Origin of the sequence: Arthrobacter sp. ok362 (assembly GCF_900102785.1) — a bacterium.
Classification (GTDB): domain Bacteria; phylum Actinomycetota; class Actinomycetes; order Actinomycetales; family Micrococcaceae; genus Arthrobacter.
Window position 1 is genome coordinate 292,165 of sequence record NZ_FNGC01000001.1, and the last position, 224,867, is coordinate 517,031.

A 224,867-nucleotide genomic window follows, 5' to 3' on the forward strand; every position below is an offset into this window, starting at 1 on the left:
GCATCATCCTGGGTACCTACGCCCTGAGCGCCGGCTACTACGACGCCTATTACGGCTCGGCCCAGAAGGTGCGCACCCTGATCCAGCGCGACTTCGACGCCGCGTTCGCCCAGGCCGACGTGCTGATCTCCCCGACGGCGCCCACCACGGCCTTCAAGCTCGGCGAGAAGCTCAACGACCCGCTGGCGATGTACCTCAACGACGTCGCCACCATCCCCGCCAACATGGCAGGTGTTCCCGGGCTCTCGCTGCCCGGCGGCCTCGCCGACGAGGACGGGCTGCCGGTCGGCATCCAGCTGCTGGCCCCGGCCCGCCAGGACGCCCGGCTGTACCGCGTCGGCGCGGTCCTGGAATCCCTGCTCGAGGCTCAGTGGGGCGGACCGCTGCTGGAGAAGGCCCCTTCACTGACTGCCGCCACCGCCGATTCTTCTGCCGCTGCCACGGCCCTGAGCCACGGAGGTTCACACTAATGACTGACGCAACCCTCAGCTTCGAAGAGGCGATGGAGAAATACGATCCCGTCCTGGGCTTCGAGGTCCACGTGGAGCTCAACACCAAGACCAAGATGTTCTCCTCCGCGCCCAACGTCTTCGGCGACGAGCCGAACACCAACGTCAACGAGGTGGACCTCGGCATGCCCGGCGTCCTGCCCGTGGTCAACAAAACCGCGATCGAATCCTCGATCAAGATCGGCCTGGCGCTGAACTGCAAGATCGCCGAGAAGTGCCGCTTCGCCCGGAAGAACTACTTCTACCCGGACACCCCAAAGAACTTCCAGACCTCCCAGTACGACGAGCCCATCGCGTACGACGGCTACCTGGACATCGAGCTCTCCGACGGCACCATCTTCCGCGTCGAGATCGAACGCGCGCACATGGAGGAGGACGCCGGCAAGCTGACCCACATGGGCGGCGCCACCGGCCGCATCCAGGGCGCGGAGTACTCCCTGGTGGACTACAACCGCTCCGGTGTGCCGCTGGTCGAGATCGTCACGAAGCCGATCGAGGGCGCCGGCAGCCGCGCTCCCGAACTCGCCAAGGCCTATGTTGCCGCCGTCCGCGAAATCGTCAAGAACCTCGGGGTCTCCGACGCCAAGATGGAACGCGGCAACGTCCGTTGCGACGCCAATGTCTCGCTGCGCCCGCACGGCCGCGAACGCTTCGGCATCCGCTCGGAAACCAAGAACGTCAACTCGCTGCGCGCCGTCGAACACGCCGTCCGCTACGAGATCCAGCGGCACGCCGCCGTGCTGGACTCCGGCGAGCCGGTCACCCAGGAAACCCGCCACTGGCACGAGGACACCCGGACCACGACGTCGGGCCGCGCCAAGTCCGACGCTGATGATTACCGTTACTTCCCGGAACCTGACCTGGTCCCGATCACCGCGTCCCGCGAATGGGTCGAGGAACTCCGCGCCACCCTGCCCGAGCCGCCGGCCGCCCGCCGCAAGCGGCTGCAGGCGGACTGGGGCTACTCGGAGCTGGAGTTCCGCGACGTCGTCAACGCCGGCGTCATGGACGAGATCGAGGAAACCATCGCCGCCGGGGCCACCCCCACGGTGGCCCGCAAGTGGTGGATGGGCGAGATCGTGGGACGCGCCAAGAACGCCGACGTCGATCCCGGCCAGCTCGGCGTCAAACCGGCCACCATCGTGGAACTGAACAAGATGGTGGAGGACGGCAAAATCAACAACAAGATGGCCTCCGAGGTCCTGGACGGCGTGCTCGCCGGCGAGGGCACCCCGGCGGAAATCGTCGAGAAGCGCGGCCTCGCCGTGGTTTCCGACGACGCACCGCTCCTGGAAGCGATCGACGCGGCCCTGGCCGCGCAGCCGGACGTCGCGGACAAGATCCGCGGCGGCAAGGTCCAGGCGATCGGCGCGATCGTCGGCGGCGTCATGAAGGCCACCCGCGGGCAGGCCGACGCCGGCCGGGTCCGTGAGCTGATCCTCCAGCGTCTCGGCGTCGAAGGCTAGCGCCTAGCCGCCCACTAAATCGGTCATGATGGTCTGCAGTGCTTCGCAGACCATCATGACCGATGTGCGTTTAAGGTTCTCCGGCCTGGCCAGGAGGTCGATCCGGCGCCGGGTGCTGATGCCCTCCAGCGGCCGCAGCACAATGTCAGGGTTCAACACAGGCCGCGCGGTGTGGCGCGGCAGCAGGCCGATCACGCCGCCGGCCGCCACGAGCGCCGCCACGGTTGAGTAGTCGTTGATGCGGTGCACAATGTTCAGCTCACGGCTGGAGACCGCTGCGACGGCGGAAAGCACGTCGGCGGGGGAGTAGCCGGCGCGGCTCGTCACCCACGGTTCGCCCACGACGTCGTCGGCCGTCACCGCCCGCTGGCCGGCGAGCCGGTGCCCGGCCGGCAGGGCCACGTCCAGCGGCTCGTGCGCGAGCGGGATCACCGCGACGCGTTCCTCGGGCCAGCGCGGGCTGTGATCCATCCGGTGTGCCAGGACCAGGTCGTAGCGTGCCGTCAAGGCCGGGAAGTCCTGCTGGGCGACGTCCTCGTCGGAGAGCAGGATCCGGGGCTGGCCGGGGCCGTCCAGGAGCCGGGCCAGCGGCGCGAACAACGCCTGCCCGGCACTGTGGAAACCGCTAAGCGTCACCGGCGCCACCGGCGAGCTGTGGTAGGCGCCGATCGCCATCTTCGCATCCGCCATCGCGCTGACCACCGCGGCTCCGGCGTCGGCCAGGACCTGGCCGGCCTCCGTGAGAACGAGGTTCCGGCCCTCCTTGCGGGTCAGCGGCACCTCAACGGTCTTCTGCAGCGCGGCCAGTTGCTGGGACACGGCCGACGGCGTCACGAGGAGGGTTTCGGCGACGGCCTTGACGCTGCCCAAGGCTCCGAGTTCGCGCAGCATCTCCAGCTGGTGGATTTCCATGCCAGCCATTCTATGCAACAGCATTTCCTAATTCGTCGATTGAGAAAAATTCGGTTGTGCTAATGCTTTCTGGTGGGTCTAATGGGGTGAGTTGTCCCACACGCCCGTGCCGCACGGCGGAATGGAACGCGCGGAGCAAAAAACCAAAAAGCACAGTTAGGAAGGCCCATGAAGGCTCTCTACAAGGCCGGCGCCCACGCAGGGTTCGAGCTCGTCGACCGTCCCGAGCCGAAGACCGGCCCCGGCGACGTCAAGATCCGAGTCATGACCACTGGCATCTGCGGCACGGACCTGCACATCCAGTCCTGGGACGCCTGGGCGCAGGGCATCATCAACGCCCCGCTGATCGCCGGCCACGAGTTCTACGGCGAAGTCATCGAGATCGGCGAGGACGTCCTGGACGTCAAGGTCGGGGACCGGGTCTCCGGCGAGGGCCACATCGTCTGCGGCATCTGCCGCAACTGCCGTGCCGGCCGCAGGCAGATGTGCATCAACACCGTCAGCGTCGGCGTCCAGCGCGACGGCGCCTTCGCCGAGTACGTGGTGATTCCCGAGACCAACGTCTGGGTCCACCAGGACCCCTCCGTGACGCCGGAACTCGGCGCCATCTTCGACCCCTTCGGCAACGCCGTGCACACCGCCCTAAGCTTCCCGCTGGTCGGCGAGGACGTCCTGATCACCGGGGCCGGGCCCATCGGGCTCATGGCCATCGCCGTCGCCCGGCACGCCGGCGCCCGGAAGATCGCCATCACCGACGTCTCCGCGCCCCGGCTCGAACTGGCCCGGAGGCTCGGCGTCGACCTCGCGATCGACGTCTCGAAGATGCGGGTCAGGGACGCCCAGCGCGAGCTCGGCATGCGCGAAGGCTTCGACATCGGCATGGAAATGTCGGGACACCCCACCGCACTGCCTGAGATGATCGACAACATGAACCACGGCGGCCGGATCGCAATGCTGGGACTGCCCAGCCAGTCCATCGACATCGACTGGGGCAAGGTGGTCACGCACATGCTGACCATGAAAGGCATCTACGGCCGCGAAATGTTCGAGACCTGGTACGCGATGAGCGCCATGCTCTCCTCCAACCCGGTCCTGCACGCGAACATCTCGGCCGTAGTCACTGACACGTTGCCGGCCACCGACTGGGAAAAGGGATTCGAGGTGGCCCGTGCCGGCGTCGGCGGCAAGGTGGTCCTCGACTGGACCGTTTTCTAGGCCAGCCACTTTCCAGGCCCCGTTTCACACCGCCCTTCCAGACACCGCATTTTGCCCCCGCATCCAACCAGCTGAGGAGCCAACCCATGTATTCAGCCATCAAGGACCAGCTGCAGCACGAACTCGATGAGATCCGCAGCGCCGGACTGTTCAAGACCGAGCGGCACATCGACTCGCCGCAGGCCAACCGCATCAAGGCCGGGCAGATCGGCGAGTCCGGCGCCGACGTGCTGAACTTCTGCGCCAACAACTACCTGGGCCTCGCGGACCACCCGGACATCATCGCTGCCGCGAAGACCGCGATGGACGAGCGCGGCTTCGGCATGGCCAGCGTGCGGTTCATCTGCGGCACCCAGGACCTGCACCTGGCACTGGAGCAGCGCGTGTCGGCGTTCCTCGGCACCGAGGACACCATCCTGTTCTCCAGCTGCTTCGACGCCAACGGCGGCGTGTTCGAGTCCCTCTTCGGCCCGGAAGACGCCGTCATCTCCGACGCCCTGAACCACGCCTCCATCATTGACGGCATCCGGCTCTGCAAGGCCCAGCGCTTCCGCTACGCCAACCAGGACATGGCGGACCTTGAGGCTAAACTGATCGCGGCTACTACACAGGAGAACCCGGCCCGCCGCTTGATCATCGTCACGGACGGTGTCTTCTCGATGGACGGGTTCCTGGCCCCGCTCGAAGCGATCTGCGACCTCGCCGAAAAATACGACGCTCTGGTCATGGTGGACGATTCCCACGCGGTGGGCTTCATGGGCGCCACCGGTGCCGGCACGCCGGAACACGCCGGAGTCTCGGACCGCGTGGACATCTACACGGGCACGTTCGGCAAGGCTCTCGGCGGCGCGTCCGGCGGCTACGTCTCGGGACGCGGCGAGGTCGTGGCGATGCTCCGCCAGAAGGCCCGCCCGTACTTGTTCTCCAACTCGCTGGCCCCGGCGATCGTCGCGGCCACGCTCACGGCCCTGGACCTCGTGGAAAACTCCGGAGAACTGCGCGGCAAGCTCTTCGCGAACGCTGAGCTCTTCCGGAACCGCATGAGCGAGGAAGGCTTCGACCTGCTCCCCGGCGAACACGCGATTGTCCCGGTGATGTTCGGCGACGCCGTCATGGCGGCCAAGGTGGCCGACGCCATGCTCCACAACGGTGTCTTCGTCACCGCGTTCAGCTACCCGGTGGTGCCCAAGGGTGCCGCCCGGATCCGCGTGCAGCTCTCCGCCGCGCACAGCTCCGACGACGTCGAGGCTTGCGTCCAGGCGTTCGTCCGCAGCCGCGCGGCGGTCGCCGCAGCCTGACCGGCCGGGACCGGGTTGCGGCGCCCATGCGGCTCCGCAACCCGGCTGGGCCCCATTTTCAGCACGGGGCCCGGCCTCACCCGGCCTTGCTCGTTCATCCCGGTTTCCTCCACGGCCTTGTCCGCGGGACATGCCCAGCTCCGGCAACGAGGACTGGACATATTGCCGCTATGTCCAACGGTCACGACCAACGAAGGGCATGCCCCGGGCTGGCCCGCCGCAACGAGGGACATGTCCAGTCGGGCGGACCAGGGAAGGGCATGTCCCGGGGGTGTCCCGCGCCCTGGAACCCAACAACGTCGCCAGTAATGCTGGTGCGGGTGCTGCACCCTCATCCAGTAATCGGTTGAGGAGATTGATTGCCCGACCTTTTGTCACGAAAATAACAAGCATGCTTCCCTAGCCAGCGGATAAAAGCCGGCCGTAAAGTGAGCGTCATCATTCACTTACAGGTCTGGGGCTGCGATGCGTATTGCTCTGGCTGCGGCGCCGAAAGGGGCGATGACGGCAGCGGGCCATGTCGCAAGCGCACTCGGTGCCGCCTCGGATCCCCGACAATGAGCGGCGCGAAAAAGTGGGTAGCTGGTCACCGAAAAATGGTGACGCTAGTGGTCCTCGCAGTTGCGTGGGGAGCGGGCATAGCGCTCCTTGTCAGCTGGGGACACCCGCTGGATAAGGCGCTTTCCAGCGCGGTGATGTGGGCGCTCTAAATGGCACTCTTGTGGTTCTTCCAAGCACGCCGGGAAGGCAAGGCTGCGGCCAAACTCGACGCCCAGGGCGGGATCCTGGTCTACGTCCGCTACCCGGATTCGCGTCCCGGATCCCTCAGCGGTATCTGGAACATGGGCGTCGTCACCTTCGACGGGACCGAGGGCATGAAGTTTCAGCCGGCCGTCTATGACACGCTCGAGCCTTCCGGGCGGCCCACCACCTTCAGCGGTTTGGCGGCAGTGATCACCGAGCCCAGGAAGATCGGTCAGAAGGATCACAAATACATCACGCATCAGGGATTCCAGGCCATCCGGCTCACCACCGACAAAGAAGACATTGAGGTGGCCGCCCGGCCGACGTCACTCCGAAGGATCCTTGACGTCATTGCCGGCACCCCGGAGCCTAAATGAACCGGGAGTTGGCCTACACCGATTCGTTCTGACCGGAGTCCGCCAACGTGATCCCACCGACGGACCAGTTCTCGCGTGGAACTTCGTGAAGGACGACGCGGATAGTGTCCGGCCGTATGCCCATGACCTGGGCATACGTGGCTGTCAGGCCCGCGAGCAGCTCACGCTTCTTTTCCTTGGACGACGGGGACGCGTTATGAACCTGGATGATTGGCATCTGCCGAGTCTGGCATGATCCACCCCAACAGCGACGCAGCCCAGTCAGTTGTGAACCTGCGACGCGTTGTCTGGGAACTGGGCCATGAGTTCCTGAATCCGCACCCGGCGCCGCCGCCCCCAGATCGGAAACCAGATAGTCAGGCCCAGGAACGCTACGGTGCAGACCAACCCAAACCAGGGATGCTCAGGGCTGTCGAACATCAGGAAAACCCCAAGCGCGGTGAGCAGGCCGCACACCAGGGGCGTCACCCACACCATGTGCCGCTCCTGGATGAGGATCCAGATCAGCTCGGTCTCCCACTGTTCGGCGGATGCCTGTGCCGGCAGCTGCCCGGTGGAGATGGCCTTCTTGATGTTCGTTGCGGTGGGCGACCCAGGATGGAGCATCCCCTCCTTCGCTTGGGCGCGTCGACCTGCCCACAGCACGAAGAATCCGATGGCCAGACCGAAGGCGCCGGTTAACGCGACATCCTCCACCACAACCTCCTTGCCCCTGAGAAGTCGCATGCCCAGCTGAATGGCAGCCCACCCTATTGCGACCACGACCACGATCAGCCATCGAGGGGCGCGCCGAAGCAATTCCTTCCAGCGGTCCCCGGAGTTTTCGGTCATCTACTTCTCCTCGCAGACGTCATGCCATCCGGGAACCGATGATCGTCGCACCCACCATGAACATGATTCCGACGAAGGCAAACATGGCCCCAAAGATCCGGACGAAGTTCGGGTTGGCGAAGAACGACTTGGAGTAGTCCACGCCCATGGGCTTGTAGTCCTTGAGCAACGACGCATAGGCGCGTGCTGAATCGCGGAGATCGAAAGCCAGGACCAACCCGAGCACCACAGCTGTGAGTCCAATGGCCCCCATGCCCCAGGGCATCACCGGGTTCGAGTGGCCTGGTCCGGAGAAAGCGGTGGCCGGCACGGAGAGGAAGACCACCGCAAAAACAATCATGTAAGCGTCCAGGCAACCCTTCACCGGTTGCGGCAGCTTCATCATCGAACGCCAGAGCTTCATTGGTCCCCAATCCGATAGTCGACTACTGCGGCCACCCTAACCCGTCCACACCCCGGAGGCTAGAAAACGTTCAGGCTGCAGCCGATGCGGCAAATGCCGGATACCGGGACGTGGGTCACCTGATCCGGACAATCTGCAAGGATGGGACCATGTCAGCTCATTACGATGTCGTAATTGTCGGCGGCGGTATCGCCGGCCTGTCCCTTGCCTCCGCCCTGGCCGGGCAATGCAGCGTGGCCCTGGTCGAAGCCGAACAGACCCTGGCGTACCACACCTCTGCCCGCTCGGCCCGGCAACTGATCCCCAGCTACGGCCCGCCCGTGGTCCAGGAACTCACCGTCCGGACGCTGGACCTCATCGCCGCCCGGGACGCCGAACGTCCGGAACCGGTGCTCACGCCGCGCAGCTTCATGCTGATCGGCGACGACGCCACCGTCCGGGCGGAAGCCAGCGGCCGCATGCAGCGCATCACCCACGCCGAGGCTCTTGAACTCTGCCCGGTCCTGCTCCCGGAATCCTTCAGCGCCGCGGGCCTGGACACCGGGTCCTTCGCCTGCAAGGCCCCCGTGCTGCTCGAGGACCACCGACGGCGGGCCGAAGCCGGCGGCGTGGACATCATCACCGGGGCAAGGGTCCACTCGGCCCAGCGCCTCGGCACCGGCTGGGAACTCGGCGCCGGACAGGAAGGCTTCGAAGCCGCCGTCGTGGTCAATGCGGCCGGCGCGTGGGCGGACGAGCTCGCCGTCCTCAGCGGCGTCGAGAAGCTCGGCCTCCAGCCGTACCGGCGCACCGCGGCGATCGTCGACGTCGAGAATCCCCTCCCGGCGACCTGCCCGATGGTGGCCGCGGCCGATGACAGTTTCTACTTCCGGCCCGACGACGGTCAGGTCCTGATCTCGCCCGCGGAACACGTGCCCAGCGGCCCCGAGGACGCCCGGCCCCACCCCGGCGACATCGAACGGCTCGTCGCCCGGATCAACACGGTCACGACGCTCGGAATCCGCGGCGTCAGCCAGGCCTGGACCGGGCTCCGGACGGAAGCCGCCGACGGCGTCCCGGTGGTGGGATTCGACGCCGAGGCCACCGGTTTCTTCTGGCTCGCCGGGCAGGGCGGCTACGGGTTCCAGACGTCGTCCGGCATCGCGGAACTGGCCGCCGGGCTGATCCTGGCCGGTCAGGGTGCCGCCGCAACCCCGCCCACGGAGGCCAGTCCGGCATCCCGGACAGCGGAGGCGCTGGCCGCGACCCGCTGGTCCATCCGGCGCTGAAGAATGGATCCATGAGCACCCTCATCACCAATATCGCCGAACTGATGACCCAGGACGCGGAACACCGCGTCCTCCGCGACGCGGCGGTGGTGATCGAGGGGGAACGGATTTCCTGGCTCGGTCCCGCGGCCGATGCCCCGGCGGCCGACGAGGCCGTGGACGCCGGGGGCCGGGCGCTCCTGCCGGGCTGGGTCGATTCGCACACGCACCTGATCTTCGCGGGGGACCGCACGGCCGAGTTCGAGGCCCGGATGGCGGGGGAGAGCTACAGCGCCGGCGGGATCGCCGTCACCACCGGCGCCACCCGGAGCACGAGCGACTTCGACCTCACCCGGCTGGCAATGGGCCGCGTCGCGGAGGCCGTCTCGCAGGGCACCACCTACCTCGAGACCAAAACCGGCTACGGACTGGACCTCGAGAACGAGGCCCGCAGCGCCCGCATCGCCTCCACCGTCGCGGACGAGGTGACCTACCTGGGGGCGCACCTCGTCCCCGCCGGGATGGACGCGGAGGAATACACGGAGCTGGTCTGCGGGCCGATGCTCGCAGCCGTGCTGCCCTACGTCCGCTGGGCCGACGTCTTTTGCGAGCAGGGCGCCTTCAACGAGGACCAGTCCCGCCGCGTGCTGCAGGCCTGCAAGGACGCCGGGCTGGGGCTGCGCGTCCACGGCAACCAGCTCGGTGAGGGACCCGGCGTCCGGCTGGCCGTGGAATTCGGCGCCGCGAGCGTGGACCACGTGAACTACCTGTCGGTCGCGGATATCGACGCCCTCGCGGCCAGCTGGTCCGGCTGGGACGCCGGCACTGGACAGCGGGGCAGCGGCACGCGGGGCACGGTTGCCACCTGCCTTCCGGCGTGCGATCTTTCCACCCGGCAGCCGCTGGCCCCCGGACGGGAACTGCTCGACACCGGCGTGCAACTGGCGCTGGCGTCCAACTGCAACCCCGGCACGTCCTACACGAGCTCCATGGCGTTCTGCGTCACCACCGCCGTGCTGCAGATGCGGCTCAGCGTCCATGAGGCGGTGCGCGCCGCGACTTACGGCGGCGCCCTGGCCCTGGGGCGGGAGTCCGGGAACGACGTCGACGGCGAACGCGCGGTTGGCTCGATCGCCGTCGGACACCGCGCCGACCTGCACCTGCTCAACGCGCCTTCCGCCACGCACCTGGCCTACCGGCCCGGCATCCCCTTGACGCACGCGGTGTGGCGGGCTGGCGTAGCGCAGGGGGTCGGCGCAGCCCAGGCGGTCCGCTAGCCCGGTTAGAAAATCATGGGCGGAGCGTCGAGGACGGTCTCGTCCACGCGCCTCTTCTCCCACTGCGTGAACGGCTTGTCGAGCTCGTACTTGTCGCGCGCCGTGCGCAGCAGGGTGCGGACTTCGGCGTTTTCGGGGTTGTTCAAGGACTCGAAATATTCCACCGACCAGTGGAACCAGCGCATGCAGAACAGCCGCATGGTCAGTCCGTGCGTCACGAACAGCGCGTTCGGGGCGTAGTTCGGCTTGGACCAGTGCCGGTGCAGGGTCTCCATGAAGGAGGAAATCCTGTCGTACACATCGGAACCGGACTCGCCCTCGCGGAAGCGGTAGAAGAAGTGCCCGTAGGCGTTGCGGAGCTCCTTCTGGTCCTCAATGTCGCCGGCAATCTGAAAGTTGGCCCAGTCCTGTTCACGCAGGCGCGGTTCCTCGATCACCCGTTCCACGAGAGGGCCAAGGTTGAGCGCCTCAAGGGTCTGGTAGGCGCGCAGGTACGGGGAGACGTAGACGCACACCGGACGGCCGTCCAGCTCGCGCCGGACCTCCTCCCCGGCCGCCGCGGCCTGCTCCAGGCCCAGCGGCGTCAACGGGATCCGGTAGTCCGGAACACGGTTGTAGATCGAGGTATCGGCATTGGCGGCAGACTGTCCGTGCCGGATCATGATGATTTTCCGGGGCGCACTCATAATCCCCAAGCATAGGGCTCCCAAAAAGCCGGTGGTGCCGGCGCGGCCGGCACCACGTGGGCACCAGCAAACTATCGGCAACTGCAGGCAAGATAGAAACATGTTGGTTCCCTCCCGCCGTCGGCTGCGGTTCGAAATGTTGATTGTCCTGGGGTTGTCGCTGGGGCAGTCCGCGGTCTACTCCCTGGTGCAGCTGCTGGACAAGATGACCACGGCGCCGCTGGCCCAGGGGACGTCCACGCTAAACCGTTCGCAGAGCCCGCGCGAATACTTCGACCTCACCTACCAGATGCTGGACATCATCTTCGCCCTGGTCCCGGTGGCTCTCGTGATCTACTTCCTCACCGAACACTGGCCAGTCGGACAGCGCGGAACCTCCGCGTTCCGCAGGATCGGCTTCGACTTCGCCCGGCCCGGCAAGGACCTTCTGCAGGGGCTGGGGCTCGCCGCGCTCATTGGCATTCCGTCGCTCGGGCTCTACGCCGCCGGCCGGGCGCTGGGGATCACGACGGCGATCATCCCCAGCGCCCTGGACGCGTACTGGTGGACCGTGCCGGTGCTGGTCCTGTCCGCGATCCGGCACGGGATCGTGGAGGAAGTGATTGTGGTGGGCTATCTGCTGGACCGGCTCGGGAAACTGGGCTGGAGCGTGCCGGCGGCAATCGCCGCCAGTGCCCTGCTCCGCGGCAGCTACCACCTGTACCAGGGGTTCGGGCCGTTCATCGGCAACGCGATAATGGGCGTCATCTTCGCGCTGGTCTACACGCGGACCAAACGCGTGATGCCGCTTGTGATCGCCCACGCCATCCTGGACACCGTGGCGTTCGTGGGGTTCAGCCTGTTTGGCAAGGCCGTGGGCTTGGGCTGAGTACCAGGGCTGAGTATCGGGGCCGGCCTTAAATGATCTCGGCCGCCATCTCCTAGGTGACATCGTTGGCACCTAAGAGATGGCGGCCGAAGCGTGGGGCAGGTGGAGCGTTAGATCGTGACCGCTCCGGAGGCGGTCTCGAAGGTGACAGAGAGGATGCCGGGAGTACCGTGCGGCGCGATCCAGTTCACGGCGACGTCTTCCAGCGGCTTTTCAACCTGCTCGCCCAGCCACTCGGTCACGCGCGCTGCCGAACCGGCAATGGTCAGTGCGGACATCTTGACTTCACTGGCGTAGGCGTTGGACGGGTGCAGCTCCGGGTCGCCCTCCCACTTGAGCATGTAGGGCACCTGGGGGTCGGCGATGAGCCCCAGGATGCCGATCTGCTTCCAGACCAGTTCGCGGCCGTCGGGAAACTTCCGGTTGCCGTTCACGGCCGCGCGGCCGAGCCGCTCCTCGAACGGGGCGAGATCGTCAACCTCGACGCACCAGCCCATCCAGCCGCCGCCCGCTTCGGAGCGCGCCCGGACTGCCTGGCCGAACGGGGCCTTATCCGACGCCGGGTGGTTCAGGACCTCCACGACTTCCAGGTACTTGTGTCCCGCGAGCGGGATAATCATGTTGCGTGTCCCGAAACGGGGGTGCACTCCACCCTTCACGGCTTCGACGCCGAGGGCAGACGCAATACGTTCAGTGGTGGCTGCCAAGCCATCGTGTTCACAGGCGTAAGAGACGTGATCCATGCGCATGCCATCATCTTGGCACTTTGTGATGGACCTCTCAGCTTAGGTTCCCCTAACCGTCATGGGATGTCCCGGGGCTACCGAAGCGGCGTCCCGGAAGGCGCCGCCACGGCAACTGTCTTCATCTTCGTCACAAAGCTATCCAGGGCTCCGTCGCCATTCCTACACTGATGCAAGGTCATGAGTGCCAGCGCACAGCCCCGGCTTGCTGGCCGGCAACCCTCGTATCGCGGTGGGGTGCCCCGGGTGAAGACCTGGCCGTCCGGCGCCCGCCGGAGGGCAAGCGCGGCGCCTGTGCCGGTCCGGGGCGAAAGCCATGGACGGTGCTGTGCCCAGTTCTTTGAGGAGCATCAATGTCCAACGCCTGGTCCTTCGAAACCCGCCAGATCCACGCCGGCCAGGAGCCGGACAGCGCCACCGGCGCGCGTTCCCTTCCGATCTACCAGACGACGTCGTTCGTGTTCCCCAGCGCCGAAAGCGCCGCGGACCGCTTCGCCCTCGCCGAACTCGCCCCCATCTACACCCGGATCGGCAACCCCACCCAGGACGCCGTCGAACAGCGCGTCGCCAGTCTTGAAGGCGGCCTCGCGGCCCTGCTGCTGAGCTCCGGCCAGGCCGCGGAGACGTTCGCGGTCCTGAACATCGCCGAGGCCGGGGACCACGTGGTGGCCAGCCCCAGCCTCTACGGCGGAACCTACAACCTGCTCGCCCACACGTTGAAGAAGTTCGGCATCTCCGTGACCTTCGTGGAGGACCCGGACAACCTGGAGCAGTGGCGCGACGCAGTCCGGCCCAACACCAAGCTGTTCTTCGGCGAAGTGGTCTCCAACCCCCGCCAGGACGTGCTGGACATCGAAGGCATCTCCGGCGTGGCGCACGAGGCCGGGGTCCCGCTGATCGTCGACAACACGCTCTCCACCCCGTACCTGATCCGGCCGATCGAGTGGGGTGCGGACATCGTTGTCCACTCCGCCACCAAGTACCTCGGCGGCCACGGCGCCGCGATCGCCGGCGTGATCGTGGACTCCGGCAACTTCGACTTCGGAAGGGACCCGGAGCGGTTCCCCGGCTTCAACACCCCAGACCCCACGTACAACGGCCTGGTCTATGCCCGCGACCTCGGTGCGGACGGCGCGCTGGGCGCGAACCTTTCCTACATCCTCAAGGCCCGCGTCCAGCTCCTGCGCGACCTCGGCTCCGCCGTGTCCCCGTTCAACGCGTTCCTCATCGCCCAGGGCATCGAAACGCTGAGCCTGCGCGTTGAGCGCCACGTGGCCAACGCCACCAAGGTGGCCCAGTGGTTGGAGGCAAGGGACGACGTCGAATCGGTCGCCTATGCCGGGCTGCCGTCCAGCCCCTGGTACGAGCGCGGCCGCAAGTACGGGCCCAAGGGGACCGGCGCCGTCGTGGCGTTCAACATCGCCGGGGGAGCCGAAGCCGGCAAGCGGTTCGTCGATGCCCTCGAACTGCACTCGCACGTGGCGAACATCGGCGATGTCCGTTCCCTGGTGATCCACCCGGCCTCGACCACCCACAGCCAGCTCTCGCCCGAACAGCAGACGATCGCGGGAGTGAATCCCGGGCTGGTGCGGCTTTCCGTGGGCTTGGAGCACATCGACGACATCCTCGCGGACCTCGACGCCGGATTCCGTGCGGCCAAGGGCGCCTAAGGACGCGCCGAATTCGCCGGAAACCGTCGAGGTCGCCGTAAAGCTCGGGCGAACTCGTCGGTTTCCGGCGGTCTCGGTGTGCTGAACGCCGGGCTGTCACATGGAAGTCACAATCTTCGTGATTTCCGCACCCTGTTTCGTAGACTCGTACCAGGTCATGAGTGCCAGTGACAGCCCCGGCTTGCTGGCCGGCAACCCTCCTTTTGCGGCGGGGTGCCCCGGGTGAAGACCTGGCCTGCCGGTCAGCTGACGGCAGGCAAGCGCGAAGTTAGGTCCTCACATGACGATTGCCGTCACCCGCACGGGTGTTCCCGAAACCAAGCCATCCCGCAACCCGGACGGGACCGTCCAGTACGTCAGGATCGGTGACCTGCAGCTCGAATCAGGGATTCCTCTGCCGGATGTGGTCCTGGCCTACGAGACGTGGGGGACCCTGAACGCTGACGCCTCCAACGCCGTCCTCATAGAACACGCCCTGACCGGCGATACGCACGTGACCCGCGGTGACAGCGAGGAGCCCGGGTGGTGGGAACAGCTCGCCGGCCCCGGGGCTCCCGTGGACACGGACAAGTACTTCGTTGTTTCAATCAACATCCTGGGCGGCTGCCACGGTTCCACGGGACCCTCCACGCCGGCCCCCGATGGGCGCCCCTGGGGATCGCGGTTCCCGCTCGTCACCCTGCGGGACACCGCCGCCGCCGAGGCGCGGCTGGCCGACGCCCTGGGCATCGGCAGCTGGTACGCCGTGCTGGGCGGATCCCTCGGCGGCGCGCGCGCCCTCGAATGGGCCGTCACGTTCCCCGCCCGGGTCCGGCGTTGCGCCGTAATTTCCGTCGGCGCCAGCAGCACAGCCGAACAGATTGCTTTCGCCCAGGCCCAGACCCTGGCCATCCGCCAGGACCCCCACTTCAACGGCGGAAATTACTACGGCGGCCCGGAACCCGAAGCAGGGCTCGCCCTCGCCCGCCGCATCGCGCACATCACCTATCGCTCCGCGGCCGAACTGGACGGCCGGTTTGGCCGCAACGCCCAGGAGTCCGAGGCGCCCATGGAAGCCGGATCGCTGGCCGGACGCGGGCGCTACCAGGTGGAAAGCTACCTGGACCACCAGGGCAGCAAGCTGGTCCGGCGCTTCGACGCGAACAGCTACATCGCCATTACCGAAGCCCTCATGAGCCACGATGTCTGCCGGGGCCGCGGAAGCCTCGGGGAGGCCCTGGCCCCGGCCACCGCCGAGTTCCTGGTGGCGGCCGTGGACTCGGACCGCCTGTATTTCCCGGCCCAGTCCCGTCAACTGGCCGAGGCCCTGCCGGGCGGCCCGGAACTGCACATCATTGAAGCGCCGATCGGCCACGACGGCTTCCTGACCGAAATCGGCCAGCTCAGCGGCCAGCTGCGGGAGACCTTCTTCGGCCACTAAGCACAACCGTTTGTGCATTTTTGCAGATGCGCTCTGCACTAATGGTCGTTGATGCCCGGGGCGGGAGCGTCCATACTCGTGGGGAATGACGCCCTGTGCCCGAAATCACAGGCGTCCTCAGCCCAATGGTCCACAGGGTGTCGATGGAGACGCCGAAGGAGTCACGATGAGTACGGAAAACGCCGCAAGGCGCGCAGAAGAAACTGACGTCAAAACGTCCGGCCTGAAGAAGGTGGTGGCGGCCTCCATGGCCGGCACCGTGGTGGAATGGTACGAATTCTTCCTCTATGCATCAGCGGCCACGCTGGTCTTTGGGAAGGCATTCTTCCCGAATTCGCAGACCGAACTGGACGGCATCCTCGCGGCGTTCCTCACATACGCCGTCGGCTTCGTCGCGCGCCCGATCGGCGGGATCGTCTTCGGCCACTTCGGCGACAAGTTCGGTCGAAAGCAGCTGCTGCAGGTGAGCATTATCCTGGTGGGCGTTGCCACCTTCCTGATGGGTTGCCTTCCCACCTTTGCGCAGATCGGCTATTGGGCCCCTGCGTTGCTGGTCTTCCTGCGCTTCGCCCAGGGCTTCGCCGTCGGCGGTGAATGGGGCGGCGCCGTCCTGCTCGTCGCAGAGCACAGCCCCAGCAAGTCCCGCGGTTTCTGGGCCAGCTGGCCGCAGTCTGCCGTTCCGCTGGGCAACCTCTTCGCAACCGCCGTGCTGTTCATCCTCTCCTCCGTCCTGTCCTCCGCGGACTTCCTCAGCTGGGGCTGGCGGGTCGCCTTCTGGCTCTCGGCCGTAATCGTGCTCATTGGCTACTACATCCGCACCAAGGTCAGTGACGCCCCGATCTTCCTGGAAGCACGCAAAGAGGTTGAGGCCGGCCACAAGGGCTATGGCGTTGCCGAGGTCTTCCGCCGCTACCCCCGCGGCGTGTTCACCGCCATGGGCCTGCGCTTCGCGGAGAACATCCTCTACTACCTCGTCGTCACGTTCTCCATCACCTACCTCAAGACGGTGGTCCATGCCGACACTGCTCGGATCCTGCTGCTCCTGCTCGTGGCGCACGTGGTCCACTTCGCCGTCGTGCCGATGGTCGGCAGGCTCTCGGACAGGCTGGGCCGCAAGCCCGTCTACATGGCAGGAGCCGTCCTTGGTGCAACCTGGGGCTTCTTCGCATTCCCGATGATGGACACCGGAAACGACCTGATCATCCTCGCCGCGGTCATCATCGGCCTGCTCTTCCACGCCCTGATGTACGCCGGTCAGCCGGCCATCATGGCGGAAATGTTCCCGACCCGCATGCGGTACTCGGGCGTTTCCCTCGGTTACCAGGTGACCTCGATCGTGGCCGGTTCGCTCGCGCCGATCATCGCCGTCGCGCTGCTGAGCCAGTACAAGTCCTCCGTCCCGGTAGCCATCTACCTCCTGATCGCCTGTGCGATCACCGCCGTCGCTGTGTTCTTCCTCAAGGAGACCCGCGGCATTTCGCTTCACGACGTCGACGCCGCCGACGCCCAGGGCACCGCGGACCTCCTCGCCGCCGGCCAGCGGTAATCCGTCCGAGGAAACACATTGTGGGGCAGACTGCCCGGGTCCGCGCACTGCGCAGACCCGGGCAGTCTGCGTTAATCCCGCGCAGCCTGCGTTAGTGCGGCGTGCGGCAATAAGTTGGGCTCAGGCGGACAACACGTCCTGGCGCTCCCGAATTTCGCCGCGGATTGCCTCCAGCACGGCACGGACGGGGGCCGAACGCAGCGACTCGGGCCGGGCCACTGCCCAGATGGGCAGCTGGCGCTGGAAGTCGTCCGGCAGGACGGGCAGGAAGCCGGACCGGCCCGCCACAAGGAAGTTGGGGAGCAGGCCTATCCCGGCGCCCCGCCGGACGGCCTCCAGCTGGGCGAAGACGCTGGTGGCCTGGAAGCTGGACCGCGGCACCGGCAGCTGCGTGGAGCGGTGGCCCAGCTCGGCCACCTGGAGCGCCGACTCCACGTAGGAGACGAAGCCGTGCTGCCGGACGTCATCGAGCGTTGCCGGAAGCCCGTGCTCCTGCGCATATCCGGGACTGGCGTACAGCCTGAGGAAATAGTTGCTCAGGAAGATGGCCTGGGGGTTTGCGGTGTCCATGTTGCCCACCACCACTTCCAAGTCCACGCCGGAGCGGTTTTGGCTCACCTTGCGTGTGGCGCTGAGCAGTTCGACGAAGAGCTGCGGATTCGCCCGCTGCAGCCGCACGAGCGCCGGGGCCAGGAATTCGGCGCCGAAGCCGTCCGGGGTGCTGATCCGGACAAGGCCGGAGACCACGTCGCCTGAGCGGGCAATGCTGCTGGACAAGGCACCAAGAGTGCCCTCGATGGCCTCCGCGGCCGCGACGGCCTGGCTGCCGAGTTCGGTCAGCTCCCAGCCGTGCGGACTGCGTTCCAGGGTCCTGCCGCCGAGCTGCTTGTCCAGGGCCAGGACGCGGCGGGAAATGGTGGTGTGGGTCGTGCCGAGCGTCTCCGCCACCGCGTTGAACCGGCCCAGCCGTGCCACGGTCAGCAGGATCAGCAGGTCATCGGGGCTTGGAAGCCGGCGCAAGTCCACTTTTGTCCCTTCTTCAGCGAGTGTGTCGTCAACGGATACGGAGCCAGCGCCACCGGTGTGCATCTGTGCACATGGCATCTGTGATTTTTTCCCTTGATTGCACTCTAGCAGGGGTGTGATGGTGGACACAGGGATGCCGGGGTTTCGGCTAACAGGTCGAAGCGCCCGGCAGCACATCAAGCAAAGGAGCTTAAGCCATGGCAGTCATCGCCTGGATCGGACTCGGAAACATGGGCGGGTCCATGTCCGTCAACCTCTCAAACGCCGGACATGAGGTCCGCGGCTTCGATCTCAACACCGCAGCCGTTGCCGCCGCCGAGGCCGGGGGAGTCAAGGCGGCCGGCAGCATCGCCGAGGCGGTTGCCGGCGCCGACGTCGTCTTCACCATGCTCCCCAAGGGCGAGCACGCCCGCGCCGTGTACCTGGGCGAGGACGGCGTGCTGGCCCACGCGGACACCCGCACCCTGCTGGTGGATTCCTCCACGATCGATATCGCCTCCGCCCAGGCCCTGCACGACGCCGCCGCTGCCGCCGGCTTCCGCTTCGTCGATGCGCCCGTCTCGGGCGGCATGAGCGGCGCAAAGGCCGCCACCCTGACGTTCATGATCGGCGGCGAGGCCGGCGCCGTTGCCGAGGCCACCGAATACATCCGCCCCATGGCAGCGAACATCATCCCCACCGGCGGTGCCACCACCGGCCAGGCCGCGAAGATCTGCAACAACCTTATGCTCTTCATCAACCTCGCCTCCACCGCCGAGGGCGCAGTCCTCGCCGACCGCCTCGGCCTGGACAAGCAGGTGTTCTGGGACATCGCGTCGGTCTCCTCCGGCGACAGCTGGGCGCTGCGCACCTGGTACCCGGTGGCCGGCGTCGTCCCCACCGCGGCCTCCAACCACGACTTCGCCCCGACCTTCACCACGGAGCTGGCGAACAAGGACATTGGCCTGGCCATCAGCGCCGCCCGCGACACCGGCACCCCGCTGGAGATCGGCGAACACGTCCAGCAGCTCTTCCAGCGGCTCATCGACTCCGGCCAGTCCGGCACGGACTGCTCCGCGATCGTCAAGCTCGTAGACGGCTCGCTCGACACCGCCAACTAGGCACCCCAGCTAGGCACCGCCAACCAACTTCGCACCACCTCCAGAAAGAGATCCACCCCATGGAACGCATTCCGCACTTCATCAACGGCGCCCTGATTTCCGACGCCGATCGCTTCGGACCCGTCTTCAACCCCGCCACCGGCGAGCAGGAGAAAGAGGTTGCCCTGGCTTCCGCCGCCCGCGTCGAGGAGGCGATCGAGGCCGCCCGTGCTGCCCTCCCCGGCTGGCGCGCCACCAGCCTGGCCAAGCGCACCACCATCTTCTTCAAGGTCCGTGAACTGCTCATGCAGCGCCGGCCCGAACTGGCAGCCCTCCTGACCAGCGAACACGGCAAGGTTCTCTCCGACGCCGAAGGCGAGATCACCCGCGGCCTGGAGAACATCGAATTCGCCACCGGCCTGTCCCACATGCTCAAAGGCGAGCGGTCCGAGCAGGTCTCCGGCGGCGTCGACGTCCACTCGGTGCGCCAGCCGGTCGGTGTGGTCGCCTGCATCACGCCGTTCAACTTCCCCGCCATGGTGCCGCTGTGGATGATCGGCAGCGCCTTGGCCTGCGGCAATACCGTGCTGCTCAAGCCCAGCGAAAAAGACCCGTCCTCCGCCATCTTCATCGCGCAGGTCTTTGCCGAGGCCGGCCTGCCCGCGGGTGTCCTCAACGTGGTCCACGGCGACAAAGAAGCCGTCGATGTCCTCCTGGAGCACCCTGCGGTGAAGGCCGTGAGCTTTGTCGGCTCGACGCCGATCGCCCAGTCCGTCTACAAGCGCGCCGCGGACCACGGCAAGCGCGTCCAGGCCCTGGGAGGTGCGAAGAACCACATGGTGGTCCTGCCGGACGCGGACCTCAACATGGCGGCCGACGCCGCCGTCTCGGGTGCCTACGGCTCCGCCGGGGAGCGCTGCATGGCAGTCAGCGTCCTGGTCGCCGTCGGCAACATCGCCGACGAACTCGTGGAGGCAATCAGCACCCGGATGGCCACGCTTACGATCGGCCCGGGCACGGACCCGGCCTCCCAGATGGGCCCGCTCATCACGGCCGCGCACCGCGACAACGTGGCCTCCTACGTCGCCGGCGCGGCCGATGAAGGCGCCACTGTGGTGGTGGACGGTCGCGACCAGGAGTTCGACTCCAACGGCTTCTTCCTCGGCGTCAGCCTGATCGACCACGTCAAGCCCGGCATGAAGGTCTACGACGACGAGATCTTCGGCCCCGTCCTCTCAGTGGTCCGCGTCGAGACGTACGCCGACGCCGTGAAGCTGGTCAACGACAACGAGTTCGGCAACGGCGTGGCCATCTTCACCCGCGACGGCGGCGCCGCCCGGCAGTTCGAGTTCGACGTCGAGGCCGGCATGGTGGGCGTCAACGTGCCCATCCCGGTGCCGGTGGGCACCTTCTCGTTCGGCGGCTGGAAGAATTCGCTCTTCGGCGACACCCACATGTACGGCCCGGAAAGCATCCGTTTCTACACCCGCGGCAAGGTTGTCACCACCCGCTGGCCGGACCCGTCCACCTCGGTGATCGACCTCGGCTTCCCCCAGGTGGACTGACCCCTCGTTGCCATCCGGCTCCGGGCTTAGAGTAGGCAGGCAGGGACAGCCACGATCCGGGAGGCACCATGACCACGCTCATCAACCGCCCCAACACGGCATTGCTCGTCGTCGATATGCAGGTCGGCGTCGTCGCGGAGGCCTACCGCCGCGACGACGTCGTCGCGACCATCGCCACCCTCGTGGACAGGGCGCGCGGTGCCGGAGTGGACGTCGTCTGGGTGCAGCACAACGGCGAGGAACTCCCGCGCGGCAGCGAAGCCTGGCAGTATGTGCCGGAGCTCGCGCGGCGCGATTCGGAGCCGCTCGTGGCCAAGGAGTACAGCGACGCCTTCGAGGCGACCGGCCTGGAGTCCGTGCTGGCCGACCGCGGCATCGGCCGCTTCTTCCTGGCCGGCGCGCAGACCGACGAGTGCATTCGCTCCACCCTCCACGGCGCGATCACCCGCGGCTACGATGTCATGCTGGTTGCCGACGCCCACACCACCGAGGACCTGACCGACTTTGGCGCGCCGCCACCGGAGCTGGTGGTGGCCCACACCAATCTGTACTGGCGGTACCACAAGGCCCCGGGACGGACGGCGGGAACGGTCAACGCGGCCGACGTCGACTTCGCTGACCCTGCAGGTTCCTAGCCCTTCATGATTTCAGCGCGCTGGGCCATGTAGTCCTCCATGGACAGCTTGCCGTCGCTGTACTGCTGGTCGAGTTCGGCGAGCTTGCGGGCCCGGTAGCCCTGCGGGGCCGACGGCGCCTGGGGAGTTTGCGGTGCCTGCGGCTGTCCTGCTGGCGGCGCCGGCTCGTTCCGCTGCGGCGGGTTGTTCAGGTACTCCGGGCTGTCCCCGTAGGGAACAGGGGACTGGTAGCCGGCCGGACCCGGGTACTGCTGACCGGGGTACTGCTGGTTGGGGTACGGCGGGTTGGGGTACGGCGGGTTGGGGTACGGCTCGTTGGCCGGTCCTGACTGCTTGGGAGCGCCCAGCTGGCCGAAGCCGCCAAAGTAGTCCTGCTGTGTGTAGCCATCCCGCGGCTGGTTGCTCTGGGTGCCAGGGAACTGGCCCAACTGTCCCGGCGTGCCCTGGTTCCGGCCGCGGACGGACCGGCGGTAGAGGCGCATTGCCACGGGAACCAGGAACGACAACACGATGATCCAGAAGAACATACTGCTCACGGTACGGGGCCTTTCAGCTGCTGGGCCTTCTCGTCTGCGGGCTCATCTGTAGGGCCGGAGAAGTGTTCCTCCAGCTTATGCCCCGCAGGCTCAGGACCGCAGCCTCAGGATCGTACGGCGTCCTCGGCGCCGGGTGGGCCTTCGCCGGAGCCGAGCGGAACGCCGGGACCGAACACCGGGCCGGCCAGGGGCCGCTTGGCCGTCACGCCGTCGCCCGAGGAGCGGTGCCGCAGCCGCCGCACCACCCAGGGGACAAAATACTCCTTGGCCCACACCAGGTCGCCGCTGCGCGCTTCGCGCCAACTGCGCTGTGGCAGCGGCTTGGGGGAGAGGGGCTGGAGGGTGTGCTGGACGTTCAGCGAGTCCAGCACCATGGCCGCGATCGTGTGGTGCCCCAGCGGTGAGAAGTGCAGCCGGTCAGCATTCCACATCTGTGGGTCATTGAGCTGGCGCAGGGACCACATGTCCGCGATCACGGCGTCGTGGCGCGCGGCGATCGTGCGCAGGTTCTCGTTGTAGATGGCCACCTTGCTGCGGATCCGGCCCAGCACCGTGGAACCGGTGTCCGGGCCGTTGAACAGGACCACGGTCGCGCCGCCGAGGCTCAGGATCTGCACCACCGAGTCCAGCTTTTCGGCCAGCACGTCCGGGTCACCGCCCGGGCGGATGAGGTCGTTGCCGCCGGCGGAGAGCGTGATGAGGTCCGGTTTGAGGGACAGGCAATGCGCCATCTGCTGGTCCACGATCTGCTGCAGGAGCCGGCCCCGGACGGCCAGATTAGCGTACGCGAAGTCGTTATGCCCGCGGCTGAGTTCCTCGGCGACCCGGTCTGCCCAGCCCCGGTGGCCGCCCGGGCTGGCCGGTTCCGGGTCGCCGATGCCTTCCGTGAAGGAGTCGCCCATGGCCACATAGCGGGTCCACGGGTGGGTTACGACGGTGTCCGCTGAATTCTCCATGGCTTCGGTATCGCCCACCTTCATATCCTGCACTGTTCCTGCAAAGCTACGCCACCGTAAGTTGTTACCGCCGAGTAACTGTAAGAATGGTTCCATGACGCAAGCCGAAGCCTTTCCCGCCCCCGTTGTCCTGTGGTCCAAGCCCGAGGAGGACCGCGCCGGCAAGCCGCTCCTGGTCCTGTTGCACGGCTACGGCGCAAACGAGCAGGACCTGCTCAGCCTGGCGGACATGCTTCCCGAGGACTTCGCGGTGGCCTCGGTACGGGCACCCCTTGTCACCGGCCCCGGCTTCACATGGTTCCCGCTGACAGCCTCCATCGACTATTCGCTCGACGCCGTCAAGGCGGCTTCGGGGTATGTGCAGGACTGGCTCGACGGCGTCAAGGCCAATCACCCGTCGGTGACGCTGCTGGGGTTCTCGATGGGCATGGCCATGGCCACCACGTTGCTGCGGCAGCGTCCCTCGGACTTTGCCGCCGTCGTCGGCCTGTCGGGGTTTGTCGTCGACGCCGGCGATGACCCCAGCTTCCGCGACGGCGAACTGGACGGCACCGTGCCGCTGTTCTGGGGCCGGGACCAGCAGGACCCGGTGATTACCGCGGACAAGATTGACTACACCATTGGCTGGGTCCGCAAGCACGTCAGGCTCACCAAGGTCCTTTACACGGGCATGTGGCACGGCATCAACCAGCAGGAAGTCGGCCACGTCTCGGAGTTCCTAACCCACGCCGTGCTCAACTCCAAGAAGTAGGCGCCCCAGTAGAAGTAGGCGCGCCCGGGCGGGCAGCTAGGAGGCGGCGGGCGCGCTGATCCGCACGGTCCGGGCGTTCACGGTGACGGTGTCGCCGTCGTGAAGCTGGCGGCCGCGGCGCTCGTCGATTTGGCCGTTGACCTTAACCAGCCCGTTCTTGATCAGTTCTGCGGCCTCCACGCCGTCCTCCACCAGATTCGCGAGCTTCAGCAGCTGGCCCAGCCGGATCATGCTGTCGCGGATGGTGATGTCTTCGATTTCCGGATTGCTCATACAAGCAATAATGCCTGACCAAAGGTGGCACCAATGACCCACAAGCCCCGGCTCCCGCTGATCGTGGGCCTGCCCATGGCCGTCGCGACGGGACTGTTCATCCCGGTCCAGGGCCGCATCAACGGCGCACTCGGGGTGGTGCTGGGCGACGGAATCGGGGCCGCCGTCGTCAGCTTCAGCACCGGACTGGTGGTGATGACGGCCATTTCGCTGGCACTGCCCAAAGGCCGGGCCGGGCTGGCACGGATCCTTCCGGCCGTGCGCGAACGGCAGTTTCCGCCCTTTTACGTGATGGCCGGCTGCATCGGGGCCTTCTTCGTCTTCGCCCAGTCCTTCACCGTGGGACTGCTCGGTGTCGCTCTCTTTACGGTGGCCGCCGTGACGGGGCAGACCCTCAGCGGCCTGCTGGTGGACCGGATGGGGATCGGTCCGGCGGGGAAGAGACCCATTACCGGCATCCGGGTGCTCGGCAGTGTGCTCACCGTCGCCGCCGTCGCCTGGGCGGTGTCGCCCAGGTTCAGCGCCGGGGAATCCGGGCTGCAGCTGCTTGTACCCGTGCTGCTTCCGCTCCTGGCAGGGTTCCTGATGAGTTTCCAACAGGCCATGAACGGCACCGCCACCGTGCACTACGGCACCCCGATCGCCGCGACGCTCGTGAACTTCATCGCCGGAGGCGCCCTGCTGTGGGCGGCCTGGCTGATCAAACTCGCCGTGGCCGGCACCGGCAACCCCCTGCCGGCGCAGTGGTGGTATTACCTTGGCGGCCCGCTCGGCTGCATCTTCATAGGCATCGGCGCCCTCCTGGTCCGCAGCCTGGGCGTGCTGGTCACCGGCCTCGGGATGATCGCCGGACAGCTGCTGGGGTCCCTCGGACTGGACCTGATATTGCCGGTGCCCGGAACGGTGATCGCGCTCCCAACAGTCCTCGGCACCGTGCTGACGCTCTGCGCCATCATCCTGGCCACCCTGCCCTGGCCCCGCGGCGCGCTGAAGCGGTAGCGGCCCGGTAGGCTTGGAGTTTGCATCGCACTGTTCGTTTCCCCCTTCCGGCTACCAGCCGGTGACCCGGGGCTGACACCGCGGACCGCACCCAGCGGCCCTGTAGAAAATTGGAGTTCCCATGGCAGCAAAATCCGTCCTCGACCAGATCATTTCCCTCGCCAAGCGCCGGGGATTCGTTTTCCAGGCCGGTGAAATCTATGGTGGCTCCCGTTCTGCCTGGGACTACGGCCCGCTCGGCGCCGAGCTCAAGGAAAACATCAAGCGCCAGTGGTGGCAGTCCGTGGTCCGCGGCCGCGAAGACGTCGTAGGCCTGGATTCCTCCGTCATCCTTCCCCGCCAGGTCTGGGAGGCCTCCGGCCATGTCGATGTCTTCTCCGACCCGCTGGTGGAGTGCCTGTCCTGCCACAAGCGCTACCGCGCGGACCACCTCGAGGAAGAGTACGAGGAGAAGAAGGGCCGTCCTGCCGAGAACGGCCTCAAGGACATCGCCTGCGCCAACTGCGGCACGCGCGGCCAGTGGACGGAGCCTCACGAATTCTCCGGCCTGCTCAAGACCTACCTCGGCCCCGTCGCCAGCGAGGAAGGCCTGCACTACCTGAGGCCCGAAACGGCCCAGGGCATCTTCGTGAACTTCGGCAACGTCCTGACCACGTCGCGGAAGAAGCCGCCGTTCGGCATCGGCCAGATCGGCAAGTCCTTCCGCAATGAGATCACGCCGGGCAACTTCATCTTCCGCACCCGCGAGTTCGAGCAAATGGAGATGGAATTCTTCGTCGAGCCCGGCACCGACGAGCAGTGGCACGAGTACTGGATGAAGGAACGCATGTCCTGGTACACGGGCCTGGGCATCCGCGAAGAGAACCTGCGCTACTTCGAGCACCCGCTGGACAAACTCAGCCACTACTCCAAGGGCACCACCGACATCGAATACCGGTTCGGCTTCCAGGGCTCGGAGTGGGGCGAGCTCGAGGGCATCGCCAACCGCACCGACTTTGACCTCTCCACCCATGCCAAGGCCTCCGGTGCGGACCTGAGCTACTTCAACCAGGCCACCAACGAGCGCTACACCCCGTACGTGATCGAGCCCGCCGCCGGCCTCACCCGCTCGTTCATGGCCTTCATGATCGATGCCTACACCGAGGACGAGGCCCCCAACGCCAAGGGCGGCGTGGACATCCGCACCGTGCTCAAGCTTGATCCGCGCCTGGCCCCGGTGAAGGCAGCTGTGCTGCCGCTGAGCCGCAACGAGGACCTGTCCCCGAAGGCCAAGGACCTCGCAGCCCAGCTGCGCAAGAGCTGGAACATCGAGTTCGACGACGCCGGCGCCATTGGCCGCCGCTACCGCCGCCAGGACGAGATCGGCACCCCGTTCTGCATCACCGTGGACTTCGAGACCCTGGACGACCAGGCCGTCACCATCCGCGAACGCGACACCATGAGCCAGGAACGCGTTTCCCTGGACAAGGTGGAGGGTTACTTGGCCGCCCGGCTGATCGGCGCCTGATCATGGCCATTGCATACCGGGAATGGCGCGACGGCGACGACCTCGCGCTGCTGGAAATCTGGGGCGGTCCCGAGACGGTCCAGGCCGGACAGTTCCGCGGCACGCTGGCGCCCTCGGGCAATTCCCCGTGGCGCCGCTGCATCGTGGCCGAGGACGTCGTGGACGGCGTCGCCATTCCCGTGGCGGCTGCCGTGGTCCACGCGGCCTCGCTGCACCCGGAACGGCTCTGGGCGTATGTCGAGGTCGCCCGGGACCACCGCCGCGCCGGCCTCGGGTCCACGCTGCTGACCATGCTCCGGCATGAGGCCGCCCAGGCGCCGTCGGGAGTCGCCAAGCTCCGCTGCAAGGTGGAGCCGGGCACCCCCGGGGCGGCGTTTGCCGAGGCCGCGGGCCTGGCCCCGATCCAGCGTTCCCGCCTGGTCGTCGTTGACCCGGCGCCGCTCAAGCTGCCGGTGTTCGGCGACGGTTCCGAGTCGGCGGCCACCGACCAGGTCGAAGACCTGGCCACGGGTTCGGTGGAGCTCAGCGACGTCGTGGGACGCTACTACACGGCGGTGCACGGCTGGGACAGCCCGGGGGAGTTGAGCGTCGCCATGGTGCAGCGCTTGTTCCTGGACGATCTCAGCGGCGCCCACGGAGCGATCGTGTTGCGGGCGCCGAAGGCCAGTGCCTTCGGGCACGGCATCGCGGCGAGCCGGAAGGGCCGGCTGGAGGGGTTCGCCATCAGCTACGCCCAGGGAATTCCGGGGGCCGACGCCGCCGACGGTGTCGGTGCTGCCGGCTCGGCCGGCCCTACTGGGCCTACTGAGGTGTTCCTCGGACACGAACCCACGCTCGACGCGGATCAAGCCCGGGCCGCCGTCCGGGACCTTCTGGCCCTGATCGCCTACCAGCACCCGGTGATGCTGGAACTGGACGACGCGATGACGGCCCTGCGCGCCGTCGTCGAACCGCTGTTCGAGAGCGGCAAAGCCCATGTCCAGGGCTCCGAAACGCTGGTCGTCTCCGACCCGGCGTAAGCCTTAACCCAACTGACCCGCAGTTGCGGCCGTTATGAAGCGTGATAACGGCCGCAGCTGCGGGTCAGTTTGCGTTTTTCCCAGTTAATGTCCAGCCCGGTTATTGTCCGGCACAGTTATTTGGGGATCGCCGGCGGCACGAAGTCGAAGGTCATGCCCAGCAGCCAGACGAGCAGCAGGACCACTGGCAGGTGGAAGATGAACTGCAGGAAAGTGAAGCCCACCAGGTCCCTGGCGCGCAGCCTCAGCACTGCGAGCAGCGGCAGCATGAAGAACGGGTTGACCAGGTTCGGCAGTGCCTCGGCGATGTTGTAGATCTGCACGGTCCAGCCGAGGTTCATGTTGACGTCCGTGGCGGCCTGCATCACGTACGGCGCTTCCACGAGCCATTTGCCGCCCCCGGACGGCACCAGGAGGCCCAGCAGGGCGGTGTACAGCGCAATGACGACGGCGAACGCGCCATTGCCGCCGATGTCCGAGAAGAACTCGGCCAGGTGCGCGGAGAGGGTCATCCCGCCGTTCCCGGTGGCCGTGGTCAGGATCGCGGCCATCGCGGCGTAGAGCGGGAACTGGACAAGGATTTCCGCGGTGGCAGGGACCGCCTTGGTAACCGCCTGCAGGAAGTTCCGCGGCGTCCCGTGCAGGACCAGGCCCAGGATGAGGAACACCAGCAGGTAGCCGTTGAGGCTGCTGACCACGCTGAGGAAAGGCTTGGTGAGGAACTGCGAGATGAGCCAGCCGAGCGTGAGGACGCCGGCCAGAATCGGCAGGACCTTGCTGTATTCGAGCCATTCGCCCGGCCGGGAACGCGGCGCGGGCTCGCTGGGTTCATCATCCAGGTCGACTCCGAGGTCCTCGGCGGTGCGGATCGAGCCGCCCTGGGGCGCAGAGAAGTGGGCAATCACGGTGGTGAGGGCCATCAGGATGGCCAGTGTCAGCAGCGACTGCCAGGTAATGATCGTGGTGCCGAAGTCCAGGATGCCGGTGATTTTCAGCAACGCTGGCGGCAGCGATGCGGCGGTGGCCTGCAGCTGCGCGGCGGAGGAGGACAACCCGAGCGCCCAGACGGCGCCGAGGCCCATGAAAGCGGCGGCGCCGAGTGCGCGGTAATCCACGGTCAGGTCCTTGCGGCGGGCAATGGCCCGTGCCAGCAGCCCGCCGAAGATCAGGCTGAGCCCCCAGTTGAGGAAGGAGACGGACATCGACATCAGCGCCACGAAGCTCACCGCGGTCCGTGCGGTTGACGGGATGAGGGCAAGCCTGTTGATCAGTTTCGCCACCGGCGGGGAGGTGGCCACGACGTAGCCGGTCAGGACCACCATGGCCATCTGCAGGGTGAAGGCTGTCAAGTCCCAGAAGCCGTTGCCGAACGAGTCAGCGATGGCCTGGAAACCAGGCTTATCGGCGTCTGGTACCTGCGCGCCGCGGACCGTCGGCCTCGTCGAGCCGGCGCCGTTCCTCCTCCGTCGGGGCGCCGCCGCCGAGCCCGGCCGGCATCCACCAGGCACCGGGCGCGGGCTCTAGGGGGAAGTCGGCGATGCCGGCGTCGATCCCGGCCTGGAGCGTCTTGGCCAGGCGCGCCGTGGCCGGCCGGGCGTCGTCGGCCGGGCCCGGGATCGAGCCCGGAAGGATCGGCTCGCCCACATGGATGCGGACCGGGGCACGCCAGGCGCGCCGCGGGGAGAAGGGGTGGTGGCGGGTCATCAGCCGGTGGGCGCCCCAGATGGAGACCGGGATGATCGGCACGCCGGCCTCGGCGGCCATCCGCACGGCACCGGTCTTGCATTCGCGCACCGTGAAGCTGCGGCTCACACCGGCCTCGGGCAGGACGGCGATGTACTCGCCCTCCCTCAGCCGGGCGACGGCGGCGTCGTAGGCGTGGGCTCCCGACCCGTACCCGACCACGACGTGCCCGGCAGCGCTGACCGCGGGCCCGGCAAACCAGTGGTCGGCGGCTCCCTGCGTGAGAAGGAAACGCAGCTGGGCCCGGTTGTGGCACCACAGCAGCATCTCGGCAAAGGCGAAGTCGAGGTAGCCGAAGTGCGTGATCGCGACCACGGCACCCTGGCCGGGCACCACCGGGCGGGAGGGGCCGCGGCGGCCAGGACTGCGGGCGGGAGCGCCTCGGGCTGAAGCATTGCGGGAATCGTTGAGCGGCCCGGGCTGGGGCAGGTGCTCCCGGCCTGTGATGAGGACGCGGATCCGGAACAGCCAGCGCAGAACCAGCCCGGTGCGGACGATGAAACGGTAGAAGCGGTCGCTGGGTTCCGGCCGCCACTTCATGGACCGCCAGCTCGGGGCAGGCCGGGCGTGTCCGGGGCCTCGCATGTCAGTGCCCGCCCACCCGCCGCCGGGGCGGCAAGGGCAGGAACCCGGAGGTGGATTCGATGTATTCCTTGTAACCGGGCCGTGCGGACATTGCCTTTTCTGTCAGCGGCTTGCCTGTCTTGCCGGCGAGAGTCCAGATCATCAGGGCGGGGGAGAGGATGGTCAGCACGCCCGGCCAGGAATCGGCGGCCACGAGGAAGAGCCCGGACCAGACGGCGGCGTCGCCAAAGTAGTTCGGGTGGCGGGTGTAGCGCCACAGACCGGTGTTGAGGACGGTGCCGCGCTTGGCGGGATCGGCCTTGAACTGCGTCAGCTGCCAGTCCCCGACCGTTTCGAACACGAAGCCAAGGATCCAGAGCAGGACGCCGAGGAAGGCAAGCCAGCCCAGGCTTCCGGTGGCGAACATGCCGACCTGGATGGTGAGTGAGACGAAGAACATCACCGCCCCCTGGGGCAGGTAGACCCGCCGCAGGGCGTAGACGTTGCGTGTTCGGGGTGCTGCGGAGAGCATGTCCACATAGCGCGGGTCCTCGTGGCCGCCCCGTGCACGGAGCCCGATGTGGACGGCGAGGCGGATGCCCCAGACGGCGACCAGGACAAGGAGCAGCAGCCGCCGGCCGGCGTCGCCGTATCCGGCGGAGAGCACCCAGGAGATGCCGGCCACCACCACGAAGCCGAGGCCCCAGACGGTGTCGATGATGGAGTGCCGGTTCTGCCGCACGGCAACCGCGAAGGTAACTGCCAGCAGGACCACGAGTCCCGCAACGACCCACGGCAGGCTGGAAAGGAAGGCATGAAGCGGGAACGGCGGCATCACAACACCACCGGGAGGGGTGTTCCGGCCGCTGGCAGGGCGCTGCGGAAGGCGTCTGTGGCGCCGGAGACATCGGCTCCCGTGGCCTCGCCGAAGGCATCCAAGACGAAGCCGTTGGCGAGGGAGTTCCACAGCCCCACCCGGGTAAGCATGAAATGCCCGGCACTCTTGAGGGAAACGTAGTCCACGGATTCCGCAACGCCCTCGGCGCGCCGGGCGTACGCGAGCGAGTTGGCGGGACTTGTCCAGTGATCCTCGGCGCCGTGGACAATCAGGACCCGGCGGCCAGCGACCGGTTGGACCGGGGTTTTGTGATTAATCCACGGGGCGAGTGCGACGACGGCCTCGACCTGCGGGTCGTCGGCCACGCACAGTGCCGTGAGACCGCCCATGGAGTGGCCCAGCAGGTACACCGGCACGCCGGGATGGTCCTGGCTGATCCGGGCGAGCGCCCAGCGGGCATCTTGAACGGGGGACATGTCCTCCCCGTTCCAGCCGCGGTACCGGTTGCGCAGGGTCCACACGGCCAGCCCGTGCCGGCCGCCCTGCCTGTGCAGTGCCCGGGCGAAGGGCCGCATCCGGGCCGGGCTCAGGTGCCGGCCGCGGACCGCGTCGTAGCTGTCGGCCCGCCCGCCGTGCAGGATCAAGACGACTGCGCGGGTCTCCCCGGCGGCTTCGGCGATTCTCAGCACGGCCTTGGCGGCAGGCCCGGAACGGGCCGCCCCCGGCTCGCGGTCGTCTAGTTTACGCATGGCCATGCGTGTGTCCTTCCGTCCTTCGTCCGTCAATAACCAACCCTAGGTTGCAACCTCCGCCCGTCAAGGCAGATGGTGCCTAGTGTGGATTCGGAGCCGGCGCCCCCGGTGATGGGTGCGGCCGGCATTGGGCCCCTTGACGGGGGAAGCCCCGGTCGCGGAAAACTACGGGCCGAACTACAAGCCGCTGCTGGAAGTCAAAGCCAAGTACGATCCGCAGAACCTTTTTCACGTGAACCAGAACATCGCGCCCGCATAACCTGGACGTCCGGCCGGCACGCCGGCACGCCGGCACACCGGGGCACCGGGGCACGCCGGACGTGCACGGCGTGCCCCGTCATCCGTCGAGGGCGGCCCCGCCCACGCCGTAAGGTTTTCGGCATGAGGTTGAACTGCTGATGGGCGCCGGACACTCGCATTCCCACACCGAACATCCGGAGCCGACACCACGCATGCTGGCGGCACGGAGGAAGGCCAACTGGATCCTGGCTGGCATCCTGATCCCGCTGACGCTGCTGACCCTGGCGGCCATGGCCTTCATGTGGCCGTCGGGAAGCAAGGACGGCATCACCCTGGCCAGCCCCTATGCGGCGGCCCCGGGCGTGACGTTTGACACCGGCAAGATCCAGCGGGTCGCCGTCGGCAGCTGCTCGGATGCCCAGGCAAGCGGTGACGCCACCGCGCAGCCCCCGAACGAGGGTTCGCAATGCACTTTCGCCTACACCGAGCCGGACAAGGGCGGCAACCCGGTAAAGGTGGTCATCAACCCTGACGTCGCGAAGTCCCACGGCGTGAAGCCCGGGGACGACATCCGCTACCTGAATCTCTCCAAGGTGCAGGGCGCCGCCGGCCAGGGCGCGCCGGCCTATGTCTTCGTCGACTTTGTCCGGACACTGCCCATCATCTTCCTGGCGGTGCTCTACGCCGTCGTCGTGATCGCGGTGGCGCGCTGGCGCGGCCTGCGGGCGCTGATCGGACTTGTCGGCGCGTACGTCGTGCTTGTTTCGTTCATGCTGCCCGGGCTGGTCGAGGGAAAGCCGCCGCTGCTCCTGGCGCTCGTGGGGTCCACGGTGATCATGATCGGCGTGCTGTACTTCGCCCACGGCTTCTCCGCCCGCACGTCGACGGCGCTGCTCGGGACGATGTTTGGCCTCGCGATCACCGCGCTGCTGGCGGCCTGGGCCACCGACGCCGCGAACCTCGCCGGCGTGGGCAGCCACGACGCCGCCACCCTCACCAACATTTCGGACAACATCTCAATCTCCGGCATCATCCTGTGCGGGCTGATCATTTCCGGTCTCGGCGTGCTGAACGACGTCACCATCACGCAGTCGTCGGCAGTCTGGGAACTGTGGGAACTCGCCCCCGAAACCAGTGCCCGGCAACTCTTCACGTCCGCGATGCGGATCGGCCGGGACCACATCGCCTCCACGGTCTACACCATCGCGTTTGCCTACGCCGGCGCGGCCCTGCCGGTCCTGATCCTGGTCATGCTCTACGAGCGGCCCCTCGGGGACGCCCTCACCAGCGCGGAACTCTCCGAGGAAGTCATCCGCACCTTGGTCGGTTCAGTGGGGCTCGTCCTCGCCGTGCCGGTCACCACCCTCATCGCCGTGCTGGTGGTCAAGGCCACCGGAATCAGGGACAGCGCGGTCAAGGCCGGCGCGCCTGCGGTCGGCGCGCCCGACTGGGTCGGGTCCGACGCCGGCGCCGCGCTCGCAGGCGTGGCGGCCGACGGCGGCTCGTCTGCAGTCGGCCAGCCCGACTGGAGCGCGCCAGACGACGCCGGTGCCGGTCCTGCGACACGCCGCGGGCGGCGTGCCGCCCTGCGCGGCTGACGCGGACCCTGCGGCACCCGAAAGGTTCCACATAACCGGGCATTTCCACATAGCCGGAGCCGGACCGGGCCGATTTGCCCGTCTTTGAGACAATGGTCGGGTGACTGTTGTAGCAACGCCTCCCGCCCCCAAGCTGGAACTCCCGCCCCTGAAGCTGGGCCCGATCACGGTGGACACCCCCGTGATCCTGGCTCCCATGGCGGGTATCACCAACTCCGCCTTCCGCAGGCTGTGCCGTGAATACGGCGGCGGCCTGTATGTGGCGGAGATGGTCACCTCGCGCGCCCTCGTGGAGCGCACGCCGGAATCGCTGCGCATCATTTCGCACGACGACGACGAGAAAGTCCGCTCCGTCCAGCTCTACGGTGTGGACCCGGTGACCGTCGGCCAGGCCGTCCGCATGCTGGTCGAGGAGGACCGGGCCGACCACATCGACCTCAACTTCGGCTGCCCCGTGCCCAAGGTGACCCGGCGCGGCGGCGGCTCGGCCCTGCCGTGGAAGATTGACCTCTTCACCTCGATCGTCCAGACCGCGGTGAAGGAAGCCTCCAGGGGCAACGTCCCGCTGACCATCAAGATGCGCAAGGGCATCGACGAGGACCACCTGACCTACCTCGACGCCGGCCGGATTGCCCGCGATTCCGGCGTCGCCGCCGTCGCACTGCACGGCCGCACGGCCGCACAGTTCTATTCCGGCCAGGCCGACTGGTCCGCCATTGCCCGGCTGCGCGAGGCCCTGCCGGACATTCCCGTCCTCGGCAACGGAGATATCTGGTCCGCCGAAGACGCGGTCCGGATGGTCCGCGAAACAGGTGTGGACGGCGTCGTCGTCGGCCGCGGCTGCCAGGGCAGGCCCTGGCTGTTCGGCGATCTCATGGCCGCGTTCGAAGGCAGCGACCAGCGCCACCGGCCGGATCTGCGCCAGGTGGCCGAAAGCGTGTACCGGCACGCCGAGCTCATGGTCGAGACGTTCGGGGACGAGGGCAAGGCCCTGCGCGAAATCCGCAAGCACATTGCCTGGTACTTCAAGGGCTACGTGGTCGGCGGCGAACTGCGGACCAAGCTGGCTCTCGTCACCAGCCTCGAGGTGCTGCGCGGGACCTTGGACCAGCTGGACCTCGACTCGCCGTATCCCGGGGTCGACGCCGAGGGCCCGCGCGGCCGCGCCGGCTCTCCGAAAAAGCCTGCGCTGCCGAAGGACTGGCTGCTGAACCGGACGCTGGATGACGCGCAGACCCGCGACATCTCCTTCGCCGAACTGGATGTCTCCGGTGGCTGAGACCCGGACCACCGCCCCCGTCCTGGACGGCTACACCGCCCGCGACTGCGCCCGATGGGTCGAAGAGCCGCCCAAGAGCACCTACCGTTCGGACTTCGAGCGCGACCGTGCGAGGGTCCTGCACTCCTCGGCGCTGCGCCGGCTCGGGGCGAAGACCCAGGTGGTGGCGCCGGATACTGACGACTTCGTCCGGACCCGGCTCACCCACAGCCTCGAAGTTGCCCAGGTGGGCCGCGAGCTGGGCCGCGCGCTCGGCTGCGACCCCGACGTCGTGGACACCGCGTGCCTCAGCCATGACCTCGGCCACCCGCCCTTCGGCCACAACGGCGAAGCGGCCCTCAACGAGGTGGCCCATGGGATCGGCGGCTTCGAGGGCAACGCCCAGACGCTGCGGCTGCTGACCCGGCTGGAGCCAAAGGTTCTTGCCGCCGACGGCCGGCCGGCCGGCCTGAACCTGACCCGGGCGAGCCTCGATGCCGCCGCCAAGTACCCCTGGTCCGCCGTGAACGCGCCGGTCATCCACGGGGAGCGCACCAGCAAGTTCGGCGCCTACGAGGACGACCTCCCCATTTTCGACTGGATCCGCGACGGCGCCCCGGAACGCCGGTCCTGCCTCGAAGCGCAGGTCATGGACCTGGCGGACGATATCTCCTACTCGGTGCACGACGTCGAGGACGCGATCGTCGCAGGCCACTTCCAACTGCGCTGGATGGACAACCCGGACCACCGCGCCCGCGTCGTCGGCTACGCCAAGCAGTGGTACCTGCCGCACAACGACCCCGCCGCGATCGACGCCGCATTGGCCCGGCTGGAGGCCACGGACGTCTGGGTGCGCGAGGCCGACGGCAGCCGCAAGGCCATGGCGGCGCTCAAGGACATGACCAGCCAGCTCATCGGCCGCTTCTGCCAGAGTGCGCTGGAGGCCACGCGCACTGTTTACGGCCCGGAGAACCTGACCCGCTACAACGCGGAGCTGATCGTCCCGGATGAGACCGTCATGGAAATCGCGGTGATGAAGGGCCTGGCCACCACCTTCGTGATGACCACCGAACACCGGCAGCCCATCTACGAGCGCCAGCGCGAGGTCCTGCATGCCCTCGTCACCGCGCTCAGCGCCACGGGGGACCGCCACCTGGAGCCCATGTTCGCCGCCGACTGGCTCGATGCCGCGGACGACGCCGCGCGGCTGCGTGTGGTCATCGATCAGGTCGCCTCGCTGACGGACGGCTCGGCGCTGGCCATGTACGAGCGCCTCGTGGGCAGCCTGCCGTCGCTGTGGTGACCGCCACCGTGGCCGGCCCGTCGGCGTCGTACCCGGGGACTAGGATGGCACTGTGGCCGGCTTGATCAAACGCGAAGACATCGATGAAGTACGCCAGCGCACTGACATCAAGGAAGTCGTCGATGGCTATGTGACGCTCAAGGGAGCCGGGCTGGGGTCCTACAAGGGCCTGTGCCCCTTCCACGACGAGCGCTCACCCTCCTTCACGGTCCGCCCCCAGGTTGGCCGGTACCACTGCTTTGGCTGCGGGGAGGACGGCGACGTGATCTCCTTCGTCCAAAAGCTGGACCACACCACCTTCCACGAGGCCGTGGAAAAGCTGGCCCACCGGATCGGTTTCGAACTCCATTACGAGGACGGCGGCTCCGGGCCCAACCGGGAGGACATCGGCCGGCGCCAGCGGCTGCTGGACGCGCACAAGGTGGCCGACGAATTCTTCCGTGCCCAACTGATCACCCCTGGCGCGGCGGAGGGCCGCAACTTCCTCTACGGACGGGGCTTTGACCGTGCGGCGGCGGAACAGTTCGGTGTGGGCTACGCGCCGCAGGGCTGGGACTCGCTGCTCAAGCACCTCCGCGGCCGCGGCTACACCGATGCGGAACTCAAGCTCACGGGCATGTTCTCCGAAGGCAACCGGGGCATCTACGACCGGTTCCGCGGCCGCCTGATGTGGCCCATCCGGGACATTGCCGGGGACACCATCGGCTTCGGCGCCCGCAAGCTCTACGAGGACGATCAGGGCCCGAAGTACCTGAACACCCCCGAAACCGCGCTCTACAAGAAGTCCCAGGTTCTCTACGGAATCGACCTCGCCAAGCGCAGCATCGCCAAGGACCGCCAGCTGGTGGTGGTGGAAGGCTATACGGACGTCATGGCCTGCCATCTGGCCGGCATTCCGACGGCGGTGGCCACGTGCGGCACCGCCTTCGGCACCGAGCACATCAAGATCGCCCGCCGGCTGCTCTCCGACGACGGCAGCGGGGGAGAGGTCATCTTCACCTTCGACGGCGACGCCGCCGGCCAGAAGGCGGCACTGCGCGCCTTCGAAGAGGACCAGCGGTTTGTCGCGCAAACTTTCGTGGCGGTGGAACCCAGCGGCGCAGACCCCTGCGAGCTCCGCCAGTCCAAGGGCGACTCCGCGGTCCGGGACTTGATCGGGAGCCGTCGGCCGCTGTTCGAGTTCGCCATCCGCGCCACCCTGAAGCGGCACAACCTGGACACCGTTGAGGGCCGGATCGCGGCCCTGCGTGAATCCGCGCCTGTGGTGGCGCAGATCCGCGACGCCGGCATCCGGCCGGCCTATGCCCGGGAACTCGCCGGCTGGCTGGGGATGCCGGTCGAGGAGGTCAGCAGGGCTGTCGGTGCGGCCACCAAGCGTGCCGCGCAGGCTGCCTCGGCGCCGCCGGGCGGCGGCCAGGGCCATGGGCAGGGCGGCGGGCAGGGACACACCGGGTCCGGCCGCGGTCTTGCCGGGACGGGGCCGGGCGTTGCCCCCTTGCCGCCGTCGGCCGTGCTCCCGTCCTTCAACCGGCCTGATCCCCGGGACCCCGTGGCGGCGATGGAGCGCCAGGCGCTCGAGGTCGCGCTGCAGGAACCCGGCATGCTCGAGGGCGAGACGTGGCAACGCTTCTCGGAAGCGCGGTTCTCCACGCCCGCCTATCTCGCCATCCACGAGGCCATCCGGGCCACCGGACTCGGGTTTGCCGGGGATCCGGTGCGCTGGGTGGAGCAGTTGCTGCAGGAGGTCCCTGAGCCGCTGCGCCCGCTTGTGTCCGAACTCGCGGTGGTGCCGCTGCCGGCCAACACGCCCGAAGGTGTGCTGCGCTACTGCAAGGACATTCTCGCGCGTTTGTTCGAGCTCCAGATCACCCGGGTCAAGGCCGAGAAGATGGGCCAGTTGCAGCGTCTGGACGCCTCGGCCGATCCCGAGGAATTCCAGCGGCTGAATCGCGAACTCATGCAACTTGAGATGCAGCGGCGGTCCCTGCGCTCGGACGCCTGAGCCGCCGATTTCGTTTCCCGGGCTGGTGTTTGCTAGGCTTATACCCGCTTCATTCCTCCTTAGCTCAATTGGCAGAGCATTCGACTGTTAATCGAAGGGTTGCTGGTTCAAGTCCAGCAGGAGGAGCGCGCAGTCCCCGTTCCGGGTTCCGGAACGGGGACTTTTTTATACCCGGAGGGGGTATTGCGCGGCTGGCGGGCACTGGTCCCGCGGCCGATTTCCCTACCGGCAAAACGTTTGCTAATGTCATACCTGCCTCATTCCTCCTTAGCTCAATTGGCAGAGCATTCGACTGTTAATCGAAGGGTTGCTGGTTCAAGTCCAGCAGGAGGAGCGGACAGGTCCCGCGGTCGGTGAAAACCAGCCGCGGGACCTTTTTTATTGCTCCGTTTTTGTTGATCCGGACCCCTGGCGTGGGCGCTTCAATTGCCGGACTCAGACGAAGTACATTTCCACCTGGAGGAAGCGCTGGGCCTCGGCCACGGCGGCCTCGAAGGCCTCCAGCTCCGTGGGGGACTTCCGCGGCTCGCGCGGGTGCCATTCATGCGGCGCCGAGTGCACCTGGGTGAATCCGCCGCCGGGGGGCGCGTAGAAGATGCCGAACCTTTGCACCGGCCATTCGGGGGAAGATTCCGGCGCCACGAGGAGGGCGGAGTCGTACGCCGGGTTGTACCACTGGGCAATCGGGCGGCGGCGGTCTTCGGTGAACAGGCCGGAGGCGTACAGGGCTGCCGACTGCGGACTGGTCTGACTGCACAGACGTTCCCACCACAGGGGCAGAATTCCGGCGTCGCACCGCTGCCAAGTGGCCGGAAGAGGCTGGGGGTCCTGCCTGTGGGGCATGGAATAACTTTATCGCCCGCCGGGGACGTCGAACAGGGTGCGAGTGGACCAGGGCCAGGCGGTGAGGGGTCGCCGTGGTTGCGGTGCCCGGGGGGACATGCTCAGTGCTGGTCCTGGTGCATGGACATAGTGCCAATATGCCCAGTCACGGGCGCCAAGAATGGGCATGTCCCTCCGGGGAGCTGCGACCTGTGGGCATGTCCCGCCGTGGTCCGTTCATTGGGGTAACCGGGGGGACGTGTCCAATGCTGTTGACGTGCCCGGGGGACATGTCCAATGCTGTTGACGTGCCCGGGGGGACATGTCCAATGCTGTTGACGTGCCCGGGGGGACATGTCCAATGCTGGTCTTAGCGCATGGACATAGTGCCAATATGCCCAGCCTCCGGGCGCCAAGAATGGGCATGTCCCGCCGGGGGAGCTGCGACGAGTGGGCATGTCCCGCCGTGGTCCGTTCAGCGAGGCAACCGGGGGGACGTGTCCAATGCTGTTGACGTGCCCGGGCGGACATGCTCAGTGCTGGTCCTGGCGCATGGACATAGTGCCGATATGCCCAGCCCCCGGCGCCAAGAATGGGCATGTCCCGCCGGGGGAGCCGCGAAGAATGGGCATGTCCCGCCGGGGGAGCCGCGAAGGATGGGCATGTCCTGCCGGGGGAGCGGGAGCCCGGCTGGGCCCGGTTACTGGAATGCGGGCACTGTGCTGGGCCGCACCACCAGCCACAGCGCAGCGGCTGCTAGCAGGATGCAAACGGCCTGGACCGCGCCCATGGGGGTTGCGGATTCGATTCCGAGCCAGCCGACCACCGGGGAGACCAGGCCCGCCATCATGAACGTCGCGGCACCAAGCAGGGATGCAGCTGTCCCTGCCTGGGCGCCATGCTTGGCCAGGGCCAGCACCTGCACGGTGGGGAAGGTGAAACCGGCGCCGAGGATGTAGAACCACAGCGGCACCAGGACGCCCCAGAGTCCGAAGCCGAGCTGGTCGAAGATGACAATCAGGACAGCCATGAGGAACATCCAGGCCGTGGAGCAGGCCAGAATCCATTGCGGCGGGACCCGCCTGACGAGTCGTGCGCTGGTCTGGACGCCGGCCACGATGCCGAGGGAGTTGATGCCGAACAGCAGGCCGTACTGCTGGGGCGTGAAGCCGTAGACATTCTGGAACAGGAACGGCGACGCGGAGAGATAGGTGAAGAGGCCCGCGAAGTTCATGCCGCCCACCAGGAGCAGGCCCACGAAGATGCGGTCGGAGAACAGCACTTTGTAGCGCTGGCGTACGGTCAGTCCGGTCTTTCCGCGCAGCTCCGGGGGCAGTGTCTCCCGGATCACGAACACGGCCGCGATGATGACGCAGGTCCCGTAGGCCGCCAGGAACAAGAAGATGCCGGGCCACGGCATCAGCAACAGCAGCTGGGAGCCGATGACCGGGGCCAGGATCGGGGCCAGGCCGTTGACTAGGGCCATCCGCGAGAACATCCGCACCATCGCGTAGCCGCTGAACAGGTCGCGGACCATGGCCATGGCCACAACACCGCCTCCTGCGGCCCCGATGCCCATGAGGACACGGAAGAAACCCAGCGTGGCGATATCCGTGGACTGGGCGGCGCCCAGGGAAGCTGTGATGTGGACCGCCGTTGCGAGGATCAGGGGCATCCGCCGGCCGAACTTGTCGCTCAGCGGCCCCACCACCAACTGTCCCAGTGCGAATCCCACGGTGGTCCCGGTCAGCGTGAGCTGCACGGCGGCCGCGGAAACACCAAGGTTCTCTTCCAGGGCCGGGAACGCCGGCAGGTAGAGATCCACCGTGAACGGTCCGAGGGCGGTCAAAGCGCCGAGCGTCAGGATGTAGAGGAATTTGCGACGGCGGCTCAGGGAATCACCGGGATTGGGGGTGTGCTCACAGAGGTCCATCCTAGGGCCCGCCGGGGCAGCCGGCGGGTGGCTGGGCGGGCGCGCCACGCCTTGCCCGAAAAGGCCTCCCAAGAGCCTAAATGATAGTTTTGACACCGGGGTCTGTGCGAAGCTGTCCAGACCCGGCAAGCCCGCGCGAGCGGATCGACGGATGGCACCAGTTAGGCGGGACCGATGAGCGGACGTCACAGCGGCGGGACAGGCAGGGGGTTGCGCATTTCCGCGCTGCCGCAAACCCTGAAGGTGATCTTCAAACTGGCGCCCCGGCAGCTCACTGACGAGATTGCTCTGGCCAAGGCCGAAATCAAGCGCAAGGGGACGCAGCTCGGTGTTGCCGGTGCCTTCTTCGCCGTCGCCCTGGTCTTCGTTGCGCTTCTGGTGATCGGTCTGATGGTCGCCGCGATCATGGGTCTGGCCACGATCATGCCGGCGTGGCTCGCCGCGTTGCTGGTCTCCGCCGTCTGCCTGATCATCGCCGCGATCGGGGCACTCATCGGGCTGAGGAAGTTCAAGGCGGTCATGCCCCTGGTTCCCGAGGACACACTCCGGGGACTCAGGTACGATCTCGGCATCGCCAAGGAAGGCTCGGCGTTCGACGCACGGGTCCTGGATCCGAACTCCGAACAGTACAAAGCCGCGAAGGCCGCCAAGGAAGCTGCAGCCGCCAAGGCACGGGCGGAAAGGGAAGCCAAGGCTGCCGCGCAGCCCGAGTTGGGGCCCGCCCCCACAGAAGCCGAACTCCGACACCGGCTGGACCAGCGGCGCACGAATCTCACCGGTGCGCGGGACGACCTCGGCCGGGAACTCGACCTCAAGACCCAGGCCCAGACGCTGCTGGCCGCCACCCAGGCCCGGCTGCAGGTCGGCAAAGCGCAGCTCAGTGACAAGATTGCAGGTTTCGGCTCCTCAGCCCGCTCCTCGGCAGGGACGCCCACATCCGCCGACGTGCAGAACCTGGCTGGCCAGCTCAAGGACCGCTGGAAGCCCCTGGCTGTGCTGGCCGCGTCGGCCGCCGCCCTTGCGGTCCTGGTGCGCAGGCTGATGAAGGGCTAGACAGACCCCTGAACCGAAACGCCGAACCGTTGCCGTCCACGGAAGGGGGGAATCGATGAAATTCATCGGCGCTGGCGCCCGCCCCGGGCGACCCCTCGTCCACCGCGACGCGGTCTTCACGGTTCCAAATGTCCTGACCGTGGTGCGCTTCCTTGGTGTTCCGCTCTTCATCTGGCTCGTGCTCTCGGAACACGAGTACGGCTACGGCGCCCTCGTGCTCGCCATCATGGCCGGCACCGACTGGGTGGACGGCTACATCGCCCGCCGCTTCAACCAGATGTCCAACCTCGGGCGAGTCATGGATCCCATTGCCGACAGGCTCTCGCTGATCGCCGTGGCCGTGACCCTCGTGATCGCCGGCGTCGTGGAGTGGTGGTATCTCGTCGCACTGCTGGTCCCGGACGCGGTCCTGCTGGCCCTGTCGCTGTTCTATTTCCACGGCCACCCGGATCTGCCGGTGAGCCGCATCGGAAAGATCCGGACGGGCCTGCTGCTGGTGGGCACGCCGCTGCTGGTGCTGTCCAAACTTCCGGTGCCCGCCGCGAACGTCTACGCCACGGTCGCGTGGATCTTCCTGGGCCTTGGACTCGTGGGGCACTGGATCGCGGCCTACAACTACGTCGGGGCCATTATCGGCAAGGGCAGGCAGCTTCGGGCGCACGACGGCGGCTCCCGCTGATGGTGTGGTTTGCGGTTTCGCTTGCGGTCCTCGGCGCCTTCTGCCTGGCCTTTGGCGCCCAGCGCCAGGGCAGCGCGGTCAAGGCTGATACCGGCGGGCTGGCGCTGAGTACCCACGGCCTGCTGCGGCTCGCGCGCAGTCCGCGCTGGGTTTTCGGGCTCATGCTGCTCTGCGTCGGGATGGCGATGAACGCCGCCGCTCTCGTTATGGCCCCCTTGACAGTGGTGCAGCCGATCGGCGCGATCGCGCTGGTCATCACCACCGTGGTCAACACCAAAGACCAGGGCCTGAGCATGAACCGGGCAACCGTCGTGGCGATCTCGGCCTGCGTGACTGGCTCAGCGCTGTTCGTGCTGCTGGCCGTCAACGCGACCCAAGAGAATCACAACGTCAGTGCCTCGGACGAGCTGACCATCGTGCTGCTCCTGGCCCTGGCCGTGGGGCTCTTCGGCACGCTCGCCGTGCTGTTCAGGCACCGCATGAGCGCCTTCGTCTACATCCTCGGCGCCGGCGTCCTGTTCGGCTTCGTGGCTGTCCTGACCCGGATCATCGGCAGACACCTGCTCGATCCCAACGGACAGTTCCTGCTGAACGTGCCGTGGTACAGCGTCGTGGCGATTATCGCTGCAGGCGCGCTGGGGTCGTGGTTTGTCCAAAACGCCTACTCCGGCGGACCACCGGACCTCGTGATCGCCGGATTGACCGTGATCGACCCCATTGTGGGCATCGCGATCGGCATCGTGATTCTGGGAGAACTGCGCCCAGACGTCCATGCCGTGACGGCTATTGCCATGGGGACCGCCGCATCACTTGCTATCGTGGGAGTCATAGCCCTCTCCAGGCACCACCCGGAAGTCACCAAGCGCAAGAAGGACGCGCGGAAGGCTGCGGGCAGGTCCTAGGGCATCAGTCCAGACTTCGGCTGCAGGCCCGGCGCTCCTGTGCCGACCGCCAGCCGGCCGCCATAGATCCAGCTGTCCGCACAGCGACCACCAGGAGCTCTTCACGTGACCAAGTCCGACAACCAGCCCCCGCTGACCATCCTGATTGCCGCTGACACGTACCCGCCCCACGTCAACGGCGCCGCCCAGTTCGGCTACCGCCTCGCCAAGGGCATGACTGCCCGCGGACACAACGTGCACGTCCTGGCGTGCCGCCCTGGCAAGGGCGCGAGCTACAGCGAGTTCAGCGACGAGGCTACCGTGCACCGCCTGCGCTCCCATTCCGTGCCCACGCACGAGTACTTCCGGGTCACCTTCCCATGGGAGATCAAGAAGGAAATCGGACTCTTGTTCGACCGCATCCAGCCGGACGTCGTGCACATCCAGAGCCACTACATGATCGGCGAGCACGTCCTATACGAGGCCGTGAAGCGTGGCATTCGGGTGGTGGCGACGAACCACTTCATGCCGGAAAACCTGAATCCCTTCCTGCCGTTCCCGCAATGGTTCAAGGACATCATTGGCCGGATCTCCTGGCGGGACATGGGCAAGGTCATGGGCCAGGCCGACGTTGTGACCACACCCACCCCGCTTGCTGCCAAGGCCATGCACCAGCATGCCTTCCTCCGCAAGGTCCTGCCCCTCTCCAACGGCATCGACGCCGCAGCTTACGAGCTGCGTCCCGACGAAACCGTGGAACGGCACGCCAGCCCGACCGTACTATTCGCCGGTCGGCTGGCGGAGGAGAAGCACGTGGACGTGCTGATCGACGCCGTCGCCAAGACGTCGAAGGACCTGGACATCCACCTGGAAATCGTCGGCGGGGGAGAAGTCCGCCCGGCCCTCGATGCCCAGGTCGCCCGGCTCGGACTGACGGACCGGGTCCGGTTCCTTGGCCTGGCCAGCGACGCCGAACTCCGCGAGGCCTACATCAGGGCCGACGTGTTCTGCATGCCCGGCACGGCAGAACTTCAGTCCCTCGTGACCCTGGAAGCGATGTCGGCGTCGACGCCGGTCCTGCTGGCCGACGCTATGGCGCTGCCGCACCTGGTGCGCGACGGGGAGAACGGCTACCTCTTCACACCCAAGGACAGCGATGACCTCGCCGCCAAGCTGACGCGCGTGTTCTCCCTGCCGGACCACGAGCGTGAGGCAATGGGCAAGACCAGCCGCGAAATGGTGGAGAACCACAGCATCGGGCGCACGCTGCAGACATTTGAGGACATCTACCGGGGCGCCAGCTACGACGACCTCGTCGTCTAGGCAGGTTCCGGGTAGGCCGGCTGGGGCCGGCCGCTGGCGTGGGCCGTGCCGACCGGTGGCCGCATGCGCGTGTGATGCGTCTACTATTGCTAGAGTATTTTTGCCCGGAATCAATCCGGCCCCAGTGGGCCGGGTCTGGTTCCGGGCGCAGGGGGCTATAGCTCAGCTGGTTAGAGCGCGGGACTCATAATCCTAAGGTCCTCGGTTCAAGTCCGAGTAGCCCTACAATTCTGCGGAACCCTCCTCATCCAGGGTCCGCACCACGGGAGCCGTGGCTGACGTTCGACGTCGGCCCCGGCTCCTTTCTTGTCGGGCCCGGTGCTTGCGGGCGACACCAGACTGCGATATGTTACTGGTGAGTAACATAGCGCTGGCGCGAAGCCCGCGTCCTTTTGGTCGCCGCTGATCACGAGTGAAGGAACATCATGCCCAAAACTGCAATCGACATCCATAACCTGCCCTACGCCGACGGCGACTTCTTCGCGTTCGAGCAGGTGCTCAGCGCCAAGGAGCAGGACAGGCTGGCCGAGGTCCGCGAGTTCCTCACCCGCGAGGTCAGGCCGATCGCCGTCGATTGCTGGAATCGCGCGGAGTTCCCCATGGAGCTGATCCCGAAGCTTGCCGAAATCGACCTGGTCAGCCCGGTCAGGAGGCAGGGCTACTCGAACCTCTTCGCCGGAATCCTGCACGCCGAAGCCACCCGCGCGGACACGTCCATCGCGACGTTCATGGGCGTCCATGACGGGCTCTTCACCGGATCCATCGAAGCCCTTGCTTCCAAGGAGCAGCAGGACGCGTGGCTTCCCGAGATCTACTCGCTCAAGAAGATCGGTGCCTTCGGCCTCACTGAGCCCCTTGGCGGCTCCGACGTCGCCGGCGGCACGCGCACCACGGCGCGGCGCGATGGCGGGAACTGGATCCTCAACGGAGCCAAGCGCTGGATCGGCAACGCCACCTTCTCCGACTGGGTGGTCATTTACGCCCGCGACGTCGAAGACAACCAGGTCAAGGGTTTCCTCGTCGACACCAAGACCGAGGGGTACAGCGCCGTGAAGATCGAGAACAAGATCTCGCTTCGCACGGTCCAGAACGCCGACATCACGCTCGATAACGTGGTGGTGCCAGACTTCTTCAAGCTCGCCAACGCCAACAGCTTCCGCGACACCAACAAGGTCCTCAAGGTCACCCGCCTCGCCGTGGCCTGGCAGGCGGTGGGCCAGCAGCTCGCGGCCTTCGACGTCGCCCGGCGCTACGCCGTGGAGCGCAGCCAGTTCGGCCGCCCGATTGCCTCCTTCCAGTTGGTCCAGCACCAGCTCGTGCAGATCCTCGGCAACGCGGTCAGCTCCATGGGCATGATGGTGAGGCTGTCCCAGTTGGAGGACGCGGGGGAGGCGAAGGACGAGCAGTCCGCCCTGGCCAAGGCGTTCACCACCGCGCGCATGCGCGAAAGTGTGGCCCTGGGCCGGAGCATCCTCGGCGGCAACGGAATCGTGACGGATTTCGAGATGGCCAAGGTCTTCGCGGACGCCGAAGCCATCTATTCCTACGAGGGCACGCACGAGATCAACACCCTGGTCACCGGCCGGGCGATCACGGGAATTTCCGCGATCGTCTGATGCGCGCCGAATAGCCGCCGCAACTGCCAGGGTCCAAACACGGGGGAGCCGTTCATCAAGGGCCGGCCTAAAGGGGCTGGAGCAGGACAGAAGGTCTCAGGTCCATCACGAACGCCAGCGGGTTGACGTATTCTTCGCCTCGGCGGACGCCCCAATGAAGGCAGGGCGGCGCCGGACCGCAGTGGCCGGCCTGTACCTGCCCCAGGACGTCGCCCTCTGCCACGGCGGACCCCGCCGTCAGTGAACTCGCCACCGGCTCGAAACTGCTGCGCAGCCCGTTGCCGTGATCGATGGTGATGACCGGCCGGTCCACCACCGTCCCGACAAAGCTCACCGTCCCGGCTGCCGGCGAGATGAGCGGGGCACCATCATGTGCCGCTTCAATATCGACACCGCGGTGACCGCTGAGCCACGGCCTGGCCGGGGGATCGAAGGCGCGCAGTACCGCTGGCCTCGGGCTGAGCGGCCAGCTCCAGGCCGGCGCCGGGTCCGGCCCTGCCCTCGGGGATCCCCGGTCGGTGAAAATTGAAACCCGAGTGGAAATTGAAACCTGGGCGGAAGCCGAAACCCGGGCGGCCGTGGCGACGGAATCTGCTGGGAGGGGCGACAGTGATAGGAGCAATGCTGCAAGGCCGGGGGAGAAGTTCATGGCCCCAGCCTGCCCCGGCGGCGCGCCGGGCGGAATCTTCCACGATGGCTATGTGGAAAAGCCTTTGACGCGGACGGAAGGGGCCGGCGCCCCAGCCTCAAGCCTCCCGGCCGGCCGCTGTTCCGGGCGCCGCGAAAGGTGCTCGACGGGGCCACGATGAATTCCGCCCTGACCGGGATACCGCCACGACGGGCGTTGGCGCCCCAGCCTCATGCCCGTCCGGCCGCCACAACGGGCGCCGCGGGAGGTGCTCACCGACGCCCGCCAGAGTCCCGGAACCCGGCCCCGCAGCCCCGCGAAATCCGTCCTTCCTGGCGGGGGCGCTGTAGTACACTTGGTGGAGCAGTTTGCTGTGCCCTCACGCTTGTACGTCGCGATAATTCGTGATTGTCCGGGCCGGCACGCCTCATTCAGGGGTGCGGGGGAGCAGGAGCTGACTACGCGTATCCAGCCCTCCTCAAAAGAAGCCTGAAACTTCCGATGCGGAGGACTGCGCCTCCTGCGGTCCGTTCCTTCGGGTACGGATGGGAAGCGCAGTGGATGCCAGGAGCAACGCCCGCCCCGGGCGAATGCTAAACAACCGTCAACTATTGGCAGGGTAAGAGAGCCATGGGCTCTCTCATGAATGACCTGCCGGAAGGAGCGTCGGCATGCCCGTCGTAACTATGCGCCAGCTGCTTGACAGCGGCGTCCACTTTGGACACCAGACCCGCCGTTGGAACCCGAAGATGAAGCGCTTCATCTTCACGGAGCGCAACGGTATCTACATCATTGACCTGCAGCAGTCGCTGTCCTACATCGACCGTGCCTACGAGTTCGTGAAGGCCACCGTTGCACACGGCGGCACCGTTCTCTTCGTCGGCACCAAGAAGCAGGCGCAGGAATCCATCGCGGAGCAGGCCACCCGCGTTGGCCAGCCGTACGTCAACCAGCGTTGGCTCGGCGGTATGCTGACCAACTTCCAGACGGTCTCCAAGCGCATCCAGCGCATGAAGGAACTCGAAGAGATCGACTTCGACGACGTCGCCGGTTCGGCTTACACCAAGAAGGAACTGCTGCTCCTTCGCCGCGAACTCACCAAGCTGGAAACCAACCTCGGTGGTATCCGCAACCTGACCAAGGCGCCGTCCGCGCTGTGGATCGTTGACACCAAGAAGGAACACCTTGCTGTCGATGAAGCCAAGAAGCTGAACATCCCGGTTGTGGCCATCCTGGACACCAACTGCGATCCCGACGAAGTCGACTTCCCGATCCCGGGTAACGACGACGCCATCCGCTCCGTCAACCTGCTGACCCGCGTTGTCGCCGACGCCGTTGCCGAGGGCCTCATCGCCCGCAACCAGCGCGCCACCGGCACCACGGAAGCTCCGGAAGAGCCGCTGGCCGAGTGGGAGCGCGAGCTCCTCGAAGGCAACAAGGCTGAAGCTGCTGCAGCGCCCGCCGCTGAGGCTGCACCGGCTGCTGAAGAGGCACCCGCCGCTGAAGCTGCCCCGGCTGCTGAAGAGGCACCCGCCGCTGAAGCTGCCCCGGCTGCTGAAGCTGCCCCGGCTGCCGACGAAGCCAAGTAGTCAGACAAGTAAATCTGGATCTCCCCAGATGCGCTCAGCTGCATAGGGGGTACCGACAGGATGGCCGCTCACTCGGTGAGCAGCCGTCCTGTCGGTCCGTACACCACATAAATTTCTAGACAGAGGGGTTCACATGGCGAACTACACTGCCGCTGATATCAAGGCTCTTCGCGAGCGCACCGGCGCCGGCATGATGGATGTCAAGAAGGCTCTTGACGAAGCCAACGGTGACGCCGAGAAGGCCATCGAAATCATCCGCATCAAGGGCCTGAAGGGCGCCACCAAGCGCGAAGGCCGCTCCACCGCTGAAGGCCTGGTTGCTGCCAAGGTCGCCAACGGCGTCGGCGTGATGATCGAAGTCAACTGCGAGACCGACTTTGTGGCCAAGGCCGACAAGTTCATCCAGCTGGCGGACAAGGTCCTGGCCGTGGCCGTCGAGTCCGGCGCTGCCGACCTCGAGACCCTGCTGGCCACCGACGTCGACGGCAAGCCGCTGTCCGAGGTCGTCATTGAAGAGGGCGCCGTTCTGGGCGAGAAGGTTGTTGTCCGCCGCATCTCCCGCATCGAGGGCGCTACGGTCGACGCTTACCTGCACAAGACCTCCAAGGATCTGCCGGCCCAGGTCGGCGTGCTGTTTGCTGTTGACGGCGAAGGCGAAGCAGCTGCCACCGCAGCCCACGACGTCGCCGTTCACATCGCTGCGATGTCCCCGAACTACCTCTCCCGCGAGGATGTTCCGGCCGAGCTCGTCGAGTCCGAGCGCCGCATCGCCGAGGAAACCGCCAAGGCCGAGGGCAAGCCCGAAGCTGCGATGACCAAAATCGTCGAAGGCCGCGTCACCGGCTTCTACAAGGGCGAGGTTCTCCTCGACCAGGCATTCGCTAAGGATGCCAAGAAGTCTGTCGCCCAGGTCCTCGAAGAGGCCGGCGTCAAGGGAACCGCCTTCACGCGCTTCCGCGTCGGTTCCTAGTCAGAGACTAGCCAGACACCAGTCAGGCAATAGCCAGGCACGCTAAGGGGGTGGTCACCACGGTGGCCACCCCTTTTGCATGCACGCGCGAGGCACGGTTCCGGTCACGGCCGGAATGCCGCCTTGGGCGCCCAGCACGATAACCTAACTCAGAGTTCACCAACGGGAAGGCACCATGGAAACCGTCACCACTTCAGCCCAGCCAAAGAAGAACAGGCGCCGCGTCCTCTTGAAGCTCTCCGGCGAGGTCTTCGGCGGCGGGAAACTTGGCGTTGACCCGGATACCGTCCGCGGCGTGGCCAAACAGATCGCCGCCGCAGTCCCCGACGTCGAGGTCGCAATCGTCGTCGGGGGAGGCAACTTCTTCCGCGGCGCCGAACTGTCCCAGAGCGGCATGGACCGCTCCCGCGCCGACTACATGGGCATGCTCGGAACCGTCATGAACTGCCTCGCCCTCCAGGACTTCCTGGAGCAGGCCGGGGTGGAAACGCGGGTGCAGAGCGCCATCACCATGGGCCAGGTCGCCGAGGCCTACATTCCCCGCCGCGCCATCCGCCACATGGAAAAGGGCCGGGTTGTCATCTTCGGCGCCGGCGCCGGCCTACCTTACTTCTCGACGGACACCGTCGCGGCCCAGCGCGCCATGGAGGTCCACGCCGACGTCGTCCTGATGGCCAAGAGCGGCGTCGACGGCGTCTACACCGCCGACCCGAAGAAGGACCCGACGGCGGAGAAGCTGCACCGCCTCAGTTACGACGACGCCCTCCGCCGCGACATCCGCGTAATGGACCAGACCGCGATGACCATGTGCAAGGACAACAACCTCACGATGGTGGTCTTCGGCATGGAAGGCGAGGGCAACGTCACCCGCGCCATCCTGGGCGAAGACCTGGGCACCGTCGTCACGCCGTAGCAACGGCTAGGATGTTTTCAGGACCTTCCGCCGCCAGGCGGGAAGACACAGGCGCCAGGCGGAAGACGCAGGCGCCAGGCGGAAGACACAGGCGCACAAGAAGACGTGCCGCGCCCCGGCCCCCGGGACGCACCAATTTCTGAGGAGAGACCGTGATCGAAGAAACCTTGCTCGAAGCCGGGGACAAGATGGACAAGGCAGTTGAGGTAGCCAAGGAAGACTTCGCCTCGATCCGGACCGGCCGCGCGACGCCTGGCCTGTACAACAAGGTCATCGTGGAGTACTACGGCACGCCGACGCCGCTGCAGCAGCTGGCCTCCTTCGCGGTCCCGGATGCCCGCACCATCCTCGTCACCCCGTACGACAAGACGGCCCTGCGTGACATCGAACGCGCCTTGAGCGACTCCGAGGTGGGTGCCAACCCCTCCAACGACGGCAACGTCATCCGGATCACCATTCCCGAGCTGACCAGCGAACGGCGCAAGGAATACGTCAAGATCGTCAAGTCCAAGGGTGAGGACGCGAAGGTGTCCATCCGCAACATCCGCCGCAAGGCCAAGGAAACGCTGGACAAGCTCGTCAAGGACGGCGACGCCGGCGAAGACGAAGGCGCACGCGGCGAGAAGGAACTCGACGCCATGACCAAGGCGCACGTGGACGGGATTGACGAGCTGCTCAAGCGCAAGGAAGCTGAGCTGCTCGAGGTCTGATGGATCCGGCAAAGGAGGCCTCCGGGCCAAGCGCCCGGAGGCGGGGGAAGCAACGCGAAAACCCGACGCCCAAAGCGGGCCGGAACCTGCCCGCCGCCGTCGGGGTGGGCGTGGGCATGCTCGTGTGCGTCCTCGGCGGTCTGCTGTTCCTCCCGCTCGGCTTCGTCCTGGTGACCGCCACTTTCGCGATCTTCGGTGTCTGGGAAATCTACCGTGCGCTGGAGGCCGCAGGCACCCGACTGCCGATCGTCCCCGTGATGGTCGGCACGGTCGGCATGCCGATCGCCGCCTACTTCGGCGGCCTCGAAAGCCTGCTCTTTGCCATGCTCGTCAGCAGCGTGGCGGTGCTGTTGTGGCGGACCCTGGAAGGCGCTGCCGGTTCAGCCCGGAGCATCTTCGCGGGGGTCTTCACCCTGTCCTGGGTGCCGTTCCTGATCAGCTTTGCGGCGCTGCTGCTGCACACCGCCGACGGCGAGACGCCGGTGGGCCTGTGGCCTGACGGGGTGATCCCGCAGGGGGCGTGGCAGATCGCGACCCTGCTGCTCCTCGTGGTGGCCAACGACACCTTCGGCTACCTCGTGGGCGCATCCCTGGGCAAGCATCCGATGGCTCCCAAGATCAGCCCCAAGAAGACCTGGGAAGGCTTCGCCGGTTCGATCGCCGGGGCCGTCATCGTGGGCGTGCTCGCCATGGTCTTCGTGCTGGGCGAGCCGTGGTGGTTCGGCGTCGTGCTCGCTGTGGGCATGGTGGCAGCCGCCACCGCCGGCGACCTCGCCGAATCGATGGTGAAGCGCGAGCTCGGCATCAAGGATATGAGCAGCATCCTCCCCGGTCACGGGGGCGTCATGGACCGTCTGGACTCGATTGTCTTCGCCTCGCCGGTGGCGTTCATCCTGTTCTCGGCCCTCGTTGGCGCCTAGAAGCACCGGACCAGCACTTCCGGCGCCTAGAATGGTGCCGAACAAACCAGCCGAACGGCATCAAAGGAACAAAGTAACAGTGGACATTCAACGGCAGATTCCTGCGTCTTTCGACCGCGTGCAGCGGAACCAGTATGGCTACAACGCCAGGCAGGTCGACGATTTCCTGCAGCGCGCCCGGGTGTCATTTGAAGCTCCGTCCTCGGCCGCCCGCGCAATCAAGAGCTCTGACGTCCGCGCCGTGTCCTTCGATCCCGTGAAGGGCGGCTACACTGCGGCCGGCGTGGACGCCGCGCTGGACCGGCTCGAAGACGCCTTGGCCCGGCGGGAGCGCGATGAGCTGGTTGCCGAACGCGGCGAGGAAGCCTGGCTCCGTGAAATCGGCCGGCTCGCGGGCGTCCTGCGCGGACGCCTGCATCGCCCGGACGGCCAGCGCTTCCGCCGCCCGTCCAAGCCCAAGGCCCGCAGCTACAACACCACCGACGTTGACGATTTGTGCCAGGAGCTGATCAGCTACCTCGAGGAAGACCAGCCGCTGAGCGTGGACAACGTCCGGCGTGCCGTATTCCGCCCCGCTGTGGGCCGGGAGGGCTACGAGGAAAGCCAGGTCGACGCGTTCCTGGAGCGCGCCGTCGAGCTCATGGCGGCCATCGACTAAGCACGCCCGACGCCGGGTCACCGTTCCGTCGCGAGCGGCCGTTCCGGGGTGTGCAGCCGGGTCATGATGCGCGTCATGGTCCGCGGCACGCGGCCCCGCGTGGCCCGGGAGATCAGGACCGTGACGGCGAACGCCGTCGGAACCGTCCAGGCGGCGGGCTGCGCCAGCCACGACGGCGTTTGGGCAGCGCCCAGCACCGAGCCGGCCACCATCGCGCTGCCGCAGAGCACGCCGCCGGTTGCCATGCCGGCGATTGCCCCGGCGTCCGTCAGTCCCCGCCACCAGATGCCCAGCAGCAGGACCGGGCAGATGGTGGACGCGGTAAAGGCAAACACGAGCCCCACGCTGCCGGCCAGCGCCAGCGATTCGGTCATCGACGCGATTCCCAGCGGGACTATGGCCGAGATCAGCGCCGCCAGCCGGAAGCCCCCGACACTGCCGCCGAACACGTCCTGGCTGATCACGCCCGCCAGGGAGACCACCAGGCCGGATGTCGTCGACAGGAACGCCGCAAACGCCCCGGCCACCACGAGCGCCGTCAGCAGGTCGCCGGCCATCCCGCCGATCATCCGGCCGGGCAGCAGCAGCACCAGCGCATCGGCCTGGCCGCTCTGGGCAAGGGCGGGGGCAAACATGCGGCCGAGCATGCCATACGCCGTCGGGAACAGGTAGAAGACCGAGAGCAGGCCCAGGACAATCAGGGTGGTCCGCCGGGCGGACTGGCCGTCCGGATTGGTATAGAAACGGACCAGCACGTGCGGGAGACCGAGTGTTCCAAAGAGCAGGGCCACGAGCAGCGATATGATCTGATACGGGCCCGCGGGGGCCAGCGCCGTCGGATTGGCTGTACTGGTCGGCGGCGACTCCGACGCAGCATATTCGCCGCCGCCCAGCACAAACAGCAGGAACACGATTGGCATCGCCAGCGCGGTCAGCTTGAGCCAGTACTGGAACGCCTGGACGAACGTAATGGAACGCATCCCGCCCGCCACCACAGTGATGCAGACGACCCCGACCACCGCCACCGGGCCTACCCAGGCCGGCAGGCCCGTGGTGATCCGGATTGCCAGGGCCGCGCCGTGGAGCTGCGGGACGATGTAGAGCCAGCCGACCAGGACTACCACCAGGCTTGTGACGCGGCGGACGGCACGCGAATCGAGGCGCGCCTCGGTGAAATCGGGAATCGTGTAGGCGCCGGAGCGGCGCAGGGGAGCGGCGACGAACAGGAGCAGCATCAGGAAGCCGGCCGTGTAACCCACCGGATACCACAGGGCATCAGTGCCGGAGAGCAGGATCAGTCCGGCGACACCAAGGAAACTCGCGGCGGAGAGGTACTCGCCGCCGATCGCCGAGGCATTCCACCACGGCTTGACCGTCCGGGAAGCCACGTAGAAGTCCCCGGTGGTGCGGGAGACCCGCAACCCGTAGAAACCGATGACGGCCGTGGCGAGCGAGACCGCGGCGAACGCCGCCACCCCGACGACGGGGTTCACGTTCCGCTCACCCGGGACGTCAGCTGTCCGGTCTTGTCCCTCACTTGTCGCCGGCGAGGTCCCGGTAGCGGGCCTCGTTCCTGGCGGCGGTCCGCACGTACAGCCAGGCGCTGAGACCGATCACAGGATAGATTCCGGCACCCAGCAGGACCCAGTCGAAAGGCAAACCGGCAATGGTGGAGTCCGACAGACCCGGGACCAGCCAGAGCATGAGCGGGAAGGCGAGCAGAATCAGCAGGAAACCCAGGCCCACCACGAGGCCCAGCCGGAGCTGGGACCGGATGAGTGAGCGGACGAACAACGCTCCGGCATCGGATTCCTCGGCCACCACGTGCGGGGCCGCCGCGGAGCGGCCGCCGGTCAGGCCGGCGCCGTTTGGCGTGACGTTGCGTGGCGCCGTGACCCGGACCCGCGTCATGCCTGCGGCCGGATACGGCTTGCTTCGAACTTTTCCCGGACCGCCGGCAGGTGCCGGCGGCTGATGGGCAGTTCGGCTCCGGCCACGGTCACGCTGGGCCGCGCCGCGGCAAGCTTCATGTGGCTGATGTGGCTCAGCGCGGTCAGGTAGGAGCGGTGGATGCGGAGGAAACCGGCGTCGGCCCACTGCTGTTCGAGGTCGGCCAGCGGAACCCTGATGAGGTAGCTCGCCTCCGCAGTGTGCAGCCGGGCGTAGTCGCCCTGCGCCTGGACGTGCGTGACGTCTTCGCGCCGGATCATCTTGGTGGTCCCGCCCAGGTCCACGGTGATCATTTCAGGCGCGGGGGCACCGTCCTTGAGCAGTTCGCTGATGCGGCCGATCGATTTCGCCAGACGTTCGGCGCGGACGGGCTTGAGGAGGTAGTCCACGGCCGCGAGCTCGAAGGCCTCCAGCGCGCAGTCCTCGTCCGCGGTCACGAAGACCACGGCGGGAGGGCGGGCGCTGCGGGCAATGACCCGGGCTATGTCCAGCCCTGACAGCGCCGGCATGTGGATGTCGAGGAAGACGGCGTCGACTACTTCGGCCTCGAGCGCCCGGAGGGCCTCGGCGCCGGAGGAGGCACGGTGAATGGCGCCGATCCGGTCATCCTTGCCGAGCAGGAAGGCCAGTTCCTCGACGGCGGGGAGCTCGTCGTCGGCGACGAGGACGTTAATCATGGCTCTAGCCTACTGCCGCAGCCATTTTGTCCGGATCACGCGGCTGGCGCAGCGACCTGTCACTCTCGAAGCTGATTCGAGCAGCACTGCTTGCTGGCCGAACCGGGTTCCGGCCGTCAGTCGACATTTACAGCCCAGATTGCTGATCCGGTACACAATTGCATGAATACACGCTTGGATGTACTTTGAGCTCATGGAAACCCTCACGCACGCCCCGGTGCTGGCCCGGTTCGGCTACGCGGTTTCGGATCCGACCCGGGCCCGGATTCTCTTGGCGCTGGCCACCGAATCTGCCTACCCGTCCGATCTGGCTGATTCCCTCGGGGTCTCACGTCAGAGCATGTCCAATCACCTGACCTGTCTTCGCGGCTGCGGCCTGGTGGTGGCTGTTCCGGATGGCCGGCGGAGCCGGTACGAACTCGCCGACGCCCGGCTGGGCCACGCCATCACGGACCTGCTCGGCGTGGTGCTGGACGTTGACCCGGCCTGCTGCGCACCTGACGGGACGTGCCTGGTATGACCACGGCACTCCAGCCCGCACCCGCCGCCTCCCGGCGCGCCGTGCTGAGTCGGCGGATCCGGTTGTTCGCCGCCGCGACCATCACCTACAACATTATTGAAGCCGTCGTTGCGCTCTGGGCCGGGAATGTCGCGGACTCCTCAGCACTGATCGGTTTCGGTCTCGACTCGGTGATCGAGGTCGCGTCCGCGGTCGCTCTGTCCTGGCAGTTTTCCGCCACGGACCCTGAACGGCGCGAACACCTGACCCTGCGGATCATCGCGCTCTCCTTCTTCGCCCTCGCCGCGTTCGTCACGGTGGACTCGGTCCGGTCCCTGACCGGCGGCGGCGAAGCGCAGCCCTCGACACCGGGCATCGTGATCGCGGCCCTGAGCCTGGCCATCATGCCGGTCCTGTCCCGGCTTCAGCGCCGGGCCGGACGGGAACTCGGATCCAAGACCGCGGTTGCAGATTCCAAGCAGACCCTGCTGTGCACGTACCTCTCCGCGGTCCTGCTGGTGGGACTGGTGGTGAACAGCACGCTGGGCTGGTGGTGGGCCGACGCCGCCGCAGCCCTGGTCATCGCCGGGATCGCCGTCCGGGAAGGCGTCAACGCCTGGCGCGGCGACGTCTGCTGCACCGTCCCGCACAGCCACGATGCCCACGGTGCCGCAACGGACGGTTGCTGCGCCGCACCTGAAATGGGCGCGGGCGGGAACCACGACGGCGGCCGGGCCGGTTCGGACGCCCCCTTATCACCGAAGCGGGACGCCGATGCGGCCGAGGCTACCGGCTGCTGCGAAGGCTGCGCCGCCAGTCCTGAACCGCAGCCCGTCGGCCTGTCCCTGGGCCCCAGGAACCGCTGAGCCATGGACTACGAACTGCGCACCATCCCGGGCTGCCCGAACAGCGGCCCGGCCCTGGAAGTGTTCCGTCAAGCCCTGGCAGCCGAAGGACAAGACACCGGACGCGTAACGGTCCGTGAGGTAACGTCCGAGGACGAGGCCGAGGCGCTGCGGTTCCACGGTTCACCGTCGTTCATCGCGGACGGACGGGACTTGTTTCCTGCCGAGTCCGCACCTGCCCTGAGCTGCCGCGTGTATCCCTCGGAGGACAGGATGGCCGGGCTTCCCTCCGCCGAATTGTTGCGCACCGCCGTGCGTGGCGTCGCCTCAGACGCATGAGCGATCGGGGCAGTCCGTGCTGGACTGCCCCGCCGGTCAGCATGTCTTGGCCCCGACACTCACAGTGGAGGTACCTATGAGCGGACATGGCCACGGCCACGTCCCGGGCCTGTGGATTACCGCCGTCATGCTCTTTTGGCGGCTGATCCCGCTACGAAACGAGCCTCTCCGCAACGCTGTTATGGCCCAATCAAGGACACCGTAGGACCGCAAGCACCCGGCGCCCGTCCAGCAGAACGCCTAAGAGAACGGCTCCCAGCGCCCGCGGCGTTTGGTGCCGGCGACTTCGGTCAAAATGACGGTTGGTGCAGACGACTTCGAACGCTTCGGTGTCCGGAGTCGCCTGATCCGCCCCGTAAGTCCGCAGGACCCAGTGGAGGCGACTGCGACCCTTTGCCCAAACCCGTGCCCTGGCCGGGCGTCGCCCCGATTTACTCCCTTTACGCGGAGTCTTCTGGATCCTCGTTATTAGCGATCTCCTCAACCCAGTCGAGGATCTCATCTGGATAGAACAGGCCCGGTTGAGTGTCATCTTCGCCCGCCTGTTTCACCGCTACCGGGCCTCCTACAGCGGCGACCTCATTCGCCACTCTCTCCGGCACGGCGGCGCCGTTGTTGGCGATCAGCCACTCTCGCGTTGCAGGCTGTAGTTTTGACCACCACTGCTCGTTGCTCATCATCAAAGTGTGCGATTCTCCGCCGTGGAACGGAAGCCAGAGACCCATGACCCAAACTGACTGGGTGGCGGCCGTCCTGCGTCGCAAATGGACCGCTGTAGCAGGACGTCGTTCGCCGGATTTGGGCCAATCACCGCTGCAAGCTGGACGGAGAATCCGTCGAACGCATCAGGAACAGGCAGTTGGCTTAGCCATTCCCTGGCGTCGTCCACGGACGTGAAATATCCGTGGGGACAATCCTGAGCCCGCAGCAAGGCCGCGGCCATCACCCGGTCAACGACGGTGGCCCCGACCAGCGCCACAGCGGACACGAAACGCTGCCCCAACAGCGTCACCCTGGCCCCGGGACTCATGCACACGTCCGTAATCTCGACCACCATCGGCTGCAGACTGGTACTTGTCACGGCCTGCACGGCCGCGACGACGGATTCAGCGTCAGCGGCAGAGACCGTGGTGCCCGGCGTCCATCTCAGGTGGAATGTGCCTTCCGCATCCACGTCCAACGTTGTATTTGCGCAGGTCAGTGCGATTTCGACCATGGATCCCCCTGTATCTTTTGACGAGGGTATCCCAATACGCCATATGAAGGTGACGATCTAATCCTCTCGCGGTCCTGCGCCGCAGGGATCACGTCCACCGCTCCCAGTAGTTGTCTGCGGCTTGAAGAAATCTCCGCCTGCTGGTCCTTTCCCCGAACAGGGGGCAGCTGGCTGGAGATCCTAAGGGGCCGGAAGCCTCGTTGTCTGGAGCGAAGGTGATTGCTAGCAGACGGCCGATAATCCCTCTCACCCGCCATGGCCGGAGCGGCGCGGCCTTCGGAGGCCATAAACAAGACCTCAGCATCAGCAGCCGAGAGTATGCCGATGACGACCCGTGCAAGCTTCACTCTGTCCTGGCCGGGCGGGCCAGGGATGACTTTCTCCCGGGCGGATTCCGCGGGTGCGTGCCCGGCCCCGGCGCTTGGGTGCAGGGGCTGATTAGCCCTCGCACTCGATGCAGTAGGCGTGGCCGTTCTTCTGGCGGGCGAGCTGGGAGCGGTGCCGGACGAGGAAACAGGAATAGCAGGTGAACTCGTCCGCTGCCTGCGGGATCACCTGGATGATCAGTTCCTCACCGGAGAGGTCCGCGCCGGGCAGTTCCACCCCGTCCACGGTGTCGGCTTCGTCGAGCTCGAGCACGACGCTGCGCGCGTCGGGGCTGTTCGCGGACTTCAGGGCTTCGAGGGAGGCGTTGCGGGATTCCGCGACGTCGGGCCGAACTTCGTCATAATCGGTTGCCACGGTGTTGCTGCTCTTTTCTCTGGTTGACGCATCAGGCGCACAGTAGAACGCCCGGGCCGGGCATTTTGTGCCCGCCGGTGACGTGCATCCATTATTTTGGATCCACGCCAGGGATGAATTGGGAAACTCTTGAGGATGACAGTCAGGGGTCGGAGTCGGGCGTCGGCGTCCGGCGCCGGAGTCAGGCGTCGTGCCGGGGCTGGGACTTGGGGACGCGCATCGTGATCAACGTGCCTTCGCCTGGCGCCGTCTCAATCACGAGGCCGTTCTCGTCCCCGTACACCTGCCGCAGGCGGGCGTCGACATTGCCCAGCCCCACGTGCTCGCCGTCGCTGTGCCCGGCAAGTACGGAGCGCAGCTGGTCCGGGTCCATGCCCACTCCGTCGTCCTCGATCGTGACCTCGGCGAATGCGCCGGAGTCGTTCGCCGTGATGGAGATGTGGCCCGGTCCCTCCTTGGCCTCGAGCCCGTGCCGGACCGCGTTTTCCACCAGCGGCTGCAGGCTTAGGAAGGGGATCACCGTGCTGAGGACCTCCGGTGCGATCCGCAGGCTGACCTGAACGCGGTCGCCGAACCGGGCCCGTTCCAGGAGCAGGTAGCGGTCGATGCAGCGCAGCTCCTCGGCCAGGGTGGTGAAGTCGCCGTGGCGGCGGAAGGAGTAGCGGGTGAAGTCGGCGAACTCCACCACGAGCTCGCGGGCGCGTACCGGATCCGTGTTGATGAAGGAGGCGATCGCGTTGAGCGAGTTGTAGATGAAGTGCGGGCTGATCTGGGCGCGGAGGGCCCGGACCTCCGCCTCCATCAAGAGGGTGCGGGAGGCGTCGAGCTCGGCCAGTTCCACTTGGGTGGCCACCCAGTCGGCCACCTCGCCGGTGGCACGGACCAGTCCGGCGCCGGCGGCCGGCGCGAAGGCGGCGACCACGCCGACCACCCGGGCACCGGCTTTGATCGGGGCGATCACGACGGCGCGCTCCACCTCCGGCGTCAGCGTCGGCCCGCCGTCGCCTGCGGCTTGCAACTGTAGTTCGCCCGCCGGAATCACGGCGAGATGGGCGCCGTCGAGCACTTTGGCCGCGAGCCTCATCAGGGCCGGCTTGAGTTCCTCGCCGGCGCCGTCCCAGGCGAGCACGCCGGTTGTGTCGGTGATGGCCAGGGCGTCGCAGCCCAGCAGGCTGCGCAACTGCTTGCTGGCCTTGGCCGCGCCGGCCGGGTTCAGGCCGGTGCGCAGGTACTGGCCGGCGCGGGAGGCGGCGTGCAGCGTCGTGTAGGTGGCCCGCTCCGCGTCGGTGCCGAGGTCCCGGAAGGAGCGGAGGACCTTGAGTCCCGCGGCGACGACGGCCGTGATTGCCAAGGCAATCACCGCGGCTGCGGCGGCGGTGAGCAGGGGAGAGTCCGGCATGGTGCCAGCCTACCGTCGTGTCCGTCTCGGCTTCTTGGGGCACCGTTTGGCGCAGCATGGGGACCGCTGGGCGATGCAGGGGGCGCGGGTTCTGGAACGCACCGCAGGCCACGGTACACAGTGATTGCAGTCACATTGGCTTGAGGGGTTGTATGCGGTGGCCCGCGAGACCACGGCAGCCGGTGTGGGCTCACCAGTCTCAATGAGGAGGAACACCGATGGGTCACGACGCCCAAGAAACGGACGCAGCGGCGGCCGTGGACTTCAAGGAAGTCCAGTCGACGGAGCAGTTCAAGGAACTGCGCAAACGTCACCGCAGCTTTGTCTTCCCGATGTCCATTGCCTTCCTGCTCTGGTACTTCGCCTACGTCCTGCTGGCCGACTATGCGGTGGAATTCATGTCCACGAAGGTCTGGGGCAACATCAACATCGGCCTGATCCTGGGCCTGCTGCAGTTCGTCACCACGTTCGCCATCACCGGCTGGTACGTCAGCTACTCCAACCGCAAGCTGGACCCCATTGCCTCTGAAATCCGCCACGGAATCGAAGGGCACGAATTCGACAAGCACGGCAACCCGGTAGGCGGAGCAGCAAAATGACACTCATGGTCCCCGCGGTCAATGTCGCCGCCCTCAAAGACACCACCCTGCTGAACATGGGCATCTTCGCCCTGTTCGTGGCGGTCACCATGGTGATCGTCTTCCGCGCCAGCCGCAACAACAAGACCGCGGCCGATTACTACGCCGCCGGGCGCTCCTTCACGGGTTCGCAGAACGGCACGGCGATCGCGGGCGATTACCTCTCCGCGGCTTCCTTCCTGGGCATCACCGGTGCGATCGCCATCAACGGCTACGACGGCTTCATGTACTCCATCGGTTTCCTCGTCGCCTGGCTCGTGGCCCTGCTGCTCGTTGCCGAGCTGCTCCGGAACACGGGCAAGTTCACCATGGCGGATGTCCTGTCCTTCCGGCTCAAGCAGCGCCCCGTGCGCATCGCGGCCGCCATCTCCACCCTGGCCGTCTGCTTCTTCTACCTGCTGGCGCAGATGGCCGGTGCCGGCAGCCTCATCTCCCTGCTGCTGGGCATCAGCGACTGGGGCGGACAGGCCCTGGTGATCGTCGTCGTCGGCGTCCTGATGATCATGTACGTGCTGATCGGCGGCATGAAGGGCACCACCTGGGTCCAGATCATCAAGGCCATGCTGCTGATCGCCGGCGCCGCGGTCATGACCTTCTGGGTCCTGGCGATCTACGGCTTCAACCTCTCTGACCTGCTCGGCGGTGCGGCGGAAACCGCGAAGAATCCGGCCGTCCTGAACCCGGGCCTGCAGTACGGCAAGTCCGATACCTCCAAGCTCGACTTCATGTCCCTGGGCCTGGCGCTGGTGCTCGGCACCGCGGCCCTGCCGCACGTGCTGATGCGCTTCTACACCGTGCCTACGGCCAAGGAAGCCCGCAAGTCCGTGGTGTGGTCCATCTGGCTGATCGGCATCTTCTACCTGTTCACGCTGGTGCTCGGCTACGGCGCAGCGGCACTAGTCGGCGCCGACACCATCAAGTCCGCTCCGGGCGGCGTCAACTCGGCCGCGCCGCTGCTCGCGTTCCACCTGGGCGGGCCGTTGTTGCTCGGCTTCATCTCCGCGGTGGCCTTCGCTACGATCCTCGCCGTGGTGGCAGGCCTGACCATCACCGCCGCGGCGTCCTTCGCGCACGACATCTACGCCAACGTGCTGGCCAAGGGGAAGGCCGACGCCGGTACCGAGGTCAAGGTTGCCCGCCGCACCGTGGTGGTGATCGGCCTGCTGGCCATCGCCGGCGGCATCTTCGCCAACGGACAAAATGTCGCGTTCCTCGTGGCGCTCGCCTTCGCCGTGGCGGCTTCCGCAAACCTTCCGACCATCCTCTACTCGCTGTTCTGGCGCCGGTTCACCACTCAAGGCGCCCTCTGGAGCATGTATGGCGGATTGTCCGCGGCCATCATCCTGATTGCGCTCTCCCCGGTGGTGTCGGGGGCCAAGACGTCGATGATCCCCGGCGCCAACTTCGCTGTCTTCCCGCTGAGCAACCCGGGCATCGTCTCGATCCCGCTCGCGTTCTTCCTTGGCTGGCTCGGCACCGTGCTGGACAAGCGGAAGGAAGACGCCACGAAGCAGGCCGAAATGGAGGTCCGTTCCCTGACCGGGGTGGGTGCCGAAAAGGCTACCAACCACTAGGGCCGGCGCACCAACGAACGGCAGGAGCTCCCGTGCAGCAGCACGGGAGCTCCTCTGTCTTTGGCACGCCTGGTGTGGGCGCCGGCCGAGAGAGAGTCTTCGAAGTCAGCGCTGCGGCCGCAAGCGGATATTCACCATCTTCAGCTCGTCGCGACCCTCGAAGCGGTAGACCAACTCCACCCGCGTGGTGTCGCACTCGATGTAGCCCGCGACGTCGGCCGAGTTGCTACCGTTCCTCGAGCTGACGTTGACGCTGGAATAGTTTGGTTTGCAGCTGCCGTCCAGCCCCAGACCTTGCACACCGACGGCGAACTCCTCCCGCGAAAGCTTCTCCTTGAGGGCAGGGTCCAGGTAGTTTTCATAGGCGTTGTTGACGTCGCCGGCGATGATGCGCTGGGTGAAATCGTCCGCGAGGCCCCGGGCCTGATTGGTGGCTGCGCCCACCACGTTGACCAGGAGGACGGCGCCGGCGGCCACCAGCAGCAGGACACCACCGACGATCCCCAGCACGAGCCATAACGCCTTGCGGCTCTTCTTCGGCGGCGGCTGGGCCGGGTCCCCGTAGTAAGGCGGGCCGTAGGGCGGGCCGTACGGTGGGCCATACGGGGGGCCGTACGGCGGGCCGCTGGCGGGCGCGCCGTAGGGCGCCTCATCGTCCGCCGCAGGAGCGTAGGGCGGCGCCGCATAGGCAGGCGGCGCGGGTGGGGCCGCGTAGTAGGGAACCGGCGGCTCTCCGGCTGTTGGTTGCTCCGGTGTCGGCTCTCCGGCGGCAGGCTCATGCCCGGGCTGCGGCGGTACCGGGCGATGCGGTTCCTCGGGACTGCTCACGGTTCAAGCCTTTCCGGCAGTCCAGACAGCCACTGCCCGTTGTGCAGGGCCGCCTGCGCGGACCCAAGGACTCAAAGGGGACCCAACGGACACAGCCTAGCGCCGCGGTCGTCCACGGCACAGGGCAGAAGCGCACATCAGAAGCGAAGATCTGCGGCGCAGATCATAAGCGCAGGGCAGGAGGCAGAGGTGCCAATCAGGCGTCGGCGGATCCGCGTTCCAGCAGGGGCTGAATCCGGAACGGGATCAGCTCACCCATCGCCAGGGCGGTGTCGGTCCGGTCCACGCCGTCGCAGGCCAGGATCTTGCCGTTGATCCGGAACAGGTCCTCCGCGTCGAGCGCCACCACCCGCAGGAGCAGATCGGCCGAGCCCGTCAGGCCGTAGCCCTCCAGGATTTCCGGGATCCCGGCGAGCTCGACAGCCAAGGTGCCGAGTTTCTGCTGCTGGACATGCACGGAGATGAAAGCCATCAGCGGGTACCCGAGGGACGCCGGGTTGATGCGTCGCTCGAAGGAGAGGAAGACGTGCTTTTTCTCCAGCTGGGCCATCCTGGCCTGCACCGTATTGCGCGAGAGTCCCAGCTTCTGGGCGAGGGCAACCACTGTCCGCCGGGGGTCCCGGGCCATGGCCGAAAGCAGGCGGGTGTCAGTGCCATCCAAGGGTTGCATAATGCGCAAGATTAGCACGGTCCGGGTACGCCAGACAGTGCATAATGCTCAACATTTTTACGGGCGGTTGTACCCGATGAGCATTGTGAGTAGGGTCACAATTATCCGGGGCAACGGCGCCCGGGCGGCCGGCGCGCCGCGGGATTACGAGTCCTGCGAGCTCCGGTCAGACGACGTCAGAAGGTGCGGACAACAGTGTTTACCGACGACGCGGGCAAGGGCGGCATTTCCGCCGGGGGCCCCGGAAACAGTGAAGATTCAACGAGGCGGACTGGCGGCGATCTCGTCCAGCTCATCACTCCGGAGGGTGAGCGCGTCAGCCATCCGGAGTTTGATTCCTGGCTCCAGGACGTTAGCGATGAGCAGCTTGGCTCGCTCTACGAGGACATGGTGGTCATCCGCCGGATCGATGCCGAAGCCACTGCCCTCCAGCGGCAGGGCGAACTGGCACTCTGGCCGCCGCTGCTCGGCCAGGAAGCATCCCAGATCGGTTCGGCCCGTGCGCTGCGCGACGACGACTTTGTTTTCCCGAGCTACCGCGACAACGGCGTGGCCTACTGCCGCGGAGTGAAGGTGGAGGACCTGGTCCGTGCCTGGCGGGGCAACGCCTCCGCCGGCTGGGATCCGTTCACCGTCAACGTTGCCACTCAGCAGATCATCATCGGCGCGCAGAGCCTGCACGCCACGGGCTATGCCATGGGCATCCAGAACGACGGCGCCGACTGCGTCGCCGTGGCCTACTTCGGCGACGGCGCCACGAGCGAGGGTGACGTCAACGAAGCCATGGTCTTCGCCGCGAGCTTCCAGGCGCCGGTGGTCTTCATCTGCCAGAACAACCACTGGGCCATCTCGGAGCCCGTTCGGCTGCAGTCCCACATCCAGCTTGCGGACCGCGCCTCAGGCTTCGGCATCCCCAGCATGAGGGTCGACGGAAACGATGTCCTCGCCGTCATGGCGGCCACCCGCATCGCCCTGGACCGCGCCCGGCACGGCGGCGGACCCACCTTTATCGAGGCCGTGACCTACCGGATGGGCCCGCACACGACGGCGGATGACCCCACCCGCTACCGGGACGCCAACGAGCTCGAGGACTGGGCCGCCAAGGACCCGATCTCCCGGATGAAATCGCTGCTGGACCGCAAGGGACTGCTGACCGCGGACCTTGAAAACGCCGTCGCCGCGAAAGCCGACGCCGTGGCCAAGGAACTCCGGGCCGGCACCATCAACATGCCCGAGCCGCAGCCGCTGGATATCTTCAAGCACGTTTACAGCACGCCCAACTCCTGGCTGGACCGTCAGCAGGAGCATTACTCCCGTTACCTGGCTTCCTTCGGCGATCCCGCAGAAGCCGCTTCTGAAGAAGGTGCACGCTGATGACGCAGATGACCTTTGCCCGAGCCATCAATTCGGGCCTGCGCAAGTCCCTCGAAAACGATCCCAAAGTGGTCCTGATGGGGGAGGACATCGGCGCCCTCGGCGGTGTCTTCCGTGTCACCGACGGGCTGCAGAAAGACTTTGGGAAGCACCGCGTCGTGGACACCCCGCTCGCCGAATCGGGCATCATGGGCACCGCCGTCGGCCTGGCGTACCGCGGCTACCGCCCGGTGGTGGAGATCCAGTTCGACGGCTTCATCTACCCGGCGTTCGACCAGATCGTCAGCCAGGTCGCCAAGATGCACTACCGCACCCAGGGCGCGGTCAAGATGCCCATCACCATTCGCGTTCCCTTCGGCGGCGGCATCGGCTCTCCGGAGCATCACTCGGAATCGCCCGAGGCCTACTTCACCCACACCTCGGGGCTGCGCGTGGTCAGCGTGTCCAACCCCCAGGACGCCTACACGATGATCCAGCAGGCCATCGCCTCCGATGATCCCGTCCTGTACTTCGAGCCCAAGCGGCGCTACCACGACAAGGGCGAGGTGGACGAGACCGTCGACCTGCGCACCGCGCTGTCCATGGAAAAGGCCCGCGTGGTCACCGAGGGCAAGGACGTCACCCTTGTGGCCTACGGCCCGCTGGTCAAAACTGCCCGCGACGCCGCACTGGCGGCCACGGACGAAGGCGTCTCGGTCGAGGTCATCGACCTCCGCTCACTGGCACCGCTGGACTTCGTCACCCTTGAGGCCTCCGTCCGCAAGACCGGCCGGCTGGTCATCACCCACGAGGCCGGCCAGTCCGGCGGGCTCGGCGCCGAAGTTGCCGCGAGCATCACCGAACGCTGCTTCTACCACCTCGAAGCCGCCCCGGTCCGCGTGACCGGCTTCGACGTTCCGTACCCGTACTCCAAGCTGGAAATGCACCACCTGCCGGGCCTCGACAGGATTCTCGACGGCGTCGACCGTGCCCTGGGCCGCCCCAACTCCCTCAGCGGGCTGGAAGGATGAACGCCACAATGATCAAGGAATTCAGGCTGCCGGACCTCGGCGAAGGACTGACGGAATCGGAAATCGTCGCCTGGAAGGTCGCGGTAGGGGACACGGTCACCCTCAACCAGATCATCGCCGAGGTCGAGACTGCCAAGGCCGTCGTCGAGCTGCCCTCGCCGTTCGCCGGCGTGGTCGCGGCCCTGCACGAACAGCCCGGCACCGTTGTCGAGGTCGGCAAGCCGATCGTCTCCTTCGAGATTGAGGACGACGGCGCCGGCGGTTCCGCGCCTGACGCGGGCGCCGCCAAGCGTGAGCCGAACCTCGTGGGCTACGGCGCCGTCCTCGAAGCCTCCGGCCGGCCCGCCCGGCGCGCCCGCAGTTTCGCGGCCCCGGCGGCGGCTTCTCCCGTCGCCCCCGCCGAACCGGTGGCACCGGTCCGCGCCGCTGAGCAAGTTGAATCCAAGCCTGTCGAAACCACGCCGGCCGCATCCGCGCCGGGGGAGCGTCCGCGGTCCACGCCGCCGGTGCGCAAGCTGGCCAAGGATCTCGGCGTCGACCTTGAGGCCGTGACCGGCACGGGGGAGCACGGGCTGATCACCCGTGACGATGTCCTGAACTTCGTCGGCGGCGGCGAGCTGCCCGCAGCCGCCCAGGACCTCGCCGGCGCGCCGGCCCCGGCCGCTGGGCGCGCCCCGGCCGGCGGCGAGCGGGAGACCCGCACGCCAATCAAGGGCGTGCGGAAATTCACGGCCGCCGCCATGGTGGCCAGTGCCTTCACCGCACCCCACGTCACCGAGTTCCTGACCGTCGACGTCACGCCCACGATGGAGCTGCTGGCACGGCTCAAGGCCGGCCGCGCGTTCGCCGGCTACAAGCTCACGCCGCTGACGCTCGTCTCCAAGGCGGTGCTGATTGCACTGCGCAACCACCCGACGCTCAACGCCAGGTGGGACGAGGCCAACCAGGAGATCGTCCAGTTCAACTACGTGAACCTGGGCATCGCGGCCGCGACCCCGCGGGGGCTGACGGTTCCGAACATCAAGGACGCGGACCGGATGTCCCTCATGGAACTCTCCTCCGCCCTGACGGAACTGACGGACACGGCACGGGCCGGGAAGACAAGCCCCGAGGCCCTCTCCGGCGGCACGATCTCCATCACGAACATCGGCGTCTTCGGCATTGACGCCGGCACGCCCATCCTGAACCCGGGCGAGGCAGCTATCCTGGCCCTCGGCGCGGTCCGGAAGATGCCCTGGGAGTACCAGGACGAGGTCACCCTGCGCCAGGTCATGACGCTCAGCCTGTCGTTCGACCACCGCCTGGTCGACGGCGAGCAGGGCTCGCGGTTCCTCCAGGACCTCGGGACCATGCTGGCCGATCCGGGCATGGTCCTCGCGATGGTCTAAATGACGGGGTCCAACTAGCGGCTCATGGCGGCGAAGCGGCCGGGTGCCCCACCATTGGTGTGGGGCGCCCGGCCGCTTCCGTCCGGGGGCACTTTGCGGGGGATTCCGACGTCGGTGGCCTGATTCGCCGGCGTGCGGGCGCCAACGTCGCCCCGGACGGCCCCCTCAGTGCCCCGGACGGACCCTGAGTGCTCCGGAGTCAGTGCTCCGGAGTCAGCGCCCCGGCGTCAGTGCCCCGGAGTCAGTGCTCCGGAGTCAGTGGCAGGGTGGGCGGTGCCATGAGCGCGGCCAGTGCCATGCTTTCCAGCAGCGGCCTGGCGCGGCGGACGCCGATCCGGCGTCCGTGGCTGCGCACCGAGTGCGGGGTCGAGTTGATCAGGCCGAAGGTGGCATGCGCCCGCATCCGCAGTTCCGCGGCCTCCGTGCCCTCGTGCAGCCCGGCCAGCACGTCCACCCAGAGCTCAACGTAGTTGCGCTGGAGCGTGCGGACCTCGGCCTGGTCCTCGCCGGCCAGGTTGCTGAAGTCCTGGTCCTGGACCCGGATGACGTCCGGATTACTCAGGGCAAAGTCGACGTGAAAGGCCACGAGGCCGCCCAGCGCCGCCAGGTCGCCGTCGGAATCGGCCACCACCTTGCGGCCGCCCTCGAGCAGGTCCTTGCTGACACTGAGCAGCAGGGCGCCGAGCACGGCTTGCTTACCGGCGAAGTGGCGGTAGACCGCCGGCCCGCTGACACCGGCCGCGGCCCCCAGATCCTCCAGGGAAACGCGGTTGAAGCCCTCGAGGGCGAAGAGCGCAGCGGCGGCGGACAAGAGGGCCTGCCGCCTGTTCGCCTTGGCCTGGCTGCGCTGTGTAGAGGGAGCCGAGGTGGAGGCCGCCTGGGCTGACGGAAGCTGGGCGGTCTGGCTGGGCTCGGTCACCGGCGCATCCCCTCATTGCAGATGGTCCCTGTGTTGGACATCACAGTTAATAGAGACTAACCTAAATCTCAGTTATGCGGTACTAACCGAAATAGCCGGGCGGGCAGGAGTCGCCGGTCCGGCACGCAGGTCAGGGAACGGAAGCAGTCAATGGAGACAATCGCCAGCCGGGTGGATGCGACGAGCACAGCCTATGCCGCGAACCGGGAGGCCCAGCTGGGGCTGGCCGCCGAGCTGAGGGACCGGCTCGCCGCCGCGGCACTGGGCGGACCGGCAAAGTCCCGGGAACGCCACGTGGCCCGCGGCAAGCTCCTGCCGCGCGAGCGCATCGACCGGCTGCTCGATGACGGCAGCCCCTTCCTGGAGATCGCCCCGCTGGCGGCGGACGGCATGTACGACGGCGACTCGCCCGGTGCCGGCGTCATTGCCGGGATCGGCCTGGTGCACGGCCGGCAGGTGCTGGTCATTTCCAACGACGCCACGGTCAAGGGCGGCACCTACTATCCGATGACGGTGAAGAAGCATCTGCGCGCGCAGGAAATTGCCCTGGAAAACCGGCTGCCCTGCATCTACCTCGTGGACTCCGGCGGCGCCTTCCTGCCCAAACAGGACGAGGTCTTTCCGGACAAGGAACACTTCGGCCGGATCTTCTTCAACCAGGCGAAGATGTCCGCGGCGAAGATCCCGCAGATTGCCTCCGTCATGGGCTCCTGCACCGCCGGCGGCGCCTATGTCCCCGCGATGAGCGATGAGACCGTGATTGTCCGCAACCAGGGCACTATCTTCCTGGGCGGGCCGCCGCTGGTGAAGGCCGCGATCGGCGAGATCGTCACGGCAGAGGAGCTCGGCGGCGGCGACGTGCACTCGAAGATCTCCGGGGTCACGGACCACCTGGCCGAGAACGATGAGCATGCCCTCCAGATCGTCCGGGACATCGTGGCCACGCTGCCGCGGGCCGCCGCCCCCGTCTGGGACGTGGACACCGTGGCCGAGCCCGTTGCCGACCCGGATGAGCTCTACGGCGCGGTTCCCACGGACGTCAACGCCCAGTACGACGTGCGTGAGGTCATCGCCCGGCTGGTGGACGGCAGCCGGTTCCACGAGTTCAAGAAGAACTACGGCACCACCCTGGTGACGGGCTTCGCGAAGCTGCACGGCCACCCGGTGGGCATCGTGGCCAACAACGGCGTGCTGTTCAGCGAGTCCTCGCTTAAGGGGGCGCACTTCATCGAACTGTGCGATCAGCGCGGCATCCCGCTGATCTTCCTGCAGAACCTTTCCGGCTTCATGGTCGGCAAGGACTACGAGCAGGGCGGTATCGCCAAGAACGGCGCCAAGATGGTCACGGCCGTCGCGACCGCCCGGGTCCCCAAGCTCACGGTGGTGATCGGCGGATCCTTCGGCGCCGGCAACTACTCGATGTGCGGGCGGGCCTACTCGCCGCGCTTCTTGTGGATGTGGCCGGCGTCGCGGATTTCCGTGATGGGCGGCAACCAGGCCTCCAGCGTGCTGGCCACCGTGAAACGGGACCAGTACGAGGCCCGCGGCGAGGAATGGTCTGCGGCGGACGAGGAAGCGTTCAAAGCCCCGATCAAGGCCCAGTACGAGGACCAGGGCAGCCCCTACTACTCCACCGCCCGCCTATGGGATGACGGCGTGATCGACCCCGCGGACACCCGCACTGTCCTGGGACTGGCGCTCGACGTCGTCTCCCGCACCCCGCTGCCGGAGACCTCCTTCGGCCTGTTCCGGATGTGAGCCAGCTGTGACTATTTCTTTGTCGTCTGCACCTTCGACACACCAGAAGCCTTTGTTCGGCACCGTGCTGGTCGCCAACCGCGGTGAGATCGCCTGCCGCGTCATCCGGACCCTGCGCGACTTGGGGATCCGTTCGGTCGCCGTGTATTCCGACGCCGACGCCGGGGCCCGGCACGTGCGGGAAGCCGACGTCGCGGTCCGGATCGGCCCGGCCGCCGCCACCGAGAGCTACCTGAAGATCGAGGCCATCCTGAAGGCCTGCCGCGACACCGGCGCCGAGGCCGTGCACCCGGGCTACGGCTTCCTGAGCGAGAACGTCGACTTCGCCCGTGCCTTGGCGGACACCGGGATCACGTTCATCGGCCCCGGCGTCGAATCCCTGAACGTCATGGGTGACAAGATCCGCTCCAAAAACCACGTCGCCGGCTACGGCGTGCCGGTGGTCCCGGGCGTCGCCGAACCGGGCATGACGGACGCGCAGCTCATCGAGGCCGCGGCCGGCGTCGGCTTCCCGCTGCTGATCAAGCCCTCCGCCGGCGGCGGCGGAAAGGGCATGCACATCGTGGAACGGCCCGATGACCTCGAGGCCACCCTGGCTACCGCCCGCAGGGTCGCCGCGAGTGCCTTCGGCGACGACACCCTGTTCCTGGAACGGCTCGTGTTCACGCCGCGGCACATCGAGGTCCAGGTCCTCGCCGACAACCACGGCAACGTCATCCATCTGGGGGAGCGCGAGTGCTCGTTGCAGCGCCGCCACCAGAAGGTCATCGAGGAGGCGCCGTCCCCGCTGCTGGAATCCCTGCCCGACGGCGCGCAAATCCGGGCCCGTCTTGGCGAGGCCGCCTGCAACGCCGCGCGCAGCGTCAACTACTCCGGCGCCGGCACCGTGGAATTCCTGGTCTCGGACAACGCCCCGGACGAGTTCTTCTTCATGGAGATGAACACGCGGCTGCAGGTTGAGCACCCCGTCACCGAGATGGTCACCGGAATCGACCTCGTCGAATGGCAGGTGCGAATCGCCGCCGGCGAGGTGCTTACCGTCCAGCAGGACGACGTCGTCCTTAGCGGCCACTCGGTGGAAGCGCGGGTGTACGCGGAAGTTCCGCAGAAGAACTTCCTGCCCTCCACGGGCAGGGTCCTGCTGCTGGACGAACTGCCCGCTGACGCAGATGGCAAAGTCCGGGTCGATTCGGCCCTGCTGGAGGACCTGGAGATCTCCTCCAGCTACGACCCCATGATCTCCAAGGTCATCGCGTGGGGCGGGGACCGCACCCAGGCCCTCGACACCCTGGACCGGGCGCTCGCCGGCTATACGGCACTGGGCATCCACACCAACGTTGAGTACCTGCGGCTGCTGATCAACGACGCCGACGTCCGGGCCGGGCGCCTCGACACCGGCCTCATCGAACGCAAGATGCCGGAGTTCTCCTTCCGCCACCCGGGCGACTTCGAGGTCGCTGCCGCTGCCGTGTACGCCGCTGCCACGCAGGAGCATGATGCGCGGGCCGCAGGGAAAGGCCCGTGGGACCTCGGCGACGGGTGGCGGCTTGGTGCGCGCGCTCCACGGCGGATCAGCCTCGGCACGCCCGACGGCGGTGTCGCCACGGTTGAGGTGTCCGGCGCCGTGGTTGCGGGCACAGCGGCAGTGACCATCGACGGCGGGCCCCAGCGCACTGCATCACTGCGCTTCCCCACACGCAACCACGCGGAGTTGACCCTCGGCGGCGAAGCCCGGGTGTACTCGCTCGTGGCTCTGTCCCAGGGACCCGTCAGCCCAGGCCGGGACAATTCGGTGCCAACGGAAGTATTCCTCGGCAACGAGGGCTGGTCCTGCCGCCTTGAGGTGCTCACCCGGGAGGCCCGGCTCGCCCGGGTGCTGGCGGCGATCGAACGCGAGGAAGGCGCCGCTGACCCGGCGGTGCGCTCGCCGATGCCCGGCACCGTAGTGTCCGTGCCCGTCACCAACGGCGACACCGTGGAGGCCGGCCAGGTCCTGCTCTCTGTGGAGGCGATGAAGATGGAGCACCAACTCGTGGCGCCACTGGCCGGGACCGTCCACATCAGCGTCGGGCCCGGCGACCTCGTCAAGGCAGACCAGGTGCTGGCGACGATCCACCCCGCTGTCCACGCGCCGGGGCCGTCCACGGCCGAGGACACGATCGAGGAAGCCGTCATCGCGATGGGCGCGGCCGAATGACCGCACCCTAGAAACCCAGCTTTCTTGAACCCAGCTTTCTTGAATACAGCTTTTTATGCACAGCGCAGCCAACGCACCTTTCAACAGACCACAGAAGTACCTCAGACACAGGAGTCACCCCCATGGCAGATTTTGAGCTCAGCGAGGAATACCAGGACCTCAGCAACACCGTCCGCGAATTCGCCGACGAAGTGGTGGCCCCGGTCTCGGCCAAACACGACGAGGAACACAGCTTCCCCTACGAGATCGTCTCCCAGATGGCGGACATGGGCCTGTTCGGCCTGCCGTTCCCGGAAGAGTTCGGCGGCATGGGCGGGGACTACTTCGCCCTGGCCCTGGCCCTCGAACAGCTCGGCCGGGTGGACCAGTCCGTCGCCATCACCCTCGAGGCCGGCGTCTCCCTCGGTGCCATGCCGGTCCACCGCTTCGGCAACGCCGCCCAAAAGGAGGAGTGGCTGCCGCTGCTGGCCTCCGGCAAGGCGCTCGCCGGCTTCGGCCTGACCGAGCCGGAAGCCGGCTCGGACGCCGGCGGCACCAAGACCACCGCCAAACTGGGCGGCGGAGAGTGGGTCATCAACGGCAACAAGGAGTTCATCACCAACTCCGGCACGGACATCACCAAGCTCGTCACCGTCACCGCGGTGACCGGCCAGGAGGAACGCGCCGACGGCAGCATCAAGAAGGAAATCTCCACCATCCTGGTGCCTACCAACACCCCGGGTTTCAAAGCGGAGAAGGCCTACAACAAGGTCGGCTGGAACGCCTCGGACACCCACCCGCTGACGCTCAACAACGTCCACGTCCCCGAGGAAAACCTGCTGGGCACCCGGGGCCGCGGCTACGCCAACTTCCTCTCCATCCTGGACGAGGGCCGGATCGCGATCGCAGCCCTGGCCGTGGGTGCGGCCCAGGGCTGCGTGGACCAGTCGGTGAAATACGCCAAGGAACGCAGCGCATTCGGGCAGAGCATCGGCAAGTACCAGGCCATTGCGTTCAAGATCGCCCGGATGGAAGCACGCGCCCACACGGCCCGCCTGGCCTACTACGACGCGGCCGCCCGGATGCTTGCCGGCAAGCCGTTCAAGACGCAGGCGGCCATCGCTAAGATGGTCGCAGGCGAGGCAGCCATGGACAACGCGCGGGACGCCACCCAGGTGTTCGGCGGCTATGGCTTCATCAACGAATTCACCGTGGCGCGCCACTACCGCGACTCCAAGATCCTTGAAGTCGGCGAGGGCACCACGGAGGTCCAGCTGATGTTGATCGCCCGCGAACTGGGACTGTAGCCGGCCGAAGGAATCACCGATGATCAACAAAGTTGTTGCCAGCGCAGCCGATGCTGTCGCGGACATCCACGACGGCGCCTCCCTCGCCGTCGGCGGGTTCGGGCTGTGCGGCATCCCCGTGACCCTGATCGAGGCCCTGCACGAGAGCGGTGCCACGGAACTGGAAACCGTCAGCAACAACTGCGGTGTCGACGACTGGGGCCTCGGGATCCTGCTCAAGGACGGCCGGATCCGGCGCACCATCAGCTCCTACGTGGGGGAGAACAAGGAGTTCGCCCGGCAATACCTCGCCGGCGAGCTGGAGGTGGTCCTCACCCCGCAGGGCACCCTGGCCGAAAAGCTGCGCGCCGGCGGCGCCGGCATACCCGCGTTCTACACGCCGGCCGGCGTCGGAACCCAGGTGTCCGACGGCGGCCTGCCGCAGAAGTACGACGCCGACGGCAACGTCGCGATCGCCTCCGCCCCCAAGGAAGTCCGCAGCTTCCACGGCGCCGACTACGTGCTGGAAGAATCGCTCACGCCCGACTTCGGCCTCGTGCACGCCTGGAAGGGCGACCGCCACGGCAACCTCGTCTTTCACGCCACGGCCATGAATTTCAACCCGCTGTGCGCCATGGCCGGGAAGATCACGATCGCCGAGGTTGAGGAACTCGTGCAGCCGGGGGAGCTGGACCCGGAGCATGTCCACGTCCCGGGGATCTTCGTCCAGCGCGTGGTGCTGGCCCCGCAGGGCGAGAAACGCATTGAGAAGCGGACGGTTGCAGTGACCGCTGGCGTCTCCGGCGCACCAAAACAGTCGCCCGAGCAGGCAGGAGCATAGCCGTGGAAACGAACAAAGCTCAAGACGCCCCGCCCCGTCCCGAGGCCGTGCGCCACGAATACCGGCGCTCCGCCGTCGAGCACCCCGCCGGTGTTGAGAGCAAGGGCTGGACCCGCAACGAACTCGCCGCCCGGGTGGCGCAGGAACTGCACAACGGCCAGTACGTCAACCTCGGCATCGGCATGCCGACGCTGATCCCCAACTACATTCCTGCCGGCGTCGAGGTGGTGCTGCATTCGGAGAACGGCATCCTGGGCGTCGGGCCCTACCCGGCCGAGGATGAGATCGATCCGGACCTGATCAATGCCGGCAAGGAAACCGTCACGGTCAATAAGGGCGCTGCATTCTTCGATTCCGCCGCCTCCTTCGGCATGATCCGGGGCGGCCACGTCGATGTGGCCGTGCTCGGCGCCATGGAGGTCGCCGCCAACGGCGACCTCGCCAACTGGATGATCCCCGGCAAGATGGTCAAAGGCATGGGCGGCGCGATGGACCTCGTGTTCGGGGCCAAGAAGGTGATCGTGATGATGGATCACGTGGACCGCAGTGGCAGGCCGAAAATCGTCGAATCCTGCACACTGCCGCTGACCGGCAAGGGCTGCGTGGACCGGATCATCACCGACCTCGCCGTGATCGACGTCGTGACCGACGCCGGTCCGCCCCGGCTGGTGCTGCGCGAACTGGCGCCGAACGTGTCCGTGGAGGACGTCGTGGCGGCCACCGGAGCCGAACTCTTTGAGGAAGACCAGGAATTGACCGTATGAGTAACGCAGACCGATCCGCCCCAAGCCCCGTTGCTGGCACCCCCCGGGTGATCGAGCAGCGCGGCCTCTATTTCGATGAGCTGGAGGAGGGCGTGGTCTACGCCCACCGGCCGGGCCGGACGGTCACGGAGACCGATAACGTCTTGTTCACCACCATGACCATGAACACCCAGGCCCTGCACCTCGACGCGGCCTGGAGCGCCGGGCAGCCCTTCGGCCAGCGGCTGATGAATTCGATGTTCACCCTGGCCACCGTGGTGGGCCAGTCCGTGCCGCAGCTGACCCAGGGCACCATCGTCGCCCAGCTCGGCCTGACGGATGTGTCCTTTCCGCGCCCGCTGTACCACGGGGACACCCTGTACACGGAGACAGTGGTCACCGGGAAACGGCTGTCCGCGTCCCGCCCCGGCCAGGGCATCGTGACCATGCAGCACACCGGGCGGAACCAGCACGGCGACGTGGTGGCGCTCGCCGCCCGCAGCTGCCTGATGTGGACACGCGAGGCCCACGCCGCGGCCGAGCTGGAAGCCGCGCAAAAGGGGACAATAGAGACATGAGTTTCCTGATGGGTCCTGCCCTGCTGTTCTGCCCCGCCGACCGCCCCGAGCGGTACCAGAAAGCCGCCGAACGCTCCGATACCGTGATCGTGGACCTCGAGGACGCCGTCGCCCCTGCCGACAAGCAGCGGGCCCGCGGCGCCATCCTCGCCCAGCTCGGCGCCACCGGCGACGTCCCGGAACTGGATCCGAGCCGCACCATCATCCGGGTCAACCCGGCCGGCACGGACGAGTTCGAGAAGGACCTGCACTGCCTCAAGCACACGCCCTACCGGCACGTCATGCTGGCCAAGGCGGAGAACGCCGCACAGCTGAAGGAACTCGAGGGCTACAGCGTGATCGCCCTCTGCGAGACGGCTGCGGGCGTCCTCAACGCCGCCGCCATCGCCGCCGAACCCAATGTGGTGGCCCTGATGTGGGGCGCGGAGGACCTGCTGGCGTCGCTCGGCGGAACCTCCAGCAGGACGGAAGCTGGCGGCTACCGGGCCGTCGCACTGCACGCCCGCTCCAGCGTGCTGCTGGCCGCCGGCGCCTTCGGCAAGGATGCGATCGACGCCGTCTACGTCAACATCCCGGACTTGGCCGGGCTGGCTCTCGAGGCCCGTGACGCCGTGGCGTCCGGATTCGCCTCCAAAGCCTGCATCCACCCGGACCAGGTGGCCGTGGTCCGCGAAGCCTACGCACCAACAGAGGCCGACGTCTCAGCCGCGGCCGAGCTGCTCGACGCCGCCTCCGCTGCAGGCACGGGCGTGTTTCAGTTCAAGGGCAAGATGATCGACGGGCCCATCCTCAAGCACGCCGCATCCACGCTGCGCCGCGCTGGCCGGTAAAGCTCCCACCAGCACGCGAAAAGGCACTCCGCGGCAATGTTTTCGTCAACACTGTCGCGAAGTGCCTTCTCGGCGGGTGGTTCCTAGCTGATTCCCCGGTGCCGCTATTTCACCTGCGCCGCTTTTACGGCGAGGATGGGGCAGTCCGCTTCGAGCAGGATCTGTTGGGCCGTGCTTCCCATGATCAGCTTCCCCACGGGAGTGCGTTTCCGCAGGCCGATCACAATCAGATCGGCCCGGTGCTCGTTGGCCGCCTGCAAGACCTCGCTGGCTGCGTCGTTGCCGCGGACCGGCTGCAGGATCAGGTGCTCAACGCCTTCCGCCTTGAGTCGGTCCTCGACTCCGGCGATGTCGTCGCCCTGGGCGTAGCGCCGGTCGACGAGTGCATCGCCGCGGGACGAGTTGACCACCACCAGGAGCTTCCGGCTCTTCCGGGCTTCGGTGATCGCTGTTTCCAACGCGGCCACCCCCTCGGAGCTGGGAACGTATCCGACAATGATGCTCACGGTTCCTCCTGGTGCCTGCGCGCGTGGACGGGCTGGTTGTTGCTTCCTGTTGATTCGGCCACCCGGGCGCCGCTTTCGGCCTCGGCCATCAGGACGTCGCTGCCGGCTTCAACGTCCTGCGGTAGCGGGCCCGCGGCGCCGGCGGCCGGCACCGCCTGTGGCCGTGACGTGCGCCAGGCCTTCAGCAGCAGCGGCCAGATCAGGATGATCGCCACGATGATGTAGATGCCGACGGCGATCGGCTCGCTCAAGAGGCCGGCCGGGTCGCCGGCGCTGAGTTGGAGGGTCTTGCGCAGTTGGCCTTCGACACGCGGCCCCAGGATCACGCCGAGGATGAGCGGCAGGACGGGGAGCCCGAACCGCCGCATCATGAACCCGAGTGCGCCGAGCACCAGCAGGATCACCAGGTCGAACGCCTGCAGGTTCACCGAGTAGGCGCCCAGCGTGGCGAAGAACAGGATCCCCGCGTACAGGTACGGACGCGGCAGTTGCAGGAGTTTCGCCCACAGGGGTGCCAGTGGCAGGTTGATGATCAGGAGCAGGAAGTTGCCGATGAAGAGGCTGGCAATCAGTGCCCACACCAGCGGTCCCTCGCTCGCGAACAGCTGCGGTCCCGGCTGGATACCGTAGGAGGTGAACGCTGCCAGCATCACCGCCGCAGTGGCGTTAGTAGGCAGCCCCAGTGCCAGCATCGGGGTCAGTGTGCCGGCCGCGGCCGCGTTGTTCGCGGCTTCCGGCCCGGCGACACCCTCGATGGCGCCCTTGCCGAACTCCTCTGGGTGCTTGGTGAGGCGCTTTTCCGTGACGTAAGACAGGAAGGTCGGGATCTCGGCGCCACCAGCGGGCAGCGCACCGAACGGGAAGCCGAACAGGGTTCCGCGCAGCCACGGCTTCCAGGACCGCTTCCAGTCCTGCTTGCCCATCCAGGGCTGCCCCACCGGGATGACGTGGAGCGGGGTCCGGCGCAGGTGGGCAGCCACCCACAGGGCTTCACCCACAGCGAAGATGGCCACGGCCACCACCACTATGTCGAGTCCGTCACTGAGCAGCGGCTGGCCAAAAGTGAGCCGCGCCTGTCCTGTGACCGAGTCCATGCCGACCAGCCCAATCGCCAGGCCCAAGCCCAGCGAGGCAAAGCCGCGCAGCCGCGAGGACCCCAGCACGGCAGTGACGGCCAGGAGGGCCAGGACCATGATGGCGAAGTAGCTCGGAGAGCCGAGACTGACGGCGAATTTCACCACAATGGGTGCGCAGACTGCGAGCAGGGCGGTGCCGATTGTGCCGGCCACGAAGGAACCGATGGCAGCGGTCGCCAGGGCCTGGGAGGCCCTTCCGGCCTTGGCCATCTTGTTGCCTTCAATGGCCGTGACCACGGAGGACGACTCACCCGGGGTGTTGAGCAGGATCGAGGTGGTGGACCCGCCGTACATGCCGCCGTAGTAGATGCCGGCGAACATGATGAAGGCGCTCGTGGGCTCCAGGACGTACGTCACGGGAAGCAACAGCGCCACGGTCATCGCCGGGCCCAGTCCCGGCAGGACGCCGACGGCGGTGCCCAGGACCACGCCGATCACGGCGTAGAGGAGGTTCATGGGGGTCAGGGCGGTGGCAAAGCCGTCCATGAGGGAGTTAAAGACGTCCATTTAGAGAATCCCTTCCAGCAGCCCGGCGGGGAGCGAAATTCCGAGCCCGAGGTAGAAGCCATAGAAGGTCAGCAGCGACAGCGCAACGGAGATGAGCCCGTCGCGGACATAGTGCCGGCCGCCCAGGGCCCATACGCTGCCCCAAAAGAGGACGGTTCCGGAAATGACCCAGCCGGCCCAGTCGATGAGCAAGATGTTGGCAACGAAAGCGCCAGCTAGGGGAAGCACGGTCTTCCAGTCGGCAGGATGGGACAGGTCGACGTCTTCGCCGCCTTCAGTCTCGCCGTGTCCGCCACGCATCACGTTGATGGCCAGCATTACCGCGCAGACCATCAGGAGGCCGGCCACGATGTAGGGGACCGTTTTCGGCCCGACGGGGTCCGATTTGGAGTATGGGGTCACCAGGCCGACGGCGTCCCACAGGACAAGCACGCCGGCCGCCCCGAGCAGGAGGGCGACCCCCAGCTCGGAGCGGCCTTTGAGCCTGGAAGTCAGGGGCGTCACGCCAGCCCAAGCTTCGTCAGAACGTCTGCCACCCGCTTGTCCTGCTCGGTCAGGAAGGACTTGAATTCGTCACCGGTGAGGAAAGCGTCAGTCCAGCTGTGCGACTTGAGGGCTTCCTTCCACGAAGCAGTACCGTGCATCTTTTCCAGGGCGGCGATCAGGGAAGCCTTGTCGGCGTCGCTGATGCCGGGAGGGGCAACCACACCGCGCCAGTTGCTGAAGACCAGGTCGATGCCGGACTCCTTCAACGTGGGGGCATCCACGCCTTCGAGACGCTTATCGCCGCTGGTTGCCAGCACGCGGACATCGCCGGATTCGATCTGCTTCAGGTACTCGCCCGCACCCGAGGCGGCGAAGCCGAGCTTGTTCCCGAGGATGGCCGGAAGGAGATCGCCGCCGCCGTCGTACGACACGAAGTTGACCTTCGTTGCGTCTATGCCGACGGCTCCGGCGAGTTGCATGGGCAGGAGGTGGTCGGGTCCGCCAGGGGAGGAACCGCCGCCCACGCTGATCGATGCCGGATTGGCCTTCCACGCCGTCACCAGATCACCGATGGTCTTGTAGGGAGAGTCCTTGCCGACCATGATTGCGCCGGGCTCCTCGATGAGCCGGGCCAGGGGAGTGGTGTCCGTCAGCTTCGACCCGGATTTGTTGGTGTAGCTGGCGCCGACGACGCCGAGGCCCATCAGCATGGCCAGGTCGCCGTTGCCCTTCTCGTTGACGACGCGGGCCAGGCCGACGGTGCCCCCGGCGCCGGCCAGGTTGAAGACCTCGGTGTTACTCGCGATTTTCTCGTCGTCGAGAACCTTCGCGGCGGCGCGGGCGGTGGTGTCGTACCCTCCGCCGGCGGTGTTGGGGACCAGGATCTGCAGTCCGGTAATGGGTCCCGCAGCGGCTCCGGAGCTGGACGTGGCGGTGGAGCTCTTGCCGGTGGCACCGCAGCCGGTGGCCATCAGGGCGATGCCGGCAGCGACGGCGGCAATTCGCAATGCGCGGATCTGGCGCATGTTGTCCTCTTCTCAAGTCAGGATGCTCAATTATTGGCCAATGGGCTGGCCGGTCATTCGATGCTAGGGGCGAACGTGACGGGCCTCACTCTTGTGTACGCAGAGAAACTTAAGTTCATTTCGTTCACGTTTCCGGCGCCTGACATGACGTGACCCACAGCCGAAACGGCACGGCCGGTGGGGTATAGTTCACGGCACCGCGCCGGATTGTGAACCATAAACGCGCCGTGTCCCCGCTCCCGCATAGCGGCAAACCATCCTGAGGAAAGACAGCACGTGACTCGACGAAGAGGAATGTCCCTGGCAGGACAGTATCTGGTTCTGCAGTTGCTCATAGTCTTGGCCGTGCTGGCAGGCGTTGTCGCAATCTCGCTGGCACAGTCGGCGGCTGCATTTGAACGGATTGAGGGTCGGCGGGCGTTGTCCGCCGCCGAGGCGCTGGGCAACAACCCCGCCGTCCGGGCGTTGCTTCCCGCGGCCGAGTCGCGGGCCGGCTCGGCGCTGCCCTCGGTGGCCGAGTCGGTTAGAACGGTTTCCGGGTCATCGCAGGTTGCGCTCGCCAAGCTGGACCGCACGGTCGTGGCGTCGTCCGACCCCTCTTTGCTGGGCCGCCCGCTGGAGCTGGGGGAGAGCCGAGTCATGGAGGGCCGGGCGTGGACCGGCGTTGTGGGCAGCCCCGGCACCGTCCTGCTCTCCGCCCATGTTCCCGTTCTTGATGATTCCGGAAGTATGATCGGGATCGCATCGATCGGCCGGAACTACCCGTCCGCCTGGGAACGGCTGGGTGAGGCCATTCCCAACTTGCTGACGTATCTGGGCGTCGCCAGCGTGCTCGGCGTGGCCGGGTCGCTGCTCCTCGCCCGGCGGGTCAAGCGGCAGACCCTCGGCATGGAGCCCAAGGACATTACCGGGCTTGTGGAAAACCGTGAAGCAATGTTGTACGGGCTGAAGGAGGGCGTGGTTGCGCTGGACCCGCACGAACGAATCACGGTCGTGAACGAAAGTGCCCGCCGGTTGCTGGGTTTGTCGCCGGACTGTGTGGGCAAGAACATCGGCAGCCTCGCCATGGAGCACGCTCTGCGAGAAGTGCTCACCAAGGACCAGCCAGGCCCGGACCGGCTGGTGCTGGTTGGCGAGCGGCTGGTTGTCCTCAACCGGATGCCCATGCTGTCGCATGGTCGGAATATCGGCTCCGTGACCACTCTCCGGGACCGCACCGAACTGGCGTCGCTGGAACGGGAACTGGGCACAACGCGCACCACGACGGACACCCTTCGCGCGCAGGCCCACGAATTCGCCAACCAGCTGCACACCATTTCCGGCCTTATCCAGATCGGGGAGTACGACGCCGTCGTGCAGTTCGTCAATGGCACCACCCTCGACCGGACCAGGCTCAACGACGACGTCACCAGCCGCATCGAGGACCCTGCGCTGGCCGCGCTGCTCATCGCCAAGTCCAGTCTCGCCGCCGAACGCGGGGTCACCTTGCAGCTTTCCCCCGACTCCAGGCTGGGCCGGGTGGGAGATGACATCTCCCGGGACCTGGCCACCGTCGTCGGCAATCTCGTGGACAACGCCCTCGACGCCGTCACTGGCACCCTGGAACCAACGGTCGACGTCCGGATCGAGGGCCGGGGTGGCTCCGCGCTCGTCGTGGTCCGGGACTCCGGGCCGGGCGTGCCTGATGCGGACCTGGAGGCCGTCTTCCGGCAGGGCTTCACCACCAAGCAGCCGACCACCGAAGGTGAGCGGGGCTACGGATTGGCGCTCTCCCGGGTGGTCTGCCAACGCAGCGGCGGCCAGCTCACGGTTCACAACGACGGCGGAGCGGTGTTCACGGCCAAGCTCGCCACGAGGAAGGTCGACGCATGATCAGGGTCTTGATTGTCGACGACGACTTCATGGTCGCGAAAGTCCACGCGGGATTCATCCAGCGCACAACCGGCTTTACCGTCGTGGGCACTGCCCACACAGGCGCCGAGGCGCTCCTGAAGACGCAGGACCTCCAGCCGGACCTCGTCCTCCTCGACATCCACCTGCCCGACGCCAACGGGATCGAACTGATGTCGCAGCTGCGCGGGGCCGCACCCGAACTGGATGTGCTCGTGATCAGCGCCGCACGGGAGGTCGAAACGGTACGGCGGGCCCTTCGCGGAGGCATAGTCCACTACCTCATCAAACCGTTCTCGCAGGCTGACCTGCAGGAACGGCTCGAGCACTACCGGAGCGCCTACCAAGGCTTGGACTCGACCAAGGATGTTGCCGAACAGTCCGACGTCAACCGGCTGTTCGGGGTGGAAAAGGCGGACAACGCCCGGCCGGCGCTGCCCAAGGGCTGCAGTGCGGAAACCCTCAGCCTCGTGGTCCGGGCGCTGCATTCGACGGCGTCGGACCTGTCGGCGGCGGAGGTCGCCGACCTGCTGGGCACCTCGCGCGTCAGCGCCCGACGTTACCTCGAGTTCCTGCACGACGAGACCAAGGTGGACGTCCGGCTCAAGTACGGCGCTGGACGGCCCGAACGCCGCTACGCGTTGAAGTCGGTTTGATGGCTGACGTTTGGACCTTGCCGCCGCAGTGGGAATCCCGCGGGCGGCCCCGGACGTGGATTCAGGCCCCGGACGGCAGGCGCGACGGCGGGATGGCGACATACAACGGGGTCCGGATCCAACGCTGGCCTGTCGCCCGGAACTCGGCCCGGGTGGAGAAGCGGTAGAGGTAGCTGCTGGCACGCACCCAGTGGGGCCGTTCGCCGTCGAACGGGTCATGGCGCAGCAGCCGCAGCGTGGGCCGGTCCGCCGCCAACAGCTTGGCCAGGAACGCGTAGAACCACTCCTCGTGCACGGTGCGCAGCGGCAGGAACCACATCAGCCAGTCAAGGCGCAGGTGGTACGGGGCGTACTGGCGCGGGATGCGCCGGACGTCTCCCGGCTTGCCCTTGAACCCATACTCCCGCCAGTCCGCGTCGTCCCCGGGTTCGGGGTCGAGGGTCCCCTCCACCACGATCTCGATCCGCCGCTTCGTGACAGTGCCGAACGCGCCGTAGGTGTTCACAAGCTGCCAGCGGTTGAACGAAGCGTTCATCAGCTGATGGTGGGAGAAGAGATTCTCGATGGGCCGGTAGCTGAGTACCGCAAGCAGCACGGTGGCGGCCAGGACCACCACGAGCCAGGGAACCGGCGCCTGGCTGCCGGCCCCGGCTCCGGCGCCTGATCCTGTTCCTGCGGACGCAGTTTGCCAGTCGAGCGGGATCGCCGGAAGCACGGCGTGCGCGACGGGATCGCTCACCGCTGCGAAGGCCAGGATGATCGCCATCCAGTTAAGCCAGGCGAAATTTCCGCTCGCCACGAGCCACAGCTGGGTGAAGATGATGATCCCGGCAGCGGCGCTGGCCAGGGGCTGCGGGGCAAAGAGGAAGAACGGCACCACCAGTTGGGCGAAGTGGTTGCCCAGGACCTCCACCCGGTGCCAGGCCCTGGGGAGCAGATGGGCCTGCCGGCTCAGCGGCCCCGGCATCGGCTGGGTCTCGTGGTGGTAGTACAGGGCCGTCAGGTCCCGCCACTCCGGGCCGCCCCGGATCTTGATCAGGCCGGCGCCGAACTCCAGCCGGAACACCAGCCACACCAGCAGGATCAGGATGGGCCTGGGCGGGGGAGTCTGGTCGGAGCCGAGGAAGGCCACCGTGAATCCGGCTTCCAGCAGCAGCATCTCCCAGCCGAAGCCATAAAACGTCTGCCCCACGTTCACGATCGACATGTACAGCAGCCACAGGGCCAAGAACGCGATGAGCGGAACCCAGGGCGGCCCGAGCTGGGGCAAACCGGCGATGAGCGTGGCGGCAATGGCCAGGCCGCTCCAGCAGACCGTCCGCAGCAGCCGGTCCGAGTAGCGCCAGCGGAACAGGCTGGGCCGGCCCAGGCGGTTGAAGCCTTCGAGATACGCCGGCACCGGCAACAGGCCGCGCTCGCCGAGGAGGGCCGGGAACTGGTTGAGCGAGGAGAGGAAGGCCACGAAGTAGAGGGTGGCGGTGCTGCGCTGCAGCACCTGCCGGGCGAACTCGTACTCCGGCGCGTCGAACCACGCGGTCCACTCCACGTTTTCCACGTTACGCCTCCGCTCTGCTGCGTCAACGCGTGGCGGCGACCCACCAGCGCGTGGAAACGGGCCCCGAGCACAGAACCCCGTGCGGGATACTTGAATCATGCAGCCGCGAAAAATCGTCCTCCTCGGGTCCACCGGTTCCATCGGCACACAGGCGATTGACGTCGTCGACGGCGCCCCGCACCTGTTTGAGATCGTGGCGCTCAGCGCCGGTGGCGGCAACCTCGAACTCCTGGCCCGGCAGGCCGTGCATACCCGCGCCTGGGCGGTGGGAGTCGCCTCCGGGGAGGCCTCCGCCCTCCGGGACATGATCGATGACGCCGCCCGTGCGGCTTCAGTGACGGGCTACCGTCCCGAGATCATCACCGGCCCGGATGCGTCGACCCGGATCGCCGAAATCAGCGCCGACGTCGTCCTCAATGGCATCACCGGCTCCATCGGACTTGCCCCCACCCTGGCAGCGCTCCGATCCGGTGCCACGCTGGCCCTGGCCAACAAGGAGTCCCTGATCGTCGGCGGCGCCCTGGTCAAGGCCGCGGCCCGCGAAGGTCAGATTGTGCCCGTGGATTCGGAGCATTCGGCCATCGCCCAATGCCTGCGCTCCGGTTCCGCCGCGGAAGTGGACCGGCTGATCCTGACGGCCTCGGGTGGCCCGTTCCGCGGCAAGACCCGGGACGAGCTGCGTGACGTCTCGCCGCAGGACGCCCTCGCCCACCCCACGTGGGACATGGGCCTCATGGTCACCACCAACTCCGCCAGCCTGGTCAACAAGGGCCTGGAGGTGATCGAGGCGCACCTGCTCTTCGACATCCCCCTGGACCGGATCGACGTCGTGGTCCACCCGCAGTCCGTGGTGCACTCGATGGTCCAGTTCGTCGACGGCTCCACGATCGCCCAGGCCTCGCCGCCGGATATGCGCCTGCCCATCGCCCTCGGTCTCGGCTGGCCGGACCGCGTCCCCGGTTCCGCCAGCGCCTGCGACTGGAGCAAGGCCACCAGCTGGACGTTCGAGCCGCTGGACGCCGCGGCGTTCCCCGCCGTTGCCCTCGCGAAGGCTGCCGCCAGGCAGGGCAGCACGTTCCCGGCTGTGTTCAATGCCGCGAACGAGGAGGCGGTGATGGCCTTCCACGCCGGGCAGATCCGGTTCACGGACATAGTCGACACCATCGACGCCGTCCTCAGCGAACACACAGGATCCTCCGGGCTGACGGTGGAGTCGGTGCTGGATGCTGAAAGATGGGCACGCGCCCGCACGCACGAACGTTTAGCCGTCAGAAGCGTCTAGGAAGCAGCAGATCACGCCCATGAGCCCCGTCCTCCTCTTTGTCCTCGGTGTCGTCTTCGTGGCGATCGGCATCGCCGTGTCCATTGCCTTGCATGAAGTCGGGCACCTGCTGCCGGCCAAGCTGTTCAAAGTCCGCGTGACCAAGTACATGATCGGGTTCGGACCCACCGTCTGGTCGAAGAAGCGGGGCGAAACCGAGTACGGCCTCAAGGCCATCCCGCTGGGCGGCTACGTGTCCATGATCGGGATGTACCCGCCGAACAAGGAAGACGGCACCGTCCGCACCTCCAGCACCGGCATGTTCCAGTCGCTGGCATCCGATGCCCGCTCCCTGGCCCACGAGGAAATCGGCCCCGGCGACGAAAACCGGGTCTTCTACCGGCTGCCCGTCTGGAAAAAGATCATCATCATGCTCGGCGGCCCCGCGATGAACCTGCTGATCGGCGTCGTGTTGACCGCTGTGCTGTTGATGGGATTCGGTACCGCCAGCCAGACCACCACCATCGCCGACGTGTCCAAGTGCCAGGTCAAGGCCGGCGAGATCGTGGACCCGAACTCCGCCGACTGCAAGCTCACGCCCGCCGCGGCCGCGGGCCTGTTGCCGAACGACACCATCACCTCCTTCGACGGCAAGGCCGTCACCAGTTGGGACGAACTCACCGGCTGGATCCGCGCCTCGGCGGACAGGCAGGTCAGCATCACCGTGGAGCGCGGCGGCGCCACGGTCGCCACCACCGTCACGCCCGTGCTCTCCGCACGCCCGGTGATCGGTCCCGACGGCCGTCAGGCCAAGGCCGCTGACGGAAGCCTCCAGTACCAGGACGTCGGCTTCCTGGGCATCGGCGCCCGGACGGAACTCGTGCAGCAGCCGGCGTCGTCCGTGCTGCCGATGGCGGGGGAGAACATCAAGCAGGTTGCCGGGGTTGTGGTGAACCTGCCGGCCCGCGTGGCCGGCGTGGCCAAGGCAGCCTTCAGCGAGGAACCCAGGGACCCCAATGGCCCCATCAGCGTGGTGGGCGTGGGCCGCGTGGCCGGCGAGGTCGCCGCCATGGAGGAGGTCCCGCTGCAGTCCCGCTTCGCCGCCCTGATAGGTTTGCTGGCCGGACTCAACTTCGCCCTGGCCGTCTTCAACCTCATTCCGCTGCTGCCGCTCGACGGCGGCCACGTGGCGGGCGCGCTATACGAGGGGGCCCGCCGCCAGATCGCCAAGCTGTTCGGCCGCCCGGATCCCGGTGCCTTCGATATCGCCAAGCTGCTTCCGGTGACGTATGTGGTGGCGGTGCTGCTGATGGGCATGGGAGCATTGCTGATCTACGCGGACATCGTCAAGCCGGTCAACCTCTTCGGATAAGGGATCCGCGCCGGACGTTCCAGCCAAATTCCTTTGACTTTCGCTATAAGCTTTTTTCGGCTGATTTTAATTAATCAGTTGGAAATGATTGATTATTGTTGATCACCTCCCTAGGCTGGATGTCATGTACGTCATGACAATCGACCAACGCGGCAGCACGGGCGACATCGACCGTGTCCCCGGGCTCCTCAAGGAACTCAGTGCCCTCTCCACCGCCGGGCGCTTTGAACGTTCGGTGGGCGACGAGGTCCAGGGCGTCGTGGAACGGGCCGACGAGGTAGTGGAGATCGCCCTGCATGCCCTGCGCAGCGGCCGCTGGTACGTCGGAATCGGGGTGGGGGAGGTGGACCTGCCGCTGCCCGCCAGCCCGCGGGAAGGCTCCGGTCCTGCCTTCGTGGCAGCCCGGGCCGCCGTCGACCGCGCCAAAGGGGCGGCCGCCCATGTGCCGCTCGCCGTGGTCCCCGGCCGCGGCCGGCGGGTAAGTGCAGCGGCGGCCGCGGACGGCGCAATCGGGTCCCGGGAGGCGAAGGCCTGCGCCAACGCTGAGGCGGTGCTTCGGCTGATTGGCCGCCTGGTCCAGGACCGGACTGCGGCGCAATGGAAGGTGGTGGACGTGCTGCGCTCGGTGCGGCACGGCACCCACGGCACCCATGGCACCCAAAAAATTGCAGCGCGGAAACTCGGAATCACGGAGCAGTCGGTGAGCCGCGCAGTCCTTCGCTCGGGCTGGCAGGAAGAATGGGCGGCGAGGCCGGCGGCAGAGTTGTTGCTCACCCTCGCCCACGACAGCACCGAAGGAGAGAAGTGAACGCCCTCTGGATCACGTTGGCCCTGCTCACAGCCGGCTTCGTCGGCTGGCCGGTCACCGCGTGGGTGTTCCGTCTCGCCCGGACCATTGATGACCGGACCCTTGATGGGAGAGCCGGTGAAAGCGGCAGCACTGCCGGCGGGGACGCGGCTGAGGACCCCTCTGCCGACTCCACCACGGACCCCGAAATCCAGGCGTCCCTTGATGCCGGACCGGACACCGCGCCGGCCGCCGCGGGTGCGGCTCCGCCCGCCGACACCGTCAGCAGCGTCCGCATCCTGCGCGGCGGCGCCATTATTGGCATCCTGGAACGGTTCGCCGTTTGCCTGGCAATCCTCGCCGGCCAGCCCGTCGCCATCGCCTATGTCGTGGCGATCAAGGGCCTCGGCCGGTTTGCCGAGCTGAAGGCCACCCCGGTTGCCGCCGAGCGGTTCATCATCGGAACCCTCACCTCCATGCTCTGGGCAGCCGGCGTCGCCGCCCTGGCCAAGGTCCTCGTCCTCGGCTGACCGCGTGCCCCGCCGTCCCCCTGATGGGAACCGGGCAGACAGGGCGATAGTGTATCCATATGACTGTTTTTGCTGTGGAGTACGTGTACGACGCCGAATCTTCCGAGGTCCGCGATGCCAGCCGCCCGGCGCACCGCGAATGGACGGCGGGACTTGCCCGCGAGGGCGCCCTGCTGGCCAGCGGCCCCTACGGCGACGGTGCGGGCGCGCTGCTCATCTTCAAGACGGCCGACGAGGCGGCCTTGAATGACCTCCTGCGGCAGGACCCGTTCGCGGCCGCCGGTGCCATCTCGGGCACGCGCACCACCGTGTGGGCGCCGCTGACCGGTCTTCTGGCCGAGCACGCCTAGCCTTCCCGCCCACACCTTCGCTTCATCGATACTAAAAGGGAGTCCATGTGACCTCGGTCAGCCTGGGAATGCCGTCAGCACCGCCCCCCGTTCTTGCCCCGCGCCGGAAGACGCGCCAGATTAAGGTGGGATCCGTGGGCGTCGGCTCCGATTCGCCCATCAGCGTCCAGTCCATGACCACGACGCCGACCACCGACATCAACGCCACTTTGCAGCAGATCGCGGAGCTCACGGCTTCCGGCTGCGACATCGTGCGCGTCGCCTGCCCGTCCGCCGATGACGCCGAGGCGCTGCCGATCATCGCCAAGAAGTCCCAGATCCCGGTGATAGCGGACATCCACTTCCAGCCGAAGTACGTCTTCGCCGCGATTGAGGCCGGCTGCGCCGCCGTGCGCGTGAACCCGGGCAACATCCGCAAGTTCGATGACCAGGTCAAGGAAATCGCCCGGGCCGCAAAGGACCACGGCACCTCGATCCGGATTGGCGTCAACGCCGGCTCCCTGGAGCCCGGCATCATGAAGAAATACGGCAAGGCCACCCCGGAAGCCCTCGTTGAATCCGCCGTCTGGGAAGCCTCACTCTTTGAAGAGCACGGTTTCCACGACTTCAAGATCTCCGTCAAACACAATGACCCGGTCATCATGGTTGCCGCCTACGAGATGCTGGCCGAAAAGGGCGACTGGCCCTTGCACCTCGGCGTCACCGAAGCCGGACCGGCATTCCAGGGCACCATCAAGTCCGCGACGGCGTTTGGCGCCCTGCTCTCCCGCGGGATTGGCGACACCATCCGCGTCTCCCTCTCGGCCCCGCCGGTCGAGGAAATCAAGGTGGGCAACCAGATCCTGCAGTCGCTCAACCTGCGCCCCCGCAAGCTGGAAATCGTTTCCTGCCCGTCCTGCGGCCGCGCCCAGGTGGACGTCTACACGCTTGCCGAGCAGGTCACGGCGGGCCTGGAAGGCATGGAGGTCCCGCTGCGCGTGGCGGTAATGGGCTGCGTGGTGAATGGTCCGGGGGAGGCCCGCGAGGCCGATCTCGGCGTTGCCTCGGGTAACGGCAAGGGCCAGATTTTTGTCAGGGGCGAGGTCATCAAAACTGTCCCGGAGGATCAGATTGTTGAGACACTGATCGAAGAAGCAATGCGTATCGCCGAAGAGATGGGGGGCGCCGATGGCGAAGATGCTGTCAAGGGTAGCCCCGTGGTTAACGTCTCGTAGGGACGACGCCGCTTCCGGCGTCGTTGTCCGGGCACTCGGTGGTGCCGACACCGGACAACTGCTGGCATTGGCGCACCGGGACGCCGTCGCCAATGTCTTCATCCTCTCGCACCTGGAGGCGGCCGGCACGGCGTCTCCCACGGCCGGGGGCGCCAGCATTCTTGGCGTGTTCGACGGCGGCACCCTCCTCGGCGCCTGCTGGGCCGGCGCCAACCTGGTGCCGATCGAGCTGGCCCCCGACCTCGCGGGCCTGGTTGCAATGGCCGCGCACCGCTCCGGGCGCCGCTACGCCTCGATCTTTGGCCCCGCCGAAACTGTCCTGGCCATCCACTCGGCCCTGGAGCAGCTCGGCCAGGTGGCCCATGAAGTCCGCGACCACCAGCCCCTGCTGACGATCTCGGGCCCGCCCGCCGTCCGGCCCGAGCCCGCACTCGGCTTTGGCCAGCTGGCTGACTTCGACAAGATCCTGCCCGCGTGCGCCGCCATGTTCGAGGAAGAAGTGGGGTACTCGCCCTACCTTGGCGGCAGGGAGTATTACAGCCGCCGCGTCCGGAGCCTCGTCCGCCAGGGCCATTCGCTCGTGCACCTGAACGGGGACGGCCAAGTGGTCTTCAAGGCCGAACTCGGCGCCGTCACGCAGGAAGTGACCCAGGTCCAGGGCGTCTGGATGAATCCCGAGTTCCGCGGGCTGGGACTGAGTGCGGGCTACATGGCCGCCGTCGTCGTCCTCGCGCAGACCCTCGCGCCGGTCACCAGCCTCTACGTCAACGGCTTCAACGCAAAGGCCCGCGCCACCTACGACCGGGTGGGCTTCCGCCAGGTGGGCACGTTCGCTACGGTGCTCTTCTAGCGGCAGTGCGGGCCGGGACGTCATCCGCTGGGCACCCGCAACGGACTTGTGCGGTCACGTTGTAATTATCCGGTTGAGACTATTGCTTCCCGGCCTCATGTCACATAGGTTCTAGCTAGCCGTGTCGCACAGGCGCGCATTTTTCCCACCGCATTTTCCGGGGAAGACAACGCCTGGAGGGGACACCAAGTAGCTCGCAGCCTGAGATCTGGGGGATGCTGGGGCCACGGGAGCCACGCCATGACGGGATGACCAGCCGGAAACGGCCAGGGGCTTCCATCAGTTATGGCGTGGCTCTTCCATGTGCTGGCCTCTGCCGCAGCAGGAGCGCAGTAGGGCCTCAGCAGGGGCGCCGCGGCAAAGGGGTGCGCTCCGGACGGTAGATTAGTACCTAGATGCTTTTCCCGGTTTTGCCCGCACTTTCCCCAGAAACGGATATCCCACCTGTGGTCCTTCGACTCTCCAAGCTGTTCCTGCGCACCCTGCGCGAAGATCCCGCCGACGCCGAGGTAGCCAGCCACCGGCTCCTGGTCCGGGCCGGCTACATCCGGCGGGCCGCGCCGGGCATCTACACGTGGCTGCCGCTGGGGCTGAGTGTGCTGCGGAAGGTGGAGCAGGTCATCCGCGAGGAAATGACCGCCATCGGAGCCCAGGAAGTCCACTTCCCGGCGCTGCTGCCCAAGGAACCCTACGAGGCCACGAACCGCTGGACCGAATACGGCGAGGGCATCTTCCGGCTCAAGGACCGCAAGGGCAACGACTACCTGCTGGCCCCCACGCATGAGGAAATGTTCACCCTGCTGGTCAAGGACCTGTACTCCTCGTACAAGGACCTGCCGCTGAGCCTCTACCAGATCCAGAACAAGTACCGCGATGAGGCACGTCCCCGGGCAGGCCTGCTGCGCGGCCGCGAATTCATCATGAAGGATTCCTACTCCTTCGACGTCGACGACGCCGGCCTGGACGCCAGCTACGCCGCCCACCGCGGCGCATACCTGAAGATCTTCGAGCGCCTCGGCCTCGACGTGATTCCGGTTGCTGCCACCGCCGGTGCCATGGGCGGCTCCAAGAGCGAGGAATTCCTGCACCCCACCGAGATCGGCGAGGACACCTTCGTGCGCTCGGCCGGCGGCTACGCGGCCAACGTCGAGGCCGTCACCACCGTGGTCCCGGCGGACATCGACTTCAGCAACGCCCCGGCCGCCGAAGTCCGGGACACCCCGGACACGCCCACCATCGAAACGCTCGTCGACGCCGCCAACGTCCTCGTTCCGCGCGCAGAGGCCGACGGCCGCGCCTGGACCGCCGCCGACACGCTCAAGAACGTCGTCCTCGCCGTGACGCTGCCGACCGGAGAGCGCCAACTCGTCGTCATCGGTGTCCCCGGCGACCGCGGCGTTGACCTCAAGCGCGTCGAAGCGAACATCGGGTCCTTCCTGCCGATCGCCGGCGAGATCACGCTCGAAGCCGCCAACGAGGACGACCTCAAGAAGCAGCCCCTGATCGTGAAGGGCTACCTCGGCCCCGGCATGTCCCTGGACGCGCCGCTGCTGGGCACCGAGGGTGCCGCAAAGATGCTCTACCTCGTGGATCCCCGCGTCGTCAGCGGCTCCGCCTGGGTCACCGGCGCCAACGAGGCCGGCAAGCACGTCTTCGGCCTCGTCGCCGGACGCGACTTCGGCTGGGACGGCGTCATCGAGTGCACCGAGGTGCGCGCCGGCGACGAGGCTCCCGACGGTTCCGGTCCGCTCGAAACCGCCCGCGGCATCGAAATGGGCCACATCTTCCAGCTGGGCCGTAAATACGCTGCGGCCCTGGACCTCAAGGTCCTGGACCAGAACGGCAAGCAGGTCGTGGTGACCATGGGTTCCTACGGCGTCGGCGTCACCCGCGCCGTTGCAGCCCTGGCCGAGTCCAACCACGACGACAAGGGCCTGGTCTGGCCGCGCGCCGTCGCCCCGGCCGACGTCCACGTTGTGGCCGTGGGCCGCGGGGAGGAAATCTTCGCCGCCGCCGAAAAACTGTCCCTGGAGCTCGAGGCTGCCGGCCTCGACGTCATCTATGACGACCGCCCCAAGGTTTCCCCCGGCGTGAAGTTCGGCGACGCCGAACTCGTCGGCGTCCCCACCATCCTCGCCGTCGGGCGCGGACTCGTGGACGGCGTCGTGGAGATCAAGGACCGCCGCAGCGGCAATGCCGAGAACGTAGCCGTTGACAAGGCTGTTGACTACGTGGTCAACGCCGCGCGCAACAGCTGATGCTGCGCAGTTCTAGGTAGTGGTCTCCGGACTCGAGTCGATCCAGCTCGGAACTGTCATCCTGATCGTTGTGGCCGGCCTGGCGGCGGGCTGGGTCGACGCCGTCGTCGGAGGCGGCGGGCTCATCCAGCTCCCGGCGATGCTCCTGGTGCCGGGCATCAGCCCGGTCCAGGCGCTGGCGACCAACAAGATGGGCTCCATCTTCGGCACCACCACGAGTGCGGTCACGTATTACGGCCGTGTCCGGCCCGATCTGCGCACCGCCGTGCCCATGGCGGCGATCGCGATGGCGGCCAGTTTCGGCGGTGCGGTGCTGGCCGCCAACCTGCCGGCGAGCGTGTTCAAGCCGATCATCGTGGTGGCGCTGATCGCCGTCGCGCTTTTCACCGCGTTCCAGCCCGGCGTCGGTGAGCTGACCAAGCTGCGCCACGAGGGGCACCGGCACTACGTGGTGGCCTGCGTGATCGGCGGCGTGATCGGCTTCTATGACGGCATGATCGGTCCCGGCACGGGCTCGTTCCTGATCATCGCCCTCGTCTCGGCCATGGGCTACGCCTTCCTGGAAGCCAGCGCCAAGGCCAAGATCGTGAACATGGCCACCAACGCCGGTGCCCTGCTGTTCTTCGTGCCGCACGGTGCCGTGCTGTGGGGGCTCGGGCTGCTGCTGGGCCTGGCGAACATGGCCGGCGGCTACCTCGGTGCCTGCACTGCGGTCCGGCAGGGGAGCAGGTTCGTCCGGATCGTGTTCCTGGTGGTCGTAGGCGCGCTGATCATCAAGCTCGGCTCCGACGTCTGGCAGGATAGCCTGCCCTAAACCCCCTAGGCCCGTGGCTCCCGCAAGGGGCTCCCGGTCCGCTGGCCCCGGGCGTAGCATGCAGCTATGTCAGCAGGTGAGGAACGCTACCGGGATGCCCTCGAGGCCGCGGCCGCTCATGCACGCCGGTGGCTCGAGAGCCAGGGAACACGCCATATCGGGCCACAGGCCACGGCGGCCGAGCTCGCGGCCGACTTCGGCGGCCCGCTGCCCCAAGAGGGGATGCCGGCCGCGGAAGTGGTGGACTATCTCGCGGCCAAGGCCGAACCCGGGCTGATGGCCATGCCGTCCGGGCGGTTCTTCGGCTGGGTCATCGGCGGCACGCTGCCGGCCGCCCTGGCGGCCGACTGGCTGCTCAGCGCCTGGGACCAGAATGCGGGGCTGCGCTTCGCCACGCCCGCCACAGCCGCGATCGAGGAAGCCGCCGGCAAATGGATCCTTGAGCTGCTGGGCCTTCCCGAGGAGTCCGACGTCGGCTTTGCCACCGGCGCCACCATGGCCAACTTCACCGGACTCGCCGCCGCCCGCTGGCGGCTCATGGCCGATGCCGGCTGGGACCTCGACGGTGACGGTCTGGCCGGTGCGCCCCGGATCCGCTGCTTCGTGGGCCAGGAACGTCACGACACCATCGACCTCGGCCTGCGCTATCTGGGCCTCGGGCGTCCCACTGTTGTGCCCTCCGACCATCAGGGGCGCATCATCCCGGCCGAGCTGGACTGTGCCCTGGACCTTGCGCTCAGCGCGGGGGAGGACCGGCCAGCGGTCCCGGCCCTGGTGTGCCTGCAGGCCGGCAACCTGCATTCGGGCGCCTTCGACCCCTTCACCGAGGCCATCGCCGTCGCGAAGGCGCATGGCGCCTGGGTGCACGTGGACGGGGCGTTCGGACTCTGGGCAGCTGCCGTGCCCGAGCTGTCCGCCCTGACCGCGGGGCTCGGGCTGGCCGATTCGTGGGGGACGGATGCGCACAAGACCCTCAACGTCCCCTACGACTGCGGGATCGCGATTGTGCGCGACGCCCAGGCCCTGCGATCGGCGATGGGGCTGCACACCAGCTACCTGATCCAGGCCGCGGACGGTGCCGGGGACCCGTTCGAGAGCGTGCCTGAGCTCTCCCGCCGCGCGCGCGGCGTCCCGGTGTGGGCTGCGCTGAAATCCCTGGGCCGCGACGGCGTGGCCGGCCAGGTGCGCACGCTCGTGCAGCGGGCCGCGCAGTTGGCCCAACAGCTCGCGGCACTGGACGGCGTAGAGGTGCTCAACGACGTCGACTACACCCAGGTGTCCCTGGCGTTCGGGGACGACGCCGTGACGCGCGCCGTGACGGAGAAGATCATCGGTGACGGCCGGGTCTGGATGTCCGGTTCACGCTGGCAGGACCGCGATATCCTGCGGATCTCGGTGAGCAACTGGAGCACGGACGACGCCGACGTCAGGGTCGCCGTCGACGCCGTCCGCGACGCACTGGCGGCCGTGCGGGGCTAGCCTCCGGCCATCCCGGTTGCTTCCCCCGGCGCCGGGAGCTCCTGCGGTGCGGGCAGGCCGGGAAGGGTCCGGCCCGCAAGCGTGCTCGCCACCCACAGCGAACGGGCCAGATCGCCGTCGTGGTGACGCTGCGAGGCATACCAGAGGGCGTTCTCCACCTCGCGGACCAGGCTCCACTGCCGGGCGGTCTCGGCGTCCAGACCGGCGGCCGCACTGAAATCCCCGCAGCGTGCGAGCAGCGCCCGCCCGGGATCTTGCTGTGGCAACTCGCGGAGCCTGTTCCACAGCACCGGGGCCACGGCAAATTCGGCCTCGCCGATCATGGGCTGGGGATCAATCGCGGCGTACGCTTCCAGCGCCGCCGGTGCTTCCTGCCGGGTGCCCGGTCCCGGTACGCCGGGCCGCGCGAGGATGTTCAGGTAGTGCAGGTCCGCGTGGACCAGAACGTCCTTGCCTGACCGCCTGCCGACGGCGCCGCGGGTCTGGCAGACTTCAAGGGCCGCCTCGAGCAGCCACCGGGGAAACGGCCGCGCCAGTTGCTCCCACGTCGCGGGGAGTTCATCGCTCCACTGCTCGGCCCGGGCCGCCACGTGGTCGATATCCCGCCACTGTGGCCGGTCATCGGGGACCACGCTGAGCTGGCGGACCACGCCGCCCCAGACCGTCACTGCCGTTTCCAACGGGACATCCAGAAGGGAGCGGCAGGCGTCCAGGCGCTCCAGGAGCAGGGCGCAGGATCCGGCGTCGGCGGCCAGCAGCCGGACGGCGCCATGACCTCCCCACAAGGCGAGGGCGTGGTGTTCGCGGGTGGCCTCCTCATGCGGGAAAGCCACCTTCAGCACGGCTGCGCCGCCGGTGGCGGGCCCGATGCCGCCGGATCCGTCCCCGTCCCGGCGCTGGACGGGGATGACGACGCCGCCGTGACCGTTCCACGGAAGGGCGCCCGGCTCCAGGTCCGGCAGAAGCTCCCACTGATCGAGGAATCGTCCGATCAGGCCAGGAAGTGACGCCAGCCAGGCACGTCCGTCAGGCGTGCGGGAGTAGCGGCGGGAGAGATCCGGCGGAATGGGGACTTCTGGGATGGTGCTCACGGGACCTATCGTAGGCGCCGGAGTGCATGCTGACGGCTTGGCACGTGCCAGGTCGGGCGCTGCGGCCTTTAGACGATGCCGCTCGCGCCGAGCGCGTTGCCGATCGCGAACGTGGCCACCAGCGCCACGGCGCCGCCAATCACCACACGGATGGCTGCCTTGAGCTTTGAGCCGCCGCCAATCCACGCGCCCACGGCGCCGGTGGCCGCCAACGCCACGAGCACGGCCACGAAGGTCAGGGGGATCCTGACGCTTTCCGGCGGCAGCAGGATGGCCAGCATGGGCAGGACCGCGCCGGTGAGGAACGCGATGGCGGAGGCGAACGCAGCGTGCCACGGACTTACGATGTCCGCCTCGTCAATGTTGAGTTCGGCCGATAGGTGGGCGCCGAGGGCATCGTGCGCCGTGAGCTCCCTGGCTACCGTCCGTGCCGTCTCGGAGCTGAGGCCCTTGCCCTGGTAGATCGCCGCGAGTTCCTCGAGCTCTTCCTCCGGCTGTTCCGCCAGTTCCCGGCGCTCCTTCTCGATCAAGGCGTGCTGGCTGTCCTTCTGGCTGCTGACGGAGACGTATTCACCGAGTGCCATCGAGATGGCACCGCCCACGACACCTGCGGCACCTGCGAGCAGGATCGGCCCGGTGTCCGTCGTGGCGCCGGCGACGCCGACGACGATCGCGGCAACCGAAACGATGCCGTCATTGGCCCCCAGGACGCCCGCGCGGAGCCAATTGAGGCGGTGCGCGATGTCGTTGTGGTGGGGCTCGTTCTCATGAAAGGTTGCGGCGCCGGTCATGTCCATCTCTACAGCAAACCACCCGGGCCGGTGCCTTGCCAGTATTCCAAGGCTCACCAAAATTAGCCGAGGCTGTTTAGCGGGTCCGAACGGGGGCACATTGGCCGCGACACGCCGTCGTACAGGGCGAATGCGCCGGTTTAGGACCGCAAAGTAGCCCCGGATCGCACGGACGGCGCTGACAGGAACCCCTACTCCGCCGGGACGAAGCCTCAGCCTGCCGGCTGCGACGGCTGCGACGGCAGCGTGGCGGGGTCCAGGCCCGGCAGGGCGCCGGGATCCGCGCCCCACAGCACAGCCCGCTCCCCGGCACAGAGCAGGCCCGCGATGGCCCACTGCCGGGTCTCACCTTCGCTCAGCGCCACGAGGTCGCCATACGCGGGCAGCGCGGCGGCCTCCAGGCGGCCGAGGCCGGCCGCGGGGGAGGCCACGAAGGACCGACCCAGCGAGTAGCCCGCCTCCCGCGGCGGAACAGCGGCGCAGTGCAGCCGGCTCAGCGATTCTGCGCCGCTGAGGAGCGCGTCATGGCGGGCCAGTTCCTTGGCCGCGGATTTCGCCGCGTCGCCGCCCAGCCTGGGCAGCGCCACCTGGTAGCCGTAGATGGCCTGGGCTTCGGTCCGGACCACCGCTGCCACGGCACCGCCGAGGCTGGATGCTGCCGCGGACTGCCCGGTTGTGGGCACTCCGGCATCGGACTGCCCGGCTGCGGGCTCCCCGGCATCGGATTGCGACGTCGGGGACGGGGACGGGCACGTACCGGACAGCTGCGGGGAGGCCACGTCGGCAGGCGGCGCCGCCGTACCGGTGCCGGCGGCAAGGGCGGACGCCTGCAGCAGCTGCGCGGTGCCGACGGCAGCCAACAGCCGTGCCATGCCGCCGTCGGCCACGGCAGCGTCCGCGAGGCGCTGGTTACCGCTGTTCGCGAGAGCCGCCACCAGCCCGGCAGCCGTCGAAGGCAGGGGTGCGGTGGACGGTGCGGCGGAGGGTGCGGCAGACGCTCCGGCACTGGGCGCTCCGGAAACGGACGGAGCCGGTGTGGCGGGGGAGGCTGCCGGAGCTTGGGGCGTTGCCCGGCCGGAGTCCGCAGCCGCTGCGCTGACTGCGGGGCTTTCTCCGGGTGCCAACAGCGCCTGGGCCTGGGTTGTCAGCAACGTCACAGTCCGCTCGATGGCGGCATTCCCGGCACCGGCCGAAGGGCCGTCCGCGCCGCCCGCCGAGCCGTCTTTTGAACCGTCTTGCTTCGCGGTGCCAAGCCGGCTGCCGGCGTCTTTCAGCCGCACGGTTTCGGCCAGTGCGGCGGCGCGGGCCTGTTCGGAAAAGGGCGGCTGCGCAGGAACCGGTGGCCGGGCCGGCATCAGGACCACCCCCAGGCTCACCACCACCAGGGCGAGGCACACCAGAAGCACGTAGCGGGGAAGCGACCGGGGAAAGTGATCCTGCCATTGCTTTTCCCTGGAGTCGTCGTTCACAACAGACCATGTTGTCATGCCGGCCCGGAACACGTGCACCACGCCGCCCGGAAAATCGCTAGGCTAGTACACACAACATTATCTAGCGGGAGGCGGCCGGCATCATGACGAACGCAGAAGCCACGACTTCAACAGACCGGACCGGGACGGGGAAGGCTGAAGCCGCACCCGTTCAAAATGTCGAGGCCGAGCGCCTGCACGCACTCCTGGAACCCGCTGTGCTGGCGAACCGGCTGTACCTGGAGGACGTGTCTATCCATGTCGCCGGCGCCAACCGGGTGGTCCACGTAGTGGTGGACCTGCCGCAGGAGGAGACCGGGGGCGTCGGGCTCGATGTCATCGCGGAGATCTCCAAGACCCTCTCGGACACCCTGGACAACGACCCCAGCATGGACGCGCGCCCCTATGAGCTTGAGGTCTCCTCACCCGGCGTCGGACGTCCACTGACGGAAGAACGGCACTGGCACCGCGCCCGCGGACGGATGGTCAACGTGAACGTGATCCAAGGTGACAACGTCACCGGCAGGGTCCAGTCCGTCGATGATGGGGGCGTCACCCTCGTCCCGGAAATTGCCGTCAAGAAGGGCATGAAACCCAAGCAGGGTGAGCCCGTCAAGCTTCCTTTCGACAGGATCCGCAGCGGAAAAGTCGAGATAGAGTTCAGCCACCTCGAAGAGGCCGGTCTGGAAAAAGAACACAATGGACCTTCTGAGGAGGCCTAATGGATATTGACATGAGCGCGCTGAGACTCCTGGAGCGTGAGCGTGAAATCCCGCTGGATCTCCTGATTCCGACGATCGAGCAGGCACTGCTGGTGGCCTACCACAAGACCCCCGGCGCCTTCGAAAAGGCCCGGGCCGAGCTCGACCGCAAGAGCGGCCACGTGACCATCTGGGCCACCGAGATCGACGACGACGGCGCCCCGATCGGCGAATTCGAGGACACCCCCGCGGGCTTCGGACGCATCGCGGCGAGCACCGCACGGCAGATCATCCTGCAGCGCCTCCGGGACGCTGAGGACGACAACGTGCTGGGCCAGTTCAAGGGCCGTGAAGGTGAGCTTGTGGCCGGCACCATCCAGCAGGGCAACAACCCGCACATGATCCAGGTGAACCTGGGCACGGTGGAGGCGCTGCTGCCGCCGCCCGAGCAGGTCCCCGGCGAGAAGTACATCCACGGCAACCGGCTGCGCGCCTTCGTGATCGACGTCCACCGCGGCACCAAGGGCCCGTCCATCACGCTGTCCCGCTCCCACCCCGGGCTCGTCCGGAAGCTCTTCGAACTCGAAGTTCCCGAGATCGCGGACCGTTCGGTCGAAATCGTGGCGCTTGCCCGCGAGGCCGGCCACCGCACTAAGATCGCGGTCAAGGCAAACACCCCCGGCGTGAACGCCAAAGGTGCCTGCATCGGCGAAATGGGTTCGCGTGTCCGGGCGGTCATGACGGAACTGAACGACGAAAAGATCGACATCGTTGACTACAACGACGATCCGGCGACCTTTATCGCGAGCGCCCTCTCGCCGTCGCGCGTGAATTCGGTCACGATCACTGACGAGGCGACCCGTTCCGCGCGGGTGGTCGTTCCCGACTACCAGCTCTCCCTGGCCATCGGCAAGGAGGGCCAGAACGCCCGTCTCGCCGCCAAGCTCACGGGATGGCGAATCGACATCGTCTCCGACGCCGCCGTCAACACCGGTAAATAGCTCGGAGTGCGCGAGCGCACGGACACAGGCACCGGGCCGCCGTCGCGGCTCGGTGCGCGTGCGCTCTCTCCCGGGTCAGCCGTGATTTCCAAGCTGACCGGCACGCCTGGGTTCGGGACCCGGGCGCCGGAGGGGCTAGAATAGACATGACCGCGCCTAACGGCCGGTATCCGTGTGTCTTTGGCGCGTCTGGGTTTTTCTCAGATTCCCGGGACGCGGTGATTCACCAAGCAGTTGTACTGGCAGGAAGATACTCGAACGTGGCACATGTGCAACACCTCGGGGATCAGCCGCAGCGCACTTGTATCGGATGCCGACAAAAAGGGTCGCGGTCGGAGTTACTCCGGCTCGTCGCCGGCGCCGGTGGTTCGTCCGCCGTCGTGGTGGATGAACGACGCCGGATGGCTGGCCGGGGAGCATGGCTGCACCCCAGCGAAAAGTGCCTGGCACTGGCGGTCAAACGTCGAGCGTTCGGCCGCGCCCTCAAGGGCGCAGCCGGTACAGCCGATGTTGAACGCCGGATCACTGCCGGCACGGAAGCCGTGGGCACCCCGGTGGCCGCAGCAACAACCGTCCAACCTGAAAGCGGGTCAGAAAACTGATGGAAACCCGATGAGTTCCCAGCGATGAGTGCGCAACGATGACAACTTTGTTGCGCTCTGCAATGGGCCTTTCAGCTGCATTCGCGGCGGAGGCCCGCAGTAAGAAGTAGACGGTTCGTGCCTGGCTCGGTGCGGACCGAGACAGGAGAAATGTGGCCAAGGTCCGCGTACATGAGCTTGCTAAAGAGCTCGGTATTACTTCCAAAGATGCAGTAACCAAACTGCAGGAATTGGGCGAATTCGTTCGCTCCGCCTCGTCAACTATCGAGGCTCCCGTTGTGCGGAAACTGCGCAACGCCTTCCCCGACGCCCCCGCAGCTTCGAAGTCCGAAGCTCCGGCGTCCGCCCCCCAGGCATCTGCCAGCCCGGCAGCGACCCGTCCGGCGCCTGCGCCTGGCCCCGCTGCGCCCAAGGCTGCGGAACCCAAGGCTGAAGCTCCGGCTCCGGCCGCTGCGGCACCTGCCGCCGCGCCCGCCGCTCCGGCTGCCCCCGCCGCCCAGGCTCCGGCAGCCCCCGCTGCCCAGGCCCCGGCTGCTCCCTCGACGGGCGTCAAGCCCGGCGCGCGTCCGGCACCCAAGGCTGAAACCCCGGCTGCTCCGGCACGCCAGGGCGGTTCCGCACCGCGTCCGGGCGGTCCCCGTCCCGGCAACAACCCCTTCGCCACGTCCCAGGGCATGCCCCGCGGCCGCGGCGGCGACAACGATCGTCCCTCGCGTCCGGGCAACAACCCGTTCGCTCCTTCCCAAGGCATGCCCCGTCCGGGCGGAAGCCGCACCGAGGGTGAACGCCCCGGTGGTCCGCGCCCCGCAGCAGGCGCAGGCGGCCCCCGTCCGGGTGGTCCCCGTCCGGCAGCAGGCGCAGGCGGCCCCCGCCCCGGCGCCCCGCGTCCGGCCGGCGCTCCCGGCGCTGGTCGTCCGGCAGGAGCCGGCGGTAACCGCCCGACTCCGGGCATGATGCCTAACCGCACCGAACGTCCCGCACCCGCTGGTGCCGGCCGTCCCGGCGGCGGAGGCCGTGGTCCGGGCCGTCCGGGTGGCGCTCCAGGTACTGGTGCTCCCGGTGCCGGTGGCGGCGCTCCGGCCGGTGGTGGCTTTGGTAAGGGCGGTCGCGGTCGCGGCGGCACCCAGGGCGCCTTCGGTAAGGGCGGCGCAGGCCGTGGCAAGCAGCGCAAGTCGAAGCGTGCCAAGCGTCAGGAACTGGAGCAGATGAGTGCTCCGTCGCTGGGTGGCGTGAGCGTACCCCGCGGCGACGGCAACACCGTAGTCCGGCTTCGCCGTGGCTCGTCCATCACGGACTTTGCCGACAAGATCGAGGCGAACCCCGCCGCATTGGTGACGGTCCTCTTCCACCTCGGCGAAATGGCCACGGCCACGCAGTCGCTGGATGAAGAGACCTTCGCACTGCTCGGCGAGGAGCTTGGCTACAAGCTTCAGGTTGTGTCCCCGGAGGACGAGGAGCGCGAGCTGCTCTCCACCTTCGACATCGACTTCGACGCCGAGCTGGAGGCCGAAGGCGATGAAGACCTGGAGGCACGTCCTCCGGTTGTCACCGTCATGGGTCACGTTGACCACGGTAAGACCCGACTGCTGGATGCCATCCGCAAGTCCGACGTTATGGCGGGCGAGCACGGCGGCATCACGCAGCACATCGGTGCCTACCAGGTCACCCACACCCACGAAGACATCGATCGCAAGATCACCTTCATCGATACTCCGGGCCACGAGGCGTTCACCGCCATGCGTGCCCGTGGTGCGAAGGTCACCGACATCGCCATCCTGGTGGTCGCAGCGGACGACGGCGTTATGCCGCAGACCGTTGAAGCCCTCAACCACGCCCAGGCGGCCAACGTGCCGATCGTCGTGGCTGTGAACAAGATCGACAAGGAAGGCGCCAACCCGGACAAGGTCCGCGGCCAGCTGACCGAGTACGGCCTGGTTCCGGAAGAATACGGTGGCGACACCATGTTCGTGGAGGTCTCGGCCCGCCAGAACCTCAACATCGACGAGCTCCTCGGCGCCGTCCTGCTCACCGCAGACGCTGCCCTGGACATGCGCGCCAACCCGAACAAGGACGCCCGCGGTATCGCGATTGAAGCCAACCTGGACAAGGGCCGCGGTTCCGTGGCCACCGTCCTGGTTCAGTCCGGTACCCTGCACGTCGGCGACACCATCGTGGCAGGCACGGCCCACGGCCGCGTCCGTGCGATGTTCGACGACGACGGCAGCGCCCTGACCGAGGCCGGCCCGTCCCGCCCCGTGCAGGTGCTGGGTCTGTCCAACGTCCCGCGCGCCGGTGACACCTTCTTCGTGACCGCTGACGAGCGCACCGCCCGCCAGATCGCCGAGAAGCGTGAAGCTGCTGACCGCAACGCCGCCCTGGCCAAGCGCCGCAAGCGCATCAGCCTGGAAGACTTCGACCAGGCCGTCGCCGATGGCAAGATCGACACCCTCAACCTCATCCTCAAGGGTGACGTGTCCGGTGCCGTGGAAGCCCTCGAAGACGCGCTGCTCAAGATCGACGTCGGCGAGGGTGTCCAGCTCCGCGTCATCCACCGCGGTGTCGGTGCGATCACGCAGAACGACGTCAACCTGGCAACGGTCGACAGCGCCGTCATCATCGGCTTCAACGTCAAGCCCGCCGAGCGTGTTGCCGAACTGGCAGACCGCGAAGGCGTGGACATGCGCTTCTACTCCGTCATCTACGCAGCAATCGATGACATTGAGGCAGCCCTCAAGGGCATGCTCAAGCCGGAGTACGAAGAGGTCCAGCTTGGCACCGCCGAGGTCCGCGAAGTGTTCCGTTCCTCCAAGTTCGGCAACATTGCAGGCTCGATCGTCCGCTCGGGTGTTATCCGACGCAACGCCAAGGCCCGCATCAGCCGCGACGGCAAGATCATCGGTGACAACCTCACCGTTGAGACGCTCAAGCGCTTCAAGGATGACGCCACCGAGGTCCGCACGGACTTCGAGTGTGGTATCGGTCTTGGCTCGTTCAACGACATCACCGAAGGCGACATCATCGAGACCTTCGAGATGCGCGAAAAGCCGCGCGTCTAGGGTGTCTTAGCGTTACAGGTGCGGGGCCGCTGGATTCTTTCGGCGGCCCCGCGCTTCGCGATTGAGGGGGCCCCGCCCCTTCGACGGACGGCCAACGATCTTCGATCGTGGCCGTCCGTCTCCGGCATGCCCGATGCCACTCCCGGGCCCCCTCAACCGCTACGCGCTATGGTGATAATGTCACCAGGCGCTCCCAAAGTTTCTAGAATTCAGGAGGATGTCATGGCTGATCCCGCACGGGCTGCCAAGTTGGCGCAGCGGATTAAAGTGGTCGTTGCCGAGGCGCTGGGCCGGAGGGTGAAGGATCCCCGTCTGGAGGGCGTCACCGTGACCGACTCGCGGGTGACCAACGACCTGCAGCACGCAACTGTTTACTACACCGTTTTCGGTGACGAAGTTGCCCAGGCCGATGCCGCCAAGGGGCTCGAGAAGGCCAAGGGTGTGCTGCGGCAGGAAGTCGGCCGGAACATCACCGTGCGGCTGACTCCGACGCTCGAGTTTGTGGCTGACCAGATCCCCGTCAATGCCTCGAACCTTGAGGAACTGCTCCGCGCTGCAAAGAAGCGCGACGCCGAGGTGGCCGCGCTGGCCGAAAGTGCCACGCACGCCGGTGACGCCGATCCTTACAAGAGTGACGCGCCGCAGGACGTGGAGCTGGATGAGGACGACTTCGACGAAGAGGACCTGGACCTCATCGACAACGAAGCGATCGATGAGGACCGCAACAAGTAAGTGTGCCTTCCACAGCAGGGGCCGGAACCGGAAACGGATCCGGCCCCTGCTGTTTCCGTATCCGCGTCTGTAGCTGTATCTGTTTTTGTTTCTGTCGGCGGCGGCGGCGGGGCGGGCGGGGGACCTTCGACTCTTGGCCCGTTCATGGTCAGGGGAGTCCCATGGAACCATGACTGCAGCTATGCGCAAAGGCGTCGGAGTGCCGTGGAATCCCGCCTGACCAAATGCCCGCACTGCGGGAAGACCAACCGGATTCCCGCGGCCGCTGCCGGGCACCCGCGCTGTGGCAATTGCGGCCAGGACCTTCCCTGGATCGTGTCGGCGTCAGATGCCGACTTCCCGGTTGTGGCGGAGCAGTCTTCGGTACCGGTTCTCGTCGATTTCTGGGCGGCCTGGTGCGGGCCCTGCCGAATGGTCAGCCCGGTGCTGGACAAGTTGGCGCAGGAGCGGGCCGGGAAGTTCAAGCTCGTGAAGGTCGACGTCGACACCTCTCCGGGGTTGTCCCGGCGGTTCGATATCCAGGCCATCCCAACATTGCTTGTCATCAAGAAGGGGGCAGTGGCGGCCCGCCAGGCTGGCGCGCCGCCGGCCGCGGCCCTCCGCAGTTGGCTCGATGAGGCCCTGGCGGCGAGTCCGAGGTGACCACCGGGTTCAGAAGTCCCGTGCACCAACAGCGGCGGCTACGGGAGTTGAAACCTTCGCGATGTTCGTTGCCGGGACCCACCGGTAGACGGAGGTACAGGGATGCCGAGGTTTTTGGCGACTTCCTTGGGCGGTGTGCCTTGGCTGAGGAGCTTTCGTGCGGAGCGGATTTTGGAGTCCGTCATGACGCGTTTGCGGCAGCCGACCCTGCCTTGTTCCCGCGCCGCCCGCAGGCCGGGCTGGGTACGTTCGACATGAGCTCCCGCTCCATCTGGGCAGCGACACCATCACGTTGAAGATGAAGCGCCCGGAGGCCGTCGTGGCGTTGATCGCGTCGGTCAGGCTGATAAAACCAATGCCGCTGTTGTTAAACCGGCCGGCGAAGTCCAGCAGGTCTTTCACGCTCCGCCCGAGACGGTCCAGCTTCCATGAGACGAGGGTGTCGCCGTTGCGTAGTTGGTCCAGTGCCTGGGCGAGTCCGGGGCGCGTGGCTTCGGTTCCGCTGATGGTGTCCTCATAGACGCGGTCGCATCCTGCAGCCCGAAGCGCATCGCGCTGGAGGTCAGGGTTCGGGTCCCGTGTGGAGACTCTGGCGTATCCGATGCGGCGAGTAGTCATGTGGGCGGTTCTCTCTTCTCAAAGCTCGATTCAGCCTCGTGGTCCGACCGGTAACAGCAAAAGGAGGTACCCGGACTCGGTCATGGCGGTCACCTTAATAGACCTCGGTATGGATCGCGACGATAGCGGCCGGGCAAATTTTTGAAAGCAGTCCCTCCTGAAGCAGTTGGACTCAGGCTGTGCATGAACGACCGTTCGTGAGACGACCGCCGGTGCTGATAGCAATGTGGATCTGATCGCTCTTTGGCGGTATTTCTTGATCGCTTTATGGCGCTAGTGCGGAGGACGAGGCTGGTGCGCCGCGCTGGAACCCGGTAGACCGTGCAGCGGGCGACGCCGAAGAGTTCCGCGATCTCGGTCGTGGTCTGCGCGCCATCCCGGTGGAGGGCGACCAGGTGGGCTTCCTGTGCTTTGGAGAGTTTCGGCTGTTTCCCCCGGAGCCGGCCCCTGGCCTTCGCCACCGCCATTCCCTCGTGGGTCCTGGCGCGAATCAGGTCAGCTTCGAACTCGGCCAGCATCCCGAGGACGTTGAACAGGGGCTTGCCCACTGGATCGTGAGGATCGTAGATGCTGTCACCAGGATTCAACGCGACACGTTTGCGGGCGAGTTAGTCGGCGACGTCTCTGGCGTCCGGCAGAGAACGGGCTAGCCGATCAAGCTTGCTCACTACGAGAGTGTCCCCGCTCCGGCAAGCGGTCAGGGCCTTGCCCAGTCTAGGGCGTTCACGCTTGGTGCCGGTGAATCCGTGGTCGACGTAGACGGCGTCAGGGTCCACGCCGGCGGCCGTGAGAGCTGTGGGCTGGGCGGTCAGGTCTTGGGTGTTGGTGGAGACACAGGCGTATCCGATGAGCCCCCGAGTGTAGCGTATAGGGCACCTTCACCGGGCAGTTTTGCGGGCGGGTCTTATGGGAATCAGTCAAGGCCGGAATGGCGGGCTTTTGGAAGAGGGCATTAGGTGGCGCTCTGGCGGCCGGTGGAGGACCGGCTTACGGGCGGCTTTCCGGATTCCTCGCTGTTGCTCCGACACAGCCCGAAGGATTGACCCGAGGGCTTGCGCGGCAAGCACCGGACCTTAGGGTGTAGTGATGACGGCGCGTTTAAAGGAAGCCCAAAGTATTTCCACTTTGCTCGCCGGGCTCGATGATGCCGGTGTGCAAATGCTTCTCGATGCTGCTGAGCCGGTAGGCGTTGGTATCGGGGGAACAACCAAGAAAGTCCGCATCGGTGAACGGACTGTCTTCCTGAAACAGGGGACTGCCCCGGATTTCGTTGACTCTCGGGGTTGAGTGTTGTTAGGCGGCTTTGAGGCCGGTATTGATTGTCTCAAACTCGACTGGCGTTAGTCGCCCGAGGCGCCGTTGGCGGCGTTTCCGGTGGTAGGTTTTCTCGATCCAGGTCACGATTGCCAGGCGAAGATCGGCGCGGGTGGACCAGCGCTGGCGGTCCAGTACGTTCTTCTGCAGGAGTGAGAAGAACGATTCCATGGCGGCGTTGTCGGCGCACGCGCCGACCCCGCCCCATCGATCCTTTCAGCCCGTTGCCCTTCAGCGTCCGCACGAACGCGTTGGAGCGGAATTGCGAACCGCGGTCACTATGGATCACGGTTCCTGCCGGCTCCCTGAGTGCTATCGCGTTGTGCAGGGCCGAGACGGCCAGGGACGCTTTCATCCGGGAATCGATGGAGTAACCCACGATCCGGTTGGAATAGACGTCCTTGATCGCGCACAGGTAGAGCTTGCCCTCATCGGTCCGGTGCTCGGTGATGTCCGTGAGCCACAGCTCATCAGGCGCCGTCGCGGTGAAATCCCGCCGGACGTGGTCATCATGCACGGGCGGGCCGGCCTTGCGGGTCAGGCCGCGTTTCTTGGCGAACACAGACCAGATCCGCTGGCTGCTGCACAGCCGCGCCACCCGGTTCTCCCCGGCGCTGAAACCCTGGTCTTCGAGCTCGTCGGCGATGAACCGGTATCCGAACGCAGGATCGTCCCGGTGGACGTCCAAGGCGGCGTTGATCAGATGCGCATCAGACCAGTCACGCTCGGTGACCGGCGCTGTCCTCCATGCGTAAAACGCCTGTTTAGAGAACCCCAGCACCCGGCAGGCCACCGCGACGGGAAACCCGTCCGCGGCAAGGTCAAGGACCAGCGGGAAGCTCATTTTGGGGGCAGCTCCCGGGCGAAAAAGGCCGCTGCCCGGCGAAGAATCTCATTCTCCTGCTCCAGCAGCCGGATCCGCTTCCTGGCATCCCTGAGCTCCGCGGCTTCCTTCTCCGTCACACCCGAACGGGTGCCGTCCTCGATGTCGGCTTTCTTCAGCCAGTTGTGCAGGGTTGCTTCGGAAATCCCGACGTCCTTGGCGATCTGTGAAATCGGCGCTTCGTGCTTCCGGGCCACGGCGACCACGTCACGGCGGAACTCAGCGGGGAAAGGCTTGGGCATGTAAACATCCTTGCTGCAAGGAACGAATCCTCACAAGTCAGGAGTCAAGCAAACCCGGGGCAGTCCCCAGCTCCCACTGACGAGCGTCGAAGAAGCTGACCCGACCGCCACCACAAGCCGGCTTCAGCTTCCCTTCGTCTCCCACTACGGCATAGGAAGCCCTACCCACGCGGTCGGGCGAGAACTGGCAGCACATCAAGCAACCTCCACATGGGTTCAAGCAGGAACCGTGGATTTCTTCCCGCTGCTGCTCAACTGGCGAGTGTTGGACGTGAAGAGTGAGGCAGACCTCAGCGAGTTCGACGGCGATGCTTCTCCCCGCCAGTGGGGGCCACATTGGCCTCAAATGCAGAGCAAACTTGCCGCGATGAGGTCCGCATCTAAAAGCATGGTGTTCTTCCTTGAGTACGTGCCCGAGACGCTGGGCGCCTGGGTGCGCAGGTGTGTAGATGAGGGCACTGGGGCGACCGTCTTCCCTGACGTGGTCGACCAACTTCTTGAAGCCACAGCATGGATGAACAGCCAGGGATTCCAGCACTTTGACGTGCACCCGGGAAACATCCTCGTTCGAGAGGGCAGACTACTCTTCACGGACTTCGGCCTGGCACTTCACCGCGAATTTGACCTCACTGCGGAGGAAAATGCATCGATGCCCGATCATGACGGCTTCGACCGTGATACTGCCCTGATGCACCTGTTCCACTGGACGCTATTCGAACTCGGCTATACCTCCGGTCTACAGCGGCTGGAGTTGTTGCGTGCCGCCGCCGCTGACCCAGCCACACCAGCGCTGGACCCAGTGCGTGCGGCACTCGGCGACGGTGCTGATCTGATTGCGCAGCATGCGAGTGTCGCTGTCTACATAACCGAGATGTTCGGCGTACTCATGGAGGATGCGTTCGCCACGCAATATCGACACCCCTAGACCTTGGAGCCCAAGACGGTCAGTCGTCCCAGTGAGCGATCCTCTACGGGACGGTCTATGGTGCGGGTCCAGAGTGTGCACTTCTAATAGTCAATAATGAACGATAATCCCTTGCCCCGCGGCGAGACCCCCGGCGATATCGATTCAAGAAGGTAGTTTCTGATGGTTGATCGGTTCCAGGTAGTCCCCGCCAGCAAAGTCATCTTTCGACGCGGGGAGCTCGTTTTGCTTCAATTGCGCCAGGGCACCGGGTATATGGATGGATACTGGGCTACTGCTGCGGCAGGCCATGTTGAACCTGACGAGTCTGCTGCCCAAGCGGCAGTACGCGAGGCGCATGAGGAGCTCGGCGTGTCCATTGAGCCCGACCAGTTAGTCCCGTTAACCACGATGCACCGGTCGCAAGGAAACGGCCAGGCCATTGATGAACGGGTCGATTTCTTCTTCACATGCACAACTTGGGAAGGGGAACCTCAGATGATGGAACGTGGCAAGGTAGCCGATCTTGCATGGTTCCACCTTGATGACCTGCCTTCTGCCCTAGTTCCTCACGAGCGATACGTCATCGAACGTCTACGGATTGGTCTGGCGCCCATTATCGCCTTTGGCTTTGCCACGGCGTGAGCCAAGCAGGCCCACCAACTGATGCCCGATGTCATCGTGGGTGCCGGTTCGAGCGATTCGTAAAGCTACGCGTCCCAAGGCATGGGGCTTCGGGCCGCACACCCGGGTTGTCCTTTGCCTGGCCAATCCCGTCCGAACGAGCGGTTGCAAGGACACCGCTCGGGAGTGTTTGGATTTCTCAGTACTCGGAAACGCGCCGGCTTTATCGTTGCGCTGTAGTCCAGCGTTGCCCCCGTTAGCACTGCCCGCGCAGCATCGCTGACAAATAATTCCGCTCCAATGCATCCGTATCTAGCATCCGATTTACTGCCCACTTCTTGAGTGAATACGTACGTACTACGGCAACAGCCCCCAGCCTGGATATCGACCCGAGCGTGACCTCCCATCAACTCAAGCTGACGGATAGCCGCCGCGGTTACGACAAAGGGAGGGAGGAGGGTCTCAGTCATGGCGGTCACTATAATGGACCCCGGTATAGATCGCGACGGTACCCGCCGGACAAATCGTTGAAAACAGTCCTCTTGGAGGACGTGGACTCGGGCCTTCTGTAAACGACCATTCACGGGACTACACGGAGGCTGATCGCAACGTGGACTGTAGCCACGAGTGTTCCCCCCGACCGCCCGTAAGACGGTCCTTCAAAGGAACATTCCAGGGCGCGAGCCGGGTTGCCGCCCACGACGCGGCCGCGGGGATCGCTGCAGAGCTGCACGAAAGTCAATATCTGCGGGCCAGCCGCTGCTGTCGCTACTAGGCTGGGCTGGCACGTCGCTACAGTTGAGCGGACGTGATGGCCCGGACATTGCCTTGGGGGATGCAGAAGATGACTTTCACGCTCGAAGATACCCGCGAGGGCGTAGACCTGGTGGTGACCGGTGATTGGTCGCGGGACGCCCGGGAATGTCTGATGGACGGTCGCGCCGATGGGCTTGTCCTCAATTACGCAAAAGGCTTCCACGAGAGGGACCTCCAGTTTGTGCGCGGGCTTCCCATCCGGCGTCTCCACCTTCTCGCACGAACAATGAAGGACTTGGCGCCGGTATATTCGCTAGCTGATCGCCTCGTGTCGCTTAGCGTCGATTCCGATCCCAGTGCCGTGATCGAGCTTGAACGGCTGCCTCTACTGAAGAGCGTGTCGGCGGACTGGCAGCAGGTCCAGGGATCGATTCGGTTTGCCTCGCATTTGGAACGGGTCGTTCTCGGCTACTACTCGGAGCCGGACTTCCGATCGTTGATGTCAATGTCATCCCTTTCGAGCATTGTGTTGACGGACTACCCACGGCTTCAGTCTCTCGACGGGATCGAAGACCTCCCTTGGCTCGCGGAGCTCGGCGTCAACCTCTCGAAGAACCTGGAGGACATCACGGCGCTGGAGCGGTCCGCATCCCCCGTACTGGAGACCCTGGCACTCTCTTCGTGCCGGAAAGTTGTGGACCTCGTCCCCGTTGCCTCGTGCCCGTCGCTGCGAATCTTCGAGTTCAGCGAATGCGGGGACGTCCCGACCCTAGCCCCGCTTGCCGGTCTCTCCCGCCTGGAGCAGCTGGTCCTGTACGGGTCGACGAGGGTGGTCGACGGCGACCTTCGCCCGATTGCCCAGCTGCCGCGCCTTGAAGAACTCCGGATGAAAAGCCGGCGAAGCTATTCGCCGTCCGTCAAAGAGATCCAGGAAGTGATCGCGCACCGCGGAGTACCGAGCGAGTAGGTCAGCCAACCGCGAAAAGGTTAGTCTCAGGCCAGTTAGATAAGGAGGATGGAGACAAATGACGCTGCTGGATGACAAGTACACTCCTCTCCCGTGGTGAATCGGTTTCCTGCGCGTCCCTCTACATGAGGCTTCCAAGGCGCTGGCGGGCTGGCGGACCGAGATCCACGGCAGCGCCAACGAGACGTCCCTTCCTGGCGGCCTCGCAGAAAACGTCCTTCGCCTTGAACCCCTTACCGCCGCGGTCTACCCTCGGGAATTACTCATAGCCACAGACAACCCGGAATGGACCGCCATCCTTGACTGCTGCATTCGCGGCGGGGACCCAATACCGACGGTGATGCACCTGTCCTCTGCGTTGAAGTGCCAGGGTCTTGTCGTCTGTTCCATTCCCTTCATCGAACCCTACTCTCCTGCTCCCTACGGGGCAGTCCAGTTCTCCATGTTCGGGCCGCTGAGCACTCACTTCCTCAACTACGTGCGCGAAATAAGCTTGGTCCAGGACGGTGCCCGCTGGCACTTCACCACAACCGGGACTGAGCAGGACTTCGAGGAGCCGGGCGCCTACTCCCGGCGACGCGTCACCGATCGATTCAATCTTCCGATGTTGATCCGGTACTGCGAGGCTCTGGGCCTGCAGCCCTTCGAGGAAGACTTTCTATCCCGGCCCCTCGACGCTGGTGACCAGCCCCAACCAGGACCGCCAGAAGCAAGGCTCCTAAGCCTGGCCGAGACACGCAAATGGCTGCATATACACTCCCGTGGATAGCCCCAGTTCCGGAAGCTGCTCGCATTCGCGGAAACGCACGCTGAGGGATGCCAGAATGACACACGAGGGAATACTAATCGGAACAATCCGAGCGTTGTACCGCTATCCCGTCAAGTCGACCGCCGGTCAGGCGCTGCGCATCGCCCACGTGACAGCGGGTGGGCTGCAGCACGATCGCAAGTGGGCCATCTACACCGAAGACGGAGGCATCGCCAGCGGAAAACGCACCCGGCGTTTTCGTCCCGTCCCTGGGCTGATGCAATGGTCCTCCCGCGTAGAAGACGAACATGACGTCCCAATACTTGTGAGCCCAGACGGCGTACAGTATCGCGCCGATGATGCCGCAGCCTCGCAAGCGCTCTCCGAGGGCTTCGGCCAGCAACTGAAATTGCGCCACGAAACAAAAATCCAGCACCACGATGAGACACCACTGCACCTGGTGGCAACGTCCTCCCTGGAAGCGCTTGCCGGCCTGTCAGGACTACCGGTGGACGAACGTCGATTCCGAGCCAACCTCGTCATCGACACCGGAACCGAACCGGTCTTCCAGGAAGATAATTGGATCGGCGCCGAACTGGTCATCGGAGACGAGGTCCGCGTACAACTTGGCCACGGTGATCGTGTCAAGCTTTTCTGGCCCCAGGAGGGCATTTGAAACTGGCCCCACCCTGACTGCGATGCGAAGCCGTGGTGAGCTTGTCCTGTTCCCAAGAATGACCGTGGCTTGTAGCCTCGGCACATGAGCGACGCTGAGGAACTTTCGAAAAGGCTGCAACCCAAGATTACACGCGGCGGCTTTCGCGTTCAGTTTGTCCTGTGGTCGATGTGGACGGCGCTGCAGCTGGTCATCGTCGTTAGGAATCTCTTCTCTGGAAGTGTTTGGGATTTGGGGGATTACCTATTCCTCGCAGGGTTGATCTTAGGGGTGGCGTTCCTAGGGTTCCTTTTGCACGTTCGACATCATGATGGCCATTTTTGGGAAGCCGAAGAGACCAAGAGGGACGATTGGGACCGACGGGGACGGGCGCTTTGACGCTGGCCGAAAAACCAACTGCGGTGGGCCGCATTGGCATCTTGATATGAGGAACTCATGGCTATCCTGCTGTTTGTTGGGCGATGGTGTGGGCCAGGCGGTAGGAGTCGGTGCCAGTTTCGATGATGGCGCCATTGAAGGTCAGCCGGTCCACGATCGCGGCGCACAGGCGCGGGTCCGTGAAGGTTTTGGTCCAACCGGAGAACGATTCGTTTGAGGCGATGGCGATGGAATTTTTCTCCTCTCGCTCCGTGAGGACCTGGAAGAGGAGCTCGGCGCCGCGACGGTCCAGTTCCATGTAGCCAAGCTCGTCGATGCAGAGCAGATCCACCCGACCGTAGCGGGCGATGGTCTTGGCGAGGACTTTCTCATCGGCGGCTTCGACGAGTTCGTTCACGAGCCGGGTCGCAAGCGTGTATTTGACCCGGTAGCCCTTCTCGGCCGCGGCGGTCCCCAGCCCGATGAGCAGGTGGGATTTGCCGGTACCGGAGTCACCGATCAGGCACAAGGGCGCGCCTTTGCGGATCCAGTCCCCGGTTGCCAGGGTGTGGATGGTCGCCGGGTTGATGTTCGGGTTCGCATCGAAATCGAAATCCCCGAGCCATTTGTCCCGGGGGAAGTTGGCGGCTTTGACGCGGCGGATGGAGGAGCGCCGGTCCCGGTCATCGCACTCGGCCAGCAGCAGCTCGGCCAGGAACCCCTGATAGCTGAGTTGTTCTTTGCCGGCGGCGGTCAGGGCTTCGTCCAGGACTGCCCGGACCGTGGGCAGGCGGAGCCGGCGGCAGGCCTGGTCCACGGCAGCGACGGCGGCCTGTTCGGTCAGGCCGCGCCGCCGGCGCAGGGTCGGCGTGATGGTGGTGGCCGGTGCGGTGGGACTCATGAGATGTTCTCCTTCGACGCTTTTCCTGCGGGGTGTTCGGTGCGTTTGGCCAGCAGCTCGTCGTAGGCGCTGACCGATGGCAGGGGCCGTGTGTCCGGCGGGAGCCCTGCGATGACGGCGGCCGGGTCCATGAGCCGGCGCTGGGTGAGACTGACAACCCGTTGCACATTGACTTCATCGTGAGCGCCGGGATGACGGTCCGAACCGGACCCACCCCGGGACGAAATCGTTGCGTGTCTGCGGGCTTCGACTGCGACGACATCGGCACTGACGGCACCGACTCCCAAGGCTGCGGTGATCCCTGCCCGAACGTCGCCGGCCTCCATTGATCGGTGGAGCAGCAGGACGTCAATGAGTTCACGCGTGCCCTCCGCGTCGCCGTTGATCCTGCGGGCGGCGGCCCAGAACGCTTCATGGGCGTTGGTGAACGCCCCGGACTCCCGGGCCCGGGCCAGGGCGGTCGAACCGGGCAGCGCGCCGGGTTTCGTTTTGAGGACCTCCAGATAATGATCCAGCTGGACTGACTGTCCGTGTTTGGCAACCATCCGCGGATGTCTGGCGACCACCGCTCGGCCGTCGAACACCACGACCTCGGACGCCCGCAGGGACACCCGGACTTTCCTGCCGATGAACCCGGCCGGGACGGAGTATTTCACCATCCGCACCGTGATCATCGACGACCGGTCCACCCTCGGGTTCAGGACCAGGCCCGGGTCGAAGACCTCTGCCGGCAGTGGGGCCAGAAACGGTTGTTCGGCGGCGAGGTCCTGGCCGATGGTGCGGATCCTGTCATTGATCCGCCGGGCATCGTCCTGCGCTTCCCATTCCCGGATACGGTCGTTTAGCTCATCCAGGGATTCAGCGACGGGCATTGGGGAGAGTCGGTTGCGGCGGAACCAGCCGACTTCTCCTTCGACGCCGCCTTTTTCGTGAGCCCCGGCGATGCCGGGCTGGCAGTAGAAGGGGTCGAAGCCGTAGTGGGAGCGGAACAGAACCCACCGGTCGTTCTCCTGGCGCTGCCGGCCCTGCCCGAACACCACCGCGGTGACCGCGCTGGTGAGGTTGTCATAGCGTATATGCCGGACCGGCACGCCACCGATCTCGTTGAACGCCTCGATGTGGCCTTCCAGGAATGCTTCCTGGGCTTGCGTCGGGTAGATCCGGTGGATGGCCTTGCCGGAGTGGGAGAGCCGAAAGACGAACATGTGGCACTTGGTCTTCACCCCATTCAGGACGACCCAGAGTTCCCCGAAGTCCACCTCGGCCTCCGCGCCCGGCGCGTGTTCCTGCGGGACAAACACTTCCACCCGGCGGCCGGCTTCAACATCTATCTGCGCCCGCCGGACCCGCACGTAGTCTCGCACCGTCGAATACGATAGATCCTTGGCTCCGTGCTCCTCAATGAGTCGGGCCAGAATCCTGCGGGCGGTATGGCGCTGCTTCCGCGGCGCCGTCGTGTCCTCGGTCAGCATGGCGTCGATCGCCGCTTTGAACGGTTCCAATCGCCAAGCCACACCTTGTCTCGGTTTACGTCCCGGAGGGGAGGCGGATTCCAGAGCCTGCCGCACCGTTCTTCGATGCACCTTATGTCGGGCCGCCAGAGCGCGGACCGAGAGGCCCTCGACCCGGGCATCCCTTCGGATCAGCGCGAACAACTCCACTCTCGACTCCATCCAGACCAGCCTTCCGCCGCATCCATCCACTGATGAATCCAACGTTGAAGGCGGGGCCACATATGACCGTCACAATTGCCCGGCGAGTCACGAAGTGGGGCCAGAAATAGCCGTCCTGCCGGGGCCATCCAAACCTGTCATAGTCACCACGGCATGCCCCGTTGCGTAATGGTCGACCAGCCTCAACATGGAGTCACTGCCGAACCGAAAACCCTCAAACTGCTCGGCACACACCACAATACGAATCTCGGATTGCAGGCCCACCCCATCCGTACTGGGATGGTTCGCATCGGCGACAGAGTCGTCCTCCGTGGTCAGGAAGTGCTGACAACCTCGAAGAAGCTGCATCAAGGCACCGACAATATGCCTATTCGGTAGGACGGGCCCGGTAGGGGATCCACTTATGGCCACGTCCAGCGCCCAGCATCGTCCGGCTCAAGCCGCCGCGCCACTTCTTCGGCAAGAAAGTCAATGTCTGCCGCGTCTTTCGACCGTCGCGGAAGTCCCGGAACCCAGGTTGGCATCATGTGCTTGATCTCAATTTGAGCGGCGGGACTGATAACAGCGCATTGAACCCCTCCAAGTCGGCACTCGAGGGCGTTGGCAAGTATGTCCTTGGGCAATGCCGCATTCCGCCAAGGGCCTCCACCAACCACCACTCGACCGTCAGCCGCGCGGGCTATCGGGGCGATCCCAAATTCCACGGGTCCCTTCGCAAGATCGCGCTGCTGTTCAGCCGGGTGCTGCCCCATGTCGGTCCAGCCCCGGGCGACAAGTGCGTTGGCAATGAGGGGCATCTCGCTATCCCAGACATACCAATCGACATCGAGGTGTTCACGGGTGAGTCGACCAAGGTAAAAGTCCATTGCCCATCCGCCACGTAGCCAAATCTCACTACCCAGGCTTCGGGCAACATCTACCATTTCCGAGATTGCAGCCAACTGTAAACCGCTGATGGAGATTTCTGACATGCCAAAATGCTATCTCCGGCGTCCGTCTCGCGTCTTTGCCAGAACTGAGTCCCTTGCCATCGCAGCGCCCCTGATACGGATTGGTCTTACGGGACCCATGGCGGCCACTATGGGGGAAAATCGTTACGGTTCCAGCCAGTGGGACACCATGCAACCAGGCGGTCATTCTTCGCGAATCCGCACCTTCGTGTCCGCTCAACGATCTCCTACCGGACGCTCTGGACACCCAGCGCCTTACGGGAAGGCGTCAACCAACCGCCGTCATGCCCAATGGATTCTTTTAGCGGGCAACGTCCGACGGGTTTCCACAACTTTGGAGAATTTCTCGACTTCGGGATTTTTTATGAGCGGACCATTCTTATCTCTGGCAGCTCATCCACGTCCCACGCCTGTACCTTGCGCGCTCCGTCCGGACTGAACCCTGACTTTCGGTAGAAGGCTCTAGCACGCCGGTTGCCCTCAAGTACCCAGAGGTAGGCCGGAGTGTCGCCGATGGCGGCCTCCAAAAGTTGGGTACCGAGACCGGAACCGTGGGTATGGCTCAGGGTATAGATCCTATAGAGCTCCGGGATGCCGAGCATTTCCGGGTCCCGTGCCGGGCCAGCATCGGCCAGCCCCACCACTTCGCCGGCCTCATCATGGGCTACGAGCCGGGGATCTTCACTCGCCAGGAACATGCGGCGCTGGTCTATACGTTCGGCAATGCTGTCCCGGTGGCTGGCAAAGAAAGTCGACGGGAGCAGGTGACCGTAGCATTCCTCGTGTGCAGCGGTGTGCATCCGGACTACGGCTTCAGCATCTGCTGGCGTCGTTTGGCGAATTCTGTAGCGCATCTTTGTAGCCTACCCACGACGCCCGGTGAAGGATCGGGTTGTGGGACATAGGCTTGCCGGATGAATCAGCAGACTGAAGTAGTAATCGCTCATGGTCTGTGGCACCAGCCGGCACACTTCGATCAGTTGGTGGCCGAATTGTCACGCCTGGGCGTCAATGTCCATGTTCCTCGTCTGCATCGAGGTTCACTGGCTGCTGACACGGCAGCTGTACAAAAGACGGTCGATGGATGTTTGCGACCGCCGGTCGTCCTCGGCCATTCTTACGGCGGATCAGTCATCACTGGACTGGAGCGAATAAGGCATCTCCTCTATGTTGCTGCTTTCGTTCCAGCGGCGGATGAGAGCAGCGCCTTGTTGGGCGGGCCCGCGGCGCTGGTCAACGACGCCATCCGTCACAACGACGACGGGTCCACCAGCATTCAGACGGATCGGGCTCACGAAGTTTTGTACGCAGATTGCTCTCCCGACGACAGCTCATGGGCCACGTCGCTCCTCGTACCCCAGCAACCCGGTCACGGCCGCGGTGTACCCAGCCACATCGCCTGGAAAACCACCGAGAGCACTTACATCCATTGCGAGCAGGACAGAGCGCTCAGCCCTGCCCTTCAAGAAAGAATGGCCGCCCGATGTACAAAAGTCTTCAGCTTAAATTCAAGCCATTCACCCTTCATCAGCCAACCAGGGCGGCTGACCAGACTAATCATGGAGATTCGGGCCTCACTGCCGAAGCCGGGAGGTGTGGGGTTGAACACCGACCGGTAAAGGATCCCTCTGCGATACAGCGTTGTTCTCCTACTCTTCTCGGATTCCAATTGTGAGCGAGGCGACCGAAGGTTTAGCCAAATGGCGGAGCTCGCCCATCGTGACGTGGTTGGGCTTGACGAACACCGCGTCTGGCAGGAAATGTACGGTCGTTCCGGTCGTGCCGTCGTCGGGAATGTCGGTTAGGTCCGTTACTGGGATGCCATGCTCGTAGCGCTGGGTCCAGGAACCATTTAGCCGGCGGTTCGTATGCGTTAGCCAAGTGCTGAGGGAAGCGACAACCGACATCCCGCGACGCGGCAGCCCGTCCGATAGCACGACAGTCTCTCGGGAATCGAAGAACCGAATGTCTTTGGTGGCCATCACTGGCTTTCGGATCGTCTGGCCTTTGTCGTCGATGCGTGTATCAGTTCCGCGCCCATTGTCCGCGACGGACACCGATCCATCGGAGTGAACTGCGATCGTGATATGAGCTGGCCTGCCATGGTGTTCGGCTTCGTCCTGGGCATAGGCAAGCACTTCAAGCACGAGGTGGAGAGTCCCCTGCGGCGCGTACATTTCTGCTTGTCTCCGAATTTCCGCAAGATGATCGCGATCTACCTGCTGGGACCAGTCGTGCGTGGTGATCTTCCAGTGGTCCCTCGATTTTTCCATGCGGATCAGTATTGCAAGCCGCCCTCGCCGCACTCCGCTGAAACGCCGGTTGATGTGCACCGTAAGCCGGTCGATCACCGTGCCCAGGAAACGCGCCGCTACGTCCCGTGCAGGTGCTGTGTGACTTTCGGCGGTAAATGGCGGTCTTTTTGCGGCGCTATTTGGCGCCGTGCGCTGCCCGCAAGGGGATCCTTGAGCGGGCGGTGTTTCCGCACACCGACGGACTAGCTGCCCGGATTCCGTAGGGCCGAAAGTCGCCGGTGGCTGGAGTAAGCTCCATGCAATGACACTGCGGCGCTGTGTGGTGCCACGTCTATGGGGGTAGAAAAGCGTGAAGCATCAAAGTCTGAGGACTGCCGCAGCGGTGACGGCGGTCCTTTTCCTGGGGGCGGCACCGGCCGTGGCGGCTCCTGCGGAGATTCTCGACGTCGGCGGGACACCCCTCGGGGTAGTGGTTGGTGCTGATGGCACAGCGTACGTGGGCGATTACGGCGCCGGCGGGATTCGGGTGATACCGCCGGGAGCGTCCCGGCCTTCGCGCACTCTCAGTACGGGTATCAATGTCTCCGGGATCGCATTGGCCCCGGACGGCACGTTGTACGTGGCACAGCAGGACAGTGCCCCGGGTGAGGCAGTGGTGGGTGTCATCCCGGCCGGGGCGGCGGGTGTCGTACGGAGCATTCCGGTGTCGGATGGGAACCATCTGATTGCCGCCGGACCCGATGGGACGGTCTTCGTTCCGAACCCTGCCGAGGGCACTGTGTCGGTCATCGCACCCAATGGATCGGCGGTGGACCGCATTGTCACGGTCGGGGCCGGCCCGGTGGAAGTGGCGGTCACGAAGGACGGCACCGCGTTCGTGACGAACCAGTACGGCGGGACGGTCTCGGTGATCCCGGCCGGGGCGAACACCGTCTCGCGGACCATCCAGGTCAGCTCCACGCCCGGGAGGACAGAGAACCCCCACGGGATCGCCGCCGGCCCGGACGGGACCATCTATGTCACCAACATCAGTTCCAATGATGTCGCTGTCATCAAGCCGGGCGCCGACACCGTGGCCTACCGCGTCGATGTCCCGGGCGGACCCACGGAGGCCGCCGTCGGGCCGGACGGGACCCTTTACGTGGCCAGCGCCCTACGTCCCGCCCTGTCCGTAATACCGCCGGGGGCCAGAACAGCGGGTCCCTCGATCCCAACGGAGAGCAACCCCGGTCACCTTGCGGTAGCTCCGGACGGGACCATCATCGTGACGACCCCGGGCAGCGGCAGGGGAAACGGTTCCGTGGCCCGCTACGCCACCGCCGCTGCAGTTGCGGCTTCGGCCCCCGCCCCAGCCTCAGCACCGGTATCCGCCGCGACCCGACCCGGCGACGCGGCGACAACCCCGTGGAGCTCCCCGGCCGGAATCGCTGGAACGGCCGGAGCGGCAGCTCTCGTCATCGCCCTGCTCATCGTGGCCACGCAGCGCCGGCGAATGGCGTCCCTTCGCGACCGCGCCAGCGGGTCAGAGGAACACCCCGCCGATCACCACAGCGCAGGTATCTGGAGCGGGCACGCCGATGCAGGCCAAAGCAAGTGATCTGGCCGAGCGGGCTTAACCGGTTGTCCCAAGCTGATGTGGAAAACCCGGACAGTAAACCGTAGCCACAGCTATCCGCGGGCCCACGCCACCCTTTCACCATCTTCGGATGGGCAGTTCGGTCGCAGGCAAGGGTGCGCAGAGGGCTTCAGAAACTGACAGCTGCATCGGCGGATATTGATAGCACGGTGATCGATCCTCTTGCGGGCCAGACGCTGCACACGTTCGACTGGACGGTGTGGCGCACTGGTTAGCGCCGGATCTCAATAAATTTGTGATCGTATGTGTCCGGCTTCATGTAGTCACCGACAAACTCCAGGTCCAGCCCCGCATCGGTCCACACCGCCCGATATGTCCCAGCGCGGAATGGGTCGTACGCGTTGTTGGTGATCAGCGATGCTACTGCCGTATAAGTGGGCCACTCTCGGGGCTCGTAGATACTAAATCCTCCCGCTATGAGAACTGTTCTATTGACGATCAGCACGCTTCTTCCGTCAGTCGGGGAGTGCAGCGTGTAGGCGGCCACTGGAGTGATTAACAGCAGCATCAAGGCCAAGTATGAAAACACCAGACCGATGCAGATCCCGGCCACCCATCCGGATGCTCTTACGACCCGAGCTGCCCAGGCTTGTCGAGTTCTGAGAACTGCACTTCGTACCAGTAGATGCACGCCGGCGGCGGCGGGCACTATCGCCAGGAAGGCCGTAGCGGTTCCCAGCGTTATGGCGTTGATGTCCGGAGCGAGAAGGATATAGACGTCCGCCGAATCAAGCTGGAGCAGTGTCCAGGACATCAGGCCGAGACAAGCCGCCACCAGAAGCCATGCTATTGCCAGCCAGATAGAGGTCCGCGCACGGTTACGTGCCGCGGTCGACGTGGCGTCTTCTTGGAGAGTCATTCTCGGGAGCTTCACTCCTGGCATTCTTGGGCGTTGACAGTCCGAGCCGCTGCTCGGCGTCCGATCAAGGTTTTCCACGGCCGCGGGGTCAATGGAGGGGCCGATGGTGCAAGGCTCCTTTATCAGGAAACCAAAGCTGAATACTGAAGGTAGATCCGGAGCCCGGCGCGGTCATCAGCGACCCCGCCGCCAGAAGCAAAGATCGAGCGTTGGACTCATAAACCATATGTCCCCCCAGTTCGAAGACCTCAGACTACACGGCCGGCCAACGCGAATCGTCTGGCGGAGGTTAGTTAGTGTCCCGGTAAAGGATCGGCTTACGGGCAAATTTTCCTCTGGAAGACTATGAGGATGACTGAAGTGCTTCAAATGTCGTGGCTGACAACTCCGGCGATGGTCGGGCCCCGCGTGCGGAATCAGCTTCTGGAGTGCTGGCGGGACGTATCCAACGCCGGGGGCGCGGTGGGCTTTCCCTTCCCGCCGGTTTCTGATGAGCACGTCTTACCTTCGATTGACGCCATGGTCCGGTCATTGGACTTGGAAGTGAATCGCATCCTGATCGCCACGATGGATGGCGAGCTGGCCGGTTGGCTGCTCTTGGCCGGCAATTCGAGTGAACTAACAGCCCATTGGGCTCGGGTGCTTCGGGTCCAGACAGCCCTAAATTTCCGGAACTGCGGCGTCGGGCGTGCGCTCATGGAGGAGGTGTCCAGGGCAGCGACCGAGGATCTCTCACTGGAACAGCTGCGCCTCGAAGTGCGGGCGGGTATGGGTCTCGAGGGCTTCTACCAGTCGTGCGGGTGGCGCGAAATCGGACGATGGCCAGAAGCCCTCCGGTTACCCGGAGGCGATAGAGACGAAGTGCTTATGACGCTGGCCTTGAAGCGCAACGCTGGACCTGTTGGCGTCCGCTAAGGGATCCCTCACCGGGCACCCCTACAAGTGACGCAGGTATCTTTCAGGCGAGTCCAAGAACGACCGCCAGTTGGAAATCAGGTCGAGGTCGGACCAAGTCCGCTGCCGGAGTCCCCACGCGCCGACTTCGAGAATCTGCGCGCCGGGGAGAGCTGCGAGGACCGGGGAGTGGGTGGACATGATGACCTGGGAGGAGCCTTCGGCAAGGAGATCTTTCAGGACCGCGAGGAGGCTGAGGCATCCCGCGAAGGAGAGCGCCGACTCCGGTTCGTCAAGAACCCACAATCCGCGTCCCCGGAAACGATCCACCGCCAGTTCCAAGAACGATTCTCCGTGTGACAGGTCGTGGAACGAGATGTCCGGACCCGATGTGCTCGGGTTCGTCTCAAGGTAGGTGAAGAAGCCGTGCATGGTTTCCGCGCGCAGGAAATAGCCGCGTCGTGTGGCGCCGGCATTCCTAACGAGTTGGAGGTGATCGGCGAGAACGGATTCGGAAGATCTGGTGCTGTGCCGGGCTCCTGTAGATCCGCCTTCCGGAGATAAGCCATAGGCCAGCGCGATGGCTTCCACGAGAGTTGATTTACCCGACCCGTTTTCCCCGACGAAGATAGTTGCCGAAGTCAGGTCGAGTCCGTGGTCAAGAACCTGCGCGACAGGGGCCAGGACGCCCGGCCACCGACGGCGGTCAAGACGGTGGGCAGGGTCTTCGGCCACCCGCCTGATCGGAAAGTTATGCGAAGGCATCCCCCATTGTTGCAACTCACTCCACTGGTCCAACAAATACCCCGAACCATCGAAGGCTCCCTCCGGGCACCACCACCCTTCGAACCATGGAGAACCAGCTCTCTCCCATCACCGTGTGTTCAATCGTGCCCGACAGCCGGGGTTCCCCGGACTCCCATGGCGTCCGGTAAAGGATCGGCATACGGGACTTCGAGGCACCAATGATCCTCTGCCAGCCCTGCGAGTACGGCAATGTCCTGCTCCTGGTCTTGGTCCCCACGCCGCGGGGGTACGGCCGGACTAGGTGATGGGAAGCGGGCAAGAGCTGCACAATACAACTGGGCTAAAGCGGGGCGACATCGTGATCGCGAACCAGCGCCCGCAATGTCCGGTGAGAGATCGGCTTACCGGACAGGACTTTGAGCCTGGCCGGTTTGCCACAGCCCGGCAGAGGGAGGACGCTCTGGGTTCAATCGGGCGGAGAGCTTGGGCCTCTAGCCTTGCGAAGGTACGAGACTACTACGGTGATAAAGAGAAGAACCGTGCAGGCGATGAGTACCCACGACACTATGTGGGCGCCGGGAGTGCCGCTGATCGTAAAGAGTTGACCGGTGATGATCAGCGTACAAGCAACCGCGACCCAGATAACTCCGGCTTGGTGGGTTGTCCCACGGTTCGAGCCATGACCGGAACTCTATCGGGCAGGGTGTGCGATGTCGTCAGTCATGCACCCAACGCGCCCGTAAGCCGATCCTTTCCGAACGGAGCATCTGCTTGGCGTGGTGGTCAACGGGCTCTCGGTGTGGCCCTGACCGATGACTTTTCCGCGCCGTGCTGGTCTGTACAACGAATACCGACTCACGGGAGACTGGCGCCATGCGCAAACTGACCTTCGGCATGAACCTGAGCCTGGACGGCTACATCGCCGCGCCCGGCGACGACCTCGGCTGGAGCGTACCGAGCGACGAGCTGTTCCAATGGTGGTCCGACCGGGTGGGGGCGACCGGGCTGGCGCTGTACGGGCGCAAACTGTGGGAGACGATGAGCTCCCACTGGCCGACCGCCGACCAGCAGCCTGGCGCCACACCGGCGCAGATCGAGTTCGCCCGCCGCTGGCGGGACATGCCAAAGGTGGTGTTCTCCTCGACGACCAGCACGGTCGACTGGAACACCCGCCTGGTCACCGGCGACGCGGTCACCGAGATCACCCGGCTCAAGGCCGACGACGGCGCCTCCATGGACATCGGCGGTGCTACACTCGCCGCGGCGGCCATGCGGGCCGGGCTGATCGACGAGTACGCGATCGTCACCCATCCGGTGCTGGTGGGCGGCGGCACGCCGTTCTTCACAGCCCTGGACAACTGGGTGAACCTGAGCTTGGTGGAGACCCGGACGTTTCCCGACGGTGTGGTCCTTACCAGGTACGAGACCCGGCGCTGAGTGCCCGACGTCGAATCAGCGCGCGGGCTCGGCCACCCAAGGATCTCCTGGCGCTGTGTTCCGAGGCGATCGTGACGTTCCTGCCGGATTTTGTTCTTCACCGCAGACGATCCGTCCGATAAGGGATCGACTTACGGGCGCTCTGGGCGGTTGGGCGTCCTCATAGCAGGCGTGACGTTATTTCGTTAGTCTGAACGAATGCCCTACAGGATTCGCCAGGCTACGCCCGCTGACGCCGAAGCCATAGTCAGGATGCACACGGCTGCCCACGAGGAGTCCTACGGACACTTGCTCCCATCGCAGTTCTTTGCCAACCGCCGAAACAGTATTACGGAACGTGTGAATCAGCGTAGGCCTTTCTTGGATAGCAAAGACCCCCGGCTCGTGGCCCATGACGAGGTCGGAGCAGTAGTGGGAGTGGCAGACGCGGGCCCGGGAAGAGACCCTGATATGGCGGGGATCCCGGAGCTTTATATGATCTATACCTTGAGCCGGACCCACGGTTCGGGTCTTGGCGCCCAACTTATAGAAGCCGCCATCGGCGATACTCCGGCTTACCTCTGGGTGCTTGAAGACAATCCGCGTGCCAGAGCCTTTTACCAAAAGTCCGGGTTCAGTCCAGACGGGGCGCGCAAGCTGTTGCCGCCTGACTGGAGCGAGCTGCCAGAAATCAGGATGGTCCGTCCCTGAGATGCGACGGGGTACGGTGAGGGATCGGCTTACGGAACTTCGAAGTGCCAGGGACCCTCTGACAGCCCCGCGAGTACGTCAATGTCCTGCTCCTGCTCTTGGTCCCTATACCGCGAATCTGAGGGACATCCTTCATTGTCGTCTACACAGTCGGCAGTAGCGTCTCAGGTATACGATTTCTCGCACGAGGACCGCTCCGGCAGGAACATTCGGCACTTGGTTCTAAACCGTAGTCGTATTTGTCGTGTGATGGGGAGGACAGGCAATGACTGTGGCAGAGTTTCGGAGGTTGGTACGCGACGCCATGTCGAAGGCCGGCGCAGCAAGGCATGGGTCTAGCTGGATCATTGAAGGCTCCGAGATGGCCTGGATCTACACCTTGGAGTCAAGACACGGGACGAGGTTCTCATTGATGTGTGGCGTTGAACTGTTCATGCTCAATGAAGATCGGAGGGCGAAGAACGCGAACGAATGCCGATTGGTGTTCTCGCTGGAAGGGTTCTCCCCGGTAGCCGGCGTGTATGAAGTGCGTCAGGCGTTCAGCTTAGACTTCGACTTGGACGACGAGGGTCGTGCCGCGGAAGTTCAGCGGCTTGTGAGTGCGATGACCGGGTATTGCAAGCAACGGCTGTCCTTCGCCCAACTCCGAAAGAGCTTTCAGTCCGGTGAACTGGACAATGGATTTGTTCATTTTCGTGCTCGGGAAGTTCTGGAATCCGGATCTGCCTGACTCGCTTTCCCCGCCCGGCAAAGGATCGATTAATGGGACAGGGGATGGCTCGCCCGGGACTTCAGGAGTTCCCGGCGCCACAAGGGCTGTGAATCGCTGCGGTATTTGGCACGCATGTAATGGCCCTGTTTGGTGCAACCAGTGCTGTAGGCTCCGGTTCGAACATTGGAGGACTGATGCTGAACTACTTTCGCGAGATGCAAGAGGCACGATTTGCGACCTCTGAACGCCGAATCTATGGCTATGGTTCTGCCGGCATCGTGATTGCAGTCATGGCACTGGTGTTTGCGGTCCTCGCACCCAAATGGATTTTCTGGACGACCTTCGCCGTTTTTTGCGTTCTGGACGCTTTCCTGACCAGAACGTGGATCAGCGAGGGCGCGCTCCAAGCCTATCGAGGCGGCCAGCCCGGCTGACGTCGCTCCGGGTCACGGGCAGCGTAATGACAGTGGCTCCAACGGCCATCATCGAGACAAAACGGGGGAAGCAATGGACAATCGTCCGACCAATGAAACTGGAATGCCACCGGTCCTGTCCGTCGTCCACCTTGTCCTCAGCCTCTGCGCCTTGGCGGCAACAAGCGCCGCGGCCATCCTGTGGAATCCGATCGACACGGACTTCATCACTCGCGCCGACAATGCGGGGTGGGACATGACCATGCTCTTGCCTCACCAAATGGAACTCTCACTCGTCGTTAATGCGTCAGTTCTCATAACATTTGTCCTCGTCGCGACCGCGTTCTACGGAGTGCTGGCCTCACGCCGACGGGCCAAGGACTCACACGGAGCAAACGCATGAGCTACGAGCGGCACCTGACCTTCAACCTCAGAATGCGTGGGTTGTCCGAACCCGAGATCGCCGGAGTACTCGACGAGGTGCGGGCGCATGAGGCCGCCTCAGAGAATCCAGCTAACGCTGAATTCGGCACAGCCGAGGACTACGCGAAGCAGTTCCCCAGGAAGAAGAGGCGGACCCGGGGAAGCGCCATCGTGATCATCGGGGGAGTATTGGCGATCGCCTACATTCTCTTCGTGATCCTCCTCGCAATCCTCTTCAGAGTCGACATTCGAGAGTATGTCGGCCCGATCACGCTCTGGCCGGGGCTCGTGGTGATCCTTGCCGGTACCTTGGCTGGATTCCTGACCGATTACTTCCAGCCAGCCCGGAGCTCACGAGCCCGCTAAGGTCCCCCAACCGGGACGGCGACAATGCCAATCAGAGCTGCGATTTAGCCGCCACTTACACCGCTAACAGTCACAGCTAAACACGGCTCGCGAGCTATAAGCGTCCCATTAAGGGTTCGGCTTACGGGCTTCCCCAACCGCGCGGAGGAATCGCGCTCAGCGCCTCGTCTCGTACCTGGTCAGGACCACGCCACCGGGAAACGTCCGCGTCTCCACCAGGTTCAGGTTCACCCAGCTGTCCAGCGAGGTGAAGAACGGAGTACCGCCGCCCACCAGGACCGGATGGGTGGCTAGCGCGTACTCGTCGATCAGCCCGGCCCGCATGGCCGCCCCGGCGAGCGTTGCGCCGCCGACGCTCATCGGGCCGCCGTCCCCGGCCTTGAGCCGGGTGATCTCGGCGATCGCGTCGCCGGTGACCAGGCGGGTGTTCCAGTCGACCTTGTCGATCGTCGAGGAGAACACCACCTTCGGCGAGTCCCGCCAATTCCGCGCGAACTCGATCTCCGCCGGGGTGGCGTTGGGCTGCTGGTCGCCGGTCGGCCAGTAGGAGCTCATGGTCTCCCAGAGCTTGCGGCCGTACAGCGATAGGCTGCTAGCCCGCTCCTGGTCAAGCCACCACTGGAACAGTTCGTCGCTCGGCCCGCTCCAGCCGATGTCGTCGCCGGCCGCGGCGATGTAGCCGTCCAGGGTCAGATTCATGCCGTAGATCAGTTTCCGCACGGCGCCAGCCTTCCGTCTCGCAGTGGTCGAGGGCGTCAGTGAACTCTGTCGTCCCGCATATGATCGGCAGCATCCTGTCCCTCATGGAGCCACCGTAACTGCCCATGATCTGGATGCCATAGCCTTCGGTCCGCGTTTCAACTGAGCTGCCCGGTGAAGGATCGGCTTACGGGCAGCGTGATGTACGCGAAAGTCGGTCTTGATGCTTCGGCGGGCCTCCACGTAATGCACGGCTCACGTGCGGGCACATGGATGGGTGAATGACCAGATGCACATGGACCTCCGGACAGGACTGGATTCAGCAGGCTGGGAGGCTGCATCGCCGTGGGTCTCCAGCAGGCGGGTCGCAGCATGGTTTCCAGTCGGCTTGCGACAGAATCGGAGGTGCTCAGTATGTGGATCCAGGGAGGGTATCGATAACTCCCAGACCAGCCATGGTCGACTTGAATCGATCGGCCGTCCCAACGAAAGTGAGTCCTTGTGGGTATCTTCAGGAGGAAGTCTCCCGGGCCTGGCGCCTACTGATGTATCGAGGCAGACTTTTCGCACGCCTTTATGACGAAGCGAGCGTGCCAGGGATCCGCGGCTACCCGCACAGGGAGTTCGCGCCGGGCATCGTCGAGATGATCGCGCTCGACCTCCCGGACACCGTTACGGTTTTCAGTCATAACAACGCGAATAAGTTCGGCGGGTTCGAAGCCCTCAGAACCCAAGGGATTGCGAACCTTCACGGGCTGGAGGTCGAACAACTCGAAACCCTCCCCGCACCGGGAGGCGTCGGCTTAGGCTGTAGCTGTGAGCCAACCGCTGGACGAGGGTCCGTTCTTTCACGGCACGAAAGCCAACCTCCGGGACGGTGATCTCCTTAGGGCGGGCTTCAGGTCGAACTACCGTCCCGAAGTCGTGATGAATCACATCTATTTCACCGCTCTTCCGAACGGTGCGGGACTCGCTGCGGAACTCGCGACGGGTGACGGCGCTCCGCGCGTCTACGCCGTCGAGCCGACCGGGGCATTCGAGGACGACCCGAACGTGACCGACAAGAAATTCCCCGGCAACCCCACCCGGTCATATCGCAGCAGTGCCCCGCTCAGGGTCGTCGGCGAAGTCACCGATTGGACACGACAGGCGCCCGAGGCGCTACAGGCGTGGAAAGAACGCCTGGCAGCACTCCGCGCGGACGAGCGAGGCGAAATCATCAACTGACGAGGATCACGCTCCTTCAAGGGCATAGAACGTAAGCGGACCCCTGAGAGGGCGACCGCATCAGGGTTCGCCGCCGTCAGCTCGGATTTGGCCCATGACAGAACTACCGTTGCCCTGATTGCCCACGGGGCTTGTTCGATTGAGTCCCAGCTCCCCACTGGAGCTAATCGGCCCGACTCGGTAGCGTGCAATGCATGGCCATTAAACTAGAGAACGTCGGCATCGCCGTTCGCGACCTCGAAGCAACGATCGCCTTTTTCACCGACCTCGGTCTCACGGTCGTCGGCCGTGACACGGTCAGTGGTGAGTGGACCGATACTGCCGTGGGCCTTGATGGCAACCATGCCAAAATTGCGATGCTCCAAACACCAGACGGTCACGGTCGCATTGAGCTCTTCGAGTACATCCATCCCGAAGCAATTGAGTCGAGCCCCACTCGTCCCAACGAGATTGGCATGCACCGCGTCGCCTTCTCAGTCGACGACATAGACGAAGCCCTTGAGATCGCCGCGAGGCACGGCTGCCGGCCGCTACGCGGCGTGGCGACCTACGAGGACGTCTACAAACTCACGTACGTTCGTGGTCCCAGCGGCATCATCGTGATGCTCGCCGAGGAACTGAAGACGAAGAACTGACGGCCGGATCGGCGTGGTGTCCCTGGTTAGGGCTCTTCTTCAGCAAGAGGACCTCGAGCGCCGCATCGATGGGGCATCCGCTACGCGGTTCCGTGTACATCGCGGCTTGATTCTTCCATCGTCGGTCTTGAGTCGTTGGGTTCGATCACCCTAAAGTGATTGCCAACGACAAGCACTTCAGGAGATGACATGTCCCTCGTCCGCGTGCATAACTTCTCGGTCTCCCTCGATGGCTTCGGCACCGGCGAGGGCCAGCAACTCGATGCTCCGTTCGGTCACGCAGGCTCACGGCTAATGGAGTGGGCCATCGAGACGCGCACTTTCCGCGAGATGGGCATCCCCGGGGAGTCGGAGGGGTCTTTCGGCGTCGACGAGGCGTTCGCCAGCAAGTGGGGGCCCGGGATCGGCGTGGAGATCATGGGGCGCAACAAGTTCGGCCCTCAACGCGGTCCCTGGGAGGACGAGGAATGGAAGGGATGGTGGGGCGATAACCCTGTCTTCCACACCCCTGTCGTTGTTCTGACACACCATCCTCGGCCGGTACTCGAGATGGAAGGCGGAACAACCTTCCATTTCGTTGACGCCGACCCCGTCTCCGCGCTCAAGCAGGCTCGCGCCTTGGCCGGCGACCTCGACGTCCGGATCGGTGGCGGCGTCAGCACGATTCGACAGTTCCTCGAGGCTGATCTGATCGACCACATGCACATCGTCCTCGTGCCGATCGTCCTGGGCCGGGGCGAACGGCTCTGGAACGGACTCGAAGGACTCGAACAACGCTTTGAAATCGAAGCGACCGCATCTCCACGCGGAGTTCTCCATCTGATCTTCACTCGTCGCACGGCCCCGTAGGCCGACTTGGGAGCGATCGCCCGTGGACGACCTTCCACGAGACGCTCGCCGTCGACCTGGCCCCCTTAGGCGCGCTGCGTCTCATGAACCGTGTCCGCGATCCACGTCAAGGAAGCAGTGTTTGCCATACCTCGTCCGGTCGTGTCCGAACTTCACGCCAGACTGACCCGTTGCGCTTTCGGTGGTTGTCCTTCTCGCAAACGAAGGACGGCTCTAGACCTCGATCCAGTACCGCAGGACCTCGCCGCTGCCAGTCCGGACGGCACTCTCCAGGACTCCACCACACCGTTCGATGGTTTTCACAGAGGCGTGGTTGCCAGCGAAGCACACCAACAGAACGCGGCCCGGGCCGCGGTCGCGTCCCAGAGCGATCATTTCTCGGAGAGCCTGCGTTGCAAGGCCACGGCCTCTCGCAGAGGGCCGGATGCCGTACCCGATATGGCCCAAAACGTCCACGCGCTACAACGGGCGCGTCTGGGCCGTGGCCGCTACCCAAAACGAGATCGCTCCTGAGGACTCTCCGGAGCGATCTCGTTCCGGGTCCACGTCAGATCGTGGACCACGTCGGCTAACTAGTGGACGATTCTCATCTCGTGCGAGGTCTGGTTGAGTCGCCGTCCGCCGTCGGGAACGACCGTCACTATGTCCTCGATCCGTACGCCGAACCTGCCCGGCAGGTAGATTCCGGGTTCGATCGAAAAGCACATGCCGGGGTGGAGGATCTGGGTTTCGCCCTCGACCATGTACGGCGGCTCGTGAGTCGTCAGTCCGATTCCGTGCCCGACGCGGTGAATGAAGTAGTCGCCGTAGCCGGCTTCAGTGATCACCGCCCGGGACACGCGATCGATCTCCTGGCACTCGACGCCTGGCCGCACGGCCTCGAACCCGGCCTGCTGTGCGTGTCTGACGACGTCGTGAACCTCGCGCTCCTCGGCGGTGGGTTCGCCGACGTGCACGGTCCGCGTCGTGTCTGATCCGTAGCCGTGTTTGAGGCCGCCGAAGTCGAGCACCACCATGTCGCCGTCCTCGATGATCCGCGGGCCGATCTCGTGGTGAGGGTTGGCGCCGTTCGGACCCGAACCGACGACGGTGAAGTCCACCTGCGAATGACCGAATTGGCGAAGTAGGTCGGCGAGATCAGAGCCGACGTCGGTCTCGCTGCGCCCAGCGAACCGCACGGTGACGATCTCCTCGTACGCCTGGTCTGCGGCCGCGCCGGCCGCCGCCAGCCGCTCGATCTCGTCGTCATCCTTGATCGCCCGAAGCATCGGCAGGGCGGTCGTCATCGAGACGTAGGACGACTTGGGCAGTCGATCCTGCAGGCCGAGGAGGTGCATGGCCCAGGCCGAGTCAGAGACGGCATAACGTCCGGTGCCGGCCATCAGCGTCGCAGATTCCGTGTAGGGGTCGCTCCCGTCGGTCCAGTCGGTGATCCGCAGAATCGAGGCGCCGGCGGCCGCTTCCGCGTCGGGCCTCTCGAGCCTCGGAACGATCATGGCGGGCTCCGCGTCGACGGGGATAACGAGCATGGTGATGCGTTCAGTGATGGCCACGGGTGCATACCCGGTGAGGTACAGCAGGTCCGGTCCGGGAGTGACCAGGATGCCGTCGAGCCCGGCATCTTGGGCGGCGTGGGCTGCTCGCCGCAACCGCTTGGCGAAGTCATCGGCGGTGAACGGAGCCGGCTCGGAAAGGCTGCGATGATCACTCATGGTTCGCATTTTCGTGCGCGGGGCATCACTGGTCAACCCATCGCCCGGACAGCCGCTCCAGTAACTATGGAATCACCCGTCGCGGGCTGGACTACGCCGAGCACTGTGTCGTCGACCCCTTCGTCGATAACGAGTCCCGCTCCAGTGGCCGCACCATGCTGCCCATGCCCGACGAGACCGAGAGCGACCTCGCCCACGCAACCGCCGTCGCGACGACCGTGAGGATCACCGGTGGAAGGAGCCCGTCCGGCGCTCCAGGTTCTGCACGATACTGAAGGCGGCTGGGCCATTGCTGATAGCGGGGGACCAGAATGCTCCGGGTGCCTGCATAGCAATGCACATCTGGCATGTGATTGCCGCGGATCTGTCCTTGAAGCAGTTGGCGGTAGTGCCTCCAGGAACAGAGGCCAACCGCCGGAGCGTCGATGATGCTTTGGAGTTCAGGAATTCGTCCTCGAGCCTTCGAAGTGAGTCGAGCGCGACCCCGTCCGCTGGAAGTCCGTTGTGCTGCGCTGCGAACGCAGCATGGACGCCGTCCTCGAGCTAGTCGTGCAGTGCAGACGACTTCTGACATTCCGTGCAGTCCGCTTCTGAAAGTGACGGCAGATCATGGCAGTGCGCTGGCGAAACATTGCCGCTAAATGCCGGCTCGAAATGCCCTAGCGGCGTCTGGAGCGTCCCCGGGCTCCCAGCCCACCGCCCAGCACGGGAGATCCCATGCCGAGGAGGTAGCCGAAGTCATACCAGTTCCCCGCGCGGGCGGAGTTGTAGAACGGGAACTCGCTCCAGGCCCCGAAGACATGGGCGATCAGGACGATCCATGCCGTCAGCCCATTCCAGAACCCCCACAGCAGGTCTTGCCACCACACGATGTACTCCCTTGGCCGGAATCCACGGCGCCCGGACGAGCCAGGACAGCCCGAAGCCAGAATAGCGGGCCAGTCTGGGAGCGCCGTGTGCTCAGGCTAGGGCGCCAGCAGGACCGGCGATAGGGCCGGTGGACCCGTCGGGGCCCGCTGCCGGCCCGCGTGCCGGGATACGCAGGAGGCCCTCCACGAGATCGGCCTGGTTTCCACAGAGCGCAATGCGGATCCAGCCCTCGCCGATGGAGCCGAACGCCGTGCCGGGGGCGAAGGCCACGCCGGAGTCCGCCAGGAAGCGGCGCGTCCATGCCCGGACATCCCCTCCGCTGGCGTGGGAGACGTCCGCCCACAGATAGAACGCTCCTTGGGCCGCGAGGTACGGGATGCCGTGGGAGCGCAGAACGGCCGAGGCTGCGTCGCGGTTTGCCAGGTAGTGGGCGTGGGCGTGGCTGACGTAGTCCTGCGGACCGGTCAACGCCGCCAGCGCGGCGTACTGCGACGGCGAGGCCACACACGACACGATCGACTCCATGACGTTATTCATCTTCTGCTCCAGCCCGGGCGGGCAGATCAGCGCGCCGATCCGCAGACCCGTCAGTCCGTAGGTCTTGGAGAGCGTGAGCGAAGTGAACACGCGCGCTTCACCCGGAACGTCGCTGTCGAAGCGGGCCGGGCTGACGTGCGGGACATCGTAGGTGAACGCCTCGTAGCATTCGTCGGAGATGACCCACAGGTCGTGCCGCCTGGCCAGTTCCACGAGGCCGCGCGTCAGGTCCTCGCCCAGGACGGCGCCAAGCGGGTTGGACGGAGAATTCAGGATCAAAACCTTGGTCCGCGGCGTGATGAGCGCCTCGATGTCCTCGATCCGCGGCTGGAAATCGTGCTCCGGGTACAGCGGATAGCGGACGGGAACGGCGTGCAGCAGGCTGCTCGTCATCGCGAAGGTGGGGTAGCCGGGGTTGGGAATGAGGATCTCGTCGCCGGGGGAGAGCAAGAGGCTCATGGCGAAGTGCAGGCCCTGCTGGGCGCCGTCGACCACATAGACGCGCTCAGCGCCGACCGGCGTCGCGTTGAGTTCGCGGAAGCGGGCGGCGAAGGCTTCCCGCAGTGCCGGGATCCCGGCGTTCGGTGTGTAGTTGGTCTCGTCCCGGTCGAGGCAGGCCATCCCGGCCTCGAGGACGTGGCGGGGGACCGCAAAGCCTGGCTCCCCGATGCTGAGCACGATCGCACCGGGCGTTCCCCAGGCGGCTTCGGTGATCTCGCGGATCTGGTTGATCGGGACGTCGCGGACATGTGCGGCAAGCTCGGGCATGTGTGCCATCCTAACGCCCGGAGTCCGCGGTGGGCGGTGAGGGCGCTGGGCGTTGGGGCAGGGCCGGCCCGCATATACTGGGAGGCGTGCTTTCTGGACTGGTGATAGTGGACAAGCCGCAAGGCTGGACCAGCCACGATGTGGTTGGACGGATGCGGCGGATCGCCGGTACCCGAAAGGTCGGCCACGCCGGGACTCTTGATCCGATGGCCACCGGCGTTCTTGTGGTGGGCATCAACAAAGCCACCCGGCTGCTGACCTACATCGTGGGCACCTCCAAGACATACACCGCCACCATTAGGCTCGGTGAATCCACCGTGACGGACGACGCCGAAGGTGAGGTCACCGCCACCCGCAGCGCCGCCGGGGTCACCGAAGATGCCGTCCGCGCCGGCGTCGCCGAGTTGACCGGGGAAATCGAACAGGTTCCCAGCAGTGTCAGCGCCATCAAGGTCAACGGCGAACGCGCCTACGCCCGGGTCCGGTCCGGTGAAGAGGTCAAGCTCGCGGCCCGTCCCGTGACGATCCACCGCTTTGAGGTCCACCAGATCCGCCGCGTGCGCGATGCTGAGGCAGACAGGGAAGCCTTGGACGTCGATGTCACGGTCGAGTGCTCTTCGGGCACTTACATCCGTGCCTTGGCGCGCGACCTCGGTGAGGCTCTCGGCGTCGGCGGCCACCTGACGGCACTGCGCAGGACGCAAGTGGGCCCCTACACCCTTGACCAGGCACACACCCTTGAACAATTGGCGGAAAAGCTGGACGTCCTGGAGATCTCGGACGCGGCCCGGGCGCTGATGCCGAACCGTGAACTCAGCGAGGCGGAGACCACCGAGATTTCCTTCGGCCGCAGGGTCGCCGCAGGCGCCGCGGCCGGCACGCCGGAGGCAGCGACTGCGGACAAACCGGCAGCGGCGTTCGCGCCGGACGGGACGTTCGTGGCGCTCCTGGCCGACGCGGGAAGCTACGCCAAGCCTGTGCTGGTATTCGCCCCGGACAATGAAAAGCGCGGTTCCGACAAGGGCGGCACCAAACAGCACGGCACCGAAACAGGCGGCACCGAACAACAGGCCGGGCAGTAGTGGACGCGTATTTCTACATCATCCTTGTGGTGGGTCTGCTGTCCAGCATCATCTGCGTCGCCGCGGGCATCCTGAAGAAGGCGCCCAACGACACGACGATACTGTCCGTGGCCGCCGTCGAGCTTGCCCTCCTGGTCTATCTGGTGGGCTCGATTGTCCGGGTGGCCAGCGGGGAGCGGATCGCGGGGGAGTCCTGGGAGTTCTGGGGCTATCTGGCGACGGCGCTGATCCTCCCGATCGGCGCCGTGTACTGGTCCATCCTGGAACGGACCCGGTGGAGCAACTTCGTCCTGGCCGCCGTCGGCGTCACCGCGCTGGTGATGGCGGCCCGCATGAACCAGATCTGGTATTGAGATGGAAGAGGCAGAAAACGTGAACGCAAAATCCTCGCAGGATGGCACGGCAAACCCGGCGGGGTCGACGTCGGAGATCGCTGGGTCGACGGGCGCAGCACCGGCGCCGACCAATACCCGCAACACTGGCCCCGGCCGGCTGCTGATCGCTGTCTATGCCGTATTCGCCATTTCGGCAACCGCCCGGGCCGGCTACCAGATAGTCACCAAGTTTTCCGAAGCGCCGCTCGCGTACCTGCTGTCCGCCTTCGCCGCGCTCGTTTATGTCGTGGCCACGGTGTCCCTCGCCAAGCCGGGCCGCACTGCGTTCAAGGTCTCTGTGGCGGCAGTACTGGTGGAGCTTGTCGGCGTCCTCGTCGTGGGGGCACTGAGCGTATTCGACGCCGTCAACTTCCCGCACGAGACCGTGTGGTCCTTGTTCGGCCGCGGCTACGGCTTCATCCCGCTCCTGCTGCCCATCCTCGGACTCATCTGGCTGTACCGCCGGCGACCCGCAGCGAGCGCCTGACCCGTCCGGCGCCTCCCACTGCCTATTCGTTCCCGGGCCCGGGACGCTCGCTTGCCACCTCTGGCGGGTCCAGTTCCTGGAACAGCGTGAGCTGCAGTCCGGCCGGGCCGTTAAGACGCGAGTTCACCGAGCGCCAGGGCGTCTCGCGCGGCTCTGCGATCAGCTCACCACCTGCGGCGACAAGCTCCCCGGTGGCTGTTTCAGCGTCCTCCACTTCGAAGGCAACACGCATTCTGGCGCTGGGATGGCCGTCCGCTTCGACTTGGTCGATCATCCTGACCTGGGCGGGGTTGGACAGCTCCAGGGTGGCCCGGCCCGCCTCGAGGATTGTAATTCGAGCGTCGCCCTCGCCCTCGACGACTTCGCGCTCCTCAAGGCCGAGGACATCGCGATAGAAGGTGACTGCTGCCTCGTAGTCCTCCGCCTCAACGACGAGGCGCAGCTGACGGACCCGAGGCGCCTTGCGGCTTTCGCTGGTCATGCTCGTAGCTTAGGGCCCGGGAGGCCGATCCAGCAGCCGGCGGCGAAGGCCGGGCCACGAGGCGCCGAAACCGGGGTGCAACTCCTTGTCATTGACGCGCTCGACCGGCACCCACTGGAGTTCAAGGCTCTCAGGATCGCTGATGGCGGCGTCGAACGGCTCCAACGTTTCGGCAACCACCGTCGTATAGGTCCAGTAGCCGACGTCGAACACCGAAGTAAACAGCACGCGGACGTTTTCCGGCGGCACGGCTGCTTCTTCCTTCGCCTCACGGAGGGCTCCGTCGATGGCTTCCTCACCGTGGTGCAGGGCACCTCCGGGCAGTCCCCAGGTTCCGCCCTGATGGCTCCACAGGGCGCGGTGTTGCAGCAAGACACCTTTCGCCGGGTCGTGGACGAGGAGGCCCGCGGAGCCGAAGCGTCCCCAGAACCGTCCACGGTCACCTTCGACCCATGCATCACCTGGGTCGCGTGGACCGAGGTGTCTTGGCAGTTCGCTGGGCAGCGGCCCGGCGAAAGACGTTTCCCCGGGCTGAGGGGCGGGTATGCGTTCCATCCCTACAGCTTGCCACGCGCCGGACCACACGACGGCGGGCGGCGTACGAAGTGTTACGGCCGGGGTGGCAGGGAGGGGCTGGCGCGGTGGCCGGGGTGGCGGGGAGGGGCTGGCGCGGTGGCCGGGGTGGTCAGGCAATTCCATCATTACCGTCGTACCCCTCTGGCAGAGTTCAGTTATGGAAGCCGTTGGAGAGTTCGTCCCGGATCAGGCCGACCGGCCAGGGTCCGCGATGCCCGCCCGGCTTCGGCCGTTGGCGGCCGTTCCGTGTGCCGCAGGCGATCCGGTGGACTGCAGTGTCGCGGCGGCGCTGGCGTTGCTTCGCGCATGCAGTGAGTCTGCGGCAGGGAACGTTGCCCGATTGAACTTCGTCGAGGCTTCCGATTTCGCCGATGACGTCGAGGACCTGTCCCGCACGGTCGAGTATCTGCAGATCATCGCTGCCGCCGGAGTGGACCGCACGCGCCGCGAGGCGGCCGCGGTACAGAAGGCGTCCGCGGGGTGGGGCTCGGATACGGCGGCCGGGACAGCTGGCGACTGGCTGACGGGGTGGAACCAGGAACCCGGCGAATCTACGTCTGCGGCGGCGTCGACTGCGGTGGCCGCGTCCGCCGTGGCGGATGATGGGTACCGGAATTCGGCGGAGTTCCTGCAGGCGCGGCTGCGGATCGGCGCGTCCGAGGCCAAGCGCCGGCTGGTCCTTGCCGCCGAGCTGCTGCCCCGGACCGGCATCGCGGGCCGGGCCCTGCCGCCGGCGCGGCAGGAACTCGCCGCGGCCGTCGCCTAAGGGACCATCGCCTCCCGCACGGCCACGCTCATCGCGATGTCCCTGGACCGGGTCGGGCACGTGGCCGCGCCGGAGGCTGTTGAGGGCATGGAACATGCCCTGACGATAACGGCGGTCGAGAACGATCCCGATTTCCTGGCCCGGGTCGCCCGGCGCTGGATTGAGGCCCTGGACCAGGACGGGGCCGAGCCGTCAGAGGAGGCGCTGCGCGGGCTCCAGGGTGCCTTCGTCCGGAAACCCCGGCACGGGCTCCATCATCTGGAAGTCTTCGCCACCACCGACCAGTTCGAACACCTCGTCACGGTGATGAACGTGGCGACCAACCCGCGGACGGGTGCCGCTGCCAACGCGGGTGCCGCTGCGAACGCGGGTGCCGCTGCGAACGCGGGCGACGCTGCGAACGCGGGCGACGTTGCCAACGCGCGTGCCGCCGCCAACGCAGGCGACGCCGGCGACGCCGGCGACGCTGCGAACGTGGGTGACGGCGGTAGGGCCGTCGCTGCCGGCGCCCGGTCGGAATTCGGGGTCCGTGCGGGAGTGGAACCTGAAGTCGATGCGGGAGCGGACGGCGAGAACGGGAACGGGATCGACGCGGCTGCTGCACGCCTGGACCCCCGCTCGCGGCCGCAAAAAATGCTCGACGGTCTCGTCGGCGCCTGCCAAGCCGCCCTTGCTACAGGAAACCTGCCGGCGGCGGGAGGGCTCCGCCCCCAGATCATGGCAACCATCAACTACCGCGACCTCGTTGAACGGCTCGGCACCAACGAACCCTGGCCCAACGGATCTCACGGCACCACCGCCACCCACAGCTCCGGCGCGGCCGGATCCTTGTTGTTCACCGGGCCCGTGACGGCGTCGACCGTGCGTAAGATCGCGTGCGACGCCGACATCATCCCGGTCCTGCTCGGCGGCGAGGGCAGGATCCTGGACATCGGCCGCGCCTCACGGATCTTCCCGCCCCACATCCGGAAAGCCATCACCGCCCGCGACCAGGGCTGTGCCTTCCCGCAATGCACCATCCCCGCGCCCTGGTGCGAAGCCCACCATGTCACCTACTGGTCACGGGGCGGCAGCACCGGAACGGACAACGGAACGCTGCTGTGCTCGCACCACCATCACCTGATCCACAAGCAACAGTGGACCATCCAGATGCGCAGCGGCATTCCCTGGTTTATCCCACCGCCACACATAGACCCGGGCCAGATCCCCCGACGGAACCGCTATTTCCGCCTCGAATAACCGTCCGGGCGGTGGTGGTGGACATGCTCTCCGGGCCTACGCTGGAGGTATGGCCGAACGTCGGCTCGTGCTGCGGGCAGTCAAGTCCTTCCACACTTTCGCCTGGTTCACAATCGAGGCTTGCATGGTCTACGTCCTTTACACCGGCATCAGGGGCCGCACCGATCGGACGACCGGCACGGCCGCCGCTGTGGTGGCCGGCGAGACCCTGATCTTTGCGTCCAACGGTTTCCATTGCCCGCTCACCGCTGTCGCGAAGGACCTTGGCGACGTCACGGGTTCCGTCACGGACATCTACCTGCCGCATTGGTTCGCAAGAAACCTGCCCGGGATCCACGTTCCGCTGATCCTCATAGCGGCGCTATTGCACTGGCGAAACTGGCGGCATCACGTGGTCCGAAACTGCCAGCGGAAGCTATTACTCGGGAGATAGCCGGCAGAACGTATTGGCCGCGGAAGGGGCTAGAGGGGCGGCACGCCACAGGCACAAACAACGAATGCCATCCCGAGCCGCCCCAAGGTGAACTGCCTACTTCTTCCCGAAAAGCCCGCCCAGGATGTCGTCGAGGCCACCGAAGCCGCCCTGACCCGCGCCACCACTCGCGGAGCTGCCCTGACCGCTGCCCTGACCGCCGCCCAGTCCGCCAAGGATCCCACCCAGGATGCCGCCAAGGTCGACGCCGCCGGCCTGGCCGGCGTCAGCCTGAGCGCCACTCTGGCCCCCGGACTGCCCCGCGGACCCACCCTGCGTGCCGCCTTGGCCTCCGCCCAGAACCTTGTTCGCGAGGTAGGACATCACGATGGGTGCCAGGATCGGCAACAGTTTCCGTACCAGATCGCCACCGGCACCGCCCAGTTGGCCAGTCCCGGCGAGCTGGCTGGCCACATGGTCCTGCTGCCCGCCGAAGACGTGGTTGACGATCTTTTCGCCGTCGACCGTATCAACCTGGCCCACATCAACTCCGCCGTCGATCAGCCCGTCCTGGTGCTGGCCAAGCGCGGACTCAAGTGCTGCCGCCCCGTCAGGAGCCTGCGCATTATTATGCAGTCCGGCCAGGAGCGTGGGCACGGCGGCTTCCACCGCGGAGCGGGCGGTCGACTCGTCCGTGCCGAGCAAGGCTGCGATCTGGCCAATCGGGACCTGCCCGATAATGTCGTTGAGCTCAGTCATGTCGTACTCCTTAGTGCCGCGCGTCGAGGCCGGCGAGCTGGGAATCGGCGTCCCTGCGGACCCCGTTGAATTACTGCCCCTGAATCGTAGCCCTGCCGGTTGGGCCGGTGGAAGGCTGCCCCGGGGCCCGGGGAACCGTCCGGGAACGGCCCGGAATGCGGGTAATCTTAGAGAGTTCCGGAGCCGGCACGGTCGCTCCGGAGGTGTTCATGGCAGGCAGCAAAAGGCGAGGTTGATGGTCCACATCTGGAACGATCTGTCCGAAGTCCCGGCGGACTTTGGTCCTTCGGTTGTCACGTTCGGCAATTTCGACGGCGTGCACCGCGGCCACCAGCAGGTGCTGTCGCAGCTCATCCGCACCGCCCGATTGAACCACGCCCGCGCCGTCGCGATCACCTTCGATCCGCACCCCGCGCAAGTGCACCGACCCGAGTCGGCTCCCGAGCTGATCATGGGGCTGGAGGACAAGCTCGTGGCCCTGGGCGAGCTCGGCCTCGATGCCGTGCTGGTGATGAAGTACTCAATGGAGCTTGCCAGCCTGACCCCTGAAGAATTTGTCGCCACGGTCCTGGTGGACGGCCTGAAAGCGAGCCATGTGGTGATCGGCCACGACGCCCGGTTCGGCCGCGGCAATTCCGGGGACCTCTCCACCATGCAGGAGCTGGGGCGGAAGCTCGGTTTCGAGGTGCTGGTCATCAGCGAGTTCGGCTCTGAAGGCTTCCCCATCCACGACGACGACGGGACGGACCGCCGCTGCTCGTCCACTTGGGTCCGCGAGGCCCTGCGCGCTGGCGACGTCGCCACCGCCGCTGCAGTGCTCGGCAGGCCGCACCGGATGCGCGGCGAGGTGGTGCACGGTGCCGCCCGCGGCCGCGACCTCGGCTTCCCCACGGCAAACCTCGCCTCGACGGCCAGCGGATACATCCCCGCGGACGGGATCTACGCCGGCTGGCTTGTGGACCAGGAGGGCACCCGCTGGCCCGCCGCCATCTCCGTGGGCTCCAACCCCACGTTCGACGGCGTGAGCCGTCAGGTCGAAGCCCACGTGATCGACCGCCCGGAAGAGTCCGCCGACGACTTCGATCTGTACGACCAGACAGTTGTGGTGGAATTTGTCTCCAGGCTTCGCGGCATGGTGGCGTACCGTGGGGCTGAGGCTTTGGTGGAGCAAATGCGCCTGGACGTCGTCCAGGCCCATGACATCCTGTTCGCCCGCTGATAACCGGGCCAGATCGGCTTCGGCTCCTCGCGCTGACGGCGTTCTGGCTCACTGGAGCCGCGCGCTGATTGGCAGCCACGTGGCAAGGAAGGCAAGAGAGACTTGACCATCGAGAAGAACACGAGGGAACTGGACCAGGACATTGTCCGGGACTTCAGCGCGCGCATGAGCTACGCGTCCTACTTGCAGTTGCCCACCCTGCTCAGCGCCCAGCAGCCGGTCAGCACGCCGGAACACCACGACGAGATGCTGTTCATCATCCAGCACCAGACCACGGAGCTGTGGCTGAAGCTGGTACTGCATGAGCTTCGCAGCGCCGCCGCATGGCTGCGTTCTGACGACCTCGGCTCCGCCCTAAAGGCGATCGCCCGCGTCAAGCACATCCAGAAGACCCTCACCGAGCAATGGTCCGTGCTGGCCACCCTGACGCCTACCGAGTACTCCCAGTTCCGCGGCTTCCTCGGCAACTCGTCCGGATTCCAGTCCAGCCAGTACCGTGCGGTCGAGTTCCTCCTCGGCAACAAGAATGCCAAGATGCTTCCGGTGTTCGAATCGGACCCCGAGGCCCACGAGATGCTGCGCGAACTGCTCGATGCCCCCAGCATCTATGACGATTTCCTCGCCTATCTCAAGCGCCAGGGCTTTGACGTCCCGGCCTCCGTGCTGCAGCGCGACGTCACCAAAGCCCACGAGTTCTGCCCGGAGCTGGTCCCCGTGTTCAAGTACATCTACGAGAACGCCGCCGACAACTGGGGCGCGTACGAGGCCTGCGAGGAACTCGTGGACCTCGAGGACAATTTCCAGCTGTGGCGTTTCCGCCACCTGCGCACCGTCCAGCGCACCATCGGCATGAAAGCCGGCACTGGCGGATCCAGCGGTGCCGCGTTCCTGCAGAAGGCCCTTGAGCTGACCTTCTTCCCTGAGCTCTTCGCCGTGCGGACGGAGATCGGCCAGTGAGCATCCCCGCGGGCACCGACGCAAGGGACGCCCTGTGGCAGCGCGCCCTGGATCTTGACGGCGCCGATCCGCTGGCCGGCTACCGTGACCACTTCGTCGGCACGGACACGGATTTGTCCTACCTTGACGGCAACTCCCTGGGCCGGCCGCTCAAGCGGTCCGTCACCGACATCACCAGCTTCATCCAGGACAGCTGGGGCGGCCGCCTGATCCGGGGCTGGGACGAGGAATGGCTCGAACTGCCCCAGGCCATCGGCGATCAGCTGGGCCGCTCGGTGCTCGGCGCGGCGCCCGGACAGACGATCATCGCCGATTCCACCACCGTGGTGCTGTACAAGCTCATCCGCGCGGCCCTGGCCGCTGTGACGGATCCGGCGCGGACGGAAATCGTCCTGGACACGGACAATTTCCCCACCGACCGCTACCTGGTGGAGGGAATCGCCCGCGAAGAAGGCCTGACCCTGCGCTGGATCGACGCCGATCCCGCCTCCGGTGTCACGGTCGAGCAGGTGCGGGCCGCCACGGGCCCGGCCACCGCCGTCGTGGTCCTGAGCCAGATCGCCTACCGCTCCGGCTTCCTCGCGGACCTTCCGGCCATCACCGCGGCAGTCCACGACGCCGGCGCCCTAGTGGTGTGGGACCTGTGCCACTCTGCCGGGTCGGTGGAGATCGCATTGGACGACGCCGACGTCGACTTCGCGGCCGGCTGCACCTACAAGTACCTCAATGGGGGACCGGGTTCGCCCGCCTTCGCCTACGTCAATTCCCGGCACCTGGCCGGACTGCAGCAGCCGATCTGGGGCTGGATGGGACGCAAGGACGCGTTCGAAATGGGCCCGGGTTACGAGGCCGCTCCCGGCATCCGGGGCTTCCTCAGCGGCACCCCGGCCATTTTTGGGATGCTCGCCATGCGCGGCACCCTGGGCCTGATCGAGGAAGTGGGGATGGCCGCCGTCCGGAAAAAGTCACGGCTGCTCACGGCCTTTGCCCTCGAACTCTTCGACGCCTGGCTGGCACCGGCCGGCGTGCAGCTGTCCACCCCGCGTAATCCGGCACTGCGCGGCAGCCACGTGACGGTGGACCACCCTGCGTTCCGTGAAATGACGGCCGCCTTGTGGGACCAGGATGTGATTCCCGATTTCCGTGCCCCGCAGGGCATCAGGATCGGGCTGTCGCCGCTCAGCAGCTCCTTCGCGGAGGTCTACCGGGGCGTCGCCGCCATCCGCGAGCTGCTTTCGGGCCAGGAAAGCGGAACGCGGCAACCGCCACAGGCAGACGGCGAGGCAGCCGGCGCGGCTGCGGGCGCGGCCGGCGCGGCTGCCGGTTTCGACAAGACCGCGGACGTGCCACTAAACTAAACGTTGGATCCGGCTGCAGTCCGTGGCGGCTGGTCCGTGTTGTGTACGGGATACCCGGCTTCGGCGGGGGATTCCGGGACGGCACCCCCGGCAGTGAATTACTGATTCGGGCCTCACGGCACATCTCTAGGAGTTATTGTGGCACTTGAAGCCGCTGTAAAGCAGTCCATCATCAAGGATTTCGCAACGTCCGAGGGCGACACCGGTTCGCCGGAGGTCCAGGTTGCAGTCCTGACTCAGCGGATCAAGGATCTCACTGAGCACATGAAAGAGCACAAGCACGATTACCACACCCAGCGCGGTCTGCTGGCCATGGTTGGTCGTCGCAAGCGCATGCTCACCTACCTCAAGAACACTGACATCACCCGCTACCGTAAGCTCATCGAGCGCCTCGGCCTGCGTCGCTAGTCAGCTTTAAGGGGCGGCCCCTTCCGGACCGGAACGGGCCGCCTTCTTCAGGAAAAAACTAAACAGGAGGATCAACCGCATCACGCATTCGCGGTCCTCGGTAGTGATCCCCGGGAACGGCCTCAAGGAACGAGGCCCCGCCCGTGGGTCTCGATCGATGACCGGGTGCAGTGCAGGCCAGTAGACAGATGCTGGACTGGGTTGATGCGGCTGGGCTCCGTGAACCATGAAACGGAGGTGACTCTCTATGGAGGGTCCCGAAATCCAGTTCTCAGAAGCAGTCATTGACAATGGCCGCTTCGGCAAGCGTGTAATCCGCTTTGAAACCGGCCGCCTTGCCAAGCAGGCAGCCGGCGCAGCGATGGTCTACATCGATGAAGAGACCGCGCTGCTGTCCGCAACCACCGCCGGCAAGCACCCGCGTGAAGGTTTCGACTTCTTCCCGCTGACCGTCGACGTCGAAGAGCGCATGTACGCCGCCGGCCGCATCCCGGGCTCGTTCTTCCGCCGCGAAGGCCGTCCCTCCACAGAAGCCATCCTGGCCTGCCGCCTCATGGACCGCCCGCTGCGCCCCGCGTTCGTCAAGGGCCTGCGCAACGAGGTCCAGATCGTCGTCACCGTGCTGTCCATCAACCCGGACGAGCTCTACGACGTCGTCGCGATCAACGCGTCCTCGATGTCCACCCAGCTTTCCGGCCTGCCCTTCTCCGGCCCGATCGGCGGCGTCCGCGTTGCCCTCGTTGCCGACGAGAACGGCTCGCAGTGGGTTGCGTTCCCGAAGCACTCCCAGCTCGAGAACGCCGTCTTCAACATGGTCGTTGCCGGCCGCATCGCAGGTGACGACGTCGCCATCATGATGGTTGAAGCCGAAGCTACCGACAACTCCTGGAACCTCATCAAGGAACAGGGCGCCACCGCCCCGACCGAAGAGGTTGTTTCCGAAGGCCTCGAGGCTGCCAAGCCGTTCATCAAGGCCCTCTGCGAAGCACAGTCCGACCTGGCAGCCCGCGCCGCCAAGCCGACCGTCGAGTTCCCGGTCTTCCTGGACTACCAGGACGACGTCTACGCCGCCGTGGAGTCCGCCGCCGCCGAGAAGCTGGCCGCTGTCTTCCAGATCGCCGACAAGCAGGAACGCGACACCGCATCGGATTCGCTCAAGGACGAGGTCACCTCTTCCCTGGCCGGCCAGTTCGAAGGCCGCGAGAAGGAGCTGTCCGCAGCCTTCCGCTCCGTCACCAAGCAGGTTGTGCGCCAGCGCATCCTCAAGGACCAGATCCGCATCGACGGCCGCGGCCTGACGGACATCCGCCAGCTCACCGCCGAGGTTGAGGTTCTGCCCCGCGTCCACGGCTCGGCCATCTTCGAACGCGGCGAGACCCAGATCATGGGTGTCACCACGCTGAACATGCTCAAGATGGAACAGCAGATCGACTCGCTCTCTCCCGTGACGCGCAAGCGCTACATGCACAACTACAACTTCCCGCCGTACTCCACCGGCGAGACCGGCCGCGTCGGTTCCCCGAAGCGCCGCGAAATCGGCCACGGTGCCCTCGCAGAGCGCGCCATCATGCCGGTGCTGCCGTCCCGCGAGGAATTCCCCTACGCCATCCGCCAGGTGTCTGAGGCGCTCAGCTCCAACGGTTCGACGTCGATGGGTTCCGTCTGCGCCTCCACGCTGTCCCTGCTCAACGCAGGCGTGCCGCTGAAGGCTGCCGTTGCCGGTATCGCCATGGGCCTGGTCTCTGACCAGGTTGACGGCCAGACCCGCTACGCAGCCCTGACCGATATCCTCGGCGCCGAAGATGCCTTCGGCGACATGGACTTCAAGGTTGCCGGTACCTCCGAGTTCGTCACGGCCATCCAGCTGGACACGAAGCTCGACGGCATCCCGGCCTCGGTCCTGGCCGCCGCCCTGAAGCAGGCCCGCGAAGCGCGCCTGCACATCCTGGACGTCCTGAACTCCGCGATCGACACCCCGGACGAGCTCTCCGAGTTCGCGCCGCGCGTCATCGCGGTCAAGATCCCGGTTGACAAGATCGGCGAGGTCATCGGCCCGAAGGGCAAGATGATCAACCAGATCCAGGAAGACACCGGAGCCGACATCTCGATCGAGGACGACGGAACTGTCTACATCGGCGCCACCAACGGCCCGTCTGCCGACGCAGCACGTTCCGCGATCAACGCCATCGCCAACCCGCAGGTGCCGGAAATCGGTGAGCGCTACCTGGGCACGGTCGTCAAGACCACCACCTTCGGCGCCTTCGTTTCCCTGACCCCGGGCAAGGACGGCCTCTTGCACATCTCCGAGCTGCGCAAGATCGCTGGCGGCAAGCGCGTTGACAACGTCGAGGACGTCGTCTCCGTGGGCCAGAAGATCCAGGTGGAAATCACCAAGATCGACGACCGTGGAAAGCTCTCCCTCTCACCCGTAGTGGCTGAGGATGCAGCTTCGGAGAACGCCGACAACGCTGAGGTCTCCGAGGAGTCCGCAGAGTAGTCTCTCCTGCATCAAAGAGCGGGGCCGGTGGATCAACCACCGGCCCCGCTGCTGTTTAAAGGTAGGATGGCAGGCAGATTTGGCACGTGTTCAATGAAAGGCCTTGATGACTGTCGTTCCCCTGCCGCTAGAGCAGAACCAGCACGCTGACACCCTGATCCACGGAGCCGACGGCGGTTCCGAGGTGCGACGCTCGGTCCTGCCCGGCGGCGTCCGCGTGCTTACTGAAGCGATGCCCGGCCAGCGCTCTGCCACGATCGGTTTCTGGGTCGGGGTGGGCTCCCGGGACGAGGCCCCCGGCCAGCACGGCTCCACGCACTTTTTGGAGCATCTGCTCTTCAAGGGCACCAAACGCCGCACCGCGCTGGAGATCGCCTCGGCCTTCGATGAGGTCGGCGGGGAATCGAACGCCGCCACGGCGAAAGAGAGCACCTGCTACTTCGCCCGCGTGCTGGACAGTGACCTTCCCATGGCGATCGACGTCATCGCCGACATGATCACTGGTGCCGTCCTGGACCCGCAGGAAATGGAGCAGGAGCGGGACGTCATCCTCGAGGAAATCGCCATGGACAGCGACGACCCCACCGACGTCGCGCACGAGAACTTCGTCGCCGCCGTGCTGGGAATGCACCCGCTGGGCCGCCCCATCGGCGGCACCCCGGCAGCCATTCGGGCCGTGGCGCGCGACTCGGTGTGGGACCACTACCGCCGCTACTACCGTCCAGACGAGCTCGTGGTCACCGCGGCCGGCGGGCTGGACCACGACGTCGTCTGCGGGCTCGTGGTGGATGCCCTGCACTCTGCCGGCTGGAACCTTGAGCCCGCTGCCGCCCCCGTTCAGCGCCGCTCCACCGAGCGTGCGGCCATCACCGGCACGGCCGGCCTGCACGTGGTCAAGCGCCAGGTGGAGCAGGCCAACATCATTATGGGCTGTCCCTCGCTGGTCGCCACCGACGACCGCCGCTTTGTCATGAGCGTGCTCAACGCCGTCCTCGGCGGCGGCATGTCCTCCCGGCTTTTCCAGGAGGTCCGGGAGAAGCGCGGCCTCGTCTACTCGACCTACTCCTTCGCCTCCTCCTATGCCGACGCCGGCTATTTCGGCATGTACGCCGGATGCACGCCGTCGAAGGTCCGTCAGGTCATAGGGCTGCTCGGCGCCGAACTCGACAAGCTGGCGGCGGACGGCATCACCGACGAGGAGCTCCGGAAGGCCGTGGGGCAGCTGTGCGGCGGAATCGTGCTCGCGCTTGAGGACACCGGCTCCCGGATGTCCCGCCTGGGCCGCGCGGAACTGGTGTCCGGCGAGTACCAGGACATCGATGAAACCCTGCGCCAGATCAAGGCCGTCACGGCGTCGGAGGTCCAGGTGCTCGCCCGCGAGCTCGCGGCCGCCCCACGGACCGTCACGGTGGTAGGCCCCTTCGAGGAAACCGAGACGTTTGGGCTCTAGGTAATTCCCGGGCCAATTTCTGCACTGTCCAATTTCTGCCCTGTGGGCCGTGCGCCAACCGGCTGGGCACGGCCGGTCGGTGTGCCGCCGGTCTTTACACCACAGTAGGCACGGCGTCATGATGGTGGCGGGGTCACTCGGGAGGAACTCCACATGGGAGAAACTGCGCACCGGCCACTGCGAGGCAGTGCATGCGAAGCGCTTGAGGCTTTCCTAGGCCATTGGACGGGGACCACGCACTGGGAGTCAACCGCGTGGGGTCCGGCGCGCAGCGCGGACACCGAGATCATCTTTGCCCCGGCGGCGGCCGGGCTTGCCGTCACCCAAAGTTACCGGCATACGGATGCGGACGGGACCCGCGCCGAAGGCCATGGTGTCTTCACCACGGACCCGGACCACCCGGACACGCTCCTGTACCACGTCAACAGCCTGGGACTGCCGCCCGAGGCGCCGGCGCGCGCCAGTTGGGATGGTGGCACCTTGACCGTGGAACGGCGCAGCGACCGCGGCACGGCGCGGCACACGTTCCGGGTGGACGACGGCGAACTGACGCACGCCGCCGGTCTCCGCCTGGGCAGGGCGAGCGAGTTCACCCAGATCATGACCACGGTCTGCCGGCGCGTCGCCGAGGGCGCCTCGATCCCGGCCTGAGGTTTCGAGTTCCGCGCCGATTTCTCGGGCCCGCATATTCGGGCCGGACTACGCATGAAATGCGCCGCGGAAAGCCCCGGGCGTGCTCGGGTTAACCGCCGGCGAACGGCGGCAGCACGTCCACGACGTCGGCCGGCTTGAGCGCCGCGGCCTGGTCACGCACGGCAACTTCGTTGAGCAGGAAGCTGGAGCGGGACAGGATGCGGGCCAGCGGCGGCGTACCGGCCGGCGGTTCGGGGCGTTCGACGGCGAGGATCGCCTCCAGCAGCGAGGCGAGGGTGTCGCCGTCGGCGAGGTCGTAGCGTTCTTCATCCACGCCGGCAGCAGCGCGCGCTGCAGCGAAGTAGCGTACGTTCACGAAAAAATCAGCCTCCGATGGCGCTCATGCTGCGGTCCGGCTGGACGAAGTCGGGGGCACCGAGGCCCACATGGTCCATGCCGTGGGCCTTGGGTTTGACCCACATGGCGTCCTGCCAGCGTTCGGCGAGCTGTTCGTCGCTTGCGCCCTCGCGCAAGAGCCCCAGCAGGTCCACTTCCTCGCGCGAGAACAGGCAGCTCATGATCTTGCCCTCGGCGGTGATGCGCGTTCGGCGGCAGTCTGAGCAGAATGGCTCCGTGACGGAGGCGATGATGCCCACGGTTCCGAGCACAGGCCCGGTGGCCGGTCCGGTGCCGGGAACCCGGGCACGGACCTCGAACCGCTCCGCCGGCGCGCCGTCGCGCTCCCGGGGGTCGGAACTGAGCACATAGTCGGTGGAGAGCAGTTCGCGGATCTCCGCGGCGGTGATCATATTCCGTCGGGTCCAGCCGTGGTCCGCGTCCAGCGGCATCTGCTCGATGAACCGCAGTTCATAGCCGCGATCCAGTGCCCAGGCCAGCAGGGCCGGGGACTCGGCGTCGTTGATCCCGCGCATGAGTACAGCGTTGAGCTTGACCGGGCCCAGGCCCGCAGCCCAGGCGGCGTCGACGCCGGCGAGGACCTTGTTCAGGAAGGGGCGGCGGGTCAGCTGGGCAAAGGTTTCCTCGTGCAGGGAATCCAGCGAGACGTTGATCCTGGAGAGTCCCGCGGCCTTGAGCCCGGCGGCCTTCTTGTCCAGGCCGACGCCGTTGGTGGTCATCGAGATCGGCAGCCCGGGGTGGGCCTGGCGGAGCGCGGCGATGATCTCCAGCAGGTCCGCGCGCACCAGCGGCTCGCCGCCGGTCAGCCGCAGTTCACGCACGCCGAGCATGTCGACGCCGATCCGCACGATCCGGACGATTTCCTCCGCGGACATCACCGCCTGCTTGGACAACCACTCCAGGCCCTCGGCCGGCATGCAATAGGTGCAGCGCAGGTTGCATTTGTCCGTTAGTGAGAGCCGCATGTCGGTGGCACGGCGGCCGTAGCGATCCACCAGCCCGGCAGGCAGGCCCTCCGGGCGCCCGGACAGTGCGGCTGAACCGGACAGTGCGGGTGAAGGAGGCATGGCCGCTCCGGGACTGCCTGCCACTCGGGGCTGGGGCATACCCAGTTGAACTGTCATAGAGTCAGGCTACGCCACCTCGCGGCCCACGTCACAGCCGCATGACGGCACGGATATTACGTGTTCGGGAAGGATGCCCTGTGGGGATCCGGGACCCTGCCCGCGGCGTGGCCGCGAACCTATGCTGGAAGCGTGAACAACACCCAGCCGGCCCCGGACGGAACGGAACACCGGCGCATCCTCCTGGTCGAAGACGAGCCGACCATCGCCGGAGTGGTTCGCGACTACCTCGTCCAGGCGGGATTCCAGGTGGTCCTCGCCGCCGACGGGTTCACAGCCCTGCGCCTCGCGGCCGAACGCCGTCCGGACCTGGTGCTGCTGGACCGGATGCTGCCGGGCCTGGACGGCGTGGAAGTCTGCCGCCGGCTCCGTGCGGCACATAGTGTCCCGGTCATCATGCTCACGGCCCTGGGGACGGAGGACGATCGCATCCTGGGCCTGGAAGCCGGCGCGGACGACTACGTCACCAAGCCGTTCTCGCCCCGGGAGCTGGTACTGCGGGTCCGCTCGGTCCTGCGCCGGAGCGTTCCCGAATTTAGCCCGGAGCCCTCCGTCGAAGTGGGCGGCTTCGACCTCAGCCCGGCCGCACGCACCGTCTCCCGCCATGGCAGGGCCCTGGCGCTGACGGCCCGGGAGTTCGACCTGCTGGCCTTCATGCTCCGCCGTCCCCGGCAGGTCTTCAGCCGTGAGGAACTCATGAAGGCCGTCTGGGGCTGGGACTACGGGGACCTGTCCACGGTGACGGTCCACGTGCGGAGGCTGCGGGAGAAGATCGAGGACGACCCCACCCGGCCCTCCGTCCTGAAAACGGTCTGGGGCGTGGGCTACCGGCTGGACCCCAACGACGAGGAAGAGTCCGCCGGTGCAGACCTCTGAACTCCTGACCATCATTGGATGGGCCGTGGCGTGGGGAGCCCTGATCGGGGCCGCGTCACTGCTCATCCTGAAATCGCTGCGCAGGGCATCGTTCGCGGTCCAGATCTGCGTGGTGGTGCTCGCCGCCGTGGCGGTCCTGACGGCCGGAATGGTCAGCGCCTTCAACGCCATGTTTATTTCTGCACGGGACCTCGAGGTCATGTGGTACGTCATGGCCGTGGCCTCGGTGGTGGCAGTTTCGATCGCCCTCGTGCTGGGATCAAGGGTCTCGCGGAACGCCAAGGCGCTGGCCGACGCCGCCCGGAGCATCGGCCGCGGCGAGAGTCCCGGGATCCAGTCCCCGGTGATGAGCCACGAACTTGCCGCCCTCGCCGCGGAGCTTGAATCCAGCAGCCGAATGCTGGAGGCATCCCGGCAGCGTGAAGCCGCCGTCGAGAACGCCCGCCGCGAACTGGTCAGCTGGATCTCCCACGATCTCCGGACGCCGCTGGCGAGCATGCGGGCCATGACCGAGGCCCTGGAGGACGGAATGGCGGCGGACGTTCCCGGCTATTACCGCAAGATCATCGCCCAGACCGACCTCATGGCCGGCATGGTCAACGACCTCCTGGAGCTGTCGAAGATCCACGCCGGGACCATGCGGCTCAAGGCCGAACCGCTGGACCTGTACGACCTCGCCAGCGACGCCATTGCCGATCTCGCCCCACTGGCGCAGCAGCACGGCATTACGCTCGACGGCGGCGGCGGGCGGGAAAGCCTGGCCCTCGCCGACGGCCCTTCGATGGGGCGCGCCATCCGGAATGTGGTGCTCAACGCCATCGTCCACAGCGCGCCCGGTTCCCGTGTCACCGTGGAAGTGGGCCGGGAAGGGGACCGGGCCGTCGTCGCGGTCACCGACGGCTGCGGCGGGATCCCAGAGGCAGACCTCCCGCACGTGTTCGAGACAGGCTGGCAGAAGGACCCGGCGAGGAGACAGCCCGGCCGTTGGACCGCCGGGGACGACAGAGCCGCGATGGACGGCGCTGGGGTAGACGGCGGCCGGGACGCCGGAGCCCCGAACGACGGCGACCTCGTGCCCGCGCCGCCTGAGCCGGCGGGCGCCATGCGCTACAGCGGCGCCGGGCTAGGCCTGAGCATTGTTGCCGGAATAGTCAGCGCCCATCAGGGCACCGTCACCGTGGAAAACGTCGACGGCGGATGCCGGTTCTCGCTGCTGCTCCCTGGCCAGGGATCTTCTGGCCAGGAGGCTCCGGCCGAGGGAGCAACAGCAGCGGGAGCACAGGACCGGATTCCGCGCGACGCGGCGGAGGAACAACTCCGGGCAGGACAGTCACAGTGAGCAGCGGCGTTGGCTTAGACGGGCAGGGGAAGGAAATGGACGAGACACTCGCTGGCAAGGACCAAGAACAAGGGCGCACGCAGGGGCAGCGAGGCTGGACCCGGCAACCGCGCGTCCGGCAACAGCGCACCCAGCAACCGCACACCCGGCAACAGCGCCGTCAGCAACGGCGCGACCTGTGGGCCGCCGGGGCCGGGCTGGTGGCCGTGGGGACCGCGGTGGTGCTCGGTGAGCTCGCTGCCAGCCTGGTGAGCCCCACGGTTTCTCCCGTGACAGCCGTGGGCGGGGCCGTGATCGACACCGTCCCGCCGGGCGTCAAAGAGTGGGTTATCTCCGTGTTCGGCACGGCAGACAAGGTGGCACTTCTGGCGGGCATGGTTCTGGTCATCGCCGCACTCGCGGCCCTGTCCGGTGTCCTTGAAGTGCGGCGCCGCTTCGCCGGCGTGATTCTCATTGCGGTGTTCGGCGCGGTAGGCCTCGTGGCCGTGCTGAGCCGGGCCGACCTGACCGCCAACGCCATCCCCGTCCCGGTGCTCGTGGCACTGGTGGGGATCGCGCTGTTGCGGTGGCTCATCCGGAAACTGTTGGAGTGGCAACCCGTGGCGGGCGACGCGCCGGCGCCGGAGACCGCCCAGTCGGAAGCCGCGGACACCTCGCAGCCTGCCGCCTCGGAAGCCCCCGACACCTCGCGGCCCGCCTCGCCGGAAGCCCCCGACACCTCGCAGCCCGCCTCGCCGGAGGGCGTGCAGCCTGCGGACGCCACGGTCGATGACGCTGGGCCTGCCCGCCGCCGCTTCCTGCTGGCCCTGGGCGGGACGGCAGCCGTTGCCGCCGTCGCCGGTGTGCTCGCCTCCACGCTCAGGGGAGCGGCCGCCGTCGTCAGTGACGTGCGCAGCAAGCTCGTCCTCCCGAAGCCGGCCGCTCCGGCGCCGCCCGTACCGGCGGGAGCTGAGATCCGGCTGGACGGCCTGAGCCCGCTCGTGACGCCGAACAGGGAGTTCTACAGGATCGACACTGCCCTGCGCGTCCCGCTGGTGGACCCGGAGGAATGGACCCTGAAGGTCACGGGTCTGGTGGAACGCGAAATCGAGCTCGACTTCGCCACTCTCCTGGCCAAACCCCTGACGGAACGCCACGTGACCATCGCCTGTGTCTCCAACGAGGTGGGCGGGGACCTGATCGGCAACGCCCGCTGGCTCGGCTGGCCGGTGCGCGAACTGCTCTCCATGGCCGGCCCCAAGGCCGGGGCGGACATGGTGCTTTCCCGCAGCACGGACGGCTGGACGGCGGGGACCCCGCTCGAGGCCCTCACAGACAGCCGCGACGCCCTGCTGGTGGTGGGAATGAACGGGGAACCGCTCCCGCTGGAACATGGATTCCCCGTCCGGCTGATCGTGCCCGGGCTGTACGGCTACGTCTCGGCCACGAAATGGGTCACCGAGCTGAAAGTGACGCGTTACGCGGACGACGTAGCCTACTGGACACCGCGCGGCTGGAGCGAGCGCGGACCCATCAAGACATCGTCCCGCATTGACGTGCCGCGCGACGGCAGCGGCGTGACGGCGGGGCCCGTGGTGTTCGGCGGCGTCGCGTGGGCGCAGCACACGGGCATCGGCAAGGTGGAGGTGCGGGTCAACGGCGGCGATTGGCGCCAGGCCGAGCTGGCCCCGGGGATCTCCAAGGACACGTGGTACCAGTGGAAGCTGGCGCTTGCGCTGACGCCGGGACGGTATGAGGTCCAGGTCCGGGCCACGGCCCTCGACGGTGTGCCGCAGGTCGAGGAGTCCACCCCGGTCGCGCCCAACGGAGCCACTGGCTACCACACGGTTAGAGTTGAGGTGAAGTCCTAGCGAGCCGAGCAAAGGTCAGGAAACGCATGCACCGCACCGAGACAAGGCACGTCAGCGTTCAAGCGCACCGGGACAAGGTGCGCGCCCTGCTGGCCCCGCTCCGCACCGAGGAACGGGTGGAACAGCTTCCGCTGCTCGAAGCCTTGGGCCGGGGACTCGCCGCCGATATCCTGGCGCCGCTGGACCTTCCCCCCTTTGCTAACTCGCAGATGGACGGCTTCGCGATCCGCAGCGGCGATGTGCCCGACGGCGGCACCGAACTGCGCGTCGTCGCGCCCGTCCCGGCCGGTGCCGCGCCGGCAGAATTGGCCGCCGGAACGGCCGCCCCGATCATGACCGGCGCGATGATGCCGGCCGGGGCCGACGCCGTCGTGCCCATTGAACAGGCCGTGCCCGATTCCTTCCCCGCGCCCGGGGAGCCCGCCACGGTCCATCTGCCGGCCGCGGCTGCCGGAACGTTTGTGCGCGGCGCCGGCAGCGACATCCGTTCCGGCGAGCTCGCCCTCGGTGCGGGGACCTTTCTCGGCCCCGGCCAGCTGGGACTGCTGGCGGCAATGGGCTACACGGATGTGCCTGTCCGTCCCTGCCTCCGGGTTCTCCTGGTCACCACCGGCGATGAAGTCGTGGAACCGGGCAACCCGCTGGGGCCGGGCAAGATCTTTGACTCCAACGGCACGCTGCTCGAGTCCGCCATGCGCCTGGCCGGGCTCCGCGTCACACGGACCGGCGTCTCCACGGACCAGCCGGATGAGCTCGCCGCGTTGCTGCGCCGGCATGGCCCCGCCGTGGACCTGATCGTCACAACCGGCGGGGTCAGCAAGGGTGCCTATGAGGTGGTCCGGCAGGCGATGGCCGGACACGACGTCGAGTTCGGCGCCGTGGCGATGCAGCCCGGCGGCCCGCAGGGGATCGGCAGCTTCGACGGTGTCCCGGTGCTGGGGTTCCCCGGTAATCCGGTGAGCTGCCTCGTGTCCTTTGAGATGTTCCTGCGCCCGGTCCTCACGGAGCTGTTCGGCGCACCGGCGCTCCGGCCCACGGTCCGCGCGCGCCTCGCCGAACCGCTGACCTCCCCGCCGGGCAAGCACCAGGTCCGGCGCGGCACGCTGGCTCCGGACGGTACCGTCCGGTTGGAGGGCGGCGCGGGCTCGCACCTGGTCCACGCCCTGGCACGCTCCAACGCCCTGGTCCACATTCCCGAGGGGACAGCGGCACTCGCAGCGGGCGACGAAGTGGAAGTATGGATCCTGTGAATGAAGCAGAAAACCCTGAAGCGGATGCCGCACCAGCCGGCAACACCGCAGCGGACCACACCCGCCTGACCCACCTCCGCCACGACGGCACGGCTCAAATGGTGGATGTGTCCAACAAGGCAGAGTCCACGCGGGAGGCCACCGCCACCGCGACCGTCCGCAGCACGGCCGAGGTCCTTGCCCTCCTCGGCGGCGGCGAGCTCCCGAAAGGCGACGCCCTGGCCGTTGCCCGTATCGCCGGGATCATGGCGGCCAAAAAGACGCCGGACCTGATCCCTCTGTGCCACCCGCTGCCCATCGCCAAGGTCACCATCGACTTTGAGCTCGACACCGACTTCGTGACGGTGTTTGCCACGGTCAAGACCCGCGGCGTCACCGGCGTAGAAATGGAAGCACTCACCGCGGCGTCGGTCGCGGCACTAAGCGTGTACGACATGATCAAGGCCGTGGACAAGCACGCGGTCCTGACAGATATCAAAGTGCTCGCCAAAAGCGGCGGCAAGAGCGGGGACTGGACCCTATGAACATGCCCGAACCGCACCGCCACGGCGAAGCCACCGGCCGGAGGGCCGGCGTCGTGATCGCCTCTACCCGGGCGGCCGCCGGTGTCTATGAGGACCTCACGGGTCCTGTCATCATCGATTGGCTCACCGAACACGGTTTTGAGCCCTTTCCTGCCATGGTGGTGCCGGACGGGGCACCCGTAGGGGCCGCGCTGAGGGCCCTGCTGAGCCAGCAGCCCGCGGTCATCATCACCAGCGGCGGCACAGGACTGAGCCCCACGGACGCGACGCCTGAGCAGACCCTGCCCCTGCTGGACCGTGAAATCCCGGGCATCATGGAGGGCATCCGGACCGCCGGGGCGGCCAAGACACCGATGGCCATGCTCAGCCGGGGCCACGCAGGTGCGGCCGGACAGACGTTCATCGTGAACCTCCCCGGATCCCCGAAGGGCGTGATGGACGGCCTGGGCGTGCTTGATCCTATTCTTGGACATCTTTGCGACCAGCTGGAAGGCAGCCATGGGCACTGAAACTGGATTTGAAATCGTGCACGCCGTGCTGAGCGCCGAGCCGATTTCGGTGGACCAGGCCATCGCTGCGGTCGAGTCGGACACCGCAGGAGCGGTGGTCAGCTTCAGCGGCGTCGTCCGCAACCACGACGGCGGCAAGCAGGTTTCCCGGCTCAGCTACAGCGCCCACCCGACGGCGCACCAGGTGATGGCCGACGTCGTCGCCGGGCTCGTGGCGGAGCACTCGGTCCCGGCCGGCGACCGGGCGCCCGACGGATCCCCGGATGACGGCGCCGGCGGCGTCGAGGAACAGCAGCCCGTGCGGATCTGGGCGGCCCACAGGATCGGCATGCTGGAGATCGGCGACCCTGCCCTGGTCTGCGCCGTCTCCGCAGCCCACCGCGGCCAGGCCTTCGAGGTCTGTGCCGAACTCGTGGACCGGATCAAGGCCCAGGTGCCGATCTGGAAGGAACAGTTCTTCGCCGACGGCACTGTGGAGTGGGTCGGAGCAGGGGAGTAGGCAGTAAGTCAGGTCGCGGTCAGGAGGAAAGGACTCTGCGCCGGACCTCGGCCCGGTCGACCCCCAGTTCATTGAGGAGCGCGGCCGCCGGATCATGTTCTTCGCGGTCCAGCAGCGACAGCAGAAGATTCGCGGTGGTGATCTGTCGCGACTTCTGGTCAATGGCGTACCGGAGCATGCCTTCCACGACCGACCGGGCACCTGAGCTGAAGGGCGGCTTTTTTCCCCGGCTGGGCATGGAGACGCGTTCAAAGCCTTGGACGTCTATTCCGATTGACGCGAGTGCCGTGTGGTCAAGCGCGGTTGCCGCTGCCCTTGCCTGATCGAGCGTGACACCAAAAATGCCGGCCGGACCGGGATCGTGAAGCGCCCCCAGCAGCAGATGATCCGTGCCCAGCCGCTTGTCACCGCTGGAGCGGGCCTCTTCCATTGCAAAGCCAACGATTTTTCGGGTGTCGTCGGCAAGTCGTTCAAACATCGTTTGTTCTCACTCTCGGTATTTTGCGTGGACGGACTGCCGCGAGACGCCCAAGGCCTCACCGATCTGCTCCCAGGTCCATCCCTGTTCCCGAGCGGCTCTTACCTGTGCGGCCTCAACCTGTTCTGCCAGGCGATGAAGGGCGCCGACCGCCCGCAGACCGACGGCGGGGTCAAGTGAATGAATATGCGCGGACAGGTCGTCAGTCTCCATGTCTGTCAGTTTAGATTGACACGTGAGAGCGCGTCAATCCAGCCTGACGGGCTGGGATCGGTGTGAACCATCGAGTCCGCGGGTCCACGGCATCGGAGAATGCTGCCCACACTGCATAGCCATCAAGCTGTCCGGGTCGGGCAGGCCTGTAACCCACGGCCGCCGGTTCCGGAACGCAGCGGCCCCGGCGGTAGGGTTGATGGCATGACCGAACAACTCTCAGTCGCCGTCCTGGGTGCCAGTGGGCGCATGGGCGCAGAGGCCGTGAAGGCCATCGACGCCGCCGCGGACCTGAACCTCGTCGCGGCCCTTGGCCGCAACGACTCCCTCGACGCGCTTGTCGGCTCCGGCGCGCAGATCGTGGTGGACCTGACCGTCCCCGAAAGCACCGAGGCGAACGTCCGCTTCGCCGTCGAGCACGGCATGCACGCCGTGGTCGGCACCACCGGCTGGGATGCCGACCGGCTCGCGGGGCTGGAGGAACTCCTCGCCGAACGGCCCGGCGTCGGCGTCCTCATCGCCCCCAACTTCGCCCTCGGCTCGGTCCTGGCCTCCGCCTTCGCCGCCAAAGCGTCCAAGTACTTCGAGTCCGTTGAAATCATTGAACTGCACCACCCGGACAAGGTCGATGCGCCCTCCGGCACGGCTGTGCGCACGGCGCAGCTGATCTCGGCCGAGCGCACCGACGCTGGCGTGCCTTCGAGCCCGGATGCCACCACCACGGAGCTCGCGGGCGCCCGCGGCAGCGACGTCGACGGCATCCGGGTCCACAGTGTCCGGCTCAGCGGCCTAGTCGCGCATCAGGAGGTCCTGTTGGGCGGGCCGGGGGAGCAGCTGACCATCCGCCACGACTCCTTCGACCGCGCCTCCTTCATGCCCGGAGTGCTGCTGGGGATCCGCAACGTCGCCGCACACCCCGGTCTCACCGTGGGCCTCGACGGCTACCTGGACCTGGGGCTCTGAGCCAGATGTCCGCTGCCTTGACAGCACTGAAAGCCAACCGCACCAAGATCTGGGTGGGGGCCGTCACCCTGCTGCTCGTGTTCTACCTGGTGGTGTCCCTCCAACGTTCCGTACTCCTGATGTCGGACCCCAACGTCGTGGCGAAGGCGATCGGCGTCGCTTACCTGGTGCTGCCGGTCATCGGCGCGTGGGCCCTGATCCGGGAACTCCTGTTTGGGGCACGCACGGAGCGTTTGGCGAAGATCCTCGAAGCCGAGGGGGGCCTGCCGGAGGACACGCTGCCGCGCACGCCCGCCGGCCGGATCATTCGCGAAGCCGCCGACCTCGAATTTGAGAAGTACCGCGCCGAGGCGGAAGCCGCCCCCGGGGACTGGCGTTCCTGGTTCCGGCTCAGCTGTGCCTACGATGCCGCCGGAGACCGCAAACGGGCCCGCGCCTCCATGCGCGACGCCGTGCGTATGTTCCGCACCGGGGTGCAGAAGCCCTAGCCGGACTTAGCGGAAGCGGGAAGGCTGGCGGACTTGAGCCGGCCGGTAGCTGCCCACCTGGTTGGCCGCATGGGTCACCCACTCCAGCGGCCCGCGCCACGCCAGTGCCGCGAAGACCGCGCCAGTCGCCAGCACCCCAAGGGCCTGCGCCCAGTACACACCCTCCACGGTCCAGCCGCGCAGCAGCGGCTGATCGTGCAGGGCCCCCATGATGCACAGATGGGCAGTGTAGAGGCTCAACGTCATGGCCCCGGCTCCGCGCAGCGGGAGCAGCAGGTCAAGTTCCACCCAGTTGCCCAGCCGGCCCAGAAGCAGACACACGCCAATCACGGCGGCGGCAGTTCCCGAAGTGTGCAACAGATCCAGCGTGGTGCCGGCGTGCGGTGCACTGGTGGCAAGCCACCACACTGAGCCTGACTGATCGACGCCGGCAAGGTTGACCTGCAGCAGACTCGCCAGCGGGTAGGCGGGATCGCCGATCTGCGCCTCCAGCGACTGCCTGCCGCCCCAGTCCTCCATCGTGACTGTCCCCAGCCACTTGGAGAAGACAGCCACCACCGTTCCGGCAGCCAGCAGCAGGAACGGCACGGCTGCCTTCGCCAGGGCCATCCGGCCGATCGCAAGCCCCACCAGGAGATAGGCGATCCACTGCAGCACGGGGTAGTAGCCCGTGAGGAAGGAGTCGCCAAGCAGTCTTGCCGGTGTGGCCAGGTCCTCCCAGCTCGGATTATGCCCCAGCCGCAGGGGCGGATCGGCGGACAGCAGCCAGGGCCGCAGCAGGTAGGCCAGGACTGGCGATGCCAGGATCCAGGCGGCGGCCAGCATGAGCAGGCGTTTCCCCCCGAGCCCAACGAAGGGCAGCACGCACAGGAACAGGAGAGCGTAGTGGACCAGAATTATGGCGATGTTGACTTCCAGACCGCCCAGGGAGAGCCCGACGGCGCCGATCACGAGCGCCCGTAGGGCGATGCCCCGGCGGGCCGCCCAGAGTTCGGGACCCTGGAGCGGCTGCTGCTTCCCCGTGGACAAGCCGAGGCCGACTCCGGCCAGCACGGCGAACAGGGCGGCCGCCCGTCCGGAAAACGCAAGCCCGATCCAGGTGGGGGTGAGTTGCGGGTCCGACTCAAAGGTCGCCAGCACGTGCGTGGCCATCATGGCCAGCAACGCCAGCCCGCGTGCGGCGTCAATGCCGGCCAGCCGGGTGCCGGAGGGGGTGCCCGTGACGGTCCGGGAAGCAGTGGTCGTTCCGCGCGCGGTCATCACCGAATCGTCTCATGTTCGGCCCGGCCGCAGCGCCAGTCCTTCTACGAACAAGCCTTGTATTCGAATATATGTTCGAATACGATGAGCCCATGAACAACGCCTCAGAGCCCGCCTTCCTGAATCCGGAATTCACAGGCCGGGAATTCACAAGCCGGGAACTTGCAGGCCGGCAATCTCCGGGCCCGGATCCTTCAGGCCCTGATCGGGCCAGCACCCCGCCCGGCGGACGGGCGGACGGCGGCGAGGCGGGGGCCGGCGTCCTCAAGGCCATGAGCCCGGGCGTCGTGGACTTCCTCTTCCGGCGCCTGGTCGCCGGGGAGCCGGCCGAGGACGTCCAATGGAGCAAGGAAGGCCCGGTGCTGGCTGTGCAGCCGCCCGGAGCGGAGCTGGCCCGGCGGCTGGCCGAGACGGACCTCGACGCCCTCACTCCAACAGAGTTGTTCCACTATGTGCGGGCGGCCCAGCGTCTTGCCGTCTGGGCGGAGGCCCTTCGCGAAACCGCTGTCGGGCGTTATTGCTCGTCGCCATCGGCGCCCTCCGGCGAAAGACGAGGTGCCTAGGATGGCAGAGTGACTACTGGCTCAATCACCGCGCTGACGCTGTCCGCTGTCCAATACGAGGCCCTGGATGGCGGCGTTGCCGCCAATGTGCCCGAACACATCCGGCTGATCGAAGACGCCGAGTCGCACGGAGCCCGGCTGGTCATCTTTCCCGAACTCTCTCTGACGGGGTACCGGCTGGACCTGCTGGAGGGGCCGGGGGAGTGGCTGAGTGCGGCTGACGGGCGGCTGGACGGCATCCGGGAAATCTGCCGCCGCACCGGAATAACCGCCGTGGTCGGAGCTGCGTTCAAGGAGGAGGACGGCACGCCGCGGCTGGCCTCCCTCGCAGTCCACCCTGCCGGCATCATCGAGACCAGCTTCAAGACGCACCTGCACGGTTCGGAGCAAAGTCTCTTCGTGGCCGGCGACCACCCCGCCGTCCTTGAGATCGACGGCTGGAAGGTCGCCCTGGCAATCTGTTTCGACGCCGCCCGCCCCGGCCACGCGGAATGGGCCGCGGAAGCCGGCGCGGACATCTATGCCGTCTCGGCTCTCTACACCGCCGGGGAGGACCACCGGCTGGGGCTGCACCTTGGCGCCCGCGCCATGGACAACCGGATGTTCTCCGTCCTGGCGAACCTGGCAGGTGCCACGCCACTCGGCGCCTCCTGTGGACTGAGCGGTTTCTGGGGCCCTGACGGGCTTCCGTTCCGGCAGGCGGCCGGCACCGGCGCCGAGGTGTTGACCGCGAGCCTCCAGTACAGCGTCCTGGCGCGGTTTCGGCGGACCTGAGTCTGGCCGGACGGCGGAAACGTGACGTGTGGACGGGCGAGTTTGACGTTCGTCACACCGCCGCCATTGTCCTAACATGCCGCGGACAAGGTAACGTTTTTCATATGGCTGACTCTGATATTCGCTCTTACACGTTCGGGACCCTCGTGACTGCCATGGTCACACCTTTCACAACGGACGGTGAGGTCGACTACCAGCAGTCAGCGGAACTGGCGAGCAAGCTCGTCGACGACGGCAACGATGCCCTCGTCATCTCCGGCACCACGGGGGAGACCTCCACGCTGGAAGACGACGAAAAAGAGAAGCTGTTCCGCGTCATCGTCGAGGCCGTGGGCGACCGCGCCAAAGTCATCGCCGGAACCGGGACCAACCACACCTCGCACTCGATCGAGATGGCCAAGCGCGCCGCGAAGGTCGGAGCGCACGGCCAGCTGATCGTCACGCCGTATTACAACAAGCCAAGCCAGGCCGGCATTCAGGCGCACGTCGAGGCCGTGGCCGACGCCGCCGACCTCCCCGTCATGGTGTACGACATCCCCGGCCGCGCCGGCGTGCCCATCGAACCGGAGACCATGATCCGGCTCGCCGACCACCCCAACATCGTTGCCTTGAAGGATGCGAAGGCAGATTTCGCCGCCATCACGCGCGTTCTGGCAAACACCGATCTTGATGTCTACTCCGGCGATGACGGCCTCACTCTGCCGTGGATGGCCGCCGGTGCCGTCGGCCTGGTCAGCGTTTCCGCGCACGTCGCGACGCGGCAATTCCGTGCGCTGATCGATGCCGCACTTGCAGGCGATTTTGCTACCGCCCGCACCCTACATTTCGAACTGGACCCCGTGGTCCGCGCAGTGATGACCCACATTCAGGGTGCTGTCGCTGCCAAGCAGGTTCTTAAGTGGCAGGGAGTCCTGCCCAACTCGGTTGTCCGTTTGCCCCTCGTGGAGCCGGGCGAGGCCGAGATCGCAACCATCCGCGAGGATTTGGCGGAAGCGGGGATGGTCTTTTCCTGATCGGGAGACATTCCTGATCGTTAAGAACCAGCCCGACCTCCGCCTGGAAAGTAGTGCACTATGACCCAAACCGCCCTTCCCGGCCTTGTCACGCCGCCCCGCCTCCCGAAGAACACCCTGCGGATCGTGCCGCTCGGCGGACTCGGGGAAATCGGCCGCAACATGACCGTTTTCGAGATCGAGGGCAAGCTCCTCATCGTTGACTGCGGCGTGCTCTTCCCCGAGGAGACCCAGCCCGGCGTCGACCTCATCCTGCCGGACTTCTCCTACATCGAGAACCGTCTCCAGGACATCGTCGCCGTCGTCCTGACCCACGGTCACGAAGACCACATCGGCGCCGTCCCCTACCTCCTGCGCCTGCGCGCCGACATTCCCATTGTCGGTTCACAGCTCACGCTGGCCCTCATCGAGGCCAAGCTGCAGGAACACCGGATCAAGCCGAACACGAAGATCGTCGTCGAGGGCCAGGTCGAGAAGTTCGGGCCCTTCGAATGCGAGTTCGTCGCCGTCAACCACTCCATCCCGGACGCCCTGGCCGTGTTCATCCGCACCGCGGGCGGCACCGTCCTGCATACCGGTGACTTCAAGATGGACCAGCTGCCGCTGGACGGCCGCATCACCGATCTCCGGCACTTCGCCAAGCTGGGCGAAGAGGGCGTGGACCTGTTCATGTCGGATTCGACCAACGCCGACGTCCCGGGCTTCACCACCGCCGAGAAGGAAATCGGACCCACCCTGGACCGGCTGTTCGGGCAGGCCTCCAAGCGCATCATCGTCGCCTCCTTTTCCTCCCACGTGCACCGCGTCCAGCAGGTCCTCGATGCCGCCGCCAACCACAACCGCAAGGTTGCCTTTGTGGGCCGCTCCATGGTCCGCAACATGGCCATCGCCGCGAAGCTGGGCTACCTCGAGGTGCCGGCCGGGATCCTGGTCGACATCAAGAACATCGACAACCTGCCGGACAACCGGGTTGTGCTGATGTCCACCGGCTCCCAGGGTGAGCCCATGGCGGCCCTGTCCCGCATGGCCAACGGCGACCACCGCGTCGTCGTCGGCGACGGCGACACCGTCATCCTTGCCTCGAGCCTTATCCCGGGCAACGAAAACGCCGTCTTCCGCATCATCAACGGGCTGCTGAAGCTCGGCGCCGACGTCATCCACAAGGGCAACGCCAAGGTGCACGTCTCCGGCCACGCTGCCGCCGGTGAGCTGCTGTACTGCTACAACATCCTTGAGCCGCTCAACGCCATGCCGGTGCACGGCGAAACCCGCCACCTCATCGCCAACGGCAAGATCGCCCTCGAGTCCGGCGTGCCGGAGGAAAGCATCCTGCTCGCTGACAACGGCACCGTGATCGACCTCCGCGATCACCAGGCCGACATCGTGGGCCAGGTGGAGGTCGGATTCGTCTACGTCGACGGCTCCAGCGTTGGCGAAGTCACAGAAGCTGACCTCAAGGACCGCCAGACTCTCGGCGACGAGGGCTTCATCTCCATCATCACCGTCATCCACCGCGCCACCGGCAAGGTGGTGTCCGGGCCGGAGATCCACGCCCGCGGCGTGGCGGAGGACGATTCCGTCTTCGACGAGATCATCCCCAAGATCAACGAGGCCCTCGAAGAGGCCGTGCTGAACCGCACGGACCACACGACGCACCAGCTGCAGCAGGTCGTCCGCCGGGTCGTGGGCACATGGGTCAACCGCAAGCTGCGCCGCAAGCCCATGATCATCCCGGTGGTTCTGGAAGCGTAAGTCCTTCACACGTACCGGGCGCATGCCTGGGAAACGGCCTTCCCGGCCAACCGCAGCCTGAGCGCCGCGGGAGGCGGGGGAGGCCGTTTTTGCGTTGGCGCTGGCGGCAACATGATCCCGGACGCCCCGGAAATTCGGCGTTTTCGGCCCGGCATCCGGTAGCGTGGCGGGTATGGCGACTCGTACTTCTTCCGCGCCTAGAGGAAACTCAAGCGGCAAATCAGGCAGTTCTCCCGGCCGGGGGTCCAGTCCCGCCGCATCCAAATCCGCCCGGCCGCGGGGCACCGCAGGTAGAACCGCAGCCACCGCGCGGACCCGGCAGTTGGCCGTAGTTGAGCCGCACCAGCCCTGGGCCGTGCGGGTGCTGGCCGGTGCATGGCTGGGCGTTGCCCACGTGATCGGCGCCGGCATCAGGCGGGTCGGCCACGACGTCAGCGACCTCGCTCCGGAGGACCGCCGCGACGGTGCCGCCCTGTTCAACCTGGCTCTGGGAGTCTTCGTTGCCACCTTCGCGTGGTGGGGGTTCCGGGGCTGGTTCCCCGACCTCATCTTTGCGATCGTCAATGGCACTTTCGGCTGGATGTCCCTGCTGCTGCCGCTCATGCTGTTCGTGTGCGCGTTCCGCCTGTTCCGCCAACCCGACGACGGCCGCGGCAACAACCGGATCGGCATCGGCTTCCTCATCATGACGTTCGCCGGAACCGGGCTGGCCCACATCATCGGCGGCCAGCCGACGGTCGCCGACGGCTTCGACGGCCTGCGCAGGGCTGGCGGCATGCTCGGGTACCTCGCCGCGGCCCCGCTGGCTGCCCTGCACACCGCCGTCCCCGTGGCGGTGTATGGCCTGCTGGCCTTCACCTCGCTGCTGATCGTCACCGCGACGCCCTTCGGCGCTATTCCCGGCCGCCTGCGGGACGCGTACGAGCACCTGATGGGCATCGACCTGCAGGATGACGACGCCGGGGACCGCCACGACCGGAGCTACCTGTACGAGAACGACGCCGCGGCCCCGCCCAAGAAGAAGCGCAAGCGCCTCTTCGGCAAGGACCACGACGACGAGTCCGGCCTGGAAGAAGGCTACGTCGGCGACGAAGCCTTCGAGCGCGCGCTCATCGCAGATGAGGAAGCAGCCGACGAGGCGCGTGCCGCCAAGGGTGCGAAGGGCACCAAGGCGCGCTCTGGCGTCGCGCCCGATGTCGCGCCCGGCGTACGCCGTCCCACCCAGGCCGAGATCGCCGTCGAAAAGATCAAGGCCGCCCAGGGCCTGGGCACGGCCGGATCCGCCGGTGCCGCGGGGTCCGCTGCCGAGAACGCCACCGAGGCCATCCCGCTGGTGACTCCGGGGATGGTGGCCGCAGGATCGCTCGATCCCGCCGCCGCCGCGGCCGCCGCCAAGGTCCCGTCCAACCCGGTGGCGCCGGCACCGCTGCCCACCCCGATTCCGCAGCGCACGGAGCAGCTCTCCCTGGCCGGCGACGTCACCTACACTCTGCCGGCGTCGGACGTGTTGACGCCCGGTTCCATCCCCAAGGAACGCACCGAGGCCAACGACGCGATTGTCGCCTCGCTCACCGAGACGCTCAACCAGTTCAACGTGGACGCCCAGGTCACCGGCTTCAGCCGTGGCCCCACCGTGACCCGCTACGAAATCGAACTGTCCCCGGGCACTAAGGTGGAGAGGGTCACCGCCCTGTCCAAGAACATCTCCTATGCGGTCGCCAGCTCGGATGTACGCATCCTGAGTCCCATCCCGGGCAAGTCCGCCATCGGCATCGAAATCCCGAACACGGACCGCGAAACCGTGTCCCTGGGCGACGTGCTCCGCAGCCAGAACGCCCGCCGCACCGACCACCCCATGGTCATGGGGGTCGGCAAGGACGTCGAGGGCGGCTACGTCGTGGCCAACCTGGCCAAGATGCCCCACTTGCTCGTGGCCGGTGCCACCGGAGCCGGTAAGTCCTCGTTCGTGAACTCGATGATCACCTCGATCCTGATGCGGGCCACTCCGGACGAGGTCCGCATGGTCATGGTGGACCCCAAGCGTGTGGAACTCACGGCCTATGAAGGGGTCCCGCACCTCATCACGCCGATCATCACCAACCCGAAAAAGGCGGCCGAGGCCCTGCAGTGGGTGGTCCGGGAAATGGACGCCCGCTATGACGACCTCGCCAATTACGGCTTCAAGCACATCGACGACTTCAACAAGGCCGTCCGGGCCGGCAAGGTCCACCCACCGGTCGATTCCAAGCGTGTCATCAAGCCGTACCCGTACCTGCTGGTGATCGTGGACGAACTCGCTGACCTCATGATGGTGGCCCCGCGCGACGTCGAAGACTCGATTGTCCGCATCACCCAGCTGGCCCGCGCGGCCGGCATCCACCTGGTCCTGGCCACCCAGCGCCCGTCGGTGGACGTCGTGACCGGCCTGATCAAGGCCAACGTGCCCTCCCGCATGGCCTTCGCCACTTCCTCCGTCACCGACTCCCGGGTGGTCCTGGACCAGCCGGGCGCCGAAAAACTCATCGGCCAGGGCGATGCCCTGTTCCTGCCGATGGGAGCCTCCAAGGCGATGCGTGTCCAGGGCGCCTGGGTCACCGAATCCGAGATCCACAAGGTGGTCGAGCACGTCAAGGGCCAGCTCCAGGCCGTCTACCGCGACGACGTCGCGCCGGAGGCGCAGAAGAAGCAGATCGACGACGACATCGGAGACGACCTCGAGGTCCTGCTCCAGGCCACCGAGCTCGTGGTCACCACCCAGTTCGGTTCCACATCGATGCTGCAGCGCAAGCTCCGGGTCGGCTTCGCGAAGGCCGGCCGCCTCATGGACCTGCTCGAGTCCAGGGGAGTGGTGGGACCCTCCGAAGGTTCCAAGGCCCGCGACGTGCTGGTCAAGCCGGACGACCTCGCCGCCGTGCTGGCCGCGATGAAGGGGCAGGACGGCCCGGTGGCCGCTGACTCGCAGACCGCGGCCCTGAGCGATAACGCCAACGCGAACATCGCCCAGGGCGGTTACGCGGAGGACCTTGTGGCGGCCGACCTGGAGAACCGCACCCAGGCGATCGAATACCACGACGGCGCCGACGGCGGCTCCAATGACGAGGACGGCTCCGAGGACGCCTGGTCGCTCACCGGACGGTAGCGTGCGAAGACGGTAGCCTAGGAAGGTGAATAGCGCCGAAGCCAACGCCGGATCCGCCTCGCGGATCTGGAACCTGCCGAATATCCTGACGATGCTGCGGATAGTGCTGGTGCCGTTCTTCATCTGGTTCCTTATCCTCGACGCCCCGGGACTGCAGGCCCAGAACGGCATCTGGCGCTGGGCGGCCGCGTTCGTTTTCGCGGTGGCCATCTACACTGACAAGCTCGACGGCGACATCGCCCGGTCCCGCGGCCTCGTCACCGACTTTGGCAAGATTGCGGACCCGATCGCCGACAAGCTCCTGATCGGCTCCGCGCTGGTCATGCTCTCGCTGCTCCAGGAACTGCCCTGGTGGGTCACCATCCTGATCCTGGTCCGGGAGTGGGGCATCACCGCGCTGCGGTTCTTCGTTATCCGCTACGGCGTCATTCCGGCCTCGCGGGGCGGCAAGCTCAAGACGGTCGTGCAGACGTTGGCCATCTTCCTCTACATTCTTCCGCTGGCATCCATTGCCCCGTGGCTGGGCGTTGTGGCGTTCGTCGTGATGATGGCTGCGCTGGCCATCACGCTGTGGACCGGCGGCGAATACGTCATTGAGGCCCTCAAGCTGCGGGCCGCCGGCATCAGGGCCGAGAAAGCACGGGTAAGGGAGAACAAGCCATGAACCATGCGGAGCCCAACCTTCACCCCAGTCCTCATCCCAAGCTGCACCCCAACCTGCACCGCCTGGCGGAGCAGGCCGTCACCGGCGCCCTCGGCCGCGGGATGACAGCCGCCACCGCCGAATCCCTCACGGCCGGGATGGTCACCGCCATGCTGGCCGACACGCCCGGTGCCTCCGGGATGCTGCAGGGCGGTGTGGTTTCCTACGCCAACAAGGTCAAGGCCGACGTCCTGGGCGTCCCCGGCGAACTGCTCGACGCCGCCGGCTCCGTGGACGGCCAAGTCGCCGCGGCCATGGCCGACGGCGCCCGCCGCATCTGCGGCGCCGATATCGGCGTGTCCACCACCGGCGTGGCCGGCCCCGAACCGCACGACGGCAAAGCGGTGGGCACGGTCTTTATCGGCATCGCCACGGCGGAAGGATCGGCGTCGTACCCCTATTCCTTTGAAGGGAGCCGCGCCGAGATCCGCGCACTCGCGTGCGGCGCCGCCCTGGAACGTCTGCTGGAAGCCCTATCTTCCGAAAGCTACCGGGCGTAAAGTTGCCGGGAACAAAAGTTGATTCCGAATAGTTGTTACATTGTGTCGCTTCCAAATAAGGGAGGCGCCTAGGATGAAGTCATCAGCAGCGTCCGCCCCCACCGGCGGACTCGACAGTACGAGGAGCAAGGCGATACAGATGGTAAAGCAGCCCGTATCCGTAAACGGCGTTGTCCGCTGGAAGGATGTGGGCCTCGCCGATCAGGCCAAGAGCGAACAGAAGGAGCGCAAGATGGTTGTACTTCGTCACGAAATCGGTGATGTTCTGCGCGATGTCCGCCAGCGCCAAGGCCGTACGCTCCGCGAAGTCTCGCACAGTGCCCGTGTTTCCCTGGGCTACCTGAGCGAAGTGGAACGCGGCCAGAAGGAAGCCTCCTCGGAGTTGCTGTCCTCGATCTGCTCGGCCCTCGATGTTCCCCTCTCGAGCATGCTCCGCGAAGTCAGCGACCGCGTTGCGGTCGCCGAGGGCGTCGCGGTTCCGGACACCGTCCCCCAGGAGTTCGCGCAGCGCTACGGCCGCGACCTCGACCGAGAGCTCAACTCCGACCTCAACGACGAGCTGGCGAAGGGCCTCCTTTCCGGAGCTCGCTAGACGCCAACTCACCTAAGACGCAAGAAAGGACCTCCGGCTCACGCCGGGGGTCCTTTGACGTGTTCCGCGGATGACTTGCGCACCCCGCCGGGGAGTCAGGCGGGCTCGTCCCGGGGGAACCCGTCGCGTTCGTAGGTGGCATTGAGCTTCGCCATGTACATGGCAAGGGCCTGCAGGTCCTCGGCCGGCCACTCGGCCAGGCGTTCCCGAAACACCTCACGCCGGGCGTCCTGGACCTGGTGCATCCTCGCCTCGCCTTCGGGCGTCAGCTGGATGGACTGCGCCCGGCCGTCCAGGGGGTCCGCCTCCTTCGACACTAGGCCGAGGCCCTCGAGGAAGGCGATCTGCCGGCTCACCGAAGGCTTGCCGACGCCGATGCTGGATGCGAGGTCGGTCAGCCTGATGGGGCCCTGCTGGCGGATCACGCTGAGCAGCCCGTAGGCGGCGGGTTCCATGTCCGGGTGGACCTGGCGCGAGAGCTGATGGGATATCGACCGGCCCCGGCGCCAGAGCAGGCTCAGCTGGTTCTCGACGGCGTCCAGGGCGGCGTCTGTGCCGGCGTTTCCGGGAGAGGAATCTCCCGCGGACTCAGTTGGGTTGCTCATGGCAACCATTCTAGAGTCCCGAGCCGTGAGAGACTTTACTCGTGCGAATCAGTGACTTTTGGCGGCTTATGGACGACGAGTTCGGGGCGGGGTACTCCCGCGTCCTGAGCAGCTCGCTGGTCCTGGCCGGGGTCGGGGGACGCACGGCGGACCAGGCCCTCGGCGCAGGCGTTCCTCCCCGCCAGGTGTGGCTTGCCCTGTGCGACGTCCAGGACGTACCGCCGGAGCGCCGCCTGGGCCGGGACGTCAAACCCCGCGACACCACCGGACCCCGCTAACGCCTGACACGCCGCCGGCATGGGCTGACGCCTGACACGCCGTCCGCGTGGGCTGACGCCTGACACGCCGTTCGCTTGTTCGAATACCTGTTCGGATAGCGATATGCTTTTTTGAGAGCGTTTTCCACATACAGCGTTATACACATACAGCGTTCTCCACATAAGTGGCGTCCTCGACAACTTTGTCGGAGGGTGCAAGTAGCGTCAGTGATGACAGACGAAGGGCCTACAGGGCCACTCCACAGCGAGAAAGTATTAGAGGTGTGAATCATGGCCGCAGCCCCGGATCGCCAGAAGGCGCTCGACGCAGCGCTTGCCCAGATTGACAAGCAGTTCGGCAAAGGCTCGGTCATGCGCCTCGGCGATGAAGTCCGTGCGCCCATCGAAGTCATCCCGACCGGCTCCATCGCATTGGACGTCGCCCTGGGAATTGGCGGACTGCCCATCGGCCGCGTCGTGGAAATCTACGGCCCGGAATCGTCCGGTAAAACCACGGTCGCGCTGCACGCGGTTGCCAACGCCCAGCGCCAGGGCGGCATCGCTGCCTTCATCGACGCCGAACACGCCCTCGATCCGGAATACGCCGCGAAGCTGGGCGTCGACACCGACGCCCTTCTGGTCTCCCAGCCGGACACCGGCGAGCAGGCACTGGAAATCATGGACATGCTCATCGGTTCCGGTTCCCTTGACGTCATTGTCATTGACTCGGTGGCCGCCCTCGTTCCCCGCGCGGAAATCGAAGGCGACATGGGCGACAGCCACGTGGGCCTGCAGGCCCGCCTGATGAGCCAGGCCCTCCGTAAGATCACCGGCCGCCTTAGCCAGACGAAAACCACGGCCATCTTCATCAACCAGCTGCGCGAAAAGATCGGTGTCTTCTTCGGCTCCCCGGAAACCACCACCGGTGGTAAGGCGCTGAAGTTCTACGCCTCCATCCGCATCGACGTCCGCCGGATCCAGACCCTAAAAGAGGGCGCGGATTCCGTCGGCAACCGCACCAAGGCGAAAATCGTCAAGAACAAGATGGCCCCGCCCTTCAAGATCGCTGAGTTCGACATCATTTACGGCCAGGGCATTTCCCGTGAGGGCGGCATTATCGACATGGGCGTCGAGCACGGCCTGATCAAGAAGTCGGGCTCCTGGTTCACCTACGATGGCGACCAGCTGGGCCAGGGCATGGAGAACTCCCGCCGCTTCCTGCGCGACAACCCGGAGCTGGCGGCCGAACTCGAGCGCCTGATCAAAGAAAAGCTCGGCGTGGGCGTGAAGGCCCCGGCCGAGACCGAGGAGTCACCGAAGCTGAAGGCCGTTGACGGCTTCTAACGCTGGAGCGAGCCGCGGGTCAGGGTTCCGTCAGAGGAACCCTGACCCGGACGGCGCTGCCGACCCGCGTGCCGGTGCCCGCGGGCACAGTTCCCGCGGCTCCCGAGGCTCAAAGGCACCGTCTCCGGAACTGGATCCGGACGCGGACCCCGCAGCGGTCGCTCGTGCCATCGTGCTGCGGCAGCTGACGAATTCGCCCAAGAGCCGGCTGCAGCTCGCGCGCAAGCTGGCCGAGCGCAACGTTCCCGAGGACGTCGCCGAGGCCGTGCTGGACCGCTTCGAGGAAGTGCGGCTGGTTGACGACGCCGAGTTTGCCGACATGTGGGTCCGCAGCAGGTCCCAAACGCGCAAACTCGCCAAGGGGGCCTTGCGGCGCGAACTCGCGGACAAGGGCATCGACCCGGAAACCGCCGCCGATGCGCTGGAACAGCTCAGCGACGCCGACGAACAATCGGCGGCCCGTGAGCTCGTGGAGCGCAAGCTGCGGGGATTCACCGGCGGTGACGACCGTGCGGAGCGCGACAAGGTCACGCGCCGCCTCGCGTCAATGCTGGCCCGCAAGGGATACCAGCCCTCGCTCGCCTTCCGGATTGCGGGCGAGGTACTCGACGCCGCCACCGGCCGTGCCGGAGCCATGGATTAAGGCCACCGATCCGGGGTCTGCGCAGGCCCGGCCACTTGCCCGTTTCCTTACCCGTTACCCTTAACAAGTGAGTTTTACCATTCCCTCCCCAGCGGCCAGCACGACTTCTCCAGCAACGCCTCCGGCAGTGGCGCCAGCAACGCATCCGGCAGCGCCGCCAGCTGCCAGTGCAGGCCCGGCTGCCGCAATGGAAACTTCCGGAGCGGCCCAGCCCCGCACGTACCAGGTGCGCACCTTCGGCTGCCAGATGAACGTGCACGATTCCGAGCGGATGGCCGGCATGCTGGAGGCCGCCGGCTACGTTCCGTCCGCCGGTGAGCTGGCCGACGTCGTGGTCTTCAACACCTGCGCGGTCCGGGAGAATGCCGACAACAAGCTGTACGGCAACCTTGGCATCCTTGCCCCGGTCAAGGCAGCCAACCCGGGAATGCAGATCGCCGTCGGCGGATGTCTGGCACAGAAGGACCGGGAGACCATCCTCAGGAAGGCGCCGTGGGTGGACGCCGTGTTCGGCACCCACAACGTCGGTGCCCTGCCGGCGCTGTTGGACCGGGCCCGCCACAACAACGAGGCCCAGCTGGAGATTCTCGAATCCCTGGACGTCTTTCCATCCACTCTCCCCACTAAGCGGGACTCCGTCTATTCAGGCTGGGTATCGATCTCCGTGGGCTGCAACAACACCTGCACGTTCTGCATCGTTCCAGCCCTGCGGGGCAAGGAAAAGGACCGTCGTCCCGGCGAGATCCTCGCCGAAATCCAGGCACTCGTGGACGACGGCGCCATCGAAGTAACACTGCTGGGCCAAAACGTGAACTCATACGGCGTCGAATTCGGCGACCGGCAGGCGTTCTCCAAGCTCCTGCGCGCCTGCGGCGACATCCCGGGCCTGGAGCGCGTCCGGTTCACCAGCCCGCACCCGGCTGCCTTTACCGACGACGTCATAGACGCCATGGCCGAGACCCCCAACGTCATGCCGCAGCTGCACATGCCCTTGCAGTCCGGCTCGGACAAGGTCCTCAAGGACATGAAGCGCTCCTACCGCTCCACCAAGTTCCTCGGCATCCTGGACAAGGTCCGGGAGAAGATCCCGCACGCCGCCATCTCCACGGACATCATCGTCGGGTTCCCCGGCGAGACCGAGGAGGACTTCCAGGCCACCCTCGACGTCGTGGAGAAGTCCCGGTTCGCCACTGCCTTCACCTTCCAGTACTCCAAACGACCGGGCACGCCTGCCGCGGACCTGCCGGACCAGCTGCCCAAGGCCGTGGTCCAGGAACGCTTTGAGCGCCTCACCGCCCTGCAGGACCAGATTGCCGCAGAGGAAAACGCCCGGCAGCTCGGCCGCCGCGTCGAGGTCATGGTGACAGCCCAGTCGGGCCGTAAAGCCCAGGAAACCCACCGACTCTCCGGCCGGTCTCAGGACCAGCGGCTGGTGCACTTCTCCGTGCCCGCCGGCGCCGAGGTGCCCCGGCCCGGCGACCTGGTGACCGTCACCATCACGGAGGCGGCGGCGTTCCACCTCATCTCCGACCCTGCATCGGCGGATGACTACAGCCTGCGCCGGTCCCGTGCCGGTGACGCCTGGGACCGTTCCCAGGCAGATTCCTGCGGCGCTGGCCCGGCGGGCAAAACCAGTCCGGCGGGCAAGACCGGCGCGACGGGCAGCTCCGGCGTGTCGCTGGGCATGCCCAGCCTCCCGGTCCGCGGCCGTTAGCGCCGTGCCCGGCCCGGAGGGCATCGCCCAGGCCACCGCCGCGTCGACGGCACTGCAGGGCGCACGGCTGGCTGCGCCGCCGGTGATCGCCGTCGTCGGCCCCACGGGATCCGGCAAATCAGACCTGGCCGTCGCCCTCGCCCTCGCGCTCGACGGGGAAGTCATCAACGCCGACTCGATGCAGTTCTACCGCGGCATGGACATCGGCACCGCCAAGATCACCGACGCCGAACGCCGGGGCGTGCCCCATCACCTCCTGGACATCCTGGACGTGACCGAGGAAGCATCCGTCTCGGACTTCCAACAGCAGGCCCGGGCCCTGATCACCGACATCCACGGCCGGGGGAAACGGGCCATCCTGGCCGGCGGCTCGGGACTCTACGTCCGCGCCGCGCTCGATGTCCTGGAGTTCCCCGGCACGGATCCGGACATCCGCCGCCGGCTCGAGACGGAACTGGCCACGGCGGGACCCGCGCCGCTGCGGGAACGGCTGGAAGCAGTGGACCCCGTGTCTGCGGGCCGGCTGGGCGATGACCGCAGGATCATCCGCGCCCTGGAGGTCTTCGAACTCACCGCGCGCCCATTCAGCTCGTTCATGCCGGCCCGCGAATACTTCCAGCCTGCCGTCCAGATCGGACTCGACGTTGACCGGGAACTGCTCCGGGAGCGGCTGGCGCACCGCGTCCACGCGATGGTGGAGCAGGGGCTGCTGGACGAAGTGCGACGACTGGACGCCGCGGGGCTCCGCAACGGCCGGACCGCGCCACGGGCCCTCGGCTATGCCCAGTTCCTCCGAGTCCTCGACGGTGACTCCAGCCTGGAGCAGGCCGCAGACGAAACAATCATCGCCACCCGGCAGTTCGCGCGCCGCCAGCTGACCTGGTTCCGAGCGGATCCGCGGGTCACCTGGCTCGGCTGGCACGATCCTGACTTGGTAGCCGAGGCCGCCGCCCTGTGCCGGACGACACCCGTTCTGCCGCCGGCGTAGCGTTCGGGCCACGGTGCCGGAACGGTCAGGGCGGAACGGTAACCTTGGAGCATGGACGAATCCCAAGCCGTAGCCGCTGACCGTAGTGCCGGCGACACCGCACCCCTCAGCGGTCTGAAGTTTTCCAAAGGCCACGGAACGGGCAACGACTTTGTCCTGATCGCAGACCCCAACGGCACACTCACGCTCAGCCCCGAGCACGTCGCGGCGCTCTGCGACCGGCACCGCGGCATCGGCGGTGACGGCTTGATCCGTGCCGTACCTTCCCGGCTCCTGCCCGAGGGGCAGGAATTGCTGACCGCGCACCCGGACGCCGAGTGGTTCATGGACTACCGCAACGGCGACGGATCGCTCTCTGAGATGTGCGGCAACGGAGTCCGCGTCTTTGTGCACTTCCTCATCGCCGAAGGCCTCGTGGGCCTTCCAGCCGGCGAGTCCCTCGTCATTGGAACCCGCGGCGGTGCCAAAACGATCGTCCGGACAGCTGCAGGCTACGCCGTGGATATGGGCCCCTGGGAGTTCATTTTCCCGGGCGAGGCGACCGCGCGGGCCATGGATTCGCTCGTCAGCGCCGAGGGGCTCGAAGTCGCCCGGCCTGCCCTTTCCGTCAGCATGGGCAACCCGCACACAGTGGTGGCCCTGGCCGAAACGGCCGAACTGGAGGCCACACAGCTGTTCACGGCCCCTCGGGTGGACCCGACGCCACCGCACGGCACCAACGTCGAATTCGTTGTGCCGTCCGAACCGCTGGTCCACGACGGCACGGGCACCATCACCATGCGGGTCCACGAGCGGGGAGTGGGGGAGACCCAGTCATGCGGCACCGGCGCCTGCGCCGCCGCCGTCGCCATTCGCCATTGGGCCGGCCAGGGCGCACCTGACGCGTGGAACGTCCACGTTCCTGGCGGCGTCGTCGGCGTGAAATTCTTCCTGGGCCCGGAGGGGCACGAACACGTCGAACTCAGCGGCCCGGCCGTGATCGTCGCTACTGGGACGCTTTCCTGACCCGAAGGATCCGGAACGACTTCGACGTGCTCTCCCGGGTCACGCTGAAGCCGGAGTCGAGCTCCGCCGCCAGCCAGCGCTGCAGCGAGTCCGAGCCGAGGTTCTTCTGTACCACGAGCCAGGCCGATCCACCCGGCGCCAGCCTGGGAATCCACAGACGCAGGAGGGCATGAAGCTCATCCTTGCCGATCCGGATCGGCGGGTTGGACCAGATGGTGTCAAAGCGCAGTTCGGGGTCCACGGCGTCCGGCGTGCTGGCGGTCACGTTGTTCAACCCCAACAGCCCGGCGTTTTCATTGGTGAGGGTCACGCAGCGTTCGTTCACGTCCACCGCGTAGACGTGTGCGTGCGGTGCCCGCAGGGCCATGGTCAGGGCGATCGGTCCCCAGCCGCAGCCGATATCCAGCAGGTTGCCTTGCGGCGCCGGAGCCGGGACGTCGGCGAGCAACACGGCCGTTCCCTTGTCGATCCCGTCCGGGCTGAAGATCCCTGAGGACGTCTGCAGCCGGCGCGTTTCACCGGCGAGATCCACGGTGAGCGGCTTGCGGGTGAAGGGCCCGGCCGGCTGGGCGCTGAAATAGTGTGCAGACTCCATAATGGGCCAGATTAGTTGGCGGCCCGCCCCAATGGGAAACCGGGTGGGAACGCCAGCGTCTGCTAGGCTAAAAAACATGATCTTGATCTCCAAGTAGCCGGCACGGGTCTTGTCCCGTCCCCGTAGCGACGCAGGTAAACGCCTTCCGCTGAGTGCGCCATCGCCAGGGTGAGTTTTCTCACCCGCGGGCGCCCGCATCACTTGGAATCCAGCCGCTTTCCCAGGCACCGTGTTTTTGCTGGCACCGTGCTCCTTGGCCCGCCCCGGGCCCGGCTCGGCGGACGGCACCCACCTCACTGTGTTTCCCACAAACAGGGTTTCCCACAAGCAGGGTTTCCCACAAGCAGGGTTTCCCACAAACAGGGTTACCCACAAACAGGGTTACCCACACCAGGCGCATTTGCCGCCTCTACCTTCACCCAGCCAACGCTCCGGATGGAGCCAGCCCTGCCCCGGCACCGTTGCCGCGGGCATTCCAGGAGGCCTGTATGACCCCCCGCCGTCAGCCCAGCGCGAATACCGCCCCACAGAGCAACAATCGGCACTATTCTGAAAGTGCCGAACCCTTAAAGGAGACCATGACCAGCCACCCCAACACCGGACCCGATTCAGCAGCCCAGGACATGAGTCCTGAGGAGATTCAGGCTGTTATCGACCGGATCCTGTCCAAGGACACCCCGGCCCCAGGCGCAGGCCGTGGCGGCGGCTCCGGAGCCGGCACCAACGGAGGCGCCGGTGCGGGCACCGACGGCCCGACGTCGGTGCTTGGAAAGGCGCAGGCTATCTCCCGTCTGGACGAGGTGTACACCAACTTCGACGGCGACCAGCAGGATCTTGAGGAACGCCACGCGCTGCGCCGCAAGGCGGGCCTGTCCACCGAACTCGAAGACGTCACCGAGGTCGAATACCGGCAGTTGCGCCTTGAGCGCGTCGTCCTGGCCGGCCTCTGGACCGAGGGTACCCTCGCGGATGCCGAGAACTCCCTGCGCGAACTTGCGGCCCTCGCCGAGACCGCCGGCTCCGAGGTCCTCGACGGGCTGGTCCAGCGGCGGACCAAGCCCGATCCCGGAACCTTCCTCGGCTCCGGGAAGGCGCAGGAACTGAAAGCCATCGTGATGTCTACCGGCGCCGACACCGTAGTCGTCGACGCCGAATTGGCCCCGTCCCAGCGGCGCGGCCTGGAGGACATCGTCAAGGTAAAGGTCATTGACCGCACGGCGCTGATCCTGGACATCTTCGCGCAGCACGCCAAGAGCCGCGAAGGCAAGGCGCAGGTGGAACTGGCCCAGCTGGAATACCTGCTCCCGCGCCTGCGTGGCTGGGGCGAGTCGATGTCCCGCCAGGCCGGTGGCCAGGTGGGCGGCGCCGGCGCCGGCATGGGTTCGCGTGGTCCCGGTGAAACCAAGATCGAACTGGACCGCCGCCGGATCCGCACCCGAATGGCCAAGCTGCGGCGGGAAATCGCCGCCATGAAGCCCGCCCGGGAAACGAAGCGGGCCAACCGCCGTCGTAATGCGGTGCCCTCGGTGGCGATTGCCGGGTACACCAACGCCGGGAAGTCCTCGCTGCTGAACCGGCTGACCGATGCCGGGGTTCTGGTGGAGAACGCCCTGTTCGCCACCCTGGACCCCACCGTCCGCAAGGCCGAAACCGCTGACGGGCTCGGGTACACCCTGGCGGATACCGTTGGATTTGTCCGGTCCCTGCCCACCCAGCTCGTGGAAGCATTCCGCTCCACGCTGGAAGAGGTGGCCGACTCGGACCTGATCCTGCACGTCGTGGACGTCGCGCACCCGGACCCGGAAGGCCAGATCGCCGCTGTCCGGGCGGTCTTCAGCGAAGTCGACGCGCGGAAGGTTCCGGAAATCATTGTCCTGAACAAGGCCGACGCCGCGGACCCGTTCGTGGTCGAGCGGCTGAAGCAGCGCGAGCCGCGCCACGTGGTGGTCTCGGCCCGCACGGGTGAAGGCATTCCGGAACTGCTCAAGGCCATCAGCGACGGCATTCCGCGGCCGAGCGTGAAGCTTGAACTGCTGATCCCGTACAACCGCGGGGACCTGCTCAGCAAGCTCCACGAGACCGACGCCGAGATCCTCAGCCTCGATCACGAGGAAACCGGGACCCGTGCCGTGGTGATGGTGCGTGAAGGACTCGCCGCTGAACTGGATCCCTTCATCAGCAATGACTGAGGCTGCGTTGACCAGGGCTGACGCCGAACCTGCGGACGCATCGTCCGATGCCGACGTCGATGCGGTCGCGGGCGCGGCCGGCGAGGAGTTCGTGGTTAAACTCCTCGACCGTGCCGTGTCCGGCATGGGCGGCCAGAGCCGCGATGGCCAGCACGAAATGGCCCGGCAGGTGGCGCGCGCGATAGACGGCGGCGACCACCTGCTGGTCCAGGCAGGCACCGGCACCGGCAAATCACTGGCGTACCTGATTCCGCTGATCGCCCATTCGCTGACCAGCAACAAGCCCACCTTGGTCTCCACCGCAACCCTGGCACTGCAGACCCAGATCGTGGGCCGGGACCTGCCCAGGCTGCTCAAGACCATCACCCCTGCCCTGGAACGACCCGTCAAGGTCGCCCTGGTGAAGGGCCGGTCCAACTACGTGTGCCGGCACAAACTCGAGGGCGGCTTCCCGTCCGAAGAACCTTCCGAGGGACAGCTGTTTTCCCTCGGCGAGGACACGAGCGTGCCGCATTTCGCCGCTGCACTTGGCGGGCCGTCCTCCCAACTGGGCAAAGAAGTCGTCCGCCTGCGCGAATGGGCCGAAGAGACTGCGACGGGGGACCGCGACGAGCTCATGCCCGGCGTCACGGACCGGGCCTGGCGCCAGGTCTCGGTCACCTCCATGGAATGCCTCGGCGCGCAGAAATGCCCGCTCGCGGCCGAATGCTTCAGCGAGCTGGCACGGCAGAACGCCGCCGACGCCGACGTCGTGGTCACCAACCACGCCATGCTCGCCGTCAGCGCTTTCGAAGGCCTGGCGGTGCTGCCCGAGTACGATGTCGTGGTGGTGGACGAGGCGCACGAACTTCAGGACCGCGTCACGGGCGCGGTCTCTGGCCAGCTCTCTGTGGCGATGGTGCACGCCGCCGCGTCCGGGGCCCGGAAGCACACGGGCATCACGGTCGACGCGCTGAACAATGCCGCCGCCCACCTGGAGCTGGCCATCGACGGCGTCCCCAGCGGGTTGATGCCCAACGGCCTGAACAGCGAGCAGCTGGACTGCATCGACCAGCTGCGCGACGCCTGCCGCGCCGCCCTGTCCGATTCGAAGGGGGACAGCTCCGCGTCAGCCGACGGCGGACGCCAGCTGGCCCGGTCACGCCTGATGGTCATCCTCGAACTCTGTGAACGCCTCCTGGCCGCGCGCGAAAACCGCGAAGTGGTGTGGTTCTCCCGCAACAGCAGCTTCGACCCGGCGCAGGGCTACTCCCAGCCGGACGAGAGCGCGCCGGCCCTGATCAATGTTGCCCCGTTGAGCGTCGCTGGGCGTTTGCGCGAGGGTTTGTTCGCGGACCACACCGTCATCCTGACCTCGGCCACCCTGGCCATCGGCGCCGCCTTCGAACCTGCCGCCGGCGGCCTCGGCCTCGTTGGCAATGGCGCGCCGAGCTGGACCGGCGTCGACGTCGGGTCCCCCTTCGACTATCCGAAGCAAGGCATCCTCTACGTCGCCCGGCACCTGCCCAAACCCGGCCGCGGGACCTCCCCTGAGGCCTTGGACGAACTGGAAAAGCTGATCCGCGCTTCCGGCGGCGGTGCCTTGTGCCTGTTTTCATCGCGGCGCGCGGCCGAGGACGCCGCGGAGGCCATGCGGCCCCGGCTGGGCCTCAGCATCCTGTGCCAGGGGGAGTCGACCATGACGGCGCTCGTGCGGCAGTTTGCCGACGAGCCGGACACGTGTTTGTTTGGCACGATGTCCCTTTGGCAGGGCGTCGACGTTCCGGGGGTGTCCTGCCGGCTGGTGGTCATTGACCGGATTCCCTTCCCGCGGCCGGACGATCCGCTGATGACGGCACGCTCGCGGGCCGTCGCCCAGGCGGGCGGCAATGGCTTCATGTCCGTCTCGGCTACGCACGCCGCCATTCGGCTTGCGCAGGGCGCCGGACGGCTGATCCGCTCGACGTCGGACAAGGGCGTGGTGGCAGTGCTGGATTCGCGGCTGTCCACAGAGCGGTACGGCGGATTCCTCCGTGCCGCGCTTCCGCCCTTCTGGCCTACCACCGATTCGTCGATAGCCTTGGCTGCCCTGGAGCGCCTGGCGAAGGACTCCGGGCAGCCTGCCACGTAGGCCGGGCAGCCTGCCACGTAGGCCGCGCGGGTAGCCCGGGGGAGTGCGGCATTCCTGCCCAGTTGCTTTCCTTCCGCCTCCGCGCACCCGCGGAATACCAGCCTCGTCCCGGACCGGTTGGCCCCCGCGCCGCGAGTAAGTGGGCGGGAACGCGAAGGGCCCCGTCCGACGTCGGACGGGGCCCCCATGCGCTGTTGCCGGTGGGCCTCAGAGGGAGCGGAGCACCGAGACGACCTTGCCCATGATGACGGCGTGGTCGCCGAGGATGGGCTCGTACTGGGTGTTTTGCGGCAGCAGCCAGGTGTGGCCGTCCCGCTGGCGGAATGTCTTCACCGTGGCTTCGTCGTCCAGCAGTGCGGCAACGATGTCGCCGTTCACGGCATCACCCTGGCGGCGGACAACCACCCAGTCGCCGTCGCAGATGGCGGCATCGATCATCGAGTCGCCCGCCACCTTGAGCATGAAGAGTTCGCCATGACCCACGAGCTGGCGGGGCAGCGGCATGACGTCCTCCACCACCTGGTCCGCGAGGATCGGCCCGCCGGCGGCAATGCGTCCGACGAACGGCACCATCGCCGTGTCGGTGGCGCTGGCGAGCTCCGTCACTGACAGGCCGCCGACGGCCCGCAGGCCGCTGGACTTCTCGACACCCGAAATGGCCGTGGTCCCCTCGTCCAGGGTCAGCGGCATGAGCACTTCCATGGCCCGGGGGCGCTTCGGATCGCGCCGCAGGTAGCCGAGCTTTTCAAGCTGGGAGAGCTGATGGGTCACACTCGACAGGCTGGCCAGGCCGACAGTGTCGCCGATCTCGCGCATGGACGGCGGATAGCCCTTGTCCGTGACGGACCGCTGGATGGTCTCCAGGATTTTCTTTTGCCGGACGGTGAGGCTCTTGGGGGCCCGGGCGGGCTGCGGGCTCCGTGAGGTGGCCCTGCCGCCGGTGGCTTGTGCTGCCATGTTCGCCAACGCCTTTCCGTTCCGCCCGGCTGCCGTGGCTGCTGTCACCGGGAACTTCCGGCCTGAAATGTCAGACCCTGCTGATCAACTACCAATGAACTCACACAGGGAGTTCATTAGCGGTTGTCCTGTCCCTCAAAAATAGGCCAGCCGCAGGGCTTTTTCAAACATTTGTTCTAGCGAGTCTCGACATCGTTCGTTAGTAAGTGCTAAAACAGAACAAGCAGAGTTCGAATATGTGTTCGATTCCGGGGTTTCCACTCCGGATCCGGTGTTCGGTTCTATGTTCGAAGGTTCGGCCGGTTGGCGGCGAGTACGTGGAGTACGCCGGGCGGCACCGTATGGTCCAGGAGGGCTCAGTTCATGTCAGCTTCAAGCGCGTTTCAAGGCACTTTCGTTCAGGGCGCCAGCCGGCCCAAGCAACCCCCGCTGCGGCTTACCCGGCGCGGACGCTTCGTCTTCTTCGGTGTCCCGCTGATCCTGCTGGCGGCGCTCATCTTGTCGTTGAGCGGATTCCTCAACGCGCCCGCGAAAGCGGCAGATTCCGCGGACCAGCTCTCTGTGACGCCGACGGTTTCCGTCACGGTGCAGCCGGGGGAGTCGCTCTGGGCCATTGCGGGGTCCGTGTCCCCGGAGCGCGATCCCCGCGACGTCGTGGCCGATATCGTGCAGCTGAACAATCTGGACGCCGCGCGTGTGATGCCGGGCCAGCAGCTGTTCGTCCCGTCCAAGTAACACCTCCCGGCGCAGTCGCAGGCGTCACAGTTTCAGCGCCCGTCCCGCTAGCACTTAAACTGGTCACGTGACTGACCAGCTTGAGCGCCTCAACCGACTGCCCCTCCGAGCCAATCTGCGTGGCCTGCGTCCGTATGGCGCGCCGCAGCTGGACGTCCCCATTCTGCTCAACGTCAACGAGAACACCCATGGTGTCCCGGCTGATGTCCGGGCTGCGATCACCGAGGCCGTCAGCGCCGCCGCTGCCGGGCTCAACCGCTATCCGGACCGCGAGTTCACCGAATTGCGCGAGGCCCTCGCCGAATACCTGGGCCACGGCCTGGACGCGGGGAATATCTGGGCCGCGAACGGTTCCAACGAAGTCCTTCAGCAGATCCTCCAGGCATTCGGCGGCCCCGGCCGGACGGCCCTCGGGTTCCCTCCCACGTATTCGATGTACCCGTTGCTGGCGGCTGGCACGGATACGGAGTACATCGTCGGTGCCCGCGCGGCAGATTATGGGCTCAGCGCGGAATCGGCGGCCCGGCAGGTCCGCGAGCTGCAGCCGAACATCGTTTTCCTGTGCTCGCCGAACAACCCGACCGGTACGGGGTTGGGGCTTGATGTCGTCGAGACCGTCTATGACGCCGGCGAGGCCAGTCAAACCATCGTGATCGTTGACGAGGCTTACCACGAGTTCGCCCACGACGGCACGCCCAGTGCCCTCACGCTGCTGCCTGGCCGGGAGCGGCTGATCGTCTCGCGCACCATGAGTAAGGCCTTCGCCCTCGCCGGTGCGCGGCTCGGCTACATGGCCGCGGCCCCGGAGGTCGCGGACGCGCTGCGGCTGGTCCGTCTGCCGTACCACCTCTCGGCCATCACCCAGGCCGCGGCCCTGGCTGCCCTGCGCCACCGGGGGGCGCTCATGGCCGACGTCGAGGACATCAAGCGCCAGCGTGACCGGATCGTGTCGGAACTGACGCGGATGGGCCTAAGGCCGGCCGCCTCCGACTCCAACTACGTGTTCTTCGGCGGCCTGGAGAACCCCCACGAGGTCTGGCAGGGCATGCTGGACGCCGGTGTCCTCATCCGCGACGTCGGGATTCCGGGGCACCTTCGCGTGACTGCCGGCACTGAGACAGAAACCACAGCCTTCCTTGAGGCCCTTGAACGCATCCTGAACGGCTCCGCAAAGCCGCAGGCCTAGACTTGGTGGGGAGCCCGAGCGCCCCGCCAGACCGCCCAACACCCTGCCTTCTTCCAAAGGACACATCTACATGAGCAACACGGGATCCACCGCCGCCGAGGGCCGGACCGCACGCATGGAACGGACCACCAGTGAGTCCTCGGTCCTGGTCGAGATCAACCTGGACGGCACCGGCGTTTCAGACATCAGCACGTCGGTCCCGTTCTACGACCACATGCTGACAGCCCTCAGCAAGCACTCCTTGATTGACATGACCGTCAAGGCCACCGGTGACACCCACATCGATGTGCACCACACTGTCGAGGACGTGGCCATCACCTTCGGCGAGGTTCTGCGGACCGCCCTGGGCAACAAGGCCGGGATCCGCCGGTTCGGCGAGGCGACAGTGCCCCTGGATGAGGCCCTCGCGCAAGCCGTCGTAGACGTCTCCGGCCGTCCCTACCTGGTCCACGCCGGGGAGCCGGCAGGCCAGGAATACCACCTGATCGGCGGCCACTTTACGGGCTCCCTGACCCGCCACGTGTTCGAGGCGATCACGCTGCACGCCGGGATCTGCCTGCACATGAACGTCACTGCCGGGCGAGACCCCCACCACATCGTCGAGGCCCAGTTCAAAGCCTTTGCCCGGGCGCTGCGCGCAGCTGTCGAACCGGATCCCCGCGTCGAGGGCATCCCGTCCACAAAGGGTGCTTTGTGACCGGCCCGCTGCTCCGCGACGGGGCCATCATCGATCCCGCTGCCGCGACCAAGCCGGTGTCACCGGAGGGCAAGCCAACTGTTACGGTGCTGGACTACGGCTCCGGGAATGTCCGGTCCGCCGTCCGCGCGCTGGAGCGGGCCGGCGCCGAAGTCATCCTCAGCTCGAAGCCTGAAGATGTCCTCAACGCCGACGGCCTCGTCGTCCCCGGTGTCGGCGCCTTCGAAACCGTCATGCGCGAACTCAAAGCCGTTGACGCCATCCGCATGATCGGCCGCCGTGTCGCCGGAGGCCGCCCCGTGCTGGCCATCTGCGTCGGGCTCCAGGTGCTGTTCGAGGCCGGCGTCGAACATGGCACCGAAGCCGAGGGCATGGGGGAGTGGCCTGGCAAGGTTGAGCTGTTGCCTGCCGACGTCGTGCCCCACATGGGCTGGAACACCGTCTCCGTCCCGGAGGGGTCCAGGCTGTTCGCCGGGGTCGAGGGCGAGCGCTTCTACTTCGTGCACTCCTACGGTGTCCAGAACTGGGACTTCGACGTCATCCAACCGCGGATGACGGCGCCGCTGGTGACCTGGTCCGACCACGGCGCCCCGTTCATCGCGGCTGTGGAAAACGGCCCGCTGTGCGCCACCCAGTTCCACCCGGAGAAATCCGGCGACGCCGGCGCCCGGCTGCTGCGCAACTGGGTCCAAGGCCTGCGCCCCGCGCCCCCCGAACGAACCGCAGCCCCGGAAGGGACCGCCTAGATGTGGTCCCTGGTACTCATGGGCGTCGCAGGCCTGCTGGTTGGCGGCGCGCTCTCCTTCCGGCAGCAGAAAAGTCCGCTCTGGGTGCAGATCGTTTTCTACATCCTGGCCGGAATGTCGCTGCTGGCCGCCTACCTCCTGACCCTGCCGGCGTCCTGACGGCCCCGCTCCCAACGACCATCCCCAAGCTGAGGACTCCACGATGACCACCGAAACCCCGCTGCCCGTACTTGAGCTCCTGCCCGCCGTCGACGTCGTCAACGGCCAGGCCGTCCGGCTCGTACAGGGCGAAGCCGGCAGCGAGACGAGCTACGGCACTCCGCTGGAGGCCGCCCTCAACTGGCAGCAGCAGGGGGCCGAGTGGGTGCATCTGGTCGATCTGGACGCGGCGTTCGGGCGCGGCTCCAACGCCGAGCTCCTGCGCGAGGTCGTTGCGCGGCTCGATATCAAGGTGGAGCTCTCCGGCGGCCTGCGCGACGACGAATCCCTTGAGAAAGCCCTCGACCTCGGCGTCGCCCGCGTGAACCTGGGCACCGCGGCACTGGAGAACCCCGAGTGGACGGCCCGGGTGATCGAACGCTTCGGCGAGAAAATCGCCGTCGGCCTGGATGTCCGCGGAACCACGCTCGCCGGCCGGGGCTGGACCAAGGAAGGCGGGGACCTCTGGGATGTGCTCGGCCGCCTCGAGGACGCCGGCTGCGCCCGGTACGTCGTGACCGATGTGACCAAGGACGGCACGCTCCAGGGCCCCAACGTCGAACTCCTGCGCCAGATGGTCGAGAAGACAGGAAAACCTGTGGTCGCTTCCGGCGGCATTTCCAGCCTTGAGGACCTATTGGTCCTGCGTTCCCTGGTGCCGCTCGGCGTCGAGGGCGCCATCATCGGCAAGGCCCTCTACAACGGCAACTTCACACTGCCTGAGGCCCTCGACGCCGCCGGCCGCCGCTAGGCGGTCAGTGCCCCATGACGCACACCCACGATCCCCACAACGGAGCACAGCCTGGCACGGGGGCAGGTCCGGTCCGGCATCTGCCCGGACACATCGCGGCCGCCCTTGCCGGCGCCGGCGGGGCCACAGACTCCGCCGGCCAACCTTGGGCTGGCCGCAGCCTGTCCGGCGATGACGCAAAGATCCACAATTTCGAGGACGACGACGGCACCGCCGACGCCGGCTACCTTGCGGCTTTGGCCGACCTCGCCTCCGGCGCGGGCGACGAAGCCGCCGTGGTTGCCGCGCTTGCCACCGCCCGGGTGTTCGTGCCAATCCTCGCCCAGCTCGCCGAAGAGGGCGAAGCCGTCACGCGCCCGCAAGAGAACAAACTGCACGGGGACCAGCTGCACTCGGACAAACAGGCCGACATGGCCCTCGTGACGCTCAAGGCGCCGGACGGACGGACGGCCATGCCGGTGTTCACCTCGGCGGCGTCACTGAAGGCGTGGCATCCGGAGGCCAGGCCGGTCGCCGTGTACGCGGCCCGGGCCGCCCTGTCCGCGGTCGCGGAAGGCGCCGAGTTGCTGGTGCTCGATCCCGGCTCCGACCTGACGTTCGTGGTGCGCCGGCCGGCGGTATGGGCCCTCGCCCAGCAGCAGAACTGGACGCCGTCGTACGCCGATCCCGACCTCGCAGCGGCCCTCGGGGAGGGCGCGGTTAGCTTTCCTGCGGTCCGCCGTGTTGAAATTCATCCGGGGGGAGGAGTTGCCTCGGCCACGGCCGATGGCAGGCGGCTCCCCGGTGGGGGCGCCGGCCCGGAACTCCGTGTGGTCCTCTACCTTGAAGACGGGCTCGACGCCGCCGGCGTGCAGTCCATCGTCGCTGGCCTCAACAACGCCTGGGCCCGGAATGAAATCTTTGCCGAGCGGGTTGATTCGATCGAGGTCAAGCTGCAGCGCGCAGCACCATAGCTGACGGCCCAACGGGGGGACTTCCCGGTGCTGCCGTGGGCAGTACCAGAAGGATGTAGTCCGTGAATTTCGCGCTTTACCGTCAGCTGCTGGCCGTCCGGCCCATCAGGCGGCTCCTATTGGTCGGCATGATCGCCCGCATACCGCACTCGGCGGCCGGCGTCCTGCTGACCCTGCACATCGTCCTGACCCTCGGCCAGGGCTACGCGGCCGCCGGCGCAGCCGCCGCCGTGATGACGATCGGAATCGCCGTCGGAGCGCCCTGGCGCGGCCGCCGGGTCGACACCGTGGGGCTGCGTAAGGCGCTCATTCCGTCCGTCGTCTCCGAGACCGTCATCTGGTCGATCGTGCCGCACGTCTCCTACGAGGTCCTGCTGCCCCTGGTGTTCATCGGAGGCCTCCTGACCCTGCCCATCTTCAGTGTGGTGCGGCAGTCACTCGGCGTGCTGGCCCCCGGGGAACAGCGCCGCACGGCCTTCACCCTGGACGCCATCGCCACCGAACTGGTCTTCATGATCGGCCCCGCTGTCGGAGCCGTCGTCGCCACCAGCGGACAGTCCGTCCTGGGCCTGACAGTAGTGGGAGTGGCGACATCCGTCTCGGGACTCTTCCTCATGTGGTTCAACCCGCCCACCCGGAGTGCTTCTCCCGATGCCGGGCTCGAGGCGCAGGAACTGGAATGCGCGGAAGCCGCCGTCGTCGCCGCCGCGCCGGCCCACCTGCAGGAGGCCGCAGCCGAACTGGCACCCCTGGCAGCCGCCGCCGAGGAACGGCGCCAGCGGCGCTCCGGCCTGCGACACCGAGTCATCCACAACTTCAGCTGGTTCACGGCCGCCGTGGCTGCCGTATTCGCTGTCGCGGCCGGTGCGGGCATGGTCCTCAGCGGCACCGACGTCGGCATCGTCGCGGCCCTCCAGACCGGCGGCCATGAGTCCGAAATCGGCATCGTGTTCCTCTTCTGGTGTGCGGCCTCGGTGGTGGGCGGCATCCTCTACGGCGCCATGCACCGGCCCATTTCCCCGATCCTCCTGTTGTTGGGGATGTCAGCGCTGACCGTCCCGATGGCCTTTGCGACCGACGTCTGGACGCTGAGCCTGCTCGCGTTGCTGCCGGGTCTGCTGTGCGCGCCGGTGTTGTCCGCGGCCTCGGAAAAGGTGGCCGAACTGGTTGACGAAAGCCGACGCGGCGAGGCGATGGGCTGGTACGGTTCATCGCTCACCGGCGGAGTGGCTCTGGGTGCGCCGCTTGCCGGACTGTTCATCGACCTCATCGGCCCCTCAGCCGGCTTCGTGTCCGTGGGGCTGGCGGGCGTGGCCCTCTGCCTGGTGGGACTCGTCCTGCAGCACGCGCGGCGCCGCCGCCTGGCCCACGTCTGACCGCATACCGCCTGAGGCACCCGCACAGCAAGGGCGTTAACGACGACGGCGGCGGGCGGACCTAAGTGGTCCGCCCGCCGCCGCTTATGGCTGACGTTTTGTGCCTAGTTGACCGGGCCGGTGTACTTCTCGCCCGGGCCCTTGCCAGGAGCATCGGGAATGCTCGATTCCTCGCGGAAGGCCAGCTGGAGCGAGCGGAGTCCATCGCGCAACGGTCCCGCGTGCTGTGAGCCGATTTCCGGCGCCGCCGCGGTCACCAAACCGGCAAGGGCGGTGATCAGTTTGCGGGCCTCGTCCAGGTCCTTGAGTTCCTGGGCATTTTCCTCGGCGGCGAGGCCGAGCTTTACCGCGGCGGCGCTCATCAGGTGCACGGCGGCGGTGGTGATGACCTCGATTGCGGGGACTTCTGAGATGTCGCGGATCTGCTGCGAGACGTCGGCCTGGGCGGCTGCGGGCTCGAAGACGTGGGAATTACGATCTGATGTGCTCATGCTGGTAAGCTTGTCACAGACCGACTAAATGTCGTTATTCTCAGGCTTATATTGAATGCAGTGCTTCTGGCTGAAGTTGAAGCCAGAAGGTGGCGCCCGGCGACGCACATGTGCGTGGAGCGGGTATCTTTCTGTAGAGTTGACTTTAGTTTGCAAGCGGAGTTCTCTCCCACCCGCGTCAGCCGCGAAACTTCCTTCGGGAAGCCCCTCCCTCCGGGAGTCAAGGTTGCCGGGTACCTGGTCGGGCACCTCCTCGGACTCCGGTCCGCAGGAAGTGCATGCCGCCTCATTGAGGGCGGCAGCTCCGATCTCGAGGCCTTCGATTGCTCCGGCAATTGGGGGCCTTCTCTTTTTGCCGGTGGAATACCCCTCACGAACACAGGAGCTTTAACATTAGCGAGCCAAGAATCAATGAGCGTATCCGCGTCCCCGAGGTGCGGCTGGTCGGCCCTGCAGGCGAACAAGTAGGAATTGTCCGTATTGAGGATGCCCTGCGTTTGGCTGCCGAGTCCGATCTTGATCTCGTTGAAGTTGCACCGCAGGCGAAGCCTCCGGTGTGCAAGCTGATGGACTTCGGCAAGTACAAGTACGAAGCCGCCGTCAAGGCACGCGAGGCCCGGAAGAACCAGACCAACACGGTCCTGAAGGAAATCCGCTTCCGCCTGAAGATCGACACTCACGACTACGAGACGAAGCGCGGCCACGCGCTCCGCTTCCTCGGTGCCGGCGACAAGGTCAAGGCCATGATCCAGTTCCGCGGCCGTGAGCAGCAGCGCCCCGAGATGGGCATCCGACTGCTCCAGCGCTTCGCCGACGACGTCGCCGAAGTTGGTGTGGTGGAGTCCAGCCCGCGGATCGATGGCCGCAACATGGTCATGGTGGTTGGCCCGCTGAAGAACAAGGCTGAAGCCAAGGCAGAGGCCCGCCGCGCAACGCAGCGCGCAGAGGCCAAGGCTGAGAACGAAGCCAAGGCTTCGGGGCGCGTCGATGTCTCCGGTGGCAACGCCCCGCTGACCCAGACGTTGTCCGACCTCCTGCCGGAAGGCTACGTCGTATCGCCGGAGGCTCCCGCAACGGAGGCCCCGGTCGAGGAGGCCAAGGTCGAAGAAGCCAAGGTCGAGGAGACCAAGGCCGACGAGGCTCCGGTCGAAGCGACCAAGGCCGAGGAGACTCCTGCCCAGGAAGCACCGAAGGCGGCTGCTCCCAAGGTGGCCGAGAAGCCGGCAGCAGCCAAGGCTCCCGAAGCTCCAAAGGCCGCCGAGAAGCCGGCAGCAGCCAAGGCTCCCGCGGCTCCGAAGGCCGCCGAGAAGCCGGCAGCAGCCAAGGCTCCCGCGGCTCCGAAGGCCGCCGAGAAGCCGGCAGCAGCCAAGGCTCCCGAGGAAAAGGCAGCTGCTCCGGCCGCTCCGGCGGCGGCACCGAAGCCGGTTGCTGCTCCGAAGCCGGTGCCGAGGCCTTCAGCGCCGAAGCCCGCCGCACGGCCGGCCGCCCCCCGGGCTGCCGCCAAGCCTGGCAGCAAGAAGACCAACTAGTTCACGGCTGCCGGACAGCAATGTCCGGCAGTAGGCAACCAGCATGCCGCCCGCAGGGGCGGCTGCACGAAAGAGCTGCAGACTTTTCTGCGGATACGTAAGGAGATCGGTTCCCATGCCGAAGATGAAGACCCACAGCGGTGCTAAGAAGCGCTTCAAGCTGACCGGTAGCGGCAAGCTGCGCCGCCAGCAGGCCAACCGCCGCCACTACCTCGAGCACAAGTCCTCCCGGCTGACCCGTCGCCTTGCCGGCGACAAGATCGTCTTCAAGGGCGACGCCAAGGTCATCCGGAAGATGCTCGGCATCTAAGTTCCAAGTTCTCTGACTGTCCGCCACTTGGCAGCAGTCAACTACCAAAAAGGCTTCTCAGGCCAGCCGGACCGTTCCGGCAGTAGACGCTTGGGATCAGAATTTTCTAAGGAGTACGCACGTGGCACGTGTGAAGAGGGCGGTTAACGCCCACAAGAAGCGCCGGGTTATCCTCGAACGCGCAAAGGGCTACCGCGGACAGCGTTCACGCCTGTACCGCAAGGCAAAAGAGCAGCTGCTGCACTCGTTTGTGTACAGCTATGGCGACCGCAAGAAGAAGAAGGGCGACTTCCGCCGTCTTTGGATCCAGCGCATCAACGCTGCATCCCGCGCCAACGGCCTGACCTACAACCGACTGATCCAGGGCCTGAAGGCCGCTGAGGTTGAGGTTGACCGCCGTATGCTGGCCGAGCTTGCCGTTTCCGACGCCAACGCCTTCGCCGCGCTGGTCAAGGTCGCCAAGGACTCGCTGCCCGCCGACACGTCCGCTCCGGCCGTCCAGGCTGAAGCCGCTCCGGCTCCGAAGGCTGCCAAGAAGGCTCCCGCGAAGAAGCCTGCTGCCAAGGTGGCTGCCGACGAGGCCGCAAAGTAGTTCCTGCCGCGGTTGAAAGACTGCAACGTTCAAGAGCCGGCTGCGAGAGCAACTAAGGTTCTTATATGAACGAAACCGGGCGCCCGCAAGACTTTCCACTTTCCAACCCCCGAGCTGATCGGGTGAGGAAGGTGGCACAACTTGCCGGGCGCCCGGCCCGTTTAAAGCGCCGTGAGTTCCTCGCGGAGGGGCCGCAGGCCGTGCGCGAGGCGCTGAAGCTGCATCAGAAGCGGATTGCCGCGGGGGAGCCCGGCATCGTCTATGAGGTCTACGCGAGCGAGTCCTGCCTGGACCGGCACCCGGATCTGGAGACACTCGCGGAGGACACCACCGCGTACCTCGCCACCGACGAAGTGCTCGCCGCGATGGCGGACACGGTCACCCCGCAGGGCGTCCTCGCGGTCTGCGGTTTCCTGGACGTCGGCCTCGATCAGGTGCTGGACGCGGGCCCCCAGCTGGTCGCGGTCCTGTGCCAGGTCCGCGACCCCGGCAACGCCGGAACCGTCCTGCGCGCGGCCGACGCCGCCGGCGCCGACGCTGTAATCCTGACCGGCTCCAGCGTCGATATCTACAACCCCAAGGCGGTCCGTTCGACGGCGGGATCCCTCTTCCATCTGCCGATCGTCCTCGGCGCCGACGTGGCGGAGCTCGCGGCCCATTGCAAAGAACGGGGAATCGGCGTGCTCGCCGCAGACGGGTACGGCCAGCTGAACCTGGACCGTCTCCAGGACGAGAACGCCGCCCGCCGCCTGGGGGCCTCCGCCGCCGAGTCGGTCTACGCGCTGGAAAAGCCCACAGCCTGGCTCTTCGGTAACGAGGCCCAGGGCCTGTCCGAGGACGAGATCGCGCTGGCCGACCACCGGGTGGCCGTCCCGGTCTATGGGGGAGCGGAAAGCCTGAACCTCGGCACCGCCGCCACCGTCTGCCTCTACGCCAGCGCCCGCTCCCAGCAGGCGTCCTAGCGGCCCTGCAAAGAGCCGGCCCGTCCGGCGGGGAAATCCCGCGGGAAGCAGCTAAACAACGGCGGGGCCCACCGAAAGGTGGGCCCCGCCGTCGTACTGTCACTGCCGCTTCACGCGAAGTGTGCGGTCAGTGCTGTGGAAATCTATGAGGTCTTGTTGCGCCCTGTGATGGCGCCGTAAATGCCCGCAACCGCGAGGCCACCGACAATGGCCAGGAGCCAGGAACCAAGATTCCAGAATTCCATCTTGCCCCCGCCGAACAGAAGGTCCCCGATCCAGCCGCCGACAATTGCGCCGACGACGCCGAGCGCGAGGCTGGTAATCCAGCCGCCGCCGACCCTGCCGGGCATGACTGCCTTGACGATTGCACCTACTATGAGTCCGAGAATGATCCAGCCAAGAAAGCCCATGTCTCCTCCTACATATTCGTCGGCATCCAAATTGTGGATCCCGAATATGGCTTCAAGCTAACATAGGGCGGATTACTTGTCAGCAGGGGACTACCCAATCGTTACGTGGCCCAGTTGCCCTGCCGCGGTTCGGCGCCAGCCCGGAAACGGGTACGGTATTCCTTGTGGGCGCTGGGTTCTTCTGGTGTTCGCGTACACCCCGGAAGAACCCCATAAGGAGAAGCTCACGTGGCTGCAAATGGCGGTACCAAGGCGATTTTCGCGGCACTGGCCGCAAACCTGACCATCGCCGTTTTGAAGTTCGTCGCCTACTTTCTGACGCTGTCCTCGTCCATGCTGGCCGAGGCCATTCACTCGCTCGCAGACTCCGGCAACCAGTTGCTGCTTTTGGTCGGCGGCAAGCGCGCGCAGCGGAAGGCCAGCCCCGAGCACCCCTTCGGCTACGGCCGTGAGCGGTACATCTACGCCTTCATTGTCTCGATTGTGCTCTTCAGTGTCGGCGGCCTGTTCGCACTGTATGAGGCCTGGGGGAAAATCCAGCACCCGCACGCCATCGAAGGAGACTTTTGGTGGGTGCCGCTTGCCGTCCTGATCGGCGCAATCGTTGCCGAGTCCTTCTCGTTCCGGACAGCGATCATCGAATCCAACCCCCTCCGGGGAAAGCAAAGCTGGATCAAGTTCATCCGCAATGCCAAGCAGCCGGAACTGCCGGTGATCCTGCTTGAGGATTTCGGCGCCCTCGTGGGCCTGGTGTTCGCGCTCTTCGGCGTGGGCCTGACGCTCCTGACCGGGAACGGCATCTGGGACGCCCTCGGCACCGCGATGATCGGTCTGCTGCTCGTGGCGATCGCTGTGGTGCTGGCCATGGAAACCAAGTCCCTGCTGCTGGGCGAGTCGGCCACCCGCGATGACGTCGCCAAGATCCGCAGCGCGATCGAAGCCGGCGGCAGCAGCGTCATTCACCTCAAGACCATGCACCTTGGCCCTGAGGAGCTGCTGGTGGCTGCCAAGATCAGCATCGGCCGTTCGGACTCAGGCGAGGACATTGCGAAGGCGATTGATGACGCAGAGGTCCGGGTCCGTGAAGCCGTCCCGATTGCCCGGGTCATCTACCTGGAACCGGACGTGCAGCGCGTCAGCGCCCCCTGAGCCGCCCGCCACGCCAGCCCAGCCCTATACAAAACAACAGCCCTAAAGAAAACGGCAGTCCTGTCCAGTTCAACACTGGACAGGACTGCCGTTCTGTTTGAGCATGCCCGCCTATTGCCCTGCCGCTTTGCCGCGGCCAAGGTGCGGCTAGGAGGCCAGCGGCCGCCTGCGTTCCACAACGCCGCTGATGGCAGCGACCCCGAGCCCCAGTACGGCCAGGACCGCACCTACGAGCGCGGGCGCGACGTAGCCCCAGCCCCAGGCGATCACAAGGCCGCCCAGGAAGGCGCCCAGGGCATTGGCGACGTTGAGCGCCGCATGGTTGAGCGAGGAGGCCAGCGACGGTGCGTCGGGGGACGCATCCAGAAGTCTGGTCTGCAGGGCCGGAACCAGCATGGACCCGGCGGCGCCAACCACGAACACCATGACCAGCGCGGACCAGGCCCAATGGACGCCAACGGCATAGACCACCAGTGCCACCGCCGTGCCGGGCAGCACCCAGTAGATCGTGCCCATGACGGACTTATCGGCGATCCGGCCGCCCACGATGTTGCCCAGCACCATGCCCGCGCCGTACAGCGCCACGACCAGCGGCAGCCAGGGCGCGGGGACGCCGGCCACGGAGGTCATGGTGTGCGAAATGTAGGTGTAGGTCGCGAAGAAACCGCCGAAGCCGACGATGCCGACCAGGATGGCAAGCCACACTTGGAGCCGCTTGAGCGCGCCGAGCTCACGGCGGAAGCTGGCATCTGCGTGCGGCTTCTGGAACGGGACGAACTTCCACAGCATGGCGAGCGTAATGATGCCGATCAGGCCCACCAGCAGGAACAGGAGCCGCCACCCGTAGCTCTGGCCCAGCCAGGTAGCGAAGGGGACGCCGATGACGTTGGACACCGTCAGCCCGGCCATGACCATCGAAATCGCCCAACCCCGCTTGGTCGGCGCCACCAAGGAGGCGGCAATCACGGCCGCGACCCCGAAGAAGGCGCCGTGGGGCAGTCCCGCGGCGAACCGGGACACCAGCATGGAGCCGTAGTCCGGGGCGAGGAAGGAACTGAGGTTGGCGATGCTGAAGAAGAGCATGAGCCCCAGGGCCAGATACTTCCGCGGGAGTTTGGCCCCGACGGCGGCGAGCACCGGCGCGCCGATCACGACGCCGAGGGCGTAGGCCGAAATAAGGTGACCGGCCTCGGGCGTGCTGATGTTCAGGCCCTGTTCGATCTCCTTGAGCAGGCCCATCATGGTGAATTCTGTGGTGCCGATGCCGAATCCGCCCATCGCCAGGGCAATGATGGCCAGGGCAACGTGACGGGTGCCGGTCTTGGACGGCGCCGGGGCGTATGTGGTGGTTGTCATTCGTCTTTTCGGGGAGATTTTCCGGGAGGATCCGGAGGGATCGGACAGATAAATATGCTTTTAAGAACTGGGAGGCGGCGCCGAATATTCCGCAACCGGCCGCAACCGGTCTGCGCGGCCGCCTCCACCATTCTCCCTTACCCTGCCGCTCGCGGTTCCCGCTCCCGGACCCGCCCGTGACGCGGTCCCGCCCCCGACGCGGTACCAGGAGCGCCTTAGACTTGGGGGCGTGACTGGACTCATTGGCGTCGTCGGCGGCGCAGTAGTGGACTCCCTGGCCGAACCGGGCATGCTCCTTGTGGCGCGGCGCACGGCGCCGCCGCAGTTTGCCGGAATGTGGGAGTTTCCGGGCGGAAAGGTGGAGCCGGGCGAGGCAGCCGAAGAGGCCCTGCACCGCGAGCTCCGCGAGGAACTGGGCGTGCTGGTGCGGCTCGGGTCCGAGCTGCCCGCGGAGACCGCCACGGGCTGGCCGCTCAACGAGAAGGCGGCGATGAGGGTCTGGTTCGCCGAACTCGCTGAGGGCGAGCCCAGGCCGCTGGAAGACCACGACGAACTGCGCTGGCTCGACCTCCGCAACCCGGCGGAGGTCTTGGGCCTGCCATGGATCCCGGCGGACTTCCCCATCGTCGAAGCCCTCCTGGCAGCAGTCCGGGCCGCCGGGCCGCGCGGAGCGGGAGCTGGCCTTACCCGCTGACCCGGACGCGCCGACGGGCTCCGGAAGCCCACCTCTCGCCAAACCGTCAGGCATGTGCCTACTCTGAACGCAATCGAGAGGAGTGGCCCGTGCAGGTCGGTGTCGGACGAGAGCAGCGAGCCGGAGAACGCCGCGTTGCGGCCACACCGGAGACGGTCCAGCAACTGACAGCCCTCGGGCTCCATCTCCTGGTGGAGAGCGGTGCCGGAACCGAAGCAGGGTTTGCGGACGCCGCCTTCAAAGAGGCCGGCGCCACCGTGATCTCCGAACTCCCGTTCGAGGCCCTCGACGTCCTGCTGCATGTCCGCCCCATCACCCCGGAGGCCGCGGCCCGGCTTCGGCCCGGCACAGTCACCATCGGCCTGGCGTCGCCGGCCACGGAACTGCGGACTGTCCGCGCGCTGGCCGCCGCCGGGATCACCTCGTTCGCCCTGGAGCTGCTTCCGCGGATTTCCCGGGCACAGTCCATGGACGCACTCAGCTCGCAGTCCCTGGTCACCGGCTACCGCGCGGTGCTGGAAGCCGCAGTGCGGTACCCGCGGTTCTTCCCGCTCTACATGACCGCCGCGGGGACTGTCCCGCCGGCGAGGGTGCTGGTCCTCGGGGCCGGTGTCGCCGGGCTGCAGGCGATCGGCACGGCGAAGCGGCTCGGCGCCCGGGTGTCAGCCAACGACATCCGGGCCGCCTCTGCAGACGAGGTCGCCTCGATGGGTGGCACTTTCATCAATCTGGACGTGGACGCGGCGGCCGAAGGAACCGGAGGATACGCCCGTGCCCTCGGCGAGGACCGGGCGCAACGCCAGCGCAGCCTCCTTGCCCCGCACGTCGCTGCAGCGGACATCCTGATCACGACGGCGGCCATCCCGGGCCGGCCCGCTCCCTTGCTGGTGACCACCGCTATGGTGGCCAGCATGCGGGCCGGGTCGGTCGTCGTCGACCTCGCCGCGGAGTCCGGAGGCAACGTCGAAGGCGTGATCGCCGGCCAGGACGTCCAGGTGCCGGTCGACGGCGGGTCGGTCACGCTCGTGGGCCTGCAGGACGCGGCATCCGCCATGCCGTCGGATGCCTCCCGGCTTTTCGCCCGGAACGTCAGCAACTTCCTCGCCCTCATGACCGACGGCGGCTTGGTGGCCCCGGACTTCGACGACGACGTGGTCGCCGGAACGTGCCTGACCCACGGCGGCGCCGTGCGGCATGCCCCCACCGCGGCAGCACTGGAAACGGAGGCATGATGGGCCCGGTCGCGTTGCTGACAGTGGTAGTGCTGGCAGTGTTCGTCGGCTTCGAAGTCGTCTCCAAGGTCACCAGCAAGCTGCACACACCGCTGATGTCCGGCGCCAACGCCATCCACGGCATCATCCTGGTCGGCGCCATCATCGTGGCCGGAGCGGCCAGCGACCCGTGGGTGCTTGGCATCGCGCTCCTGGCCGTGGTCCTGGCAACCGTCAACCTCGTGGGCGGCTTCGTGGTCACGGACCGGATGCTTGAGATGTTCAGCGCCCACAAGCGGCCGCGCACCCCCGCACGAACCGGCACCGCCCCAGCTGGCGGAACAGCGGGAGCAGGACACCCCAACGACGGGAGCGCAAGCGACGCGGCGGGGGAGGGCCGATGAGTCTCCTGACCCCCGAATGGACAGCGCTGCTCTACCTTGCGGCGGCCGTCTGCTTCATCCTGGCGCTCAAGGGCCTTAGCTCGCCACGGACCGCCCGCCGCGGCAACGCCATCGGTGCCGCCGGGGCGCTCCTCGCCGTCATCACCGTGTTCTTCTCGGCGCGGCTGGAAAATATTCCGCTCATCCTCGTGGCCATAGTCGTGGGCTCCGTGATTGCCGTCCCCGTGGCCCGGCGGGTGCAGATGACCCAGATGCCCCAACTGGTGGCGCTCTTCAACGGCGTCGGAGGCGGGGCCGCCGCACTCGTCGCCGTACTGGAACTTGGCCACAACGAGGACCCCTGGGTCCGCCTGGCCGTGGTCTTCACCATGCTGGTGGGCGCGGTGTCCTTCGCCGGCTCCGCAGTGACTGTGGGCAAGCTGCAGGAACTCATCAGCACCCGCCCGCTGCTGTTTCCCGGCATGCCCTGGGTCATGGGGGCCGTCCTGCTGGGGGCAGTCATCTCGGGAGCGCTGGTGGTCCTGATCGGGTCGCTCGGCTGGTCGCTCGCGCTGCTGGGCCTGGGGCTCGCCGCCGGGCTGCTCCTGGTGTTGCCCGTCGGCGGCGCGGACGTGCCGATCGTGATCTCCCTGCTGAACGCCTTCACGGGACTGGCGGTGGCAGCCTCCGGCGTGGTCCTGGGGAATGTCCTGCTCCTCGTTGCCGGGACGCTGGTCGGCGCGAGCGGCACAATCCTGACCAAGGTCATGGCCTCGGCCATGGGACGCGGAGTCGCCGGCATCCTGTTCGGGGCGTTCAAAGGCGGCTCGACGGCGGGTTCCACCGCCCTGAGCGACCGGCCCGTGCGTTGCTCGTCGCCGGAGGACGTTGCCGTCCAGCTCGGCTACGCCCAGCGGGTGGTGATCGTTCCCGGCTACGGACTCGCCGTGGCGCAGGGCCAGCACACCGTGGCGGAGCTCGCCACAGCCTTGGCCGCCCGCGGTGTGGACGTGGTGTTTGCCATTCACCCTGTGGCGGGACGCATGCCGGGCCACATGAACGTGCTGCTGGCCGAGGCCGACGTGCCGTACGAGTCACTGCGGGAGCTGGCCGAAGTCAATCCCGAGTTCGCGACCACGGATGTCGCGCTGGTGGTCGGCGCCAATGACGTCGTCAACCCCGCGGCCAAGTCTTCCCCCGGTTCACCGATTTACGGGATGCCGATCCTGGAGGTGGTGCAGGCCCAGCAGGTCGTGTTCCTGAAGCGGTCGATGCGCCCGGGGTTTGCCGGCATCGAGAACGAGCTCCTGCACGATCCCAAGACCACGCTCCTGTTCGGGGACGCCAAGGAATCGCTGGCCAGGGTGCTGGGCGCGGTTAAGGCACTCTAGGCCCGCGGCGCTCCAGGTTCACCGCGTTCCAGGTTCACCGCGCGCTGAGGTGGAGCGGGCTTCAAAACAGCGTGGGCTGGGCCGAGCTGGAACGGGCTGCGTCGGTGTGGGCTGTGCCCGCGTGGCCGGCGCGCAGGGCGCCCGCGTGCCCGGCAGTGTCCGGGATGCTTCCGGCCGGGTACTGGGCTTCTTCCTGGCGGGCATCGTCGTGGTCGTTGCCGCCGTCAAGATCCCTGTGGCTGAATCCCTGCGAGCCGGAAAAGCCGTGCAGGTCCTTGAAGTAGCGGATACGGCCGGCCAGCCACGCCCGGTACTCCTTGGACGCATAGGACCCGCTGCCGTACAGGCGACGGTACTTGCCGGCCAGTTGCGGATGTTCGCGGGCGATCCACTGCATAAACCATTCACGGGTGCCCGGTTTCAGGTACAGCGCGCCGGCCGTGACGCCTGTGGCGCCGGCCGCCGCCAGGGCGCCGAAGAGGGAGTCGAGGGCGTCGTCGCTGTCCGAGAGCCACGGCAGGATGGGCATGGCCATGACGCCGCAGGGCAGACCGGCCTCCCGCAACCGGGAAATGAGCTTCAGCCGTGCCCGCGGCCCCGGCGTGCCCGGTTCCACGGCTTCGGACAGCTCTTCGTTGGTCATGGCCAGCGAAATGCCCACCCCCACGGGCACCTGGGCCGCGGCATGCTTCAGCAGCGGTATGTCACGGGCCAGGAGCGTGCCCTTGGTGAGGATGGACAGGGGAGTGCCGGAGTCGGCGAGGGCACCGATGATGCCGGGCATGAGCTGATAGCGGCCCTCGGCGCGCTGGTACGGGTCCGTGTTGGTGCCGAGGGCCACGTGCTCGTGCCGCCAGGACGGCTTGGCCAGTTCCTTGCGCAGGATCTCGGCGGCGTTGATCTTGACCACCACCTGGCTCTCAAAGTCCAGGCCGGCGTCGAAGTCCAGATAGGTGTGGCTCTTCCGGGCGAAGCAGTAGACGCAGGCATGGCTGCAGCCGCGGTAGGGGTTGATGGTCCACTCGAACGGCATCCGCGAACCGGCGACCACCTTGTTGAGCACCGATTTGGCGGTGACCTCATGGAAGGTGATCCCGGCAAATTCCGGGGTGGACACGGACCGCACCAGCCCGGCCAGCGGCAGCAGGGCTGGTGCGGCTGGCGAATCGGCGGAAAGGGCGGCCGGGGAATCGCCGCGCTCAAGTGCTTGTGCGTCCCATCTCATGCCTACATTCGAATATATGTTCGACTAAATGTCAAGGCTGCTGCTGGGTCGAAGGGTTCCCCTTGCGGTCACTGCCGGGATGCTATTCGCAGCACATACAGGGGAGTAGCTTTAGGCCATGATCACCCCTGACGATTCCGCCGAACCGCTGCAAAAGCTGCCGGCAGGGATGCCGAGAAGATACGCCGAATACAAGCCGGCAAGTACGGAATCGTCGGCACCACTAACCAACGTTGGCGGCTACGAGGATCTGCTCAAATATCTCCGAGGACGAGGTCAGACGCTGCCGCGGACACCCGGCAGCCTTGTCGCGATTGACGATCTCATCGACGGTGCCGACGACAGAGAATCCCTGGTACGGCTTGCCCGCCCTACCGGGATGTTTTACGGGGACGTCCTCACACACACGATCCCCGAAGCGCGCTGGGAAGTGGTTGAGGAAGAATATCCCCTGGTTCGTGTCACCAGTATCGTCGCGGTTGATGTCGTTCGAATCGCGATTAGGCGCCTAGCCGTCTCCAGGCCCACCCTCGAAGAAAACTATGCCCACGTCCTGGGAATAGCCGGAGTTGAGGCGTAGAGCTAACATTTGGCCCGGTACCCGAGACAGACGCTAGGTGGCGAATCCCTCTTAGGTTCCACCAATTGCAATTTGCAAGCTACCCGCCGGGCCTGTTGTAAAGATACTGGTCCTTGTATGTTTGCCGGGGGTGGTTCGCCATGCGGGTACGCGTTTCGCTGGTCGATGTGCTGGCTGTGCTGGCTGTGCTGTTGGCAACCGCGGCATGCACGGTGCCCAACAAACTCGCACCCGCACCGGAATCGTCGAACACATCGACTGAACCAGGTCTGGGCTCCAATTTAGGGTGTCAAGATGCTTGGAGCGGAAACGCGACCACCAGCCCCGACGCCCCGAAGGTCTCCGGAGTGTCCTCCTTAGCCTGGCTAGGGAGTCCTCCGAACTACAAGTGGCCAATAACAGACTCCACCGACGGCTACCCCTACACGGCAAATGGTGGAACGAATTACGGGGCTTGGAAGAGCCCCATCTCCATCGACCAAGGAACCGGCGGCAGGGTCCTAACCATCGACAGTCCCTCAGACGCAGCCATCATTGTTGCCTCAGCTACGAAATGGGAATCCAGCCAGGCATTGCGCGATGGAAAGCTCCAACTGCCCGACAGCTACACCGTCACGGCCTGCACTGACCGCCCAACCCAGTTTCCCGGCATGACGCTCGTGCGCGGCCCGGCCTGTGTTGTCATCAGAGTCACAGACCCGGCCACGGGATCTTCGTCGACAATCTCGGTGCCGATGTACGGGGCAACCTGCCCCTAGTCCCACTAGTGCCGGCTCCATCAACTCCATGAACTCGTGCGCCGACGGAGCCACCTTGGCATCCCCGCAGCAGCGGCAGGAACGCCTATTCGTTCAGAGGTTACTGCGTAAGTTACCCATAGACTCTGCGGCCGCTGGCTTCAGTCTGGGGGAGGGGGCGGACATTCCGCAGTCTTTGCGGAATTGCAGGGCCGACGGAGGGGATCCGGACCCCAGATGGCCTTCCCTTCGGTAGCATCGCCAGCATGACCACGTGTTCTGTGCTGCGCTGTCCTGAGACTTCCACGGACGTCTTCAAGCTGATGCCCGACTCCAACCTGGAAGTGCCCGTCTGTGCCGGGCACAAGGCAGTCTTGGAGAGTGGTGCTCGCTGGATGGTCAATGGCGGCACGGGCTCGCCGCCTGAGAACGGCCCGGAAGGGTCCGCCGGAATCAGCATTCTCATGGGAGGAGATCTCCCGGAGCAGAACCGGCTGATGGGCTTCGGCGTTAGCCGGACTATAGGCGACGAGCCAGGCTTCACCGTGGTGTTGGACATTGACGCGGCGGACGGTCAGCGGACGGTTTCGTTCTGGACGAGGGAGGATGTCGGTAAGCGACTTGGTTCCTTCCTGGCTCACCCGTCGGAACCACCTCACCTGCCATGACTCCAAGGCGGGCTGTCTACTTGCCCGGCCTCTCCTGGCCTTGGAGATGAGGCGGCAAGTGGATTTTGATGGAATTCCACCAAGCCTCTTGGGAAGCTTGCCGGGACGAAAACGGCTGTCCGAAGCGTTGGGACCAATAAGCCGTCTGACGGCGAGGGCCGCTGACCCTGTCGATTTCGGAGCGCTAATCGTTCAAAAGTTACTCCGCAAACTACCGATAGTCGCCCGCCGGGTCGCCAGGTCGCAGTGTGGGGGCGCATTGCTAGGCTGGGGCGATGATTCTCCTGACCGGGTTCGAGCCGTTCGGCGGCGATACGGCCAATCCGTCGTGGGCCGCGGCGCGTTCGGCGGCACGGTTGCTCCAAACAGAAGGGCTGGATGTCCAGGCGGTGGAACTGCCCTGCGTCTTTGGTGACTCGGCCAAGGTATTGGAGGAGGCCCTCGAGCGCTTCCGGCCGGAGCTTGTGCTGTGCGCCGGCCAGGCCGGCGGGAGGGCGCGCATCTCCCTGGAACGCGTGGCCATCAACTGTGACGACGCCCGGATCCCGGACAACGCCGGCAACCAGCCCGTGGACGAACCCGTGGTCCCGGGCGGACCGGCAGCCTATTTCACGTCGCTGCCCGTCAAGGCCGCGCTCGCGGCGCTGACCGCAGAGCAGATCCCGGCTGAAGTGTCCCAGAGCGCCGGGACCTATGTCTGCAACCACGTCTTCTACGCGCTTATGCACGCCCTGCGGCGCCGCCCCGGCACCAGGGGAGGGTTTGTCCACGTTCCCTACGCGGACACCCAGCTTCCGGCCGGGAGCAGTGCCCCGTCGCTGCCCGCGCACCAGATGGCGGCGGCGCTCGCCGTCGTCGTCCGCACGGCGCTTGCGACGACGGCGGATCTCAGGCTCGCTGCCGGCGCAACGCACTAGCGGCCTGGCGGCCATCCAACGGCTCCTGCAGGTAGCGGCCGCCGTCGGCGACCCGAACAATTACTCGAACACCTAGTTGAGCAGTTCCCAGACGACGCCGATCGTGGCGGTGACGCTCGACTCGCCGGCCTCAACGGTGAGCGAGCCGGAAGCCACTGCCCGCTGTATCTTCGCCACCGGGATCGGCGCCTGGAAACCGGTGTGCTGGGTGAGGGAGAGGACCCTGCCCAGGCCGGCCCCGGAGAGGGCGGCGTAGTGCGCGGCGGTGGTGCGGGCGTCCTGCCAGGCGGCTTCCCGGGCCCGGGCCTCGACGGCTGCGGGGTCCGCGAAGCCGAGGCTCAGCCCGTTCAGCCGGACGGAGTCGCCGCCGGCCGCAACGGCCGCGGCAAGGATCTGCGAGGACGCCGACAGCACGCGGATCCTGACGGTGAGCGTGCTGGAGGCCAGGTAGCCAGTCACTGTCTGGCCCCGGCCATCCTGCCAGTTCAGCTCGGCCCGGACGTTCAGACCGGAGGCGGAGATGTCAACGCTGTCCACGCCGTGTTGCCGGAGCTCCGCCGTGATGGCGGCCGATCGTGTTCCTGCCTCGCTGTAGGCCTCGGCCACGCTCTCGCGGCGGCATTCAACGCCGATCGACAAGGTCAGGAGGTCCGGCACCGCCTCGGCACTGCCGGTTCCTGTGACCGAGATGCTTCTGGGGGTCTCTGTCATGTCAGGCCTCATAACGTTTGGGGGCAGCGGCGCGGATTCTTCGGTGCGTTTGTGGAGCGGACCCGGGAATGCCGGGCCGGGGGTAGCCGCCTGCTTCCAAACCGGCCTGGCGCTCGAAGTAGTTGGCGCTGCCCGGGTTGCCCGTCCGCCAGAGGGACCAGCCCGCGGCGATGAAGTACAGCGGAAGGAAGGGCCACCCAAGGCACCAGGCGTACTGGGTGCTGTGGCGCTCCTCGTGTCCGAGCAGTGCCGGATTGGCGCGGGCGGAGTCCGGGCCGGCGCGGAACAGGATCACGTTGCCCACGGTGAAGGCCGCGGCAAACGGAAGCCGCCAGCGGTAGCGGCTCGCGATCAGCAGCCCGCGCGGACCGGAGCTGACGGTTGTCCGGGCGCAGGCTGCCAGCAGCAGGCCCAGGAGGGTGGACCCGTTCAGCAAGTTGGCGATCTGGCGCAGCCGTTGTCCGGACGTCATGAGGCCATGGTAGCCGGGGCTGTGCCAGGCGGTCAGGGGCCCTCCGGGATGTCCCGGTGCCCTTGGGCATGTCGTCGGGTTCAGCGTCCATGGGGGCCGCAGGGACGAAGCGTCACGTTCGCCCGACCATTGCCTTGCGATTGCCTTGCGGCCGACGGCCGTCTACTAGACTGGGGACAGTGACCATAAGCCCTGCCGAGAACCCGCGACGTGCCTTGTGCCCGTGCCGTGTGCTGTCGGCATGATCCGACTCGTAGCTAAGAACAGTAGATGACTGAAACTTTGCCGGGCGCCGCCGTCCCGAACCCTCTGGATGAAGCCGCCATTACCGCTGCCGTAGACCAGGCCGTTGCCGCCATCGCCGCTGCCGCGACCCTCGATGAACTCAAGGCCGTGCGCCTCGCGCACACGGGCGAAAAGTCCGCTCTGAGCCTCGCCAACCGCGAGATCGGGGCGCTTCCCAAGGACCAGAAGGCCGCCGCCGGCAAGCTCATGGGCGCCTCGAGGGGACGCGTCAACAAAGCGCTCGCCGATCGCACGGTCGAGCTCGAGGCCGAGAACGACGCGCGGATCCTCGTCGAAGAGACCGTGGATGTCACGGCGGCGCCGCGCCGGCGCCGGGCCGGTGCACGCCACCCGCTGTCCACGCTGCAGGACCGCGTGGCGGACATCTTCGTCGGCATGGGTTGGGAAATCGCCGATGGGCCCGAGGTCGAGTCCGAATGGTTCAACTTCGATGCCCTGAACTTCAAGCCGGACCACCCCGCCCGCGACATGCAGGACACGTTCTTTGTTGAGCCGCCCGAGGCCCACCTGCTCATGCGCACGCACACCTCGCCGGTACAGGTCCGCTCCATGCTGGAACGGGAGCTGCCCATCTACGTGCTGTGCCCGGGCAAGGTGTTCCGCACGGACGAGCTCGACGCGACGCACACCCCGGTATTCCACCAGTTCGAGGGCCTGGCCATCGACAAGAAGCTGAGCATGGCAGACCTCCGCGGCACGCTGGAGCACTTCGCACGCCAGATGTTCGGCGCGGAAGCCCAGATCCGGCTGCGCCCCAACTATTTCCCGTTCACCGAGCCGTCCGCGGAACTCGATATCTGGCACCCGGGCGCCAAGGGCGGCCCCAGCTGGATCGAGTGGGGCGGCTGCGGCATGGTCAACCCCAACGTCTTGCGTGCCGCCGGCATCGATCCGGACGTTTATTCAGGTTTTGCCTTCGGCATGGGCATCGAACGCACTCTCATGTTCCGCAACGAGGTTGGCGACATGCGCGACATGATTGAAGGCGACGTACGTTTCAGCGAGCACTTCGGGATGGAGATCTAACAGTGCGTATCCCACTATCCTGGCTGCGCGAATTCGCGCAGGTACCGGCCGAAGCAACGGCCGAAGACGTCATGGCCGAGCTCGTCAAGGTCGGCTTTGAGGAAGAAGCAGTCCACCGCCCCACGGACACCCTCCAGGGTCCGATCGTGGTGGGCCAGGTACTGAGCATCGTCAAGGAGCCCCAGACCAACGGCAAGACCATCAACTGGTGCCAGGTCCGGGTTGTCCCCGAGGGCCAGCAGCAGACCCTGACCGGCGACGGCATAGACCCCTCCGGCGTGCAGGGCATCATTTGCGGTGCCCATAACTTCGTGGAAGGCGACAAGGTGGTGGTCACCCTTCCCGGTGCCGTGCTGCCGGGCGACTTCCACATTTCCGCGCGCAAGACTTACGGGCACCTGTCCGCCGGCATGATTGCCTCCGTCCGCGAACTCGGCATCGGCGAGGACCACGACGGCATCCTTGTGCTTTCGAGGATCGGGCTGGATCCCGAAATCGGCACCGACGCCATGGAGCTCCTGGGCCTGTACGACCAGGCCGCCGAGATCAACGTGACGCCGGATCGCGGGTACGCGTTCTCCATCCGCGGCGCGGCCCGTGAATACGCGCACGCCACCGGCACCGCATTTACCGACCCGGTGTCCAAGGTCCAGGTCCCTGAGGCCCTGACCGGCGGCTACGGCGTCAAGCTCAACGACGACGCCCCCATCTACGGCAAGCCCGGTTGCGACCGTTTTGTGGCCCGCACCGTGAGCGGTGTCGATGCCACCCGGCCCACCCCGCTGTGGATGACCTCCCGCCTCCGGCTCGCCGGCATCCGGTCCATCTCCTTGCCGGTGGACATTTCCAACTACGTCATGCTCGAGCTCGGGCAGCCGAACCACTGCTATGACCTGGACAAGCTGGCCGGCGACATCGTCGTCCGGCGCGCGACGGCAGGGGAGAAGATCACCACCCTGGACGACAAGGAGCGCACGCTCGACGTCGAGGATCTGCTGATCACGGACGAATCCGGGCCGATCGGAATCGCCGGCGTCATGGGCGGCGCCCACACCGAGGTGTCGGATGCCACCACGAACGTCCTGGTTGAGGCTGCGCACTTCGACGAAGTCTCGATCGCGCGCGCCCGCCGCCGCCACAAGCTGCCGTCCGAGGCGTCCAAGCGCTTCGAACGCGGCGTGGACTGGCAGGTGGCCGATGTCGCCGCCCAGCGGGTGGTGGACCTGCTGGTCGAACTCGCCGGCGGAACGGCCGACGAGGCCGGGACCGACGTCGGGACCGCGCCGGACGCCGTTACCATCGAACTGCCCGCAGAGTACGCGGCAGCCCGGATCGGAATCGACTTCACCGAGGAACAGATCCTGACCTCGCTCGAAGACCTCGGCGCCGTCGTGGGCAAGACCGGCAACGGCTACACGGTGACCGCCCCGAGCTGGCGCCACGACCTGGAGACCAAGGACGACCTCACCGAGGAAATCGCCCGGCTGGTCGGCTACGACAAGATCCCGGCGACCCTGCCGGTGGCGCCCCCGGGCCGTGGCCTGACCCGCGTCCAGCAGCAGCGCCGCCGCATGATCCAGGCCCTCGCCGACGCCGGACTCACCGAGGTGCTGGCCTACCCGTTCGTCTCCAAGGCCGCCAACGACACCTTTGGCGTCCCTGCCGAGGGCACGGAGCGCAAGGCCCTCAAGCTGGCCAACCCGATCAGCGAGGAGCACGGCTTCCTGCGGACCTCCATCCTGCCGGGCCTGATCGAGGTAGCCAAGCGCAACCACTCCCGCGGCTTCCGCGACCTCGCCCTCTTCGAGGCCGGGCTCGTGTTCCTGCCCGGCGACCAGCTTGGCACCGCCGCGATTCCGTCGCTCGGCGTCAAGCCCAGCGACGAGGTACTGGATGGGCTGTACGACGGCGTCCCGGACCAGCCGCTGCACCTCGCCGCCGTGCTCACGGGGCACGACTCGCCTGCCGCTCCGGGCCACACCCCGCGGGCTTGGGACTGGGCGGACGCGGTGGACATCGCCCGGATCGCCGGCGACGTGCTCGGCGTCGAACTCCTGGTCACACAGGGCCGGCACCAGGCCTTCCACCCGGGCCGGGCAGCGCAGCTTGAACTGCGCACCGGCGAAGTAGTGGGCTACGCCGGCGAGCTGCACCCGAAGCTGCTGGCGGCACAGGACATGCCGGCCCGTTCCGTGGCGCTGGAACTGAACGCCGACGCCCTCTTCGAGGCGGCTGCCGACGTGATCGTGGCCCGGCACATCTCGACGTACCCCGTGGCCACCCAGGACGTGGCCCTCGTGGTCCCGCAGGACGTCCCGGCGGAAGAGGTGCTCACGGCCCTGCGTGAAGGGGCAGGCGAGCTGCTCGAAGACGTCGCACTGTTCGATGTTTACGCGGGCAAGGGCATCGAGGAGGGCAAGAAGTCCCTGGCGTTCAGCCTGCGCTTCCGCGCCAACGACCGCACCCTGACGGCCGACGAGGCCTCCGCCGCGCGTGAAGGTGCCGTTGCCGCTGCCCACGATCGCTTCGGAGCGGTGCAGCGCTGAGAGCTGCGCTGGCGACAGCGCTGACTTTTCTGAAAGGGGCGGGTCATGGCATCACACCTTGTTGTGCGTGCCTGCCCGCCCTTTGGCGTTCGCGGCGCTGTGTCCGGGCTGGAACACGACTCGCTTGCCCTGCTGGACGGGGCCGAGCTCGAGCGGGCCCGGGCCATGACCCCGCGTACCCGGCAGAACTTCCTCGCCGGGCGGCTCGCGCAGCGGCGGTTCGCCGCCGGCCTGCTCGGCGTCCAGGCGTCGGACCTCACCGCCTGGTACAGCTGTCCACGCTGCGGCACCGGCGCGGACATCTCACACGGCAAGCCCGCCTACCTGCTCCGGGGCGAGGCCGTGCCGCTGCTGCTGAGCCTGTCCCGCGCGGCCGGCTGGACGCTTCTGGCCGGGCTCGTGGACCCGGATCCGGGCCAGCGCCTGGGCATCGACGTCGAGGATCCGGCCCGGGCGGACTTCGACGGGTTCGACGACGTCGTGTTGACCGCAGCCGAACAACTCCACCTCGCCGGCCTGGGCGGCATCTCCCTGTTGCGCGGCCGGGCGCGGCTGTGGGCGCGCAAAGAGGCGTGGCTTAAGATGCTGGGAACGGGGCTGCAGACGGCCCCGGACACCCTCGACGTGCTGGGCACGAATGTGGACGGCCACGCCGGGCTCCGGGACCTGACGCCGGCAGAGACAGGACTGCCCGCGGACCTGGTGGCCGCCATCGCCGTCGCGGTCCTTCCCTAGCCTTGCCGTCAGAGCCTGGGCGGCGCTGCCTGCGGGAGCGGCGGGAGGGCGTGCTCGAACAGCCACGGGTGCAGCAGGGCCTCTGCGTCGAGGCCCGTCGTGTGGGCGGCCGCGACGATGAAGTCGGCAGTGGTCACAGTGCCATGGCGGAAGCGGTCGGTCCAGTCATGCAGCAGGGCGAAGAATGCGAGGTCGCCGCAGCGAACCCGCAGCGCGTGCAGGGCCAGGGCTCCGCGTTTATAGACCCGGTCGTCAAACATCAGCTCCGGGCCGGGATCGCCCACCATCAGGTCCTGCGGGGCAGCGGAGAGCTTGCGCCAAGCGGCGCGGGCGCGGGCCGCCTCCGACATGATGCCGGCCTCTTCAGACCAGAGCCACTCCGCGTAGCAGGCAAAGCCCTCGTGCAGCCAGATGTCCTTCCACGTCGCAGTGGTGAGCGAGTTCCCGAACCACTGGTGGGCGAGTTCGTGGGCGATCATCCGCTGCGAATCCCAGTCCTGCCGCATATGATTTGGGCCCAGGATGGACAGTGTCTGCGCTTCCAGGGGGATTTCCAGCACGTCTGAAGTGACCACCACGGTGTACTCCGGGAACGGATACGGCCCAAAGCAGTTGGTGAATGTCCGCACCATTTCGGGCTGCCGGGCGAGGGCGGCCCGGGCTGCCGCGGCCAGCGCCGCCGGAACGGCCACGTACTGCGGAACGTGCCCCGACGGCCGCTCGGCATTGAGCGTCAGGAGCTCGTAACGGCCGATCTGGACCGTTGCCAGGTAGGTGGCCATGGGTTCGGCCTGCTCGTACACCCAGGTCTCGCGGCTGGCCCTGCTGGTGCGGGAGAGCAGCACGCCGTTGCACACGGCCCGGTAGTTCGCGTCGGTGGTCACCGTGATGAGGTAGCTCGCCTTGTCCCGCGGGTGGTCATTGCACGGGAACCAGGAGGCGGCGCCGTTTGGCTGGCCGGCGACCAGCACACCATCGGAGAGCTCTTCCCAGCCGACTTCGCCCCACAGGCCGCGGCGCGGCGCAGGGTAGCCCTCGTAGCGGATGTCCAAGGTGAACGCCTCGTTGGCGAGCAGAGGAACGTCGGGATAGATCACGAGCTGCTCGGCCCGCTGGGTGAACCTGCGCACCCGGCGTCCGTCGAGCTGGATCTTCGTGGCCCGCAATCCGGCCAAGTCCAGGACGATCGCCGACGTCGGGAACTGCATGACAGCGTGCAGGACGGCGTGCCCGGCAAGGCGGTTGGTGCTGACCCGGTAGTCCAGATCGAGTTCATACCGGGTGACGCGGTAGGCATTGGTCCCATGGCCCGGCATATAGGGGTCCGGGGCGCCGGCTTCCGGGCCGGTTGCCCGGCTGATCTCGCGGCTGATTTCCCGGCTGATTTCCCCGCCTGTGGCGGCGGCGCCGCTGCTTGGTGCGCTGGTGCTCAATGGACGGACCTTCGGGTTGTGGTGCTGGTGGACGTGCGCAGGCCGGGCCTACCGGGGCCCGGCGGGCGGTGCAGGCCCGTCCCACGGGCTGACCGGATTGCCCATCCAGTACGTCCCGGCAGGGACCGTTTCGCCCCGCATGACGAGGGACGCCGGCCCCACCGTGCCGCCGCTGCCGATTCTGGCCTGAGGCAGGATGACTCCGTGCGGCCCCATGGTGGCTCCGTCATCGAGCGTAACAGTGTCGATGCTCATGACACGGTCATGGAACAGATGGGTCTGGACGACGCACCCGCGGTTGACGGTCGAGTTCCTGCCGAGAGTGACGAGGTCGGCCTCGGGCAGCCAGTAGCTTTCGCACCAGGTTCCCGCACCGATTTTCGCGCCCAGTGCCCGCAGCCACCACACCAGCGCCGGTGTGCCGGTGGCGGCGCGCGCGAACCACGGGGCGCTGACCATCTCGATGAAGGTGTCCACTACCTCGTTGCGCCAAATGAAGGAGCTCCACAGCGGGTGCTCGCCGGGGCGGATGCGGCCCACCAGCAGCCACTTGGCCGCCACGGCACTGGCCGCTGCCGCGGCCCCGGCTAGCAGGACCACCACCCCGCTCAGGACAGCGGCGATTCCGTAGTTGAAGATTGTCGCCATCGCGTCGAAGGCCAGCATCACGCCGGCGGCGATCGCGACGCTCAGCATAACCGGGACGAACCGGCACAGCTCCCACAGGGCGCGCGCGACCTTCAGCTTCTGCGGCGGCTGGTACGTCCGCGTGTCGTCCGAGGCGATGGCGGTGCGCCGCAGCCGCACGGGCGGGCTGCCGAGCCACGATGTCCCGGCCTTCGCCTTGGCCGGCGTCGCGGAGAGGACCGCCACGAGGGAGTTCTTGGGCACGTTGCGCCCGGCCGCCGTCATGCCCGAATTGCCCAGGAAGGACCGTTTGCCGATCTTGGCCGGGGCAATCCGCAGCCAGCCGCCGTCGAGTTCGTAGGACGCCACCATGGTGTCGTCGGCCAGGAATGCGCCCTCGCCCACAGTGGTCATGCTCGGGATCAGCAGCACTGTCGAGGCTTCCACGTTGCGGCCGACCTTCGCCCCGAGAAGGCGCAGCCAGACCGGGGTAAAGAGGCTGGCATAGACCGGGAACAGCAGATCCCGGGCCAGGTCCAGTACCCGCTCGGTCGCCCAAACCTGCCATCCGATCCGGCTCCGGACCCGGTAATAGCCTTCTGCGAGGCCGACGCTGAGGAGTCTCGTTGTGGCCAGGATCAGCAGCAGGTTGGTCAGGAACCATGCCAGCGCCGCCAGGGGGATCGAGAGCACAATGCCAGGCAGGGCCGCGGGCAGCGAGGTGCTGCCTTGGATGAACGCGAAGATCACGAAGGCCGCGACGGCGGCAGAGACATAGGGGATCAGCGCCAGCACGGCGGATGCCGCGGCGAAGCCCGCGAACCACAGCCGGCCGATCAGCCGGTGTTCGGCCGGGGAGTCCGGCCACGAGTGCCGGGCCTTGCCGCGGCGCTCGGCGGGCGACCCGGCCACCAGTTGCCCTGCCTTGATCTTTCCGATCACAGCGGAGCCCGGCTCCACCTGCGCCCCGGCACCCACCGTGGCGCCCGGCATGAGCGTGCTGCGGGCGCCGACGCTTGCGCCGGGGCCAATCCGGATGGCGCCGATGTGGACACGGTCGCCGTCGATCCACCAGCCGGACAGATCGACTTCAGGCTCGATGTTGGACCCGGCGCCCAGGGACAGCAGTCCGGTGACGGGCGGGAGCGAGTGCAGCTGGACGTTCTCGCCGATCTTCGCGCCGAGCGCCTTCGCGTAATAGGGCACCCAGGGCGCACTGGCCAGGCTGATGGCGCCGGCGAGGTCCTGGATCTGTTCCGCGAGCCAAAGCCGGAGGTGCACCCGCCCGGACCGGGGATACGTGCCGGGCACGACGTTGCGGAGCAGGACGCGGGCGGCGCCGACGGAGAGCAGCATCCGCCCGGCGGGGCTGACAAAGACCAGCCAGGACGCGCCTACCCACCACCACGAGATCGTTGGCGCGGCACTGAATCCGGCGAAGGCGGCCAGGAGATTGTTGGCGGCCATCAGGTAGGTCAGCCAGCGCATGCCGACAAGGATGTGCAGGGGAACGCCCAGGAGCGTCTGGAAGGCCTGGGACTTCCGCGCCGTGGGCCGGACGGTGCGCTCCCGGGCAGCGACTGCGCCGCCCTCCGGGAGCGACTGGCGCGCCTCGTCCACCAGGGCGCCAACCCGTGGTGTCGCGTAGATATCGGCCACTGTGATGGTGGGGTAGCGGACGCGCAGGGCGGACACGAGCTGGGCGGCAGCCAGCGAGCCGCCGCCGTAGGCGAAGAAATCGGCGTCGAGGCTGGTGACCGGGCTTCCCAGCACGGCGCTCCACTGCTCCACGATCCACTGCGCGTCATCGGGCAGGTTCAGCGGTGCACCTTCGGCCTCGGCAGCACCGGTTCCGCTGAGCGGCCAGGGCAAGGCGTGGCGGTCCACTTTGCCGCTGGTCTTGGTCGGCAGCGCATCGACCAGCGTCAGCAGCGGAATGAGGGGCGCGGGCAGGCTCTCACCCAGCAGTTCGCGCGCGGCCGCGAGGTCGATGTTCTGGCCCGATACGGCGGCCAGGTAGCCGACCAGGATCTGGTTGCCGGCCGCGGTGGTCTGCACCGCCGCGGCGGCGCCGGCGATATGCGGCAGCGACTGCAGGGCGGCGTCGATTTCTCCGAGCTCGATCCGGCGGCCGCCGAGCTTGACCTGTTCATCGGCGCGGCCCTGGAAGATGAGGCCTTCTGCTTCGTACTTGACGAGGTCGCCGGAGCGGTAGGCGCGCGCCCAGCCCAGCGACGGCATGGGGGCGTATTTTTCCGCGTCCTTGACCGGGTCAAGGTACCGGGCCAGCCCGACGCCGCCGATGATCAGTTCGCCCACCTCGCCTTCAGCGACGGGCAGCGAATCGGCGTCGACGACGGCGAGGTCCCAGCCGTCCAGCGGCAGGCCGATCCGGACGGGACCGGGCGCGCCGAGCCGCGCGGCACACGCAACCACGGTGGCTTCGGTGGGCCCGTAGGTATTCCACACCTCCCGTCCTTCGACGGCGAGCCGCTCGGCAAGGTCCGGCGGACACGCTTCCCCGCCGAAGATGAGCAGCCGGACGCTTTCCAGCGACTCCACGGGCCAGAGCGCGGCGAGCGTGGGGACGGTGGAGACCACAGTGATGCCGTGGCTGATGAGCCAGGGGCCGAGGTCCATACCGGTCCTTACCAGCGCCCGGGGTGCCGGAACAAGGCAGGCGCCATGGCGCCACGCGAGCCACATTTCCTCGCAGGAGGCATCGAAAGCAACAGACAAGCCGGCCAGCACCCGGTCCTGCGGGCCCACCGGATCGCCCTGCAGGAAGATGCGGGCCTCGGCGTCCACGAACGCGGCGGCCGAGCGGTGCTGGACCGCAACGCCCTTGGGTGTGCCGGTGGAGCCGGAGGTGAAGATGACCCACGCGTCGTCGTCCGGGCCGGGCGGCCTGGCCCCGGGGAACGGCCGGGGGTGGTTGCTGTCCGTAATGATCTTCCCGCCGGCGCGGAGGATGCCGGCCACCCTGGCCTCGCCGAAGACCAGTTTGGCCCGCTCATCCGGATCGTCGGCGTCGACCGGGACGTAGGCCGCACCGACCAGCAGCACCGCCAGGATCGAGACGTAGAGTTCGTTGGTGCCGGACGGGATCCGGACGCCGATCTTGTCTCCGGCACCCAGCCCCGCCAGGTGCAGTTTCCTCGCGGTTGCCCGGACTTCGTCCATGAGCTGGGCGTAACTGAGCGAGCGGTGGCCGTCGTCGAGGGCGGATGCATCCGGGAACCGGGCGGCGGCAGCGCGGAGGATGTCTATGAGTGTCCGCTCCGCCGGAGCGGAGAGCGCCCCGGGCAGTTGGGGCTCGTAAACGGTGGCACGGGTTGCCGGAAGACTCTGCACCGTAGCGGCGTCGGGGGCTTCACTCGGGGTCAGTCGTTGCTCGGTCACTGGCGCATTGTCCCTGCAGGAGATGAACGGATGATGTTGCCGTGCGGCCTAGGGGACCAGGATGACTTTGCCGGTGGTGCGGCGCTGTTCAAGGTCATCGTGGGCACGGGCTGCCTCGGCTAGGGAGTAGCGGGCGCCGATCCTGACCTTGAGGCTGCCCTCGGCAGCGGCGGCAAAGACTTCGTCGGAGCGCCACCGGCGTTCGCGGGCGTCGCGCAGATAGTGGCCCATGGTCGGCCGCGTGAGGTACAGCGAGCCGCCGGCGTTGAGCCGCTGCGGGTCGAACGGCGGGACCGGGCCGGACGCTCCACCGAAGAGCACCAGCATGCCCCGGACGCGCAGCGACGCCAGCGAGGCGTCGAAAGTGTCTTTTCCGACGCCGTCGTACACCACGTCCGCGCCGGTGCCGTTGGTCAGATCCCGGACCCGCTCCGCGAAACCGTCGTACCGCAGCACGTGGTCTGCCCCGGCGTCGCGGGCCAGCTGCTCTTTCTCGTCCGTCGACACGGTGGTGATGACATGGGCGCCCTTGGCCTTGAGCAGCTGGGTCATCAGCAGCCCGACGCCACCGGCGCCGGCGTGGAGCAGGACCGTGTGGCCGGCCTCGACCTTGAAGGTGGAGTTGATCAGGTAGTGAGCCGTCACGCCCTGCAGCGGCAGGGCCGCGGCGGTGAAATCGTCCAGGCCGTCGGGAACCGGGAGGGCTTTGTCCTCGTCGACGAGTGCGTAGCCGGCGTAGCAGTCAGCGCCCTCGGCCGTCGCTACCCGGTCGCCGGGAGCGAACCCGGCGACAGCGTCGCCGACCTCCTCCACGGTGCCCGCGGCCTCGGAGCCGGGCGTGAAGGGGTAGCTGACCTTGTAGACGCCGCTGCGCTTGTAGGTGTCGATGAAGTTCACGCCCGCGGCGGCGACCTTGACGAGCAGCTGGCCGGGCCCGGGAACGGGACGGGCCGTTTCGTCGAGCTCCAGGACCTCGGGGCCGCCGGCCTGGCGGGCGACGATTGCGTGCATCATGTGGCTCCTTTTCCGGCCGGGAAAGTCTGTCCCGGTCCCTGCGTCCATCCTAGGGACACCGGCGGTAACCATGAAGGGGCGCTCCGTAACTGGCCGTCACGTGATGCCTTACGAGATGTGTCAGGTGACGCCGTTTGGACGCGGCGGGTCCTGCGCGGCCGGCAAGGTAATGCGTCCTTTAGTAGCGGCGGGTGACCGTTGCCATCGGGCATTCGAAGTGACGGCCCGCGGCGAGTCCGACGTCGTTGAGGTAGCGGACGATGATGGCGTACGACTGCATCAGCGTGGTTTCCGTGTACGGGACCTGGTGCTTGGCGCAGTACTCGCGGACGATCTTGGCGGCCTTGTCCAGCTGGGGGCGGGCCATGTCAGGGAAGAGGTGGTGCTCTGCCTGGCGGTTGAGGCCGCCGAGCAGGATGTCCATGAAGCGGCCGCCCGAGATGTTCCGGGACGTCAGGACCTGGCGGCTGAAGAAGTCGACCCGGCTGTCCGCCGGCAGTACCGGCATGCCCTTGTGGTTCGGTGCGAAGGACGCGCCCATGTAGAAGCCGAACACGGCCAGCTGGACACCGATGAAGGCGAACGCCATGCCCAGCGGCAGGAAGGAGAAGGCGAGAACCGGCAGCAGGCTGAGCCGGACCGCGAGGATCGGGATTTCAACCCAGCGGTGCGTGACCTTGGCCCGGCGGACGATGAATTTCACGGAATCGATCTGGAGTCCCAGGCCCACCAGGAACAGGAGCGGGAAGAAGAACCAGCCCTGCTTGCGGGTCAGGAACGCGAGGCGCCCCTGGCGGTCGGCTACGGCTTCGGGGTGGAAGGCGATGGGGCCGGGTGCGATGTCCGGATCCTTGGAAATGACGTTCGGGTGGTTGTGGTGCGCGCCGTGCTTCTGCTCCCACCAGGAGTAGCTGATCCCGGCCACGGACGTGGCGAGCAGCCGTGCGGCCCAGTCGTTGGCGCGGCGGGACGCGAAGATTTGCCGGTGCCCGGCCTCGTGGGCCAGGAAGCTCAGTTGCGTGCAAAGGACGCCCAGGGCGGCGGCGATCAGGAGCTGGAACCAGCTGTCACCGATCAGCGCGAAGCCGAACCAGGTCGCCGCCATCAGGAGGGCGAGCACCGAAAACACGGTGATGTAGAAGCCGACACGGCGTTCGAGGAGACCGGCGGCCTTCACGGACTTGAGCAGCTCCGAATAGCTGAGAACGACGGCGTTGGGTTGCCTGACTCGCGATTTAGGGCGCGCTGCATCTAAGGGAGGAGGAGAGAGCATAGTGGTCATGGGGGCCGGCCTCGTTGCTGTTACGGGCAACGTTGCAGCTGACATTTGCAGCTGCACGGTCTGGATCACCCTTTACCAAGCATAAGCCCGCGGGTTTCAGCGGGCCGCCGATCCGGCGCGGAATCCTCTGCCGGCGGAACACCCCGCACACGGTTTATCCCTACGTAAGCGCGCACCAGGACGGGTGCATTTAGGCACAGGCACATCGATGCATAAATATCGGCATCCATGCATACTCTTGCTGTATAGTCGTGCTTATGACTATTTCTGTTGCCGTATCCGGGGCGAGCGGTTATGCCGGCGGCGAGGTCCTGCGGCTCCTCGCCGGTCATCCCGACGTCACCATCGGCGCCATCACGGCCCACAGCAACGCCGGTTCCAGACTAGGGGAATTGCAGCCGCATCTCCATGGCCTGGCGGACCGGATCCTAGAAGACACCACTGTGGATAACCTGGCCGGGCACGACGTCGTGTTCCTGGCGCTTCCGCACGGGGCATCAGCGGAGATCGCGGCGCAGCTGCCCGCCGGGACCCTGGTCATCGACGCCGGCGCGGACCACCGCCTCGAGGACCCCGAGGCCTGGGAGAAGTTCTACGGTTCCGCCCACGCCGGAACCTGGCCCTACGGCCTCCCGGAACTGCCTGGACAGCGCGACGCCCTCCGCGGCGCCACCCGGATTGCCGTACCCGGCTGCTACCCGACATCGGCCCTGCTGGCCCTCGCGCCCGGCTTCAGCAACGGCCTGCTGGAAGGCGACGACGTCGTGATTGTCTCCGCATCCGGCACCTCGGGGGCCGGCAAGGCCGCCAAAGTCAACCTGATCGGCGCCGAAGTCATGGGCTCCATGAGCCCCTACGGGGTAGGCGGGGGACACCGGCATACGCCGGAAATCGAGCAAGGACTCTCCAAGGCGCTTGGGGCTCCGGTTACCGTCTCCTTCACGCCCACCCTGGCACCGATGAGCCGGGGCATCCTCACCACGGCGACAGCCAAGGTCCGGCAACAGCCAGGACGCAGCGTGGGCGCCGCGGAGCTGCGCGCCGCCTGGGCCGAGGCCTACGCCGACGAACCGTTCGTGCACCTGCTCCCGGAGGGCCAGTGGCCCTCCACGAAGTCGGTCCAGGGATCGAACCACGCGGTCATGCAGCTTGCCTTCGATGAGCACACCGGCCGCGTGATCGTGTGCTGCGCCATCGACAACCTGACCAAGGGGACCGCCGGCGGGGCCGTGCAGTCCATGAATATCGCCCTCGGCCTGGCGGAATCCGCCGGCCTCAACCTCCAGGGAGTCGCACCGTGAGCATCACCGCACCGCAGGGATTCCGCGCCGCCGGCGTGACGGCCGGCCTCAAGGCTTCCGGCAAGCCGGACGTGGCCCTCGTGGTCAACGACGGCCCGTCCAAGGCCGCCGCGGCGGTCTTCACGTCCAACCGCGTCGCCGCGGCCCCCGTGCACTGGTCCCGCGAGGTGGTCAAGGACGGCCGCGTGGACGCTGTTTTCCTCAACTCCGGCGGGGCGAACGCCTGCACCGGACCCCAGGGCTTCCAGAACACCCACACCACAGCGGAGAAGACCGCCGAAGCCCTCGGCGTCTCCGCTACCGACGTCGTCGTCTGCTCCACGGGACTGATCGGCGAACAGCTGCCCATGGAGAAGATCCTGGCCGGGATCGGTTCCGCCACCGCCGGCCTGGCCGCCGACGGCGGCAACGCGGCAGCCACCGCGATCATGACCACGGATTCCGTGTCCAAGCAGGCCGTCTTCACCGGCTCCGACGCCGAAGGCACACAGTTCACCATTGGCGGCATGGCCAAGGGCGCCGGCATGCTGGCTCCGGGCCTGGCCACCATGCTGGTGGTCCTCACCACGGACGCCGACATCCAGCCCGGCACGCTCGACGCCGAACTCCGCAACGCCACCCGGGTCACCTTCGACCGGGCGGACTCGGACGGATGCATGTCCACCAACGACACCGTGGTGCTGCTGGCGTCCGGGGCCTCCGGCGCCGCGCCGTCCGCCGTCGACTTCGGCGCGGGCCTGACCCAGGTCTGCGCCGAGCTGGCCCGCAAACTGATCGGCGACGCCGAGGGCGCCAGCCACGACATCGCGATCCGGACCTTCAACGCCGCGAGCGAGCAGGACGCCGAAATCGTCAGCCGCGCCGTCGCCCGCTCCAACCTCTTCAAGACCGCGATTTTCGGCAAGGACCCCAACTGGGGCCGCGTGCTGTCCGCCGTCGGCACCACCGACGCGGCGTTCGATCCGGACCAGCTGAACGTGTCCATGAACGGCGTGCAGATCTGCCGCAACGGCAGCATCGGCGATGACCGGAACCTCGTGGACCTCGAACCGCGCGAGGTCCTCGTCGAAATCGACCTCCAGGCCGGCGGGGCCGAGGCCACAATCCTCACCAACGACCTCACCCACGACTACGTCCACGAAAACAGCGCCTACTCGAGCTAATCCCCTTGGAAGGACGAACCGTAAGGACGAACAGAAGGGCGACCATGAACACCCAGACACGCGAGACCACATCCCAGTCCGACGCCCGAGACAAAGCCGCCACATTGATCGAGGCGTTGCCCTGGATCCAGCGCTTTGCCGGCAGCACCATGGTGATCAAGTACGGCGGCAACGCCATGGTCAACGACGAACTCCGCCGCGCCTTCGCCGAAGACGTCGTGTTCCTGCACCACGTCGGCATCCACCCCGTGGTGGTGCACGGCGGCGGCCCGCAGATCAACGCCATGCTCAGCCGGCTGGGGATCGAATCAGAGTTCAAGGGCGGGCTGCGCGTCACCACGCCCGAGGCCATGGACGTGGTCCGGATGGTCCTGACCGGCCAGGTGGGACGCGAACTCGTGGGCCTGATCAACTCCCACGGCCCGTACGCCGTCGGCATGTCCGGTGAGGACGGCGGACTGCTCCGCGCCGTCCGCACGGGCACCGTGGTGGACGGCGAGGAGGTGGACCTGGGCCTCGTGGGCGAGGTTGTCGGGGTAAACCCCGAAGGCATCCTGGACATCGTGGCCGCCGGCCGGATTCCCGTGATCTCCACCGTCGCCCCGGAAATTTACGACGACGGCACTGCGGACAGTGCCCAGCGCGCGCAGACCACCGGCCAGGTCTTGAACGTCAACGCCGACACCGCCGCGGCGGCGGTCGCGTCGGCCCTGGGTGCATCCAAGCTGGTCATCCTGACCGATGTCGAAGGCCTCTATGCCAACTGGCCGGACCGGTCCTCGCTCATCTCGTCGCTGACGGCTTCGGAGCTGCGCGAGATGCTGCCGCGCCTTGAGTCCGGCATGATCCCGAAGATGGCGGCCTGCCTGAAAGCGATTGACGACGGCGTCGAGCGCGCCCACATCGTGGATGGCCGCCTGCCGCACTCGATGCTCCTGGAAACCTTTACGACTGCCGGCATCGGCACCCAGGTCGTCCCGGACGAGGAAGTGAACGCATAGTGAGCAGCACTGAACTGAGCCATTCCGCTGAAGGCCGCAGCAGCGATGGGGGGCCGGGTGTGGTCGGGCACCGCGGAGCGGGCGGGGCCCCCATCGCTGCGGAGGCCGCCGCAACCACAATTGTTTCCAGCAGTAGCGGAGCCGAGTGGCTGTCCCGCTACTCCTCCTCGCTGCTGGGCGTCTTCGGCACCCCGCAGCGTGTCCTGGTCCGCGGCGCCGGCTGCCTCGTGTGGGATGCCGACGGCAAGGAGTACCTGGACCTGCTCGGCGGCATCGCCGTGAACGCCCTCGGCCACGCCCACCCGTTCGTCACCTCGGTGATCTCCAGCCAGCTGGCCACCCTGGGCCACGTCTCCAACTTCTTCACGAGCCCCACCCAGATCGCCCTGGCGGAGAAGCTGCTGGAACTGTCCAAGGCGCCGGCCGGCTCCAGGGTGTTCTTCGCCAACTCCGGCACCGAGGCCGTTGAGGCGGCCTTCAAGCTGGCGCGCCGGAACTCCGGCGCAAGCCTGGACGCCGCGGCCCCAGACAGCACAGCGAAGCCGCGCACCAAGATCATCGCGCTCGAAGGCGCCTTCCACGGGCGCACCATGGGCGCCCTCGCGCTGACGGCGAAGGAGGCGTACCGGGCGCCGTTCGCACCGCTGCCCGGCGGCGTCGTGCATATCCCATTTGGTGACATCGATGCCCTCCGTGCGGCGGTGGACGACACCACCGCCGCCGTCTTCCTCGAACCGATCCAGGGCGAGGCCGGTGTCCGGCCGCTGCCCCCCGGCTACCTCAAGGCCGCCCGCGAGGCCACGAGCGCGGCCGGCGCCCTGCTGATCCTTGATGAGGTCCAGACCGGCATCGGCCGCACCGGCAAGTGGCTGGCCAGTGAGGACGCCGGGATCGTGCCCGACGCTGTGACCCTCGCGAAGGGCCTCGGCGGCGGCTTCCCGATCGGCGCCCTCGTGACGTTCGGACCGGGCACGTCCGCCCTGCTGACCGCCGGCCAGCACGGGACCACCTTTGGCGGCAACCCGGTGGCCACCGCGGCCGCCCTCGCCACCCTGCACGTCCTCGAAAACCAGGACATCCTGACGCACGTCCGGGGCGTGGGGGAGCACCTGCGCGCCGGCCTCACCGGAATCGCCGGCGTCACCGAGGTCCGCGGGGAGGGGCTGCTGATCGGCTTCGACCTCGACGCCGACGTCGCCCCGGGCGTCGTTGCCGCCGGGCTCGAGGCCGGGTTCATCGTCAACAGCCCGGGCCCGCGCACCATCCGGCTGGCACCGCCGCTGATCCTGACCACCGAACAGGCCGACCGCTTCCTGGCGGCACTGCCCGCATTGCTCGAGACCGCGAAGCTCTCCGCCGAACAACCGGCCGAACAGCCCACCGAACAACCCGCCACTTCCAGTGACAACGCCGCAAAGGACGCCAAGTGACCGCCGCCGTGACCGCATCAGTGCCCACCCGCCACTTCCTCAAGGACACGGACCTCAGCCCGGCCGAACAGGCCGAGGTCCTCGAGCTCGCCGTCCGGATGAAGGCCGCGCCCTACAGCGTGCAGCCCTTCGCCGCGGCGGGCAACGGCCGCCAGACCGTGGCCGTCATCTTCGACAAGACCTCCACCCGGACCAGGGTATCCTTCGCCACCGGAATCGCGGACATGGGCGGCAACGCGCTCATCATCAACCCCGGCGAGGCGCAGATCGGGCACAAGGAATCGGTCGAGGACACCGCCAAGGTGCTCGAACGCATGGTGTCCACTATCGTGTGGCGCACCGGTGCGCATGCCGGGCTCGTCGCCATGGCCGCGAACTCCCGCGTTCCGGTCATCAACGCCCTGTGCGATGACTACCACCCGTGCCAGCTGCTCGCCGATCTCTTGACCGTCAAGGAGCACAAGGGCACGCTCAAGGGCCTGACCATGACGTACCTGGGCGACTCGGCCAACAACATGGCCAATTCCTACCTGCTGGCCGGTGTCACGGCGGGCATGAACGTCCGCATCGCCGGACCCGTTGGCTACCTGCCGTCCGCGGAGATCATCGCCGCCGCCGAGGACCGCGCGGCGGAGACCGGCGGCTCGGTGCTGGTCACGGTCGACGCCGCCGAGGCCCTCCTCGGCGCCGACGTCGTTGCCACCGACACGTGGGTGTCCATGGGCCAGGAGGCGGAGAAGGAAGCGCGGATGAAGCTGTTCCGGGAGTATTCCGTGGACGGTGCGGCGATGAAGCTCGCGGCACCGGACGCCGTCGTGCTGCACTGCCTGCCGGCCTACCGGGGCTACGAGATCGCCGCGGACGTCATTGACGGCCCGCAATCGGTGGTCTGGGACGAAGCCGAAAACCGGCTCCATGCCCAGAAGGCGCTCATGGCCTGGCTCATGCACCGCTCCGGCCTGGCCGTTGTTGAGGGGCTGTCACCTGTTGATGGTCTGGCACCGGTGGATGGCTTGGCCTGATGTCCGTCCAGCCAGCCTCTCCGGGGGCCAGCCCGGCCACCAAAACAGCCCGGCAGGCACGGATCACGGCGATTCTGACGGGCGAATCGGTCCGTTCCCAGGCCGAGCTCGCGGCGCTGCTCGCGGACGACGGCGTCCAGGTCACCCAGGCAACACTCTCCCGCGACCTCGTGGAACTCGGCGCCGTCCGGGTCCGCGGCAAGGACGGCGTGCTGGTCTACGCCGTCCCGGGGGAAGGCGGCGAACGGGCGGCCAAGAGCGGCGTCACGCAGGAAATCCTCGACGCCCGCCTGACCCGGTTGTGCGGGGAACTGCTCGTCACCGCCGAGGCCTCGGCCAACCTCGTGGTGCTCCGGACCCCGCCGGGCGCCGCGAACTTCCTCGCCCTCGCAATCGACCACTCCGTGATGCCCTCGATCCTGGGCAGCATCGCTGGGGACGACACCGTCCTGCTTGTCACCCGGGACCCCCTTGGCGGCGCGGACATCGCCGCACGCTTCCTTCAGTTCGCCGAGGAAGCCGGCCAATAAGCCGCGCAACGCACCGGGCGCACCGGGCTTGTGACAGGCTTGCAACAGACAGATTTTCCCAGACTGACAGCATCACCAAACAACTAAGGAGCATTTTCGTGACTGAGCGTATTGTTCTGGCCTACTCCGGTGGCCTGGATACTTCCGTAGCCATCGGCTGGATCGGTGAAGCCACCGGCGCCGAGGTCATCGCCGTGGCGGTCGACGTCGGACAGGGTGGCGAATCGCTGGAGACCATCCGCCAGCGCGCGCTGGGCTGCGGCGCCGTCGAAGCCTACGTAGCCGACGCCAGCGACGAGTTCGCCAACGAGTACTGCGTGCCCACGCTGAAGGCCAACGCCCTCTACCAGGGCCACTACCCGCTGGTCTCGGCCATCTCCCGCCCGGTGATCGTCAAGCACCTGGTCAAGGCCGCCCGCGAATTCGGCGCAACCACCGTCGCCCACGGCTGCACCGGCAAGGGCAACGACCAGGTCCGCTTCGAAGTCGGCATCCAGACCCTCGGCCCGGACCTGAAGTGCATCGCACCGGTCCGCGACCTCGCCCTGACCCGCGACAAGGCCATCGCCTTCGCCGAGGAAAAGGGACTGCCGATCGAGACCACCAAGAAGAACCCGTACTCGATCGACCAGAACGTCTGGGGCCGCGCCGTCGAAACCGGCTACCTCGAAGACATCTGGAACGCCCCCACCAAGGACATCTACGACTACACGGCCACCCCGGAATTTCCGCCGGCGCCGGATGAGGTCACCATC

Annotated in this window: 221 protein-coding genes, 3 tRNA genes, 3 pseudogenes and 2 riboswitches (2 of these 229 only partly in view); of the genes and pseudogenes, 156 read left to right on the top strand and 71 right to left on the bottom strand. The window is 66.6% G+C overall.

All coding sequences use genetic code 11. The features are described from left to right. Window positions 1-470 carry the end of an Asp-tRNA(Asn)/Glu-tRNA(Gln) amidotransferase subunit GatA gene (gene gatA / locus BLQ10_RS01215; protein WP_091557356.1) on the top strand. Its footprint begins 1,108 nt before the window's first position, so 470 of the gene's 1,578 nt are visible here — the last part of the coding sequence; its start codon lies off the left edge, out of view; its stop codon occupies window positions 468-470. After that, window positions 470-1,975 (top strand): Asp-tRNA(Asn)/Glu-tRNA(Gln) amidotransferase subunit GatB, encoded by a 1,506-nt coding sequence (gene gatB, locus BLQ10_RS01220; protein WP_091557359.1) that lies wholly within the window; start codon window positions 470-472, stop codon window positions 1,973-1,975. The genes gatA and gatB overlap by 1 nt, the downstream gene beginning before the upstream one ends. A 3-nt stretch (window positions 1,976-1,978) precedes the next feature. On the opposite strand, the gene BLQ10_RS01225 is transcribed toward gatB, so the two are convergent. Next, window positions 1,979-2,887 carry a LysR family transcriptional regulator gene (locus BLQ10_RS01225; RefSeq protein ID WP_091557928.1) on the bottom strand — a complete coding sequence of 303 codons (909 nt, stop codon included), beginning with the start codon at window positions 2,885-2,887 and terminating at the stop codon, window positions 1,979-1,981. Between the two features lie 168 nt (window positions 2,888-3,055). Between BLQ10_RS01225 and tdh the strand changes: the two genes are divergently transcribed. The 3 genes from tdh to BLQ10_RS01240 all read left to right on the top strand — a co-directional run bounded on the left by tdh (window position 3,056) and on the right by BLQ10_RS01240 (window position 6,521). Beyond that, on the top strand, window positions 3,056-4,102 hold the full coding sequence (tdh, locus tag BLQ10_RS01230; protein WP_091557362.1) for an L-threonine 3-dehydrogenase: 1,047 nt from the start codon (window positions 3,056-3,058) through the stop codon (window positions 4,100-4,102). Between the two features lie 86 nt (window positions 4,103-4,188). Further along, on the top strand, window positions 4,189-5,400 hold the full coding sequence (locus BLQ10_RS01235; RefSeq protein WP_091557364.1) for a glycine C-acetyltransferase: 1,212 nt from the start codon (window positions 4,189-4,191) through the stop codon (window positions 5,398-5,400). Window positions 5,401-6,110: 710 nt separating this feature from the next. After that, a complete protein-coding gene (locus tag BLQ10_RS01240) occupies window positions 6,111-6,521 on the top strand; it encodes a hypothetical protein (protein WP_091557367.1) in 411 nt (136 codons plus the stop codon). Window positions 6,522-6,534: 13 nt separating this feature from the next. Here BLQ10_RS01240 and BLQ10_RS01245 read toward each other — a convergent pair whose 3' ends face one another. The 3 genes from BLQ10_RS01245 to BLQ10_RS01255 are packed head-to-tail and all read right to left on the bottom strand — an operon-like array spanning window position 6,535 to window position 7,755. Continuing rightward, on the bottom strand, window positions 6,535-6,873 hold the full coding sequence (locus BLQ10_RS01245; protein WP_368086488.1) for a tautomerase family protein: 339 nt from the start codon (window positions 6,871-6,873) through the stop codon (window positions 6,535-6,537). After that, entirely contained in the window at window positions 6,783-7,352 is a 570-nt protein-coding gene (locus BLQ10_RS01250) for a hypothetical protein (protein ID WP_091557374.1), read from the bottom strand. The genes BLQ10_RS01245 and BLQ10_RS01250 overlap by 91 nt, the downstream gene beginning before the upstream one ends. Window positions 7,353-7,371: 19 nt before the next feature. Continuing rightward, complete coding sequence (locus BLQ10_RS01255; RefSeq protein ID WP_139164157.1) at window positions 7,372-7,755, bottom strand: hypothetical protein; 384 nt, start codon at window positions 7,753-7,755, stop codon at window positions 7,372-7,374. A 149-nt stretch (window positions 7,756-7,904) separates the two neighbouring features. Here BLQ10_RS01255 and BLQ10_RS01260 point away from each other — a divergent pair, with 149 nt between their 5' ends. Beyond that, window positions 7,905-9,023 (top strand): NAD(P)/FAD-dependent oxidoreductase, encoded by a 1,119-nt coding sequence (locus tag BLQ10_RS01260; protein ID WP_091557379.1) that lies wholly within the window; start codon window positions 7,905-7,907, stop codon window positions 9,021-9,023. A gap of 11 nt (window positions 9,024-9,034) precedes the next feature. Further along, window positions 9,035-10,279 carry an amidohydrolase family protein gene (locus BLQ10_RS01265; RefSeq protein WP_091557382.1) on the top strand — a complete coding sequence of 415 codons (1,245 nt, stop codon included), beginning with the start codon at window positions 9,035-9,037 and terminating at the stop codon, window positions 10,277-10,279. Between the two features lie 5 nt (window positions 10,280-10,284). Here BLQ10_RS01265 and BLQ10_RS01270 read toward each other — a convergent pair whose 3' ends face one another. Then, window positions 10,285-10,965: a histidine phosphatase family protein gene (locus tag BLQ10_RS01270; protein WP_254785342.1), complete on the bottom strand. Its 681-nt coding sequence runs from the start codon at window positions 10,963-10,965 to the stop codon at window positions 10,285-10,287. Window positions 10,966-11,065: 100 nt separating this feature from the next. Here BLQ10_RS01270 and BLQ10_RS01275 point away from each other — a divergent pair, with 100 nt between their 5' ends. Next, window positions 11,066-11,833, top strand: coding sequence for a CPBP family intramembrane glutamic endopeptidase (locus BLQ10_RS01275; RefSeq protein WP_091557388.1), 768 nt, complete (start codon window positions 11,066-11,068; stop codon window positions 11,831-11,833). A 110-nt stretch (window positions 11,834-11,943) separates the two neighbouring features. Here BLQ10_RS01275 and BLQ10_RS01280 read toward each other — a convergent pair whose 3' ends face one another. Continuing rightward, a complete protein-coding gene (locus tag BLQ10_RS01280; RefSeq protein WP_091557391.1) occupies window positions 11,944-12,582 on the bottom strand; it encodes a VOC family protein in 639 nt (212 codons plus the stop codon). Window positions 12,583-12,752: 170 nt separating this feature from the next. Then, window positions 12,753-12,868, top strand: a riboswitch (SAM riboswitch). A 61-nt stretch (window positions 12,869-12,929) separates the two neighbouring features. On the opposite strand from BLQ10_RS01280, the gene BLQ10_RS01285 reads away from it, so the two are divergent. The 3 genes from BLQ10_RS01285 to BLQ10_RS01295 all read left to right on the top strand — a co-directional run bounded on the left by BLQ10_RS01285 (window position 12,930) and on the right by BLQ10_RS01295 (window position 17,212). Beyond that, on the top strand, window positions 12,930-14,246 hold the full coding sequence (locus BLQ10_RS01285) for a bifunctional o-acetylhomoserine/o-acetylserine sulfhydrylase (protein ID WP_091557393.1): 1,317 nt from the start codon (window positions 12,930-12,932) through the stop codon (window positions 14,244-14,246). A 153-nt stretch (window positions 14,247-14,399) separates the two neighbouring features. Further along, window positions 14,400-14,515: riboswitch (SAM riboswitch) on the top strand. Window positions 14,516-14,526: 11 nt separating this feature from the next. Then, complete coding sequence (locus tag BLQ10_RS01290; RefSeq protein WP_091557395.1) at window positions 14,527-15,666, top strand: homoserine O-acetyltransferase MetX; 1,140 nt, start codon at window positions 14,527-14,529, stop codon at window positions 15,664-15,666. Between the two features lie 166 nt (window positions 15,667-15,832). Continuing rightward, entirely contained in the window at window positions 15,833-17,212 is a 1,380-nt protein-coding gene (locus tag BLQ10_RS01295; RefSeq protein ID WP_091557397.1) for an MFS transporter, read from the top strand. Window positions 17,213-17,332: 120 nt separating this feature from the next. On the opposite strand, the gene BLQ10_RS01300 is transcribed toward BLQ10_RS01295, so the two are convergent. Beyond that, window positions 17,333-18,232: a LysR family transcriptional regulator gene (locus BLQ10_RS01300; RefSeq protein ID WP_091557931.1), complete on the bottom strand. Its 900-nt coding sequence runs from the start codon at window positions 18,230-18,232 to the stop codon at window positions 17,333-17,335. Window positions 18,233-18,435: 203 nt separating this feature from the next. On the opposite strand from BLQ10_RS01300, the gene mmsB reads away from it, so the two are divergent. The 3 genes from mmsB to BLQ10_RS01315 all read left to right on the top strand — a co-directional run bounded on the left by mmsB (window position 18,436) and on the right by BLQ10_RS01315 (window position 21,517). After that, on the top strand, window positions 18,436-19,338 hold the full coding sequence (gene mmsB, locus BLQ10_RS01305; protein WP_091557400.1) for a 3-hydroxyisobutyrate dehydrogenase: 903 nt from the start codon (window positions 18,436-18,438) through the stop codon (window positions 19,336-19,338). A 59-nt stretch (window positions 19,339-19,397) separates the two neighbouring features. Beyond that, on the top strand, window positions 19,398-20,882 hold the full coding sequence (locus BLQ10_RS01310) for a CoA-acylating methylmalonate-semialdehyde dehydrogenase (protein ID WP_091557402.1): 1,485 nt from the start codon (window positions 19,398-19,400) through the stop codon (window positions 20,880-20,882). A gap of 68 nt (window positions 20,883-20,950) precedes the next feature. Then, window positions 20,951-21,517 carry an isochorismatase family protein gene (locus BLQ10_RS01315; RefSeq protein WP_091557405.1) on the top strand — a complete coding sequence of 189 codons (567 nt, stop codon included), beginning with the start codon at window positions 20,951-20,953 and terminating at the stop codon, window positions 21,515-21,517. On the opposite strand, the gene BLQ10_RS01320 is transcribed toward BLQ10_RS01315, so the two are convergent. Continuing rightward, window positions 21,514-22,044, bottom strand: a complete 531-nt coding sequence (locus BLQ10_RS01320) for a hypothetical protein (RefSeq protein WP_254785358.1) — start codon at window positions 22,042-22,044, stop codon at window positions 21,514-21,516. The two genes, BLQ10_RS01315 and BLQ10_RS01320, sit on opposite strands and share 4 nt — an antisense overlap. 113 nt (window positions 22,045-22,157) lie before the next feature. After that, window positions 22,158-23,009, bottom strand: coding sequence for an SGNH/GDSL hydrolase family protein (locus tag BLQ10_RS01325; RefSeq protein WP_091557933.1), 852 nt, complete (start codon window positions 23,007-23,009; stop codon window positions 22,158-22,160). A gap of 94 nt (window positions 23,010-23,103) precedes the next feature. On the opposite strand from BLQ10_RS01325, the gene BLQ10_RS01330 reads away from it, so the two are divergent. After that, entirely contained in the window at window positions 23,104-23,760 is a 657-nt protein-coding gene (locus BLQ10_RS01330; RefSeq protein ID WP_091557411.1) for an alpha/beta hydrolase, read from the top strand. Window positions 23,761-23,796: 36 nt separating this feature from the next. Here the strand turns inward: BLQ10_RS01330 and BLQ10_RS01335 are convergent, their stop codons facing one another. Beyond that, a complete protein-coding gene (locus tag BLQ10_RS01335) occupies window positions 23,797-24,033 on the bottom strand; it encodes an RNA-binding S4 domain-containing protein (protein ID WP_091557413.1) in 237 nt (78 codons plus the stop codon). Window positions 24,034-24,066: 33 nt separating this feature from the next. Between BLQ10_RS01335 and BLQ10_RS01340 the strand changes: the two genes are divergently transcribed. The 3 genes from BLQ10_RS01340 to BLQ10_RS01350 all read left to right on the top strand — a co-directional run bounded on the left by BLQ10_RS01340 (window position 24,067) and on the right by BLQ10_RS01350 (window position 27,558). Further along, the gene (locus tag BLQ10_RS01340; RefSeq protein ID WP_091557416.1) at window positions 24,067-25,032 is read left to right on the top strand and encodes a DMT family transporter; all 966 of its coding nucleotides are present in this window, start codon (window positions 24,067-24,069) and stop codon (window positions 25,030-25,032) included. Window positions 25,033-25,153: 121 nt separating this feature from the next. After that, window positions 25,154-26,539, top strand: coding sequence for a glycine--tRNA ligase (locus BLQ10_RS01345; RefSeq protein ID WP_091557417.1), 1,386 nt, complete (start codon window positions 25,154-25,156; stop codon window positions 26,537-26,539). Between the two features lie 2 nt (window positions 26,540-26,541). Next, window positions 26,542-27,558 carry a GNAT family N-acetyltransferase gene (locus BLQ10_RS01350; protein ID WP_091557420.1) on the top strand — a complete coding sequence of 339 codons (1,017 nt, stop codon included), beginning with the start codon at window positions 26,542-26,544 and terminating at the stop codon, window positions 27,556-27,558. 116 nt (window positions 27,559-27,674) lie between these two features. Here the strand turns inward: BLQ10_RS01350 and BLQ10_RS01355 are convergent, their stop codons facing one another. Genes BLQ10_RS01355 through BLQ10_RS01370 form a run of 4 tightly spaced genes read right to left on the bottom strand, consistent with a single transcriptional unit; the run spans window position 27,675 to window position 31,452 of the window. Next, a complete protein-coding gene (locus BLQ10_RS01355; RefSeq protein ID WP_302847268.1) occupies window positions 27,675-29,066 on the bottom strand; it encodes a short-chain fatty acid transporter in 1,392 nt (463 codons plus the stop codon). Continuing rightward, entirely contained in the window at window positions 28,957-29,841 is an 885-nt protein-coding gene (locus tag BLQ10_RS01360) for a lysophospholipid acyltransferase family protein (protein ID WP_091557422.1), read from the bottom strand. Before BLQ10_RS01360 ends, BLQ10_RS01355 begins: the two co-directional genes overlap by 110 nt. Window positions 29,842-29,887: 46 nt before the next feature. Further along, window positions 29,888-30,700, bottom strand: a complete 813-nt coding sequence (locus BLQ10_RS01365; RefSeq protein WP_091557425.1) for a DUF1295 domain-containing protein — start codon at window positions 30,698-30,700, stop codon at window positions 29,888-29,890. Then, window positions 30,700-31,452, bottom strand: a complete 753-nt coding sequence (locus BLQ10_RS01370; RefSeq protein ID WP_091557936.1) for an alpha/beta hydrolase — start codon at window positions 31,450-31,452, stop codon at window positions 30,700-30,702. Before BLQ10_RS01370 ends, BLQ10_RS01365 begins: the two co-directional genes overlap by 1 nt. 139 nt (window positions 31,453-31,591) lie before the next feature. On the opposite strand from BLQ10_RS01370, the gene BLQ10_RS01375 reads away from it, so the two are divergent. The 7 genes from BLQ10_RS01375 (at window position 31,592) to BLQ10_RS01405 (ending at window position 38,190) form a co-directional block, all read left to right on the top strand. Further along, window positions 31,592-31,714: a BBE domain-containing protein gene (locus tag BLQ10_RS01375; protein ID WP_254785344.1), complete on the top strand. Its 123-nt coding sequence runs from the start codon at window positions 31,592-31,594 to the stop codon at window positions 31,712-31,714. A 139-nt stretch (window positions 31,715-31,853) separates the two neighbouring features. Further along, on the top strand, window positions 31,854-33,293 hold the full coding sequence (locus BLQ10_RS01380; protein WP_091557426.1) for a YibE/F family protein: 1,440 nt from the start codon (window positions 31,854-31,856) through the stop codon (window positions 33,291-33,293). 100 nt (window positions 33,294-33,393) lie between these two features. Continuing rightward, the gene (gene dusB, locus BLQ10_RS01385; RefSeq protein WP_091557429.1) at window positions 33,394-34,572 is read left to right on the top strand and encodes a tRNA dihydrouridine synthase DusB; all 1,179 of its coding nucleotides are present in this window, start codon (window positions 33,394-33,396) and stop codon (window positions 34,570-34,572) included. Further along, on the top strand, window positions 34,556-35,854 hold the full coding sequence (locus tag BLQ10_RS01390) for a deoxyguanosinetriphosphate triphosphohydrolase (RefSeq protein WP_175558432.1): 1,299 nt from the start codon (window positions 34,556-34,558) through the stop codon (window positions 35,852-35,854). Before dusB ends, BLQ10_RS01390 begins: the two co-directional genes overlap by 17 nt. A 52-nt stretch (window positions 35,855-35,906) precedes the next feature. Continuing rightward, entirely contained in the window at window positions 35,907-37,856 is a 1,950-nt protein-coding gene (dnaG, locus tag BLQ10_RS01395) for a DNA primase (protein ID WP_091557434.1), read from the top strand. A 53-nt stretch (window positions 37,857-37,909) separates the two neighbouring features. Then, a tRNA-Asn gene (locus BLQ10_RS01400) sits at window positions 37,910-37,982 on the top strand. Window positions 37,983-38,117: 135 nt separating this feature from the next. After that, window positions 38,118-38,190: transfer RNA gene (locus BLQ10_RS01405), tRNA-Asn, on the top strand. A 101-nt stretch (window positions 38,191-38,291) separates the two neighbouring features. Here BLQ10_RS01405 and BLQ10_RS01410 read toward each other — a convergent pair. Continuing rightward, entirely contained in the window at window positions 38,292-38,699 is a 408-nt protein-coding gene (locus tag BLQ10_RS01410; RefSeq protein WP_091557437.1) for a hypothetical protein, read from the bottom strand. A 679-nt stretch (window positions 38,700-39,378) separates the two neighbouring features. Continuing rightward, window positions 39,379-40,611, bottom strand: a complete 1,233-nt coding sequence (locus tag BLQ10_RS01415) for a multidrug effflux MFS transporter (RefSeq protein ID WP_091557439.1) — start codon at window positions 40,609-40,611, stop codon at window positions 39,379-39,381. Between the two features lie 174 nt (window positions 40,612-40,785). On the opposite strand from BLQ10_RS01415, the gene BLQ10_RS01420 reads away from it, so the two are divergent. The 6 genes from BLQ10_RS01420 (at window position 40,786) to BLQ10_RS01445 (ending at window position 46,163) form a co-directional block, all read left to right on the top strand. Then, window positions 40,786-41,664, top strand: a complete 879-nt coding sequence (locus tag BLQ10_RS01420) for a phage holin family protein (RefSeq protein WP_091557442.1) — start codon at window positions 40,786-40,788, stop codon at window positions 41,662-41,664. Between the two features lie 55 nt (window positions 41,665-41,719). Further along, window positions 41,720-42,343 (top strand): CDP-alcohol phosphatidyltransferase family protein, encoded by a 624-nt coding sequence (locus BLQ10_RS01425; protein ID WP_091557444.1) that lies wholly within the window; start codon window positions 41,720-41,722, stop codon window positions 42,341-42,343. Further along, window positions 42,343-43,245, top strand: coding sequence for a DMT family transporter (locus tag BLQ10_RS01430; protein ID WP_091557446.1), 903 nt, complete (start codon window positions 42,343-42,345; stop codon window positions 43,243-43,245). Before BLQ10_RS01425 ends, BLQ10_RS01430 begins: the two co-directional genes overlap by 1 nt. Before the next feature lie 105 nt (window positions 43,246-43,350). Continuing rightward, on the top strand, window positions 43,351-44,547 hold the full coding sequence (locus BLQ10_RS01435; RefSeq protein ID WP_091557447.1) for a glycosyltransferase: 1,197 nt from the start codon (window positions 43,351-43,353) through the stop codon (window positions 44,545-44,547). Window positions 44,548-44,698: 151 nt separating this feature from the next. Then, a tRNA-Ile gene (locus BLQ10_RS01440) sits at window positions 44,699-44,772 on the top strand. Between the two features lie 200 nt (window positions 44,773-44,972). Next, complete coding sequence (locus BLQ10_RS01445; protein WP_091557450.1) at window positions 44,973-46,163, top strand: acyl-CoA dehydrogenase family protein; 1,191 nt, start codon at window positions 44,973-44,975, stop codon at window positions 46,161-46,163. Window positions 46,164-46,230: 67 nt separating this feature from the next. Here the strand turns inward: BLQ10_RS01445 and BLQ10_RS01450 are convergent, their stop codons facing one another. Continuing rightward, window positions 46,231-46,812 (bottom strand): M23 family metallopeptidase, encoded by a 582-nt coding sequence (locus tag BLQ10_RS01450; protein WP_091557453.1) that lies wholly within the window; start codon window positions 46,810-46,812, stop codon window positions 46,231-46,233. 650 nt (window positions 46,813-47,462) lie between these two features. On the opposite strand from BLQ10_RS01450, the gene rpsB reads away from it, so the two are divergent. The 6 genes from rpsB (at window position 47,463) to BLQ10_RS01480 (ending at window position 52,551) form a co-directional block, all read left to right on the top strand. Then, window positions 47,463-48,380, top strand: coding sequence for a 30S ribosomal protein S2 (gene rpsB, locus BLQ10_RS01455; RefSeq protein WP_091557454.1), 918 nt, complete (start codon window positions 47,463-47,465; stop codon window positions 48,378-48,380). A 133-nt stretch (window positions 48,381-48,513) separates the two neighbouring features. Continuing rightward, window positions 48,514-49,350 (top strand): translation elongation factor Ts, encoded by an 837-nt coding sequence (gene tsf / locus BLQ10_RS01460; protein ID WP_091557457.1) that lies wholly within the window; start codon window positions 48,514-48,516, stop codon window positions 49,348-49,350. A 175-nt stretch (window positions 49,351-49,525) separates the two neighbouring features. Next, on the top strand, window positions 49,526-50,263 hold the full coding sequence (pyrH, locus tag BLQ10_RS01465) for a UMP kinase (RefSeq protein WP_090576522.1): 738 nt from the start codon (window positions 49,526-49,528) through the stop codon (window positions 50,261-50,263). 152 nt (window positions 50,264-50,415) lie between these two features. Next, window positions 50,416-50,973: a ribosome recycling factor gene (frr, locus tag BLQ10_RS01470; RefSeq protein WP_018774548.1), complete on the top strand. Its 558-nt coding sequence runs from the start codon at window positions 50,416-50,418 to the stop codon at window positions 50,971-50,973. Continuing rightward, on the top strand, window positions 50,973-51,893 hold the full coding sequence (locus BLQ10_RS01475; RefSeq protein WP_091557460.1) for a phosphatidate cytidylyltransferase: 921 nt from the start codon (window positions 50,973-50,975) through the stop codon (window positions 51,891-51,893). Before frr ends, BLQ10_RS01475 begins: the two co-directional genes overlap by 1 nt. A gap of 31 nt (window positions 51,894-51,924) precedes the next feature. Further along, entirely contained in the window at window positions 51,925-52,551 is a 627-nt protein-coding gene (locus tag BLQ10_RS01480; protein ID WP_091557461.1) for a DivIVA domain-containing protein, read from the top strand. Between the two features lie 17 nt (window positions 52,552-52,568). Here the strand turns inward: BLQ10_RS01480 and BLQ10_RS01485 are convergent, their stop codons facing one another. The 3 genes from BLQ10_RS01485 to BLQ10_RS01495 are packed head-to-tail and all read right to left on the bottom strand — an operon-like array spanning window position 52,569 to window position 55,178. After that, complete coding sequence (locus BLQ10_RS01485) at window positions 52,569-54,044, bottom strand: sodium/solute symporter (protein ID WP_091557464.1); 1,476 nt, start codon at window positions 54,042-54,044, stop codon at window positions 52,569-52,571. Between the two features lie 40 nt (window positions 54,045-54,084). Then, the gene (locus BLQ10_RS01490; RefSeq protein WP_091557466.1) at window positions 54,085-54,462 is read right to left on the bottom strand and encodes a DUF485 domain-containing protein; all 378 of its coding nucleotides are present in this window, start codon (window positions 54,460-54,462) and stop codon (window positions 54,085-54,087) included. Continuing rightward, the gene (locus BLQ10_RS01495) at window positions 54,459-55,178 is read right to left on the bottom strand and encodes a LytR/AlgR family response regulator transcription factor (protein ID WP_091557469.1); all 720 of its coding nucleotides are present in this window, start codon (window positions 55,176-55,178) and stop codon (window positions 54,459-54,461) included. The genes BLQ10_RS01490 and BLQ10_RS01495 overlap by 4 nt, the downstream gene beginning before the upstream one ends. A gap of 193 nt (window positions 55,179-55,371) precedes the next feature. On the opposite strand from BLQ10_RS01495, the gene BLQ10_RS01500 reads away from it, so the two are divergent. From BLQ10_RS01500 to BLQ10_RS01510, 3 genes are read left to right on the top strand one after another with little or no spacing between them, the layout of a single operon-like run. Further along, entirely contained in the window at window positions 55,372-55,698 is a 327-nt protein-coding gene (locus tag BLQ10_RS01500; RefSeq protein ID WP_091557939.1) for an ArsR/SmtB family transcription factor, read from the top strand. Further along, on the top strand, window positions 55,695-56,543 hold the full coding sequence (locus tag BLQ10_RS01505; protein WP_091557471.1) for a cation efflux transmembrane domain-containing protein: 849 nt from the start codon (window positions 55,695-55,697) through the stop codon (window positions 56,541-56,543). Before BLQ10_RS01500 ends, BLQ10_RS01505 begins: the two co-directional genes overlap by 4 nt. 3 nt (window positions 56,544-56,546) lie before the next feature. After that, on the top strand, window positions 56,547-56,861 hold the full coding sequence (locus BLQ10_RS01510; RefSeq protein ID WP_091557474.1) for a hypothetical protein: 315 nt from the start codon (window positions 56,547-56,549) through the stop codon (window positions 56,859-56,861). A 440-nt stretch (window positions 56,862-57,301) separates the two neighbouring features. Here BLQ10_RS01510 and BLQ10_RS01515 read toward each other — a convergent pair whose 3' ends face one another. The 4 genes from BLQ10_RS01515 to BLQ10_RS01530 form a co-directional block, all read right to left on the bottom strand. After that, window positions 57,302-57,538: a hypothetical protein gene (locus BLQ10_RS01515; RefSeq protein WP_091557941.1), complete on the bottom strand. Its 237-nt coding sequence runs from the start codon at window positions 57,536-57,538 to the stop codon at window positions 57,302-57,304. 2 nt (window positions 57,539-57,540) lie between these two features. Then, entirely contained in the window at window positions 57,541-58,077 is a 537-nt protein-coding gene (locus BLQ10_RS01520) for a DUF7793 family protein (RefSeq protein ID WP_091557476.1), read from the bottom strand. 438 nt (window positions 58,078-58,515) lie between these two features. Beyond that, window positions 58,516-58,818: a DUF4193 domain-containing protein gene (locus BLQ10_RS01525; RefSeq protein ID WP_091557479.1), complete on the bottom strand. Its 303-nt coding sequence runs from the start codon at window positions 58,816-58,818 to the stop codon at window positions 58,516-58,518. 181 nt (window positions 58,819-58,999) lie between these two features. Further along, entirely contained in the window at window positions 59,000-60,217 is a 1,218-nt protein-coding gene (locus tag BLQ10_RS01530) for a sensor histidine kinase (RefSeq protein ID WP_091557482.1), read from the bottom strand. Between the two features lie 218 nt (window positions 60,218-60,435). On the opposite strand from BLQ10_RS01530, the gene BLQ10_RS01535 reads away from it, so the two are divergent. Both BLQ10_RS01535 and BLQ10_RS01540 read left to right on the top strand, forming a co-directional pair. After that, window positions 60,436-60,816 carry a DUF485 domain-containing protein gene (locus BLQ10_RS01535; RefSeq protein ID WP_091557484.1) on the top strand — a complete coding sequence of 127 codons (381 nt, stop codon included), beginning with the start codon at window positions 60,436-60,438 and terminating at the stop codon, window positions 60,814-60,816. Next, window positions 60,813-62,429 carry a solute symporter family protein gene (locus tag BLQ10_RS01540; RefSeq protein WP_091557486.1) on the top strand — a complete coding sequence of 539 codons (1,617 nt, stop codon included), beginning with the start codon at window positions 60,813-60,815 and terminating at the stop codon, window positions 62,427-62,429. Before BLQ10_RS01535 ends, BLQ10_RS01540 begins: the two co-directional genes overlap by 4 nt. A gap of 105 nt (window positions 62,430-62,534) precedes the next feature. Here the strand turns inward: BLQ10_RS01540 and BLQ10_RS22240 are convergent, their stop codons facing one another. After that, window positions 62,535-63,257 carry a hypothetical protein gene (locus BLQ10_RS22240; protein WP_175558433.1) on the bottom strand — a complete coding sequence of 241 codons (723 nt, stop codon included), beginning with the start codon at window positions 63,255-63,257 and terminating at the stop codon, window positions 62,535-62,537. Between the two features lie 196 nt (window positions 63,258-63,453). Beyond that, entirely contained in the window at window positions 63,454-63,927 is a 474-nt protein-coding gene (locus BLQ10_RS01550; protein ID WP_091557489.1) for an Lrp/AsnC family transcriptional regulator, read from the bottom strand. A gap of 225 nt (window positions 63,928-64,152) precedes the next feature. Between BLQ10_RS01550 and pdhA the strand changes: the two genes are divergently transcribed. From pdhA to BLQ10_RS01565, 3 genes are read left to right on the top strand one after another with little or no spacing between them, the layout of a single operon-like run. Next, window positions 64,153-65,301 (top strand): pyruvate dehydrogenase (acetyl-transferring) E1 component subunit alpha, encoded by a 1,149-nt coding sequence (gene pdhA / locus BLQ10_RS01555; RefSeq protein WP_254785359.1) that lies wholly within the window; start codon window positions 64,153-64,155, stop codon window positions 65,299-65,301. Next, window positions 65,301-66,311 (top strand): alpha-ketoacid dehydrogenase subunit beta, encoded by a 1,011-nt coding sequence (locus tag BLQ10_RS01560; protein ID WP_091557494.1) that lies wholly within the window; start codon window positions 65,301-65,303, stop codon window positions 66,309-66,311. Before pdhA ends, BLQ10_RS01560 begins: the two co-directional genes overlap by 1 nt. Continuing rightward, a complete protein-coding gene (locus tag BLQ10_RS01565; protein ID WP_091557497.1) occupies window positions 66,308-67,699 on the top strand; it encodes a dihydrolipoamide acetyltransferase family protein in 1,392 nt (463 codons plus the stop codon). The genes BLQ10_RS01560 and BLQ10_RS01565 overlap by 4 nt, the downstream gene beginning before the upstream one ends. A gap of 241 nt (window positions 67,700-67,940) precedes the next feature. Here the strand turns inward: BLQ10_RS01565 and BLQ10_RS01570 are convergent, their stop codons facing one another. After that, window positions 67,941-68,618, bottom strand: a complete 678-nt coding sequence (locus BLQ10_RS01570; protein WP_091557500.1) for an SACE_7040 family transcriptional regulator — start codon at window positions 68,616-68,618, stop codon at window positions 67,941-67,943. Window positions 68,619-68,768: 150 nt separating this feature from the next. On the opposite strand from BLQ10_RS01570, the gene BLQ10_RS01575 reads away from it, so the two are divergent. From BLQ10_RS01575 to BLQ10_RS01605, 7 genes are all read left to right on the top strand, one after another. Next, on the top strand, window positions 68,769-70,376 hold the full coding sequence (locus tag BLQ10_RS01575) for a carboxyl transferase domain-containing protein (RefSeq protein ID WP_091557502.1): 1,608 nt from the start codon (window positions 68,769-68,771) through the stop codon (window positions 70,374-70,376). Between the two features lie 7 nt (window positions 70,377-70,383). After that, window positions 70,384-72,573 (top strand): acetyl/propionyl/methylcrotonyl-CoA carboxylase subunit alpha, encoded by a 2,190-nt coding sequence (locus tag BLQ10_RS01580; RefSeq protein WP_091557505.1) that lies wholly within the window; start codon window positions 70,384-70,386, stop codon window positions 72,571-72,573. A 122-nt stretch (window positions 72,574-72,695) separates the two neighbouring features. Further along, window positions 72,696-73,859: an acyl-CoA dehydrogenase family protein gene (locus tag BLQ10_RS01585; protein ID WP_091557507.1), complete on the top strand. Its 1,164-nt coding sequence runs from the start codon at window positions 72,696-72,698 to the stop codon at window positions 73,857-73,859. Between the two features lie 19 nt (window positions 73,860-73,878). Next, window positions 73,879-74,679 carry a CoA transferase subunit A gene (locus BLQ10_RS01590; protein WP_091557509.1) on the top strand — a complete coding sequence of 267 codons (801 nt, stop codon included), beginning with the start codon at window positions 73,879-73,881 and terminating at the stop codon, window positions 74,677-74,679. 2 nt (window positions 74,680-74,681) lie between these two features. Continuing rightward, complete coding sequence (locus BLQ10_RS01595; protein ID WP_091557511.1) at window positions 74,682-75,443, top strand: CoA transferase subunit B; 762 nt, start codon at window positions 74,682-74,684, stop codon at window positions 75,441-75,443. Next, window positions 75,440-76,000, top strand: a complete 561-nt coding sequence (locus BLQ10_RS01600; RefSeq protein ID WP_091557513.1) for a MaoC family dehydratase — start codon at window positions 75,440-75,442, stop codon at window positions 75,998-76,000. Before BLQ10_RS01595 ends, BLQ10_RS01600 begins: the two co-directional genes overlap by 4 nt. Continuing rightward, entirely contained in the window at window positions 75,997-76,830 is an 834-nt protein-coding gene (locus tag BLQ10_RS01605) for an HpcH/HpaI aldolase/citrate lyase family protein (RefSeq protein ID WP_091557516.1), read from the top strand. Before BLQ10_RS01600 ends, BLQ10_RS01605 begins: the two co-directional genes overlap by 4 nt. Window positions 76,831-76,934: 104 nt before the next feature. Here BLQ10_RS01605 and BLQ10_RS01610 read toward each other — a convergent pair whose 3' ends face one another. From BLQ10_RS01610 to BLQ10_RS01625, 4 genes are read right to left on the bottom strand one after another with little or no spacing between them, the layout of a single operon-like run. Beyond that, window positions 76,935-77,336, bottom strand: a complete 402-nt coding sequence (locus BLQ10_RS01610; RefSeq protein WP_091557518.1) for a universal stress protein — start codon at window positions 77,334-77,336, stop codon at window positions 76,935-76,937. Next, window positions 77,333-78,979, bottom strand: coding sequence for a tripartite tricarboxylate transporter permease (locus tag BLQ10_RS01615; protein WP_254785345.1), 1,647 nt, complete (start codon window positions 78,977-78,979; stop codon window positions 77,333-77,335). The genes BLQ10_RS01610 and BLQ10_RS01615 overlap by 4 nt, the downstream gene beginning before the upstream one ends. Continuing rightward, the gene (locus tag BLQ10_RS01620) at window positions 78,980-79,483 is read right to left on the bottom strand and encodes a tripartite tricarboxylate transporter TctB family protein (RefSeq protein ID WP_091557521.1); all 504 of its coding nucleotides are present in this window, start codon (window positions 79,481-79,483) and stop codon (window positions 78,980-78,982) included. Continuing rightward, complete coding sequence (locus BLQ10_RS01625; RefSeq protein WP_091557524.1) at window positions 79,480-80,490, bottom strand: Bug family tripartite tricarboxylate transporter substrate binding protein; 1,011 nt, start codon at window positions 80,488-80,490, stop codon at window positions 79,480-79,482. Before BLQ10_RS01625 ends, BLQ10_RS01620 begins: the two co-directional genes overlap by 4 nt. Before the next feature lie 294 nt (window positions 80,491-80,784). Between BLQ10_RS01625 and BLQ10_RS01630 the strand changes: the two genes are divergently transcribed. Further along, window positions 80,785-82,362: a sensor histidine kinase gene (locus BLQ10_RS01630; RefSeq protein ID WP_091557526.1), complete on the top strand. Its 1,578-nt coding sequence runs from the start codon at window positions 80,785-80,787 to the stop codon at window positions 82,360-82,362. Further along, a complete protein-coding gene (locus tag BLQ10_RS01635) occupies window positions 82,359-83,036 on the top strand; it encodes a response regulator (protein WP_091557529.1) in 678 nt (225 codons plus the stop codon). Before BLQ10_RS01630 ends, BLQ10_RS01635 begins: the two co-directional genes overlap by 4 nt. A gap of 61 nt (window positions 83,037-83,097) precedes the next feature. On the opposite strand, the gene BLQ10_RS01640 is transcribed toward BLQ10_RS01635, so the two are convergent. Continuing rightward, window positions 83,098-84,582 (bottom strand): lipase maturation factor family protein, encoded by a 1,485-nt coding sequence (locus tag BLQ10_RS01640; RefSeq protein ID WP_091557946.1) that lies wholly within the window; start codon window positions 84,580-84,582, stop codon window positions 83,098-83,100. Window positions 84,583-84,688: 106 nt separating this feature from the next. On the opposite strand from BLQ10_RS01640, the gene dxr reads away from it, so the two are divergent. From dxr to BLQ10_RS01690, 10 genes are all read left to right on the top strand, one after another. After that, on the top strand, window positions 84,689-85,873 hold the full coding sequence (gene dxr, locus BLQ10_RS01645) for a 1-deoxy-D-xylulose-5-phosphate reductoisomerase (RefSeq protein ID WP_091557531.1): 1,185 nt from the start codon (window positions 84,689-84,691) through the stop codon (window positions 85,871-85,873). Between the two features lie 19 nt (window positions 85,874-85,892). After that, the gene (locus BLQ10_RS01650; protein ID WP_091557533.1) at window positions 85,893-87,224 is read left to right on the top strand and encodes a M50 family metallopeptidase; all 1,332 of its coding nucleotides are present in this window, start codon (window positions 85,893-85,895) and stop codon (window positions 87,222-87,224) included. Window positions 87,225-87,348: 124 nt separating this feature from the next. Then, the gene (locus BLQ10_RS01655) at window positions 87,349-88,032 is read left to right on the top strand and encodes a MarR family transcriptional regulator (protein WP_091557536.1); all 684 of its coding nucleotides are present in this window, start codon (window positions 87,349-87,351) and stop codon (window positions 88,030-88,032) included. Further along, window positions 88,029-88,541, top strand: a complete 513-nt coding sequence (locus BLQ10_RS01660; protein ID WP_091557538.1) for a hypothetical protein — start codon at window positions 88,029-88,031, stop codon at window positions 88,539-88,541. The genes BLQ10_RS01655 and BLQ10_RS01660 overlap by 4 nt, the downstream gene beginning before the upstream one ends. Before the next feature lie 59 nt (window positions 88,542-88,600). Beyond that, window positions 88,601-88,891 (top strand): YciI family protein, encoded by a 291-nt coding sequence (locus BLQ10_RS01665; RefSeq protein WP_091557540.1) that lies wholly within the window; start codon window positions 88,601-88,603, stop codon window positions 88,889-88,891. 47 nt (window positions 88,892-88,938) lie between these two features. Continuing rightward, window positions 88,939-90,105: a flavodoxin-dependent (E)-4-hydroxy-3-methylbut-2-enyl-diphosphate synthase gene (gene ispG / locus BLQ10_RS01670; RefSeq protein ID WP_091557543.1), complete on the top strand. Its 1,167-nt coding sequence runs from the start codon at window positions 88,939-88,941 to the stop codon at window positions 90,103-90,105. Further along, on the top strand, window positions 90,068-90,955 hold the full coding sequence (locus BLQ10_RS01675; protein WP_091557948.1) for a GNAT family N-acetyltransferase: 888 nt from the start codon (window positions 90,068-90,070) through the stop codon (window positions 90,953-90,955). The genes ispG and BLQ10_RS01675 overlap by 38 nt, the downstream gene beginning before the upstream one ends. Before the next feature lie 446 nt (window positions 90,956-91,401). Further along, window positions 91,402-93,213 (top strand): proline--tRNA ligase, encoded by a 1,812-nt coding sequence (locus BLQ10_RS01680; RefSeq protein ID WP_091557545.1) that lies wholly within the window; start codon window positions 91,402-91,404, stop codon window positions 93,211-93,213. Between the two features lie 19 nt (window positions 93,214-93,232). Continuing rightward, complete coding sequence (locus BLQ10_RS01685; protein ID WP_091557547.1) at window positions 93,233-94,027, top strand: sulfite exporter TauE/SafE family protein; 795 nt, start codon at window positions 93,233-93,235, stop codon at window positions 94,025-94,027. Between the two features lie 66 nt (window positions 94,028-94,093). Further along, entirely contained in the window at window positions 94,094-95,506 is a 1,413-nt protein-coding gene (locus BLQ10_RS01690) for a pyridoxal phosphate-dependent decarboxylase family protein (RefSeq protein WP_091557549.1), read from the top strand. Here BLQ10_RS01690 and BLQ10_RS01695 read toward each other — a convergent pair. The 3 genes from BLQ10_RS01695 to BLQ10_RS01705 form a co-directional block, all read right to left on the bottom strand. Continuing rightward, window positions 95,503-96,597 carry an aminoglycoside phosphotransferase family protein gene (locus BLQ10_RS01695; RefSeq protein WP_091557551.1) on the bottom strand — a complete coding sequence of 365 codons (1,095 nt, stop codon included), beginning with the start codon at window positions 96,595-96,597 and terminating at the stop codon, window positions 95,503-95,505. The two genes, BLQ10_RS01690 and BLQ10_RS01695, sit on opposite strands and share 4 nt — an antisense overlap. A gap of 68 nt (window positions 96,598-96,665) precedes the next feature. Then, the gene (locus BLQ10_RS01700) at window positions 96,666-97,394 is read right to left on the bottom strand and encodes a VIT1/CCC1 transporter family protein (RefSeq protein ID WP_091557553.1); all 729 of its coding nucleotides are present in this window, start codon (window positions 97,392-97,394) and stop codon (window positions 96,666-96,668) included. A 206-nt stretch (window positions 97,395-97,600) separates the two neighbouring features. Then, window positions 97,601-98,875, bottom strand: a complete 1,275-nt coding sequence (locus BLQ10_RS01705) for a DUF4439 domain-containing protein (protein ID WP_139164158.1) — start codon at window positions 98,873-98,875, stop codon at window positions 97,601-97,603. An 86-nt stretch (window positions 98,876-98,961) separates the two neighbouring features. Between BLQ10_RS01705 and rimP the strand changes: the two genes are divergently transcribed. The 6 genes from rimP (at window position 98,962) to trxA (ending at window position 105,591) form a co-directional block, all read left to right on the top strand. Then, entirely contained in the window at window positions 98,962-99,579 is a 618-nt protein-coding gene (rimP, locus tag BLQ10_RS01710; RefSeq protein ID WP_091557558.1) for a ribosome maturation factor RimP, read from the top strand. Then, window positions 99,579-100,559, top strand: coding sequence for a transcription termination factor NusA (gene nusA / locus BLQ10_RS01715; RefSeq protein WP_018774503.1), 981 nt, complete (start codon window positions 99,579-99,581; stop codon window positions 100,557-100,559). The genes rimP and nusA overlap by 1 nt, the downstream gene beginning before the upstream one ends. A 146-nt stretch (window positions 100,560-100,705) precedes the next feature. Further along, window positions 100,706-101,161: a YlxR family protein gene (locus BLQ10_RS01720; RefSeq protein ID WP_091557559.1), complete on the top strand. Its 456-nt coding sequence runs from the start codon at window positions 100,706-100,708 to the stop codon at window positions 101,159-101,161. Between the two features lie 152 nt (window positions 101,162-101,313). Beyond that, window positions 101,314-104,217, top strand: coding sequence for a translation initiation factor IF-2 (gene infB / locus BLQ10_RS01725; RefSeq protein ID WP_091557562.1), 2,904 nt, complete (start codon window positions 101,314-101,316; stop codon window positions 104,215-104,217). A 222-nt stretch (window positions 104,218-104,439) separates the two neighbouring features. Further along, window positions 104,440-104,949, top strand: coding sequence for a 30S ribosome-binding factor RbfA (gene rbfA / locus BLQ10_RS01730; RefSeq protein ID WP_091557565.1), 510 nt, complete (start codon window positions 104,440-104,442; stop codon window positions 104,947-104,949). A gap of 204 nt (window positions 104,950-105,153) precedes the next feature. Continuing rightward, window positions 105,154-105,591 (top strand): thioredoxin, encoded by a 438-nt coding sequence (gene trxA, locus BLQ10_RS01735; RefSeq protein WP_091557568.1) that lies wholly within the window; start codon window positions 105,154-105,156, stop codon window positions 105,589-105,591. Window positions 105,592-105,600: 9 nt separating this feature from the next. On the opposite strand, the pseudogene BLQ10_RS01740 reads toward trxA, so the two are convergent. Together BLQ10_RS01740 and BLQ10_RS01745 are read right to left on the bottom strand one after the other, a co-directional pair. Next, window positions 105,601-106,209 (bottom strand): annotated as a pseudogene (locus BLQ10_RS01740) (recombinase family protein). Window positions 106,210-106,520: 311 nt separating this feature from the next. Beyond that, window positions 106,521-107,078, bottom strand: a pseudogene (locus BLQ10_RS01745) (recombinase family protein); the annotation flags it as partial. Window positions 107,079-107,295: 217 nt separating this feature from the next. On the opposite strand from BLQ10_RS01745, the gene BLQ10_RS21930 reads away from it, so the two are divergent. Beyond that, a complete protein-coding gene (locus BLQ10_RS21930) occupies window positions 107,296-107,496 on the top strand; it encodes a hypothetical protein (protein ID WP_139164159.1) in 201 nt (66 codons plus the stop codon). 6 nt (window positions 107,497-107,502) lie between these two features. Here BLQ10_RS21930 and BLQ10_RS01750 read toward each other — a convergent pair. After that, a pseudogene (locus BLQ10_RS01750) lies at window positions 107,503-108,648 on the bottom strand (IS3 family transposase). Between the two features lie 229 nt (window positions 108,649-108,877). On the opposite strand from BLQ10_RS01750, the gene BLQ10_RS01755 reads away from it, so the two are divergent. From BLQ10_RS01755 to BLQ10_RS01780, 5 genes are all read left to right on the top strand, one after another. Further along, window positions 108,878-109,573, top strand: a complete 696-nt coding sequence (locus BLQ10_RS01755) for a protein kinase family protein (protein ID WP_091557570.1) — start codon at window positions 108,878-108,880, stop codon at window positions 109,571-109,573. Between the two features lie 162 nt (window positions 109,574-109,735). Next, a complete protein-coding gene (locus tag BLQ10_RS01760; RefSeq protein WP_091557572.1) occupies window positions 109,736-110,197 on the top strand; it encodes an NUDIX hydrolase in 462 nt (153 codons plus the stop codon). Between the two features lie 823 nt (window positions 110,198-111,020). Next, window positions 111,021-111,899: a leucine-rich repeat domain-containing protein gene (locus tag BLQ10_RS01765; RefSeq protein ID WP_175558434.1), complete on the top strand. Its 879-nt coding sequence runs from the start codon at window positions 111,021-111,023 to the stop codon at window positions 111,897-111,899. A gap of 824 nt (window positions 111,900-112,723) precedes the next feature. Then, window positions 112,724-113,323, top strand: coding sequence for an MOSC domain-containing protein (locus BLQ10_RS01775; RefSeq protein ID WP_091557580.1), 600 nt, complete (start codon window positions 112,724-112,726; stop codon window positions 113,321-113,323). Between the two features lie 84 nt (window positions 113,324-113,407). Then, window positions 113,408-113,701 carry a hypothetical protein gene (locus BLQ10_RS01780; RefSeq protein WP_091557583.1) on the top strand — a complete coding sequence of 98 codons (294 nt, stop codon included), beginning with the start codon at window positions 113,408-113,410 and terminating at the stop codon, window positions 113,699-113,701. A gap of 61 nt (window positions 113,702-113,762) precedes the next feature. Here BLQ10_RS01780 and istB read toward each other — a convergent pair whose 3' ends face one another. From istB to BLQ10_RS01805, 4 genes are all read right to left on the bottom strand, one after another. Beyond that, window positions 113,763-114,581, bottom strand: a complete 819-nt coding sequence (gene istB, locus BLQ10_RS01785) for an IS21-like element helper ATPase IstB (protein ID WP_091557586.1) — start codon at window positions 114,579-114,581, stop codon at window positions 113,763-113,765. After that, the gene (gene istA / locus BLQ10_RS01790; RefSeq protein WP_091557587.1) at window positions 114,578-116,254 is read right to left on the bottom strand and encodes an IS21 family transposase; all 1,677 of its coding nucleotides are present in this window, start codon (window positions 116,252-116,254) and stop codon (window positions 114,578-114,580) included. The genes istB and istA overlap by 4 nt, the downstream gene beginning before the upstream one ends. A gap of 401 nt (window positions 116,255-116,655) precedes the next feature. Next, window positions 116,656-117,225, bottom strand: coding sequence for a nucleotidyltransferase domain-containing protein (locus BLQ10_RS01800; protein WP_091557593.1), 570 nt, complete (start codon window positions 117,223-117,225; stop codon window positions 116,656-116,658). 341 nt (window positions 117,226-117,566) lie between these two features. Continuing rightward, the gene (locus tag BLQ10_RS01805; RefSeq protein ID WP_091557595.1) at window positions 117,567-118,058 is read right to left on the bottom strand and encodes a GNAT family N-acetyltransferase; all 492 of its coding nucleotides are present in this window, start codon (window positions 118,056-118,058) and stop codon (window positions 117,567-117,569) included. Window positions 118,059-118,118: 60 nt separating this feature from the next. Between BLQ10_RS01805 and BLQ10_RS01810 the strand changes: the two genes are divergently transcribed. Beyond that, the gene (locus BLQ10_RS01810; protein WP_091557598.1) at window positions 118,119-118,823 is read left to right on the top strand and encodes an alpha/beta hydrolase; all 705 of its coding nucleotides are present in this window, start codon (window positions 118,119-118,121) and stop codon (window positions 118,821-118,823) included. A 30-nt stretch (window positions 118,824-118,853) separates the two neighbouring features. Here BLQ10_RS01810 and BLQ10_RS01815 read toward each other — a convergent pair whose 3' ends face one another. Next, a complete protein-coding gene (locus BLQ10_RS01815) occupies window positions 118,854-119,477 on the bottom strand; it encodes a DNA topoisomerase subunit B (protein WP_091557601.1) in 624 nt (207 codons plus the stop codon). A gap of 364 nt (window positions 119,478-119,841) precedes the next feature. Between BLQ10_RS01815 and BLQ10_RS01820 the strand changes: the two genes are divergently transcribed. Next, entirely contained in the window at window positions 119,842-121,056 is a 1,215-nt protein-coding gene (locus BLQ10_RS01820; protein WP_139164161.1) for a virginiamycin B lyase family protein, read from the top strand. Between the two features lie 250 nt (window positions 121,057-121,306). Here the strand turns inward: BLQ10_RS01820 and BLQ10_RS01825 are convergent, their stop codons facing one another. Beyond that, a complete protein-coding gene (locus BLQ10_RS01825) occupies window positions 121,307-121,954 on the bottom strand; it encodes a hypothetical protein (protein ID WP_091557606.1) in 648 nt (215 codons plus the stop codon). A 351-nt stretch (window positions 121,955-122,305) separates the two neighbouring features. On the opposite strand from BLQ10_RS01825, the gene BLQ10_RS01830 reads away from it, so the two are divergent. Then, on the top strand, window positions 122,306-122,869 hold the full coding sequence (locus BLQ10_RS01830; RefSeq protein WP_091557950.1) for a GNAT family N-acetyltransferase: 564 nt from the start codon (window positions 122,306-122,308) through the stop codon (window positions 122,867-122,869). 21 nt (window positions 122,870-122,890) lie between these two features. On the opposite strand, the gene BLQ10_RS01835 is transcribed toward BLQ10_RS01830, so the two are convergent. After that, window positions 122,891-123,613 (bottom strand): AAA family ATPase, encoded by a 723-nt coding sequence (locus BLQ10_RS01835; RefSeq protein WP_091557608.1) that lies wholly within the window; start codon window positions 123,611-123,613, stop codon window positions 122,891-122,893. Between the two features lie 855 nt (window positions 123,614-124,468). On the opposite strand from BLQ10_RS01835, the gene BLQ10_RS01840 reads away from it, so the two are divergent. The 6 genes from BLQ10_RS01840 to BLQ10_RS01865 all read left to right on the top strand — a co-directional run bounded on the left by BLQ10_RS01840 (window position 124,469) and on the right by BLQ10_RS01865 (window position 127,636). Beyond that, window positions 124,469-125,032 (top strand): dihydrofolate reductase family protein, encoded by a 564-nt coding sequence (locus BLQ10_RS01840; RefSeq protein WP_091557611.1) that lies wholly within the window; start codon window positions 124,469-124,471, stop codon window positions 125,030-125,032. A 252-nt stretch (window positions 125,033-125,284) separates the two neighbouring features. After that, window positions 125,285-125,722, top strand: a complete 438-nt coding sequence (locus BLQ10_RS01845; RefSeq protein ID WP_254785362.1) for a GNAT family N-acetyltransferase — start codon at window positions 125,285-125,287, stop codon at window positions 125,720-125,722. Between the two features lie 265 nt (window positions 125,723-125,987). After that, complete coding sequence (locus tag BLQ10_RS01850) at window positions 125,988-126,452, top strand: hypothetical protein (protein ID WP_091557617.1); 465 nt, start codon at window positions 125,988-125,990, stop codon at window positions 126,450-126,452. 176 nt (window positions 126,453-126,628) lie between these two features. Next, window positions 126,629-126,868 carry a hypothetical protein gene (locus tag BLQ10_RS01855; RefSeq protein ID WP_091557620.1) on the top strand — a complete coding sequence of 80 codons (240 nt, stop codon included), beginning with the start codon at window positions 126,629-126,631 and terminating at the stop codon, window positions 126,866-126,868. 103 nt (window positions 126,869-126,971) lie between these two features. Further along, window positions 126,972-127,250: a hypothetical protein gene (locus tag BLQ10_RS01860; RefSeq protein WP_091557622.1), complete on the top strand. Its 279-nt coding sequence runs from the start codon at window positions 126,972-126,974 to the stop codon at window positions 127,248-127,250. Then, window positions 127,247-127,636, top strand: coding sequence for a hypothetical protein (locus BLQ10_RS01865; RefSeq protein WP_091557625.1), 390 nt, complete (start codon window positions 127,247-127,249; stop codon window positions 127,634-127,636). Before BLQ10_RS01860 ends, BLQ10_RS01865 begins: the two co-directional genes overlap by 4 nt. A gap of 156 nt (window positions 127,637-127,792) precedes the next feature. Here the strand turns inward: BLQ10_RS01865 and BLQ10_RS01870 are convergent, their stop codons facing one another. Beyond that, window positions 127,793-128,356: a dihydrofolate reductase family protein gene (locus tag BLQ10_RS01870; RefSeq protein WP_091557627.1), complete on the bottom strand. Its 564-nt coding sequence runs from the start codon at window positions 128,354-128,356 to the stop codon at window positions 127,793-127,795. A gap of 795 nt (window positions 128,357-129,151) precedes the next feature. Between BLQ10_RS01870 and arr the strand changes: the two genes are divergently transcribed. From arr to BLQ10_RS01885, 3 genes are all read left to right on the top strand, one after another. Then, window positions 129,152-129,562, top strand: a complete 411-nt coding sequence (gene arr / locus BLQ10_RS01875; protein WP_091557629.1) for an NAD(+)--rifampin ADP-ribosyltransferase — start codon at window positions 129,152-129,154, stop codon at window positions 129,560-129,562. Window positions 129,563-129,756: 194 nt separating this feature from the next. Continuing rightward, window positions 129,757-130,197: a VOC family protein gene (locus BLQ10_RS01880; protein ID WP_091557632.1), complete on the top strand. Its 441-nt coding sequence runs from the start codon at window positions 129,757-129,759 to the stop codon at window positions 130,195-130,197. 189 nt (window positions 130,198-130,386) lie between these two features. Next, window positions 130,387-131,046, top strand: a complete 660-nt coding sequence (locus BLQ10_RS01885) for a dihydrofolate reductase family protein (RefSeq protein WP_091557635.1) — start codon at window positions 130,387-130,389, stop codon at window positions 131,044-131,046. Between the two features lie 213 nt (window positions 131,047-131,259). Here BLQ10_RS01885 and BLQ10_RS22920 read toward each other — a convergent pair whose 3' ends face one another. From BLQ10_RS22920 to BLQ10_RS01905, 4 genes are all read right to left on the bottom strand, one after another. Then, window positions 131,260-131,502 (bottom strand): GNAT family N-acetyltransferase, encoded by a 243-nt coding sequence (locus tag BLQ10_RS22920; protein ID WP_091557637.1) that lies wholly within the window; start codon window positions 131,500-131,502, stop codon window positions 131,260-131,262. 116 nt (window positions 131,503-131,618) lie between these two features. Beyond that, window positions 131,619-132,758 carry an aminopeptidase P family protein gene (locus tag BLQ10_RS01895; RefSeq protein WP_091557640.1) on the bottom strand — a complete coding sequence of 380 codons (1,140 nt, stop codon included), beginning with the start codon at window positions 132,756-132,758 and terminating at the stop codon, window positions 131,619-131,621. Window positions 132,759-133,417: 659 nt separating this feature from the next. After that, entirely contained in the window at window positions 133,418-133,627 is a 210-nt protein-coding gene (locus tag BLQ10_RS01900) for a hypothetical protein (protein ID WP_091557641.1), read from the bottom strand. A 91-nt stretch (window positions 133,628-133,718) separates the two neighbouring features. Further along, window positions 133,719-134,933, bottom strand: coding sequence for a pyridoxal phosphate-dependent aminotransferase (locus tag BLQ10_RS01905; protein ID WP_091557644.1), 1,215 nt, complete (start codon window positions 134,931-134,933; stop codon window positions 133,719-133,721). Window positions 134,934-135,019: 86 nt separating this feature from the next. Here BLQ10_RS01905 and truB point away from each other — a divergent pair, with 86 nt between their 5' ends. Genes truB through BLQ10_RS01920 form a run of 3 tightly spaced genes read left to right on the top strand, consistent with a single transcriptional unit; the run spans window position 135,020 to window position 136,876 of the window. Next, a complete protein-coding gene (truB, locus tag BLQ10_RS01910; RefSeq protein WP_217635765.1) occupies window positions 135,020-136,015 on the top strand; it encodes a tRNA pseudouridine(55) synthase TruB in 996 nt (331 codons plus the stop codon). Then, window positions 136,015-136,368, top strand: a complete 354-nt coding sequence (locus BLQ10_RS01915; RefSeq protein WP_091557645.1) for a hypothetical protein — start codon at window positions 136,015-136,017, stop codon at window positions 136,366-136,368. The genes truB and BLQ10_RS01915 overlap by 1 nt, the downstream gene beginning before the upstream one ends. A gap of 1 nt (window position 136,369) precedes the next feature. Further along, a complete protein-coding gene (locus tag BLQ10_RS01920) occupies window positions 136,370-136,876 on the top strand; it encodes a hypothetical protein (RefSeq protein WP_254785346.1) in 507 nt (168 codons plus the stop codon). A 22-nt stretch (window positions 136,877-136,898) separates the two neighbouring features. On the opposite strand, the gene BLQ10_RS01925 is transcribed toward BLQ10_RS01920, so the two are convergent. Next, window positions 136,899-137,357 (bottom strand): VOC family protein, encoded by a 459-nt coding sequence (locus BLQ10_RS01925; RefSeq protein ID WP_091557648.1) that lies wholly within the window; start codon window positions 137,355-137,357, stop codon window positions 136,899-136,901. A 9-nt stretch (window positions 137,358-137,366) separates the two neighbouring features. Beyond that, window positions 137,367-137,912 (bottom strand): NUDIX domain-containing protein, encoded by a 546-nt coding sequence (locus BLQ10_RS01930; RefSeq protein ID WP_091557650.1) that lies wholly within the window; start codon window positions 137,910-137,912, stop codon window positions 137,367-137,369. 178 nt (window positions 137,913-138,090) lie between these two features. Here BLQ10_RS01930 and BLQ10_RS01935 point away from each other — a divergent pair, with 178 nt between their 5' ends. The 3 genes from BLQ10_RS01935 to BLQ10_RS01945 are packed head-to-tail and all read left to right on the top strand — an operon-like array spanning window position 138,091 to window position 140,371. Then, entirely contained in the window at window positions 138,091-138,699 is a 609-nt protein-coding gene (locus BLQ10_RS01935; RefSeq protein WP_139164162.1) for a hypothetical protein, read from the top strand. A gap of 36 nt (window positions 138,700-138,735) precedes the next feature. Further along, on the top strand, window positions 138,736-139,938 hold the full coding sequence (locus BLQ10_RS01940; RefSeq protein WP_091557656.1) for an HNH endonuclease signature motif containing protein: 1,203 nt from the start codon (window positions 138,736-138,738) through the stop codon (window positions 139,936-139,938). A gap of 49 nt (window positions 139,939-139,987) precedes the next feature. After that, complete coding sequence (locus tag BLQ10_RS01945) at window positions 139,988-140,371, top strand: hypothetical protein (protein ID WP_091557658.1); 384 nt, start codon at window positions 139,988-139,990, stop codon at window positions 140,369-140,371. A gap of 96 nt (window positions 140,372-140,467) precedes the next feature. Here the strand turns inward: BLQ10_RS01945 and BLQ10_RS01950 are convergent, their stop codons facing one another. Beyond that, entirely contained in the window at window positions 140,468-141,109 is a 642-nt protein-coding gene (locus BLQ10_RS01950; protein WP_091557661.1) for a DUF937 domain-containing protein, read from the bottom strand. A gap of 235 nt (window positions 141,110-141,344) precedes the next feature. On the opposite strand from BLQ10_RS01950, the gene BLQ10_RS01955 reads away from it, so the two are divergent. From BLQ10_RS01955 to BLQ10_RS01985, 7 genes are all read left to right on the top strand, one after another. Further along, window positions 141,345-142,328, top strand: coding sequence for a bifunctional riboflavin kinase/FAD synthetase (locus BLQ10_RS01955; RefSeq protein ID WP_091557664.1), 984 nt, complete (start codon window positions 141,345-141,347; stop codon window positions 142,326-142,328). 102 nt (window positions 142,329-142,430) lie between these two features. Further along, window positions 142,431-143,285, top strand: coding sequence for a tryptophan 2,3-dioxygenase (gene kynA, locus BLQ10_RS01960; RefSeq protein ID WP_091557667.1), 855 nt, complete (start codon window positions 142,431-142,433; stop codon window positions 143,283-143,285). Next, the gene (gene kynU, locus BLQ10_RS01965; RefSeq protein WP_091557670.1) at window positions 143,282-144,643 is read left to right on the top strand and encodes a kynureninase; all 1,362 of its coding nucleotides are present in this window, start codon (window positions 143,282-143,284) and stop codon (window positions 144,641-144,643) included. Before kynA ends, kynU begins: the two co-directional genes overlap by 4 nt. A gap of 138 nt (window positions 144,644-144,781) precedes the next feature. Next, on the top strand, window positions 144,782-145,051 hold the full coding sequence (gene rpsO, locus BLQ10_RS01970; protein ID WP_018774485.1) for a 30S ribosomal protein S15: 270 nt from the start codon (window positions 144,782-144,784) through the stop codon (window positions 145,049-145,051). Window positions 145,052-145,298: 247 nt separating this feature from the next. Beyond that, complete coding sequence (locus BLQ10_RS01975) at window positions 145,299-147,548, top strand: polyribonucleotide nucleotidyltransferase (RefSeq protein ID WP_091557673.1); 2,250 nt, start codon at window positions 145,299-145,301, stop codon at window positions 147,546-147,548. A 106-nt stretch (window positions 147,549-147,654) separates the two neighbouring features. Next, a complete protein-coding gene (locus BLQ10_RS01980; RefSeq protein WP_091557675.1) occupies window positions 147,655-148,998 on the top strand; it encodes a M16 family metallopeptidase in 1,344 nt (447 codons plus the stop codon). A gap of 153 nt (window positions 148,999-149,151) precedes the next feature. Then, the gene (locus BLQ10_RS01985; protein ID WP_091557678.1) at window positions 149,152-149,649 is read left to right on the top strand and encodes a DUF1579 domain-containing protein; all 498 of its coding nucleotides are present in this window, start codon (window positions 149,152-149,154) and stop codon (window positions 149,647-149,649) included. Between the two features lie 91 nt (window positions 149,650-149,740). Here the strand turns inward: BLQ10_RS01985 and BLQ10_RS01990 are convergent, their stop codons facing one another. Both BLQ10_RS01990 and moaA read right to left on the bottom strand, forming a co-directional pair. Next, window positions 149,741-150,007, bottom strand: coding sequence for a MoaD/ThiS family protein (locus tag BLQ10_RS01990; RefSeq protein ID WP_091557680.1), 267 nt, complete (start codon window positions 150,005-150,007; stop codon window positions 149,741-149,743). 7 nt (window positions 150,008-150,014) lie between these two features. Continuing rightward, window positions 150,015-151,172 carry a GTP 3',8-cyclase MoaA gene (moaA, locus tag BLQ10_RS01995; protein WP_175558435.1) on the bottom strand — a complete coding sequence of 386 codons (1,158 nt, stop codon included), beginning with the start codon at window positions 151,170-151,172 and terminating at the stop codon, window positions 150,015-150,017. A 132-nt stretch (window positions 151,173-151,304) separates the two neighbouring features. Between moaA and BLQ10_RS02000 the strand changes: the two genes are divergently transcribed. Genes BLQ10_RS02000 through BLQ10_RS02030 form a run of 7 tightly spaced genes read left to right on the top strand, consistent with a single transcriptional unit; the run spans window position 151,305 to window position 158,019 of the window. Continuing rightward, entirely contained in the window at window positions 151,305-152,048 is a 744-nt protein-coding gene (locus tag BLQ10_RS02000; protein ID WP_091557957.1) for a response regulator transcription factor, read from the top strand. After that, a complete protein-coding gene (locus BLQ10_RS02005) occupies window positions 152,035-153,387 on the top strand; it encodes a sensor histidine kinase (protein ID WP_091557685.1) in 1,353 nt (450 codons plus the stop codon). The genes BLQ10_RS02000 and BLQ10_RS02005 overlap by 14 nt, the downstream gene beginning before the upstream one ends. A 35-nt stretch (window positions 153,388-153,422) precedes the next feature. Beyond that, window positions 153,423-155,237 (top strand): molybdopterin-dependent oxidoreductase, encoded by a 1,815-nt coding sequence (locus tag BLQ10_RS02010; protein WP_254785347.1) that lies wholly within the window; start codon window positions 153,423-153,425, stop codon window positions 155,235-155,237. A 26-nt stretch (window positions 155,238-155,263) separates the two neighbouring features. Then, window positions 155,264-156,487 carry a molybdopterin molybdotransferase MoeA gene (gene glp / locus BLQ10_RS02015; protein ID WP_091557692.1) on the top strand — a complete coding sequence of 408 codons (1,224 nt, stop codon included), beginning with the start codon at window positions 155,264-155,266 and terminating at the stop codon, window positions 156,485-156,487. Continuing rightward, window positions 156,484-157,011: a cyclic pyranopterin monophosphate synthase MoaC gene (moaC, locus tag BLQ10_RS02020; protein ID WP_302847272.1), complete on the top strand. Its 528-nt coding sequence runs from the start codon at window positions 156,484-156,486 to the stop codon at window positions 157,009-157,011. The genes glp and moaC overlap by 4 nt, the downstream gene beginning before the upstream one ends. After that, entirely contained in the window at window positions 157,008-157,520 is a 513-nt protein-coding gene (locus BLQ10_RS02025) for a MogA/MoaB family molybdenum cofactor biosynthesis protein (RefSeq protein ID WP_091557696.1), read from the top strand. The genes moaC and BLQ10_RS02025 overlap by 4 nt, the downstream gene beginning before the upstream one ends. Beyond that, window positions 157,510-158,019: a molybdenum cofactor biosynthesis protein MoaE gene (locus BLQ10_RS02030; protein ID WP_091557699.1), complete on the top strand. Its 510-nt coding sequence runs from the start codon at window positions 157,510-157,512 to the stop codon at window positions 158,017-158,019. Before BLQ10_RS02025 ends, BLQ10_RS02030 begins: the two co-directional genes overlap by 11 nt. Window positions 158,020-158,038: 19 nt before the next feature. Here BLQ10_RS02030 and BLQ10_RS02035 read toward each other — a convergent pair whose 3' ends face one another. Both BLQ10_RS02035 and BLQ10_RS02040 read right to left on the bottom strand, forming a co-directional pair. After that, window positions 158,039-158,497 (bottom strand): Clp protease N-terminal domain-containing protein, encoded by a 459-nt coding sequence (locus BLQ10_RS02035; protein WP_091557703.1) that lies wholly within the window; start codon window positions 158,495-158,497, stop codon window positions 158,039-158,041. 9 nt (window positions 158,498-158,506) lie between these two features. Continuing rightward, a complete protein-coding gene (locus BLQ10_RS02040) occupies window positions 158,507-158,710 on the bottom strand; it encodes a helix-turn-helix domain-containing protein (protein WP_091557709.1) in 204 nt (67 codons plus the stop codon). Between the two features lie 204 nt (window positions 158,711-158,914). On the opposite strand from BLQ10_RS02040, the gene dapB reads away from it, so the two are divergent. Together dapB and BLQ10_RS02050 are read left to right on the top strand one after the other, a co-directional pair. Further along, window positions 158,915-159,673 (top strand): 4-hydroxy-tetrahydrodipicolinate reductase, encoded by a 759-nt coding sequence (gene dapB, locus BLQ10_RS02045; RefSeq protein ID WP_091557713.1) that lies wholly within the window; start codon window positions 158,915-158,917, stop codon window positions 159,671-159,673. Between the two features lie 5 nt (window positions 159,674-159,678). After that, window positions 159,679-160,161, top strand: a complete 483-nt coding sequence (locus tag BLQ10_RS02050) for a hypothetical protein (RefSeq protein ID WP_091557716.1) — start codon at window positions 159,679-159,681, stop codon at window positions 160,159-160,161. Window positions 160,162-160,167: 6 nt separating this feature from the next. Here BLQ10_RS02050 and BLQ10_RS02055 read toward each other — a convergent pair whose 3' ends face one another. Beyond that, entirely contained in the window at window positions 160,168-161,421 is a 1,254-nt protein-coding gene (locus tag BLQ10_RS02055) for a heparan-alpha-glucosaminide N-acetyltransferase domain-containing protein (RefSeq protein ID WP_091557719.1), read from the bottom strand. Between the two features lie 92 nt (window positions 161,422-161,513). Here BLQ10_RS02055 and BLQ10_RS22600 point away from each other — a divergent pair, with 92 nt between their 5' ends. The 8 genes from BLQ10_RS22600 (at window position 161,514) to BLQ10_RS02095 (ending at window position 170,457) form a co-directional block, all read left to right on the top strand. Further along, window positions 161,514-161,984 (top strand): hypothetical protein, encoded by a 471-nt coding sequence (locus tag BLQ10_RS22600; protein WP_254785348.1) that lies wholly within the window; start codon window positions 161,514-161,516, stop codon window positions 161,982-161,984. 9 nt (window positions 161,985-161,993) lie between these two features. Then, window positions 161,994-162,758, top strand: a complete 765-nt coding sequence (locus tag BLQ10_RS02065; protein WP_091557723.1) for a carbon-nitrogen hydrolase family protein — start codon at window positions 161,994-161,996, stop codon at window positions 162,756-162,758. A 104-nt stretch (window positions 162,759-162,862) separates the two neighbouring features. Beyond that, complete coding sequence (dapA, locus tag BLQ10_RS02070) at window positions 162,863-163,771, top strand: 4-hydroxy-tetrahydrodipicolinate synthase (protein ID WP_091557727.1); 909 nt, start codon at window positions 162,863-162,865, stop codon at window positions 163,769-163,771. A gap of 60 nt (window positions 163,772-163,831) precedes the next feature. Further along, complete coding sequence (locus BLQ10_RS02075) at window positions 163,832-165,523, top strand: ribonuclease J (protein ID WP_091557731.1); 1,692 nt, start codon at window positions 163,832-163,834, stop codon at window positions 165,521-165,523. 172 nt (window positions 165,524-165,695) lie between these two features. Continuing rightward, window positions 165,696-168,662, top strand: a complete 2,967-nt coding sequence (locus BLQ10_RS02080) for an FtsK/SpoIIIE family DNA translocase (protein WP_091557736.1) — start codon at window positions 165,696-165,698, stop codon at window positions 168,660-168,662. A gap of 25 nt (window positions 168,663-168,687) precedes the next feature. Continuing rightward, window positions 168,688-169,326: a CDP-diacylglycerol--glycerol-3-phosphate 3-phosphatidyltransferase gene (pgsA, locus tag BLQ10_RS02085; protein WP_091557739.1), complete on the top strand. Its 639-nt coding sequence runs from the start codon at window positions 168,688-168,690 to the stop codon at window positions 169,324-169,326. Then, window positions 169,323-169,865, top strand: a complete 543-nt coding sequence (locus tag BLQ10_RS02090; protein WP_091557742.1) for a CinA family protein — start codon at window positions 169,323-169,325, stop codon at window positions 169,863-169,865. The genes pgsA and BLQ10_RS02090 overlap by 4 nt, the downstream gene beginning before the upstream one ends. A gap of 139 nt (window positions 169,866-170,004) precedes the next feature. Further along, window positions 170,005-170,457, top strand: a complete 453-nt coding sequence (locus tag BLQ10_RS02095; RefSeq protein WP_066434909.1) for a helix-turn-helix domain-containing protein — start codon at window positions 170,005-170,007, stop codon at window positions 170,455-170,457. A gap of 95 nt (window positions 170,458-170,552) precedes the next feature. Here the strand turns inward: BLQ10_RS02095 and BLQ10_RS02100 are convergent, their stop codons facing one another. Next, entirely contained in the window at window positions 170,553-171,062 is a 510-nt protein-coding gene (locus BLQ10_RS02100; protein ID WP_091557964.1) for a MarR family winged helix-turn-helix transcriptional regulator, read from the bottom strand. Between the two features lie 41 nt (window positions 171,063-171,103). On the opposite strand from BLQ10_RS02100, the gene BLQ10_RS02105 reads away from it, so the two are divergent. The 6 genes from BLQ10_RS02105 (at window position 171,104) to dapF (ending at window position 177,013) form a co-directional block, all read left to right on the top strand. Then, complete coding sequence (locus tag BLQ10_RS02105; RefSeq protein ID WP_091557745.1) at window positions 171,104-171,340, top strand: DUF3046 domain-containing protein; 237 nt, start codon at window positions 171,104-171,106, stop codon at window positions 171,338-171,340. A gap of 270 nt (window positions 171,341-171,610) precedes the next feature. Then, a complete protein-coding gene (recA, locus tag BLQ10_RS02110; RefSeq protein ID WP_091557748.1) occupies window positions 171,611-172,663 on the top strand; it encodes a recombinase RecA in 1,053 nt (350 codons plus the stop codon). A 172-nt stretch (window positions 172,664-172,835) separates the two neighbouring features. Beyond that, the gene (locus BLQ10_RS02115) at window positions 172,836-173,306 is read left to right on the top strand and encodes a regulatory protein RecX (RefSeq protein ID WP_254785349.1); all 471 of its coding nucleotides are present in this window, start codon (window positions 172,836-172,838) and stop codon (window positions 173,304-173,306) included. 187 nt (window positions 173,307-173,493) lie between these two features. Further along, window positions 173,494-175,020: a tRNA (N6-isopentenyl adenosine(37)-C2)-methylthiotransferase MiaB gene (gene miaB / locus BLQ10_RS02120; RefSeq protein ID WP_091557750.1), complete on the top strand. Its 1,527-nt coding sequence runs from the start codon at window positions 173,494-173,496 to the stop codon at window positions 175,018-175,020. A gap of 67 nt (window positions 175,021-175,087) precedes the next feature. Then, complete coding sequence (gene miaA / locus BLQ10_RS02125) at window positions 175,088-176,008, top strand: tRNA (adenosine(37)-N6)-dimethylallyltransferase MiaA (protein WP_091557968.1); 921 nt, start codon at window positions 175,088-175,090, stop codon at window positions 176,006-176,008. A 51-nt stretch (window positions 176,009-176,059) separates the two neighbouring features. Further along, a complete protein-coding gene (gene dapF / locus BLQ10_RS02130) occupies window positions 176,060-177,013 on the top strand; it encodes a diaminopimelate epimerase (protein WP_091557752.1) in 954 nt (317 codons plus the stop codon). Here the strand turns inward: dapF and BLQ10_RS02135 are convergent. Next, a complete protein-coding gene (locus BLQ10_RS02135; RefSeq protein WP_091557755.1) occupies window positions 176,994-177,608 on the bottom strand; it encodes a class I SAM-dependent methyltransferase in 615 nt (204 codons plus the stop codon). The two genes, dapF and BLQ10_RS02135, sit on opposite strands and share 20 nt — an antisense overlap. Window positions 177,609-178,186: 578 nt before the next feature. Here BLQ10_RS02135 and hflX point away from each other — a divergent pair. Both hflX and BLQ10_RS02145 read left to right on the top strand, forming a co-directional pair. Further along, window positions 178,187-179,797: a GTPase HflX gene (gene hflX, locus BLQ10_RS02140; RefSeq protein WP_091557757.1), complete on the top strand. Its 1,611-nt coding sequence runs from the start codon at window positions 178,187-178,189 to the stop codon at window positions 179,795-179,797. Continuing rightward, window positions 179,790-181,907, top strand: coding sequence for an ATP-dependent DNA helicase (locus tag BLQ10_RS02145; RefSeq protein ID WP_302847273.1), 2,118 nt, complete (start codon window positions 179,790-179,792; stop codon window positions 181,905-181,907). Before hflX ends, BLQ10_RS02145 begins: the two co-directional genes overlap by 8 nt. Before the next feature lie 207 nt (window positions 181,908-182,114). Here the strand turns inward: BLQ10_RS02145 and lexA are convergent, their stop codons facing one another. Next, the gene (gene lexA, locus BLQ10_RS02150; RefSeq protein WP_091557978.1) at window positions 182,115-182,864 is read right to left on the bottom strand and encodes a transcriptional repressor LexA; all 750 of its coding nucleotides are present in this window, start codon (window positions 182,862-182,864) and stop codon (window positions 182,115-182,117) included. A gap of 363 nt (window positions 182,865-183,227) precedes the next feature. Between lexA and BLQ10_RS02155 the strand changes: the two genes are divergently transcribed. The 8 genes from BLQ10_RS02155 to BLQ10_RS02185 all read left to right on the top strand — a co-directional run bounded on the left by BLQ10_RS02155 (window position 183,228) and on the right by BLQ10_RS02185 (window position 189,506). Continuing rightward, window positions 183,228-183,599: a LysM peptidoglycan-binding domain-containing protein gene (locus BLQ10_RS02155; RefSeq protein ID WP_254785350.1), complete on the top strand. Its 372-nt coding sequence runs from the start codon at window positions 183,228-183,230 to the stop codon at window positions 183,597-183,599. A 67-nt stretch (window positions 183,600-183,666) separates the two neighbouring features. Further along, window positions 183,667-184,785, top strand: a complete 1,119-nt coding sequence (locus BLQ10_RS02160; RefSeq protein WP_091557760.1) for a histidinol-phosphate transaminase — start codon at window positions 183,667-183,669, stop codon at window positions 184,783-184,785. Window positions 184,786-184,855: 70 nt separating this feature from the next. Then, the gene (hisB, locus tag BLQ10_RS02165; protein ID WP_091557762.1) at window positions 184,856-185,482 is read left to right on the top strand and encodes an imidazoleglycerol-phosphate dehydratase HisB; all 627 of its coding nucleotides are present in this window, start codon (window positions 184,856-184,858) and stop codon (window positions 185,480-185,482) included. Further along, complete coding sequence (hisH, locus tag BLQ10_RS02170; RefSeq protein WP_091557765.1) at window positions 185,479-186,228, top strand: imidazole glycerol phosphate synthase subunit HisH; 750 nt, start codon at window positions 185,479-185,481, stop codon at window positions 186,226-186,228. Before hisB ends, hisH begins: the two co-directional genes overlap by 4 nt. Beyond that, a complete protein-coding gene (locus BLQ10_RS22245) occupies window positions 186,229-186,387 on the top strand; it encodes a hypothetical protein (RefSeq protein ID WP_175558436.1) in 159 nt (52 codons plus the stop codon). A gap of 43 nt (window positions 186,388-186,430) precedes the next feature. Beyond that, a complete protein-coding gene (gene priA, locus BLQ10_RS02175) occupies window positions 186,431-187,177 on the top strand; it encodes a bifunctional 1-(5-phosphoribosyl)-5-((5-phosphoribosylamino)methylideneamino)imidazole-4-carboxamide isomerase/phosphoribosylanthranilate isomerase PriA (RefSeq protein ID WP_091557767.1) in 747 nt (248 codons plus the stop codon). A 14-nt stretch (window positions 187,178-187,191) separates the two neighbouring features. Next, a complete protein-coding gene (locus tag BLQ10_RS02180) occupies window positions 187,192-188,130 on the top strand; it encodes an SseB family protein (protein ID WP_175558437.1) in 939 nt (312 codons plus the stop codon). 62 nt (window positions 188,131-188,192) lie between these two features. Next, complete coding sequence (locus tag BLQ10_RS02185; RefSeq protein ID WP_091557770.1) at window positions 188,193-189,506, top strand: MFS transporter; 1,314 nt, start codon at window positions 188,193-188,195, stop codon at window positions 189,504-189,506. 104 nt (window positions 189,507-189,610) lie between these two features. Here BLQ10_RS02185 and BLQ10_RS02190 read toward each other — a convergent pair whose 3' ends face one another. Beyond that, the gene (locus BLQ10_RS02190; protein ID WP_091557773.1) at window positions 189,611-189,997 is read right to left on the bottom strand and encodes a DUF1844 domain-containing protein; all 387 of its coding nucleotides are present in this window, start codon (window positions 189,995-189,997) and stop codon (window positions 189,611-189,613) included. Window positions 189,998-190,332: 335 nt separating this feature from the next. Here BLQ10_RS02190 and infC point away from each other — a divergent pair, with 335 nt between their 5' ends. From infC to BLQ10_RS02210, 4 genes are all read left to right on the top strand, one after another. Further along, window positions 190,333-191,526, top strand: coding sequence for a translation initiation factor IF-3 (gene infC, locus BLQ10_RS02195; RefSeq protein WP_302847278.1), 1,194 nt, complete (start codon window positions 190,333-190,335; stop codon window positions 191,524-191,526). Between the two features lie 115 nt (window positions 191,527-191,641). Beyond that, window positions 191,642-191,836, top strand: a complete 195-nt coding sequence (rpmI, locus tag BLQ10_RS02200; protein WP_009358635.1) for a 50S ribosomal protein L35 — start codon at window positions 191,642-191,644, stop codon at window positions 191,834-191,836. 121 nt (window positions 191,837-191,957) lie between these two features. Beyond that, the gene (gene rplT / locus BLQ10_RS02205; RefSeq protein WP_091557777.1) at window positions 191,958-192,428 is read left to right on the top strand and encodes a 50S ribosomal protein L20; all 471 of its coding nucleotides are present in this window, start codon (window positions 191,958-191,960) and stop codon (window positions 192,426-192,428) included. Window positions 192,429-192,493: 65 nt separating this feature from the next. Beyond that, window positions 192,494-193,390 (top strand): TrmH family RNA methyltransferase, encoded by an 897-nt coding sequence (locus BLQ10_RS02210; RefSeq protein ID WP_091557779.1) that lies wholly within the window; start codon window positions 192,494-192,496, stop codon window positions 193,388-193,390. 143 nt (window positions 193,391-193,533) lie between these two features. On the opposite strand, the gene BLQ10_RS02215 is transcribed toward BLQ10_RS02210, so the two are convergent. After that, window positions 193,534-193,800 (bottom strand): GlsB/YeaQ/YmgE family stress response membrane protein, encoded by a 267-nt coding sequence (locus BLQ10_RS02215; RefSeq protein ID WP_091557782.1) that lies wholly within the window; start codon window positions 193,798-193,800, stop codon window positions 193,534-193,536. Between the two features lie 228 nt (window positions 193,801-194,028). Here BLQ10_RS02215 and BLQ10_RS02220 point away from each other — a divergent pair, with 228 nt between their 5' ends. After that, window positions 194,029-194,949 (top strand): cation diffusion facilitator family transporter, encoded by a 921-nt coding sequence (locus BLQ10_RS02220; RefSeq protein WP_091557784.1) that lies wholly within the window; start codon window positions 194,029-194,031, stop codon window positions 194,947-194,949. A 147-nt stretch (window positions 194,950-195,096) separates the two neighbouring features. Here BLQ10_RS02220 and BLQ10_RS02225 read toward each other — a convergent pair whose 3' ends face one another. Continuing rightward, window positions 195,097-196,305: an MFS transporter gene (locus BLQ10_RS02225; RefSeq protein WP_091557785.1), complete on the bottom strand. Its 1,209-nt coding sequence runs from the start codon at window positions 196,303-196,305 to the stop codon at window positions 195,097-195,099. 229 nt (window positions 196,306-196,534) lie between these two features. Here BLQ10_RS02225 and BLQ10_RS02230 point away from each other — a divergent pair, with 229 nt between their 5' ends. From BLQ10_RS02230 to BLQ10_RS02245, 4 genes are all read left to right on the top strand, one after another. Then, entirely contained in the window at window positions 196,535-196,999 is a 465-nt protein-coding gene (locus tag BLQ10_RS02230; protein WP_091557788.1) for a (deoxy)nucleoside triphosphate pyrophosphohydrolase, read from the top strand. Window positions 197,000-197,088: 89 nt separating this feature from the next. Next, the gene (locus BLQ10_RS02235) at window positions 197,089-198,231 is read left to right on the top strand and encodes a Re/Si-specific NAD(P)(+) transhydrogenase subunit alpha (RefSeq protein ID WP_091557790.1); all 1,143 of its coding nucleotides are present in this window, start codon (window positions 197,089-197,091) and stop codon (window positions 198,229-198,231) included. Then, entirely contained in the window at window positions 198,231-198,614 is a 384-nt protein-coding gene (locus BLQ10_RS02240) for an NAD(P) transhydrogenase subunit alpha part 2 (protein WP_091557793.1), read from the top strand. The genes BLQ10_RS02235 and BLQ10_RS02240 overlap by 1 nt, the downstream gene beginning before the upstream one ends. Beyond that, window positions 198,611-199,984, top strand: coding sequence for an NAD(P)(+) transhydrogenase (Re/Si-specific) subunit beta (locus tag BLQ10_RS02245; protein WP_091557795.1), 1,374 nt, complete (start codon window positions 198,611-198,613; stop codon window positions 199,982-199,984). Before BLQ10_RS02240 ends, BLQ10_RS02245 begins: the two co-directional genes overlap by 4 nt. Before the next feature lie 61 nt (window positions 199,985-200,045). On the opposite strand, the gene BLQ10_RS02250 is transcribed toward BLQ10_RS02245, so the two are convergent. Next, window positions 200,046-201,209 carry an Rv2578c family radical SAM protein gene (locus BLQ10_RS02250; protein WP_091557797.1) on the bottom strand — a complete coding sequence of 388 codons (1,164 nt, stop codon included), beginning with the start codon at window positions 201,207-201,209 and terminating at the stop codon, window positions 200,046-200,048. A gap of 118 nt (window positions 201,210-201,327) precedes the next feature. Between BLQ10_RS02250 and BLQ10_RS02255 the strand changes: the two genes are divergently transcribed. The 3 genes from BLQ10_RS02255 to pcp all read left to right on the top strand — a co-directional run bounded on the left by BLQ10_RS02255 (window position 201,328) and on the right by pcp (window position 204,111). Then, the gene (locus tag BLQ10_RS02255; RefSeq protein ID WP_091557800.1) at window positions 201,328-201,789 is read left to right on the top strand and encodes a DUF6278 family protein; all 462 of its coding nucleotides are present in this window, start codon (window positions 201,328-201,330) and stop codon (window positions 201,787-201,789) included. Window positions 201,790-202,792: 1,003 nt separating this feature from the next. Next, complete coding sequence (locus tag BLQ10_RS02260) at window positions 202,793-203,194, top strand: hypothetical protein (protein ID WP_139164163.1); 402 nt, start codon at window positions 202,793-202,795, stop codon at window positions 203,192-203,194. A gap of 275 nt (window positions 203,195-203,469) precedes the next feature. After that, a complete protein-coding gene (gene pcp, locus BLQ10_RS02265; protein ID WP_091557806.1) occupies window positions 203,470-204,111 on the top strand; it encodes a pyroglutamyl-peptidase I in 642 nt (213 codons plus the stop codon). 72 nt (window positions 204,112-204,183) lie between these two features. Here pcp and BLQ10_RS02270 read toward each other — a convergent pair whose 3' ends face one another. Together BLQ10_RS02270 and BLQ10_RS02275 are read right to left on the bottom strand one after the other, a co-directional pair. Further along, the gene (locus tag BLQ10_RS02270) at window positions 204,184-204,822 is read right to left on the bottom strand and encodes an SIMPL domain-containing protein (RefSeq protein WP_091557809.1); all 639 of its coding nucleotides are present in this window, start codon (window positions 204,820-204,822) and stop codon (window positions 204,184-204,186) included. A 1-nt stretch (window position 204,823) separates the two neighbouring features. Then, window positions 204,824-205,294 (bottom strand): DUF4157 domain-containing protein, encoded by a 471-nt coding sequence (locus tag BLQ10_RS02275; protein ID WP_091557811.1) that lies wholly within the window; start codon window positions 205,292-205,294, stop codon window positions 204,824-204,826. A gap of 270 nt (window positions 205,295-205,564) precedes the next feature. On the opposite strand from BLQ10_RS02275, the gene pheS reads away from it, so the two are divergent. The 3 genes from pheS to BLQ10_RS02290 are packed head-to-tail and all read left to right on the top strand — an operon-like array spanning window position 205,565 to window position 209,907. Then, window positions 205,565-206,626: a phenylalanine--tRNA ligase subunit alpha gene (gene pheS / locus BLQ10_RS02280; RefSeq protein ID WP_091557814.1), complete on the top strand. Its 1,062-nt coding sequence runs from the start codon at window positions 205,565-205,567 to the stop codon at window positions 206,624-206,626. Between the two features lie 2 nt (window positions 206,627-206,628). Then, a complete protein-coding gene (pheT, locus tag BLQ10_RS02285; protein WP_091557815.1) occupies window positions 206,629-209,172 on the top strand; it encodes a phenylalanine--tRNA ligase subunit beta in 2,544 nt (847 codons plus the stop codon). A gap of 45 nt (window positions 209,173-209,217) precedes the next feature. Then, window positions 209,218-209,907 (top strand): 4'-phosphopantetheinyl transferase family protein, encoded by a 690-nt coding sequence (locus BLQ10_RS02290; protein ID WP_091557818.1) that lies wholly within the window; start codon window positions 209,218-209,220, stop codon window positions 209,905-209,907. Between the two features lie 8 nt (window positions 209,908-209,915). On the opposite strand, the gene BLQ10_RS02295 is transcribed toward BLQ10_RS02290, so the two are convergent. The 4 genes from BLQ10_RS02295 to BLQ10_RS02310 all read right to left on the bottom strand — a co-directional run bounded on the left by BLQ10_RS02295 (window position 209,916) and on the right by BLQ10_RS02310 (window position 217,665). Next, entirely contained in the window at window positions 209,916-211,340 is a 1,425-nt protein-coding gene (locus BLQ10_RS02295) for a M1 family metallopeptidase (protein WP_254785352.1), read from the bottom strand. Between the two features lie 48 nt (window positions 211,341-211,388). Beyond that, complete coding sequence (locus BLQ10_RS02300) at window positions 211,389-215,321, bottom strand: Pls/PosA family non-ribosomal peptide synthetase (protein WP_091557821.1); 3,933 nt, start codon at window positions 215,319-215,321, stop codon at window positions 211,389-211,391. Window positions 215,322-215,417: 96 nt separating this feature from the next. Further along, the gene (locus BLQ10_RS02305) at window positions 215,418-216,383 is read right to left on the bottom strand and encodes a quinone oxidoreductase family protein (protein WP_091557823.1); all 966 of its coding nucleotides are present in this window, start codon (window positions 216,381-216,383) and stop codon (window positions 215,418-215,420) included. A gap of 178 nt (window positions 216,384-216,561) precedes the next feature. After that, window positions 216,562-217,665 (bottom strand): fatty acid desaturase family protein, encoded by a 1,104-nt coding sequence (locus BLQ10_RS02310; RefSeq protein ID WP_254785353.1) that lies wholly within the window; start codon window positions 217,663-217,665, stop codon window positions 216,562-216,564. A 257-nt stretch (window positions 217,666-217,922) separates the two neighbouring features. On the opposite strand from BLQ10_RS02310, the gene argC reads away from it, so the two are divergent. From argC to BLQ10_RS02345, 7 genes are all read left to right on the top strand, one after another. Beyond that, entirely contained in the window at window positions 217,923-218,966 is a 1,044-nt protein-coding gene (gene argC / locus BLQ10_RS02315) for an N-acetyl-gamma-glutamyl-phosphate reductase (protein WP_091557828.1), read from the top strand. Further along, window positions 218,963-220,129: a bifunctional glutamate N-acetyltransferase/amino-acid acetyltransferase ArgJ gene (gene argJ / locus BLQ10_RS02320; RefSeq protein ID WP_091557829.1), complete on the top strand. Its 1,167-nt coding sequence runs from the start codon at window positions 218,963-218,965 to the stop codon at window positions 220,127-220,129. The genes argC and argJ overlap by 4 nt, the downstream gene beginning before the upstream one ends. 44 nt (window positions 220,130-220,173) lie before the next feature. Beyond that, complete coding sequence (gene argB, locus BLQ10_RS02325) at window positions 220,174-221,130, top strand: acetylglutamate kinase (RefSeq protein WP_091557832.1); 957 nt, start codon at window positions 220,174-220,176, stop codon at window positions 221,128-221,130. A gap of 119 nt (window positions 221,131-221,249) precedes the next feature. Next, window positions 221,250-222,560 carry an acetylornithine transaminase gene (locus BLQ10_RS02330; protein ID WP_254785366.1) on the top strand — a complete coding sequence of 437 codons (1,311 nt, stop codon included), beginning with the start codon at window positions 221,250-221,252 and terminating at the stop codon, window positions 222,558-222,560. Between the two features lie 8 nt (window positions 222,561-222,568). Then, the gene (argF, locus tag BLQ10_RS02335; protein ID WP_091557989.1) at window positions 222,569-223,582 is read left to right on the top strand and encodes an ornithine carbamoyltransferase; all 1,014 of its coding nucleotides are present in this window, start codon (window positions 222,569-222,571) and stop codon (window positions 223,580-223,582) included. After that, window positions 223,582-224,112, top strand: a complete 531-nt coding sequence (locus tag BLQ10_RS02340) for an arginine repressor (protein ID WP_091557833.1) — start codon at window positions 223,582-223,584, stop codon at window positions 224,110-224,112. Before argF ends, BLQ10_RS02340 begins: the two co-directional genes overlap by 1 nt. 98 nt (window positions 224,113-224,210) lie before the next feature. Beyond that, window positions 224,211-224,867: the 5' portion of an argininosuccinate synthase gene (locus BLQ10_RS02345; RefSeq protein ID WP_091557836.1), read on the top strand. It continues 549 nt past the right edge of the window; 657 of the gene's 1,206 nt are visible here — the first part of the coding sequence; its start codon is at window positions 224,211-224,213; its stop codon lies beyond the right edge, outside the window.

Bases quoted from the DNA above. Each gene is read 5' to 3' on its own strand.
- istA (WP_091557587.1), bottom strand. From the start codon at position 116,254: ATGGAGTCGAGAGTGGAGTTGTTCGCGCTGATCCGAAGGGATGCCCGG.
- BLQ10_RS01675 (WP_091557948.1), top strand. From the start codon at position 90,068: ATGCTGTCAAGGGTAGCCCCGTGGTTAACGTCTCGTAGGGACGACGCC.
- BLQ10_RS01935 (WP_139164162.1), top strand. From the start codon at position 138,091: ATGGAAGCCGTTGGAGAGTTCGTCCCGGATCAGGCCGACCGGCCAGGG.
- BLQ10_RS01650 (WP_091557533.1), top strand. From the start codon at position 85,893: ATGAGCCCCGTCCTCCTCTTTGTCCTCGGTGTCGTCTTCGTGGCGATC.
- BLQ10_RS01315 (WP_091557405.1), top strand. From the start codon at position 20,951: ATGACCACGCTCATCAACCGCCCCAACACGGCATTGCTCGTCGTCGAT.
- istB (WP_091557586.1), bottom strand. From the start codon at position 114,581: ATGAGTCCCACCGCACCGGCCACCACCATCACGCCGACCCTGCGCCGG.
- BLQ10_RS01560 (WP_091557494.1), top strand. From the start codon at position 65,301: ATGACGCAGATGACCTTTGCCCGAGCCATCAATTCGGGCCTGCGCAAG.
- BLQ10_RS01720 (WP_091557559.1), top strand. From the start codon at position 100,706: ATGACCGCGCCTAACGGCCGGTATCCGTGTGTCTTTGGCGCGTCTGGG.
- BLQ10_RS01825 (WP_091557606.1), bottom strand. From the start codon at position 121,954: ATGACTCTCCAAGAAGACGCCACGTCGACCGCGGCACGTAACCGTGCG.
- pcp (WP_091557806.1), top strand. From the start codon at position 203,470: ATGATTCTCCTGACCGGGTTCGAGCCGTTCGGCGGCGATACGGCCAAT.
- BLQ10_RS02215 (WP_091557782.1), bottom strand. From the start codon at position 193,800: ATGGGCTTTCTTGGCTGGATCATTCTCGGACTCATAGTAGGTGCAATC.
- BLQ10_RS01855 (WP_091557620.1), top strand. From the start codon at position 126,629: ATGCTGAACTACTTTCGCGAGATGCAAGAGGCACGATTTGCGACCTCT.
- argC (WP_091557828.1), top strand. From the start codon at position 217,923: ATGACTATTTCTGTTGCCGTATCCGGGGCGAGCGGTTATGCCGGCGGC.
- BLQ10_RS01270 (WP_254785342.1), bottom strand. From the start codon at position 10,965: ATGAGTGCGCCCCGGAAAATCATCATGATCCGGCACGGACAGTCTGCC.
- BLQ10_RS01845 (WP_254785362.1), top strand. From the start codon at position 125,285: ATGCACACGGCTGCCCACGAGGAGTCCTACGGACACTTGCTCCCATCG.
- BLQ10_RS01605 (WP_091557516.1), top strand. From the start codon at position 75,997: ATGAGTTTCCTGATGGGTCCTGCCCTGCTGTTCTGCCCCGCCGACCGC.
- BLQ10_RS01815 (WP_091557601.1), bottom strand. From the start codon at position 119,477: ATGGAAAAATCGAGGGACCACTGGAAGATCACCACGCACGACTGGTCC.
- BLQ10_RS01360 (WP_091557422.1), bottom strand. From the start codon at position 29,841: ATGAAGTGGCGGCCGGAACCCAGCGACCGCTTCTACCGTTTCATCGTC.
- BLQ10_RS01445 (WP_091557450.1), top strand. From the start codon at position 44,973: ATGCCCAAAACTGCAATCGACATCCATAACCTGCCCTACGCCGACGGC.
- BLQ10_RS01810 (WP_091557598.1), top strand. From the start codon at position 118,119: ATGAATCAGCAGACTGAAGTAGTAATCGCTCATGGTCTGTGGCACCAG.
- BLQ10_RS01330 (WP_091557411.1), top strand. From the start codon at position 23,104: ATGACGCAAGCCGAAGCCTTTCCCGCCCCCGTTGTCCTGTGGTCCAAG.
- BLQ10_RS01775 (WP_091557580.1), top strand. From the start codon at position 112,724: ATGACACACGAGGGAATACTAATCGGAACAATCCGAGCGTTGTACCGC.
- BLQ10_RS01835 (WP_091557608.1), bottom strand. From the start codon at position 123,613: ATGCCTTCGCATAACTTTCCGATCAGGCGGGTGGCCGAAGACCCTGCC.
- BLQ10_RS01390 (WP_175558432.1), top strand. From the start codon at position 34,556: ATGTCTCCGGTGGCTGAGACCCGGACCACCGCCCCCGTCCTGGACGGC.
- BLQ10_RS01885 (WP_091557635.1), top strand. From the start codon at position 130,387: ATGTCCCTCGTCCGCGTGCATAACTTCTCGGTCTCCCTCGATGGCTTC.
- BLQ10_RS02305 (WP_091557823.1), bottom strand. From the start codon at position 216,383: ATGATGCACGCAATCGTCGCCCGCCAGGCCGGCGGCCCCGAGGTCCTG.
- BLQ10_RS01850 (WP_091557617.1), top strand. From the start codon at position 125,988: ATGACTGTGGCAGAGTTTCGGAGGTTGGTACGCGACGCCATGTCGAAG.
- BLQ10_RS01760 (WP_091557572.1), top strand. From the start codon at position 109,736: ATGGTTGATCGGTTCCAGGTAGTCCCCGCCAGCAAAGTCATCTTTCGA.
- BLQ10_RS01925 (WP_091557648.1), bottom strand. From the start codon at position 137,357: ATGACCAGCGAAAGCCGCAAGGCGCCTCGGGTCCGTCAGCTGCGCCTC.
- BLQ10_RS01630 (WP_091557526.1), top strand. From the start codon at position 80,785: ATGTCCCTGGCAGGACAGTATCTGGTTCTGCAGTTGCTCATAGTCTTG.
- BLQ10_RS01585 (WP_091557507.1), top strand. From the start codon at position 72,696: ATGGCAGATTTTGAGCTCAGCGAGGAATACCAGGACCTCAGCAACACC.
- BLQ10_RS01290 (WP_091557395.1), top strand. From the start codon at position 14,527: ATGACGATTGCCGTCACCCGCACGGGTGTTCCCGAAACCAAGCCATCC.
- dxr (WP_091557531.1), top strand. From the start codon at position 84,689: ATGCAGCCGCGAAAAATCGTCCTCCTCGGGTCCACCGGTTCCATCGGC.
- hisB (WP_091557762.1), top strand. From the start codon at position 184,856: ATGAGCAACACGGGATCCACCGCCGCCGAGGGCCGGACCGCACGCATG.
- BLQ10_RS01370 (WP_091557936.1), bottom strand. From the start codon at position 31,452: ATGCGTAAACTAGACGACCGCGAGCCGGGGGCGGCCCGTTCCGGGCCT.
- BLQ10_RS01550 (WP_091557489.1), bottom strand. From the start codon at position 63,927: ATGCAACCCTTGGATGGCACTGACACCCGCCTGCTTTCGGCCATGGCC.
- rpmI (WP_009358635.1), top strand. From the start codon at position 191,642: ATGCCGAAGATGAAGACCCACAGCGGTGCTAAGAAGCGCTTCAAGCTG.
- BLQ10_RS02025 (WP_091557696.1), top strand. From the start codon at position 157,008: ATGAACATGCCCGAACCGCACCGCCACGGCGAAGCCACCGGCCGGAGG.
- BLQ10_RS01705 (WP_139164158.1), bottom strand. From the start codon at position 98,875: ATGACAACATGGTCTGTTGTGAACGACGACTCCAGGGAAAAGCAATGG.
- BLQ10_RS22245 (WP_175558436.1), top strand. From the start codon at position 186,229: ATGTGGTCCCTGGTACTCATGGGCGTCGCAGGCCTGCTGGTTGGCGGC.
- tdh (WP_091557362.1), top strand. From the start codon at position 3,056: ATGAAGGCTCTCTACAAGGCCGGCGCCCACGCAGGGTTCGAGCTCGTC.
- BLQ10_RS01950 (WP_091557661.1), bottom strand. From the start codon at position 141,109: ATGACTGAGCTCAACGACATTATCGGGCAGGTCCCGATTGGCCAGATC.
- BLQ10_RS01430 (WP_091557446.1), top strand. From the start codon at position 42,343: ATGGTGTGGTTTGCGGTTTCGCTTGCGGTCCTCGGCGCCTTCTGCCTG.
- BLQ10_RS01880 (WP_091557632.1), top strand. From the start codon at position 129,757: ATGGCCATTAAACTAGAGAACGTCGGCATCGCCGTTCGCGACCTCGAA.
- BLQ10_RS01920 (WP_254785346.1), top strand. From the start codon at position 136,370: ATGGAAGAGGCAGAAAACGTGAACGCAAAATCCTCGCAGGATGGCACG.
- BLQ10_RS02040 (WP_091557709.1), bottom strand. From the start codon at position 158,710: ATGGAGACTGACGACCTGTCCGCGCATATTCATTCACTTGACCCCGCC.
- BLQ10_RS01975 (WP_091557673.1), top strand. From the start codon at position 145,299: ATGGAGGGTCCCGAAATCCAGTTCTCAGAAGCAGTCATTGACAATGGC.
- BLQ10_RS01530 (WP_091557482.1), bottom strand. From the start codon at position 60,217: ATGCCGGACTCTCCCCTGCTCACCGCCGCCGCAGCCGCGGTGATTGCC.
- BLQ10_RS01540 (WP_091557486.1), top strand. From the start codon at position 60,813: ATGACACTCATGGTCCCCGCGGTCAATGTCGCCGCCCTCAAAGACACC.
- BLQ10_RS01325 (WP_091557933.1), bottom strand. From the start codon at position 23,009: ATGGAGAATTCAGCGGACACCGTCGTAACCCACCCGTGGACCCGCTAT.
- BLQ10_RS01590 (WP_091557509.1), top strand. From the start codon at position 73,879: ATGATCAACAAAGTTGTTGCCAGCGCAGCCGATGCTGTCGCGGACATC.
- lexA (WP_091557978.1), bottom strand. From the start codon at position 182,864: ATGGCAGCACAAGCCACCGGCGGCAGGGCCACCTCACGGAGCCCGCAG.
- BLQ10_RS01335 (WP_091557413.1), bottom strand. From the start codon at position 24,033: ATGAGCAATCCGGAAATCGAAGACATCACCATCCGCGACAGCATGATC.
- BLQ10_RS02225 (WP_091557785.1), bottom strand. From the start codon at position 196,305: ATGACAACCACCACATACGCCCCGGCGCCGTCCAAGACCGGCACCCGT.
- hflX (WP_091557757.1), top strand. From the start codon at position 178,187: ATGACCAGCCACCCCAACACCGGACCCGATTCAGCAGCCCAGGACATG.
- BLQ10_RS01565 (WP_091557497.1), top strand. From the start codon at position 66,308: ATGAACGCCACAATGATCAAGGAATTCAGGCTGCCGGACCTCGGCGAA.
- argB (WP_091557832.1), top strand. From the start codon at position 220,174: ATGAACACCCAGACACGCGAGACCACATCCCAGTCCGACGCCCGAGAC.
- dapB (WP_091557713.1), top strand. From the start codon at position 158,915: ATGACCGAACAACTCTCAGTCGCCGTCCTGGGTGCCAGTGGGCGCATG.
- BLQ10_RS01535 (WP_091557484.1), top strand. From the start codon at position 60,436: ATGGGTCACGACGCCCAAGAAACGGACGCAGCGGCGGCCGTGGACTTC.
- glp (WP_091557692.1), top strand. From the start codon at position 155,264: ATGCACCGCACCGAGACAAGGCACGTCAGCGTTCAAGCGCACCGGGAC.
- BLQ10_RS22600 (WP_254785348.1), top strand. From the start codon at position 161,514: ATGAACAACGCCTCAGAGCCCGCCTTCCTGAATCCGGAATTCACAGGC.
- BLQ10_RS01940 (WP_091557656.1), top strand. From the start codon at position 138,736: ATGTCCCTGGACCGGGTCGGGCACGTGGCCGCGCCGGAGGCTGTTGAG.
- BLQ10_RS01255 (WP_139164157.1), bottom strand. From the start codon at position 7,755: ATGAAGCTCTGGCGTTCGATGATGAAGCTGCCGCAACCGGTGAAGGGT.
- miaB (WP_091557750.1), top strand. From the start codon at position 173,494: ATGGAAACTTCCGGAGCGGCCCAGCCCCGCACGTACCAGGTGCGCACC.
- BLQ10_RS01830 (WP_091557950.1), top strand. From the start codon at position 122,306: ATGACTGAAGTGCTTCAAATGTCGTGGCTGACAACTCCGGCGATGGTC.
- BLQ10_RS01235 (WP_091557364.1), top strand. From the start codon at position 4,189: ATGTATTCAGCCATCAAGGACCAGCTGCAGCACGAACTCGATGAGATC.
- BLQ10_RS02135 (WP_091557755.1), bottom strand. From the start codon at position 177,608: ATGGAGTCTGCACACTATTTCAGCGCCCAGCCGGCCGGGCCCTTCACC.
- BLQ10_RS01905 (WP_091557644.1), bottom strand. From the start codon at position 134,933: ATGCCCGAGCTTGCCGCACATGTCCGCGACGTCCCGATCAACCAGATC.
- BLQ10_RS01475 (WP_091557460.1), top strand. From the start codon at position 50,973: ATGGATCCGGCAAAGGAGGCCTCCGGGCCAAGCGCCCGGAGGCGGGGG.
- BLQ10_RS02290 (WP_091557818.1), top strand. From the start codon at position 209,218: ATGGCATCACACCTTGTTGTGCGTGCCTGCCCGCCCTTTGGCGTTCGC.
- pheS (WP_091557814.1), top strand. From the start codon at position 205,565: ATGACTGAAACTTTGCCGGGCGCCGCCGTCCCGAACCCTCTGGATGAA.
- BLQ10_RS01780 (WP_091557583.1), top strand. From the start codon at position 113,408: ATGAGCGACGCTGAGGAACTTTCGAAAAGGCTGCAACCCAAGATTACA.
- BLQ10_RS01955 (WP_091557664.1), top strand. From the start codon at position 141,345: ATGGTCCACATCTGGAACGATCTGTCCGAAGTCCCGGCGGACTTTGGT.
- BLQ10_RS02180 (WP_175558437.1), top strand. From the start codon at position 187,192: ATGACGCACACCCACGATCCCCACAACGGAGCACAGCCTGGCACGGGG.
- BLQ10_RS02240 (WP_091557793.1), top strand. From the start codon at position 198,231: ATGGGCCCGGTCGCGTTGCTGACAGTGGTAGTGCTGGCAGTGTTCGTC.
- rimP (WP_091557558.1), top strand. From the start codon at position 98,962: ATGACGAACGCAGAAGCCACGACTTCAACAGACCGGACCGGGACGGGG.
- BLQ10_RS01410 (WP_091557437.1), bottom strand. From the start codon at position 38,699: ATGCCCCACAGGCAGGACCCCCAGCCTCTTCCGGCCACTTGGCAGCGG.
- BLQ10_RS01635 (WP_091557529.1), top strand. From the start codon at position 82,359: ATGATCAGGGTCTTGATTGTCGACGACGACTTCATGGTCGCGAAAGTC.
- BLQ10_RS02245 (WP_091557795.1), top strand. From the start codon at position 198,611: ATGAGTCTCCTGACCCCCGAATGGACAGCGCTGCTCTACCTTGCGGCG.
- BLQ10_RS01285 (WP_091557393.1), top strand. From the start codon at position 12,930: ATGTCCAACGCCTGGTCCTTCGAAACCCGCCAGATCCACGCCGGCCAG.
- BLQ10_RS02035 (WP_091557703.1), bottom strand. From the start codon at position 158,497: ATGTTTGAACGACTTGCCGACGACACCCGAAAAATCGTTGGCTTTGCA.
- BLQ10_RS01340 (WP_091557416.1), top strand. From the start codon at position 24,067: ATGACCCACAAGCCCCGGCTCCCGCTGATCGTGGGCCTGCCCATGGCC.
- BLQ10_RS01265 (WP_091557382.1), top strand. From the start codon at position 9,035: ATGAGCACCCTCATCACCAATATCGCCGAACTGATGACCCAGGACGCG.
- BLQ10_RS01420 (WP_091557442.1), top strand. From the start codon at position 40,786: ATGAGCGGACGTCACAGCGGCGGGACAGGCAGGGGGTTGCGCATTTCC.
- BLQ10_RS01450 (WP_091557453.1), bottom strand. From the start codon at position 46,812: ATGAACTTCTCCCCCGGCCTTGCAGCATTGCTCCTATCACTGTCGCCC.
- BLQ10_RS02095 (WP_066434909.1), top strand. From the start codon at position 170,005: ATGGTAAAGCAGCCCGTATCCGTAAACGGCGTTGTCCGCTGGAAGGAT.
- BLQ10_RS02055 (WP_091557719.1), bottom strand. From the start codon at position 161,421: ATGACCGCGCGCGGAACGACCACTGCTTCCCGGACCGTCACGGGCACC.
- BLQ10_RS02050 (WP_091557716.1), top strand. From the start codon at position 159,679: ATGTCCGCTGCCTTGACAGCACTGAAAGCCAACCGCACCAAGATCTGG.
- BLQ10_RS01690 (WP_091557549.1), top strand. From the start codon at position 94,094: ATGTCAGCAGGTGAGGAACGCTACCGGGATGCCCTCGAGGCCGCGGCC.
- dapF (WP_091557752.1), top strand. From the start codon at position 176,060: ATGGACGAATCCCAAGCCGTAGCCGCTGACCGTAGTGCCGGCGACACC.
- BLQ10_RS02100 (WP_091557964.1), bottom strand. From the start codon at position 171,062: ATGAGCAACCCAACTGAGTCCGCGGGAGATTCCTCTCCCGGAAACGCC.
- BLQ10_RS01310 (WP_091557402.1), top strand. From the start codon at position 19,398: ATGGAACGCATTCCGCACTTCATCAACGGCGCCCTGATTTCCGACGCC.
- BLQ10_RS01895 (WP_091557640.1), bottom strand. From the start codon at position 132,758: ATGAGTGATCATCGCAGCCTTTCCGAGCCGGCTCCGTTCACCGCCGAT.
- BLQ10_RS01480 (WP_091557461.1), top strand. From the start codon at position 51,925: ATGGTGCCGAACAAACCAGCCGAACGGCATCAAAGGAACAAAGTAACA.
- BLQ10_RS01280 (WP_091557391.1), bottom strand. From the start codon at position 12,582: ATGCGCATGGATCACGTCTCTTACGCCTGTGAACACGATGGCTTGGCA.
- BLQ10_RS02275 (WP_091557811.1), bottom strand. From the start codon at position 205,294: ATGACGTCCGGACAACGGCTGCGCCAGATCGCCAACTTGCTGAACGGG.
- rpsB (WP_091557454.1), top strand. From the start codon at position 47,463: ATGCCCGTCGTAACTATGCGCCAGCTGCTTGACAGCGGCGTCCACTTT.
- BLQ10_RS01665 (WP_091557540.1), top strand. From the start codon at position 88,601: ATGACTGTTTTTGCTGTGGAGTACGTGTACGACGCCGAATCTTCCGAG.
- BLQ10_RS02310 (WP_254785353.1), bottom strand. From the start codon at position 217,665: ATGACCACTATGCTCTCTCCTCCTCCCTTAGATGCAGCGCGCCCTAAA.
- BLQ10_RS01345 (WP_091557417.1), top strand. From the start codon at position 25,154: ATGGCAGCAAAATCCGTCCTCGACCAGATCATTTCCCTCGCCAAGCGC.
- BLQ10_RS01520 (WP_091557476.1), bottom strand. From the start codon at position 58,077: ATGGTCGAAATCGCACTGACCTGCGCAAATACAACGTTGGACGTGGAT.
- BLQ10_RS01495 (WP_091557469.1), bottom strand. From the start codon at position 55,178: ATGATTAACGTCCTCGTCGCCGACGACGAGCTCCCCGCCGTCGAGGAA.
- BLQ10_RS01985 (WP_091557678.1), top strand. From the start codon at position 149,152: ATGGGAGAAACTGCGCACCGGCCACTGCGAGGCAGTGCATGCGAAGCG.
- BLQ10_RS01320 (WP_254785358.1), bottom strand. From the start codon at position 22,044: ATGTTCTTCTGGATCATCGTGTTGTCGTTCCTGGTTCCCGTGGCAATG.
- priA (WP_091557767.1), top strand. From the start codon at position 186,431: ATGACCACCGAAACCCCGCTGCCCGTACTTGAGCTCCTGCCCGCCGTC.
- BLQ10_RS01805 (WP_091557595.1), bottom strand. From the start codon at position 118,058: ATGCGCTACAGAATTCGCCAAACGACGCCAGCAGATGCTGAAGCCGTA.
- BLQ10_RS02080 (WP_091557736.1), top strand. From the start codon at position 165,696: ATGGCGACTCGTACTTCTTCCGCGCCTAGAGGAAACTCAAGCGGCAAA.
- BLQ10_RS01500 (WP_091557939.1), top strand. From the start codon at position 55,372: ATGGAAACCCTCACGCACGCCCCGGTGCTGGCCCGGTTCGGCTACGCG.
- BLQ10_RS01350 (WP_091557420.1), top strand. From the start codon at position 26,542: ATGGCCATTGCATACCGGGAATGGCGCGACGGCGACGACCTCGCGCTG.
- BLQ10_RS02030 (WP_091557699.1), top strand. From the start codon at position 157,510: ATGGGCACTGAAACTGGATTTGAAATCGTGCACGCCGTGCTGAGCGCC.
- BLQ10_RS01275 (WP_091557388.1), top strand. From the start codon at position 11,066: ATGTTGGTTCCCTCCCGCCGTCGGCTGCGGTTCGAAATGTTGATTGTC.
- BLQ10_RS01865 (WP_091557625.1), top strand. From the start codon at position 127,247: ATGAGCTACGAGCGGCACCTGACCTTCAACCTCAGAATGCGTGGGTTG.
- dapA (WP_091557727.1), top strand. From the start codon at position 162,863: ATGGCTGACTCTGATATTCGCTCTTACACGTTCGGGACCCTCGTGACT.
- BLQ10_RS01425 (WP_091557444.1), top strand. From the start codon at position 41,720: ATGAAATTCATCGGCGCTGGCGCCCGCCCCGGGCGACCCCTCGTCCAC.
- BLQ10_RS01655 (WP_091557536.1), top strand. From the start codon at position 87,349: ATGTACGTCATGACAATCGACCAACGCGGCAGCACGGGCGACATCGAC.
- BLQ10_RS01365 (WP_091557425.1), bottom strand. From the start codon at position 30,700: ATGCCGCCGTTCCCGCTTCATGCCTTCCTTTCCAGCCTGCCGTGGGTC.
- BLQ10_RS01415 (WP_091557439.1), bottom strand. From the start codon at position 40,611: ATGGACCTCTGTGAGCACACCCCCAATCCCGGTGATTCCCTGAGCCGC.
- pyrH (WP_090576522.1), top strand. From the start codon at position 49,526: ATGGAAACCGTCACCACTTCAGCCCAGCCAAAGAAGAACAGGCGCCGC.
- BLQ10_RS01260 (WP_091557379.1), top strand. From the start codon at position 7,905: ATGTCAGCTCATTACGATGTCGTAATTGTCGGCGGCGGTATCGCCGGC.
- BLQ10_RS01980 (WP_091557675.1), top strand. From the start codon at position 147,655: ATGACTGTCGTTCCCCTGCCGCTAGAGCAGAACCAGCACGCTGACACC.
- BLQ10_RS02010 (WP_254785347.1), top strand. From the start codon at position 153,423: ATGGACGAGACACTCGCTGGCAAGGACCAAGAACAAGGGCGCACGCAG.
- BLQ10_RS01575 (WP_091557502.1), top strand. From the start codon at position 68,769: ATGGAGACAATCGCCAGCCGGGTGGATGCGACGAGCACAGCCTATGCC.
- BLQ10_RS01930 (WP_091557650.1), bottom strand. From the start codon at position 137,912: ATGGAACGCATACCCGCCCCTCAGCCCGGGGAAACGTCTTTCGCCGGG.
- BLQ10_RS02075 (WP_091557731.1), top strand. From the start codon at position 163,832: ATGACCCAAACCGCCCTTCCCGGCCTTGTCACGCCGCCCCGCCTCCCG.
- BLQ10_RS02255 (WP_091557800.1), top strand. From the start codon at position 201,328: ATGATCACCCCTGACGATTCCGCCGAACCGCTGCAAAAGCTGCCGGCA.
- BLQ10_RS01515 (WP_091557941.1), bottom strand. From the start codon at position 57,538: ATGAGCAACGAGCAGTGGTGGTCAAAACTACAGCCTGCAACGCGAGAG.
- BLQ10_RS01615 (WP_254785345.1), bottom strand. From the start codon at position 78,979: ATGGACGTCTTTAACTCCCTCATGGACGGCTTTGCCACCGCCCTGACC.
- BLQ10_RS01945 (WP_091557658.1), top strand. From the start codon at position 139,988: ATGGCCGAACGTCGGCTCGTGCTGCGGGCAGTCAAGTCCTTCCACACT.
- BLQ10_RS01840 (WP_091557611.1), top strand. From the start codon at position 124,469: ATGCGCAAACTGACCTTCGGCATGAACCTGAGCCTGGACGGCTACATC.
- BLQ10_RS01380 (WP_091557426.1), top strand. From the start codon at position 31,854: ATGGGCGCCGGACACTCGCATTCCCACACCGAACATCCGGAGCCGACA.
- BLQ10_RS01510 (WP_091557474.1), top strand. From the start codon at position 56,547: ATGGACTACGAACTGCGCACCATCCCGGGCTGCCCGAACAGCGGCCCG.
- BLQ10_RS01225 (WP_091557928.1), bottom strand. From the start codon at position 2,887: ATGGAAATCCACCAGCTGGAGATGCTGCGCGAACTCGGAGCCTTGGGC.
- BLQ10_RS01505 (WP_091557471.1), top strand. From the start codon at position 55,695: ATGACCACGGCACTCCAGCCCGCACCCGCCGCCTCCCGGCGCGCCGTG.
- tsf (WP_091557457.1), top strand. From the start codon at position 48,514: ATGGCGAACTACACTGCCGCTGATATCAAGGCTCTTCGCGAGCGCACC.
- BLQ10_RS21930 (WP_139164159.1), top strand. From the start codon at position 107,296: ATGACGGCGCGTTTAAAGGAAGCCCAAAGTATTTCCACTTTGCTCGCC.
- BLQ10_RS02340 (WP_091557833.1), top strand. From the start codon at position 223,582: ATGTCCGTCCAGCCAGCCTCTCCGGGGGCCAGCCCGGCCACCAAAACA.
- mmsB (WP_091557400.1), top strand. From the start codon at position 18,436: ATGGCAGTCATCGCCTGGATCGGACTCGGAAACATGGGCGGGTCCATG.
- BLQ10_RS01250 (WP_091557374.1), bottom strand. From the start codon at position 7,352: ATGACCGAAAACTCCGGGGACCGCTGGAAGGAATTGCTTCGGCGCGCC.
- BLQ10_RS01700 (WP_091557553.1), bottom strand. From the start codon at position 97,394: ATGGACATGACCGGCGCCGCAACCTTTCATGAGAACGAGCCCCACCAC.
- BLQ10_RS01800 (WP_091557593.1), bottom strand. From the start codon at position 117,225: ATGTCAGAAATCTCCATCAGCGGTTTACAGTTGGCTGCAATCTCGGAA.
- BLQ10_RS02250 (WP_091557797.1), bottom strand. From the start codon at position 201,209: ATGAGATGGGACGCACAAGCACTTGAGCGCGGCGATTCCCCGGCCGCC.
- BLQ10_RS01295 (WP_091557397.1), top strand. From the start codon at position 15,833: ATGAGTACGGAAAACGCCGCAAGGCGCGCAGAAGAAACTGACGTCAAA.
- BLQ10_RS02270 (WP_091557809.1), bottom strand. From the start codon at position 204,822: ATGACAGAGACCCCCAGAAGCATCTCGGTCACAGGAACCGGCAGTGCC.
- BLQ10_RS02190 (WP_091557773.1), bottom strand. From the start codon at position 189,997: ATGAGCACATCAGATCGTAATTCCCACGTCTTCGAGCCCGCAGCCGCC.
- BLQ10_RS01765 (WP_175558434.1), top strand. From the start codon at position 111,021: ATGACTTTCACGCTCGAAGATACCCGCGAGGGCGTAGACCTGGTGGTG.
- BLQ10_RS01625 (WP_091557524.1), bottom strand. From the start codon at position 80,490: ATGCGCCAGATCCGCGCATTGCGAATTGCCGCCGTCGCTGCCGGCATC.
- BLQ10_RS01240 (WP_091557367.1), top strand. From the start codon at position 6,111: ATGGCACTCTTGTGGTTCTTCCAAGCACGCCGGGAAGGCAAGGCTGCG.
- rbfA (WP_091557565.1), top strand. From the start codon at position 104,440: ATGGCTGATCCCGCACGGGCTGCCAAGTTGGCGCAGCGGATTAAAGTG.
- BLQ10_RS01860 (WP_091557622.1), top strand. From the start codon at position 126,972: ATGCCACCGGTCCTGTCCGTCGTCCACCTTGTCCTCAGCCTCTGCGCC.
- nusA (WP_018774503.1), top strand. From the start codon at position 99,579: ATGGATATTGACATGAGCGCGCTGAGACTCCTGGAGCGTGAGCGTGAA.
- BLQ10_RS02090 (WP_091557742.1), top strand. From the start codon at position 169,323: ATGAACCATGCGGAGCCCAACCTTCACCCCAGTCCTCATCCCAAGCTG.
- BLQ10_RS02155 (WP_254785350.1), top strand. From the start codon at position 183,228: ATGTCAGCTTCAAGCGCGTTTCAAGGCACTTTCGTTCAGGGCGCCAGC.
- BLQ10_RS02260 (WP_139164163.1), top strand. From the start codon at position 202,793: ATGACCACGTGTTCTGTGCTGCGCTGTCCTGAGACTTCCACGGACGTC.
- BLQ10_RS02145 (WP_302847273.1), top strand. From the start codon at position 179,790: ATGACTGAGGCTGCGTTGACCAGGGCTGACGCCGAACCTGCGGACGCA.
- BLQ10_RS01600 (WP_091557513.1), top strand. From the start codon at position 75,440: ATGAGTAACGCAGACCGATCCGCCCCAAGCCCCGTTGCTGGCACCCCC.
- BLQ10_RS02210 (WP_091557779.1), top strand. From the start codon at position 192,494: ATGAACGAAACCGGGCGCCCGCAAGACTTTCCACTTTCCAACCCCCGA.
- BLQ10_RS01490 (WP_091557466.1), bottom strand. From the start codon at position 54,462: ATGACGCGGGTCCGGGTCACGGCGCCACGCAACGTCACGCCAAACGGC.
- gatB (WP_091557359.1), top strand. From the start codon at position 470: ATGACTGACGCAACCCTCAGCTTCGAAGAGGCGATGGAGAAATACGAT.
- moaA (WP_175558435.1), bottom strand. From the start codon at position 151,172: ATGACAGTTCAACTGGGTATGCCCCAGCCCCGAGTGGCAGGCAGTCCC.
- recA (WP_091557748.1), top strand. From the start codon at position 171,611: ATGGCCGCAGCCCCGGATCGCCAGAAGGCGCTCGACGCAGCGCTTGCC.